A 220846-nucleotide genomic window follows, 5' to 3' on the forward strand; every position below is an offset into this window, starting at 1 on the left:
CGGCCGCGCCGGCTGCGTGCCAGGGACAGCGGGTTGCCGGCGAGGTAGCCGGCGTCCACCAGCCAGGCGAACAGCGTATTGAGGATCACCATCGCATGCCGCGCGCTGGCCGGGGAGAGCGGGCCGGCGAACGGCCGCCAGTCCGGCGCGCCGCGCGCAAGCTTCTTGCGCGACGCCATCACCCAGCGCCAGGCGGGCTGGGGATCGGCCAGGAAACGCTCGTACAGCAGCAGGTCCTCATGGGTGAGCGACGACAGCGGCTTGCTGTGCTGCAGGACGGCCCACAGCAGCAAGCGCTCGACCTCGCGCCGATAGGTCTGCAGCGTGGCCGGCGTGTCGGTATAGCGTGCCAGCCAGGCGGTGACGGCGGTCAGGAGACAACATGAAGCCCACTTAATTCTCCATGCTGCGTCGCCGCACGATCCTCCGCGCCGATCCACCTGCGCGATCGCGCGTCGCCGGACGCGGTGCAGACGCGCCCTATTGCTTGCCGGGCCGCAAGTCGGCAAGGATCGAAGCGATGTTCCCGACATTCTCCAGGTCCAGCACGGCATCGATGACGCGCGCGATCTGGGTTTCGGGAATGACATGCCGCGCGTTCTCGCGGAACTTCTGCGCCAGCTCTTCCGTACTCATGTAGCTGGCCGGGTCGGGGGATGGGCTTCCCTTCGGATAGCGCCGCTCGCCGACAAAGGTTTTGCCGCGCGCTGATACTTCAATCTTCGCCGGCCGGCTGGCTGCGTGGCCGGTCAGCAGCGTCACGTAGTCGGGGTGTACCTCGTGCTCGACCTTGTCCATCAGCCGCATCACGGATTCACCGAAGACCAGTTTCGGTTCCTGCCAGGCCTTGCCCGGCGGCACGCGATGCGCACCCAGCGCGATGCCGTGCGCAATGCTGAACTGCGCATCGTGGACGTGCCGGATATCGCGATTGAGCCATACCGGCTGTTCGACGAAGCCCTCGACCCAGACCTTGATGCCATCGATTTCATCCGGTCGTAGTTCGTTCTGGTCGACGATCTCGTTGAGACTGTCCAGCAGGGCATGCAGGATGCGGCAGTGCGGATAGGGCTTATAGGCCTGCTCGGTCGGGAATTGCCAGTCGGCGCCGAGTGCCGCGAGGATCCGGTCCGGTTCCCAGCGGGTAGTGCCGATAAAGCGCGGGAAGCCATATTCCCGGTCATCGAGGATCTGCAGGTCGCCGCGATGGCCGAACTCTGCCATGTGGGCGGCGGTCATCGCCGCTTGCGTCAGCGCACCGGCAAGCAGGTACTTGATCGTCGAACTCGGCGCGTGCTGGAACCAGGCGACCTGCGAGTTCACCGGACTGATGCTGCCGGCAATCCCCAGTGCATGCGCTGTCGCCTCCGCGCCCAGTCCCTTCAGCTTGACGATGGCCGCGGTCGCGCCGAACACGGTGCTGCTATAGCCGTAGATCTTTGGCGGCAACACCTTCCCGTCCTTGGTGTCCCGCAGATAGTCCATGGCCTTGCCGATCCGATACGACATCTCGTGCGAGACGGCCAGCGCGGCGATGAGGTGCTGGCCGGACAGCCCCATCGCTTCGCCGACCGCCAGCGCGCCGGGCAGGACATAAGGTGTCACATGGCCCGGGGGCACCACAGCGTCCATGTCGAGGGCATTGATCAGCTCGCCGTTGGCGAAGGCCGCGCCAACGACCGACACCCGCTGGTCGGTGCCGATGATGGTGGCGTTGCCCGCCGCCCCGCTCATCAGCGTGCCGTAGTCGATCCCGATCTTGCCCTTTGGCTGGTCGACGGCGGCAAGCGCGCATCCCAGCGAATCGAGCACAATGCGCTTGCATTCGTTCACGACCGCCGGCGGCAGGGTGCTGTATCCGCTTTGTTGTGTGAAGGCCGCCAGCTGCTGGACGATGGTTTCTGCCATTGCATTCTCTCTTGGTGATGTGTTTGGCGCCGTTGCCGGCGCACGTGCCGGTCGCGGCAAGGACGCCTGGCGGTGGTTTGATCTATTCCTTGGGTATACCCAGGTCCGCAACGACCTTGATGTTGCGCTGCAGGTCGTGCCGCAGGAACGCTGTGAACTCCTCCGCAGACATGTTGCCGGCTTCGGCGCAGTCCTTGCGGAACCGTTCGCGCACGGCCTGACTGGCTTGCGCAGCCTTCAACGCCTTCGCAAGCCGCATGACGACGGGTGCCGGCGTACCTGCGGGCGCCGCGAGGCCCATGTAGACATGGAAGCTGTAGTTGGGCAGGCCCTGCTCCGCCAGCGTGGGAATATCGGGAAATGCCGGCAGGCGCTTGGGTGACGAGACCGCGAACGCGCGCAGCTTTCCGTCCTGGACGTATGGCCCGGAAGAGTTGACACCGTCGAAGATCATGTTGACGCGTCCACCAAGCACGTCTGGCATGGCACCGGCATTACCCTTGTAGGGGACGTGAAGCATCCTGATGCCCGCCTGGTGCACGAACAGCGCAGCGGCCATATGGGTACTGGTGCCGACCCCTGCCGTGGCGTAGGTCATCGAGCCCGGGCTGGCTTTCGCGTGGGCAACCAACTGGGGCAAGGACTTGTCAGGCTGGGCGGAGAAGCCCACCATCAGCAGCGGAGCCTTGTTCATCATGCCGATGCCCGTGAAGTCCCGCACCAGGTCATACCCGGGTTCCAGCTTGGTGGCTTGGGCCAGCGCGAGTGTGTTGGCTGTGGCGAGAATCGTGTAGCCGTCCGGCTTCTGGGCCTTCACATAACGAATGCCAAGCATACCGGCGGCACCCGCCATGTTTTCCACGATGACGGGTTGGCCAAGGTCTTCGGCCATCTGCTGCGCCACGGATCGCGTCGTGACGTCGAGCAGCGCCCCGGGCGCCGAGTTCACGATGATCCGCACGGGCTTGCTCGGATAGGCGTCAGCTGCGAACGCAGTAGTTGCGCTTAGCGCGATGATGATGCCGCCCCACAGGCGGTGAAACTGACGGGTCATTCCTGTCTCCTGCATGGATTTCCTTTTCCTTACTGGCACCTTGTGTGGCAGAGCGCGCTTGTGTCATCCATGTTCGGAAACGGGAACGGGAAGGTCAATGCATAGCTTGCCTGCGTTCCGTACAGTGGCGGAAGGGCGAGCTGCGGCGAGCGTGTAGCTTTCGCATCTCGCATCTCTCGGGTTCCCGCAGCGTGCATTGCACTGCGCCGCAGGCAGTCCTGGCGCGCAGCACGCCCGATGTTGTGCGGCGGCTGCCGACGCTTGGCGAACACAGCAAAGAAGTTCTGGCTGAGGTGGGTTACGACCGATCACAGGTGCGAGCCATGCGCAACGCCGGCATCGTCTGATAGCACGATTCGGACCACGAGCAATTCGCACAATGCGAACTGGTGGTTCGCCAGTGACTACTTGAGCGCAACCTGCTTGCTCCACTAGCATTGAAGCACAGCAAAGGGGGCCTGCTCGAGCCAAGCCAGGCAGGGAATGCGTGGCGGCGACGCGTAATTAACAGTTGTAAGGCAATTGAAGTGATAAGGGTCCGGCCGGATGTCGGTGGGCCGACAAGAAAGGAGACAGTAGTGCCAGCAAATCAATCACGTCCGCTCGAAGGGATCCGTGTACTGGACCTGACCGTGGCGCTTGCGGGGCCATATGGCTCGTTGTTGCTTGGCGGGATGGGCGCGGAGGTGATCCGCGTGGAAGCGCCGGGTGGCGGCGACATTGCACGCACCAATCCGCCGTTCGTGGGCAGCCATGGCATCCACTTCGGCCAGCGCGAGGACCACGAGGTATCGCTGACGGTCCTGAACCGGGCGCGCAACAAGAAGAGCATCACGCTGGACCTGAAATCGGAGCGGGGCCGCGAGCTGTTCATGCGGCTGGCCGAGGAATCCGACGTGGTGATCGAGAACTTAAGCGAGGGCACCACCGCCAAGCTCGGCGTGGGTTACCAGCAAGTGAAGCAGCGCAATCCGCGCATCGTCTATGCATCGGTCAAGGCGATGGGCGAGCCTAGTGCCTTCCCGGGACTCAAAGGCATGGACATCATCGTCCAGGCGCTCAGCGGCCTGATGGAGGTCACCGGCTACGCCGATGGTCCGCCGACGCGCTGCGGCCTGCCGATCGCGGACCTCGTCGCGCCGATGTATGTCGTCAACGGCATTCTGGCTGCGCTGATCCACAGGGGCCGCACCGGCGAGGGCCAGTGTGTGCAAGTGTCAATGCTGGATTGCCTGGCGTCGTGGGTGGCCGAAGAGCACTTTGACGTCATGGGACGGGAGGGCTACCCCTCGCGCACCGGCAACTACCACGACCGGCTTGCGCCGTTCGGCGTCTACCCGACGCTGGACGGGCATGTAGCGATTGTCGCGTTCCAGCCGGACTGGATGCGCGGGCTGCTGGAATCGATCGGCCAGCCTGAGTTGCTCGATGACCCCCGGTTCAGCGGCCGCGGGCCGCGCATGCGCAATGCCGCGGTACTCAACGAGGCAATCGCAGGCTGGACGACGCAGCGCAGCTCGGCCGAGGTGGTGCGCGAACTGTTGGACAACCGCGGCATACCCTGCGCGCCGGTGCGCAAGCCCAACGAGGTGCTGCACGACCAGCGGCTGCATGACAGCGGCGCGCTGATGAACCTGGCCCACCCCGAGTTCGGCCCCGTGGACGCGGTGGGCATGGGCCTGCCGATCCGGTTCTCGGCGACGCCTTCGCAGTTCGACCAGCCTGCTATGGAGCTGGGCGGTGCAAACGAGGAGATCTACGGCAGGCTGCTCAAGCTCAGCCAAAAAGAGATCGAGGCATTGCGCGAAACGGGGATCGTCTAGCCATTCCCCGCCGGCTCATTCAACAGGACATCATGCAATGATTTCACGCCGTACTTGCCTGCAGTTGCTACCCGCGCTGGCAACGCTACCCCTGTCGGCATTCGCGCAGGCCTACCCGTCGCGCCCGGTCCGCTTTATCGTGCCTCTGAGTCCGGGCTCTGGTACAGACGTCGTTGCGCGCTACACGAGCGCTGAGTTGGCGAAGACGATGGGCGGGACGTTCGTCGTCGAGAACCGCATGGGCGCCAGCGGGATCATCGGCACAGATCTGGTAGCAAAGGCGCCCGCCGACGGTTATACGATCCTGTTCAACTACGCGGCGCACTACTCGAACCAGTTCGTGGAGAGGACGCCGTATGATGCGGTCGGCGACTTCGAGCCGATCGCGCGCCTGGCGACTTCGGCGATGGTGCTGGTCACTGCGGCGAACTCGCCGTTGCGAACGGTGCGGGACCTCATTGCCGCCGCGAAACGCAAGCCAGACGGGCTGTCGTATGGCTCACCCGGTAACGGCACCACGCCGCAGATGGCGGCGGCGCTGATGAGCAATATGGCCGGAATCCGGATGAACCACGTTGCATACAAGGCGCCGGCGCAGGTCGTGATCGATGTGGCGGGCGGACAGCTGGACGCCGGCTTCGGCGGCGTGGCCACGTCGCTGCCCCTGGTGAAGGCGGGGCGCTTGCGGGTGCTGGCCGTGACCAGCAAGCAGAGGTCGAGCTTCTTCCCCGACGCGCCCACCCTGGACGAGGCCGGCCTGAAAGGCTATGAACTGCTCACCCCGATCTGGGCATTTGTCCGCCGCGGCACGCCGCAGCCGATCGTCATTCAGTTGTCCGACGCCATGACCAAAGCCGCTGCGGCGCCGGCGTTCAAGGCGTTCTGCACCAGCCAAGGGCTGGAGGTCGACATCCAGGACGCTGCCAAAGCCGGCGCCAATGCGCCGGCCGAACTCGAGCGCTGGAAGAAGCTGGTGGCTTTGTCGCAGGTGAAGGCAGGATGACTATGCCTGCATGCTTAGGGTTTTCTCCCCCTCCCGCGTCCGGAAGGGGGACAACCCAATCGGCGATTGGGAGGTGCTGCAGCAATTGGCTCAGGAAGCTACGGCCTGCGCCTGCCGCGCCTGCTTGCGCACCGGCTTAGGCCGGACGCCTTCAAACAGAATCGTGCAGAGTTCATCGATCACCTTTTCGGGCGAACCCTTCTTCGGGTTGAACCAGGTCTGCACTGAAGTAATCGTGCTCAGGACGAACACGCGGCACAGGGCGATGTCGATGTCCTCGCGCAGGTGTCCTTCGGTGCGCAGGTCTTCCAGCATGCCGCTCCAGAACGCCTGATGCTGGGCCCGCCGCTTTAGATGGCGCTCGCGCACCTTGTCCGGCAACTCGGCCAGTTGGCGTCCATGCGCCAGGGCGTAGTCGCCATACTTGATCATTGCGCCGAAGAGGCCGAGCAGGCCGGCGCGGAAGCGCTGCTCGGCGTTGGCGCCTGGCGGGAGCGCCGCGATGCGCGCCTGCGTGTGCGTAAAGATGCTTTGGGCGCCGTGTTCCATCACAGCGTCCAGCAGCTCCTCCTTCGAGGAGTAGTGGTAGTAGATGCTGGCCGCTTCGATGCCGGCCTGATCGGCAATCCCGCGCATGGTCGTGGCGGCATAGCCTTGCGTGCCAAAGGCGCGCGCCGCCAGGCGCATCAGATTCTCGCGGGTGTCCACAGTGGTGGCGTTGGCCTGGCGTTTTGTCATGACTTATGAGGACCTGAGCCGGTTTCCTAGCAGGGTTGTGGGGATACTCCCCATGGAAGTTACTTCATCGGACGCGCAAAATCTACCTAACGTTTGTGGGAGTACGCCCGGAGGGCCGGACCGGAACACGGTCAGGCATGGAATAGGTCGGCAATTCACATCCGGCGGGTCCGGAAATGGCACCGCTCTGGCGTAGCCGAGGCTGGCCGCCTCGACGTCGTTCATGCCGGCCACGGGCTCGTCCAGCAGCAGGCGGGGCTTCATCGTCAGCGCGCCCATCATCGTGACGGGTCGCAGGTGCCCGTTGGCACAGAAGCCGGTGGTCTGGTGCCGGTGGACTCCGCCAGCATGTTGTCGAGCACCGTCGCCTGTAGCACCAGGCGGAAATTCTGGATGGACTGCGCCACACCGGTGCGTGCCAGCTAGCTGGCACGCCTCCATGGCGGGACATCCTGGCCATCCAGCTTTCACATGAGGTAGTACCGCCGCGTCAAATGCGTAACCCGGTTTGTCCTGTACTTTGAATTCGCGGAGAGAGAAGCCCGCGAGCTCAGGACTCCTTCGACAACTGCGCGATGTGCTTCCAGTGCGCATCTTCCTTCGGCAAGTCAGCCTGGAACTGGCGCCGATCGGCGATATCGACGTACATAGACTGATGAGCGCAGAACTCCTTGAACGCGGGCGATTGAGCGATCCGCACCAGCTCTTCGGACAGGCGCTCGACGATGTGGGCCGGCGTCGCAACGGGTGCCAGAGCGCCGATCCACGACGCGACCTGGAAGCCCGCGACCCCGGCTTGCGCGGATGTCGGGACGTCCGGGATCTCGCCCCAGCGCCCGGTGCTGGTGACGGCGAGGCCGCGAAGCTTGCCCGCCTTGATCATCGGCACCACGCTCGGCGCGCCCTGGCAGGTGAAGTCCACCTGGCCGGCCATGACGTCCGTCACAGCAGGCCCGTTGCCCTTGTAGGGGATATGCTTGGCGCGCGTCTTCGTCAGGTCATTCAGCATCACTGAGCAGAGATGGGATGTGCTGCCTGCTCCCCCAGATGAATATGTGATCTCGCCCGGCTTGCGTTTCATGGCCGCGATCAGGTCGCCCAGGGTCTTGTAAGGCGAGTCGGCCTTGACCACGATCCCCAGCGCGGAACTGCTAACCTTGGCTATTGGCGCGAAGTCCTTGACCGGGTCAAACGTGACCGGCCCGTCGGTAAACCAGCGCGTGGTCAGGTGGGGAACACCGGCGAACAGTACCGTGTAGCCGTCTCCGGGAGCCTTTGCCACGGCATCCGTGCCAATGAGCCCGCCAGCGCCGGCACGATTGTCCACCAGGACCGGGGTTTTCAGGCTCTTTGCCAGGGCCTCGGCAACGAATCGCGCAGTTATGTCGACCGCCGTGCCTGGGGAGGCCGGCACGACAATTCGGATCGGCCGCGACGGAAATTGCTGCGCAAAGGTCGACGGCGCGCAGGCGACGGCACCTAGTGACGCTAGTGATTTCAGGAAATTCCTTCTGCTGAACATAGTGTCTCCTCTCTTATACCTCGACGATAGACGCGGCCGGCGGGCTGGGCAATCGGCACTGGTGTGCCGTTCCGTGCTTTGAGAGCAGGCGCGGCGTTCGCCTCTCAAAGCACGGAACGGCATGGGCTGGCGAGTTGAGTTCCGGGGCGAGGGCGCGCACGATCGGCATGTGGCGGAAGTACGCGCGGGGGGCGTCGGCGAGCCTGCGTCAGGCAGACCCCCCCCGGCAATACGGACCGCTCTCGCGCCCATTTCAGGTGGCGCGCGGAAACCGGGCATAGCTATCAGGAGACCATCGTGGGACCACTTGCTGGAGTGCGCATCGTGGAGCTGGCTGGCATCGGGCCGGCTCCCTTTTGCGCCATGTTGCTTGCCGACCTCGGCGCGACGATCATCCGCGTCGACCGGAAGGAGCCGTCGGGGCTGGGCCTGTCGCGGCCGCTACAGTTTGATCTGGTGTTGCGCAACCGAAAGTCGATTCAGGCTGACTTGAAGGATCCGGCCGAGCTGGAACTGGTTCGCACGCTGATCGACAAGGCAGATGCGCTGATCGAGGGATTCCGCCCCGGCGTCACCGAGCGGCTCGGGCTCGGGCCTGAGGCGTGCCTCGCGCGCAATCCCAGGCTGGTGTATGGCAGGCTGACGGGCTGGGGCCAGGATGGCCCGCTGGCCCAGACCGCGGGGCACGATATCAACTATATCGCCATCACCGGACTGCTCAGCGCGATCGGACGTGAGGGCCAGCCGCCGACGGTGCCGCTCAATGTCGTCGGCGACTATGCCGGCGGCTCGGTCTATGCCGCACTCGGCATCGTGAGCGCCATCCTGGAGGCGCGTTCCTCGGGCAAAGGCCAGGTGGTCGACGCGGCAATCGTCGATGGCGTGGCGTCGCTGCTGACTGTACATACCGGGCTACGGGCTGCGGGCCTGACCGGATCGGAACGAGGCACCAACCTGCTGGATTCAGGGGCGCCTTTCTACGATGTCTACGAGTGCGCCGACGGTAAATACGTGTCGATCGGCCCGATCGAGTCCAAATTCTATCAACAGCTGCTCGTACGACTGGAGTTGGACCCATCGGCGTTGGGCAAGCAGGCTGACCGCGCTGACTGGCCAACCGCCCGCCGCGTGTTTGCGGCGCAGTTCCGGACGAGGACCCGTGCGCAGTGGACGGAGCTGCTCGAAGGCAGCGACGTATGCTTTGCGCCCGTGCTCGACCAGGAAGAGGCGTTTGAACATCCGCACCTGAAGGCGCGCGGCACCTTTGTCGAGGTGGATGGCGTGATGCAGCCGCGCCCGGCGCCGCGCTTTTCTCGTACCTGCGCCGCCGATCCTGTTCCCCCGGCCGCGGCAACGCCGGAGAATGCCGCTCTGGCACTGGCCGAATGGCTGTCCAGGGAGGAACTCGACAACCTGGCGGCCGCCGGCCGCATCCAGAATGGAGCAACGCAATGTTGAAGCGCCGCACCTTCCTGCAGTCGCTGCCGGCGCTGGCGGCTATGCCGGCATCGTTCCCGGCTTCGGTGCTCGCCCAGGCCTATCCCTCCCACCCGGTGCGAATCATCGTGCCCGTCAGCCCTGGCTCGGGCAGCGATGTCGTGGCGCGCTATATGAGTGCCGAACTGACGAAGGCCCTGGGCACCGCGTTTGTCGTGGAGAACCGCCTTGGCGCGAGCGGGATCATCGGCACGGATTTCGTGGCCAAGGCGGCACCGGACGGCTACACGCTGCTGTGCACGTACGCCGCGCACTATTCGAACCAGTGGGTCGAGAAGACGCCATACGATGCGGTCAGGGATTTCGAACCGGTCGCGCGGCTGGGCATGTCGGCGCTGCTGCTGACTACTGCGGCAAATTCGCGGTTCGGCACGGTCCAGGATGTCATCGTGGCGGCGAAGCGCAAGCCCGGGAGCGTGTCCTTCGGGTCTTCCGGAAATGGCACTACGTCGCACATGGCGGCGGCGCTGATGAGCAGCATGGCCGGCATTGATATGACCCACGTCCCGTACAAGGGGCCGGCGCAGGTCGCGGTCGATACGGCGAGCGGCCAGGTCGACGTCGGCTTCGGGGGCGTGGCCTCGTCGCTGGCTCTGATCAGGGCGGGACGATTGCGCGTGCTGGCAGTCACCAGCCGGCAGCGTTCAAGCCAGCTTCCGAGTGTCGTGACGATGGACGAGGCCGGCCTGAAGGGCTATGAGCTGATCTCGCCGATCTGGGTCATGGCTCCACGTGGCACGCCGCCTGCCATCGTCTCGCAGCTGTCCAGGGCAATGACTGCGGCGGCTGCGACGCCCGCTTTTAAGTCTTACTGCATTGGGCAGGGGCTGGAGGTCGATATCGCGGATGCCGCCGCGGTTCGCGCCAGTGCGCCGGCTGAGCTGGAGCGGTGGAAGAGGTTGGTGGCCCTGACGGAGGCCAAGTCAAAAGCTGGCTGAAAGCCAGCCGATAAGTCTCCGACAAGGAGAACGAGCCGACCAGGTCGGCTCGCTTGCTTTATCACGAAAACGCAGGTAGTTACACCAACCGCATAATCTCTTCGTCAGGCGCCCGGCTCGTCCTGAAGCTGTTCGCCGCATGATCGGGATCCGCGTAGCCAAACGAAATCGCGCAGATCATCTTGCGGTCGTCGCCGATGCCAAAATGCGAGCGCACAAACCTGGCGTGCCGTGCCAGCGCCCCCTGCGGCGTGGTGGCAACACCGTGCGCGTGCGCGGCCAGCAGGAGCGAAGCGATAAACCCGCCGCAATCGACAGCCGCGTACGGCCCCAGATCCGCAGCCATCGTGACGATGGCCACATGCGGCGCCCCGAACAGCCGGAAATTCTCGAAGCCCTGGCTAGCGCGGCGCTCGCGGTCGTGGCGTTCGATGCCCAGTGCTTCATAGAGCCGGTAACCCGTTTCCTGTCTGCGTTGGGCGTGGACGCCGCGATACTCTTCCGGGAAGGGCAGGTCCGAATCGACCTCGGGTGAGCTGGCGGCGTGCTCGGCCAGCGCATTGCGAAACTGCTCCGTGGTCGCCTGCGAGCCGATGACCAGGTGCCAGGGCTGCACGTTGCACCAGGATGCGCTCTTCTTGGCAACGTTGACGATGCTTCGGATCACCGCGTCCGGCACGGCTTTGTCCAGGTATGCGCGGCACGTGAAGCGCTCGGACATCAATCTTGTGAGGGTGTCGACGTCGCTCCCGGACGGGCTGCTGACGGGGTCCTGCTGCATTGCTATCTCCTGCTGACTTTCATGAGGGCCAACCTGGCACACTGGGTTGGGTCGGCGCGCGTCCTGCCTAATGCTATTGCTTAGTGCGTCAAGGCCATCAGGTCTGCGGCCTTGATGCGCGGATCCATCGTCCTGAGCGTGGCCAGCAGCGTCCGCGCCCGGTCTTCGCCAAGCACGTCAACCGTCAGCTCCATGAATTTCGCGTCCTGGTCCGCTTCGGACATGGGATTCGCCTGGGAACCGATCGGATCTTCCACGAATACGTGCTCGGATGTGCCGTCACGGAAGGTCACCGTGACATCGGCCACGAACTTGCCGGGGTAGCGCTGCTCGAGTTCCGGCGCCTCGGTGATGCCGATGCCGCGCGCCACCTCCTTCACCGGGCCCATGTCGAGCTTGCCGTCCAGGTAGTCCCGGTGCACCTTGTAGCCATTGCCCATACCGAGCACGGCGAACGCCATCTGCGTTGGCAGGCTGAACTGAACGTGCTCGATATTCTTCGGCTCGTACGCGTTGGCGTTGGCTGTGCCGACAACCACGTTGAAGGCGGGATGGATACGGGCCTGGATATCGGCAATCTCGGCACGGCGCGCCGCGAACGGGCGGATTGCGTCGATATATGCATGGGTGCAATAGCAGGCACAGTACGCCTTGAGCCAGACCGTGCCGATTTCGAAGGGCGAGTCGAGGCGGAACCGCTCCTCGGCCCGATCGCCGGGGCCACGCAGCAGGAGGGTGCGGAAGAAGCCTTTGTTGCCGCTCAGGAAGGCGCGCGGCCCGGTGATGCCGGCCTGCGCCATGCCGGCCGAGATCATGCCGCTGCGCGTCCCGATGCCGGCGTGCAGCCGCTTGACCGAGCCGCCGGTGGAGGTGTACTCGGTCGTGCCGCCCGCGTGGCTCAGGGCGATGGAGAGCGCGTGCAGCGTGGTTTCCGCGTCGAACCTGCGCAACTTGGCCGAGACTGCCGCGGCGCCGAAGCTAGACAGTATGGCATGCGGGTGATATCCGCGCTTGAGCAGGTCCGGCGCCGCCAGCACGCCGATCCGGGTGTAGACCTCGTAGCCGGCAACGATCGCGGTGATGACCTCCTCCAGGGTCGAGCCCAGTTCCTCGCCGATCGCGAGCGCCGCGGGAATCACGCAGCTGCCGGGGTGGCTGGCGCTGGCGCCGTGGGCGTCGTCGTACTCGAAGCCATGACCATAAGCGCCATTGACGAAGGCGGCGTCCGCGGCACTCATGGTAGCGGTGCTGGCGGCCACCCGGCTGCATCCGGGGCGTTGCTGGCCGGTGGCGAATGCCAGCACCTGGCGCGACCAGGGCATCTGCGAGGTGCCGATCTGCAGCGCGAGCTGGTCGCGCATGAGCCGGCTGACGCCGGCATGCGCCGGCGCATCGAGGTGGTCGAAGGTCAGGTCCTGGATCAGTCGAACCACTGCCTGCTCGAGGGGTGGGCAGTCGGCTGGCGAACAGGAATCGGATTGGCTGGTAGTCACAGGTGCGTCCCCTGGGAAAAGTGTCGTTGATGCGTCGCCCGGTCGATGGCGACATGCACTGGCAAGGTGACCAGATTCCTCGCAAGCATTGGGGCTGTCAATCCGAGACGGACTCCGGTTCCGTACAGTGAGCGCAAGCCGTGCCCGGGGTGAGCGGGTTATTCGTCGATTGGTGTCAGGGCGATCCCGGACGGGTTGCTGCGCCAAGCATCGTCACCACGATCACGGCGAATGCCGCAAACAGGATCAGGTCACTGCCCGGCATCGCCTCCGTCTGTGCCAATGCCGTGCAGGCCGGCCGGACATGACGGTATACTCGTGCTACGATTCGCGGCGCGAGCACTTCCTGCTGCAACGCAGCATGCGCGCGGCGCCTGGCTTGGCGAAAGACCAGTTCCCGACCGAAGGAGACACAATGAGCACGCTGAGCGTGCATGGCCTGACCCGGCGGGTTGACCTGTTTACCCTGCGGCTGTTCCTCACCGTGGTGGAAGAGCGCCAGATCCGGCGCGCTGCCATCCGCGAGAACATTGCCGCCTCCGCGGCAACCAAGCGCATCCAGGATCTCGAAGACATTGCCGGCGTGCAGTTGTTCGAGCGAAATCCCGGCGGCGTGGCGCCGAGCGCTGCCGGCGAAGTCCTGGCGCGCCATTTGCGCCTGCTGTTCGAGAACCTGGAGGACATGCGTCGGGAACTCGGCGAATTCTCCGAAGGCATTCGTGGCCATGTCGCTGTGGGCACCACAGGCGCCGTCATCATCCAGTACCTGGCGCGCGAGATCGGCGAATTTTCCCGCAACTTCCCGCTGGTCGAGCTGGAACTGAAACAGGACGCCAATACCAACCTGGTGCGTTCGGTGGTGGCGGGTGATGTCGACCTGTCGGTGTATATCGCCAGCCCGGATATCGACGATGAACCGCTGGACAGCCTCCCGTACCGCCTCGACCGCCTGGTCGCGCTGGTACCGCATGGTCACCCGCTTGGCGAGCAGCCCGAGGTGGCCTTGGCCGACCTGATCCGCGAGCCGTTCATCGCCATGCACGCGAATACCACGCTGATGTCCGACGTCAACCGCGCTGCGCGCGAGATCGGCCAGGTAGTGCATCCCAAGTTCACGATCAATGGTCCCGAGGCGGCGCGCAGCCTGGTTGAGGCGGGCCTTGGCGTCACCATCCTGCCTGAGTGCATGGTGTCGCTAGAGGCCAGCACGCGCTCGACAGTGCTGCGGATTCCCGAGCCATGGACGACCCGCAGCGTGCGGATCGGCACGCGCCGCGGCAAGGCGATCACGGCGGCGACACGCGCGCTGATCCGCCAGTTGACCGAGCAGCCTGAGCCGGCGTCATCCTGAGCCAGTCGTCCAGCACACCCGATGCCGGATCGCGATTGGCGAAGCGTCGCATCGCGGAACACAACTTGGCGTATCGTCGTCTGCTGATTACCCTTGAAACGTAATGGGACGCTGCATAGTGGCATGCACATGCAAGTCCCGCGTTTCAAGGGGTTTCACCCATGCCCGACGCCGCGACCGGCCGCTATTTCGAGGACTTTGTCATTGGCAGCGCCTGCCGCCACGCCATCCGCAAGACCATCTCGGAGGCCGATAGCCTCCTGTTCAGCACGCTGACCTATGGCATGGAGCCATTGCACGTGGACCAGACGTATGCCGAAGCCGCACCATATGGCATGCGTGCCGTCAACAGCATCCTCCTGCTGGGGCTGGCATGCGGCATCGGTGCGGCCGGACTGGCAGGGGGCCTGGTGCCAGGCACCGTTGCCTTCAGCGACGTGCGCTTCACGCGGCCCGTCTTCATCGGCGACACCATCCATGTTGAAAGCGAGGTGCTGGACAAGCGCGACGACCCCGCGCGCCCCGACGCCGGCCTGATCGAACTAGAGCGCCGGGCCTATAACCAGCGCAACGAGGTGGTGGCCAAGTTTCGCTGCCTGCAACGGTTACCGAGGCGCCATCCGGCGGGCTGAAGCCGTCCGTGCATCGCCGATTCGCGCAATGCGAATCGGCGGTTCGCCAGTCAACACTTGAGTAAAACCACCTGGTCCACCTAGCATCAAGGCCACGGGATCTCCCAAAAAATTTTTCGCCGTTCATCTAACGGTTGTAAGGCAGCAATCATTACCAGGAGACGAGGATGAGTATTAGTGCCATGAAACCGATGCGATCCATGATGTTCGTGCCGGGCAACAAGCCAGGCTGGATCGAGAAATCGGTGACAGCCAAAGCGGATGCGCTGATCTTGGATCTGGAGGACAGCGTGCCGCCGGCCCAGAAGGTCGAGGCGCGTGAGATCGTCAAGTCCAAGCTGGACTGGCTGGCCGGGCAGAAACAGCGCCTTTGGGTGCGCATCAATCGCAGCGCACACCTGTACGACTACGAAGACATCCTGGCCATCGTCAATCCGGTGGTCGAGGGCATTGTCATTTCGAAGCCCTGCGGCCCCGAGGACATTCATACCGTCTCATCCATGCTGGCCGAGGCCGAATATCGCGCCGGCGTGCCGGTGGGCCACACCCGGGTGATTCCGCTGCTTGAGACCGCCCGCTCGCTGCAATACGCCTACGAGATCGCACAGCACGAGCGCGTGCCCGCCATCGTCGGCGCCACGGCCAAGAACGCCGACGTGGCCCGTGCCCTGAAGACCGTCTGGTCGCTCGACGGGCGCGAGACCCTGTACCTGAAGTCGCGCATCGTCATGGCCGCACGCGCCGCGGGCAAGCTGCCCATCGGCGGAGTATGGCAGCAGGTGCATGACCTGGAAGGGCTCAAGGTCTCGTCCGCCAACGACCGCCAGTTGGGCATGAGCGGCGAGTTGGTGCTGCACCCCTCCAACGTCGAGATCGTCAACAAGACCTACAGTCCCACCGAGGAGGAAGTGGCTTTCTACCAGGGAATGATCGATGCACTGGAAAAGGCCCAGGCCGAGGGCCGTGCCTCATGCATTTATGACGGCGAGCACATCGACATCGCGCATGCGAAGACGGCGCACGAAATTATCGAGCTCGCACAGTCGTTCAACAACTGATTGGGACCCCTCAAGGAGATAGAAAAATGGCTGGCCTTTACTTCGAAGAATTCAAGCCCGGCATGGTGATCGAACACGCCATCCGCCGCACCGTAACCGAGACCGACAACGTCCTGTTCTCGGCCATGACCTACAACTGCGCACCGCTGCACATCGATGCCGAATACAGCAAGAATACGTTCTACGGCCAGCGCTTGGTCAACAGCATGTTCCTGCTGGCGCTGGTAGCCGGCATCACGGTGTACGAGACCACGCTGGGCACCACGCTGGGCAACCTCGGCTTTGGCGAGATATTTTTCCCCAAGCCCACCTTCCACGGCGACACAATCCGCGTAGAGACTGAAATCCTCGAAGCCCGCATCTCCAAGAGCCGCACGGACTCTGGCATCGTCACCTTCAAGCACGTTGCCAAGAACCAGCGCGACGAGATCGTATGCACCGCCGTGCGCACTGGGCTGATGATGCTGCGCCCTGCCGATAAGGCCTGATCTCACACCTGCAGGAGTTAAGCAATGGACTACCAACTCAGCGCCGATCAGCTCGCCATTGTCGATGCGGCGGAAAAGATCTGTGCGGACTTTCCGCTCGAATACTGGCGGAACAAGGACAAGAGCCACGCGTTTCCGCACGAGTTCTTCGACGCCGTTGCCAGTGGCGGCTGGCTCGGAATCTGCATGCCGGAAGAATTCGGCGGCGCGAACCTTGGCGTGACTGAAGCTGCGCTCTTCCTGCGCACTGTGGCCGAGTGCGGCGGGCAGGCGGGAGCTTCCACTATCCACATGAACATCTTCGGCTTGCAGCCGGTCGTGCATTTCGGCACGGATGCGCAGAAGAAGGCCTGGCTGCCGCCCTTTGCCCGCGGCGAGCACAAGGCGTGTTTCGCGGTTACCGAGCCGGACACGGGCCTTGATACCACCAAACTCAAGGTTGTGGCGAAGAAGCAGCCCGATGGGAATTACCTGATCTCGGGCAAGAAGGTCTTCATTTCGACCGCGCAGGTCGCCGACCACATACTGATTCTCGCGCGCACCACGCCGGTTGAGGAGGTCGAGAAGCACGGCGAAGGGTTGAGCTTGTTCTACGCCAAGCTCGACCGCAAGTATGTCGACATTCGGGAGATCGACAAGCTTGGCCGCGGCGCTGTCGACACCAACGAGTTGTTCATCGACGATCTGCCGGTTTCCAAGGACTCGCTGATCGGTGAGGAAGGCAAGGGCCTGAAGTACATCTTCCACGGCATGAATGCGGAGCGCGTTTTCGTCGCCGCCGAGCAGGTCGGCATCGGCCGCGCGGTGCTCAAGCTTGCCACGCAATACGCCAAGGACCGCGTCGTCTTTGGTCGTCAGATCGGCAAGAATCAGGGTGTCCAGCATCCGTTGGCCCGCAATTGGGCGGAGCTCGAGGCCGCTAACCACATGCTGTTCGCCGCCGCCGATCTCTACGACAAAGGAATCTCCTGTGGCTCCGAGGCTAATGCGGCAAAGCTGCTTGCATCCGAAGCTTGCATGAACGCTTGCCAGACCTCGATCCTCACGCATGGTGGCTTTGGCTACGCGAAGGAGTATCACGTGGAACGATTCATGCGCGAAGCTTGGATCGGCTACATTGCGCCCGTCACCCCGCAGCTCATCCTGTCGAACATCGCCGAGCGTAAGCTCGGGCTGCCGAAGTCGTATTGAGCACAAACGGGCCTGCTCTGATGGCCGCATCGCCTAAAGCCGGCCCCATTGCCGGCTGGCGTAAATGATGTGTAACTTCGTGGCCCACAACGTCGCAATGTGAAGCGGTGGTTCGTCAATCACTACCGGTGGGTTTGCCGAATTCATATCGAGGGCCGCGGCAGGCAGTCTGGAATAACGGCTCGGCCCAATGAAGGCCGGACCGGAAAAAATGGAGACAGCCATGGCAACCGTTCAAGCCGTGATGCAATCGAATCGTGATCTCGACAAGGGTGACGTGCGGGTGGTACCGCTGGCCCGCGGCCTGGCCGTGCTGGCTGCATTCAGTGCTGAGCTTCCGTGGATGGGCAACCAGGAGATTGCCACGGAGACCGGCATTCCGGCGCCTACCGTATCCCGGATGCTGCATTCCCTGGCAGCACTCGGCTATGTGCGCTACGACGAGAGCCGGCGCAAGTACCGGCTTGCCTCGGCCGCATTGACCTTGGGCTACGCGGCCGTCTCGGGCGACTGCGTGCAACGCGCAGCCCGCATCGAGATGCAGAAATTTGCCGACGCCAGCGATACCCATGTCATCCTGGGTGCGCGCGACCGGCTCGATGTCATCGTCAATGAATCGCAGGTCGGCAAGAATGTCCATCTCGACACGCACATTGCTGCCGGGATTCGCGTGCCGATTGCTTCGTCCCCGATGGGCTGGGCACTGCTTGCCGCATTGCCGGAACGGGAGCGCTTCTACCTCCAGAGCAACGTCGAACGCAAGAGCGGCCGTGACTGGCCCTCGCTGCGCAGGCAAATGGCCGAGGGCATGTCACAGCTCTACCAGTACGGCTTCTGCATGTCGTCTTGCGGGCGCGAGCTGGCTTCGGTTGCGGTAGCTGTCAGCGTGCCGGGACATCCTTCAGTGGTACTGGCCAGCGTTGGCCGCAGCGCGGGCATGAATCGCGCCAGGATGGAGCGGGAGTTGGGCCCGAGGCTTGTTGCGACGGCGCATGCCTTGGAGGAGCGCTTGAGTACGCGTCACTGATGCCGCAGTGGCGCCCGGGAAGGCGCCGCGAAATAGGGCATGTCGAGCTGCTCGGGCACGGCAAGGGCGACCGACATATTGAGCGGATCCGCCAATTCCTGCAGGAAGGGATGCACGCGATCGGTGACCGGGTTGGTTCCCAGATAGGTGTCCCCGATGGGGGGAAGCCGGAGCCAGCTCGAGCGGGACGCGGACCCGCCGGTTACCTCGCTTGCCAATGCCTTGGTTGTACCGACTCCGGCCGCTGTCATAGGGCTGGGGTACGAGTCCTGCGCACTCTCCGAGTGCGCAGGAACCGGCGCCGGAGGCTTGGCTATTCCGCCGGCGGACTCAGAACTTGTGGCGTATGCCCATGGCTGCGCCGAACATGCCGGTCTTGTTGTTGCCCAGGAAGTAGCCGTTGGCGAAACTGATCGCGGACGTGTCGAAGTTGAGACCGCTGTTCTTGGAGTACGCCGTTGTCAGATAGATATCGGTCCGCTTGGAGAGGTTGTAATCGGCAATGAACGAGACTTGCCACGGATTTTTGATATTGGTGCCGGCGAGGTTCTTGACGTCATCGTAATAGTAAGCCAGCGTCAGGCCTAGCGCGGAAGTAACCTGGTAGTTGCCGCCGATCCAGTAGTAGTCGTCACGCAGAATCGTGGCGGTGGTCGGGCTCGTGTTCCGGCCCCAACGATAGCCGCCGGTGACCTTCGCGCTACCGAAGCTGTAGCTCGCCGCTACCGCGGCCTTCTTGACCGTGCCGGTACCGCCGGCCGCGTCCAGGGTGGGATTGTATTGATCGTAAGCAATGGTTGCCGCAACCGGTCCCGTCGCGTACGCGAGTGCGCCACCGTAGCCGGTATCACGGCGGAACTGCCCCGGAACTTCGCCCGAACCGGCCACGCCATTGCCGAATGACCAATGCGCCAGCGCGCTCAAGCCCCCGAACTGGCCGGTGTATTTCGCGACATTATCCGAACGGAAGTTCAAGCCGGTCTGCGCGATGAGCGGCTCATACTGAAGCGAGAAGCCGGTAGGAGAGAAGTTCGTCAGCGCGTCGAACAGGCTGGTGTATTGGCGCCCGAAGGTGATCTTTCCCGCAGTGGCATGCTCGATCCCCACAAAGGCCTGGCGACCGAACAAGCGACTGCCTTGCTGAGACTTGCCGTCGTCGCTGCCGAAGCCGCTCTCCAGCACGAACACCGCCTTCAAGCCGCTGCCCAGATCTTCGACGCCGCGAAGACCCCAGCGCGACCCGGAGAGCCCGCCGGAGCTCATCCTTGCCACGTTGCTGCCGGGCCCGGTCGCGAAGCCATTCGCCGCGTTTGGCGTCACCGTCGACATATTGGTGACGTACTCAACGTTGGAGTCGAGTACGCCATACAGAGTCACACCCGTCTGCGCCTGTGCTAAGCCCGCAACCAGCATCGCGGGAGCGGCGGCGAGCCACTTCTTGCCATGACGAACTTGCTTGATCGATATCATTCCTTTGCTCCTCCTTCTCGTTTGATGAAAAAAATGCTGCCTTCAGTTTCTGTGCCTGTTCGCTTGCAATCGTCGCCGGCGCATTCTTGGACGGGCCTGTGATCGACCGGCGCGGCGCTGTTAACTTCATGTGCACGGTGGATGCTGGATTGCCGGTCTGGCACCGGTCAATACAGCGGCTTCGTGTGTTCCGTACCTTGAAAAAGCAGCCTTGGGATGAGGCGGTCGATCCTCGTGTGGCAAAAAAATAGGACGCTTGCGGGAGTGCGGGGGAGGGGAGCTACGGTAGCGTTGGATCTAGCCCAGCGATGAATCAGCTCCAGTGGCTTCCGGTCGGGGAATCGTCCCTGGCGCGCCACGGCAACAAGTCGTTTGTGAAGCAGTGTTCGGAATCGCTGAATGCCCGGTTCGTGTCTTCGAGCTTTACAGGCGCGAACGATGGCCCGAGACTTGAGGACAAATGCAGCATGCAGCGGTATGGCTGTCTGCTGACTGGATTCGACTCTCTGCCGCGGTACCTGCTGTCCTGATCGTCTCTTCGCTACCCGCTTTCCCACGCGTCCTTTCGATCGTACCGCCGCGGTCTTGCTCCCTGCATTTGCCTCGCGGCATTGCATCGCGCCGGGCTGGCTCGCGCCCTTGTCGCGCTAGCCGGCAATTGGAGAGTCGAAGCAACGATTTCCTATCCAAGAAAGTCCATCATGAAAAAAATCGGGAGTGTACTCGTCGCCAATCGCGGCGAGATTGCCATTCGGGTCATGCGTGCCGCCAGTGAACTCGGCATGCGTACGGTCGCGATCTACTCGCATCAGGACCGGTTTGCGCAACATCGCTTCAAGGCCGACGAAAGCTATCTGGTCGGCAAAGGCCGCAAGCCGGTCGATGCCTATCTCGATATCGGCGAAATCCTGCGCGTCGCAGTCGAAGCCGGCGTCGACGCGATCCACCCCGGATACGGCTTTCTCTCGGAAAACCCGGAGTTTGCCGAGCAATGTGCAAAGGCTGGCATTGTCTTCGTCGGGCCGACGCCGGAGGTCATGCGCCAGCTCGGCAACAAGGTGGCCGCGCGCGCGCTGGCGATGAGCGTGGGGGTACCGCTGATGCCCGCTACGGGCGCTTTGCCCGACGACGATGAGGAAATCCGGCGCCTGGCGGTGGAGATCGGCTATCCGGTCATGCTTAAGGCAAGCTGGGGCGGTGGCGGGCGCGGCATGCGAGCCATCGCGCGCGAGGGGGAGCTTATCGAGGCTGTGGCCTCGGCCCGGCGCGAAGCGATGGCTGCATTCGGCAACGATGAGGTGTATCTCGAAAAATTCATCGCGCGCGCCAAGCATGTCGAGGTGCAGATCCTAGGCGATGCGCATGGCAATATCGTTCACCTGTTCGAGCGCGATTGCTCGGTACAGCGACGCAATCAGAAGGTGGTCGAACGGGCTCCAGCGCCCTATCTTGCCGAGGAACAAAGAAGGGCGCTATGTGGCGAAGCGCTTAAACTGGCAAAGACGGTGGGATATACGCATGCCGGCACGGTAGAATTCCTCATGGATGCCGACACCGGGGCTTTCTACTTCATTGAAGTCAATCCGCGTATCCAGGTCGAGCACACGGTAACGGAAGAAGTCACGGGAATCGACATCGTCAAGGCACAACTGCGCATTTCGGAGGGCGAGCGCATTGGTGGCGTGGATGCCATCGTGCCAGTCCAGGATGCGATCCGGCTGCGCGGCCATGCGGTGCAGTGCCGCGTGACGACTGAAGATCCCGAGAACGGGTTCGCACCCGACCACGGCAAGATCACCACCTATCGAAGCGCGGCGGGATTCGGTATCCGCCTGGATGCCGGCACGGTCTATTCCGGCGCGATCGTGACGCCATACTACGATTCACTGCTTGTGAAGGTCACCTGCAAGGGACGCGATCCGCAGGAGGCGACCGAGCGGATGAGCCGGGCGCTGCGGGAGTTCCGCATCCGCGGGGTAGCGACCAACCTGGCCTTCCTGGAGAACGTGATCCAGCACCCGGATTTCCAGTCCGGCAACTGCACCACGCGGTTCATCGACAAGACGCCGTCCCTGTTCCAGTTCACGCAGCGCAAGGATCGCGCTACCAAGATCCTCAGCTACATCTCTGACGTCAACGTCAACGGCCATCCCGACATGAAAGGGCGATCCATTCCGCGCGCCCTGGTATTCGAGCCACCGCTGCCGGCCGTCGGCGACATGTCTGCCGTTCCTCCGGGATCTCGCGATCTCCTTGCCAAACTGGGTCCGGCGGGCCTGGCAGCCTGGATGCGGGAACAGAGGGCCGTACTGCTGACCGATACAACCATGCGGGACGCCCACCAATCCCTGCTGGCGACCCGCATGCGCACGCATGACATGGTGGCGATCGCACCGGCCTACGCGCGCCAGCTCGCCGATCTCTTTTCGCTGGAGTGCTGGGGCGGAGCCACCTTCGACGTGGCCATGCGTTTCCTGAAGGAGGATCCATGGCAGCGCCTGGTGCAGCTGCGGCAGGCCGCGCCCAATCTCCTGTTCCAGATGCTGCTGCGCGGCGCGAACGGTGTGGGCTACACCAACTATGCCGACAACGTGGTGCGCTACTTCGTGCAGCGCGCAGCGGCGGAAGGGATTGATCTGTTCCGGGTATTCGATTCGTTCAACTGGATCGAGAACATGCGTGTGGCGATGGATGCCGTGCTGGAGGCAGGCGCTCTTTGTGAAGGCACCATCTGCTACACCGGGGACCTGCTCGATCCGGCTCGCAGCAAGTACGGCATCAAGTATTACGTCGACCTGGCCAGGCAACTGGAGAAGGCGGGGGCGCATATTCTCGGTGTCAAGGACATGGCGGGCGTGTGCCGGCCACAGGCCGCCACGGCCCTGATTACCGCGCTCAGGAATGAAGTCGGGCTGCCCATCCATTTTCATACGCACGACACCAGCGGAGGCTCCGTGGCCACGGTGCTCGCGGCGGTGGCGGCAGGCGCGGACGCGGTGGACGGCGCGATGGACGCCATGAGCGGACTGACCTCGCAGCCGAGTCTTGGCGCGATCTGTGCGGCGCTGGAACATGATGAGCGGCGGCCCGCAATCCATTACCGAAGCCTACAGCCGGTATCGCGATACTGGGAGGCCGTACGTGGCAACTACGCGCCGTTCGAAGCGCAGATGTGCGCAGGCACGTCCGACGTCTATCGGCACGAGATGCCGGGTGGACAATATACAAACCTGCGGGAGCAGGCGCGCGCCTTGGGGCTGGATGACCAATGGCCAGCCATTGCCCAGGCGTACGCGGATGTGAATGTCCTGTTCGGTGACATCGTCAAGGTCACGCCATCCTCCAAAGTGGTCGGTGACATGGCCCTGCACATGGTGGCAAACCAGCTTTCGCCCGCGGATGTCGCGGATCCCGAACGGGAGATCGCCGTGCCGGATTCGGTGGTCTCCATGTTCCGGGGTGAAATGGGTTATCCCGCCGACGGCTTTCCGGACGCATTGCAGAAGAAGCTGGCCAAAGGGGGCGTGCCAATCGAGGGGAGGGCGGGTGCGCATATTCCCGCCGTCGATCTGGAGGCGGTGCGCGTGCAGGCGGGACGGGAAATCGGGCGGGATTTGAACGACAACGACCTTGCCTCGTATCTGATGTACCCCAAGGTATTCAGGGAGTTCAGCGCGCACCAGGAGCGGTATGGCGACGTGTCGATTCTGCCTACGCCGGTATTCTTCTATGGACTGGCCGCGGGGCAGGAAATCACGGCAGAGCTGGAGAAAGGCAAAACCCTGTTCATCGGCCTGAGCGCCCAGGCAGAGGCCGACGCGGACGGCTCGGTACGGCTGTTCTTCGATGTGAACGGCCAGCCGCGCGCTGTGCGGGCGAGCCTGCGCTGCGCGGAGCGGGCGGCAGATACGCGCATGGCCGAGGCCGGCAACGCCTCCCACGTCCCGGCGCCGATGCAGGGCACCGTGATCGCGGTCCCGGTCCTGCCCGGCCAGGTGGTGGAGAAGGGCGACACCGTGGCCGTGATCGAAGCCATGAAGATGGAGTGCAACGTGCCGGCGGAGTCGTCCGGGGAGGTTCGCGCGATCTGTGTCAAGGCAGGCGAGACGGTCCGTACGGGGCAACTGCTTGTGGAGATTGCGTATCAGACTCCAGTTACGGAGGGTGAAGTCGCTGTAGCGTTACGGGAATTGGCATGATGAAAAAGAATCAGACGTCGATCCATGCACGCAAGCGGTTGCCGGCTACGCCGGAGACGATGCTATCGGGCTTCGCCGGCTGAAGTTTCCCTATCCCAGGCGGCGCAGCGGTGAAAGCTGCCGCGCCTCCCAGCATCGCCGGGGCATGCGCCTGGCGCGCGACGATCAGTCGCTACCCATCAGGAAAGGCGGCAATCTTCAGCTTCCGTTTGCGTTGCGCTCCTCATCCAGCATACGCCGATAGGGCGGCAATGCCGTGAAGAATAGCCACGCGGCCACAAGCGCAGCCGCAGCGCATACGATGCCAACCGAATGCCCCACCATCCTGGGGTCACCGAATCCCTTGTCGGTGACCAGCGCGATGGCCGTGGGACCCACGCCGAAGCCGATCAGTTGTGCAAAGAAGGTGTACAGCGAGGCGACGACGCCGCGCATGCGGCTTGGCGTGCCAATCTGGATGGCGGCGGCGACGATCCCGGTCGGCACGCTGCTGAGGAAGAAGGCGCCTGCGATGGCGACGAACGCGCCGGTAACGCCCGGCATCAGCGGGATAGCGGCGCAGGACACCGCGGTGAGGGCCAGGGACGCCGCGGCGATGCGAAGCGCGGCGTCTTCGTTGCCGCGGCGCTGCAGGATCTGCTTGATCCACGGTCCTGCCAGGACCCCGGCGGAGCCGAACAAGATGACGACCGCACCGAATCGATAGCCCAGCATCGCGGGAGACATCCCGTGGTAGCGGATCAGGAACGCAGGCAGCCAGGCCGGCATGGCGAGTATGACGACGCCCAGCATGCCCACCGCGAGATAGATGCGCCCGTAGAATCCGCGGCGCTGCCAGAGGAAGGCGCTCGCCTCCCGAACCGTGAAGTGCCGGTCATCCGCGGTTGCCCGCAGCATTTGGCTGCGTACCGGCTCCCGCACGGTCAGCAGCACCGCGGCGAGCAGGAATCCCGGTACACCGACCATGATAAAGGCGAGCTGCCAGGTCGGGAGGTGTGCAAGGGAGGGAAAGTAGAGATGCAGGTCAGCCGCAAAGCCAATCACCAGGCTGCCGGCCACGAGCGAGAAGCCGCCGCCCAGCGGGGGGCCGAGCATGAAGAGGCTGAGGGCGCGTGGCGCGCGGCGTGCGGAAAAATAGTCGGAGATGAGCGACCACCCTACCGGAAGCACGCAGGCTTCGCTGGCGCCCACGCCGAAGCGGGCAACGAACAGTTCCGTGTAGCTGCCGGCGTACCCGCACAAGGCGGTGAAGATGCTCCAGGTGCAGACACCGAACAGCAGGATGTTGCGCCGGTTAGTGATGTCGACGAGCCGCCCAAAGATCGGGGCGGCCAGCAGATAGGCGGAGATGAATGCCGCGCCCTGGATGATGCTCAACTCCGTGTCGGAGATCAGCAGCGAGCGCTTGATCGGATCGACAAGCAGATTGAGCAGTTGCCGGTCAATGTATGCGAGCGAGTAGGAAAACGTCAGCAGGGCGAGGACGTACCAGGAGTGGGGGCTGTCGACGACCGTTCGGCCTGGCGATGTGTGCGGCGCGGTTGGCTCCGCGGCAGGTCTTGTGCGGGCAGTGGCCTGTGTAGGGTGATTCATGTCTCCATCCTTGATGGTGCCGTTGCAGCGCGCGCAGCGCTTTGGTTTCGCACCTCGGATGGGTGCGTTTCATCGGTTTCACGAATGGGCGGGCGGTGAAGGTAACGTGCGTGACCGTGCGAGTCTGCCGGGGCGCCGGTTGCCACTGTCAGCCAGTGGTGTCGAGTAGTCTGGGAGACCAGGCGGGCCGCGTCAAAGAGAGTCTGGGAGCCGTTCCGTACAACGGAGGCTGCGGTAGCGCGGACGCACCTTGCCTGCACTACCCAGTATCACGGCGCGCCCCTCGGATCAGGGCATGAGCAGACACACTGCAAGCGAGGGATGTGCTGTCATGCGGCTGCAACCGGGGGGGCAATAGGGCTGCAAACCGACTCAAGCGCCCGCAACCAACTGTCCCGTGCATTGGCGCAGGATAGCGTCGGCGGGGTCTACGCGAAGGCTGGCAGGCAAGCGGTCCTGCGCCAGGAGCCGCGCCGCCCGCAGCGATATGCCGAACCAGTCGTAAAAGGCGGGCTCCAGATCGCTGCGCGGTGGCCATCCGACGCGGCCGCTCAGCTCGCGCGCGGAAACCTTGCCTTCCAGGACTTCAAATAGCGCCCGCATGAGCCGCTGGGTACGGCAAAGGTCGGTCAACGCGGCACCTTCGGAAAACAGCATGCTGCGGATGCGGGGTGGCGACGTGTTCAGGATATCCGCAAGGAAGTCCGCGCTCCACGCGCGCTCCGGATGGAGGAACACACGCTGCGAAAGCCGGTGGTGAAAGGGGAGCGCGCGTGAGCCAACCAGGTGCTCCTGGATCTCCATGGTGCAGGATGATGGCTGCATGGACGCCCCATCCAGATGCAGCTCGATTGCCTCGAATGGCGCGACGATGATCCGCTGGCCCGGCACGAGAACGCGGTCGAACCCACGCCGCCGCATCAGGGATCGTCCGCGCGTGGCGACGATGGTCAGCGGGAAGGCGGGCATCAGCCGGGACAGGCTGACATGCGAGTAGGACTGTAGATGGACACGCATGGCTGGTCGCAGAGGTGAATCGGTGGATCGGATGATCCTGTCACCGATGATCGTTGGAACGCCAGGTGAAAAGCCATCTGCATTTCCCGAACGTGCCGTTCAGCCTTCCGTAATGCAACCGGCTGCGTGCTTATGGCCGACTGCGGGAAGGGATGCCTCCACCGGCCTTTTCGCCCGTCCCCCTGTCCACATTGCCATCGGAAAGCAGGACGTCAAAAACGACATCAGGGTAAAGCTGCTGGAAACGGGACATCAGGTCGGGCAGCAGGTGCTTGACCGCGGTGCTCAGTGCGATTGCCGCGTACTTTCTGTCTTTGGAGAGGTTGCCTCGTTAGAGCACATCTGCAGCGAATTTTCAAATTAGCTCTAAGAATGTCTTCTGCATCTCCTTGGATAAGTGGTTAGAATCAGCCTGTAGTTATTAGGCTGATTTATGAATGAAAGCGATAAGCTTCCGGATCTGAGGGCCTTCCTCGCCGTGTACGAGGAAAGCAGTTTCACGCGCGCGGCAGCCCGAATGGGTGTGTCGCAATCGGCTCTGAGCCAGACCATCAGGACGTTCGAGGAGCGGTTGGGCATACGGCTTTTCTCGCGTACGACGCGCAGCGTGTCGCCGACGGAGGCGGGCGAGCGGCTGGTGGATCTGATCGGGCCAGCCATGCAGGCGATCGTTGCCGGCCTCGAGCAAGTCAGCACCTTGCGCGACAAGCCAGCCGGGACGATCCGGCTGACCGCGGACGAATATGCCGTGCAGAGTGTCCTGTTGCCCGCGATCGCCCGCTTCCTGCCGGACTATCCGGACATCCGCGTCGAGATCACGACGGAACAAGGCCTGACGGATATCGTCAGTGACCGCTATGACGCCGGCGTGCGCCGGGGCGGGCTGGTGGCCAGGGACATGATCGCCGTACGGATCGGCCCTGACGTCGGCATGGCGGTGGTGGGTGCCCCCGCGTATTTTGCCGGTCGCCCGCCGCTGAGGCAGCCGAAGGATCTGACCGGGCACGCGTGCATCCACTTGCGCCTGCCGACACACGGCGGCGTTTTCACCTGGACCTTCAGCAAGGGCAAGCGCGCGCAACGGATCAAGGTTGACGGCCAGCTCGTGTTCAACAGCCTTGCTCCGATCCTGGACGCGGCGTTGGCTGGCCTGGGCCTGGCGTGGCTGCCCGAGGAAATGGTGCAGCCGCATGTGGACGCAGGGCGCCTGGTGCAGGTGCTTCAGGACTGGCGGCAGACGTTCGAGGGCTACCACCTTTACTACCCGCACCGGCGTCAGCAATCGCCGGCGTTTGGGCTGCTGGTCGAGACGCTCCGATACCGGGGGTAGCCGGGCCCCTTCCGTAAGGGGATGGCGCCTCGCTGCGAGGCGGCAAGACTGACGGTCGAAGGAGCAGCCCCGCTGGCGGGGTCTTCGCACGCCGTTCCTTTCATTCGGAAGGCGGGTCTGACGGCTGGAAGAAGTCCGGCGCCCAGCGCCTGATCACTTCCCCGTCCAGCCTCCAGCCAACACATTTCCCCCAGTGGGGCCGCGGCGACGTTGGAGTGGGCAACCCGGCGCGGGGATCGGGCAGGGCTTCCCATTCCTCTCGCCTCGTCTCGCCCGCAACGGTCTGGTAAGCGACCGTGCCGAGATGCATCAGCAGTTCGCGCAGATGGGTGCAACCCAATGCGCCCCCCAGCGTGGCGTCTATCGCCTTGCGCCAGCCGCGCGCCATGCTGGCCCCGACCAGGCCTTGCAGCGGCGGCAGGCCTTCGGCGCATTCAGGGAACGGAACGGCGGGCAGGGCCGCGGCGATGGCCCGGACGGTGAAGCTGTCGTCCAGCGTAACGCGAACCCGCATGTTGTGCACGGGCACTTCGGGCGCTTGCACACCGCTCTCCCAGCTCGGCCAGTGCGTGGTCTTGCTGTCCTTCATTTCGCCTTCCATGTCCCACAAGCCGTCATCGCGGCGGAAGCCCTGCATGACGACGGCACGGGTATGCACATGGCGCCGTGGCACAGGCGGCGGCAGTTCGCCTGTGCCTGGTGGCGCGATGGATGGCATCGGAGCTTGATTTTCGCTCAACGGTTCCTCTTGGCGACGGTTGCGCGCGCCGGCCGCTTCGCCAGCGCGCTTTTTCGATTGGCATGCCACGTTTGCTTGCATGTATCGTCTCAGCTTTCGCGGCAGGAACCAATCCGCATTTGGTGAACTCGTGTTTCGAGAACGCCGAATCGAGGTCGGCACGCGGCTCGTGGCATACATCCCGCTACCGGATCGGCGGCGCTCCCGGCGTCGGGGAAAAATGGTGCTGTAGGATCTGCCACATGCCATGGCGCCTGACAAGCAACCACGTAGTCCTGAGTGTCGACGATGTCTCGCTTGCGTCCGCGAGCACGAAAAAAAATCGCGCGTACCCCTGCGCCAGCAGCGTATCCCCGCCGAGCGCGATCACGGATTGCTCGACAAGAGCCATGCGTGCCGAGCTAAGGATTCCGGCATACGAGTTGAAGTAGCTCCGGATCGCCGGCAGACCTACCGCATGCCCCTCACGGCCTCCGAAGAATACCGCTTCCGGGGCGTACATCGACGTTAGCGCGTCGGCATTCCATTCGAGTGCAGCAGCATTCCACCGGCGCTCGACGTCCATCAGTGCTTCGTGGGCATTCTCGGAAGCCCCGCCCGCGATGCTTTGGTGTTCGGTCCCGGTTGCCATGGCGTCGATTCGTTCGGGTGTTGCAAATTTACGCCGCGCGTTCGTCCCAGCGTAGGATGGCTATCAGGATACGACGAAAGTCGAACGCAATACGTCGGGATCGAAGGGCTGTTCCGTACTTTGAACGATGTGGCCAAGGACTGCGCCACGGAAATTGTCAGGATGCGATTGGTTCCAACGACCGCGATCGTGTGGCAGCCTACATTGGCGGGACGCCGTCGAACGCTCTTGATGAGCGCGGTCATCAGGCAGGTCGGTCAGGCGAATGGGCTCGCAGCCACCGTTTCAAAGTACGGAAGACTTCCTGGAAAGCGATTGGCCCTCCATGAGGGGGACAGCATAGTGACAGCGTGCATGCCTTAAGTGTGGTAGCCGATGTCTCCATGCTCGCCGCGTAGCGAGCATTCGCCCCGAGCAACTTGCAGCGGGGCTTTTTTTTTGGGGGGGACGCAGTTGATGAACCGCTGGACGAAGAGCTTTCCCGATGGTCAAGCAAGCTGCCAGTAGCTATCGGTTCTTCCCCCGACCCACCTGCGCGACCGTATCTGGCCGGACCCGGTGTGCGAGGTAGCCTTTTCCGCTGGGTTAACCCTCATGGCATTCAACCGATCCGGCGCGCAAACTCTACCTAACGTTAGTAAGGTTTGGGAAATGACCGATGGTCCATATCCGGGTGGAATGACTACCTCAAGCAGATGGAGATCCACATGTTGCAGTGCGCAGGCGCCGGGCCGCAAGGTCATCATCCTGGGACCGGCGCGATCTGGCCAAGGCCGGGTCGATCCAACGCCGCGGAAAGCCTGATGACAGTCGTGCCGCTGGTACTGGCCTCCATCAGCCGTAAACGCGCGCTTGGCGCACGTCAGTGTCGAGCGGGAGATCGAACCACGGCTGGTCGCCACGGCGCAACTGCTGCAGGAATGGCTGGCGTCATGCGAGTAAGATCAAGCCGGTGTTGATTCGACCATGAGCGCGTTCAACCGCCTGCACTTAATCCGGCAAGTCGATCTTTTCACGCTGAGGCTCTTTCTTTCGGCGGTCGAAGAGCAGCAGATAGGGCGTGCCGCGATCCGGGAGAACATTGCCGCTTCGACGGCGACCAAGCGAATTCAGGACCTTGAAGACATCGCGGGGGTCAAGCTTCTCGATCGAGGGCCAAAAGGCGTCGTGCCCAGCCCAGCGGGCGCGGTTCTGGTTCGCTATGCGCGCAAAGTCCTGGACGACATCGAGGATTTGCGATCAGAGATCTCCGCCTTCACAGAAGGGGTGCAGGGCAAGCTGGTTGTCGCGTCGGCCCGCTCGATCATCGCGCCCTTCCTGGCTCGCGAGTTGGGTGACTACGCACGGGACTTTCCTCTGGTGGAACTCGTGGTACGCGAGGTCCAGAATGCCGAGATCATAGAGGCGGTCTCACGCGGCGACGCGCACGTCGGCGTATTCGCAATGGCCTACGAGCTAGAGCTAGGCGGGGTGGACGTGACACCTTACCGCCGGGACCGGCTGGTTGTCATCGTTCCGCGAACCCACGCGCTCAGCGGGCGAAAGAGCGTCACATTCGAGGATCTGCTGCCCGAGAAGCTGATTGCGGCTGAGGCCATGATGGGCGCATTTCGCGCCGCAGCGGCGCGCCTCGGCAAGGACTTTACGCCGCTGTTCAGCGTCAGGAGCGGCGGGGCGGCGATCAGTCTTGTGCAGGCCGGGCTTGGCGTGACCGTGCAGCCTGAGTGCCTCCTGAGCCATGCACTGTTCGAACATGTCGAGAGTGTCGAACTCGCTGAGCCATGGGCCGTCCGGACAATCCACATCGCCACAGCCCGTGGGCGGATCTTGAGTCCGGCTGCCGCTGCGCTGATGAAGCAACTGCTCGACCGGCCGCGCGACGCCGTCGCCGGCTCCGATCACGCTTGAGCTGTCTTGTTGGCACGGCTTCTTCGAGCCAGTCGAATCTCCGGTTCCGAAAAGGCCACTTGGATCTCCTGCTGCATAAGCCTACGCTACCCATACGCATCGCAGCGGTTCGTGCCGATGCCAATTCAGGGGCCTCCGGGCGCGTTGCAATGACGAACGATACGAACCATTCCCCACCCGTCACGATGACGCTGGAGCGCGGTCTCCAGGTGCTGCGCGCATTCCGCGCGGAGCGGGCACCGCTGACCAATGGCGAACTGGTGCGTCGCACGGGGCTGTCGAAGTCAACGGTGTCCCGCCTGACGATCACTTTGATCAGCCTGGGTTTTCTTCGCCGGGTCGCGCACGGGCCTCAGTTCGAGCTAGCAAGTGGCGCGCTCGGTATCGGTCACGCCTACCTGGAAACAAGTCCGGTTGCGCGGCTCGCCCATCCTTTCATGCAGCAACTGGCCGACAGGCTCAATGTCTCCGTCGCGCTTGCGGTGCCCAATCAGTTGGACATGCTGTATATCGCCTATCGGACAAGCGCGCGGATTGCCACGCTCAGGCTCGGCGTGGGCTCTCTGCTGCCAATGGGCTGGACGTCAGTCGGGCGGGCGTGGCTGTGGCGGCTGCCCGAGGATATGCAGCGCCACTACATCGCCTCGATCATGCAGGCTGCCGGCCCGCGCGTCGAGGACGTCAGAAAGGGCATCGAAGCCGCGTTCGAAGATTTGCGGACGACGGGCGTCTGCATGTCCCTTGGCAAGTATCAACGCAATGCGTACGGGATTGCGTTGCCGGTCGAAGTGGGGCGTTCCGGCGCCTTGATGACGCTGAGCTGCGGTGCAGTCGAACTGGAGCCGGACATCGCCTCCATCAGAAAGCGCATTGTGCCGGAGCTCAAAGCCGCCGCGATAGAACTGACGGTGTTGCTTCGCGAAGTCGGCTCCGAGCCCTGATTCGGAACATGGTCGCGTTGGCAGAGCCGCGTTGAGTGCCTTTGGTGTTCGGCTTCGCTCCCGTGGACGGCCCAGATGCTCCGGATAGTCCGCTCCTCAAAGGACACCGTGCGGCAACAGGATCTGGCGCACAACCGAGCCGGTACGGAGCAGGTCGAGGCTTTCATTCAGTCGCTCGAAGCTCACATGCTCGCTGCACAGCCGGTCCATCGGGAAGCGCCCGCCCTTGTAGAGATCGGTGTAGCGGGGAATGTCCTGCGACGGCACGCCGCCGCCCATGAAGGAGCCCCGGATCGTTCGTTCCTCCAGCACAAGCGGCCACTGCTTGACGGGAAACTCGGCGGAGGTGGAGCTCACGCCCACGTGCACGACCTCGGCGCCGCGCGCGGCAATGGCTTGCGCAAGTTGTACGGCCGGCATCACGCCAGAGACTTCGAACGAGTGGTCGACACCGCCATCGGTAAGGTCTAGGACTTGCTGGACGGCCTGCGGGTCGCGCGCGTCGATGCAATGGGTGGCACCCAGCAGGCGTGCAAGGCCGAATTTGTCCGGAACCACATCCAGGCCGATGATGGTCGAGGCGCCCGACTCGCGCGCGGCCATGACCGCGCTGAGGCCGACACCCCCGAGGCCGACGACGGCCACCGTCGCACCCGGCTTGACCTTGGCCGTGTTGAACACCGCGCCCGCGCCGGTCAGCACGCCACATCCGAGCATCGCAGCCACATCCAGCGGTACGTCCTGGTCGATGCGGATAAGCGACTTCGGCGCCAGCACGGCGTACTGCGCGAACACCGACAAGCCGCTGTAGTGGTTGAGCAGTCGGCCATCAGGAAAACGCAGGCGCCGCGCTCCGGTGGCCAGCTTGCCCTCGGCGCGCACGGCCGCGACGGCCTGGCATAGCCCAGGGCGGCTAACCTTGCAGAAGTGGCACTTCCCGCAGCCGGCGACGGCTACCATCACCACATGATCGCCCGGCGAGAACCGGGTCACGCCCGTTCCCACGTCGCGCACGATCCCCGCCCCCTCATGTCCGCCGACGATCGGCAGCGGCCGCCTGGCCAGTCCCTCCACCACCGACAGGTCAGAGTGGCACAGGCCTGCGCCGCGGATCTCTACCAGTACCTCGCCGGGGCCCGGGGGATCCAGTTCTACCTCTTCGATATGGAAGGGCCTGGACTGGACGAACGGGGTTGGCAGACCCTGCTCATACATCACGGCCGCGAACATTCTCATCGTATCTTCTCCTTGTATTGCGGGTTGTAGCCGGCCATGAGTCGGCCAAGGTATTCCCTGGACTTGGTGCTCGAGGTGGCGAGGCAGGCGATGTGACATGACAGCTTTGGGCCACTTCTGCCAGCAGGTCAACGTGCAGCGACCAGTCGTCCCGTACATTGGGTGCTGGCCTCCAACTCGCGGCAGCCCGCCTGCAACGCCAATGGGAGGATCGCCGTTCGGCTTCCCTGCTTTGATGGATCACAGCGGATGACCGGGCGCGCGCGAGTGCTCCAATGTACGGAACATCATGATGGCCGCCATTGCCCGGGAGACGTGGCCTTTCTAATCTGTGATGCCATCACACACAAAAAGACAAGCACGGAGACACGGTGGACTGCCTGCGGGAATGGCCCACGTACAAAGCCGTTGCCCTGGCGCCGCCGCACGCCTGGCCAAGCCCGCCGGCGGCGTTGTCTCCTGCGCGGACCCACCCTCACTGCCAGGAACATCAGCATGAAAGCTATCGCCGCAGGCCTGTTGTTAGCACTCGGTTCCACGCTCGCATTCGCACAGAGCGGACAACCGGTGAAGATCGTCGCCTCGCTGGAACTCAGCGGGCCGGGCGCCAACCTTGGCATGGATGCGCTCGCGGGCTACCAGTTTGCCGTGGAGGCACTCAACAAGAAGGGGGGGCTGCTTGGCCGTCCGGTCGTGCTAGAGCACCAGGACAATGGAACGAATCCCCAGCGCGCCGTCAGCCAGGCCGGCGCGCTGGCGCAGCAAGGTGCGGCGATGCTGCTCTCGCCCGCGACTTCCGGTGCCACGCTCGCCGTCAGCAGGGCGGTTTCCGGCAAGCAGAAGGTGCCGATGTGCGTGGCGCTTTCGGCGGCCGAAGAAATCACGATGAAGGACTACCAGCCCTACCTGTTCTCGACGGCGCCGACGACCTACATGTTGATGCGGGCGGTCACCGCGCGGCTGGCGAAGCAGCCGTACAAGCGCTATGCATTGCTGGTGCCGGACTACGCGGGGGGCAGGGCTGCCGCCGTTCGCTTCAAAGAGTTCATGAAGGAGTTGAATCCGCAGGCGCAGATTGTGGTCGAGGAATATCCCAAGCTGGGCGCCACCGATTACACCGCCAGTATCAACAAGATCCTCGCGGCCAGGCCGGACTATGTCTGGGCGCAGATCTTCTCGTCCGACCTTCTCACGTTTGTCAAGCAGGGCAAGGCGCTTGACTTCTTCAAGCAGATCAATAACCGCTTCATGACGGTGCTGGATGCCGGCACGCTAAAGATGCTCGGCGACAACGCACCCTTGGGGACGGAGGGTTACCAGTACGCCCCGTTCAATTTCCTGGGCAAATCGGGTGAGGCGAAAGAGTTAGTCGCACAGTACAAGGCAAAGAACGGCAACTATCCGTCCGACTGGGCTATCGGCGCCTATGACTGCGTGATGACCTGGGCCCAGGCGGTCAACGAGGCAAAGACCACCGTGCCCGAAGGGCTGATGCGCGCGATAGAAGGCCAGGAGTTCACGACACTTCGCGGTCCGGTCCGGTTTGGCAAGTACGACCACGAGGCAGAGGTTCCCGTGTACTTCGGCAAAGTCGTGGCGGGCAAGGAGTACGGGCAGCCGGTCCTCGAGATCGACGAGGTGGCACCTGCGAAAGCGACGCGCCCCTCGCTGGCGGTGGTGGAAAAGGCGCGCAAGGAATGAGTGTCGCAAACAGGTGCCTGGAATCTGGTGCCGCCAATGCACTAACGCAGGCTGAGGGAGGATGGAGATGAACTGGCAGTTGCTATGGGCCCAGGTGCTGGCGGGGATCGCCAACGGCGGGCTGTACTTCCTGGTGGCGTCGGGCCTCACCTTGCTGTGGGGTGCGCTCGGCGTCGTGAACCTGGCGCACGGGTCCTTCTTCATGCTGGCTGCGTTCGGCACGGCCGCCAGCATCCAGCAGTGGGGCCCCGAGGCTGGCTTCGTGATTGGCTGCCTCGCCGTTCCGGCACTGGTTGCGATCCTTGGGGCCGGACTGGAGATTTCGCTGTTCCGTCGCGTGTACCGAGCCGGCATGTGGGGGCAGTTGCTGGTGTCGTTCGGGCTGCTTCTCGCGCTGAACAACATCACGCGGCTGGCGTTTGGCACGCAGCCGCTCTCCATGGCGCCGCCGCGCCTGCTCGCGGGATTCATCGAACTGGGCGACTTCAAGCTAGCGACCTATCAGGTCGCCGTGCTTCTGGTTACCGCAGCCGTGGCGGTCTATCTCTGGGCCTTGCTGGGGCGCAGCCGCACCGGGCGGCTGATTCGCGCCGCAGTCGACGATCCGCAGATGCTGGCGGCCGCAGGCGTTGACGTACCGCGGCTACGTACCCGCGTGATGGCCATTGCCGCGCTGCTTGCCGGCATCGCTGGCGCAATCGCGGTGCCCCGGGGCGCGATCAATACGGGGCTCGATGTCCAGATCGTCCTGATCGCCTTCGCCGTAGTCGTGGTCGGGGGGCTCGGTTCGGTGTGGGGCGGCTTGGCCGCAGCCATGCTGATCGGCGTCGCCGAAACCGTCTCGACCTTGTTCATTGACCAGGGCGGCGAAGTCATCATCTTTGCCGTCATGGTGCTGGTCCTGCTGTTCAAGCCCACGGGCTTTCGCACCATCGCCGGAAGGGAGTAGCCATGCAGTACTTCGACAAGAAGAACATTGGCGCGCTGTGCGCCGTGGGCGGCGTGTTCTGCGTGCTGCCGTTCGTGATGCCGACATCGATGTTGCCGGAACTGACCCGCCTGGTCGTGCTGGCAGGCGCGGCAATGACGCTCAACCTGCTGGTGGGAGCGACAGGACTGATTTCGATGGGGCAGGGCCTGTTCTTCGGGTTCGGCGCCTACGCGGTGGCAATTGGCACGATCAAGCTCGGTGTGCCGTACTGGCGCGCGGCGCTGTTCGGGCTTGTCGTCGCCGTACCATTGTCCGCCGTGGTCGCACTCATCTCGCTGCGCGCCCGGCATCTCTTCTTCGGGCTGCTGACCCTCGCCATCGGTCAGGTCGCCTTCGTCCTGGTGGCCCGGAGCTACGAGCTGACCGGGGGAGATGACGGGCTGGTCGGCGTCGCGATCCCGGCCTGGCTCGAGCCGGACATGGCGCGTCACCTTCTCGCGGTCGGGGTGCTGGTCGGGGTGGGCCTGTTCTTGCTGCGGCTGCTGGCTTCGCCCTTCGGCACCATGCTGGGGGCGGTGCGGGACAACGCGGACCGGATTGCTTCGCTGGGAGGCAACCCCAAGCTGTACGAGATCATGGCCATGGTGATCGCGGGAACCCTGGGCACGGTCTTTGGCATTCTCTCGGCGACGACGGAAGGTAACGTGGACCCGCAGATGTTCTCCTGGGCCACGAGCGCCATGCTGCTGATGATGGTCGCGCTGGGCGGCCGCTCTCTGTTCCTGGGGCCGATCCTCGGCACCGTGCTGCTGGAGCTGTCGCGTGCCTATACGCAGATCCACTCGGCGAATGCCGACCTGGTCGTGGGTGTGCTCGTGATCGTGTGCGCCGTGCTGTTCCCGGAAGGACTGGCACCGCCGGTCAACGATTTCATCGGCAGGCGCTTGACAGGGCGCCTCAGCCGGGGCGATGGGAATTCCATGACCTCTTTCGGTGCCAGGGATGGGCGGAAATGAATACGAACCAGCAGCCGGTGCTGAGCGCATCGAACGTTTCCAAATCCTTCGGCGGTTTCACCGCGGTGAGCGGTATCTCGCTGGACATCCACGATGGCGAGGCGGTCGCCATCATTGGCCCAAACGGCGCCGGAAAGAGCACGTTCTTCGACCTTCTAACGGGGCGCAAGCTGCCCGACGGCGGCGAGGTGCGCTTGTTCGGCGAGCAGGTGACCACGCTGCCGCCATGGCGGCGCGTGAAGCGAGGGCTTGGCCGTTCTTTCCAGGTCAGCAGCGTATTCCGCAACTCGACCGTGCTGGAGAATGTGCAGATCGGGCTAATGCTCGCCCGGGGACGCTCGTGGAGTATGTTCAGCCGGGCCTCGTCCCTCATGCGGCGCGAGGCCGAGGCAGCGCTGGAGAAGGTGGGACTGCAGGCAAAGCGCAACGTGCTCGCGGGGGACCTGTCGTACGGTGACCAGCGCACGCTGGAATTGGCGGTGGCGCTGTCCACCAACCCCCGGCTGCTGTTGCTGGACGAGCCGACGGCAGGGATGGGGCGGGAAGAATCGCGCCAGTGTCTCGCGCTGATCCGCTCGATCGGTGCCAGCGAGCGCATGCCGATCGTGTTCGTCGAGCACGACATGGAGGTGGTGTTTTCGTTCGCCAGCCGCGTCGTCGTGCTGGCTGCCGGAAAAATTCTGATCGATGCCGAACCACAGGTCGTGCGCTCGGACGCTCGCGTGAAGGAGGCCTATTTTGGTGAAGATATCTGACGAAGTCCTGTGCGTGAGAGGGATGAACGCAGGCTATGGCCACGTGAAGGTCATCCGCGATGCGCACATCAGCGTGCATGCCGGCGAGGTGGTGGGGTTGGTGGGGCGCAACGGTGCCGGGAAAACGACATTCATCAACGCCGTATGCGGCCTGATTGCCGCGAGTTCCGGCGCCATCGTGGTGAATGGCCAGGATGTCCTTGGCATACCCGCCCACCGGCGGGTGGCCGCGGGGCTGGCGATCGTGCCGAGCGGGGGACGGCTGTTTCGCTCGCTGACGGTCGAGGAGAACCTGACGATCGGGGTGAAACATGCCCCCGCCAGGCAAATCGAGTCGGTGTACGCGCTGTTTCCCGAGATGAAGGCGTTGCGCGCGCGCTATGCGGGCAAGCTGTCCGGGGGCGAACGGCAGATGGTCGCCATCAGCCGCGCGCTGCTGCTGCAGCCCCGGCTGTTGCTGCTGGACGAACCCAGCGAAGGGCTCGCGCCCATCGTCGTGTTGCGGCTGGCCGACGCGATCAAATCCCTGTGCTCTGGTGGGATGGGTATCTTGCTGGCGGAGCAGAACATCAAATTCACCGACCTGGTTTGCGATCGCTGGTATGCGATCGAGAAGGGGGACATCGCACCGGTCGAGCCGGCCATTGGCGGGGGCAAGGCGCGTACCGCGCTAGCCAGGGACTGACGTCGGGCGCAGTCGTCCATCACGACCCGGCATGCTGGCCGGCCGCTTGCGGCCGGACTCGTGGGCGCCGAGCGAGGCACCAATCAACGCGGTCAGTCATCAGGACACAACAAGCTGGGCTGGCTTTCGGACGCGATCATCGCGGCTGCAGCGATGGATGCGCCAATGGGTTAACCCCCATGGAAGTTACTCCATCGCGCGCCCAAAATCTACCTAACGTTTGTGAGATGACATTGCTGTCCTCCAGCCGTCCAGTCCGCTTTAGGTTCACGGAGGTTCCATGCTGCACACCAATGTCACCAACCGCGCCAGGCGTCCGCCCGGAATCGGTGCGATCGAACCGGCAGCGAAGCGACTTGAAGCGGCACAATGCGAGGTGAGGGTGGTGCCACTGTCACGCGGCCTGGCCGTCCTGGCGGCGTTCAGTCCTGAGCGGCCCTGGATGGGCAACCAGGATATTGCGCTGGAAACCGGCATTCCCGGGCCCACGGTGTCGCGGATGCTGTATTCCCTGGTTGCGCTGGGCTACCTTCACTACGACGAAGCACGGCGGAAATACCGGCTCGCCGCTGCTGCGCTATCGCTCGGCTACGCGGCCATCGCGGGTGCCGATGTGCAACGGGCCGCCCGCAGCGAAATGCAGAAGTTCGCGGATGCGACCGATACCTACGTGGTGCTGGGAACGCGGGACAGGCTGGATGTGATAGTGCTGGACACGCAAATTAGCAAGGACGCGATGCTCGATCTGAGGCTCGCGGCCGGTACACGTTTGTCCATCGCTTCGTCCCCGATGGGTTGGGCGCTGCTGGCGGCGCTGCCGGAGCTGGAGCGCTACTATCTCCAGGGCAATGTGGAACGCAAGAGCGGCCGCGACTGGCCGTCTCTGCGGCGCTGGATGGCGGAAGGCACGTCGCAATTGCACAAGCGGGGGTTTTGCACGTCGCTTGGTGAAGGGAATCCTGAACTCGTTTCCATTGCCGTCCCCGTCCGTGTTCCGGATCATCCGCCGATCGTGCTGGCATGCGTCGGCCGCAGCGCCCGCATGGCCCGTGTCCGCGTCGAGCGGGAACTTGGGCCCAGGCTGGCCGCGACAGCACTGGCCTTGCAGGAACGGCTGGGCGTCCTCGAGTGATGCCGGACCGCTGACCCCGATGGTATGCACTCCGCTCGGGTGCCCTTCATTCGATCCGGTTGCCTGGTGACGATGCTGGCTCTCCCCATAGCCGGTCAGAGTTGCGCATCGACATCACGCAGCAGAGCGACCAGGTCCAAGGCGGCCGCCTGCAGCACCGGTACTATCCGCTTGCGGAGGGCGGCAACGTCAGGTTCGAGCTCAACCGCGCCACAGCTCAGGGCCAAGTGCGTGGCCGAATGTCCTACCCTGACTGGCAGCGCGATGCCGTATGCATTGCGTTGAAAGTTTCCCAGCGACATGCACGCGCCGGTAGTCTGCAGATCGTCGAAAGCAGCCTGGATCCCCTTTTCGAGTTCTCCGGCACGCGGGCCTGCTGCCTGTTTTAGCGTTTCGATGTAGTTGCCCTGGGCGTCCGGTGGCAGTCCCCACAGCCATGCGCGGCCACTGGCCGTCCACCCCATCGGCAGCAGGGAGCCGACGCCCATCCGCAGAGTCGCGATCCGCGCGCTGGTCCGGTGGGCGATGTAGAGCATGTCGAGATGATCCGGGGCCGCCAGCGAGACCGACACGTTGAGGCGGTCCGCCAGTTCCTGCATAAAGGGATGTGCGCGTTGCGTGACCGGGTTGGTCTCCAGGTAGGTATGGCCGATGCTCAGCGCAGCTGTGGCCAGGGCGAACTGCGGCCCGCCGGCTACTCGGCGAAGGTAGCCGAGTCCCACCAGTGTGGTGGTCAGGCGTGAGACCGTTGCCTTGGACAGGCCGGTGCGCCTGACGAGCTCCCCATTGGTCAACGGGGAACGTTCGGCGCGGAATGCTCGCAGCACCTGAAGCCCTCTGTCTAACGTCAAGGTGACCGGTGCCGTACTTTGCATAGCTGCCACTGTTTCCCGAGTAACGACCGCTGTTGTTGCCTGCATTGGATCACCTGCTGAGAGCGAAGTGCTGCAAGTCTTCCGGCCCATGGGCCGTTTCTGCTCCGACTTCCAGCTTGTCCCTGGATTTCGTCGGTGCGTGCTTGCGTGCCTGTCGTCAATGCTAGGAGTCTTTGGCGCGTTCCTCAATTTGTGAATCACGAGCGACCGATTGCCGAAATTCGAACGCCATCGTCTGGCGCGCGGCTACACGCGGCGCGCAGCGATCAGTGTTCCTACGGGTATTGCCGACTTTCGAAGTACGGAACAAGGATTCCCGCCTCGTTGACCCGACGGCGTGCGACTTCCAATACTTGCTGGATACCAGGGAGACAGCATGAAACCATCGACCCGTCTGTGCCTCGGCGCGTTTGCCATCACCATCGCCAATTGGTCGTCGGCCGCACCCCCGGCGGGCGAGCCTGTTCGCGTTGCAGCATCCCTCGAATTGAGCGGCGCCGGTGCGGATGTATCGAAAGATGCCCTCGATGGTGCCCAGTACGCCGTGGAGGTCATCAACCGCAATGGCGGCGTGCTTGGCCGGCCCATATCGCTGGCCTACCAGGACAATGGAACCAACCCGCAAAAGGCAGTCAGCCAGGCCGGCGCCATGGCGAAGGACGGCGCCAGCCTGTTGATCGTTGCCACCTCAGCCAGCGCGCTAGCTGTCAGCAAGGCCGTGGGCTCGCGGCAGAGGGTCCCGACTTGTGCCAGTTCGTCACAGTCTGATGACCTGACCATCAAGGACTACCACCCGTATATCTTCGCCATGAGCCCGAACAGCTACATGGTGATGCACTCGATGGCGGCGTACCTTGCCAAGCAACCATACAAGAAGTATGCCGTGATTGCCGCCGACTACGCTGCTGGTAGGACTGGTGCCAACCGTTTCAAGGCTTTCATTAAGGAATTTAATCCGCAGGCCGAGATTGTCGTCGAGGAGTATCCCAAGTACGGCGCGCCTGACTTCACGCCCGCCATCAACAAGGTGCTGGCTGCCAAGCCGGACTACGTGTTCACGATGCTGTTCGGCAGCGACCTGATTACGTTCTCCAAGCAGGCACAGGCTATTGGCTTCTTCGCACAGGTGAAGAACCGCTTCAGCGCGCTGTACGACGGCATCACCCTGAAGGCCATGGGCGATGCCGCGCCGGTGGGAACAGACGGTTTTCAGACCGCCGCGGTCAATGTGCTTGGCAACGCATCGCCCGAAGGGCTGGCCTTCGTTGCCGCGTACAGGGCCAGGCGCGGGCGCTTCCCGTCCGACTGGGCGACTCTCAGCTATGACTGCGTTTCGGTGTGGGCGCAGGCAGCCAACGCGGCCAGGTCCATCGCACCGGACAAGGTGATGGCGGCGCTTGAAACGCAGCCGTTCAAGTCGCCACGCGGACCGATCCGCATTGGCAGGTTCGACCACCAGGCCGAGGCGCCGGTCTATATCGGGAAGGTCGCGCAGAGCGCGGAATTCGGCCAGCCGGTCATCGACATGCTCGAAGTCGTCCCGGGAAGCAAGAGTCGGCCGCCGGAGCAGACCGTGCTGAAGATGCGCGGCGGTTGACGGCATAGCGCGAATTCGAGGTTTGTGGGTCGGTGGCATTGGGAACATGCGGCGGCGCTGCACACGGCCCACCGAGGCTGTCGTCATGAAGGGCAGGTAGGACTGGCGAATCGACGAGGAGGCAGAGATGGAGTTGAGGCTGAACGGGCGAAAGGTACTTGTCACGGGCGCCTCCCAAGGTATCGGCGAAGGCCTCGCGCAGGCGTTCGCCGCCGAAGGCTGTGAGCTTTACCTGGTTGCCCGGTCGGCGGAACGACTCGAACGGATCGCAGCCGGGTTGCGGGCGCGCCATGGCATCGGAGTACATACACTGGCCGCGGACATGATGGCGCCAGGCGCCATTGCCCAAGTTGCCGGATTCGGGGTGGACGCCGACGTATTGGTGAACAACGCCGGCAGCATTCCGGGCGGCAACCTGTGGCAGGTGGACGAAGCGGCGTGGCGGCAGGGGTGGGAGCTGAAAGTGTTTGGCTACATCAATCTCACGCGCCTCGTGTATGCCGGGATGAAGACGCGCGGTGCCGGCATTATCTTGAACAACATCGGCAATGGCGGCGAGAATGTCGACTTCGACTACATCTGTGGCAGCGCCGGCAACGCCGCGCTGATGGCCTTCACACGGGCATTGGGCGGCCGCAGCCTCGAAGACGGCATCCGCGTGGTGGGGGTCAATCCGGGACCCGTTGATACCGAACGAATCCGCAAGGTGCTGCGCGCCCGCGCCCAGGGTGACGCGCAGGAGGTGGGGAAGATGTTGGCCACGATGCCGCTGGGCCGGCCTGCAACCGTCGCGGAAGTGGCCGACCTGTTCGTCTACCTCGCCTCGGATCGTTCCCGTTACACCTCCGGCGTGATTGTCACCGTCGACGGCGGCATGGCCTCGCGTTGCTCGATCGCGTGACTGGCGCCGACTTATTGAAAGGGGTTTGACCCCCACGACATGGATTCTTTCCGGCCGGCGGCGCCGCGGCATTTCCGGAGTACGGAACAGTCCTGCGGGCCCGGTTGACTTGCCTGGACGCGTCGATCACGCTGGCTCCATGCGATGGAGATGGCATTGCCTGCAGCGGCCGATGCTGCACAGCCGCCTTGCACACATCGCGCCGCAGCAACCGTGCAACCAAAAGGCTGGATTTTCGATGAGTGACTCTCTGCACAATGACTGGATTCCCACGGGAGACGATATCGCCACGGCGAATGTGTCGGCGCTGGTCGCGCGCCTGGGCCTGAAGGACTACGATGAACTGCTGGCTTTCTCGAACGAGAAGCCGGACGCCTATTGGCGCGCTGTCATCGACTTTTGCGGCATGGTCTGGGACGTCCCGTTCCAGAAGTACCTGGACGCGTCGGAAGGGCAACCGTTCCCGAAATGGTTCCCGGGTGGACAGCTCAACTGGGTCAAGTCTGCGCTCAGGTGGGCTGATGACCCGGAGATGGCGTCGCATACCGCAGTGGTGGCCGAACGCGAGGATGGCTCAGCCCAGCGCCTGAGTTATGCCGAGCTGGCGCAAAAGGTGGCGGCGTTCGCCGGTGGCCTGAAGGCCCTGGGCGTGGGGCGCGGAGACCGGGTCGGCCTGCTCATGGAAAACGGTGTCGAGGCGACGGTGACCTCGCTGGCCATTGCCTGGATCGGCGCGGTGACGGTGCCGCTGTTCAGCGGCTTCGGTGTCGATGCGATCGTGTCGCGTCTGTCGTCGTGCTCAGCCCGCGCGCTGGTGGCCACCACCGGATTCGCGCGCCGGGGCAAGTGGGTCGATACGCGCAGCCTGATCGATGAGGCCATGGTGCGCCTGCCGGAGGTCGGCACCACCATCTGGAAGCACGCGGGCGAGACCATCACCTTCGGCGACAAGGAGCTGGACTGGCACCAGGTTGCCGGCTCGCAGCCCGACGCCGCGCCGCAACAGATGTCGCCGGACGATCCCTTCATGATCATCTATACGTCCGGCACCACCGGGAAGCCCAAGGGGACCGTGCATACCCACGGTAGTTTCCCGATGAAGATCGCGCACGATTCTGCCGTCCATTTCAATGTCAGTCCGAAGGATGTGTTCTGCTGGCCCGCGGACATGGGTTGGGTGGCGGGCACGCTGGTGATGTCGTGCGCGCTGCTGCGCGGCGCAACCCTGGTTTGCTATGACGGGGCCCCCGATTTCCCGGACTGGTCACGCATGTCGCGCATCATTGAACGCTACGGGGTCACGCATTTTGGCTCGGCGCCGACCCTGATCCGCGGCCTGGCCACCAACGAGGCCATTGCCACGCAAGGCGATGTGTCCACGGTCAGGCTCCTGATCACTGCGGGCGAGGGCATTGATCCCGAGCACTTCCTGTGGTTTCAGAGGGCGTTCGGCCGCGGCCGCCGTCCGGTCATCAACTATACGGGCGGCACCGAGGTCTCGGGGGCGCTGTTGTCCAGCGTGATCGTCAAGCCCATCAGCCCGGCTGGCTTCAACACGGCCTCGCCGTCGGTGGCCGCCGACGTGGTCGATGCGGATGGCAAGTCGCTTACCAACGCCGTTGGCGAACTGGCGATCCGCCGGCCCTTCGTCGGCATGACGCAGTCGTTCTGGCAGGACGACGAGCGCTACCTTGACACATATTGGCACACCGTGCCGGGAGTCTGGGTGCATGGCGACCTCGCGATGCGCTGGGATGATGGCACCTGGTTCCTGCTGGGGCGTTCCGACGACACCATCAAGCTGGCCGGAAAACGGCTCGGCCCGGCCGAGATTGAGGACGTGCTGCTTGAGCTGCCCGAGATTGCGGAAGCGGCCGCGATCGGCGTGGATGATCCGGTCAAGGGGCAGAAGCTGGTGGTTTTCCTGGTGCCGTCCGCCGCGGTGGTGCTGTCGAAGGAGGCGTTAAGGGCTGCCGTCAGCCAGCATGTCGACGGGCGGCTGGGCCGGCCGTTCCGGCCGTCGATGGTGCATGTGGTCGCGCAGTTGCCGAAGACGCGCAGCTCGAAGATCATGCGGCGGGTCATCCGCAGTGTCTACACCGGCCAGCCTGCCGGCGACTTGTCCGCGCTGGACAACCCGCCGGCGCTTGATGAGATTCGCGCCGCTGCAGGGCAGTGACAGCGCGTTGATTGACGGGAGCGTGTGTATTTCCTTGTTCGCTGCACATGCTCCGCCTGCTTTATTCAGGAGATTCCATGTCGAAAAGCAACGCCGCGCCGAGCGCGGCCTATGAGCAGTATTCGAGCCTTGCGTTTGATCGCCCGAGTGAGGGCGTCCTGCGCATCACGCTGAATCGTCCCGAGCGCCTGAACGCGCTGGATGCCCGTGGCCACGACGAGATCGCCCGCGTCTGGCGCGACATCGATGCCGACCCGACCGTGAGCGCCGTGGTGCTGTGCGGCGCGGGCAAGGCCTTCTCGGCCGGCGGCGACTTCGAGATGGTGGAGGAGATGATCGACTCCTTCGATGCCCGCGCCCGCGTCTGGCGCGAGTCGAAGGACCTGGTCTACAACATCATCAATTGCTCCAAGCCGATCGTTTCGGCGATCCACGGCTCCGCGGTCGGTGCGGGGCTGGTTGCCGCGCTGCTGGCCGATATTTCGGTGGCGGCCCGCAGCGCGCGGCTGGTGGATGGGCATACCCGGCTCGGCGTCGCGGCCGGCGACCATGCCGCGATCGTTTGGCCGCTGCTGTGCGGCATGGCCAAGGCGAAATACCACCTGATGCTGTGCGAGCCGGTGAGCGGCGAGAAGGCTGAGCAGATGGGGCTGGTGTCGCTGGCGGTGGATGAGGCGGATCTGCAGGACACGGCCGTGTCGATCGCCACCCGCCTCGCCAATGGTGCGCCGTCGGCGATCCGCTGGACCAAGTATGCGCTGAACAACTGGCTGCGCCAGGCCGGTCCGATCTTCGACGCCTCGCTGGCGCTGGAAATGTTTGGCTTCGGCGGCCCTGAGGTCAAGGAAGGCGTAGCCTCGTTCCGTGAGAAGCGCGGTCCGGTGTTTCCGCGCACGACGTCTGCTTAGCCAGGCAGCGGCTGAAACGCTCGATCCGGTATCTGGCGGACGATGCGCGGTAACAAGCATGGGCACGCCGTCCCGGAGTTCGGCAGGTCCAGCAGGAATGGATAGGACATGAGCGCAACACCAGCCGGGCAGCAATTGATGGGCGGAAGGCGGCTGGGCATTAACGTGTTCGCTTGGGCGATCGCGCTTGCGACCGGGCTCGACTACTTCGATAACACGATCTTCTCGTTCTTCATCCGGTATATCGCCGGTGGCGTCAACGCTGCGCCCGACGAACTGGTCTGGGCGTCGACGGCCTATGTCATTACCTCGGTACTTGGCATCCTGCAGCAGCAGTGGTGGGTCGAGCGAGTGGGCTACCGGCGCTATATCAGCGCCTGCCTGCTATGCTTCGCGGCCGGATCGGTGGCGTCGGCGCTGTCCGATTCCTCGCTCGAACTGGCCGTGGCGCGCGGGGTGCAGGGGTACTTCATCGGCCCGATGATGAGCGCTTGCCGCATCCTGCTCCAGCTCAGCTTTACGCCGCAACAGCGCCCTGCGGCGACGCGGGTCTTCCTTGTCATGATCTTGCTGGCCAGCGCGATCGGACCGCTGTGCGGCGGTTACCTGATCGCGTACTTCGGCTGGCGCGGGCTGTTCTCGTGCACCGCGTTTGGCGGTGCAGCACTGGCGCTCTTTGCCTGGCTGGCCGTGCCGCCCACAGGCCAGTTACATCCAGAGGCCCGTGGTGATCCGCATCTCTGGCCATATCTCCTTTTTGCCTTCGCACTGGGCTCGCTGCTGATCGTGATGCAGCAGGTGCGCTTTGTTCTGTTCAGCGCCTCGCCCGGGATGGTGCTGCTGACTGCGGCTGGCTTGCTGTCGCTCGCATGGTTCGCCTGGCACCAGTGGCATCACCCGAGGCCGCTCGTGCGGCTGCACGCGTTGCGCGAGAAGAGCTTCCAGGTGGGTATCGCGTTGTATGTCGTGTTCTACTACTTGAGCAATTCCCTCGGCTACCTGATCTCGCGTTTCCTTGAGGGCGGGCTGGGGTATCCGGTCGAAAACACCGGGCGCCTCGTGGGCGTTACGTCGTTGGTCTCCCTGTGCCCGGCTTTCGCGTACTTCCGGTACTCGTCGCGCATCCAGCATAAGAGATGGATGATCGTCCCCGGCTTCCTGCTGGCGGCCTTTATCGGCAGCTGGATGGCCTATATGCCGCCCGGCGTCAGTACCTCATGGCTGGTGCTGCCCCTGGTGCTACGCGGACTGCTCTTGCTGTTCGTGGCATTGCCGGTGGCCAACGTTACCTTCCGGATCTTTGCCGTGGAAGAGTTCAATCATGGCTACCGCTTCAAGAATATCGTCAAGCAGCTGACCTATTCTTTCGCGACGGCCACCATGATCATCCTGGATCAGCACCGCTTTGCCGTCCACGATGCCCGGCTAGCCGAGTTTGTGAATCCGTTCAATCCTGTCTATCAGGCGACACTGGACCGTCTGACCCATGTCTTCGAGAGCATGGGCCATACGTCCCGTGAGGCCGCCAGCCTCGCCCTGGTTGAGGTGAGCCGCATGGTCACGCAGCAGGCGAGTTTCCTCAGTACGCTGGACGGCTTCCATTTCGTGACCTGGGTCGCCATTTGCGGCAGCATCTTTGCGATGTTCCAGAGACGGATCGACTGAATATGGCCAGCGTGGGTTCCGATGACTTCACCGACTGGAGGGACTGGGAGAACTTCTGCAGGGTCGTTGAGGCCGGCAGCTTTACGGCCGCAGGTGCCAGGTCCGGCGTGCCGAAATCTTCGGTCGGCTCATCGGTGACGCGGCTTGAGTGCCAGCTTGGCATCAGGCTGCTTGAGCGAACCACCCGCCGCGTCAGCGTCACCGAAGCTGGCGAGGAACTCTATGCGCGTTCGGCGCCGTTGCTGGCGGCGCTGCGGGATGTCGAAGCCGACACGAAGTCGGCAACGCAGGAAGTCCGGGGAACGCTGCGCGTGAGCGCGCCTTATGAGAGCGGATGGCTGCTCTTGTCACCGGCGCTCGCAAAGCTCCTCAAGGCGCATCCATCCTTGCGGGTTGAGATCGATGATTCTCGGGTATTGCCCGATCTGGTCGAGCAGCGGTACGACCTCGCCTTTGTCAGGACCACCACGGAATTGCCGGATAGCTCGCTGGTGAGCAGGCGGGTTGTCACGATAGACAGGGCTTTTTATGCATCGGCCTCGCTGGCGCGGGAACGGGGCCTGCCGAAGACGCCGCAGGACCTCGAGGACTGGCCGGCGATCGGAGTACTGAGAGCGCGGGAAGGAGGTGGTGCGCGTGCCGGTACAGCCCCGTATCCGGACCTCCAATGCCGAAATCCGCATCCGGGCCGCCCTTGATGGTCTGGGCGTGACACGCGTGGCGTCGAGCTTCGTGGAGGGCCATCTCAGGCGTGGTGAACTGGTTCAGATCTTGCCAGCACTCACTTCGACGCCGGTCAAAGTTTATGCGCTCACGCCTGCGCGCCGGCTCATGCCGGCAAAAGTGCGTGCTTTGCTGGAAGCTGTCGGCAGCGTTGACGACTAGCCGAATCCCGCCATTCAGTACCGTTTCGGCTCGTCGATGGCGGCAGCCCGGCAGCCGGCACTGCCGGTGCGCGGGTGAGCGGCACAGCTCAACCTCCTGAACCGATCGTCCGGGCGTACCGCCCCATTCAGCGTCCAATGTGGCGCTGCCCTTCCGATGCACGGAACGTTTTGGCAGCCACGATTGACTGGCACGGGCCCGGCGATCACGATCGCTTCCATCAGCCGTCGTCTCTCGCAGGCGAGGCAGCCAGCTGGATGGAAACGATCAAGATGTCAAAAGTACTTGAAGGTATCCGCGTCCTCGACTTTGGACGTTTTATTGCCGGTCCGTTCTGCGCAGCGTTGCTCGCGGACTACGGTGCCGATGTGATCCGCATCGACCGTGTCGGGGGCAGCGAAGACCGGTTTATCGTGCCGGTCACGGAATCGGGGGAGGGGGCGCTGTTCCTGCAGTGCAACCGCAACAAGCGCTCGGTGACGCTGGACATCGACAGCGAGCAGGGCCGCGAGGTGGTGCGCCGGCTGGTGGCGACGGCCGACGTGGTGGTGGCCAACATGCCACCGAAGACGCTAGCGAATCTGGGGCTGGACTACGCCACGCTCAGCGCGATCAACCCCGGCATCATCCTGACGGCCTCTACCGCCTTCGGTTCGCATGAAAGCGCGGCTCATCGTGTCGGCTTCGACGGCGTCGGGCAGGCGCTGAGCGGCGCGGTCTATATGTCGGGCACGCCCGATAGCCCCACCAAGGCGATGGTCCCGGTAGTCGACTTCTCCACGGCGTTGTCGTGCGCGCTCGGTACGGTGATGGCGCTGTACGAGCGGCGCAGCAGCGGACGCGGGCAATGCGTTGAGGCGTCGCTGCTGCAGACGGCACTGAATCTGTCCAGCGGGGCGCTGATCGAGGAGTCGGCGCTCGCCATCGACCGGCAGGCGATCGGCAACCGCAGCCCGTCCTACGGGCCCTCTGACATCTTCCGGGTCACCGACGGCTGGATCATTGCCCAGGTGATCGGGCAGCCGCTGTTCCGGCGCTGGGCCAACCTGATCGGCGCGCCCGAACTGCTGGATGACCCGCGCTTTCGCGACGACCTGCGACGCGGCGAGCACGGGGAGTTGCTGAGCGGCCTGATGGGCGAATGGTGTGCCACCCGCACACGTGATACCGCATTGCGGGAACTGGAGAAAGCCAAGATCCCGGCGGCGCCGATCTACTCCCCGCGCGAAGCGCTGGACGATGCATCGATCCGGGAGTCTGGCGCCTACATCTGGCTCGACTATCCCGGATTGCCGGGCAAGGCGCTGATCGTGGCGCCGCCGGCGGTCCTGTCGCGCACCCCGCCTGATGTGGCGCGGCGCCCGCCTACTGTCGGCGAGCACACCGTGGAAGTCCTTGCCGAGGTCGGCTATGACCACGCGCAGGTGCAAGCGCTGCGCGACGCCGGTATCGTCTGACTAGCAGCCTCGCGGCGTTGGCTCGCGCACGTCCTTCGGCCGAATATCGTCGAACAGGATCACACACTGTTCGTCCACGACATATTCGGCGGAGCCCTTTTTCGGGGTGAAACCTCCATTGGGCGCCCTAAATCTGCCGAACGTTTTGAAAAAAGCCCCCGCATGGCCGAACTACCCCGTGATGCACGGTCAAGTCCGAGAGTAGTACGGGTGAGGGAGGGCGGCAATTCAGGACTGGGGGGTCTGGAACCAGCACCTGCATGGTGTACTGCGCGCTCCTTTGCGAGATAATCCGGTACGATGCTCAGGAAGGATGTCATGCGCTTTGATCTGGTCGATCTGAAACTGTTCACGCATATTGCGGAGGCCCAGAGCCTGACCGGCGGCGCACAACGCTCGCACCTGTCCTTGGCCGCCGCCAGCACACGCATCAAGAACCTGGAGGAACACGTCGGGGTCAGGCTGCTCAGCCGCAGCAGCCAAGGCGTGAAAGTGACCGGGGCGGGGGAGACGCTGCTCGCCCATGCGCGTCGCGTCCTGCGCCAGCTCGAGCAGTTGAGCGGCGATCTGCAGGAGTACGTGGCAGGCGTGAAAGGCCATGTGCGCGTCTTCGCCAATACGACCGCGATGAGCGAATTCCTGCCGGCCGTGTTGCGCACCTATCTGGTCAACCACCCGGACGTGACCATCGACATGCAGGAACGGCTGAGCCCGGACATCGTGCGTGCCGTGCAGGAAGGGATGGTCGACATCGGCATCGTCGCAGGCAACGTGCGTACCGAAGGGCTCGACGTCATGCCATACCGGCGCGACCGCCTGGTACTTGCCACCGCGCTGAGCCACCCGCTGGTCGAGCGCGATCGCGTGGATTTTATCGACACGCTGGACTACGACTTCATCGGCCTGCCGGAGGCGAGCGCAATCCACAACTTCCTCAAGCGCGCCGCGGTTGACCTGCAGCGCGAGCTGCGCTGGCGCGTCCAGGTCAGCAACTTCGAGACCGCCTGCAGGATGATCGAGGCGAATGTCGGTGTCGGCGTGCTGCCGGAGAGCACTGCCGGCCGCCATGCGACGACCATGGCGCTGCGGATCGTGCAGCTCAACGACGAATGGGCCGAGCGCAAGCTCCAGATCTGCGTGGCGGACCTCGGCGCATTGCCGCTCTTTGCTCGCAAGCTGGTGGACCTGCTTGTCGAGGACGGCCTCGGGCGCCAGGACTGAACGCGCCATGTGGGTGCTTCCGGCCTATTTCCGCTCCGCGAGCATCTGCCGGAGCTGGTGCTTGAGCAGCTTGCCGCTGGCCGTCGCCGGAATCGTGGCCACGCGCAGGATCTTCTCAGGGCGCTTGTAGGGCGACAGGCGATCGATCAGGTAGTCGTGCAGAGCCGACGCGTCGAACTTTTCTCCATCTTTGATTTCGACGAAGGCGATCACTTCCTCGTTGCCGTCCGCGGTGGCCTGCCCGACGACGGCCGACAGGCGCACGGACGGATGCGTGTTGATGACCGATTCGACTTCAATCGGATAGACATTGAAGCCGGAGCGGATGATTAGGTCCTTGGTGCGGCCAACGATGAACAGCGCGCCGTCGCGACCCAGCCGGCCGATATCGCCAGTGTTGAGCCAGCCACCGGGGCGCAAGGCCTCGGCGGTCAGGTCCGGTGCGCGGTAGTAGCCGCGCATGACACCCGGTCCTCTTACCCATAGCTCGCCCGGTTCGCCTTCCGGTACCGGCCTGGCGTCCGGCCCGACCACCTGCAGTTCCGCGCCTTCGACGATCTCGCCCGCCGAGCAATCGGTGCGCGGCCGGTCCATGCGCGTCACGAACAGGGATCCCGCGTACTCGGTCATCCCGTAGCCATGGTGCAGCGGCTGGCCAAACATCACCTCGACCTCCTGCTTGAGCGTCGGATCGAGCGGCCCCCCGCCTGTATAGAGATAGCGCAGCCGCGGCGACGGCGCTATTGGCATGCCAGTCGCCCGCGCGTGAACGAGGATGCGGCTGAACATCATCGGCACGCCCTGCAGCAGCGTGATCTCGCCTTGGCGGATCGCCGCCGTGACATCCGTCGCATTGAAGCGAGCGCACAGGTACAGGCTCGCGCCGGCATGGAACGTCGAGAGCAGTAGCGTTCCCAGTCCAAAGACATGCGACATGGGCATGACCGCGTAGGCGCAGTCGTCGGCCTGCATGCGGCGGGACTCGACCGTGACGCGCGCGAAGTGCAGCAAGCCCCGATGCGTGACCATCGCGCCCTTCGGCTGCCCGGTCGTGCCGGAGGTGTAGATCAGCGCGGCGACGTCACGCGCGAGCGCCTCGGGCTCGCGCCCGCTGGTCTCATCGATGGCGCTGGCCATCAGCGGGCCCAGACCGGCGGGGGCAATTTCCCGTGCCCGATAGCGCACGCCGTGCCGCAGCGCATCAGGTGATGCGGCATGGGTGAACAGCATCAGGCGTGGTTGGCAGTGCGCGCGGATCACCTCGATTTCCCGTTCCGACAGGCGGGCATTAACGACGACCGGCCACGCGCCCAGTTCCGACAGCGCGAACACCAGCGTGATCACCGCCAGGCAGTTCTCGGCCGTGATCAGCACCCGATCGCCGGTGTCGACGCCCTGCGTTTGAAGATAGCGCTGCGCATCCTCGATGCTTGCCCACAGCTGCGAGAAGGTGGCGGTGCGGCCATCCTCGAACACGGCCACATGGTCGGGGGTCTGGGTGGCCCAGCGGCGTGGAATGTCGCTGATCCGTTGTGGTGTGTCTCGGTCCGGTGACATCTCGCGGGAATCCTTGTGCGGGGAAACCGTTTGGCAAGGCGGGACGCCAGCCAAATGGCGCCAGTGTATGTGGGCCGGATGCGCGGTGCAACCGGTAATCGACACAGACGGATTGCCAGGCTGCCGCAAGCGGCCCGGCGGCTTACACCACGCGCCGTGCGCGCAATGCTTCCAGTTGCTGCGGACTAAGCTTCAGGTAGTCGCGCAGCACCTCATCCGTGTGCTGGCCCAGGGCTGGCGGGGCATAGCGCAGCGTTGGCGGTGTCTCCGACAGGCGCAGCGGGCTGGCTGCGGTGACCACCTGATTCACAGACTCCCCGATGGGCGGCTGCGCGCCGGGATAGCGCTCCTGCTCGACGCGCAGGCCCCGATGCTGGACGTGAGGGTCGGCATAGGCCTGGGCGATGTTGTTGATCGGGCCGCAAGGCACGGAACTGGCTTCCAGCAGCGTGATCCATTCCGCCGTCGGTTTGGTGCGCGTGAGCGCCATCATCATCGATATCAGCGCCTTTCGATGGTTGACGCGGCCGGTGTTGGTGGCATAGCGCTCGTCGCGCGCCCAATCTACGCCGGCGGCTTCGCAGAAACGCGCGAATTGCCCATCGTTGCCGATGGCCAGCAGCATATTGCCATCGGCGGTGGGGAAGTCCTGGTAGGGCACCACGCTTGGGTGGATGTTCCCCTGGCGCCGGGGGACGTCGCCGGCATTCAGGAAGCCGGCGCCCTGGTTGGCCAAAACCACCATCGCCACATCCAGCAGGGCGATGTCGATATGCTGGCCCCGGCCGGTGAAGTGGCGCGCTTCGAGCGCGCTCAGGATGGCGGTGGTGGCGTACATGCCGGTGAATAGGTCGATCACCGCGACCCCTACCTTCATGGGGCCGCCGCCGGGTTCGCCGTCGGCCTGGCCGGTGATGCTCATCAGGCCGCTCATGGCCTGGATCAGCAGGTCGTATCCGGGGCGCGACGCGTAGGGGCCGGTGTGGCCAAAGCCCGTGACCGAGCAGTAGATGAGGCGCGGGTTGAGCGCACTCAGGCTGTCATAGTCCAGCCCGTAGCGCTTGAGGCCGCCGGTCTTGAAGTTCTCCACCACCACGTCGCTCCGGCGCGCCAGCTCGCGGATCAGCTCCTGCCCCTCCGGTGCGGACATGTCCACGGTGACCGAGCGCTTGTTGCGGTTGCACGCCGTGAAATAGCAGGCCTGCCGGGTGGGCGCCCCGGCCTCGTCCGCCAGGAACGGAGGGCCCCAGTGACGGGTATCGTCGCCTTCGCCTGGCTTTTCGATCTTGATCACGTCGGCGCCCATGTCCGCAAGGTTCTGGGTGGACCACGGGCCGGCCAGCACGCGCGAGAGATCGAGCACCCGCAGGTGGCTCAGGGCGCCGGTGCGCGGGGAAGAGGAGGGAAGGTCTGCAGTCGGTTTAGCGGGGGATTCTGTCATGGCAGGGCAGGCAGTGGCGCAGGGATGGGCAGCGAGCAGGGCGGTGCAGCCTTCACGCGCCGCGCGCTTCACGAATCATGTTTCGGGCGATGATGACCTGCTGGATCTGCGTCGTGCCCTCGTAGAGGCGGAACAGGCGCACGTCGCGGTAGAAGCGCTCGATGCCGTACTCGGAGATGTAGCCAGAGCCGCCGAGGATCTGTACCGCGCGATCCGCCACGCGGCCCACCATTTCCGTGGCGAACATCTTGCAGCAGGAGGCCTCGGTGGAGACGTTCTTGCCGTCGTCGCGACGGCGCGCGGCGTCGATCACCATGCATTCGGCGGCATAAAGCTCGGCCTGGCTGTCGGCGAGCATGGCCTGGATCAGTTGGAACTCACAGATTGGCTGGCCGAACTGCTGGCGCTCCAGCGCATAATTCAGGGCGTCACGAAGAACGCGCTTTGCCACCCCGACGCTGACCGCGGCGATATGCAACCGGCCTTTGTCAAGCACCTTCATCGCCGTCTTGAAGCCCTGGCCTTCCTTCAGGCCGATCAGGTTGGCGGCGGGCACGCGCACGTTCTCGAATATCACGTCGCAGGTGTGTGCGCCCTTCTGTCCCATTTTCACGTCGCGCTTGCCGAAGCTGATGCCCGGTGTCTTCGCATCGACGATAAACGCCGATACCCCCGCCGACCCCTTGATCTCGGGATTCGTCCGCGCCATCAGCGTGAACATGCCGGCCTGCGGCGCATTGGTGATGAAGCGCTTGGTGCCGTTGACCACGTAGTGGTCGCCATCCCTGGTCGCCGTGGTGCGCAGCGAGCCGGCGTCCGAGCCGGCGTCCGGTTCGGTCAGCGCAAAGGAGGCCAGGGTTTCGCCAGTGGCCAGGCGCGGCAGCCAGGCGGCCTGCTGTTCCGGCGTGCCATCCATGAGAATGCCCTGCGAGCCAATGCCCACGGTCGTGCCCAGCAGCGAGCGGAAGGCCGGCGAAGTCTGGCACAGTTCCATGACCACGCGCACCTCTTCCTCCATAGTCAGTTCCAGGCCGCCGAAGCGCTCGGGAATGGTCATGCCGAACAGGCCCATCTCGCGCATGTCTTGCACGATGTCCTGCGGGATTTCGTCGGTCTCGGCGACAAGCGCCTCAGCGGGTACCAGGCGCTCGCGCACAAAGCGGCGCACGCTGTCGAGCAAGGCTTCCAGGATGTCGTTATCGCGGATCATGTCAGGTTTTCCTAAATATCGGATCGGGGTCGGGGCGGTGTCGGCGAGGGTCTCAGTCCAACGTGACGCCCTTGAGCACGCTGGCCCACTGCGTCCGTTCACGCGCGGCGGTGTTCATGACATCTTGCGTGGTGCCACTCCACTGTTCATAGCCCAGCTCGGCATAGCGCTTCTTGAGCTCGGCGTCCTCCACGGCCTGCCGCACCGCCGTGGCCAGCTTCTGGGTCAGATCGGGCGTCACGCCCTTGGGGGCATAGATGGCGTACCAGCCGCCCGCTTCGTAGTCCTTAAGGCCGGGAATCCCGGATTCGCGGAAGGTGGGCACGCCGGGCAGCGACGGACTGCGCTTGGGAGAGCCTACGGCAATGGGTTTGACCTTGCCACTCTGCACATAGGAGCCGGCGGTGCTGATGATGTCAAACATCATGTCGATCTGGCCGCCGATCGTGTCCGTCATGGCCGGGGCGTTGCCCTTGTAGGGAATGTGGTTCAGCTCGACCTGCGCCTGCCTGGCGAACAGGGCCATGGCCACGTGGTTGGAGCTGCCGACGCCCGAAGAACCGTAGCTGAGCTTGCCAGGGTGTGCCTTGGCGTAAGCAACCAGATCTTGGGTGCCCTTGAAGGGCTCCCTGAGGTTGGCCACCAGCATGTTGTAGTAGCGTGCCACTGGAGCGACCGGCGCGAGATCCCTGGCCGGGTCGTACGGCAGGCTCTTCATGATGTTGGGCGCGACGGTCAGCGCCGCGCTGGCGGCAAACCACAGCGTGGCGCCATCGGGCTTGGCGCGCACTACTTCATAGCCGGCCAGTGTCGCATTGGCGCCGGGCTTGTTGTCGACAATGACATTGGCGTTGAGCGTCTTTCCCAGTGCAAGGGCGAACAGCCGCGCGGCCTGGTCGGCGGGGCCACCAGCGGCGTAGCCGACCACGAGGCGCACCGGCTGGCCGTTGGGCTGTGCCGTGGCGGAGGCGGTGACGAGCGTTGCGCCGCACAGGGCCAGGCTGGCCAGCACGAGGTGACGGCGTGAGGTGGAAATCAAGGTGCTCTCCTACTTAATGCAAATGGCAGGCGCAGCCCCTGCCGCCACACACGGTGCGGGCGGGGCTGTACTGTGCTCAAGAATGATGTCTGGCGGCGCTTAGTAGCGTTCAAAGACCGCGGCGATGCCCTGGCCGCCGCCGATGCACATCGTTTCCAGGCCATAGCGGCCGCCGCGGCGCTGCAGCTCATGCAGTAGCGTGGCCAGGATGCGCACGCCGGTGGCGCCAATCGGATGGCCCAGCGAGATGCCCGAGCCGTTCACGTTGAGCTTGTGCTCGATCGCATCCTGGTCATGCCACTCCCAACCCTTGAGCACGGCCAGTACCTGGCAGGCGAAGGCTTCATTCAACTCCACCAGGTCCATCTGGTCGAGCGTCAGGTTCAGGCGCGCCAGCAGCTTCTTCACCGCGGGCACCGGGCCGATGCCCATATGCGAGGGCTCGCAGCCCGCTGCCGCCCAGCCCACCAGCGTGGCCATGGGGGTGAGACCCAGTTCGGCCAGCTTGTCCTCGGCCACGATCAGGCAGGCGGCCGAAGCGTCGTTCTGCTGGCTGGCGTTGCCAGCAGTGACGGTGCCGTTCGGCATCAACGTGCGCAGCTTGCCCAGGCTTTCACGCGTGGTGTCCGCGCGGAAACCCTCGTCGCGCGCGAACTGCAGCGGATCGCCCTTGCGCTGCGGCACCCGCACGGGGACGACCTCGGCATCGAAGCGGCCGGCCTCCCAGGCCGCCGCCGCGCGTTCGTGGCTGCGGGCGGAGAAGGCATCGGCCTCTTCACGGCTGATGCCGTAGTCGCGTGCCAGGTTCTCGGCCGTCTCGATCATCCCGGAGATCTTGCCGAAGCGCTCGGCCGGCTGGGAGCGTTCACGGCCGCGATCGAGGCGGTCATAGAAGCGCACGTTGCCCGAACGCGATCCCCAACGCATGTCGGTGGTGTAGTACTCGATGTTGCTCATGCTCTCGACGCCGCCAGCGATCACCACGTCGGCGGCGCCGCTTTGCACCATCATCGAGGCCGTGACGATGGCCTGCAGGCCGCCGCCGCAGCGGCGGTCCAGTTGCATGCCAGGCACCTCGACCGGCAGGCCGGCCTGCAGCGCGGCCCAGCGGCCGACGCAGGGCACCTCGCTGCTGGCGTAGGACTGGGCAAAGACCACGTCATCGATACGCGCGGGGTCGATGCCGCTGCGTTCCACCACGGCGCGCACGGCCGTGGCGGCCAGTTCCTCGACGGGCACCGGGCGCAGGCTGCCGCCGAAGGTGCCGACGGGCGTGCGGAGGGGAGTGACGATTGCAGCTCTGCGCATGGAAGTCTCCTTGGAACTCTGTTTGAGGTAAGCAAAAAAATCAGTCGGCCAGCGTTTGCCCGGGCAGGGCAACGAAGACCGCGCCGCACTGGCGCAGTAGGGCGTGGGCCTGGCGCTCCAGGTCCTCGCGGTGTTGGGGGGCGGCAATGTCTAGCATGCGGCGCACGCGCTGCGAGAGCGTCTGCCCCCGCAGGTCCGCCACGCCGTGTTCGGTGACAATCAGGCCCGCGTCCGAGCGAGGGGTGCTCACCGGGCCGGACAATTGCGCAACGATGCGGCTTGCGCCCTTGGCGGTTGCCGGCAGCGCGACGATGGGCAGCCCGCCGCGGCTGCGCGCAGCGCCGCGCAGGAAGTCCACGGCGCCGCCGACGGCACCGACATAGACGCCGGCGGCGACTTCGGCGTTCACCTGGCCGGTGAGGTCGACCTCGATGGCGGAATTGATGGCAGTCAGCTTGTCGATGCTGGCAAGCACTTCGGGGTGATGGGTATAACTGGTCTCGCGCAACTGCAGCTGTGGATTGCGGTGAGCCCAGCGCCGCAGCCGTTCACTGCCCATCAGGATGCCGGCGATGCCTACGCCCGCATCAATGGTCTTGCGCGCGTTGGTCAGCACGCCGGCTTCGGCCAGCGCCGCAATGCCGTCACCGATGGCACCGCTGTGCAGCCCCAGGTCGCGGTGGCCATGCAGCGCCGCCACTACGGCCTCGGGCAGGTTGCCGATGCCCATCTGCAAGGTGGCGCCATCCTCCACCCGGCCGGCAATGTGGCGGGCGATGGCCTGTTCGGCCGGGCCGGGCGCGCCGCGGTCAAGGCAGATTGGCGGGTGCAGCGCTTCGACCTGCAGGTCGATATCGTCCGCGGTGAGCAAGCAGCTGCCATGGGTCCATGGTACCTCGGGGTTCACCTCGGCGATGATGACGCGGGCCCGGTCGAGCGCCGCGGGAATGTACTCATGCACTAGGCCCAGGCTGTGGCGCCCCTGTTCGTCGGCAGGCGATACCTGCACCAGCACCACGTCCGCCCGCAGCGTGCCCTGGCGAATCAGCCCTGGCAGGTGCGAATAGTGGCTGGGCACGATGTCCAGCACGCCGGCCTTGGCCAGTTGCCGGTGCGGGCCGCTGGCGGCATAGCCGAAGAAGTCGAGCACGTCTGCCTGGGCTGGCTGCAATGTGTCCGACTGCCCGATGCCGACAAAGACACTGAGCCGTCCTCCCTGTGCGATCGCGTGGCGGTGTTCTACCAGCGCGCGCGTCAGCGTCAGCGGCTCGGCGGTGGCTTGTCCCCACCAGAGATGGTCTCCGGGGCGGATCAAGGCTTGCAGTCGGGAGGCCAGGGTGTGCATGTCCACGGGGCAACAGTCGGTCGGCAGTCAGTCGGAGGTCAGTCGGAGGTCAGTCGGCAGTCAGGCGGCGCAATATCGATTCAGGTAATTTCGGCCCAGCCGTGGCTGAGCACGACCTTGTCGCGCTCCGGCACCTTTGCGCGCAGCTGATAGTGGGAAGGGTTTTCCGGCATGCGCCAGATTTGGGTGAGCAGGGTTTCGCCGGGAAACACGGGGGCGGCAAAGCGGATGTCCAGCGCGCGCAGCCTGGCCGGGTCGTACTCCGCGCATTGGCGTAGCAGTGCAAGCGCCACCAGGCCGTAGCTTGCCAGCCCGTGCAGGATGGGGCGCTCGAACCCCGCCGCCCTGGCGACCGTCGGGTCGGCGTGCAGGGGGTTGAAGTCGCCCATCAGGCGATACAGCAGCGCGGCCTCGGGGCGGATCGCCTGGGTGTCGGTGAAGTCGGGCGCCCTGTCCTCCGGCGTCGGGCGCAGCGCAGGCAGCGGCGCGTCGCTGGGCTGGCCGTCATCCAGCTGGCTGTAGCCGCCGTCACCGCGAAGGAAGGTCACCTGCTGCACCGTCGCCAGCAGTTCACCCTCGGCCGTTTCCAGGCGTCGCTCGGTGACCATGATGGCGCCTTTGCCTTCTCCCTTGTCGGTCAGGTGGGTGATGCGATTGTGGCCGACGATGTCCGCGCTGGCCGGCAGCGGGCGATGCAGGCGGATGCGCTGCTCGCCGTGCAAGAGCTTGACCCAGTCGATGCCGGTATCCGCCTCGCGCGCCCAGAAGCCCGGGTAGCCTAGCACTACCGCCTGCGTGGGCAGGGCGCGCAATTCGCCGGCAGCCCCTTCGAACACGAAGGGCAAGGCAGCTGCGTTCAGCGGATCGTTGCCCAGCCCGAGGCTGAGCGCATACAGCATGGTGTCGCGCTCGGTGTAGCTCTGGCCAACAGGGGGGAACGAACGTTGCTTGAGGTGGTGGTAGCTGATAGTCATCGACGTCTCCTGATCGCTCAGACCGGATCCCAGCAGAACACGTCCGCGGAGCGGTCCATCGGCACGAAAGCTGCCTTGAGTGCCGGCATGCCGTGCTCAGCGATAAATTCGGGCGTCCAGCCTTCACCGCGTTGCACGGAGCGCAGCGGGCGCGGCTGGCTCATGACAAAGATCTCGTTGTTGCGCACAGTGAAGACCTGCGCGTTCACTTCCCTGGCGGCGTCGGAGAGCAGGTAGACGGCCAACGGCGCAATCTTGTTGGGGGTCATCTGCTGGATCTTGGCCACGCGTGCTTGCTGCTCGGGCGTATCGGTGGGGATGGAGCCCACCATGCGGCTCCATGCGAAGGGGGCGATGCAGTTGGAGCGCACGTTGAACTTCTGCATGTCCAGCGCGATGCTCTTGGACAGTGCCACCAGGCCGAGCTTGGCGGCACTGTAATTGGCCTGTCCCAGGTTGCCGATCAGGCCCGAAGTGGAAGTCATGTGCACGAAGGCGCCGCTTTCCTGCTCCTTGAAGTGGTTGGCGGCGGCGCGGCTCATGTGGTAGCTGCCGTACAGGTGCACCTTGATCACGGCGTCCCACTCGTCCAGGCCCATTTTGTGGAAGAACCGGTCGCGCAGAATGCCGGCGTTGTTCACTACGCCATCGATGCGACCAAAACTGTCCACGGCGCACTGGATGATGCGCGCGGCGCTGGCTGCCTCGGACACGCTGTCGGTGTTGGCCACCGCATGGCCCCCCGCGGCCTTGATTTCCTCCACCACACGTTGGGCGGGGCCGGCATCCTGACCTTCGCCAGTCGTGGAAGTGCCAATATCGTTGACCACCACCTTGGCGCCTTGCGCGGCCATGGCCAGGGCGATGTCCCGACCGATGCCGCCGCCAGCGCCAGTTACCACCACTACCTTGTCCTGCATCATCTCGGCCATGTCCTTGTTCCTATGTCATCGTCAGGAGATGGACTGAAGCATGTCGCCAAAGCGCGTTTCGCGCTATTTGACAATGCCAATGGTGGACTTTGGCGATTGCGAAAGCGGGGCTTCGGCACAGTTGAAGGCGTGCTTTCACAAAGGTAGATTGCTCAACCGGCCGAACGCCGCGACTATGTCAGCCTGACCTGTGGCGGCCGTGCGCCCGAAGTCGGCTATCCCGCTGATCGGAAGGCGGCCAATGGATCCCGCTGCGCCACATTTCCCAACGAACCGAGCGACCGATTTGTGCCGCAAGCGCCGGTGATTTTGAACGCAAGAGAAGCGCCATGATCGAACAGACCCAATCGAACAACTTTCAAGAAATCCGCGATGCCGTCCGCGCGCTCTGCGCGGAGTTTCCCGACGAGTATTTCCGCAAGGTGGATGAGCAACGCGCCTATCCCGAGACCTTCGTCAATGCGCTGACAGACGCGGGGTGGCTCGCGGCCCTGATCCCGCAGGAATACGGCGGCTCCGGCCTGGGCCTGACCGAGGCCTCGGTCATCATGGAGGAGATCAACCGCTGTGGTGGCAATTCTGGTGCCTGCCACGGCCAGATGTACAACATGGGAACGCTGCTGCGGCACGGCTCCACGGCACAGAAGGAAAAGTACCTGCCGAAGATTGCCTCGGGGGAATGGCGCCTGCAGTCCATGGGCGTGACCGAGCCCACCACCGGCACGGATACCACCAAGATCAAGACCTCGGCGGTCAAAAGGGACGGACGCTACGTCGTCAACGGCCAGAAAGTCTGGATCAGCCGCGTCCAGCACAGCGACTTCATGATCCTGCTGGCGCGCACCACGCCCCTGGCCGAGGTGAAGAAGAAGAGCGAAGGGATGTCCATCTTCATGGTGGACCTGCACGAGGCGCAAAAGAAGGGCCTGACCGTGCGGCCCATCCCCAATATGGTCAACCACGAAACCAATGAGCTGTTCTTTGAAGACCTGGAAATCCCGGAGGAGAACCTGATCGGCGAAGAGGGCAAGGGCTTCAAGTACATCCTCGACGGCCTGAACGCCGAGCGCACGCTGATCGCGGCCGAGTGCATCGGCGACGGCTACTGGTTCATGGATCGGGTAACCAAGTACGTCAAGGAGCGCGAGGTCTTCGGCCGCCCCATCGGCCAGAACCAAGGCGTGCAGTTCCCGATTGCCGAGTGCTTTATTGAATTGGAGGCGGCAAACCTCATGCGCTGGAAAGCCTGCGAACTGTACGACGCGCACGAGTCCATGGGTGCCCAGGCCAATATGGCCAAGTACCTGGCGGCCAAGGCAAGCTGGGAGGCTGGCAACGCCTGCCTGCAGTTCCACGGCGGCTTCGGCTTCGCCTGCGAATACGATGTGGAGCGCAAGTTCCGTGAGACGCGGCTCTATCAGGTGGCACCTATCTCCACCAACCTGATCTACTCCTTCGTCGCCGAACACATCCTGGGCCTGCCGCGGTCGTTCTGAGGGACGGTGTCCTGCGGGCCGGGCGCACGTGCCCGGCGCCGCCCCCCAAGCATCTGCCTTCCATCCCCGCAACCGCCAGCCGCCTGCAACGGATCGCCAGGCGAAGCATGCTTCGCGCTGCCTGGAAGAGCCTGGGCTGCGGGTTTGCACCCCGTTTACTTTCAGGACGCAGGGGCGGAGTGTAGCCTTGCAAAGGTTGCATGGGCGTGACCCGCGGCCAGAGTGCCTGCTCGGCCACAACTTGCTCGATCGCGCCGCCAGTGCCGCCATCGCCGAATAGTAGGCAGTAGGCAGTAGGCAGTGCGCATCACTCATATCGCAGCGGCCCGCGGACGTGTTCCGAGTCGGCCTGCCGCTGCACTGAAAAGGCAGTCCATCCGTCTCAGCGACGAGCCCGCCAGTCCCGTGCGCGACTGACCGGATATCGCGCCCCGGATTGCTTCGAGCCAACCGAATCGCCGCTTCGGAAAAGGCCAATTGGCTTGCCGGCTGCACATCGCTACGCTTCCAACACGCATCGCAGCAATGCATGCAGATGCCAGTGCAAACCAATGGAGGCAAGAGTGCAACCGAATTTTCTGAACGAATCGCAGGCCCTGTGGCTGGATACCGTGAACCGTTTCATGGACAACGAGATCACGGTCGAGTACGTACGCAAGTGCGACCAGAACCGTGACTATCCTTACGAGGCCTACGAGAAGATTGCCAGGCAGGGTTGGCTGGGGCTGCTGTTCGCTGAGGAAGAGGGCGGCGCCGGCGGCGACATCTTCGACTACTCTCTGATGGCCGAAGGCCTCGGCAAGTTCGGCTTTGATTTCGCGGCAGCAGTCCTGGTGCCGACCTTCACGGCGATGAACATTTCGAAGTATGGCTCGCCTGCCCAAAAGGATAAGTACATCCAGCCGTTCATCGATGGCAAGATCCGCTTCTCCGTGTCGATCTCCGAGCCGGATGCCGGCTCCGATGCCTCTAACACGAAGACCCGTGCCCGTCGTGCCGAGAACGGAGACTGGATCGTTTCCGGACAGAAGCTGTGGTGCAGCGGCGCGGCGGCCAAGGACACGGTCATCGCCATGCTGGTGCGCACGGATGCCGACAACAAGCACGGCGGACTTTCCATTCTTCTGATCCCGAACACCACGCCGGGCCTGGTGATCAACAAACTGCCGACCCTGTCGCGGCATGCGACCGGCACCACCGAGATCTTCCTGGACGAAGTGCGCGTTCCGGGCGATGCGTTGCTCGGCGAGGAAGGCCAGGGCTGGGAAATCATCACCAAGCACCTGGAACTCGAGCGCTGCTCGGTGGCCGCTGCCTACGTCGGCAATGCGCAGACTGCGGTGTCGACGGCGGTACGGTATGCCCACGAACGTATCCAGTTCGGCAAGCAGTTGTGGGACTTCCAGGTGCTCAAGCACATGCTGGCCGATTGCCAGACCCAGGTGGATGCGGCACGTCTGCTTTGCTACCGCGCCGCCCAGATGGCTGCCGCCGACGTGCCTTGCAGCCGTGAAGTGTCGATGGCTAAGCTGTATGGCTCGGAGACGCTAAAGCACTGCGCGTTGACTGGCATGCAGGTGCTGGGCGGCTACGCCAACCTGCCGGAAGCCGACATGGAGCGCTACCTGCGCGAAAGCGTCCAGTCCACCATCGGCGGCGGCACGTCGCAGATCCAGAAGACCATCATCGCCAAGTCCATGCGGCTGGGCTGAAAGCGCGCCACTTCAAGGAGACATCACAATGACTGACACGACCAAGCGTGCCATCAACAACCGCATCGACCAGACCTTTGACGAACTGCAGGTTGGCCAGGTCTTTCGCTCGGGCGGGCGCACCGTCACCGAAGCGGACGTGGTCAATTACTGCGCGCTGACCGGCAACTGGATCGAGATCCACTCCAACACGCACTACGCCTCCAAGACCCGGTTCGGCCAGCGCCTGGTGCAGGGCTCGCTGACCTACTCGATCGTCACCGGCCTGATCCAGTTTGGCCTGGGCATCCAGGCGAACTACGGCATCGACAATATGCGCTTTCGCAGCCCGGTCTACATCAACGACACCATCTACGCGGTGTGCGAGGTGATCGGCAAGAAAGAGAAGGACGAGAAGTATGGCGTGATCAAGTTCCTGATGAAGGCGGTCAACCAGAACGGTGACCTGCTTCAGCAGGGCGAATGGAGCCTGCTCATGCTGCGCAGCCGCGAAGACCTCGACGCGCTGATCGCAGCGTCGTTGCCAGAAATCAAGGCGGCCTAGGCAATGGCAACGATGTCACCCAAACCAGTCGCGGCCATTATCGGGATGGGCGACGCCTATGCGTCCCGGGCAAACCGCAAGGACCCGCTGCAGCTCGCCGCCGAAGCGACCCGGCGCGCGCTGCGGGACGCGGGGATCGGCAAGGATCAGGTCGACGCCGTGTACACGGGCCGGTCGCCCTGGGCGGACAAGCGTTCGCAGTGGAGCAACATCTTCATCTCGCATATGCAAATGCCGGTGAAGCGCACCAGCGAGATCACCATGCACGGGGCCGGGCTCACGGCGACGCTGGCGGTGGCCTCGGAGATGATCGCGGCCGGCCAGGCGGAGTACGTGCTATGCCTGCAGAGCGATGCGACCGAGCTCTTTGTCGATGCCGTCGCGATGGGCGCCGAGGCCGATGCCGACCCGCAGTTCGAAGTGCCGTACGGCCCGATCATCCCGGCGCTCTACGGCCAGGCGGCGTGCCGCTATCTGCATGAGTTCGGGCTGACCGAAGCCGATCTTGCCGAGGTGGCGGTGGCCAACCAGCGCTGGGGCGTGCATCACCCGCACGCTGCCAAGGCGAGGTTCGGCGAGATCGACCGCGAAACGGTGCTCGCCTCGCCATATGTCGCCACGCCGCTGCGGCGCTGGATGTGCTCCACCTGGGGTGGCGGCACCGGCGGTGCGCTGGTCGTCACCTCGCCGGAGCGCGCCAAGATGGCGCGCAACCCGGTCTATCTGATGGGGTACGGGTCTGCCACGACGCACGAGTACCTGGGCGATCGCATGAACATGCGGTCCTGCAAGTTTCCCGAGCTTGGCCCGATGCCCAACCTGACCCACACGGCGACGGCGGCGGCGGCGAACCAGGCCTATGCCATGTCGGGGCTGTCACCGGCCGACATCGACATGGCGCAGATCTCCGTCAACTTCGCCCATATGGGGCCGATCGTGATGGAGGACCTGGGCTTTGCGAAGAAAGGCGGCGGCGTCGACTTGTACCGCGAAGGACGCACGGGCTGGGACGGGGACCTGCCGACCGACACCAACGGTGGCTGGCTGTCGTTCGGCCAGCCGGGCATCTCCTGCAACATGGACAGCATGGTCGAGGCCGTGCGCCAGTTGCGCGGGGAGCCGCTTGGGCTGGCGCCCGCCCACCGGCCGAAGACGGTCCTGGTGCAGGGTGCCGGGGGCATGCTGGCCGCTGGCAGCGTGCTGCTGCTGTCTTCCGCAACCTGAGTATCCTCGGAGCAAAATATGAGCCAAACGCATGCACACGACGGCTGGCCGCAGCCGTACCGGTTGCTGGACGCGCAACCCTATTGGGAAGGGCTGGCAGCCGGACTGCTGAAGTATCAACGCTGCACGGGATGCGGGCAGGCCGTCTGGCCGGCGCATTCCTTCTGCCCGCACTGCGACGCCGAAGGGCTGGAGTGGCAGGTGTCGGGCGGCACCGGCAGACTCTATTCGTACAGCACCATGATGCGCGGTCCGACGCCGGCCTTTGCGTCGATCGCCCCCTATACGGTCGGGTTTGTCGAGATGGATGAAGGCTATTTCCTCTTCACGCAGATCGAAGGCCCGCCCGAGACGATGCAGGTCGGCAGCCGTGTTCATGCCCGGATGATCGAGCGGGGAGGGCAAAAGCTCCCGGTGTTCTCCAACGCCTGACGCAGCCTACTACATAACAAACAAGACGGAGAGAGACATGACAGCACTACCAGCAGGGGTGGCCAGCCGCCGGCGCTGGCTACGCCTGACCGGCGCCGCCTGCCTTGCCGGCAGCGCGGCGCTGCTGCTACCAAAGCCCGCGGCGGCCGAGCAATGGCCGACCAAGCCGGTGAAGATCGTGATCGCGGTCGCGGCGGGGTCCACCGGCGACATAATGGCGCGCACCCTGGCCCAGCGCCTCGAGGGCGTGTGGAAGCAGCCGGTCATCGTCGAGAACAGGCCCGGAGCGGGCGGTGTCATCGGCACGGAGTACGTCGTGAACGCCACGGATGGCCACACTATCCTGCTGGGCACCCAGAGCTCGATCCTGCCCAAGTTCACCACCAAGAACCTGAAGTTCGATCCGATGGTAGACCTCGTGCCCGTGTACAAGGTCATCAACTACCAGCTCGTGATCGCCGTCAACGCCGAGACCGCGCCGAAGGCGAAGACATTGCGGGACCTGATCGAGCTGAGCAAGGGCAACCCCAACGGGCTGTTCTTCGCCGGCACGGGCCAGACGTCGATCTTCAACCTGACGATGGGCTTGCTCAACAAGTCGCTGGGCATGAAATACACGCCGCTGGACTTCAACAGCATCAGCTCGATGAACCTCGCTGCGATGCGTAATGACGCGCAGTTCCTCGTGAACACGCCGAGCTCGATGAAGACCCAGATGGACGTGGGCAGGCTCAAGCCCCTGGCGGCAATCAGCACGGAGCGCTACGCGAACCTGCCCGACGTTCCTACGTTGTCCGAGGCCGTGGGCTACAAGGGCTACCTGCCGCTGCTCTGGGCCGGTATCTTCGTCCCGAAGGCCACGCCTGCCGCCGTGGTCGACCAGATCGCACGCGACATGCGTACGCTGGGAGAGGACAAGCAGTTGAAGAGTATTGTGGAGTCGCGCCTCACCGGAACCATGGTGGCATCCTCGCCATCCGCTTTCGCGAAGCAATTGGCCGAGGAAGTGGGGGTCTGGAAAAGCCTCCTCAGCGAAATGAACTACAAACCGGAGTAGCCATGACAGGACCGCTTGAGGGCGTACGCATTCTGGACCTTACGTCAAACTTCATGGGGCCATACGCATCGCTGCTACTGGCCGACATGGGCGCCGAAGTGTGCAAGATCGAGTCGCCGGAAGGCGACACCACGCGCAAGGTCGGGCCGAGCCGCACACCGGGCATGGGAGCGATCTTCCTGCACCTGAACCGCAACAAACGCAGCCTGGTGCTGGACCTGAAGAAGCCGGGCGGCATCAGTGCGCTCAAGCGGATGCTGCGCGCGGCGGATGTGCTGCTCTACAGCCTGCGTCCGCAGGCAATGGCCAGGCTGGGTCTGTCGTATGAAGAGGTGCGGGAGCTGAATCCGCGCATCATCTACTGCGGCGCTTTCGGCTTTGGCCAGAATGGGCCGTATGCGGCCCGTCCGGCCTACGACGACCTGATCCAGGCCGCCGTGGGGCTGCCGGTGCTGCAGAGCCGCAAGTCGGGCCCGCCGACCTATGTGGCCACCGCCATCGCCGATCGCGTGGTCGGGATGGCGACCAGCAATGCAGTGGCCATGGCGCTGTACCGGCGCGAACGCACGGGACTGGGCCAGGCCGTCGAGGTGCCAATGTTCGAGACCTTTGCGCACTTTGTGATGGGCGACCACCTGTACGGCCATACCTTCGTGCCGCCGATCGGAGACTGGGGCTACGCACGCATGATGACGCCCGAGCGGCGGCCCTATCGCACGCAGGACGGCTATGTCGGAGCGCAGATCTACACCGACCGCCACTGGCAGCGCTTTTTCGAGATCTGCGGGGATGCCGCCATGGCGGCAGATGCGCGCTTTGCCGATATCCATGGCCGCACGCAGCATATCCAGGATCTCTACGAATTCCTGGGGCGTACGTTTGCGACCAGATCGACGGCCGAGTGGATCAGGCTGCTGTCGGCGGCGGACATTCCTATCATCGAGATGAACACGCCGGAAACGCTGCTGGAAGATCCCCATATGGCCGCGCTGGACTTCTTCGCCGAACAGGACCATCCGTCCGAAGGCCGGATCCGCACCATCGGCATCGCCCAGCAGTGGAGCGAAAGCCCGCCGTCGCTGCGTTACCCTGCACCCCGCCTCGGCGAGCATTCGACACAGCTGCTGGCCGAGTACGGTTTCACCGCCGCAGAGGTGCGGGCCATGTTGGCGTCCGGCGGTGCGAGAGAAGCCGCTCCGGATGGTTCGGAACGCGCGGAAGGGATGGAAGACGAAACTGAAAACAAAGGGGTGACCAGCCATGCATGACTTGCCGCTCGACGGTGTTGTTGTAGTCGAACTGGGTGACAGTGCCTCGGCGCCGTTTGCCGGCCAGGTGATGGCGGCGCTTGGCGCGCAGGTGTGGAAGGTGGAACGCCCGACGGGCGATTCGGCACGCGGCTGGGGTCCGAGCCAATGGAAGGGCAGCGGCGCCGCCTTCCATGCGCTCAACCGGGGCAAGCGCTTTATCCGCCTCGATATCAAGGATGCCGGGGACCTGGCGAGCTTGCACCAGCTGATCGCGGAGCATGCCGATGTGTTCCTGCACAACCTACGGCCCGGGTCGGCAGCGAAGTATGGCCTCGATCCCGACAGCTTGCGGGTGACCAAGCCGGAGCTGGTCTGCTGTGAGGTGGGCGCATTCGGACACGTGGGACCGCTGAACACGGCGCCGGGGTATGACCCGCTGATGCAGGCTTTTGCCGGGATCATGAACGTCACGGGCGAGGAGGGCCAGTCGCCGGTGCGTGCCGGCGTGTCGATCGTCGACTTTGGTACCGGGATGTGGGCCGTGATCGGCATTTTGTCGGCGCTGTACCGGAGGCAAAGGAAGCACGTGGGCGCGAGCGTGAACAGTTCGCTGCTGGAGACCGCGATTGCGTGGATGTCGATCGGCGTTGCCAACTACAACGCGGATGGCGAACCGGGATCGCGGCATGGGTCAGGGGTTGCCTTTATCGTGCCGCATCGTGCCTACCAGACAGCGGACGGCCACCTTGTCGTCAGTTGCGCGAACGATAGCCTTTTCGCCAGGCTCTGCGCGGTGCTGGATCGGCCGGAATGGAGCAGTGACGAGCGCTTCGCCACAAACGCTGCGCGTCTTCGCAATCGTGCGCTTATCGATGGCCTGATCGGCGACCGGCTGGCAGAGCAGCCGCGTGCCTTCTGGGCGGAGCGGTTGGGGGGGGCGGGGTTGCCGTGTGCACCTATCCAGACCACGGAGGAACTGGTCCGGCATGAGCAGACCCATGCGCTCGGCATCATCGGTAAGCCGAGCGATGACGAAATCGGGCTGGTCGGGCTGCCGCTGTCGTTTAACGGCAAGCGGCCGCCGCCGCTGTCGTCGGCGCATGAGGTCGGCCAGGACAACGCGGCGCTTGTAGACTTGCTGTCGGCACGGGGGGAAAAGGCGTGAACCGGATCAGGCTCGCAGCCACGAGACTGCCGGGGACGGGGCCACGGTCGCAAAGCTGACCGGGCCGACTGACAGCGGGCCTGCCGGGCCTTGTTCCACAAAACGTATCGGCGCCTGCGAAGCGCCTTGGTTTGAAGGATGACGATAAATGATGCAGCTCCACAGCGGTTCTGGAGAAGGTGTGCCGGCCACCATACGAGCAGAAACCACCGCAATGCTCGCCGCGCATGTAGCCCGCGTTGCGAATGCGCGCCTGGACGCGGCCGATACGGAAGCGCTCCGCCGGCTTTTCCTGGACAACTTCGTGGTGTCCCTGTGGGGCAGCACCCGTCCCTGGACCGGTCAACTCGCGCAGTGGACGCGTCGCTTCGCCGGTACGGGCGCCAGTCCTGTGCTCGGCGGCGACTGGTCGGCGGACGCTTCCGTTGCCGCGTTGGTGCACGGTACAGCGTCACACAGCTACGAGCTTGACGACACGCACAATGAGACGCTGAGCCATCCCGGCGCCGCCATCATTCCCGCAGCATTGGCTGTGGCTGCCGCCACCGATGCTTCGCAGGCAGACCTGTTCCGAGCCGTGGCCGCGGGCTACGAGGCGATGGCGATGGTCGGCGTAGCCGCAGGTGGCCTGGAAACCGTGCATCGGGGGTTCCATCCTACGGCGATTTTCGGTACCTTCGGCGCCGCAGCGGCGTGCGTGGCCCTGCACGCATACCAGAACGGCATCCCGGCCACACCGGAACAGCTGGTTCGCGCTTGGGGGCATGCCCTGTCGCAGGCAAGCGGGTCGATGCAGTTCTCGGCGGAAGCGTCCGGCGGAGAGGTAAAGCGGGTACACGCGGGGTTCGCTGCGCGCAACGGCGTGCTGGCCGCGGAATTCGCGCGCATGGACGCGATCACGGCACCGTGTCTCGCCATCGAAGGGCGCTACGGGCTCGCAGCGCTATTCGGTGGCCCGCTGCGGGAGGTCGTGCCGTCCGAAAGGCTCCAGATCCATGCCATCAGCCTTAAGCCGTATGCGTGTTGCCGCTTGTTCCATTCCACCATCGATGCGCTGGCGGAGTTGACCGACAACTTTCGCATGCCAACCGCTGAGATTCGCGAGATCGTCATCAGCGGCCCGCAGCTGATCGCGGACCAGCACATGCTGGCGCGACCGACTTCGACGATGGCGGCGCAGTACAGCTGCCCTTATATCGTCGGCGCCACGCTGAGCTACGGGCCGTATCGTTATGACGCATATGGCGAGGCGTTCCTCGATGACCCTGAAATCCGGCGCATCGCGCAGATGGTGCGCTTCGAGCCTAGCGAGGCCCTGATGCAGTACTACCCAACGCGGTTTGCCACTGGCGCCCGCATTCAGTTGCAGGATGGCACCGCACGTTCCAGCGTGGTAGTAGACAGCGTGGGGACGCCTGCCAAGCCGCTGACCATCGAGCAGATCATCGCCAAGGGCGATGGTCTGGCGTCACAAGACGAGGCATCGCCCGTCGGCAAGAGGCTGGCCGGGCTGCTGTGGGACGAAGCCCAGGGCGGCCGTGCACTGGCACAGGCAATGGCGCGTGGGTAGCGCGCAACGGATCAGGCAAGGAGAGCGATCATGATCACCGCGAACCCCGGCGCCTCGGCAGGCGAAATCACCCGTGAAGCACTGCATGTCCGGCGCATCGAGTTCCGCGGCTTCCGGCGTAGCGATGGCTTGTTCGAAGTCGAAGGTCATCTGACGGACCAGAAGCCGCGCGACTTCACACCGCCGAGCGGCCTGCGCGTGGTGCCGGCAAACGAGTTCATCCACGACATCGGGCTGCGCGTCGTGTTCGATCTGGACATGGTCGTGCACGCCGTCAGCACCTTCATCCGTGCGTATCCATACCGGGAGTGCCCGGGCGGCGGCGAGTCGCTGCAGGCGCTGGTGGGGCTGCGCATCGGCCCCGGCTGGAGCGCAGAGGTGCGCAAGCGCCTGCCGCCGGGAGAAACCTGCGCCCACCTCCGGGAGATTCTGATTCCGCTGGCGACCGCCGCCATCCAGGCTGTCAATCCGCTAAGGGCGCAAGTGTTGCTGGACGCCACGGACGCCAGCGGCAAGCCGCTCAAGGTAGATAGCTGCTACGCGTACGGCGCATCGCGCGAACTGGTCTTGCAACATTGGCCGACCTTCCACCAGCCAGCAAAGACCTAACACCGAATGTAGAACTGAGCCTGGAAGAACAGGCCAAAGGTATGGAGGAGAACAAAATCATGGCGCAAAAGCCAACAGGGCCCCTGGTGGGCATCAAGATCGTGGAACTGGGCGGCATCGGCCCGGGGCCATTCTGCTGCATGCTGTTGTCGGACCTGGGTGCTGACATCATCCGCATCGACCGTCTATCGCCCTCTGACGGCGGCGCGCCGATCGAGGCACGCTTCGACCTGCTCAATCGCGGGCGCCGCAGCGCAGCCATGGACCTCAAGACCCCCGAGGCGGTCGCGACCGTGCTACGGCTGGCCGGCCAGGCCGATGCCATCATCGAGGGCTTCCGGCCCGGAGTGGCGGAACGGCTCGGGCTCGGACCGGACGACTGCCACAAGGTCAACCCGCGACTGGTGTACGGCCGCATGACCGGATGGGGACAGGACGGGCCGCTCGCCCACGAGCCGGGGCACGACATCAACTACATCGCGCTGACGGGCGTGCTGCATTCCGTCGGCAAGGCCGGCGAGTCCCCGTCGATCCCGCTCAACCTTGCGGGCGATTTCGGCGGCGGATCCCTGTACCTGGCACTGGGCGTGGTGAGCGCCATTCTTGAGAGCCGCATGTCGGGCCAGGGCCAGGTGGTGGACGCGGCGATGGTGGACGGGTCGGCGTCGCTGATGACCCTCATCTACGGCTTGCGGGCGGCGGGGTACTGGACCGACGAGCGGGGCACGAACCGCCTCGATTCGGGCGCGCCCTGGTACAACGTGTACGAGGCGAAGGACGGCAAGCATGTCGGTATCGGCGCCAATGAGACGCGCTTCTACCGGAACGCCGTGAAGCTGCTCGGGCTCGATGTCGACAAGCTGCCCGGCCAGCATGACCGGGCCGGCTGGCCGGCGATGCGCGAGCAATTCGCTGCCGCCTTCCGGACGCGCACGCGCGACGAGTGGGCAGCGCTCGCGGCCGATGCCGAGGCCTGCATCACGCCCATCCTTTCGCTTGGGGAGGCGCCCGCGAGCCCGCACCTGCAGGCGCGCAAGACCTTTGTCGAGGTCGATGGCGTGGTGCAGCCCGCGCCCGCGCCTCGTTTCACCCGCACGCCGGGGAGCATCCAGCGCGCACCGGCCCGGCCGGGGCAGCACACCGACGAGGTGCTGGGCGACTGGGGGCTGTCCGAGGAGGAACTCGCAGCTCTGCGCGAGGCGGGTGCGATCCGCTGAGAGGAATGAGGGAAGGCCGGGAGCCGGCCTGCATTTGAGTATCGCTTGCATCACTGAGACATCACTGAGGTTGATCACATGCGTCAAATCGGAAACTTGCTGCTGTCAGCAACCATTGTTCTAAGCGGATTGGCCCCTGGCCTTGCCGCAGCACAGGCTTTCAAGGCGCCAGTCAAGATCGTGGTCCCGCAAGCCCCGGGCGGTGGCACCGATATCGTTGCCAGGTTGCTGATTCCCGGCCTGTCCAAAGAACTGGGGCAGACCGTGATCGTGGAGAACCGCCCCGGGGCCAGTGGGCAAATCGGCACGCAACTGGTCCGGAATGCCGCGCCCGACGGGACCACCATCCTGTTCGCAGTCGACCACTCGCTGATCATCGTGCCCCTGACTGTTCCAGGTGCCCGCTATGACGTGACGACCGATTTCGTGCCGCTGGGCCAGGCCGTGCGCACGTTCTGGACCCTGATCATCCCGCCCAACGCTGCCTACAGCGACTTCAAGGGGTACCTGGCGGCCGTCAAGCGAGACCCCATGCTTCGTTCCTACGGCGTTCCTCTGGCGGGCGGTGCAGCCAGCGTCATCGGTAATGCCATCGGCAAGTACGCGGGCGTCGAGATGGTCCAGGTGCCGTACCAGGGGTCGGCGCCGGTATTGCAGAACGTCCTGGCCGGCCAAGTGCCGGCCGGCTTGACCGGCATGCCCGAGGCCATGGCCGCGCATCGGTCTGGCAAGGGGAAAGTGATCGCAATCTCCGGCACCGAGCGCACGCCATTGTTGGCGGACGTTCCGACCTTCGGGGAGCTCGGTATCGATGGTCTCGGCTTCCACACCTTCCTGGGATTCTTCGCTCCCAAGGGATTCCCGCCGGCCCTTGCGCAGGCATTCAATGCCGCGCTGCGCAAGGCGCTTGGCGATTCCGCGGTGCAGGAGAGGATTCGTCAGATGGCCTTGCAGCCTGCGCCGAACACGCTGGAGGAGGCCAATCGCGAAGTCGGTGATATGGCACGTTTCTGGAAGGCTGCGCTAGGTAGCAAACAATAAGAAGAGCAACGAATGACGGCAGGTGTACGAGGATACGGACGTCGATAGGTTCGGTCGGGGGGAGGCTCAATCGAGCTGGATGCGCGCACCGCACACGAGACTGGCCTTTGAGCTCGAATCCGCTCAGGCCTGCCTCGGCGAAGGTCGGCACCGATGGCAACGCCTTGTGGTCCTGCGTGCCTGGTGATAGCCAGGCAGTGCTACCGCTCCATGGCTTCCTTGAATGCCGGGCTGATGGTGTCAAAGCTCGAGAACCTGAGATATTTCGTTTTCCATTCGCCGGATATCCGGGTGTATTCGAACGCGTACATCCCGGAAAGCAACTGCAGTTCGCCATCGGCCGTCTGGCGATAATAAATCACATCCGTCCTCGCCGTGGCGCGGTCGCCACTGACTTCGATCAGGGGGTTGGTGATATGGTGATGGCACTTCGGCACTTCCCGCCACACCTTGTGCACGAGTTGCAGGATGCCTTCGATGCCGGAGGTCTGGCCGCGTGGCAACTCGTAAACACCGTCGGCGGCCCAGATGCTCATGAAGGTTTTTTCATCCTTCTTGTCGATGCCGTGGCAGTACTTTGACATCAGCGTTTTGATGTCCTCGATGTCGATCAGCTTCTGAAGCTTCGCCTCAACGCTGCTGGGAATCGTTGCCATGCGTGGTCTCCTGGTGGGGCTCTACTTAGAATGTATTCGCACGCTCCTTGGCGCTGCCAGCGAGCGATCTTAGTTGGCTGCAACCATCGCGCAAGCCGCTCCGGACAGTCAAGGCGAATCCTGGAAGCGTCCCGTACTCTGGAAGCCGGGATCGGCTCGCTGGGGGCAACGAAGGTTGCGCTCCAGGGAGCACGCCCACGCAGCACCGAGAAGTTCTGATTTATGGGGGGAGGTATTGCCAGAATTGACTTGCGCGGGTGCACCCTTCGCGCTGCTCAGTTCGCATACAGGTTGGGGTACTGGCCGGTCGTGCTGATGACCGTGGTCCGGGTTTCCAGGTATGGATCAAGCGCGTTGATGCCGTTCTCGCGGCCCCAGCCGCTGGCCTTGACGCCGCCGTAGGGCGTAGACCAGCGTAGGAACGAGTAGGTGTTGACCCACACCATGCCCGCTTCGATACGGCTTGAGACGCGATGCGCGCGCCCGACGTCGCTGGTCCACAGCCCCGCGGTGAGACCGTATGGGGTGTCGTTCGCGATTGCGAGCGCTTCTTCCTCGCCATCGAACGGGATCAGCGACGCGACGGGGCCGAAGATCTCTTCCCGCGCGATCCGCATCTGGTTCGTCACGCCGGCGAACACGGTAGGCTCGACGAAGTAACCCGGCGCCAGCTCGGGCGTGAGTATACGGTTGCCACCAGCAATCAGCTCAGCGCCGTCCTGCCTGCCGATATCGACGTACGACAGCGTCTTCCTCAGTTGCTCTGCGTGGGCCTGGGGACCCATATGGTTGCTGTCGACGGAGGGCAAGCCGACGCGCACGGATCTCGCGCGGATCCTGAATGCCTCGACGACGCGATTGTAGATTGTGCGCTCGACCAGCACGCGCGAACCCAGCGCGCAGCTCTGTCCGCACAGCCGCCACGCCGATGCGGTGGCGGCGTTGATCGCGTTGTCGATATCGGCATCGGCAAAGATAATGTGCGGTGCCTTGCCGCCGAGCTCGAAGGTGAAGCGCTTGAGGTTGTCTGCGCCGTCGTGCAGCATCCGCCTGGCGGTCCCGCCTTCTCCGGTGAACGAGATCTTGTTGACGTCCGGGTGCCTGACCAGATGCGCGCCTGCCGTGCGGCCGTAGCCAGGCACCACGTTGAACACGCCGGGCGGAATGCCAGCCTCGTGCATCAGGCGCGCCAGTTCCAGTGCCGAGATGGGTGTCTGCTCGGCGGGTTTGACCACTACCGTGCAACCGGCCGCGAGGGCGGCACCGATCTTCAGGCAGGTGGCGAGCAGCGGTGCATTCCACGGGATGATGGCGCCGACGACGCCGATCGGCGCTCGCGTGGTGAAGGCATGGACGCTATCGTCGATGGGGATCGTGGTGCCCTGCGCCTTGTCCGCCAGCGACGCGAACCATTGATACCACTGAACCTGCGCCGCGAGGCTGGCGCGATGTTCCCGCACCAGGTTGCCGTTGTCGCGCGACTCGATCACCGCAAGTTCGGGAATCGCGGCGCTGAAGAGGTCGGCGAAGCGCCGCAGCAGGGCGGCTCTCTCGTGTCCGGGCATGCGGCGCCACGGTCCGTTGAACGCCTGGCGTGCTGCGGCCACGGCGCGGTCGATGTCCTGTGTACCGCCCATCGGCGCGATGGCCCATGGCTGGCCGTTGGCCGGATCGATGCTTTCAATGAGTTCGCCGTCAATCGGCTTCACCCATTCGCCGTTGATGTAGAGATGTTCGTAGCGGCGCCGCGGCGCGTCGCTGGTCGTGGTGAAGGATGCATTCGACATGGATTGGCTCCTGGAGAAATGGTGTTGTGGTTCAGGCGGGCAAGTGACCTTCGCGGGCCGCCCTGTGTGCGCCATACCATCGCGCCGGCGGGCCAGCATGGCAACGGAAAGCCGGCAAGAGTCCCGTACTTCGGAAGCGGCGAGGGCGCCGGCCGTCCAGCCCACACAGCAGGGCGATCAGGTCCCGCAAGGTGCTGCCATTCATTCAGAAGCCCACCTTATGACTGTATTCAGATTTTTCTGGATTATCCCCAAGGCTTCTTTTGCCTACCATTGTTTGCACACCGAACCATCGGCTTTTCAGGAGCACGTGATGCCTCAATCTGTGACGTTCAAAAGCAGGACTTGGCAAGTTGCCGCCGAGCTGCACCTCCCGAACCACTTCGACAAGACGAAGAAGTACGCGGCTATTGTCGTGGCCCATCCCATCAGCAGCTGCAAGGAGCAGACGGCCGCAATCTATGCGTCAGAATTGGCGGCGCTCGGGTACGTCACTCTCGCATTTGATGCGTCGACGCAAGGCGCGAGCGGCGGCCTCGCCCAGTCCCTGGAAGACCCGGCCATGCGCGTTGAAGACTTCCGCTGCGCGGCGGACTATCTGGTCACGCAGGATTTCGTCGACCAGGACCGCATCGGCGTGCTCGGCATCTGCGGCGGCGGCGGTTACGCCGCGCATGCCGCGATGACCGAGCGCCGCTTCAAGGCCGTAGCCACGATCGTGGGGGCCAACTACGGCCGGATCGTGCGGGAAGGCAACTATTCGCCCGATGCGGCGATCAAGGCGCTGGAAGGTATCTGCGCGCAGCGCACGGCAGAGGCCCGCGGCGCCGAACCTGCACTCACCACGTATATCCCGCAATCGAAAGCGCAGCTTGACGCCTATGGCATCAAGGACGTGGATGTGGTCGAGGCAGTGGATTACTACACCACGGCGCGTGGCCAGAAGCCTGGCTCGCCCAACAAGTTAAACGTCACCAGCGTCGGCCCAGCCTATAGCTGGGATGCATTCCATCTGGCCGAGCAGTTGCTGACCCAGCCGCTGCAGGTCATCGTCGGCGGCGGGCAGGCGGGGGCCTTCGGCTCTTACCGGGACGGTTTTGAACTCTTCAACCGGGCTCGCTCCGAGAAGAAGAACATTTTTGTCGTTCCCGGCGCCACGCACTACGACATGTATGACAAGCCCGAATGCGTGGAGCAAGCCGTCGCCAGGCTCAAGGACTTCTTCGGCGAGAACCTCTGAATGTCCCCCTTACCGGAAGCAGCAAACACAACCATGAAATCTGTCAAGTTCGTCAACGGCACGCTTCAGATGGCCGGCAATCTCCACGTTCCCGCTGATTTCGACGGTACGAAGCAGTACCCAGCCATCGTCTGCGTCCATCCGGGCGGCGGCGTGAAGGAGCAGACAGCCGGCGGCTATGCAAAAGAACTGGCGCGCAGGGCTTCATCACGCTGGCCTTCGACGCGTCGTACCAGGGCGAAAGCGGAGGTGAGCCGCGCTTTCTCGAAGACCCCTATGCCCGCGTGGGTGACGTGTGCAGCGCCGTCGATTATTTGACAACGCTCGCCTTCGTTGACAACGACCGCATTGGAGCGCTCGGCATCTGTGCCGGCGGCGGCTATGCCATCCACGCTACGATGAGCGATCGACGCATCAAGGCCGTGGGCGGCGTCAGCACCGTCAATATCGGTGACATGTTCCGGCTCGGCTGGAGCGGAGCTTCCAATCCGGCCCAGTCCATCGCCTTGCTGGAGATGGGCGCCGCTCAGCGCACCATGCAGGCCAATGGCGGCGAGACTGCCTACATCCCATTCGCCCCGACCAGCCTCGAAGGCGTCGACGAGCGCGACATGCGCGAGGCTTACGATTACTACCGCACCCCGCGCGCGCATCACAGCAATACGCCGAGTCAGTTCACCGCGAGCAGCCTGCCGCAGTTGCTCACCTACGATGCATTCCATCTGGCCGACTTGCTGCTGACGCAACCGCTGCAGTTGGTGGCCGGTGGCGCGACTGGCTCGCTGTGGTACAGCAAGGCCATCCATGACAAGGCGGCGAGCGTGGAGAAGAACCTCCATGTCGTCGATGGCGCAACCCACATGTCGCTCTACGACACGCCCAGCCAGATGGAGGAAGCGCTGTCCAGGCTAGTGCCGTTCTACCGGCAGCACCTCCGGGCATGAGGTTCTTCAAACGATCGTATCCCTTGGCCCAGTCTTGGACTCTGATTCACATGCGGAATCATGACGGTGAGCAATAGCAAGAAGGTCTGGTTTATCGCGGGCACCTCGCCCGGTTTTGTCATCAGCTTTGTCATCGATATGGTGTCCCTGCAGGACGCCAAATGTTCACGAGCGCAAGTGCGCAGGGAGAATCCATGAATATCGAACTGAAGGGAAAGACGGCGGTGGTAACCGGCTCAACGCAGGGAATCGGCATGGCCATTGCCAGGGGGCTGGCAAGCGCCGGCGCGGAGTTGATCATCAACGGACGCGGACAGGAAGATGTGCAGAATGCAGTAGTAGCCCTGACGGCCGAGCTGCCGAACGCCAGGGTGCTGGGAGTGGCTGCCGATCTGGGCACAGCCGAGGGTTGTCGGGCCCTGGCATCGGCCGTTCCGCGCTGCGACATCCTCGCGCTCAACGCAGCCATCTTCCGCATGGAGGACTTCTTCGAGATCAGCGATGCGACCTGGCAGCAGTATCTGGATGTCAACCTCATGGCCGGGGTACGCCTGTCTCGCGCCTACCTACCGGGGATGGCGGAGCGGAAGTGGGGCCGGGTTGTCTTCATTGGCTCGGAATGCGCCATCAGCACACCGCCGGACATGATCCACTACGCGACGACGAAGACTGCGGGGCTTGGCTTGTCCCGCGCGTTGGCCAAGCGCATGGCCGGCACCGGCGTAACGGTCAACTCGGTGTTGCCAGGCCCCACCCTCACAGAAGGTGTGCGCGGCTTCTTCGAGGAAGAAACGAAGAAAACCGGCAAAAGTGTGGAGGAACTGGGGGCGGAGTTCGTCATGAAGGTACGGCCTTCATCCATCACCCAGCGCTTCCAGAGTGCTGAAGAGGTTGCCAACCTGGTGATCTACACCTGCTCCTCGCAAGCCTCCGGTACAACGGGCACGGCCCTGCGGGTGGATGGTGGCGTGGCAGACTGCCCAATCTGAGCGCCGGGCCAGCTTGTGGAGCGAGCTGAGCTGTGCTCCCGTTCGCGAGTGGGCGGAAGCAAAACGCTGGTTTGCTCCCCTCTCCCATGAAATGGGAGAGGGAGCTACGGCAATGCCAGATTTAGCCCAGCGATGAATCGACCCGCACGAAAGTCGGATGAACCGGAAAGTCGTTCCGTTCGATGGCCATGGCCCCAAAACGAGTACATGGGGCCGATGGCGGCAGGCCGATCGTCCGCGATCGCGGTCTCCGGCACCGGGCGCACGCCATTGTTGGCTGACGGTCCGACCTTCGGGGGGCTCGGCATCAATGATCTTGGCTTCCATACTTTCCTGGGGCCTTCGCGCCCAAGGGATTTCCGCCAGCGCTTGCGCAGGCATTTCAATGCCGCGCTGCTCAAGCCGCTTGGCGATCCCGGAGGGCTGCACTAGGTTCCGGGCATTAGAACTCCGACCGGCTTGCGCGAGAGCGGTCATTTCCCGCCAAATATCTCGTCGCGCATGGCGTAGACCTGGTCAGCATGCGAGCGTACGGCCCATTGATGGTCTGGATTCGGCCGCGGGCCGTCGGCCGGCTTGCTGTCGATCGCCTCGAACACCGTCACACGCTTGGCGATGCGCCATGCCCCATCGCGGCGCGCGACGTGGTCCACATAACGGCCGCGCACCGCCACGTCCTGGCTATACGCACCGGCCTCGGTGCTGCCGCGCAGCATGGCGTTCTCAGTACCTACCTGCGGTCCGAGCCGCAGGTAGGCACAAAAGTATGTCTCCACTAGCGCGTTCTCGTGGTCAGCGAACTCCACCAGGCAATTGCCGAGGAAATGCATGGATTCGTCGACCGTTTCGTGCCGGTGGCTCACCCATTCAATGAAGCCGTCGATATGACCTGCGTAGCCGCCGTGGTCGTCGGTGGCATCGGGATGATAGATGTCACGTAGCGCATCCCACTGTCGCCGGTCGACATGGCGCGCGTATCGAGCCATCAGATCCTGAATCGCTATCTGATCGGCCAGGCGCTGGAGGGTGGCAGTGTTATCGGTCATGGCATGTCTTTCAGGGTTGGCCCATGGAAATGGCGGCCAGGCAACGGCTCTTACAGGACCTGGCTGCTTTCGATCGTGGCGCGCGCCTGGCAAAGCGTCAACACACCCCCCATGGCGTTTCCGTACAGTGGAATCGCCTTGCGGTGACGGCGCCAACAGCTTGCCTCACCGCGCTCTTCCCTCCAAAGGCCAGAAGCCGGCGCATTTCCGGCCGATGCCAGGCGTACGAATGACGGCCATTTCCAAAGTACGGAAACGCAGTGGGGTACCCATTGTCGCGGCGTGACGGCGAGCAGTTTAATGATTCCCAGAACAAAGCTACACAGGAGACAAACGGTATGTCCCAAGACTATCCATCGGGCGCCAACCCGGCAACGTTCCGTGCGTTCCGCGCCTCGCGCTGCGAGAGGACGCAGCCATGACCGTGGACGTCGAAACCCAGGTATTCATGGCGAAGCTGGCGGCTGCCGCGAGCAAGCCTCGCCATCTGATGACGCCGCAGGAAGCGCGCGAAGCATTTTCCCGGCTGACGACCATTCTTGCTAAAGGGCCGGAAGTGCGCGAGGCGCGTGACCTCGCCATCCCGGTCACAGGCGGTGTGCTGGCGGGTCGCCTCTATGTGCCCAATGAACGGCCGTCGGCACTGCTCGTCTATTTCCACGGTGGCGGATGGGTCGTGGGCAGCGTCAACGAGTTCGATCCGCTATGCCGCGAACTGGCAGTGGGCGCCTCGATCGCGGTGGCGCTGGTCGAATACCGCAAGGCGCCCGAGCACCAGTTTCCGGGGCCGGTCCAGGACGCATGGGAAGCCGCGCGATGGCTAGCGGGGCAACGTGTGGCACTGCTTGGCGCGGAACTGCCCTTGCTGGTCGGCGGGGACAGCGCCGGTGCAAACCTAGCCATCGCCACGACGTTCCGCGCGCGACGCGAATCGGGTCCTGCCTTCGCCGGCCAGTTGCTGGTGTACCCAGTCACTGACTGCCGCTTCGACCGGGAGTCGTACCTCGATCCCGATAACCAGCTCCTGACTAACCGCGACGCGATGCAGTGGTACTGGTCACAGTACGCGCCGGCCGAAGCAGTGCGGCTCTTCAGTCTTGCGTCGCCATGCCGGGAACCCGACCTCTCGGGGTTGCCGGAGGCCGTCGTAGTGACCGCGGAGCATGACGTGCTGCGTGACGAGGGCGAGGAATACGCCCGTAGGCTGCAGCAGGCCGGCGTGCCGGTGCATCACCGCCGCGCCCTGGGCCAGATGCATGGCTTCCTCATGATGCTCGGCATCCTGCCGGGCAGCCGGGATGGCTTGCGCTTTGTGTGCGAGCGCCTGCGCGACATCGCTGGCGCGGCGCAGGCCTGACGCCATCCCTTCCTTTTCTGCTTTCAAGGAGACTGTCCTCATGAACCAAGACTCAAGAATTCTCGACGCAGTGATCGTCGGAGCCGGCTTTGCCGGGTTGTATGCCATCAAGCGTCTGCGCGACGCCGGTTTTTCTATCCAGGCGTTCGAGGCTGGTGACGGCATCGGTGGCACGTGGTATTGGAACCGCTATCCCGGCGCTCGCGTCGACTTGGAGTGCTGGGACTATTCGTACTCGTTCTCGCCCGAACTGCAGGACGACTGGGACTGGCCGGAGCGCTACCCGACGTCGGCCGAGCTGATGCGTTACCTCAACCACGTTGCCGACCGCTTCCAGCTGCGCGAGTCGATCCAGTTCAATACCAAGGTAACGTCGGCAGCCTTCGACGACAAGACGAACCTCTGGGACGTTACGACCTCGGACGGCAAGACGGTCAAGGCCCGCTTCTTCGTCCCGGCGACTGGCGTGCTGTCGGTGCCGAAGCCGCCCGAGATCCCGGGAATCGGGACCTTCAAGGGCGAGAGCTACCATACGGGGCGCTGGCCGCATCACGAGGTCGATTTCGGCAACAAGCGCGTCGGCGTGATCGGCACAGGCTCCTCCGGCATCCAGGTCATCCAGGCGCTTGCCGGCAAGTGCAAGCACCTGACGGTGTTCCAGCGTACCGCCGTGTTCGTCGTGCCGGCCAAGAACTACCCGCTGACGCCCGAGATGCGCGCCCGGGTGCGCGCCACCTACGGAGAGCGTCGCTCCATCAGCCGGCTCACCCGCTTCGGCATTGCAGTGCCCATGGCGTATGAGTCGGCCCTGGACGCGACCCCTCAGGAGCGCCTGAGAAAGTATGAGAACGCATGGGAGAACAGCCAACTGCTGGGCTTCCGCATGTGCTACGGCGACATCCTGTCGAACGAGGCCGCCAACGAGACCGTTGTCGACTTCATCCGCGGCAAGATCCGCGAGACTGTCAGGAAGCCGGAGGTGGCCGAGAAGCTGCTGCCCCGTGGTTTCCCCTTCGGTACCAAGCGCCCTTGCCTGGGCGACACCTACTACAGCACCTACAACCGCGACGACGTGACGCTGGTGGACCTGCGCTCCACGCCGATCGAACGGATTGTGCCCGAAGGCGTGGTGACGAGCGAAGGCCTGCAGGAACTGGACGTGCTGATCTACGCCACCGGCTACGACGCGCTGACTGGTGCACTCACGCAGATAGATGTGCGCGGCCTCAAGGGCCGGAGGCTGACAGACAAATGGGTGGACGGCGCCAAAACATATCTTGGCCTGATGACCGCCGGCTTCCCCAACCTCTTCACGGTCACCGGCCCGGGCAGTCCAGGCCCACTGGCGAACATGTCGATGAGCATCGAGCAACACGTCGACTGGATCACCCGCTGCATGGAATACCTGCGCGAACACAAGGTCAGCCGGATCGATGCCGACAAGCAGGCTGAGGAATCGTGGATGCAGCACGTGCAGGAGATCGTGGGGCGCACGCTGTACCTGAAGGCGAACTCCTGGTACCTGGGCGCCAACGTGCCCGGCAAGCCGCAGGTGTTCCTGCCGTACCTGGGGGGCCACGGCACGTACCGCAAGAAGTGCGATGACGTGGCGGCGTCCGGCTACGAGGGCTTCGTGCTGACGCGCAACGCCGCGAATGAACCCTTTAACGCACCCAATGCGGAAGCGAGCCATGCCTCCGCGGCGGGCATCCTGGGAGGTGCTGTATGAGCGAAGTGACGGGGCGCCTTGCGGACAAGGTCGCCTATATCACGGGCGCCGGCGCGGGCATCGGCCGTGCCGCGGCGGAGTTGTTTGCCAGTGAGGGCGCGACGGTCATCGTCGCCGAGTTCAACGAGGCGGCCGGCCGTGCCGCCGCCGAAGCCATCGTCGGGGCAGGGGGCAAGGCGCGCTTTGTCCGCACCGATGTTACGAGCGAGGAGAGCGTGCGGGATTCCATCGCGGCAGCCATTGGCTTTGCCGGTCGCATCGATGTGCTCTACAACAATGCCGGCGGCTCAAGCGCCGCCGATGCGCGCGTGACGGATTGCCCGGTCGACGAATTCTGGCGGGCCGTGAAGCTGGACCTGTTCGGCACGTGGGTAACGTGCAAGTACGGGATAGCGGCCATGCTGGAGACTGGCAGCGGGTCGGTGATCAACAGCAGTTCCGTGTTCGCACTGGTCGGAACGCGCAGCAAGGACGCCTACACCGCGGCCAAGGGAGGCGTGTCGGCGATCACGCGTTCGATGGCAGTGGAGTACGCCCCTTATGGCATCCGCGTCAATGCGCTCGCACCCGCAGTGACCGTGACCGAGCGGGTCCAGGGCCTGATCGACACCCAACCGGACGTGATCCACAAGACCGGCGAGCGGCAGTTGCTGGGACTGGTCAAGCCGGTCGAAGTTGCCTATACGGCGCTATACCTGGCCTCAGACGAGTCCAGGACCACGACCGGCCAGATCTTGCCGATCGACGGCGGATTCTCGATTTCCTGAACGACGACAACAAGTAGATTCTGGAGGAGACACATGAACCCCATTTTTGCCGCCACCGTACTGGGCCTGGCTGTCATGGCAGCCCATGCGCAGACCCCGCAGCCCATCAAGATCGCTGCCGCCGTCGACCTCAGCGGCGCAGCCGCTGACGTGGGCAAGGATGCCCTCGCCGGCGCGCGGTATGCCGTCGAGCAGATCAACAAGAAGGGCGGCGTGCGGGGACGCCCGCTTGCGCTTGAGTACCGGGACAGCGCCAGTAACCCGCAAAAAGGCATCAGCCAGGCGACTGCCTTGCTGCAGGAAGGCGCGGTGATGATGCTGTCGCCGCAGTCTTCTGCCGGTGCGCTGGCGGTGAGCAAGGCGGTGGCAGCAAAAATGAAGGTCCCGACCTGCGTCGGCGTCTCGATTGCCGACGACCTCACGATGAAGGATTTCAATCCCTACGTCTATTCGGTCACGCCCACCTCCTACATGGAGGGCCGCGCCCAGGCGGCGCGCTTCGCCAAGCTGCCCTACAAGCGTTATGCCTTGTTGAGTGCCGACTATGCCGGCGGGCGCGCCGGGGTGAACCGCTTCAAGGAGTTCCTGAAGGAACTCAATCCGCAGGTGGAATTCGTCGTCGAGGAGTATCCGAAGTTCGGCGCCACCGACTATACCGCCTCGATCAACAAGATCCTGGCGGCCAAGCCCGACTACGTCTTCTCGATCCTGTTCGGAGCCGACCTGCTCACGTTCTCGCGGCAGGCCGGCTCGCTGGGTTTCTTCCAGCAGATCAACAATCGGTTCATCTCGCTTTATGACTTCAACACGCTGAAGGCGATGGGGGGCAGCGCGCCGGTGGATACGGAAGGCTGGCAGCGCGCGCCGGCAAACCAGTTCAGCAAGCACGGCAGTGCGGAGGCGAAGGCGTTCGTCGACGACTACAAGGCCAAGACCGGCACCTACCCATCTGACTGGACCGTCATGACCCATGACTGCGTCATGACCTGGGCGCAGGCGGCCAATACGGCCAAGTCGCTCGAACCCGACGCGGTCATGCAGGCCATCGAGAAGGGCGAGTTCAGTTCTCCGCGCGGCAAGTATCGTTTCGCCAAGTACGACCACCAGGCCGACGTGCCGGTGTACTTCGGCAAGGTGAAGCAGGACAAAGAGTTTGGCCAGCCGGTATTGGCCATCGAGGAGACGATCCCGGGGTCGGTATCCCGGCCCACCGAGGCTATTGTGATGAAGACCCGGCGCGTCGAGTGAGGCGCGCATGTAACCCGGACCAGGCCCGCGCACGGCCCTGATCAACGGCGCCGCCCAGGGCTCCCCGGGGTTACCCTCATGGCATCCAGGCGCCGCGACGGTCAGAATCTGTCTAACGTTAGTAAGGTTCATGGACAGTGTAGTCAACGAGATCAGCCTGGGTGCCTGGCGCACCACCGAAATGGAGGCTGGGGACTACTGCGTGGGTATGGAGACCGCCATGTTGCAGCCGTTTGGTGTGAGACCGCGGGGCTATCATAAGGAACTCAAGATCGGCAAGGGCGGTCCACGCCCGGCCTTGCGCGAAAGTGACGAAAGCGATGTGATGGTTACCCCGCTGGCACGTGGTTTGTCCGTGCTGTCGGCCTTTGGCCATGAGCAGGCCTGGCTGGGGAACAAGGAGATCGCGCTGGAAACCGGCCTGCCGGCGGCGACGGTGTCGCGTCTGCTGCATTCGCTGGTGGCGCTCGGCTATCTGCGCCACGATGAACTGCGCCGCAAGTACCGGCTTGCCGCGGCTGCGCTGTCGCTCGGCTATGCCGCGATCGCCGAGAGTGAATTCCTGCGCGTGGCCGGCGGCGAAATGCAGAAGTTTGCCGAAGCTAGTGATACCCACGTGATGCTTGGTACGCGCGACCGGCTCGATGTGATCGTGCTGGACAGCCGCGTCGGCAGCCAAACGCTGTTGGCGCTGGACATGCGACCCGGTACGCGGCTGAGCATGGCTTCCTCTATCGCGGGAGCGGCGCTGATGGCGGCGCTGCCGGAAGGAGAGCGCTGCTACCTGCAAAGGGTCCTCGAGCACAAGGCCGGAAGCGAGTGGCCGACACAGCGACGGCGGATCGCCGAGAAAATCTCCCAGATGCATGAACTGGGCTTCTGCATGTCGCTCGGGGAATGGGTGCCGGAAATCACTTCCATCGCCGTGCCGGTTTGCATCCGGGAACATCCGCCGTGGGTACTGGCCTGCATTGGCCGCACTTCGCGCATGACGCATGTCCGGGTAGAGCGCGAGTTGGGGCCGAGGCTGGCCGCCACTGCGCAAGTGTTGCAGGAGCGGCTGACCGCGAAAATGTGAGTCTGGGGCGGCCTTGTGGTGGAAACGATGGTGGTGCACCGCCAGTCGGGAGCAGAGATGTCTGATTCGGCCGTCACAATGACGCTGGAGCGCGGCCTCCAGGTGCTGCGCGCTTTTCGCGGCAAGCGTGCACCGCTGACCAACGGCGAACTGGCAATGCGTACCGGCCTGTCGAGGGCGACCGTGTCGCGCCTGACGACCACGCTGATACGTGCCGGCTTTATCCGCCGCGTTGCGGGCGGGCCCGAGTTCGAGCTGGCTCCGGGCGGCCTTGGCATCGGTCACGCCTATCTGCAGACCAATCCGGTCACGCGGCTTGCCCATCCCTTCATGCAGCAGCTGGCCGACCGGCTCAATGTATCGGTTGCGCTGGCGGTGCCGGACCATCTGGACATGCTGTATATCGCGTATCGAACCAGCGCGCGGATTGCCACGCTGCGGCTCGGCGTCGGCTCGCTGCTGCCGATCGGCCGGACGGCCATCGGTCGGGCATGGCTATGGGCGTTGCCGGACGCGGAGCGCCGCCGCTATATGGCGTCGATCCTGGAAGCGGCCGGTCCGCAGGCCGGTGAAGTCAATCGGCGCATCGAGGCGGCCTTCGATGACCTGCGCGACACCGGCGTCTGCGTGGCAGTTGGTGAATACCAGCACAACGCCTATGGGATCGCATTGCCGCTCCGGGTCGGGCGTGTCGGCGTGCTGATGGCTATGAGTTGCGGAGGAGTCGAACTGACAGCGGATACTGGCAAGCTCAGGCACCGCATCGCGCCGGAACTCAAGGATGCTGCCGCGGAACTGACGGTGCTGCTGCGCGACGTCGAGTCCGAGCCCTAGATCTTCAGTCCCGACGCCACGCCTATGGCTCGCCAGGACACCGACACCCGTGTCCGAGTTCTCTCGTGACGCAGCAACTGATCCGGCGAGACCTTTTCCCGACAATGGTGTCTTTTTAGCCGTCCGCGTCACGCGGGCGACCGGCCTTTCGCATGAGCAGCGGCTTGGAACTTTTTTCGTAAAGAAGTAGAGGAGAACCTGACCATCGGCGTGAAGCACGCCACGGCAGCACTGGTCGATTCCGTGTACGCGCTGTTTCCCGAAATGCGGGCGTTCCGCGCACGCTACGCCGGCAAGTTGTCCGGCGGCGAGCGGCAGATGGTCGCCATCAGCCGTGCGTTGCTTCTGCAGCCCCGCTTGCTGCTGCTGGACGAGCCCAGCGAAGGCCTGGCGCCCATCGTGGTGCTGCGTCTGGCCGAGGCGATCAAGGCGCTGTGTGCTCGCGGCATGGGGATCCTGTTGGCGGAGCAAAACATCAAATTCACTGACCTGATCTGCGACCACTGGTATGCGATCGAGAAGAGGGATATCGCACCGGTGGATCTCGCGCTGGCCCAAGGCGGAGGTCGGGCCACGCGTGTGGCACAGGCGCACTGAAGTGCGGCAGAGGGCTGGCCAAGAACGTGGAGCGCCGGCCGCTGTTCCAAGGTACGGAAACGCCATCGTTTCCTTATTGCCATACCGGGCTAGCCAGCCATTAAATGGGCGTAAAGAATAAGGACATGCAGGGGTCATGCGGAATGCCACAACAGTGGCATGGCGCATGCCCGCTTCATGCCCTTGCCGCGCCGAGCTGCGGCATTCCCCATATCGAAAGAGGAACATCAAACCATGCCCCTGGATCCCCAGATTGCAGATGTACTGCGCGCACTGGAGAGCTCACCGCCCATGGAAACCATGGCCGTGGACCAGTTGCGCGCCAGCATGGTTTTCCCTCCGCCGGAAAAGCGCGCGCCAGTGGGCGAGGTGGTCGAATTGACGATCCCTTGCCCGACGCACGACATGGCCGCGCGGTTGTACCGTCCACCTACGGCAACCCGGACCGGACTAACCGTGTTCTTCCACGGCGGTGGCTTCGTCATCGGCAACTTGGAGACGCACGACCACGTATGCCGCGACCTGTGCCTGCACAGCGGCGCAGCGGTGCTGTCGGTCGACTACCGGCTGGCGCCCGAGTACAAGTTTCCCGCAGCTCCCGATGACTGCCTGCATGCGGTGCGGTGGGCCCGGGACAATGCGCGCAGCCTCGGCGTAGATGGTTCACGCCTGGTACTTGCCGGGGACAGCGCAGGCGGCACGCTCGCCGCAGTGACCGCACTGCGGCTACGTAACGAAGGCGGTCCTGCGGTGATCGGCCAGGTGCTGGTATATCCCGTGACGGACTATCACACGCCGCCTACCGGGTCGTACATCCAGAACCAGGCAGGTTATTCGCTCACGCGCGCGGCCATGATCCGGTTCTGGGACGACTACCTGGCGCATGCCGAAGACGCAGCGCACCCGCACGCCTCACCGCTGCGCGCCGGCGACCTGTCGGGGCTGCCGCCGGCGCTGGTGCTCAGCGCGGAGTTCGACCCGCTGCGCGACGAAGGCGAGGCCTACGCGCACCGGCTGCTCGACGCCGGTGTACCCGTCACTCTCTGGCGGCACTCGGGCCTGATCCATGGGTTCTTCCGCATGGCGGCACTGTCGACCCAGGCGAAAGCGGCGCTGGCCCGTACCGGCGCATGGATCCGGCGACTGATGGACGGCTGACGGACCGACGGCCGGAGGCGTCCCCAATTCCCGCTTAACCTCGGAGTTCTCTCGCATGACCGACACCACCAACATTGGCTTCCTCGGCCTCGGCCAAATGGGCGGGCCCATCGCCGAACGGCTGCTGGGCCAGCCCTTCCAACTGCATGTGCACGACCCAGCCCCCGGTGCGATGGAGCGCTTCGTACGCGCAGGCGCAATCGCGCATGATTCCGCACGCGCTGTCGCCGACGCTGCCTCCGTGGTCTTCGCATGCCTGCCCAGCATGAAGGTATCGCTTGACGTCGCACTGGGCCAGGATGGCGTCGTCCACGGCCGGGCGATCAAGTTGTACGCAGACATGTCGACGGTAGGCCGCGAGGCCATGGAGGAGATCGCCGCCTGCCTGCAGTCGCGCGGCATCGAAGCGCTGGACGCGCCGGTGACGGGCGGCGCGCCGGTGGCGCGGGCAGGGCGGTTGACGATGCTGGTAGCGGGCCGGCCGGCTAGCGTCGAGCAGGTGCGGCCGCTGCTCACGCTGATGGGCAAGGAGATCCATGTGCTGGGAGACCGGCCAGGCATGGCGCAGGTAATGAAGGTGGTGAACAACATCATCATGGGCGCCAACCTGGTGGTGGCGGCCGAAGGCCTGAGCTTCGGCGCCAAAGCGGGCCTGGATGCCGGGGCCATGCTCGGTGTCCTGCAAAGCGGCACCGGGCAGAGCTTTGCCGCGTGCGAGATCCTGCGCCGCGGCATTGCAGGTACCTTTGACTATGGTGCTGCCTTGACCATTCTCGACAAGGACATGGCGCTTGGCCTGTCCGAGGCCAGCGGGCTGGAAGCCGTCATGCCGGTGATTGCGGAGGCCCGTGCTGCATGGCACGCCGCGCTTGAGGCCGGACTGGGGGCGCAGGACTTCACTTCGATCCTGAAATTCGTGGAGCAGCAGAACAAGACGCTGGTCCGCGCGAAGGCGCTCTAGCCGGCCGTTGGCCGGATTCCCACGCAAACCATCAGGAGATGCCAATGTTCCAGCAGGTCGGCGGGAGTCCGGCAAGTCATGAATACGGCACGGGAATGGCGCGGGCAAGGCCGGGCGCGTCTGAGGAATCGGACAAAGGTGCGATGGTCACGCCGCTGGCGCGCGGCTTGTCGGTGACGGCGACCTTCCGGCCGGACCAGGTCTGGATGGGCAATACCGAGATCGCGCTGGAGACTGGCCTGCCGGCGCCTACGGTGACGCGGCTGCTCCAGTCCCTGGTCGCTCTGGGCTACCTGCGCCACGACAAGGCGCACCGCAAGTACCGCCTGGCCGCCGCGTCTTTGTCGCTTGGATACGCTGCCATCGTCAATGCCTGCACCCAGCGGATCGCCGGTGCAGAGATGGCGAAGCTGGCAGAAGCCACCAATACCTACGTGCTGCTCGGCACACGCGACCGGCTCGATGTGATAGTGCTGGAGACCCGCGTGAGCAGCCAATCGGTGCTGGATCTGAGGCTGCCGCCCGGTACGCGGATGCGGATTGCGTCGTCGCTGATGGGATCGGCGCTGTTGGCGGCGCTGCCGCAACTGGAACGCAGCTACCTGCAGGATAGCGTCGAGCGCAAGGCGGGCCGCAAGTGGCCTGCGCTGCGGCGCCAGATGGCCCAGAAGATCTCGCAGGTGCATGAACTGGGTTTCTGCATGCTGCTCGGCGAGTGGGAGCCGGAGCTGGCCTGCGTTGCCGCGCCAGTGCACATTCCCGAGCATCCGCCGCTGGTGCTGGCCTGCGTCGGCCGGGCCGCGCGGATGGCACGCTCCCGTGTCGAGCGCGAGCTGGGGCCGCAGCTCGTCGCCGTGGCCAGAACGTTGGAAGAGCGGCTCGCGCCCCTGGATTGAGTGAGACGCGGTTGTATCACTGTTTCGGCTTTTCCTTGCACCGTAAGCCGGAGCATCAGGAGTTCGAGGAAATAATGTCTGATTCCCCACAGGTCACCATGACGCTGGAGCGTGGGCTCCAGGTGCTGCGCGCGTTCCGTGGCGAGCGCGCGCCCTTGACCAACGGCGAGCTGGCCCGGCGGACGGGCTTGTCGAGGGCAAGCGTGTCACGCCTGACCACCACGCTGATCCGCATCGGCTTTATCCGCCGGGTCGCGCGTGGCGTCGAGTTCGAACTGGCCGGCGGCCCACTCGGGGTCGGGCACGCCTATCTGGAAACGAACCCGGTCACGCGGCTTGTCCATCCCTTCATGCAACAACTGGCCGACCGGCTCAACGTTTCCGTGGCGCTCGCGGTACCCGACCACCTGGACATGCTCTATATCGCCTGTCGGACGAGTGCACGGATTTCCACGCTGCGCCTCGGCGTCGGCTCGCTGCTCCCGATGGGCGTGACGGCGATCGGGCGGGCATGGTTGTGGGGGCTGCCGCCGGACTTGCAGCGCCACTACATCGCCTCGCTGATGGAGGCGGCCGGCCCGCAGGCCGGGCAGGTGAGGATGGGCATCGAATCCGCGTTCACGGACCTGCGCTCGAACGGCGTCTGCATGTCGCTGGGCGAGTACCAGCGTGACGCCTATGGCATCGCATTGCCGATCCGTGTGGGTCGCAACGCGACGCTGATGTCGTTGAACTGTGGTGCGGTCGACCTGAGGCCGGATGTCGACGCCATCAGGAACCGCATTGTCCCGGAACTCAAGGACGCGGCAGTCGACCTGATGGTGCTGCTGCGCGATGTCAACACCGAGCCTTAGCGCTGAGGCCGTGGGTGCGGCCGCATCCACAGTACGGCAACGTGGTCATGCAGCGCCGGCCCGCAAGTGCGGCGCGCCCAGCAGGAAACTCTGCATGCCCACGCAGCTGACGATCTGCATCACCTGCAGGAGTTGCGCTGGCGTTGCGCCATAGCGCAGCGCATTGCGGGTGTGGATGCGAACGCCTGGTTCGAATAAATGGGTAGTCGACACGTCGATAGCCACGTATAGCAGCTCCTTGACCACGGGAGGCAGCGCGCCGGACTTCCACGGTGCGGAAGAGAACGCGGTGTAACCCTCGAAGAACGCGGGGGAACTGCGCACCATCGCCTGCAACTCATCGCTCCAGTAGCCGCGCTGCTCGGTGAACTGCTTCTTAACGCCGGCGAATTTGTCGTCCAGCGGAAAGGCGGCATCGAGCGATTTTCCTGCAGCGACAAGCTCCTCCAGCAGCACGGGCACGCCCACCATGTAGGCGTGAATGCTCAGGACCGACGCGATTTGCAGCACCTCCCTGAGTTCCTGCCGAGTGGCGCCATGGTCCACGGCAGCCTGGATGTGGTGCGCGACGGCTTCCGAGTTCAGGTGCGTCACGCTGGCATTCGCCGCGATCAGGACAAAGTCGCAGAGCTTCGGTTCCAGATGCCCGGCACCAAGGGCAACCTCGGCCATGCTCAGGTAGTTGCCGAAGAACGCCGGGTCTTCCTGCAGTGCGAGGGCGAGCTCGCTGTTCCAGTAGCCGTGCAATTGCTGGAATCTGGCTTTGAGTCCGGTGGTATCGGTCACGACGTGTCTCCTTGTGGAATCTTGCGCGCGGTGGTGAACCGCTTCTCTGGATTAGACCCAGTCGCCAGTCCCCCTGCAACGGGACGCGTCCAAGCTATCCGTACTTTGGAAATGGCCGCCTGCACGCGCTAGTGCCCTAGTCCCGCAGGTGGCGCAGCGGATGCTCTTCGGCGGCCCCCGGGCTGGCGAACATGCGCGCAATGTCCTTGCGGCTGACGTCTTCAATACGCGCGATCCGCCACGCCGGGTGGTTGTCCTTATCCATGATGCGGGCGCGCACGCCTTCGATATCCGCCTCGAGCGATGCCAGGATGCGGGCAACGTCCGGGCTCCATCCTGTCGCTGGCGGCATAAGCGCGCACGGGCCAATCGCCGACACCGTGCGGGGGCTTGTCCGCTAAGGTATGGGGCGCATTCATCACCACAGCTGATGGAATTTCCGAAGTACGGAAAACTCTGTTGCTCACGCTAGGCCCCCGATAGCTGCTCGGCAATAGTGAGCACTCCATTGCACGACGAGGCGAGTTGGCATCGCCGACCGGAACGTTGCGCAGGCCCCTAAAGAAATAAGGAGACTACCTCATGCGTCAAATTGATTTGCGCGCGGTGACAGATGAAGCGCGGCTCGGGCGTTTTCATGCTGTGCTGCTGTTCTGGTGCGCGTTTGTTACCGTCGTCGATGGCTATGACCTTGCCATCACAGGGGTTGCCTTGCCGTTCATCATGAAGGATATGGGCGTGTCCCCGACCAGTGCTGGCTTCATGGTCAGCTCGGCATTCTTTGGGATGATGTTCGGTGCGATTTTTCTCGGCACCGTTGCCGACCGTATCGGACGTCGCAGGGCCTTTGCGATCTGTATCCTCCTCTTCAGCGGCTTTACCACGGCGGCCGGATTTACCAACGATCCGGTCACGTTCAGCGTGATGCGGTTCCTGGCCGGAGTCGGCATCGGAGGGGTGACGCCAGTCGTTGCCGCGCATGTGACAGAGTATTCGCCGCGCCGCCTGCGCACTACGCTGGTCACGCTGATGTTCACGGGGTTCTCGGTTGGCGGCATGGTGGCCGCAATGACCGGAAAAGGGCTGCTGGAGCGCCATGGCTGGCAATCTGTCTATATCGCGGCGTGCCTGCCGCTGGTGTTGATCCCATGCATTCTCCGTTGGTTGCCGGAATCGATGCCGTTCCTGCTGAGGCAGGGCGAAGCCGGCACCATCCGCGACATGGTCAGCCGGATCCAGCCCGGCCGCGTTCCCGGTCCGGATGATCGGTTCGTGCTGGGGGCAGCGGAAGCTGGTGCCGAAGCACCCTTGAGCAAGCTGTTTGCGGAAGGACGAGGCTTCAGCACCATCATGTTCTGGATTTCCTCTTTCATGTGTTTGTTTATGGTCTATGGGCTCAGTTCCTGGTTGACCAAGCTGATGGCCTCGGCTGGCTACAGCCTGGGATCCGCGCTGACGTTCGTGCTGGTACTGAACCTAGGCGCAATGATCGGCGCGATCTCAGGTGGCTGGCTGGCAGACCGCTTCCATATCAAGCATGTGCTAATGGGCATGTATGTGCTCGCCGGAGTGTCGATTGTCTTGCTTGGCTACCTGCCGTCCACCGGCCTGGCCTACGTGCTGGTCGCCATTGCAGGAGGCTGCACTATTGGCACGCAGATCGTGGGCTATGCCTATGCCGGACAGTACTATCCGATGAGCATTCGCTCCACCGGCATCGGCTGGGCTTCCGGCGTGGGACGTGGTGGCGCGATTCTTGCGCCAATTGTGATCGGCGCCCTGGTGGGCATGGCGCTGCCTTTACGACACAACTTTATCGCCATGGCGATTCCAGCCGTGATCGCAACGATTGCAGTGGCGTCGATCAATCACAGGCAATCCGCCTCACGCCTGAACCGGTAGCACTGCGGGATGGCGTGGGCGCGACGCAGCCATGGGGAAAAGCCGCGTGCTCTCCCATGGAACCGCACACTATCGAGCGCCGCGAACTGCGTCCTGATGATGTGGCTATTGAAATCCTCTACCGTATGGTGGTAGCAAGTTCTCCTACAGCAGGCTATGCGTCCGCCTTTGTCCCCGGGGCCAGCAGCGCCGGCGCCGCGTCCATCAATTCGGGCGGATATGGCCGCATGAAGCTACGCCTTGCTCCGGATCCGGGCAACTCATTGAGAGCTACATACTTGATTCATGCCAGAACCCATGAATGGGCGCTGATGGCACGCCCCGTCATCAACGCCGCAGATTGCGCGCGCGGACATTGCCAAGACAGGTGGCACGCTAGTCTGATCGTCAACATTAGCATTACTCGCGGCGGCCGTCGACCGGATCATGCTCCGACAACGCCTCGTATCCCGCCGTCACATCGAACAGTTCCTCGTCGATGGCGTTTTGCCGCTCGCTGTGAAACCGGCCGCGAAGGCTGGTGAGCAGTTCGTCGATGTTCTTGTCGGCCCGCTCCATCGCCGCCAGGCGGCTGGCGTTCTCGCTCGCCAGTGATTCGGCGCAGGCGCTGAACAGCGAGATAAAGAGATGCTCGCGGATCAGCGCGCACATCGTGGTGGTGTCGCCGCCGATTACTTCCGGCGGATTCGGCGTTGGCCAGCGCTGTGCCAGCAACACGGCCAGCCATTGCGCGTCCAGCGGTAACAGGCGCTGCTCCACCGGCTGGTAGAGGGCGCCCGGCCTTGGCTGGTTATAGAAAACGTGGATGCGGGGTTGCGTGGCCTGGCTCGGGTGCGTCTCCGTATCGAACTGGATCCGGTCGACCAGCGGAGCGATGGCCTCGACCGAGCTAGGTACCGCATAAGTGCCGGCCACGGTCACATCGGCATCCGCCAGGCCTGCCCGCACGCGCTCGCCGACGGCCCAGACCTCTGGTCTCCCTGGCATGGCCAGGAGCGCTTTGAGCGCATGATCGACGATCACCTCGTTGAACTGGCCCACTAGCCCCTGGTCGGAGCCGAACACGATGGCGCCGACCGCTCCCGCTGCGCCAGCCGTGCCCTGCTGCGGCGTGAAGCCGGCGGGCTCCACCGTCCGCAGGCATGCCCAAAGGCCCAGGCTCACCGCGCTGCGGTAGTCGGCAAGCGCCAGCACGGACTGTTCATACTGGCTGATGCTGGACGCCGCCAGCGCGCGCATGGTGCGAACCACGGCTTGCAGGTCCGTGGCACTGCCGATCTGGTGCTGCAGCGTGGCAGCCGAGTCACTCATGGCCTCCGCCCTCCTGCCGGCGAATATGCTTGCGTTTCGAGCCCGGCCCCGGCATCCGGGCCGGACTGGAACTGCGAAAGGGCGGCGCGGGCGATCGCGGCGACAATCTGGCTGTCCCCCTCGTCCGGCTTGCCCGCGGCTTCGAAGCGGGCGGATAACGCCGGCGGGATGCTGGTTGCCGCCGCGCGCACGGCGCGCTGGGCATCCTGCATCCGGTCAAGCGGCACGGTATCGAAGAGGCGCGCGGTCAGGGCGGTCAGGATGGCGATCTGCGCGGGCACCGGGACAGGGTCCGATTCGGGCTGCATGAGGCAGGCACGAATGCGCTGCCCGTGCGCGATGGACTGGCGGCTGTCGTCATCGAGCCGGGCGCCGAAACGAGAGAACGTCTCGAGTTCCTCGAACTGCGCGTAGGCGAGCTTGAGGTCGCCCGCGACGGCACGAAAGCTGCCCCGCTGCGCCTTGCCGCCCACGCGCGACACCGACTGACCGACATCCACCGCGGGCAGCACGCCAAGCTCGAACAGCGTGGGCGACAAATAGACTTGGCCGTCGGTGATCGAGATCAGGTTGGTCGGGATGTAGGCCGACATGTCCTGCGCCTCGGTCTCTATGATCGGCAGCGCCGTGAGCGATCCGCCGCCGCGCTCGGCGGCGAGGTGCGTGGCCCGCTCCAGCAGGCGCGAATGGATATAAAAGATATCGCCGGGGAAAGCCTCGCGGCCAGGCGGGCGGCGCAGCAACAGCGATAGCTCGCGGTAGGCGCGGGCGTGCTGGGTGAGGTCGTCATAGACGATCAGCACATCCCACCCGGCCTCCATGAAGTGTTCGGCGATGCTGGTGGCGGCATACGGCGCAATATAGGCCAGCCCCGGCGGCTGGTTGCCTTCGGTGACAACCACGACGGTATAGTCCATTGCCCCCTTGGCGCGCAGGGTCGCCACCGCCTTGGCGACGGCGGAGGCGCGCTGGCCGATGGCGCAATACACGCAAACGACGTCCTGGCTGAACTGGTTCAGGATGGTATCGATGGCGATGGCGGTCTTTCCGGTCTGGCGGTCCCCCAGGATCAGCTCGCGCTGGCCCCGCCCGATGGGGATCAGCGCGTCGATGACTTTCACGCCGGTCTGCAGCGGCACCGTGACCGCCGCGCGCTCCATGATGGGCGCGGCCGTGCGCTCGATCGGCAACCGCGCGCTGGCCGCGAGCGGTCCAAGGCCATCGAGCGGCCGGCCAAGCGGATCGATCACGCGCCCCAGCAGCGTCTTGCCCACGGCCACGTCCATCACGCGGCCCGTGCGCTCGACCTGGTCGCCGGCCCGCAACCGCCAGTAGTCGTCGAGCAGCACCACTCCAACCTCGTCTTCATCGACATTGAACGCGATGCCGTATACGTCACCGGGAAAGCGCACCAGTTCGTCGTAGCCGATGCCCGGCAAACCAGAGACCTGTGCGACGCCTGTGGCCACGCTGACGATCGTGCCCACCTCCTGCGCCGCCAGTACCGGCACGAACCGGCTACGCGCCTCGCCCATGGCGGCGAACGCCCTTTCGATAGCGGTTTGCGGCGGGGTAAGCGCGAAATTCATGGTTGGCTGGCCCCGGGCTTCGGCACGGGAGTGGGCTCGGGCCCGGCATGCGTCGCCTCGTTCTCCGGGCTCAGCAATTCGCTTACAGCATGCTCCAGCGAGTCGAGATAGCGATCGATGCTCCAGGCCAGCTTCTGGCCGCCGACGATCAGTTCGACGCCGCTTACCAGTTCCGGAGCCGTGTCGAATTGCAAGGGGATGATGGTGCCAAGGATTTCATCCGTCGCCCCCTGGATGGCGGCGCGCTGTGCGGCAGGCAGCTCGAACGCACTGCGTACCACCGCGTGCGCCGCCGGCTGCCTGAGCGCGGTCGCAAGACAGGCTCTCGCCGGCTCGTCGAGTGCACGCAGGCGGCGGATGAAGACGTCGGTCACGCGCTCTTCGAGACTCGCCGAGGCAAGGTCCGCGAGCGCCCGGCGCGCGACGGCAAACACCTCGCGCCGCGCCAGGTCGCCGAGCGCCTGCGTCAGTTGCCCGGCTTCGCTGCGCAGCGCGTCCTGCCGTTTCGTGGCAAGCTCGTCCGCTGCCTTGCGCGCGGCTTCCAGCAATTGCAGGCGCTGTGTCTCGGCATCGCCAGCCGCCTGTGCCAGCAGCGCGGCGCGCTCCCGCTCGAACGCATCCGTCTTTTGCTGGAACACCTCGCCTTGCTGGCGCGCCTCGGCCTCCCTGGCGCTGGCATCGGCGATCTGCCTGGCGATCCTGTCCTCGCGGGCGTCGATGGCGTCAAGCACGGGCTGGTAAAGAAAGCGCTTCAGCAGCCAGATGAGGATGACGAAGTTGAGCGCCTGCGCACCAACGGTGAACCAGTCGATCAGCATGGCTTACCTGGCCACCGCGCGGGCGATGGCGGCGTTCCAGAAGGGGTTGGCAAAGATCAGGATCATCGAGACGACAAAGCAGTAGATTGCCGTCGACTCGATCATCGCCAGGCCGACGAAGAGCGTGCGCGTGATCGTGGCCGATGCATCGGGCTGCTGCGCCAGCGACGTCAGCGCCGTCGCTACCGCCCGGCCTTCCGCGAGCGCGGGCCCCATGCAGCCGAAGCCCGTACAGAGGCCGGCCATGGCGATCGATGCCACCGCGATGATTGTCAGGCTGTCCATGGTATGGTTCCTTGGTCGGGCTCAGGGTGTCTTTTTGATCGGCAGGCCTGGCTCCGCCTTGCCGCTATGCGTGGCCGCGGCAAGATATACCGCGGCCAGGATGCTGAAGATATAGGCCTGCACCATGCCCGTAAGCAGGCCGAGCGCGGTCATCACGATGGGAAACAGGAACGGCGTGATCGTCAGCAGGATGGCGATGATCATCGCCCCGCTCATCATATTGCCGAACAGGCGGACGGCCAGCGCCAGCGTGCGCGACAGTTCGCTGATGATGTTGAACGGCAGCATCATCACGGTCGGCTCTAGGTAGGACTTCAGGTAGCCGCGCAGCCCCTGGTCGCGGATGCCGTACAGCGGCACCGCCACGAACACGCACAACGCCAGCGCCAGCGTGGTCGACAGCGATCCGGTGGGCGGCTCGTAGCCGGGAACGATGGTGAAGAGGCTTGCCGCGGCGACGAACAGGAACAGGGTGCCCAGGAAACCGAGGTACTTGCGCGGCTGGCGAAGGCCGACTTCCGTGATCTGCTGCTCGATCCCGGTCACGATGATTTCAAGCAAATTCTGCCAGCGCGAGCGGCGGTGGCCGGATGAGAGCCGGCGCGTGACCAGCCAGGAGCCCAGGGTCAGCACGCCCATCAGCACCCAGGTGAAGAGGATCGTGCCGTTGAGCTTGACGAAGCCGTGCTGCCAGAAGATCCACTGGTCAGGGCTGAGGCGCATGGCCCGTCTCCCGAGGCGCCGGCGTTTGGCGGTCAGCCCATCGCCCCGTCATCCATGTCACCGCCAGGCGCGCGACTGCAAAGCCAGCCAGGCAGGCAGCCATCCGCTCCCATTGCCCTGCGCCGACGGCGTAGAAGCCGAGCAGCGTGACGCCCATGCGCAGCACCAGGCTGCCCAGCAGCCACAGGGCCGACTGCCCGGATGAAAGCGTCCGGCGGACCGTCCACCACAGGCCGCCGAAAAAGAAGCCACCGAGTGCGCCGCCTGCGAGGGCCGCAAGCAGCAATGCCGCCACGTCATGTATCCGCATCGTCTTTCTCCTCCTCGTCCTGCCGCATGGCGCGGTCCTCCTTGGCGACCCAGTGCCACGCATTGAAGCAGCCGAGCACCAGGCCGGCCACCAGCAGCGCCAAGGTCCACGAGTGCCGGCCTGGATGGTGCTTGTCCAGCCAGATGCCGAGCGCCGCGCCGAGCAGCGTCGGCACCACCACCGACCAGCCGACCAGCCCCATCATGCCCAGCCCGAACCAGACCCCCGGCACGCCCTGGCGCCGCGCCCTGAGCTTGCGCTGCGCCTTGGCGCCCACTTTGCCTGCCAGCGTGGGCTCGGGCTTCGGCGCTCCGCCGGGCGGTGGCTCGATCATGGCGAAGTCTTGTGAAGCTTGACGAAGCGGGAAAGAAAGCCCGTCTCCAGCTTGGCCATGACCTTGCGCAGGCTGCGCGCCTGTTCGTCCTGGGCCAGGAACTCACGCTCCACGGTGTCGCGCAGCGTAGCCAGGTCGGCGCCGGCCATGGCGCGGCGCACCGACACGCGCACATCGAGGCCCGTCTTGACCAGCACGCCCTCATCGACCGCGATAAACACTTCGCCATCGGCCGGCGTTTCGAAGGTCAGGATGCCGGGCGCGAGCGCCGCGACGCAATCGAGGCGATGCGGCAGCATGCCGAACGCCCCCCCGGCGGTCTCCGCCACGATGCGCGACACATCGCGCTTGCTCAGGAAGATCCGGAAGGGCAGCAGTATTTCAAGAAGCATGCGATCCGGCGGCATGGCTCTCCTCTGCTGGTCTTGGCGCCACGGGCGCGGGCTTGCCCCTCGCTTCGGCTATCGGCCCGATCATGTAGAGCGCGCTTTCGGGGTAGTCCCTGAACTCGTCACGCAGGATTCGCTCGCACCCGTCGAGCGAATCCGCCAGGCTGACCGTTCTGCCCTTGATGCCGGTGAACTGTTCCGTGGTGAAGAACGGCTGGGTCAGGAAACGCTCCAGGCGGCGGGCCCGGGCGACGACGTCGCGGTCGGCGGGCGAGAGCTGCTCCAGCCCCAGCATGGCGATGATGTCCTTGAGTTCCGCGTACTGCGCCAGCGTGCGCCGGATATCCTGCGCCAGTCGATAGTGGTGCGCGCCGACGATGCCGGGCGTGGCCATCCTGGAATTCGATTGCAGCGGGTCGACTGCCGGGTAGAGGCCCTCGCTCGCGCGCTTGCGCGACAACACGATGGACGCCGACAGGTGCGAGAAGGTATGCACCGCCGCCGGGTCGGTGAAATCGTCCGCAGGCACGTACACCGCCTGGATCGAGGTGATGGCGCCGGTGTCGGTGTTGGCAATGCGCTCCTCCAGCCCGGACAGTTCCGTGCCCATGGTCGGCTGGTAGCCCAGCCGCGACGGCATCTGCCCCATCAGGCCCGACACCTCCGATCCGGCCTGGATAAAGCGGAAGATATTGTCGATCAGCAGCAGGACGTCGCGGTGCTCATCGTCGCGGAAGTACTCGGCCATCGTCAGCGCCGCATGGCCAACCCGGAAGCGCGCGCCGGGCGGCTCGTTCATCTGGCCGAAGACCATGACCATGTCCTGCAGGACGCCTGCCTCGCGCATGTCGTGGTAAAGCTCCTCGCCCTCGCGGCAGCGCTCGCCGATGCCGCAGAAGATACTCACGCCCCGGTGATGCCCGATCATATTGTGGATCAGTTCGGTGAGTAGCACCGTCTTGCCGACGCCCGCGCCGCCAAACAGGCCTGCCTTGCCTCCGGTTTCCAGCGGCAGCAGCACGTCGATAGCCTTGATGCCGGTCTCGAATACCATCGATTGCGTGGAGCGCTGGGACAAGGGCGGCGGCGCCCGGTGCACCGAGCGCCACTGGATATGCTGCGGTGCCGGCAGCCGGTCGATGGGCTGGCCGAACACGTCGAACATGCGCGACAGGATGCTGGCGCCCACCGGCGCCTGCAATGGCCCACCGGTGTCCTGCACCGCCATGCCTCGCGCCAGCCCCTGGGTGGAGGTCAGCGCGATGCAGCGCACATGCTGCGCATCGCGCTGCGCCAGGACTTCGATGGCGATCCGGCCATCCAAGCCGGTATGCAGCAAGGTGCGAATCGGCGGCAGCCCTGCCTCAAAGCGCACGTCGACGACGCTGCCTCGCACTGCGGCAACCACGCCCCGGCTCGGGCTCACCGGCGGCCACCTTGTGCGGGCGGAACCGGTCCATGCGGGCACGTGGCCCCCAATCGTGCCGGCATGGCCGTCCGGCGATGCGCCACTGCTCCTTTGCTTGCTCCGGTCATGCGATCTTCCTCAAGCCGCCCGTGCCCTTGCTGTCGATTTCACCATGATGCCCACGCCAGGCGCCGCGCGCCGTCGTGCGGCAATGCACAATATGCGCCTCCGCGGCCGGGAAAAGTTGATACATGTCAACTTAGGGCATGCGTGGCCCTGAAGCAAGACATGGTGCGTGGAAGATTGGCGGACGCACCTTCGTTCATGCCGTGGGACGACGCGCTCGGGTCGGCCAAGGGTTTTCGGGTTAGCGGTCGCGGCCGCGTGCGTATGAACAGCGATTGGGGAAAGCCGGCGGCGACCGGTAACTAAAAGACCGTTTGTGCTAAATCGTTCCATGGTGCGGTAGAGTCTATTGGCATTGAAGGGTCGCCGCGATGATCCGCACACGCCACATGCGCAAACCTCACGGGACTACGATGAAGTGACGAATGGTTATCGTGCGATGGCGGCGCGAGCGTCGACATGCCGAGATAAATTGGGCAGCTTCCGGAACATTTGCATCCGGAAAGGACTGGATGGCGCAAGCCCGGGCTCGTTGCCAGCAGGAATGGATGGAAACGTGGTCGAGGGTAATGCCAACGGATCAGTGAACATCGTGGCTGCGGGGTGGTACACGCGGAAGTGCACCCAGCAGGAGCTTTTCAATGCATACCATGTGGTCGTTGGCGCAGACGGGCAATCGCATAACGACCTGCCAGTGAGTCGCTGGTAACGGTCACGGTAGTTGTCCATTTCGCGGGAAGTCTCTTCGGGGGCCGCGCAATGCACGTGCGGATGGCGCTTCAGGTTCTGCCCCCAAAAGGTATGCAGGATCGTGATGAAGTCGATGCCTGGGACGCACTGCATGTTCTGATGGGCCGCGCAGTCGATGAGGAGAGCGTCGAAGCGATTCGGAGCGCGATGCTGAACGTACCGGGCGTTTTGGGGGGCTGCACGACCTTGAAACTCGCAAGATGGGGGACCTGGTTCTGGTTGACGTACATCTTGAGATTAACGCGGCGAGAGAGCGTGCAAGAGTTGGGGAGGTCGACTTCAGCAGGCGCCCTGGCTTGCGGCAAGGGTTGCACGGTCTGTTCTGTTCGTTGGTCGGAGTATCGTCCAAGGGGGCCACGGGCCTTCATCGCTGGCGGCTTCTTCCCGTATTTCTGGCCGCTCGCCACCAGTCGAGCTGGCTCGGAGAGCAGGGCTGTTTGCTCTGCCGCGTGCCTCATCATGCCCCTTCGGCGATTAGGTGATGCAAGGCCACATGCGAAAAGCGCGCCGCATCCTTGGCGGAAGCGGCGCGCTTATTGGTGTGACGCCAGCGAAGGCTTTGTCGCAGTAAGCCTCCGGTAGAATGTACCGGTGTCGAATTCAGCACGTGTGGGCAACGGTCATGAACCCCGAAGTTGCAAATGTATTGAAGCGTCTGCACTACCCGCTGGACGTGATGCTGACCTGCGTGCGTTGGTACGTCGCTTATCCGCTGAGCCTGCGCCATCTGGAGCAGATGATGGCCGAGCGTGGTATCTCAGTCGATCACTCAACCGTCCATCGCTGGGCGCTCAAGCTACTGCCGGCGCTGCACAAGGTGTTTCGTCGTCGCAAGCGCCCTGTGGGAAAAAGCTGGCGCGTGGACGAGACCTACATCCTGGTACGCGGTCAGTGGAAATATTTGTATCGGGCGGTGGACAGGGCCGGCAATACCATTGACTTCCTGCTACGCGCCCAGCGCGACAAGGCTGCGGCACGGCGCTTTTTCGAGAAGTCCGTCGACCACAACGGCGAACCCGATTCGGTGACCATCGACGGCAGCCCGGCCAACCTGGCGGCACTGGGCGACATCAATGCCGAACGGGAAACTCCCATCGTCATACGCCAGGCCAAGTACCTGAACAACATCGTCGAGCAGGACCATCGGGCGATCAAACGCATCGCCCGACCGATGCTTGGCTTCAAAGCTTTTCGCTGCGCGCGGATTCTCCTTGGCGGCATCGAGTTGATGCATATGGTCGCCAAGAGGCAGATGCAGTGTTCCGGTGGGGCCACTGCGTCCGCAGCACAGCAATTCTATTCCCTGGCCGCATAAGCCAACCATCACCGCCGGTTTTTTGTCGACTGATCTCTCTTATTGCGACAAAACCAGCGTCCCGGTTAGCGCCTCTTGCATGTGCGCCTGGCGGCCCATGCACCCGCCCCTGGGTTAGAGCGCCGCCGTCACGATGATTTCGACCAGCAGTTCGGGGCGTGCCAGCTTGGCCTCGCACGTCGCGCGGGTGGGGACAGCGTGCTCGGGGATCCATTCCTCCCAGGCGGCATTCATGCCGTCAAAGTCGCGGGCGATGTCCTTCAGCCAGATCTGCACCGACAGCAGCTTCTCTTTGTCGGCGCCGACGCTGGCCAGATAGCCGTCGATCTTCGCGAGCACGTCGCGGGTCTGGCCGGCGATGTCGGCGGTGGTGTCCCCGGCGGTGACGCCGGCTACGTAGACGATGTCGTTGTGGACGACCAGGCGGGACAGGCGTTTGGTGGATTGATAGCGCTGGATCTGGCTCATGTGCGATTCCTGTTGGTGGTTGGTTGAGGGTGGTGTGGTGGAGGGTGATGAAGACGGTATTGGCCTAATCGCGCTGGGTTGCAGCCTGCGTGCCCTGGGGTTTGCCAAAGCGATCGATGGCGAAGGCTTCGACAGGGAGTGAGGCATGCCCCTCGGTGACCAGTTCGGCAACGATCTGGCCTACGATGGGGCCCAGCTCAAATCCATGCGCGGAAAATCCGAATGCATGCACCAGGTCGGGCGCTGTGCGGCTGCGGCTGATGACGGGGATATCGTCCGGCATGAAGGCTTCCACGCCCGCCCAGGCGCGGTTGATCGCAAGCGGGCCGAGGTGGGGGAACAGCGCGGTAACGGTCTGTGCGCTGGTCGCCAGCTTGAGCATGTCGACTTCGCCGTGGCGGGCTTTCGCATCCGCCTCGCAGCGCAGTCCGCCACCGATCAGCACAGTGCCGTTGGCGAACTGCTTGAACGACAGGGCCCGGCCAGTGGCGCCCAATACCGGTTTGACGAAAGGCGCAACACGGTAAGTGATCATCAGCATCAGGCCGCCGGCCTGCACCGGCACCGGCTCGCCGACCTGTGCCGCAAATTCGCCGGCCCATGCCCCCGCCGTGTTGACGAGATGGCTGGCGCTGAAGGTGCCGCGCTTGGTGCGGACTAGCCAGTGGTTTCCCGTGCGCTCCACCTGCAGCGCCGGCGTGCCTTCGTGGATCGCCACGCCGGCACGCTCGGCCGCGCGCCGGAAGCCCGTCACGGCGCGGTAGGGCAGGGCATGGCCATCTTCGTGCGCCCAGATCGCGCCGGTGACATGGGGCGCGATGGATGGCACCAGTTCGCGCACGGTGCGGGCGTCCACCAGCGCCTCGTGCGTGAATCCCAGCGCCTGCAACTGCGCCACGCGGCCACGCAGCACTTCCAGCTCGGCCTCGCTCTCCGCCACCTTGAGCTGGCCGCTCGGTACGAAATCGGCATCGTCGCCTGTCAGCTCGGCCAGGCGGTGCCACAGTTTGCGCGCGGCTAGTGCGAGCGGGATCTCGGCCATATGCCGGCCCAGCGTGCGGACCCCACCGGCATTCACCCCGGAAGCGTGCCGGCCGCAGTATTCCGCTTCGAGCAGCGTCACCCGCAGGCCGCGTCGCGCCAGTTGCAGCGCGCTGGAAGTCCCCTGCAGGCCACCGCCGATGACGATGACATCAGCCCCTAGTTTGGCATCAGGCTTCACGGGCAAGCTCGCCAAGGGTGATCGGCTTGATGGGCGGGCGGATGCGGTAGTAGCCCACTTCCTGCGGCGGCACGCCGCGTGCCTGCGCGATGATCTCCGTTACGGTCAGCCCGCAGAGCCGGCCCTGGCACGGGCCCATGCCGCAACGGCCGAAGGACTTGGTCTGGTTGGGACCACCGCAGCCGAGTTCGACAAACGCACGGATCTCGCCGGCCGTGACCTCTTCGCAGCGACACACGACGACCCCATCCGCCGGCACGCGATTGGCGGCCTTGGGGCGATACAGCGCATCGAGGAAGGGGCGGATCTGCAGGTGCGAGCGCAGCGCCGCGAGGGCGGGCGCGGCGTGGCGGTCGCGCCCGGCGGCGTCCAGGCGGCCTGCCGCATGCGCGGCGGCCAGCCCGGCCAGCTCGCCTTGCAGGCGTGCTGCCAGCGCACCGCCGATGCCGCGCCCATCGCCGGCGATATAGATGCCGGGAATGTCGAGCGCACCCCATTCGTCCGCCTGCGGCTGCCAGCACAATTGGACATCGTCCCACCGATGCGCGGCACGCAGCGCCCAGGTGAACTGCGTATTGGGTACCACGCCCTGGTGGAGGAGCACGGTACGGGTCTCGATGCGCTGTTCGCGCCCGCCGCTGGTGAAGCGCAGCGCGCGCACCGCATCGTCGCCCTCGACTGCCAGGCCGGTGGCGCCTTTGTAGAAGGGCACGCCGTTCTTCCTGAGCGTGCGCATCAGCGCCAGGCCCTTTTTCAGGTAGCGCCAGCCCGCCAGCGCGCCGCCCAGGTGCGATAGCGCGCGGCGGTAGTCGGCGCCATCGGTGGTGTCGACGATGGCGCGGATCGGCACCCCGGCGCGCACATACTGCCACCCCAGCAGGTAGAGCAGCGGGCCACACCCGGCCAGCACCACCGGCTCGACGGGCGCGAGGTCGGCACTCTTGAGGAGGATTTGCGCTGCGCCCGCGGTCATCACGCCGGGCAGAGTCCAGCCCGGAATCGGGAAGGGCCGCTCCATGGCTCCGGTGCATAGGATGACCTGCCCGGCCTGGAGGCTCGCCACGCCGCCATCGCGCAGGTAATGCACGACACGCTCGCGCGTGACCTGCCACACCGCCGCGCCGGTGATGTGCTGTGCGCCGCTGGCGGCGAAGGCCTCGGCCAGGGCGGCGCCGGCCGCGTAGTCCGGCCCGAGGATGCGCAGCCGCTCCGGCGTGGCTGCCGTGATGGCACGATAGATCTGGCCGCCAGGGGCCTCCTGCTCGTCCAGCAGCACCACGCGCGCGCCGTGGGCGGCGGCAGCTACGGCAGCGCCCATGCCGGCCGGCCCGGCGCCGATGATGGCAATATCGAATTGCTGCTCAGGCATGGTCGGCCTCCTTCTCGGTTGCGGCCACCGGCGCTGCGAACTCAAACTCAAGGTCGCGCGCGCCATGCTGGCTGCGCACGGTCATGCCTTCGCGCACCTGCACCAGGCAAGCCTGACGGCTTGGCTGGCCCTCGATCTCCATCAGGCATTCGAAGCACACACCCATCATGCAGTAGGGCGCGCGCGGGGCACCGCTGACCGGGGTGGTGCGCAAGGGCGTCACGCCGCCGGCCAGCAGCGCGGCAGCCACGCTGCGCCCGGAGGGCACACGCAGGGGCTGGCCGTTGAATTCGATCGTCACCATGACGGCGCCGTTGGCAAGCGGGCGGAACAGGGCTTCAGTGGGCATGATGGAAAACCTGGTTGGTATTGAGGAAGCGGTCGCCGGTGAATACGTCAATGCCCTCGGGTCTGGCGCCGCCGCTGACCCACGGCGCTACATGAAAGACATGGGCGGCGGCTAGCGTGACGCCGCTGTGGCAAGTGGTGACAAAGGCGCCGGGGCAAGCGGCGCTCTCTTGGTAGATCGGGAAACCGTCTGGGGTCATCACGCGCAGCGCACCCCAGGCGCGCACCAGCTTGAGACTGGCCAGCGCGGGAAAACTGCGCACGCCGCGACTGGCGATCGCGCCGAGCACGTCCACCGTTGTGCCGTCATCGAACCCGACGTCTTCCATCGAGTCGCCTAGCTGGATGGTGCCCTCGTCGGTTTGCCGCACATAGGTGGTGGGATGATCGAGGAAGTGCGAGGCCCGCTCTCCGATCAGGACCTGGCCGCGGTTGGGCGCCACCGGAGCATGCAGCCCGATCTGCCCGGCCAGCGCGCGATTGCCCAGGCCGGATGCCAGCACAATGCGGGGCGCCGCAAAGCGCGTACCGCCGGCTTCCACGACAAAGCCCGCGCCATCGCGTGCGATCTGTCCTACGCCGTGGCGGGGCAGTATCCGTACGCCACGCTGCTGGCATGCCGTGTGCAAGGCACGTAGCAGCTTGAGAGGATTCGCGTGGCCGTCCATCGGCGTGTAGCTGGCGCCGGCCACGTCCGGTCCGATGCCGGGCAGGCGCGCGCCCAGCATGTCGTGGTCCAGCATCTCGAACGGATAGTCGCCGCCAAGGTCGTCGCGAATGCGTTGCAGCCGCGCCTCGCGCGTCTGCATCTCCTCGGCGGAAAAGCAAAGGTGGAAACCGCCAGGCTGTTTGAGTTGCACATCGATGCCTGTATCTTCCAGCAGCGCGGCGGCCAGCGCAGGCCATCGCCGCGCCGAGCCCATGGTCCAGCTGGCATAGGGCGCCATGCCGTAGCCCTTGCCCTGGACCCAGACCAGGCCGAAGTTGCCGCGCGAGGCACGGAAGGCATCGTCGCCTTCGTCCAGCACGGTCACGCGCACGCCGCTGCGGGCTGCGCCGTAGGCGATGGCGGTGCCGACCAGGCCGCCGCCGATGACAATAAGATCGCTTGTGGTCATGATGAGAGTGGGTTGCGAAACACGCCTGGCGCGGGCGTTCAGTTCTTTCCGATCAGCACGCGGTCGAGCCCGACGACGCGGTCCAGCAGCACCATCAGCACCAGTGTGCCGACGATCAGCACCGTGGACACCGAGGCCACCAGCGGATCGATGGTCTGGGCAATCTGGTTGTACATGGCCACCGGCAGCGTGGTGGTGCCCGGTGTGGCGACGAACACGGTCATGGTGAGTTCGTCGAAGCTCTGGATAAAGGCCAGCATCCAGCCACCCGCCACGCCCGGCAGGATCAGTGGCAGCACCACCCGCCGGAACGCCGTGAAGCGGCTCGCGCCGAGCGACAGCGCCGCCCGTTCCGCGTCGTGGTCCAGTCCGGTGGCGGCGGCCAGTACCAGGCGCAGCGCATAAGGCATCACCACCACCACGTGCGTCAGCGCCAGCCAGAAGAACGAGCCGCTCACACCCACCGTGGTGAAGAAGCGCAGGAAGGCCACGCCAAGCACTACGTGCGGGATCATCAGCGGCGACATGAAAAAACCCATCAGCACGCCGCGCCCCGGAAAGCGATAGCGAGTTAGCGCCAGCGCGCCCGGTACGGCCAGCGCCACCGCGATGGTGGCCGAAGCCAGCCCCAGCCATAGCGACAGCCAGAACGCGTCGACAATCTCGTGGGCGTCACCAATGGCGCGGAACCAGCGCAGCGAGAGGCCGTCTGTTGGCAGGGAGATATAGCCCTTGCCAGTGAATGAGACCGCCACCACCACCAGCAGCGGTGCCACGATGAAGGCGATGAAGAGGCTGTGGTAGAGCAGGGAAAACAGTCCGTTCTTGCGCATGATTTTCTTCTCTTGTTCTCTCTTCAGCCTTCGAACACCTGGCGGAAACGCCGCTCAACCAGCCGGTTGCAGCCCACGATGATGATCACGTTGGCGATCAGCAGCAGCACGGCGATAGTCGCGCCGAGCGGCCAGTTCAGCGTGTTGAGGAACTCGTCATAAGCTGCGGTGGCCACCACCTTGAGACGGCGCCCGCCCAGGATGGCCGGCGTGGCGAAGGCCGATGCCGCCAGGGCGAACACGATGATGCCGCCGGACAGGATGCCCGGCAGGATCTGCGGCAGGATGATGCGGCGGAACACGGTGAAAGGCGACGCCCCAAAGGCCAGGCCAGCGTTCTCGACCTGCGGGTCGAGTTTTTGCAGCGCGGCCCATACGGAAATCACCATGAAGGGGATCAACACGTGGGTGAGCGCGATCACCACGCCGGTCATGGTAAAGACAAGCTTGACCGGCTCGTCGACAATGCCCATCCATTGCAGGGCCTCGTTGATCAGCCCGTTGTTGCCCAGCAGGATGGCCCAGCCAAGCGTGCGCACCACCACCGAGATCAGCAGCGGGCCCAGGATCACGATTAGGAACAACGCGCGCCAAGGACTCTGCATGCGTGCCAGGATGATGGTCTCGGGCACGCCAAGGACGACGGTCAGCAAGGTTACCGCCAGTGCAAGGCCCGCTGTGCGCAGGAAGATCTCGTGGTAGTAGCTGTCGCCCAGTACCTCCAGGTAGTTGGCCACGGTCAGGTCGGGCAGCACGCCACGCGTGCCGTCGAAGACATGGAACGACAGCAGTGCGGTAAGCGCCAGCGGCACCAGCAGCATGGCGGCGAATAACAGCAGCGCGGGTGCCGACAGTAGCCAGGGCGCCGAGCCGGTATGCGCATCGTTGCTGGCGGTGGCTGCCTTGGCGGGCAAGGCCGGTGCGCCGGAGGTCAGGGTGGAGACGGTCGTGTCAGCCATGATGTTGCTCCGCCGTCAGTACGCGCAGGTCATCGTCCGACCACAGCACGCTGACCGTCGAACCCTCTTCGGGTGGCGCGGTGCCATGATTGGGCTGGCTGACGCGCAGCAGCCCTAGCGCGCTTTGCACTTCCAGCATCCAGTGGTTGCCGAGGAACAGGCGCGTCTGCACCGTGGCGGGGATGCCGCCGGCATCCGCCGGTTCCAGGCGGATCTTCTCGGGCCGCACATAGACATGCACGTCCTTGCCAACCTCGCGGCCTTCATGCGGTACATGCGCGAGCGTACCGCCCAGGCGCACCTCGCAGCAGCGCGGATTGGTCTTTTCCACCACGCCGCGGATGGCATTGGTCTTCCCGAGGAAGCCGGAAGCAAAGGCGGACTGCGGTCGTTCATAAGCCTCGAACGGCGCGGCCAGCTGCACGATGTGCCCGCCATGCATCACGGCGATGCGGTCGCTCATGGTCATGGCCTCGACCTGGTCGTGTGTCACCAGGATGGTTGTGATGCCGAGGTGGCGCTGGATGGCCCGCAGCTCGATATGCATGTCCTCGCGCAGCTTGGCATCGAGATTGGACATCGGCTCGTCGAGCAGCAGCACCTCGGGCCGGATGGCCAGCGCGCGGGCGATCGCCACGCGCTGGCGTTGGCCGCCGGACAGCTCTCGCGGATAGCGCTTGCCAAGGCCGCCAAGGCGCACCAGCTCAAGTGTCTCGTCAATGCGCCGGCTGCGATCGGCGCCGGCCACGCCGCGCATCTCCAGTCCAAAGCCGATATTGGCAGCTACTGTCATGTGCGGGAACAGCGCATAGCTCTGGAACACCACGCCCATGCCACGTTTTTCCGGGCGCAGGGCGGTGATGTCCCGGCCATCGAGCAGGATGCTGCCACGCGTGGGTTCCACAAAGCCGGCGATCATCTGCAGGGTGGTCGTCTTACCGCAGCCGGATGGACCAAGCAGGGAGAGGAACTCGCCGCGCTTGACTTCCAGGCTCAGGTTTTCGACGGCGTGGAAGCCGCCATAGGCCTTTGCGAGACTGTTGAGGGTGAGGAACGTCATGGTCTTTTCGTGGTTGGCGCGGCGCCCCCCGCAAGAGGCTCCGTCTATCGTGGCAATTGCGGGAAAGGGCGCTGTTTCAGCGTTCCACGGTGCGGTTCCACCGGTTGGTCCACTCGGCGCGCTTGTCGTTGACGAGCGTCCAGTTGGTCGGCAGCAGCTTGTCGATCTGCGCCTTGCCATAGGGCACCTTGGCCGATACCTTGGCATCGAGCGCGGTCTTGGCATTGACCGGGCCCCAGCCCTGCGAGTCCGCCAGCATGGCTTGCACATCTGGTGTCAACAGGTATTGGACCAGCGCCTGCGCCTGCGCGGGCACATCGCTTTGCACCACCGGGCAGGCCGCGATCATCAAGGCGGGAGCGCCTTCCTTCGGGTAGACGAACTCCACCGGGAAGCCGGTATCCTTCAGGCTCTGCACGCGGCCGCTGCCCCACACGGCCAGCGAGATATCGCCATTCTGGAAGAGTTCGGTCATCTTGCCGGGCGACGGTTCCCAGGCCAGCACGTTGGGCCCCACTTCCTTGGTCAGTGCGGTGAAGCCGGGATCGATGCTCTGCTCGCTGCCCTTGCGCAGCTTGGCGAACATCACCAGCGTTTGCAGGCCGTAGGTATTGCTGATGGGCGGGATGGCGATCTTCTGCTTCAGCTTCTTGTCCGCCAGCGCTTCCCAGGAATCGGGCTTTGGCAGCCCCGCCTTCTTGAAGGCTTCGGTGTTGTAGGCCAGGCCGGTGGCCACCACGCCCACGGCGGTGGCCTTGTCCGTGAGGCGGGCAAGCGGATACAGATCCTTGTACACCGGCGCATCCTTCAGCGTGTCGCAGAAGCCGAACTGCACTGCCTGGTACATGGGACCATCATCGAGCAGGACCACGTCCAGCTCCTGCTTGCCCTTCTGGGCCTGCAGCTTGGCCAGCGTGTCGGTGGAGTTGCCGGACACGTACACCACCTTGACCTTCTCCTTTGCCTCGAAGGCCGGGATGATCTTTTCCTTGAACAGTTTCTCGGTCGAGCCACCGTAGGAGCCTACATACAAGGTGGGCTGCTGCGCCACGGCCGCCGATGCCGAGAATGCCGCCAGGATGGCCGCCGCCACAATGTGCTGCTTCATCTTTTCCTTCCTCCGTGTGCACCAGTAATGGGCGATGCCTCACCAAATCAATGCAGAAACGTTATGGTTGCACCGCAACAGAAAATTCGGCAATAAGCTGCTTGAATCATTGCTACCTGGCATAGATTAGAGGGGCGGCCGACGCTTGAAAAATTCTTTTTTTTGGTTTATCCATAACATGGTGTTATAGACTTGAGACATGAAGATCCGACAACTCGAAGCCTTCCGCGCCGTCATGCTTTGCCAGACGGTGACGCGCGCCGCAGAAATGCTGCATATCTCACAGCCGGCCGCCACCCGGCTCATTGCCGACCTTGAAGAATCTGTTGGCTTTGCGCTATTCGAACGTGTGCGCGGCAGGTTGTACCCGACCGCCGAGGCGCAGGTGCTCTATGAGGAAGTGCAGCGCTCATTGGTCGGGGTGGAGCGCATCGCACTGGCCGCGCAGGACATCCGCGAGTTGCAGCGCGGCTCGTTGCAGATTGCCGCGGCGCCCGCGCTGGCCTTATCCTTCCTGCCGCGCGCCATCGCGGAGTTCCTGACGCAGCACGGTCAGACGCAGATCTCCATGCTGACGCACTCATCCCGCACCGTGGTGGACATGGTGGTGGGGCAGCGCTGCGATGTCGGGCTGGCGATCCTGTCGATGAACCACCCCAGCACGCATGGTGAGCGGCTGATTTCCACGCGGATGGTGTGCGCGCTGCCGGTCGGGCATCGGCTATGCAGCGAAGCGGTGATCCGGCCGCACGACCTGGCGGGGGAGAAATTCGTATCGCATCCACGCGCGCTGGATTCGCGCCTGCAGATTGATGCGCTGTTCGCCTCCTATGGGATCGAGCGCCAGCTGCAGGTGGAGACGCAGGTGTCGTGGAGCATCTGCGCGTTCGTGGAAGCGGGACTGGGGGTGGCGCTGATCGATCCGATCACCGCGCTGGAGTATCGCGGCAACGGCATTTGCTTTCGCGTCTTCGAACCGCAGTTGACGACGGATTTTTCCGTGCTGTTCTCAACCCAGCGGCCGCCGTCGCTATTGCTGAAATCGTTTATCGCCCACACGCGCGCGTTCGCGATCGCGCAGCTGGAACCGCACCTGGTGGTGGCATGAAGCTCGGCTCGCGCGGCGCAGGTCCGACTGCGCCGCGTGTCCCATTCGTGCCTCAGGGTTGTGCGTCGACGTAACCGGGATAGGCTTCCCGCGCCGCGGCGGGCGTCACCTTGCCATCGCGCAGGTCCTGCGCCAGCGCCTGCGCGCTACGCTGCGCGGGATCGCCATAGCCGCCGCCGCCCGGCGTCTCCATGCGCACGCTTTCGCCGGCTTCCAGCGCGATATTGGCGGTCTTGGAGAACAGCTCGCTTTCCTGCGCCGTGCCCGAGTTCCGTACCAGCCTTGCGCGCCGGCCATCGTGTCCGCCGTCCACGCCAGCAGGCACGCCTACGGTATGGCTGTCCGAGCGCGCGGAAAAGACAATGCCTGGCACCAGCGCGCGGATCTGCTTGGCGATGCCCAAGCCCCCGCGCGTGCGGCCGGCGCCGCCGGAGTCGGCAATCATCGCGTACTCATCCATGCGCAGCGGATACTCGTTCTCCAGCGCTTCGACCGGTAGGTTGGACGTGTTGGTCATATGCACGTGCACCGCGTCCATGCCGTCGCCGTCATAGCGTGCGCCGCTGCCGCCGCCAATCGTCTCCAGGTAGACAAAGTCGCCTGCACGCTGGCGCAGGCGCCCGGAGAACACGATGGCCGGGCATGAGTCATTGCCCGAGGCCATGATCTTTTCCGCCGGCAGCAGGCCGCGGAAGGCGCCGAAGATGGCGCCCGCTACCTTCTGGGCGGTGATGGAGCGCGCACCCACCGCGGCGGGCGGCTCGGGATTGGTGATGGTGCCGCGCGGCGCGCTGATGGTGATCGGGTCGAACATGCCGGCATTGGGTACGAGTTCCGGGTCCAGCAACGCCTTGACGGCGTAGTACACGGTGGCGCGCAAGGCGTTGATCGGTAGGTTCATGGCGCCGCGCGCCTGCTTGCCTGAGCCGGTGAAGTCGAAATGCAGCCTCCCTTCCGCCACGGTCAGGGTAACGCAGATGGGCACCGGATCGCCACCCATGCCGTCGTCGTCCAGGTAGCTGGTGAAGGTGTAGTTGCCCTCGCGCAGCTCGGCCACGCGGTTGGCCAGCCGGCGGCGGGTATAGCGGATTACGTCTTCCACCGAGCGGAGCACCGCCTCGAGCCCCATCTGCCGCAGCAGCCCGCGCACCGCCTCGGCGCCGCGCGCGTTGGTGGCCATCTGCACGCGCAGGTCCAGCATGCGCTCCTCGGGGTCGCGGGTATTGCTGCAGACCAGGCGCAACAGGTCATCATTGAGCTCGCCACTACGCGCGATGCGGCAGGCCGGGATGCGCACGCCTTCCTCGAAGATGCTGCGCAGCGTGCCGGCGATGGACCCCGGCACCGCGCCGCCCACATCGGAATGGTGCGCGATATTAGCGGTGAAGAAGCGCAGCGTGCCTTCCCAGAATACCGGCGTGACGATGTTGATGTCGGGCAGGTGGCTGCCGTTGGCCAAGTAGGGGTCATTGCAGATAAAGACATCGCCGTCGCGGATGGTATAGGCGGGAAACTGCGCCAGTACGGCCTCGATGGCGCCGTTCAGCGAGCCTAGGTGCAGCGGGATCTGCGTGCCCTGGGCCACTAGCCGCCCGGCGGCATCGAACAGCGCCACCGAGCAGTCCTTGCGCTCCTTGATATTGGTGGAGAACGAGGCCCGCACCAGCGTATTGTTCATGTCCTCGGTGATGGACAGCAGCCGGTTGCTGAACACTTCCATCTCGATAGGGTCGGCGAGTGCATCCTGGCTGGGTGCTGCGGCGCGGGTGGATTCAGTGGACATGTTCGCCTTCCTGGGTTTCCTGGCTTGCATTGATGGTGGGGACAGGCTCACGCTGGCCGCCGGCTACCGTGACGATGAGGTTGCCATAGGTGTCGACCTCGGCATGGTGGGTGGGGCCGAGCACGGTGGTCGAGCTCATTTCCTCGATCACTGCCGGGCCATCGATGCGCAGGCCCGCCCAAAGCTGGTCTCGGTCGTAGACCGGCGTCAGGCGCCAGCCATGCGCGCGGCCGTGGTAGACCTCGCGTTCTCCCTGCAGCGCCTGCGTCAGCGTGCCGCCGGCGCGGGCCGGCGCGAGCGGGGCCTTGATGACCTTGCCGACCGCCTGCACCCGGCAGTTGATGATCTGCACCGCGCGCCCCGGCACCTGGTAGCCGTACTCGCGCGCATGCTCGACCTCGAAGGCCGCCAGGAAGGACGCCAGCTTGTCGCCGTCGATGGCCTCCATCGGCACCTGGACCTCGAAGTTCTGGCCATCGTAGCGGGCGTCGATAGCGTAGTGCAGGCGCTGGCTGTCCGGCGCCACATGCTCGGCCTCGAGCCAGGCCTGCGCCTCGCCGCGCAACTGGGTGAATGCACTGACCACGCCTTCCCAGCCGGCGCCATCGGCCAGCGAGATCTCGCTGCGCACGAAGTCGAACGAGATATCGGTCAGCAGAATGCCGCGCGCACACATGGTGCCAGGCTCTTGCGGCACGATCACCACGGGAATGCCGCATTCCTCGGCCACCTCCACCGCGTGCAGCGGACCGGCACCGCCATAGGCGTACAGCGCGAACCGCGACAGGTCGTAGCCGCGCTCGGTGGACACGGCGCGGATGGCGCGGCTCATATTGGCGTTGGCGATGCGGATGATGCCCTCGGCGGCGTCTTCCAGCGGGATCCCCAGCGGCGCCGCTACCTGCTCGGCAATCACACGGCGGGCACCGGCCAGGTCCACCGGCATGCGGCCCTTGAGCAGCGCGACCGGGTTGAGGCGCTGCAGCGTGATTTCCGCATCGGTGATGGTGGGCTCGGTGCCGCCGCGCGCATAGCCCACCGGCCCGGGCACGGCCCCCGCGCTATGCGGGCCGACCTTGAGCGAGCCGGCGTCGTCGCGCCAGGCAATGCTGCCGCCGCCCGCGCCGATCACGTGGATGTCCACCATCGGCGTCTTGACCGGATAGCCGGCCACCTGGCGGTTCGATGTGAACAGGGGCCGGCCCGCGGAGATCAGCGAGACGTCGGTGCTGGTGCCGCCGACATCGAAGGTGACCAGGTCGGGCCGGCCGATGACGCCGCCTACCGCGGCCGCGCCCACCACGCCGGCGGCGGGGCCGGAGAGGCAGGTACGCACCGGATACTGGCGCACCGCGGCGGCCGACATCAGGCCGCCGTTGGAGTGGATGGTGTGGGGCCGCTGGGCAATGCCCAGCTCGGCCACGCGTGCCATGAAGCGATCCAGGTAACGCGCCATGCGCGGGCCCACGGCTGCGTTCAGCACGGTGGTGGAAAGGCGCTCGTACTCGCGGAATTCCGGCAACACTTCGCTCGACAGGCTGACATACGCGCCGGGCATGACGTCTTCCACAATGGCCCGGGCGCGCTGCTCGTGCGCAGGGTTGCGATAGGCATGCAGGAAGCAGATCGTCACTGCCTCCAGACCGGCGGCGCGGAAGGCTTGCGCGGCGCGGCGCACGGCCGCCTCGTCCAGTGGCGTTACGACGTGGCCCTGGGCATCCAGCCGTTCAGGTACTTCGATGCGGTGCGCGCGGGGCACCAGCACCGGCGGCTTGGTCACGCTGTAGTCGAACAGGTGAGGGCGGGTCTGCCGGCCGATTTCCAGGATGTCACGAAAGCCCTGGGTCGTGATCAGGCCCACCGCCGCGCCTTTGCGCTCGATGATGAGGTTGGTGGCCACGGTGGTGCCATGGCCCACGTGCGCCACATCGGCGGGTGCCACGCCGTGGTCGCGCAGCAACTCGGCAATGCCGCGCTCGATGGCCTCGGACGGGTCGTGCGGGGTGGAGGGGACCTTATGGAACTGCACGGCCCCGGCCGCCTCGTCGATCATGGTGAAGTCGGTGAAAGTGCCGCCGACGTCGATACCGATTCGGTACATGTTGGGTTCCTGGGTTGCGCTGGTGAGGACGGGGAGAATCGGGATGTTGGGAGATCAGGAGTTGAACGCGCGCTTTGGCTGCCCGCCGGGCGGCAAGGGCCGCCCGGCAGCATCTCATTCGGGCTTGATGCCTGCGGCTACCGCCACCTTGTGCCATTTGGCCATATCGGCGCGGATGAACTGGGTGAACTCCGCCGGGGACATGCCTGACGGCTGGGCGCCTTGCTCTGTGAGGTAGGCGCTCATCTTCTTGTCGTGCATGACCGCCATCAGCTCGCGCGACAGGCGGCCCGCGATCTCGGGCGGCATATTTGGCGGCCCGAACAGGCCGAACCAGACAATGGCCTCGAAACCCGGATAGCCGGACTCCGCCACAGTGGGCACCTGCGGCAGCATCGGCGAGCGCGTGAGCGACGTCACGGCGATGGGCTTGAGCTTGCCGCCCTTGATGTAACTGTAGGAGGTCATCACCACATCCATCATGCTGTTGACATGTCCGCCGATCAGGTCGGCCATGGCGGGGCCCGATCCCTTGTAGGGCACATGGGTGAGCGATACCCCCGCGGTGGACTTGAACAACTCGAAGGCCAGGTGGTTGGAGGTGCCCTCGCCATTTGAGGCAAAGGCGTACTTGCCCGGCTCGCGCTTTAGCAGGCCCACGAATTCTTTCATATTGCCGGCCGGCACCGCGTTGTTCACCACGAGCACGTTGGGGATGGTGGCGACCATGGTGAGCGGCGTGAAGTCTTTAAGCGGGTCGTACGGCAGCTTGGCGAACAGGCTGGGTGCCACCGCATGGGTGCTCACCGAACCCATCAGGATGGTGTAGCCATCCGCTGGCTGGCGCGCTACGAACTCGCTGCCCACCGTGCCGCCCGCGCCGGGCCGGTTCTCTACCACCACGGTGCCCTTGACGCGTTCCCCCAGATCCTCCGCGATCTTGCGTGCAATCAGGTCCGTCGAGCCGCCAGCGGCAAACGGCACTACCAGACGGATCACCTTGGCAGGCCAGGGGGCTTGCGCGTGCGCACTGGTACTGCCCAACAGGAGTGGACACAAGATGGGGAGGCAGGACAACAGGTGCTTCAGGGTAGGCATCACTTAGTTCTCCGTAGTGGGGAAACTGGCAGCGCAACTGCCTGCATGCACTCACTGGCTTCGGGCTGGCAGGCTAGCCAGCCCCGTGCGCGGATACATGGCCAGGGTCGAATCGGGGCTGGTGCGACGAAGCCGGTTGACATCATCTTAGGCAGCCGGCCGGCCGCCATGCGATGCTGTTACCTTTATACTGGTATCCATCAGACAAATACTGCGCGCCGCCGCTGGCATGGCTGCCAATGTCCACTGACAGCCTCTGACGCTGGCACGGCGCTCGCTTAAGCTGTGTTCCTAATGGACCGATTCCATGAAAAGTGCCGACCTGAACCTTGTCGCCCACTTTGATGCACTGATTTCGTGCCGCAACGTGTCCCGTGCGGCCGAGCAGATGCAGCTTTCCCAGCCCGCCATGAGCGCGGCGCTGAGCCGCCTTCGGCGGCTGTTCAACGATCCGCTGCTAGTGCGCGAAGGTGCGCAGTGGAAGGCCACCGCACGGGCGCTTGAGTTGCATCGGACCTTTGCGCCTATCCTGCAGCAATGGCAAGCCGCCACCGCGCCGCGCGAGGAATTCTCACCGGCCAGCAGCAAGCGGGTGATCTCAATTTATGCGACCGACTATGTACAGTTCGCCATGTTGCCCAAAGTCGTGGCCAAGGTGGCGCAGGAGGCGCCTCACATGCAGTTGCGCGTGTTGCCCGCGCGCCTGCAGCACGGGCTCAGCATGCTCGAGACTAACCATGTCGAGATGATTGCGGGCTACTACCCCGAGCCAGCGCCGAACTTGCGCGCGCGTTTCCTGTTCGAGGAGCCCACCGTATGCCTGATGCGCGCCGGTCATCCTTCCCTGGAGCGCCCTTGGAACCTCAACGCCTTCCTGCGTTACAAGCACATCGACCTCGCCGCGCATACCCGCTATTTCAGCGAGCGGATCGACCGAGCGCTGGAAGGGTTGGGCCGGAGCCGGCAACTGGCGGTAACGCTGTCGAGCTATCTGGCCTGCCCGCATGTGGTCGCCGAGTCCGACATGATTGCGACTTTGCCTAGCAGCGTCGCCAACGCCCTGGTACACAGCACCAATACAGTGATCAGGGAGGTTCCGATTTCCCTGCCGGCCCTTAGCGTGTCCCTGTATTGGCATGAGCGCTACCAGACTGATCATGGGCATGCATGGTTGCGGCAAGTGATTGGGGACATTTTTTGAGGGTAGCCGCTTCATCGGTCCAGCCGGCATCTTCAATGCAGCTGTTTTATGAAGCGCAATTAATCGCCTACACCTGACCCCATCTTCCAATGACACCTGGTTTCTTTCTATGGAACAATACTGATCGTTTTCGTCGTGAGAGCCCAGGTTACGTCAGCAATCAAGCGCTTGTGCCGACTTCGCGGACGATTCGGCCGACGGGGTTTTCCTTATCTGATTGTTGCCGTATCAGCCGGGGATCGTGCGCCGGCCGCGTATATGCGGCCCGCTCGCTTGCCGACGATCCCCTCCAGGTTCAGTGCCAGAGCATTGTCTTAGAGCCACTCGCCACCATCGACGCACCATCGACGTCGGCATTTACACCAGACCCATAGGCGGGTCTCTTCGTAATTTCATCATCGCGGCCTTGCACTTGTCGTTGGGCTGGCCGCGCAGATCTCAGCGGCCACTCGCAGTCGACGAGGTTCGAACTATTAAACCGTAGACGTGCTGGCTTGCACGGGGTACGGCCGCCGCTGACTGCCACTACTAGCAGTCGGTCAGCATTAACGGAAGGATTCCAGTCGTCGAGCACAGGGATGCGATGCCGGATCGCGCCTTGTCTGCGCACGCCCGCGCCGGTCGCACGGCATCCCCATCGCAACTCAGTTGGATTTCGGCGCAGTCGCTGGCCGAGATAACGCGCGTGCCGCACGATGTGCTTGCAGTCCCTGCGCCCGGTTCGCATCGGCCTGTGTAACGTGTCCCGCCTGCAATAGCGGATCAGATCAAAGCCATCGGCAGAAGCTGCGCGAGCCGCTGGCAGCGCCGCACCGGTCACAGACATCCTGTTCTCGTTGAGTCCTTGGGCAAGTGAGCCAGCGGCGCGCTGGTCAGCGCGAGCCTTCCCCGATTTCATGGCCTCGACGTGAGCATTTCTGCCAACAAGAATGAAAGAGTCGGCAATTGCCGCGCGGCGGGCTGGTTGCTACGCTGACAACTCCACGCGATGCAAGCCGCATCTTTGCGACGTCCGGGTCAAGGCGACAGTTAGTCACCGTCAGTGCAATGCGATCATGGGCGGTACAAACGATAGGGCAGAAAACAAAGGCCAGACAAGACTACAAGCTCGCTCAAGAGAGGAGACAACACACAATGAAGAAAGAAATTGTTGCAGGCATTCAGAGGCTGGAATGTCTGCGTTCTATCGCGCTACGGGTATTTTCCACTGTCGCCGTTGTGATGGCGATGCTGTCCCCGGCCTTTGCTGCCGATGCGTATCCATCGAGGCCGATTGAGTTCTGGATTCCGTTCCCCCCTGGTGGGCCGACCGATGCGTCCTTGCGTGTCTTGCTGGACGGCGCCGGCAAGGCGCTCAACCAGCGGATGGTGCCGATCAACAAGCCAGGAGTCGGTGCAACACTTGCGGCGTCTGTGATGACCCAGACCGCAGCGTCCGATGGGTACACCCTGTCGATGGTCGCAGCGAATATCTTTCGTATGCCACATCTCCAAAAAACGGCTTATGACCCGAGAAAGGACTTCACCTATATTATCGGGCTCACAAACTACCGCTACGGACTTGTCGTCCGCGCCGATGCCAGGTGGAAGAGCCTGGAAGAATTCCTCGCCTATGCCAAGGCCAATCCTGGCAAGGTGACTTACGCATCGGTGGGCATCGGCAGCTCCGGCCATATTGCCATGGAGAAGCTGGGCAAGGCGGCCGGGGTACAGTTCACGTTCGCACCCTACAAGGGTGGCTCCGAGGAGATGATGGCCTTGCTGGGCGGCAACGTAGACGCCGTGCTGGATCCCGGCTGGGGACAGTACGCAGTGGCGGGCAAGGTACGTGCGCTGGCGATCGTGGGCGAGAGCCGGTTCCCGCGCTTCAAGGAAGTGCCGACTCTGAAGGAACGAGGGTATGACATCACGGCCAGTTCGCAGGTCGGCATTGTCGGCCCCAAGGGAATGGACCCTGTTATCGTAAAAAGGCTCCATGACGCATTCAGAATGGCGACGCAGGCACCGGCGTATGCGAAGTCGCTGGAGGCTATCGATCTCGAAGACGTTTACCTCAGTAGCGAGCAGTATGTGAAGTTCGCCGCAGAGCAGTACGAGCGCGAGAAGTCTTCCGTCCGGGAGCTGGGCATTAACCTCGACTGAAGTTCTCCGCAGTGATGCTGATCGATGCCGGCTCGGAATGATCTGCCGACAACGCCTGTAGCGAGAGGCGTCGTACGTGGCAGACGAAGACGCAAGCACGATGCGCAGCCCAAGCGCTCGCTAGACGCCCGATTCACGCCGCCACATGGTTGCACGGAGGAGGGGCCGTGGGCGCACTGCGGCGTGGGTGGGCATGGGAGACTTACTCCTTCGTGGCCTCGTTGCGCAATCCTCGCCTGACCAAGTCCATCAGCGCCTGCCGCACGGCTTCGGCGCTGGTTTTACCTGTCGGGAAGAGAAACTGCGCCGACACCCCCCGCATGGCGCCGATGATGGCTACCGACTCGGCGTGGGGGTCGATGTCGGCGCGGATGCTCCCCTCCTCGATGCCCCGGCGGATATGCGCTTCCACAATGCTGACCGACTCCGCGTTGAGCAGCTCCAGCGCGTGGGCCACCGGCCCGGTTGACGTGACCCGCTCCGACAGCAGCACATGCAGGGCGCGCAGGGTGGTGTCGTGGGCAGGATTGCGCCCGACATAGAAGCCAACGATCCCCACCACGGTGTCCAGCCCCGGCCGCCAATCCGCGACGGTCCTCCGGGCGGCCCGGACATCGACGCCAATCTGTTCCACCAACGCTACCAGCAGTCCCTCCTTGTGGCCATAGTGGTGTGCGGCGAGGCCCCGGCTGTAGCCGGCGTGCTCGCCCACGTCCGCCAGCGTCAGGCCGGCGATGCCCTTTTCGCAGACGAGCGCCATAGCGCTGTCCATGATGCGCCGCGCTGCCTCTTCGCGCCGCTCTTTCTGGGTGCGGCGGGCACGGGAGGCCGGGCGGTCATTCGAGGTGTTGTCGTCGATGCCCATGCAAGAACGCTCCTTAGATCGCGCGAATGATAACGCAGTGGCGTGCGGCTCACCCCAGGCTTCGGCTTGGGGAATCCACTTATTTGTTAATCAACAAGTAAGTTATAGCCTTAGCCTGTACTGGACGTTGCCAGCAATGGCCGGGCAAGGGCAGGGCGGCGCACCGGTCGCACCAAAAAGAAGCAGGAAAGGAGACTGTCGTGAACGGCTTGAGTCGCATCCTGGGGATTGCCTGCGCGGCGTCCACGCTCATCGTGCCCTGGCAGCCAGCCTCGGCGACACCGGACAACCCCAACGATTTTCCGCGGAAACCGGTCCACCTGATCGTGCCGACCGCGCCCGGCGGCGGGGCGGACTACATGGCGCGGCTGGTGGCCGACAAGCTCGGCAAGACGTGGGGGCAGCCCGTGGTCGTCGAAAACCGGCCTGGCGCGAGCAGTGTGGTTGGAACCACCGTCGTGGCGCGGGCGCAGCCCGATGGCTACACGCTCCTGTTCACGTGGACGGCCCTGATCCAGTCGGCCGTGCAGAAGACCAAGCCGCCTTACGACGTCTTTGCCGACCTCGCCCCGGTCAGCGAGGTGGCGCGCTCAAGTTTCGTGCTGATGGGTACCAGTTCGCTGCAGGCGAGCAACGCCAAGGAGTTCGTCACGATGGCGAAGCAGCGGCCTGGCGAGTTTAACTACGGCTCCTACGGCAACGGCACGTCGTCGCACATCCTGGCCGAACTGCTGAAGCAGAGCGCCGGCATCAGCATGGTCCACGTTCCGTACAAGGGCGGCGGGCCGTTGCTGGCGGACCTGCAGGCGGGGCACATCCCGGTTGCCTTCCTCGACTTCGCCAGCGCGCGCTCGGCTGTCGGCAACGGTCGCCTCAAGTTGCTCGCGATCACCAGCAGCGAACGCTCGCCGTACTTCAAGTCGACCCCGACCTTCAGTGAGCTGGGCATGCAGGGGCTGGACCTTGAGGGGTGGTTTGGCATCCTCGCGCCGCGCAAGGTCGACCCGATGCTCGTGCAGAAGATCGCGCGAGATGTCGCCAGGACGATCCGCGATCCGGAGGTCACGCGCAAGCTGGAAGACCTCGGCGTGACGGTGGTCGCAAGCAGCCCTGAAGCCTTCGAGCGGAAGCTGGGCGCAGACGAAGCCAAATGGAGAAGAGTCATCACCGAGGCTTCGATTCAGGCGGATTGACGCCTCCCTAACGCCATCCGCCGGAACGCCGCCATGACGACTCAACTGACTCCCTCCTTCTTTTCGCTCGCGCTTGCCGCCCTGCGGCGCTACCCCGACCGCATTGCCTTCCAGTGGCCAGATGGGCAAATGACCTACCGCCAGACGGCGCGTCTGATTGGACGTCTTCAGGCGTCATTGCACCGGCTGGGCATTGGCCCGGGGACGCGCGTGGCATTGTTGGCCGCCAACCGTGCCGACATGTGGTGCGCCGGGATGGCCGTGCAGGGGCTGGGTAGCGTCACGTCGTGGCTGCATCCCAAGGGTTCGCTGGAGGCGCACTGCTTTCAGCTGGAGGATGCCGAGGTCGCCGCGGTGATCGTCGATGCCGACCACTACGGTCATCGCTGCGGCGAGTTTGCCGCGCGGGTGCCCGCCTTGCGGGTGCTGACGCTGGGTAAGGCCGACGGCGGCGCCGACCTGCTGGCGCTGTCGGATGGCGCGGCGCCGGAGCCCGTTGACCTGTCGATCGGCAAGGAGGTTGCCACGCTGTCCTATACCGGTGGCACCACCGGCCGGCAGAAGGGTGTCGCCAAGTCGGGCGCGGCCAACGCCCATGCCACCTTGCAGATCCTGGCCGACTTCGACATGCCCGCGATGCCCCGCTTCCTCGCCGTGGCGCCGATCAGCCATGTCACCGGAACCAATCTTGTACCGACTCTGCTGCGCGGCGGCACGGTCCACCTGCTGGCGACGTTCGATCTCGATGAGATCGCATCGGTCATCGCGCGCGAGCGCATCAACGCAATGATGATGGTGCCGACGATGATCTACGGGCTGCTGGACCATCCCCGGTTAGCCGCCTTCGATCTGTCGTCGCTGGAACTGCTGCTCTATGCCGGCGCCCCCATCTCGCGCCATCGCCTGCAGGAGGGGTTGGAAAGGCTTGGGCCAGTGTTTTGTCAACTCTACGGACAGTCCGAATGCTCGCCGATCGCGGCGCTGCGCAAAGAGGATCATGACCTGTCCAGGCCGGAACAACTCGAGGCCTGTGGGTTCCCCGTAGCCGGCTGCGAGGTACGCTTGCTCGACGACGACGACCGCGAGGTGCCGCCGGGGGAGCCTGGCGAGATCTGCGTGCGCAGTCGCTCCGCCATGGGCGGGTACTGGCGCCAGCCGGAGCTGACCGCGCAGGCGTTCGCCGGCGGCTGGCTCCATACGGGCGACGTCGCCCGCGCCGACGAGACCGGCCGCCTCTACATCGTCGACCGAAAGAAGGACATGATTGTCAGCGGCGGCTTCAACGTCTATCCACGCGAAGTCGAGGATGCACTCGCGACGCACCCGGCAGTCAGCATGGGCGCCGTCATCGGCGTGCCCGACCCGAAGTGGGGCGAAGCGGTCACCGCCTATATAGTGCTGCGCGCCGGGAAGTCCGCCACCAAGGAGGAGTTGGTCAGCCACGTCAAGGCGCTCAAGGGCAGCGTCAACGCGCCCAAGCGCGTCGAGATCGTTGACGCCTTGCCGCTGACTCCGCTCGGCAAGCTGGACAAGAAGGCGCTGCGCGCCAGGCACTGGCAAAGCCAATCCCGCAATGTCGGCTGATGCCGCCCTTCCAACCAACCCGATTTACCCCATGCACATTCCGCGCACCTTCAGTTCCCGTCTGCCCGACGCCATCGCCCGCCGCCTCGCCCTGCCGTTGATCGCCGCCCCGATGTTCCGTGTCTCGGGGCCGGACCTGGTGGTCGCGGCGTGCCGCGCCGGGGTGATCGGCTCGTTCCCGACGGCGAATTGCCGTTCGACGGAGGACCTCGATTCGTGGTTGCTGCACTTCCGCGAGTCACTATCGCCCGACGATGCGCCGTTTTGCCCCAATCTGATTATGCGGCGGGAGTCGCTGCGCGACGAACTGGCCTGCCTGCTGCGGCATCGGGTCGAAATGGTCATCACCAGTGTCGGCGCGCCGGATCCGGTCATCGGGCAGTTGCACGACATTGGCTGCCTGGTGCTTGCGGACGTCGCTTCCGTGCGTCACGCCCGCAAGGCTGTCGCCGCTGGCGCGGACGGGCTCATCCTGCTGACTGCTGGGGCGGGGGGGCAGACTGGCTGGGCCAATGGCTTCGCTTTTGTGCGGGCGGTGCGCAGCTTCTTCGACGGGCCCGTTGTGCTGGCGGGCGGCATCTCGGACGGCGTGGGGTTGCTGTCCGCCCAGGTGCTGGGCTGCGATCTGGCCTACATGGGCACCAAGTTCATCGCCACGCGCGAGAGTCTGGCGGTGGACGGATACAAGGACATGCTGGTGTCTAGCGAGTTAGACGACGTGCTCCTGTCGCGCGCCTTCACTGGTCTGGAGACCAACACGCTGATTCCGTCCATTGTCGCTAGCGGCCTCGACCCGAAGAGCCTGCCCACCGACATGACGCAGGAGCGGGCCGACGCCTTGTACAGCAGCAAGGGCACGGCCGGCATCAGGCGCTGGCGCGACATCTGGAGCGCGGGCCATTCCGTCTCTGGCGTGGATCGGACCGAGACAGTACGGGAACTCGTTGCGCGGACCGGGGAGGAATACAAGGCGGCGTGCGAAACGACGTGCCGGACGCTAGGCGGCAAATGCTATGGTGCTGCTGCGGAGTAAGGAACCGGGCAAACCGGGGCCGGCCGGTGCGCGCGGCGTGGCTGGCCGGTAATAGGAGGGTTGCTTTTCACCCTGGCTACCAGTCTCCAGCCGATCCACAAAAACCGTTTCTGCGTGCTGATAGGCAGCGAAGACGTCGTCTGAGATCTGAGAACTGGATTCAACCGATGTCCTCAACGGTGACTCAACACACGATTGCCATCTTGCAGGTCGAACAGATCCTGCAGGGCGCGCGACTACGCGGTCTGGCGATAGAGCCGATTCTGCTTCGTGCCAGCATTGCCCCGGCGCTTCTGGAGTCATCGCTATCCAGGGTCACGCAGGAGCAATATGCTGCGCTGATCCGCACGCTCCGTCATGTGATGCGAGACGAGATCTGGGGCCTATGCAGCCGCCCATTGCGGCTGGGAAGCTTTGTGCAGGTCTGTCGTCAGTTGATCCACTGTCGCACGCTTGGCGAAGCCCTGCGCACCGGATTCCAAATCTATCACCTGTTGCTCGATGACTTCGTGCCTCGCTTGGTAGTGGAGCGTGAGCTTGCCTCGGTGCGTCTGGTATCGAATGGCATCCGCGATCCCCGCATGCGCTATGCCGACCTCACCTTCTGCTTCTTCACCTATGGGCTGGCCTCCTGGCTGGTTGCGCGACGCATTCCGGTGCACGAACTGATGTACCGGCCAAGTGATCAGGGTTGCAGCAGCGATGCTGGTCGTGTGTTCCAAGCTCCGGTAGCCTATGCATACCCCTGGGTTGGCTTCCGCTTCGAAACCCGATGGCTCGACCTGCCAGTAGTACAGACACATCAGAGCCTTGTTGATTTCGTGCGGCGTGCGCCAGCCGGTCTGCTGATCAGATATCGAGATCAAGGCAGCCTCAGCGAGCGGATCCGGCGCCAGTTCCGTCGCCATCTTGCCGGCGACATGCCGTCGTTGGAGGTGGTCAGCGAGTCGCTTGCAATGACACCGCAGACTCTGCGTCGTCGGCTGCGGGAGGAGGGGCTGGGTTTCCAGGGGATCAAGGACGAACTGCGACGTGACGCGGCCATTGAATACCTCGCGCAGCCCGACCTTACCTTGCTGGATATCGCCAACCGGCTCGGATTTTCGGAGGCCAGCACCTTCCATCGCGCTTTCAAGGGCTGGACCGGTCAAGCGCCGGGCGTCTACCGACAGACACACCTGAAATCGGGCCCGTCGTCATCTCCCTGATCTCTCCTGCCAAGCCGGGTTGGCCGTTGTTGCCAACGCGGCTTGGCATTGCCCGGTGCCCACCTGAATTCAGTTCCTGTTTCAAGCGCACCCGGGCTCCTTTGCCTTGACGTTGCAGCCTGCGCGACAGGGCAGAGCGCGCGCTCGGCACAACTGACTACCTCCGCGAGCGCGTTGATACTTTTTGCCAATCATTTTGTTCCAAAACGCGATTGGCGACACGACGCCGGGGCCGCACACTGCGGTCAGTGGGCCTTCCGTAGCGGCACCAGCCGGTAAGTTCGAAGATTCAGGGCGCGGGCGATAGACCTTTGTCTGTTTGATGGCACGGCGTTCGAACCGAACTCGCACATCGTGGCGCGAACCAAGCCTTTGCAGTGGATTCTCATGAACATATTCATCCCGCCCACCCGAACCCCGACGTTCGCCCTGTCCTAAATTTCTATTTCAACCAGGAGCCAACCTCATGACCCAGATGAAAAGACCCGTACACGTCGTCGGTGTCGGCATGATTGCCTTCACCAAGCCTGGCGCCAGTGACTCCTACCACGTCATGGGCGCGCGCGCCGCAAAGCTGGCGCTGGACGACGCAGGTGTCAACTATGCCGATGTGCAGCAGGCCTATGTCGGCTACGTCTACGGCGACTCCACGGCCGGGCAAGCGGCGATCTACGGCGTAGGGCTGACTGGCATCCCGGTGTTCAACCTGAACAACAACTGCTCCACCGGCTCCAGCGCACTGTTCCTTGCGCGTCAGGCAGTCGAAAGTGGAAGCGTCGAATGCGCGATCGCGCTCGGCTTCGAACAAATGGTGCCCGGCGCGCTGAAGGGCGCCTACGACGACCGTCCGTCACCGATGATGCGCTTCGTGGATGCCATGACCGCGCACCAAGGCTATCAGCCCGATGCGCCGCGCGCGGCACAGTTCTTCGGTGGCGCGGGCGTCGACTACATGAAGAAGTACGGCATCCGTGCGGACACGTTCGGGCGTATCTCGGTCAAGGCGCGGCAGCACGCTGCGCGCAATCCTCTGGCTGTGTTTCGTCAGACGCTGACGCTCGACGAGGTGATGGCCTCCCCCAATGTGTTCGGGCCGCTTACGCGCTACCAGTGCTGCCCGCCGACGTGCGGCGCGGCCGCGGCTATCGTCTGCTCGGCTGATTTCGCACGCAGGCACAACCTCAACTTGGGTGTAGTGATCGCCGCGCAGGCCATGACTACTGACACCGCTGCCACCTTTGAGAGCGATGACATGCGCAAGGTTGTCGGCTACGACATGACGGTGGCGGCGGCCAAGCAGGTGTACGAGGCGGCTGGCATCGGTCCGGATGACCTGGACGTGGTCGAGTTGCACGACTGTTTCAGCGCAAACGAACTGATTACCTATGAGGGTCTTGGCCTCACGCCGGAGGGCACGGCAGAGAAGTTCATTCTCGACGGCGATAACACCTATGGTGGTCGGGTGGTGACCAACCCCTCGGGCGGCCTGCTATCCAAGGGGCACCCTCTCGGGGCGACTGGCCTGGCCCAGTGCGCGGAGTTGGTATGGCAACTGCGTGGCCAGGCCGGCCAGCGCCAAGTCGAGGGGGCGCGTCTCGCTCTTCAACACAACCTCGGCTTGGGCGGCGCGTGCGTGGTTACGCTGTACGAGGCGGTTTGAGGGGCGGGATTATGATCGACAAGCATTCCATCGGACACACTTTCCCTTCGTTCAGCGTGCCAGTCGAGGCCGGGCGGCTGCGCTTCTTCGCCAAGGCGACCGGACAGACAGACCCGCTCTACATTGACGAAGCTGCTGCCAGCGCCGCCGGCCATCCGGCGCTGCCCGTGCCGCCGACTTTCCTGTTCTGCCTGGAGATGGAGTCGCCCGACCCGGCAGCCATCCGCAACCTGCTTGGCATGGACTACCGCAGCTTGCTGCATGGCGAGCAAGGCTTCACCTACCACGTCATGGCTCACGCCGGCGACACGCTGACCTTCACGCAACGCATCGACGACATCTACGAAAAAAAGGGAGGCGCTCTGGAGTTCGTGGTTAGAAAGACAGCAGTCACCAATCAGCGCAACGAGCGAGTGGCCGAACTGCGCTGTGTCACCGTGATCCGCAACACGATGGGGAAATGAGATGACATCACCTGCAGTTGACCTGGACCGCCTGAAGGTGGGCGATAGCCTGCCTTCGCTCGAACTGCCACTGATCTCCCGTTTGAATCTGTCGCTCTACTGCGGCGCGTCGAGCGACCACAACCCCATCCATGTGGACACGGATTTCGCGCGGGCCGCGGGTATGGCCGATGTGTTCGCTCACGGGATGTTGTCCATGGCCTGGCTCGCTCGCCTGCTCACACAGTGGGTGCCGCAACCGGCGATTCGAGATTTCAGCGTGCGGTTCGCTGCCATCACCCAGGTTGGAGAACGCATTAGCTGTGCCGGCCGCGTCGTGGAACTGTTGTCCAAGGATGGCGAGCGGTGCGCCCGCGTCGAAGTCGCCACGACCAACCAGGATGGCCAGACAAAGCTGGCGGGCGAAGCGCTGATCGCGTTTGCCTGATTTCTCTCAACCCATATAGGCATTCACTCAGGCATTCACGATGACTCGCAAACTCGAAGGAAAGGTTGCCCTTGTCTCTGGTTCGGGCCGCGGCATCGGCCGCGAAATTGCACTCAAGCTCGCCAGCGAAGGCGCGGGAGTGGTGATCAACGACCTGGACGCTGCCCCGGCTGAGCAGACCGTGGCTGAGATCCGCGCGTGCGGAGGGGAGGCTGCGGCCTGCGTCGGCAGCGTGACGGATGCTGGCTTCGCCGACCGCTTTGTTCAGCAGGCGCTGGAGAGCTTCGGGGGCTTGGACATCATCATTAACAACGCCGGCTATACCTGGGACAGCGTGGTACAGAAGATGACCGACGAACAGTGGGAGGCAATGCTCGCCGTGCACCTGACGGCACCGTTCCGCATCCTGCGCGCTGCGTCCGGCTTCATTCGCGACGCGGCCAAGCGCGAGGCTGAGGCTGGCGCGCCGGTCTTCCGCAAGGTCGTCAATATCTCCTCTACCTCGGGCGTGTACGGCAATGCCGGGCAAGCCAACTACGCCGCCGCCAAGGCGGGCATAAACGGCTTGACCAAGGCGATGGCCAAGGAGTGGGGGCGCTACAAGGTGAACGTCAACAGTGTCGCCTTCGGACTGATCATGACGCGCCTGACTGAGGTCGCCGCGGATGCTGACGCGAAGATCGACATCGGTGGTCAACAGATCAGAGTTGGCGTGAATCCGCAAGTGTTGAAGAACGCCGAGGCACTGATTCCGCTTGGCCGTGGCGGCACACCCCAGGAGGCGGCGGGAGCGGTCTACATGTTCTGCATCCCCGAGTCTAACTATGTCAGTGGCCAAGTGCTGGTCTGCGGCGGGGGCCGGCCATGAACACCGTCGCTCGCCCCTGGACCGATTCCGATCTGGAGATGCTGCGTGAGACCGCGCGTCGCTTCTTCGAGAGGGAATGCGTGCCCAATGAGGTGCGCTGGGCCAGGCAACACCATGCTGATCGTGATATCTGGGTCAAGGCGGGTGCGGCGGGGCTGTTGTGCGCGAGTATCCCCGAGGAATATGGCGGCGGAGGGGGCAGCTTCCTGCACGAGGCGGTGATCTGCGAGGAGCAGTGCAGCGCCATGGTTGGTGCTTTCAGCAACAACGTGCATAGCGGCATTGTCGCGCACTACATCCTCGCTTATGGCAGCGAGACGCAGAAGCGGCGCTGGTTACCTCGCATGGCGTCCGGGGAACTGGTTGCGGCGATCGCGATGAGCGAACCAGGCGTTGGAACCGACCTGCAGCGTATAAAGACCGTCGCACGGCGAGGTACTTCCTATGTGATCAATGGGTCGAAGACATTCATTACGAACGGGCACCACGCCAACCTGATCGTCGTGGCCGTCAAGACCAACTCCGCAGCCGGCGCAAAGGGAGTCTCGCTGGTCGTTGTGGAGACCGACGGGCTACCCGGATTCCGACGAGGCCGGTTGCTGGACAAGTTGGGACAGAAGTCGCTGGATACCGCGGAACTGTTCTTTGACGACGTCCGTGTGCCGGCGGGAAGCCTGCTCGGCGATGAGGAGGGGCGCGGCTTTGGGCAACTGATGCAGCAACTGCCTCAGGAGCGGCTACTGATTGCTGTGGGGGCCGTGGCCACAATGCACCGCGCCATTGCAGACACGACCGAGTACGTACGACAGCGCCAGGTCTTCGGCCAGCCGCTGACGAGCCTGCAGAATACGCGCTTCAAGCTCGCGGAGTGCGCGACCCAGGCCAAGGTTTCCCGCAGCTTTGTGGACGATTGCATCCAGCGCTTGCAACGCCGCGAGCTGGACGTTCCAACTGCGGCAATGGCCAAGTGGTGGACCACTGATACCACCTGCAAGATCGTTGACGAGTGCCTGCAGCTGCATGGCGGCTACGGCTACATGCTGGAGTATCCGATCGCTCGCATGTATGCCGACGTTCGTGTGAGCAAGATCTACGGTGGCGCGAACGAGGTGATGAAGGAAATCGTCGCGCGCTCGCTGGATCGCTGACGGGAGCGCCGCCTCGTGCGGGTTGCGTCCGATAAAATACAAGGAGACCTGAGGCATGCCAGCCCTCCCAAACCGCTTCTGGCCAAAGGGCCTGGGACACTCGATCCGCGTGCCCCAGGTACCGTTGACGCACTACCTGGACGTAGCTGCCGCTCGATTTCCGGATAAGCCCGCGATCGTGTTCGGTGGCGCCGCCTTGACATTCGCGCGCCTGCACGAGCGAGTGGAGGCGCTGGCTGGTTATCTTCGGCAGCGACTCGGTGTGAAGCCGGGCGACCGGGTGTTGCTGCTGAGCCAGAACTGCCCGCAGTATGTGACTGCCTACTACGGCGTGCTGCGCGCCGGTGCGGTCGTCGTGCCAGTCAACGCCATGAGCACCACGGCCGAGCTGCGCTATTACAGGGACGACAGCGGAGCGCGGATTGCCATTACAGCGCAGGAGTTGCTGCCGCAGGTTCTCCCGCTTCTGGAAGACCAGCCGGTCCTGGAGACCGTGCTGGTCCATGCCTATAGTGACGCGCTAGCGAGCCTCGCCGACGAGGAGGACCTCCCGGACGTGGTGCGGGCACCGCGCGAGCCGCTGGCCCATGCACGCCTGATCGCTTTTGAAGCGGCGCTTGCCGAGTGCTTGCCATGCCCCGAGGAGTCGCCCGGGGCGGGAGACCTGTGCGTCCTTCCCTATACGTCCGGGACCACTGGCCACCCTAAGGGATGCATGCACACGCATGCCACCGTGCTGGCTGCCACGAGCGCCTCGCAACTGTGGCGCGGACTGCATGCCGAGTCAGTGTTCCTCGCAGTGGCACCGCTGTTCCACATGCTTGGCATGCAGAACGCGATGAACCTGCCCATGACGCTGGGCGCCACGGTGGTAATGCTGCCGCGCTGGCACCCGGCGGCGGCGGCCCGCCTCATTGAGCGACACCGCGTTTCGGTATGGGCGGCGCCGCCAGCGATGTTGATCGACTTCTTCGCTCAACCCGAGGTGCTGAACCGGGACCTGGGGAGCTTGTCTCTCCTGATGGGCGGCGGGGCGGCGATGCCGGAAGCGGTGGCAAGCATGCTGCAGGAGCGGTTTGGCATCAGCTACAACGAGGCCTATGGCATGACCGAGACGGCTTCCTTCCTGCATGCCAACCCTCTGGCCCGAGGCAAGCGGCAGTGCCTGGGTGTGCCGGCTCCGGGCGTCGACTCGCGCACTGTCGATCCAGCCACGCTGCAGGAGTTGCCACAGGGGGAGGTCGGTGAACTCGTGACGCACGGAGCGCAGATGATGCTGGGGTACTGGCGGAACAAGGAGGCAGACGCAGCCTCGTTCTTCGAGCGCGACGGCAAGCGCTTCTTCCGCACCGGCGACCTGGCGTGTGTGGACGAAGATGGCTACTTCTTCATGCGCGACAGGCTCAAGCGAATGATCAATGCCTCTGGATACAAGGTCTGGCCCGCGGAGGTGGAAAACGCCATGTACGAGCACCCGGCTGTGCACGAGGCCTGCATTATCGGGATCGAGGACGACAAGCGCGGCGAGACCGTGAAGGCGCTCATTGTCCTGAGGCCTCAGTTTCGGGGCCAGGTCTCCGAGCAGGACATTATCGACTGGAGCCGCCAACGCATGGCGGTCTACAAGGCACCGCGTCTGGTGGTGTTCGTCGACAGTCTGCCGAAGTCCGGCACCGGCAAGATCCTTTGGCGCGAATTGCAGGAAGCGCATCGCACAGGAAACGGGCAATGATTGGCCCATTCGCACAACCGATATCCCAGCAAGCAGGAGACCTCATGACATCCATTGATCAATTTCAGGACAAGACCGTTTTCGTGGCCGGCGGCAGCAGCGGCATCAATTTTGCTATTGCGAAGGCCTTTGCCGAGCGCGGCGCCCGCGTCGCCATCGCGAGCCGTACGCCGGAGAGGGTGCAGGCTGCAGTAGCGCAATTGCGTGAGCTTGGCGGGGAAGCGCTGGGCTTCGCCGCCGATGTGCGGGACGCCGATGCGATCGCCGCGGCGCTAGGCCACGCCCATGCCGCGTTCGGCGACATTGATGTGCTCGTATCCGGCGCCGCAGGCAATTTCGTTGCGCCTGCCCTGGGCATGTCGACCAAGGGTTTTCGCACCGTAGTGGACATCGACCTTAACGGAACATTCCACGTCCTGCGCGCGGCCTACGCTTACCTGCGCAAGCCAGGGGCCTCGGTATTGAGCATCTCGGCGCCGCAGGCCTTCAATCCAACGAAGTACCAGGCACATGTCTGCGCGGCGAAGGCGGGGGTGGATATGCTGACCCGCGTGTTGGCCATGGAGTGGGGTGGCGACGGCATCCGCGTCAACTCCATTGTGCCTGGCCCGATCGGCGACACAGAGGGCGTGCGGCGTCTGGCGCCGACGCCGGAGGCGCTCGCTCACATGCAGGCTTCGATCCCGCTACGCCGCTTCGGCCGAGTCGATGACGTTGCAGATATGGCGCTATTCCTGAGCTCGCTGCGTGCGCAATTCGTAACCGGTGCGGTGATTCCGGTGGACGGTGGCAGTTCGCTGGCCGGAGGGCGCGACCTTGGCTCCGCTGTGGCCGCCTGAATCGGAGAGATCCATGGAGCAAGCCTTCCAAACCATCCGCTTCGAAGTTCGTGAGCAGGTTGCCACGCTTACGCTGGACAACCCGGGCAAGCGCAACGCGCTGGACCCGGCCATGCGCGTAGAGGTTGCGCAGGTGGTAGCGCATGTTCGGCAAGAACGCGAGATACGGGCTCTGGTCATTACCGGGGCCAACGGCCATTTCTGCTCCGGAGGTGACCTGAAGAACATCGCTGGCGCGAACCTCGACAACGAGGGCTGGCGTGCACGTCTACAAGAGCTTCACGAATGGCTGCAAGCCTTGTTGATGCTGGATCGGCCAGTCATCGCCGCGGTAGATGGGGCAGCATACGGCGCCGGCTTTAGTCTGGCACTGGCGGCGGACTTCGTGCTCGCTACGCCGCGCGCCCGGTTTGCGATGTCTTTCTTGCGCGTCGGCCTGGTGCCAGACTGTGGTGCGTTCTATACCCTGCCACGTATCGTGGGTGTGCAGCGAGCCAAGGAGTTGATGCTCACGGCCCGGGAGCTCGAAGCGTCCGAGGCACAGCAACTGGGCATCGTGATGGAGTTGCACGCGCCGGACGTTCTGCTAGCGCGCGCCCACGCGCTGGCTGCGAGTTTCGTGAAGGCCTCACCGGTTGCAGTGAGCCTGGTCAAGCGCACGCTGGCCGCCACCGGCGGCGGCGACCTCCAGGCTCTCCTGGAGATGGAGGCTTCCGCCCAGGCACTGGCAATGGGTACGGCGCAGCATCGTGAGGCGGTGAACGCCTTCCTGAACAAGCAGCCGGCACCGTTCCAGTGGCCGCCCGCATCATCATCCAGTGCTGCGCCCATTTGACCGAAGCCGGCCGCTGGTCGCAAGCATAGTGTCGCCGCGGCGACCCGAGACCATCGAAATGCAATTCATATCTGCTGAGATCGACACTGCCACGCTGTTCAATCAGGTGGCCTTCAATCACCTGCCGGGCTTGTGCCGTGAATTCGTCGATGCTGTTGTGGCGCGGCTGTCGTTGCAGTCGCGGCTCAGTCTGACCAATCACTCATTTTTTTGCCAATGGTTTTTGATCTGATTTGTGATTGCCGCGATCTCGTACATGCGCTTGAATCCAGGCTGGACCCGCCCCAATCGGGCAGACAAAACAAAAGGAGACAAGATGTACCTCACCGCTGGTCTGCATCGTGCATTACAACGCCATCCCGACAAGACAGCCCTGGTGGACGAGAGCCGGCGGCTTTCGTTTCGTGAGCTGCACGCGCGCGTCGCGCGCCTGGCTGCAGGTCTGCAGCGGCTGGGCGTGCGGCCCGGGGACCGGGTCGCAGTGCTCGCGCTGAATCGTGGGCGCTACGTTGAAACCGCCCTGGCAGTCTGGTGGAGCGGAGCGGTGCTCAACCCGGTCAATACTCGCTGGAGCGAGGCCGAGATGGTCTATGCGCTGAACGATTGTGCCGTACGCGTACTTTTGATCGATGACTCCTTCGTCAGCCTTGGGCACGAGTTGGGGCAAAAAGTACCAAGCCTTGCCACGATCGTTCATCTCGGTCATCAGCCCACGCCGGAAGGCATGCAGAATTACGAAGTACTGATCACCTCGAGCGAGCCAGCGGAAGACGTTCGCTGTGCAGCAGAGGAACTGTCAGCCATCCTTTACACAGGTGGGACCACGGGCTTTCCCAAAGGGGTGATGCTCTCGCACGGAAATCTCTGGAGCTCAATGGTGGGGCGCATGGCGGAGGTACCCAATCCCGCGGACTTCGTCACGTTGCTGGTAGCACCGCTTTTTCACGTCGCAGGGCTCGGGCGGTTGGTCGGCCAGATTGTCGTGGGCGGAACCTGCGTCACGCTGCCGGCCTTTCAGCCGGAGGTCGTATTGCGGACCATAGAGCAAGAGGGCATTACTGACTTGGTATTGGTGCCTAGCATGATCCAGATGCTTGTGGACGACCCGGCGTTCGGTCGGTACGACCTGTCCTGCATCCGACGTATCCTCTGGGGAGCCGCGCCTATGGCCCTGCCGCTGTTGGAGCGGGCGCTTGCGGCGTTCCCTGGTATTGAGTTCATTCACGCCTATGGCATGACGGAGACCGCGGCGTCCGTTTCGGTCAACCGCATCGGTAGCGCCCCGGAAGACCGCCGGGACACGCGGATCCGGTCGGCCGGCCGCGCCGGCTATGCCACCGAGATCCGCATTGCTGACCTCGAGGGCGAGGAGGTCCCCTACGGCACTCCGGGTGAGATCCAGGTGCGCGGACCCGTGGTGATGATGGGCTATTGGAATCGCCCCGAGGAAACAGCGCAGGCTTTGCGTGATGGTTGGTTGCGTACTGGCGATGGTGGCCACATGGATGCGGAGGGTTACCTCTACGTGGTGGACCGGATCAAGGACATGATCATTTCCGGGGGGGAGAATGTCTATCCCGCCGAGGTGGAGGAGGCACTGGGCCGGCATCCTGCAGTCGCCGTCAGCGCCGTGATTGGCATTCCCGAGGAAAGGTGGGGCGAGGCGGTGCACGCTGTGGTGCTGCTGCGCGAAGGTGCCCAGGTCTCGGAAGAGGAACTGCGCGCTCATTGCCGCACCAGGCTCGGCGGCTACAAGTGCCCCAAGAGCATAGAGTTCCGCGTCAGTCTGCCACTTTCCGCGGCAGGTAAGGTGCTCAAGAATGAGTTGCGCAAGCCATACTGGACTAGCATGTGAGCCCGGTGCCAACGGGAAGGAGAAGCGAGGAGAGGAAGAATGAAGGTGCCGCTAATGGGCATTGTCAAGTTACCGAGAGTGAGACGGCACGACGGCAGGTGTGACGACTGTCAGAAAGCCGTCGACGGATTTTGGGCGAGTTCGGCGAATTCGCGCCACTGAGGGCCTGGCCGTCGAGGGCCAGGCCGCGGCGCCCGTCAGGCCGCCATCGGCGATACCTGGCACGCGCCATCAGCGAATGCGCGGCGCAGGTGCCGGCGGCTAGTCGATGCGGGCGCCGCTCGCCTTGACGATCGGCCGCCACGCCTGGTACTCGGCCACCACGAACTTGCCGAATGATTCCGGCGTGTATTGCATTGGCTCCGCGCCTTGCAGCAGGAGTTTCTTGCGCATAGTGGGGCTGTTGACAGCGTCGGTCACGGCCTTGTTCATCCTTGCAACCACCTCCGGCGGCGTGCCCTTGGGCGCAAACAGGCCAAACCAGGCACCCGTCACCAGGTTCTTGACGCCCGCTTCGGCCATGGTCGGGGTGTCCGGCAGCGCCTCGGCGCGCTTGGCGCTGGTGACGGCCAGCGGGCGCAGTTGCCCGGCGCGAATATGGCTCATCACCGAGGGGATCGTCGCGAACATGAACTGCACGCGCCCGGCCAGCAGGTCGTTCAAGGCATCCGCGCCCTTGTAGGGTACGTGCACGGCGTTGGCGCCGGTGCGTTCGTTGAGCAGCGCGCCCGACAAATGCGCGGCGGTCCCGACGCCGGTGGAGGCAAAGTTCAGCTTGCCGGGATTCGCTTTTGCGTAGGCCACCAACTGGGCGACATCGTTGGCGGGCACGCCGGGATGCACCACCAGCACATTCGGCACATCGGCGATTGGCGCCACCGGCGCCAGTGCCGTCTGCGGATTGACCTTGAGATTGGGATAGAGCGTGGGATTGATGGCGATCGGGCCGACCGAGGTGGCAAGCAGCGTGTAGCCGTCCGGCGCGCTCTTGGCCACGAACTCTGTGCCGATATTGCCGCCCGCGCCGGGCCGGTTTTCCACGATCACCGTCTGCTTCAGGCTCTGGCTGAGCTGGTTGGCCACTTCGCGCGCGAGGATATCGGTGGTGCCGCCTGCGGAAAAGGAAACTACGACGCGAATGGGTTTGGTCGGATAGGGCTCGGCATTGGCGCCGGTGCTTGTACCGGCGCCGGCAAGCAATAGCAGCGCGGCGGCGGTCAGCCGCTTTGGCAGGATCATGTCTCACTCCACGGATTGAGGTGGTTTCAGGCCGCGCTGCTTTGGCGCGTGCCCACTATAGACATGGTACGAAGCTGGTCCCGCCCAGCGTTGATCAAATAGAAACGCTGCCTTCTTTCATCATGATGGCGCGACTAGCGTGCGCGCTGGTAATGACGCTCCATCGTCGCGCACTGGGCCAGGTAGTCCAGCAGCCTGGCAGTGCCGGCTGGCAGCGACTGCCGGTCGCGCACGCACACATAGAAATTGCGCTCGGCCCACGCATCAGTCAGCGTCAGCAGGCTGAGCCCCATCATCGACAGGTAGTTCTTGGCGATGCCCTCCGGCACCACCGCGATGCCCAGCCCCTCGCGCACCATCCGGCAGCGCGCCTCGAAATTCGATACCTGCGTCTTCACCGTCAGCGGCCGCGAGATGGTGCTGCTCACCAGTTGCAGGAAGGCCTCGAAGGTATAGCGCGGGAAATATCCCAGGAAGTCGTAATCCAGCGCCTCTTCCAGTTGCAGCGAACCCTTGGCTTCCAGTGGATGGCCGCGTGGCACCACCAGTCCCACCCGGTCCGAGCGGTAGGGTAGAGAGAACACGCCGGGGCTGGGTGCTTCGGCGTGATAGATGCCGATGTCGGCATCGCCGTTAGAAACCATGCGCGGGATGTCGAAGCTTAACGCTTCGATCAGGTCGATGCGGCTGTCGGGCGCGCTCTGCAGGAAGCCGCTGATATCGGTAGGCAGGAACTGCAGGATCGTGGACGGGTTTGCCGCCAGGCGAATCTTGGCGATGCCGTCCGTCGAATAGGTGGCCAGCGCCTCTTCTGCCAGCTTGATGCTGCGGACGATGGCCCTGGCGCGCTGGTAGAGCATGGCGCCGGCCGGCGTGGGCTCCACGCCGCGCCCGTGGCGCACCAGCAGGGCGGTACCGACCTGGCGCTCCAGTTCCGAGATGCGCTTGCTGGCCGCCGAGGTGACCAGGTTCTCGCGTTCGGCCGCGCGGGAAAGGCTTTTTTCCTCGACGGCGGCGATCAGGACTTCCAGGGAGGCGATATCCATGCGGGTGTCTTGCTGATGTGCGGATGGCGTGGCGCGAGAAAGCGCCGAGGCAGGAGTGCCATGCTATGCATCTTCGCTGCCAACGTCAAACGGGATTTTCCCGGCCGCGACAGGTGGCTCGCTAGATGCGCCGGCAGCAATGCTTGACGCGCCCGCGCGTGGGCCACTTCGCCACCGTGCTCGGGAGCTTTCACCAAATTTCAAAGCTTGCCTGCCGGCGCTCCCTAACATGGGGTCAAGGCGGCAAGGCAATACCGATCAAGCCGCCATCAAGCCGTATGACGACAAGGAGCACTGCATGGTGATCGATGAACTAGCCGAATACGTCGGCGCGGAGGGACGGCGGGCGCTGTCGCCCGAGGTCCTCCACTATGGCAAGCGCGCCGTGATCGACTGGTTTGCCGCGCTGTTCCCGGGCACGCGCATGTCGCCCGGCACGAACCTCGTGCAGGCACACCGCGCCGAACTGGGCGTAGGTGACGCCACCGTGGTCGCGCACGGCACCACCGCGTTCCCAGCCACGGCGGCCTGGATCAATGGCAGCGCGTCGCATGCTGCCGAGTTCGACGATATCTTCCGCGACGCTGTCTACCATCCAGGCTGCCCAACGATCTCTGCCGCGCTGGCGCTGGCCGAAGACCGCGACGTGAGCGGCGAGGCCTTCCTGCGGGCCGTGGTGGCGGGCTATGAGGTCTCCACCCGCATCGGCGCCGCCATCCAGCCCGCGCACTATCGCTATTTCCATACCACCGGCACCGTGGGCTGCTTCGGCAGCGCGGCAGCCAGCGCCTTGCTGCTGTCGCCGGGCAATGCGCGCGTCGCCGCCGATGCGCTGGCCACCTCCGCCACGTTCGCCTCGGGCCTGCAGCAGGCCTTCCGCTCGGATGCGATGACCAAGGCGCTGCACGCGGGACATGCCGCCATGGTGGGCGTGCAGGCGGCGCAGGCAGCCGCGGTGGGCGTCAACGGCGTGCACGACATCCTGGAAGGCGCGGCCGGCTTCGGCGCGGCGATGTGCGGCAGTCCCGGCTGGTCGGATGTGGCCAAGGGCCTGGGCGCGAACTACAACATCCTTAGCATCACCCAGAAGAACCACGGATGCTGCGGCCACACCTTTGCGGCCATCGATGCGGCGATTGAACTGGTGCGCGGGCATGGCATCGACGCCGCCGGGATCGAGGCAGTCACGGTGTGGACTTATCAGACTGCCATCGACGTCACCGGCAATGCCGTACCGGGCACCGCCTTCGAAGCCCGCTTCAGCCTGCCCTACGTCATCGCGCACGGCATCCTGCACGACGCGGTCCGGCTTGACGCCTTCTCCGGCGAACGCCTGCGCGACCCGCAGATCCGGCAATTGATGAAGCGCGTCACCCTGCACGCGGATCCGGAGCTGACCGCGGCGTTCCCCCGCCAACGCGCGGCGCGGGTGGAAATCCTGCTGAAGGACGGCACCCGCCACACGCTGTTCGCGCCTTACCGCAAGGGCGACCCGGAGTCGCCGCTGGACGACGCCACGCTGAGCGACAAGTTCATGGAGCTGGCGGCGCCGGTGATCGGCAGCGACACGGCCGAGGGACTGCTCGCCGCGCTGTGGCAGCTCGAGACCGGCAGCGTTCGCGGGCTGCGGCTCGCGGGTCTTGGCGTGGCATTAGAGGGGAGGAAAGCGTGAACGATATGACTGTAACGACGGCGATGGCCCGCAGCCTGGCAAAAGCGCTGTTCTCGCCGGACACGGTGGCGCTTGTCGGCGCATCCAGCGACATCACCAAGAATACCGCCCGGCCGATGCGCTTCATGCGCAAGCACGGCTACCGGGGCACCATCTACCCGATCAACGCCACCCGCACCGAAGTGCTGGGCGAGAAGGCCTACCCGAGCCTGGACGCGGTGCCGGGCGAGGTGGAGCACGCCTTCGTCATGGTGCCGGGCAAGCACGTCGAGGCCGCGCTGGAGCAATGCGCGGCCAAGGGCGTGCAGGTGGTGACGGTGTTCTCGGACGGCTTCGCGGAAGTGGGCGAGGCGGGCCTGGCCGCGCAGCAGGCGCTGGTCCGCAAGGCCAGGGCGCTGGGCGTGCGCCTGATCGGACCGAACAGTATCGGTGTGGTCAATGTGGAATCCGGCGCGGTGCTGTCGGTCAATGCCGTGCTGGAGATGGACGAGTTGCACGCCGGCAGCATCAGCGTGATCTCGCAAAGCGGTTCGATGCTCGGCGCGCTGCTCTCGCGTGGCGCGGCGCGCGGGCTGGGTTTCGCCAAGCTGGTGTCGGTGGGCAACGAGAGCGATGTTGGCGTCGGGGAGCTGGTCGATCTGCTGGTGGACGATGCCGCTACCAAGGTGATCCTGTTGTTCCTGGAAACGATCCGCGACGCCGCCGTGCTCGGCCCGGCGCTGCGCCGCGCGCGGCAAGCCGGCAAGCCGGTCATCGCCTACAAGCTTGGCCGCTCGGCGCAGGGCGAGGCGCTGGCGCAGTCGCACACCGGCGCGCTGGCCGGCAACGATGCCGCGGTGGACGCCTTCCTGCGCAAGTACGGCGTGATGCGCGTGGAAATGCTGGAGACCTTGTTCGAAGCCGCGCCGCTGGCCCTGCGCTATGGCCGGTGGGTGCCCGCCCTCAAGCGCAATCCCCGCGTGGCCGTGGTGACCACCACCGGTGGCGGCGCGGCCACCGTGGTGGACCGCCTGGGCCTGTCGCAGATCGACGCGGTGGCGCCGCCGTACGGCTTCGTGGCGCACATGGCGGCGCGCGGCGTGCGCATCCGCCAGACGCCCATCATCGACCTGACGCTGGCCGCGACCAGCGCGCAGTACAAGGATCTGGTCGAGCAACTGCTGCTGAGTGACTGGTGCGACGCCGTGCTTTGCGTGGCGGGCTCGTCCGCGCAGTTCCATCCCCAGCTCGCGGTGCGGCCCATGGTGGAGGCGGCCGGCGCGGGACACAAGCCGCTGATCGCTTTCCTCGCGCCGGAGGCGGGGGAGTCGCTGCGCGTGCTGCAGGCAGAAGGCATCCCGGCGTTCCGCACGCCGGAAGCCTGCGCGGACGCGCTGGCGCAGTTGTTCAAAGCGGCGCGGGCGCATCCCGAGGCCGACGAAGCCGTCGCGCCGCTTGGCTGGCCGGCCGGCTTGCCGCGGTCGGGCAACCTCTCGGAGTACGAGGCGGCCAGCGCGTTCGCGGCGCTGGGCGTGCCGATCGCCCCGCTCGCGCTGATGCCGGTGGGTGAGTACAAGCACAGGATTCCCTACCCGGTGGTGGCCAAGATCTGCTCGCGCGACATCCTGCACAAGACCGATGTGGGCGGCGTACGCGTCGGCGTACGCGACACGGACGAACTGCAGCGCGCCACGGCGGCGATCCTTGCCGATGTCGGCCGCGCCGCGCCGCAGGCCCGGCTCGACGGCATCCTCGTGCAGCGCATGGAGGACAAGCTGCTGGAACTGATGCTGGGCTACCGGGATGACCCGCTGGTGGGCCCGATCGTGATGCTGAGCGCGGGTGGGATCGCCGCCGAACTGCGGCCGGACGTCAGCCTGCGGCCGGCGCCGGTGACGCGCGACGACGCCATGGAGATGATCGACGAGGTACGCAGTACCGCGCTGGTCCGCGGCTTCCGCGGGCTGCCGCGCGGCGATATCGCCGCCCTGGCCGACGCCATCGAGCGGTTTTCCCGGCTGGCTGCCTTCGAGGGCGTGAACGTGCTGGAGGCCGAGATCAATCCGCTATTCGTGCGTGCCGACGGCGTGGTCGGGGTGGACTGCGTGGTCCGGCTGGCGGAAGAACAAAGAGCCGAACTGAATTGATTCAAATCTAGTAAGAAAACGGAGACAAACATGGATTTCAAACTGACCCCCGAGCAAGCTGAGTTCGAGCACGCCGTCACGCGCTTCGCCGAGAAGGAGTTGCGCGCCGGCTCGGTCGCCCGCGCCCATACCGACGACTACCCCTGGGATGTCGCCCGCAAGATGAGCGAGCAAGGCCTGCTGGGCATCACTGTGGCCGAGGCTGACGGCGGCCAGGGCGGCAGCCTGATGGACGCCATCATCGCGATCCAGGCCGTGGCCTCGGTCTGCCCGCGCAGCGCCGACGTGATCCAGGCCGGCAACTTCGGCGCCATCCGGGTGCTGGCCGAGTATGGCTCGTCGGCGCAAAAGGACAAATGGCTACGCCGCCTGCTGGCCGGTGAAGCCTTGATCTCGGTCGGTATGACAGAGCCCGAGGCCGGCTCCGCCGTCACCGAGCTACGCACCACGGCCACGCCCGATGGCGACGACTACCTCATCAACGGCACCAAGGTCTTCACCACCCATGGCCCGCACGCCGACGTGATCCTGGCCTACGTGCGCTTTGGCCCGGGCGTCAACGGCATCGGTTCCGTGCTGATCGATACCAGGCTGCCGGGTGTGCGCATCGGCCAGCGCTCGCGCTTCATGTCGGGAGAGGAATGGGCGCAGATCTATTTCGAGGATGTTCGCATCCCGGCGTCCGATGTGCTGCTGGGCGAGGGCGGCTTCAAGAAGCAGATTGCCGGTTTCAATGTCGAGCGCATGGGCAATACAGCGCGCTCGCTGGCGCTGGGACGCTATGCCTACCAAGTAGCGCGCGACTGGGCCATGCAGCGCAAGCAATTTGGCAGGCTACTGTGCGAGTTCCAGGGCCTGCAATGGAAGTTCGCCGAGATGAAGATCAAGCTCGATGCCGGGCAACTGCTGCTGTACCGGGCCGCGGCCAACGCGGACAGCGGCTTTCCTTCCGCCGAGGAAACCGCGATCGCCAAGGCGTTCTGCAACCAGGCGGGCTTCGACGTTGCCAATGAGTCGCTACAGGTCATGGGCGGCATGGGCTACAGCCAGGAGGCGTTGGTGGAGTACTGCCTGCGCCGCTGCCGGGGCTGGATGATCGCCGGCGGCTCCATCGAGATCCTGAAGAACCGCATCGCCGAATCGGTATTCGAGCGGACCTTCGCGCAGCGCCCGGAAAAACAGCGGGCGGGTTGATCAGGAACGCATCCCAGGTGGGCGCATTATGTTTTGTACAACGGAACGCCGGACGCGCAGCTTGCCCGGGCCGGCAGCCTGCAAACGGGGCTGCCGAAGCCTACCGGCGAGCCATCGGAATCGAAGCCGATCCGGCGGTGCGCCGCTTCCTGCGGGCCGAAATCGCCCAGATCTAAGATGCGGCCGTGGCCTCGGTGATGTCGCGACTACCGCTTGCGCACTTCTCCTTCACCGTGCCGTGATCGGCAGCTACTTCCATTAGGCGCCAACCTCAAAAAAAGCCAAGAACTTGCGCATGATGGGCGACAAGGCGCCCGCGCGATGCGCTACCAGCACCCGGCTGGCCGCGTCGGGGCCGGCCAGCCGGCGGTACGCCACGCCCGGAATGCCGGTGCGTGAGTAAATCTCCGGCAGCACCGAGACCCCGGCACCGCTCGCCACCAAACCGATGATGGTCGTGGCCTCGCGCGCTTCCTGGCCGATGCGCGGCGCAAAGCCCGCGCGGTTGCACAGCGTGGTGACATGATCGAACAGCCCGCACCCCAGCCCTCGCGGGAACAGCAGAAAGGGCTGGGCGGACAGCGCGCCGATGTCGAGTTCACTGTCATCATCCGCTATCGCCAGCGCATGCGAGGCCGGCAACACGGCGACCAGGCGGTCGGCCAGCACCTCGTGCACGGTAATGCTGGCGGGCGGGTAGAACTGGGGCGAAGGGCGCAGGAAGCCAATCTCGATCTCTCCCTTCTCCAGTCCCTGCAACTGCTGCCCGGTGGACATATGCACCAGTTCCAGCATGGCGCGTGGGTGGCCAAGGCGGAACTGCTGCACGGCGCGCGGGAAAACATTCTGCATGGGCACAGAGGCGGTGAAGGCCACCCGGATCTCGCCCGCCTCACCGGCGGCAACCTGCTTGACCACCTCGCGGGCCTGCTCCAAGTTGCCCAGTGCCGCCTTTGCCTTGTCGAGGAACAGCGTGCCCGCCGGCGTCAGCGCCACATGGTGGCGGGAGCGGTCGAGCAAGGGGCTGCCAAGTTCGTCTTCCAGTGCCTTGATCTGGGTGCTCAGCGGTGGCTGGCTGATATGGAGTTTGCGCGCGGCCTCGCTGAAGCTCAGTGCTTCGGCCACGGCGACGAAATAGCGGAGTTGGCGAAATTCCATCGGTTATATCGAAATGCAATAACAAGCGGTTTGAAAACATATTAGACAGTATCACGACGGTTGGCCAAAATGCACGCAAACGAATGAAACCGGACCACAGGAGACAAGAATGCTGCGCCGACCTTACCTAGCCGGCTTGCTGGCCGCCGTGCTGTCGCTGGGCGCTGCCGCCGCCAGCGCCGAGACCTATCCCGCCAAGCCCATCCGGCTGGTCGTGCCCTACGCGGCGGGCGGCGCTGTCGACATCGTGGCGCGTTCGGTTGGCCAGAAGATGAGCGTGCTGCTCAAGCAGCCCATCATTGTCGACAACCGCCCTGGCGCCAGCACCAATATCGGCATGGACGCGGTGTCCAAGGCCGCGCCGGATGGCTACACCATCATGATGGCCTCCAACAGCCTGGCCACCAATGCCGCGCTGTTTGCCAAGCTGCCGTTCGACCCGACCCGCGATTTCACGCCGGTGGCGCGCATTGGCCAGGCCTCGCTGGTGCTGGTGGTGCCGGCCAAATCCAGCGTGACCTCGCTCAAGGACCTGGTCTCCCAGGCGCAGGCGCAACCCGGCAAGCTCAGCTATGCCTCGGCCGGCAACGGCAGCTCCGGTCATCTCGCCGGCGAGTTGTTCAAGGAAGCGGCGCACATCGACGTGTTGCACGTGCCTTACAAGGGCGGCGCGCCAGCCATCACCGACCTGCTGGGCGAGCGCATCACGTTCATGCCGATTAACCCGCTCGAAGTCATCACGCATATCCGCGCCGGCACCCTGCGCGCCATCGCGGTGGCGAGCGACCAGCGTGCGCCGCTGCTGCCGGGTGTGCCAACCTCGCGCGAGCAAGGCCTGCCGGGCTTCACCGCTTCTGTCTGGTGGGGACTGGTGGCGCCGGCCAAGACGCCGCCCGCTGTCGTGCGTGAACTCAACACCGCTGCCAATACGGCGCTGGCCGACCCGGACGTGCGCAAGCAGCTCATGCAACTGGGTGTCACCATCCTGCCCGGCACCCCGGAAGCCTTCGGCCAGTTCGTGCGCAACGAAACCTCAACCTGGAACGGCGTGATCCGCAAGGCGGGTATCACGGCCGACTGAAGCCTTCGACGCGACCCAACGGAAATCCCCATGTCAGACATCCACGCCCAAGCGCAATCCCCGGCTCCAGCCGACGCGCAAGCCGACGCAAAGCGTCCCTCTATCCTGGTGGTCAGCGCGCATGCCGCCGATTTCGTCTGGCGCGCCGGCGGCGCCATCGCGCTGTATGCCGAGCGCGGCTACCACGTCAAGATCGTCTGCCTGTCCTTTGGCGAACGCGGCGAGTCGGCCAAGATGTGGCGCCAGCCGGGCATGACCATGGAGCGCGTCAAGGCCGCGCGGCTTGAGGAAGCGCAGCAGGCCGCCGACATCCTCGGCGCCACACTGGAGTGCTTCGACCTCGGCGATTACCCCCTGCGCGTGACCGACGCGGCGTTGCTGCGCCTTGCCGACCTCTATCGCGAACTGCGGCCGGAGCTGGTGTTGAGCCATTCGCGCGAGGACATCTATAACTTCGACCATCCTCTCGCCACCCACGTGGCGCAGGAAGCGCGCGTCATCGCCCAGGCGCATGGCTACAAGCCTGAAGTGCCCGTGATCGGCGCGCCGCCGGTATTCCTGTTCGAGCCGCACCAGCCCGAGCAGTGCAACTGGAAACCCGATTTGTTGCTCGACATTTCTTCCGTTTGGGAGAAGAAGCAGCGCGCTTTCGCCACCATGGCGGCGCAGGAGCACCTGTGGGAGTACTACACGCGGGTGGCGCTGCAGCGCGGCGCCCAGGCCACGCGCAATTCCGATCGCAAGGTGAAGTACGGCGAGGGCTATGCACGTGTGTTCCCGCAAGTATCGGAGAGCCTGGCATGAGGACCGTCGCCTATCGCAATATCCTGCGCGCCGCCGCCGCGGACATTGAGGTGCTGGGTGCCGCAGGCGTGGCTACTGTGCATGAGGCGCAGCGCCGCACGGGACTGATGAAGCCCTATCTGCGGCCGATACAGTCCGGCGTAGCCATGGCCGGCAGCGCCGTGACGGTGCTGATGCACCCGGGTGACAACTGGATGATCCACGTCGCGGTGGAGATGGTGCAGCCCGGGGACGTGCTCGTGGCGGCGCTGGTCAGCGACTGCACCGATGGCCTGTTCGGCGATCTGCTGGCGACCTCGCTCAAGGCGCGGGGCGCGCGTGGCCTGGTCATCGACGGCGGCGTACGCGACGTGGCCACGCTCAATGCCATGGGCTTCCCGGTCTGGTCGCGGGCGGTTTCCGCCCAGGGCGCGGTCAAGGAGACCGTCGGCGCGGTTAATGTCCCGGTGATCTGCGCTGGCGCCAACGTGCGGCCCGGCGACGTGATCGTGGCCGACGACGACGGCGTGGTGGTGGTGCCGCGCCCCCTGGCCGCCGAGACCGCACGCCGCGCCGCCGAGCGCGAGGCCATGGAAGCGGGCAAGCGGGCCACGCTGGCCGCCGGCGTGCTCGGCCTGGACATGTACAAGATGCGCGAGGCGCTGGCGGCCAAGGGACTGGCCTACTCGGATGAGACCGTGGACTGGTATAGCAGTTTCGACGAGGCCTGAGCCAGACGTCGCCCGGCGCGCCCGCATCTGGTATAAGCGACGCAGACAAGCATCCAGGCATCGCGGGGGAGCCAGATGGAACTGCGCCAGCTTCAGTATTTTGTCCGGGTGGTGGAACTCGGCAGCATGAGCCGCGCTGCGCTCGATCTCGATATGGTGCAGTCCGCCATGAGTCAGCAGATCAGCCGGCTGGAGAGCGAACTCTCGACCCGGCTGCTGCTCCGGACCACGCGCGGCGTCGCGCCTACCGAAGCCGGCCTGGCCTTCTTCCGCGAAGCCCAGCTGGCGCTGCGCCATGCCGAGCAGGCCAAGCGCGCCGCCCACCACGCGCGGCTGTCCGGCACGGTCAGCGTCGGCCTGGCACCCACCACCGCCTCCGTGATCGGCGTGCCGCTGATGCGTGCCATGCGCGAGCGCTATCCGGATGTGCGCCTGCATATGGTGGAGAGTCTGTCCGGCCACCTCAGCGCCATGCTCAATGCCCGCCAGCTCGATCTCGCCGTCCTGTTCGATACCAATGTGGCGCGCCGCTGGAGCGTGATGCCGTTGCTGGAAGAAACCCTGTTCCTGATCCGCTCGCGCAAGGTGCTGCCTCCCGGCGTCGATGTCGATGCCCCTGCGCGGCTGCGCATGGCGCAGTTGCAGGACGTGCCGCTGATCATGCCCACCGGCCTGCACGGCCTGCGCAGCACCCTCGACGCTGCCTTCTCCCGCGTGAAGATCGTGCCGCAGGTGGTGCAGGAGGTGGATTCCCTCGCCATGCTGATGGATGCGGTCGACCTTGGCTTCGGTGGCACCCTGCAGCCCTGGGCCGCGGTGGGGCGCTATGCCGATGCCGGGCAGCGCTTTCACCTGGCCGAGATCGCCGATCCCAAGGTGCGGCGCCAGAACGCGCTGTGCAGCCTCTCCGACGATGAGCTATCGCCCGCCGCGCTGGCCTTGCGCGTGGTGCTGGCCGATTGCGCCCGCGAGCTGGTGCGCTCGGGCGCCTGGCGGGGCGCGCGGCTGCTGGGACCGGAGGGCTGAGACGCGGCGAGGCAGGGCGGGGGGTATCACGATTCGTGATGCCCCCATGCGATAAGAGGGCTTAGCAGGGCGCCGGGGGGCCGCTACATTGCGGGCATCCCCACCGGAACCATTATCGTGCTTTCCAATATTCGAATCCGGGAGCAGTCCCTGCCAGCTTCCCTCAGCCTTGCCGGAGGCGTTCGCCCATGATCGATGTCCTGGTCATTGGCGGTGGCAACGCTGCCCTGTGCGCCGCTCTGATGGCACGAGAAGCGGGTGCCAGCGTGCTGTTGCTCGAGGCGGCCCCGCGCGAATGGCGCGGCGGCAACTCCCAGCACACCCGCAACCTGCGCTGCATGCACGATGCGCCCCAAGACGTGCTGATCGACGCCTATCCCGAAGAGGAGTACTGGCAGGATCTGCTCAAGGTCACCGGCGGCCTCACCGACGAGCGCCTTGCCCGGCTGGCGATCCGCGCCTCCTCCAGTTGCCGCGACTGGATGCGCAGCCACGGCGTGCACTTCCAGCCGCCACTGTCGGGCGCGCTGCATGTGGCGCGCACCAATGCCTTTTTCATGGGAGGCGGCAAGGCGCTGGTCAATGCGTACTTCCGCAGCGCCGAGGCGCTTGGCGTGCGGGTGCGCTACAACGCGCCGGTGGACGCCATCGAACTGGACAGCGGCCGCTTCGTCGCCGCCCGCATCGGTAGCGAGCGCATCGAGGCGCGCAGCTGCGTGCTGGCCGCCGGCGGCTTCGAGTCCAATCGCGAGTGGCTGCGAGAGGCCTGGGGCCAGAACGCGGATGGCGACTGGCCGGCCGACAATTTCCTGATACGCGGTACGCGCTTCAATATGGGCGTGCTGCTGAAGTACATGATCGAGGCCGGCGCCGATGCCATCGGCGATCCTTCGCAATCGCACTGCGTGGCCATCGACGCGCGCGCGCCGCTGTACGACGGCGGCATCTGCACCAGGGTGGACTGCGTCTCGCTGGGCGTGATGCTCAACCGCAACGCCGAACGCTTCTACGACGAGGGCGAGGATTTCTGGCCGAAGCGCTATGCCATATGGGGGCGGCTGGTGGCGCAGCAGCCGGGGCAGATCGGCTATTCGATCATCGACGCCAAGGCCGTGGGCCGTTTCATGCCGCCGGTGTTCCCGGGCGCGCGCGCCAATACGCTGCCGGAGCTGGCGCGCCAGCTCGGGCTGGACGAGGCCACCTTCGTGCGCACCATCAAGGCGTACAACGCCGCTTGCCGCGTCGGCACCTTCGACCACACGGTGTTGGACGATTGCCGTACCGAGGGCATCGCACCGGCCAAGACCCACTGGGCGCGGCCCATCGACACCGCGCCGTTCTTCGGCTATGCGCTGCGTCCCGGCATCACCTTCACCTATCTCGGGCTCAAGGTGAACGAGCACGCCGCGGTGCACTTCGGCGGCAAGCCCAGCGCCAACCTGTTCGTGGCCGGCGAGATGATGGCCGGCAACGTGCTCGGCAAGGGCTATACGGCGGGGGTCGGCATGGCCATCGGCACGGCCTTCGGCCGCATCGCCGGCACACAGGCCGCAGCCGCCGCGCTCGGACGGCCCGTTCAGAACGAACTACAGGAAGAGCAGCATGCAACATCTTGAAGCGCTGACGCGCGAAGCGGCGGCGCTGGCCCAAGGCGTGCTGCCGCTCACCGGGGACGAGGCCGAGGTTGGCCGCGTCATGCAGATCTGCAATGCCTGCCGCTATTGCGAAGGCTTCTGCGCCGTGTTTCCGGCCATGACGCGCCGGCTGGAATTCGGCAAGGCGGATATCCACTACCTGTCCAACCTGTGCCACAACTGCGGCGCCTGCTACCACGCGTGCCAGTACGCACCACCGCATGAGTTCGCGGTCAATGTGCCGCAGGCTATGGCCAAGGTGCGTGCGCAGACGTATTCCGACTACGCCTGGCCCGCCGCCTTCGGTGGCCTGTACCGCCGCGCCGGCCTGGCCACCGCGCTGGCGCTGGCGGCCGGGCTGGCGCTGTTCCTGGTGATGGTGCTGGCCATGCGCGGCAGCCTGCTGCACGCGCCGCTGGCCGGCAACTTCTACGCCATCTTCCCGCACAACCTGCTCGCGGCGATGTTCGGCGTGGTGTTCGGCTTTGCCGTGGCGGCGCTGGGTGTGGGGGTGATGTGCTTCTGGCGCAAGGTGTCGCCCGGCGAGGCCGAGGGCGAGAAACGCGGTCCGGCCATCGGCGGCGCGGCGCACGACGCGCTGCGGCTGCGCTACCTCGATGGCGGCCACGGCCAGGGCTGCAATAACGCGGACGACGCGTTCACCTTGTGGCGCCGGCGTTTCCACCATTTCACCTTCTATGGCTTCATGCTGTGCTTTGCCGCCACGGCGGTGGCCACGCTGTACCACTACCTGCTGGACCTGCACGCGCCGTATGGGCCGGGCAGCTTGCCGGTGCTGCTCGGCACGGCAGGCGGTATCGGCCTGTTGATCGGTCCCGCCGGTTTGCTTTGGCTCAACCTGAGGCGCGATCCGCGCACAGGCGACGCGGCCCAGAAGCCGATGGACCGGGGCTTTATCGCGCTGCTGTTTTTCACCAGCCTGACCGGCCTGGCGCTGCTGGCGTGGCGCGACACATCGGCCATGGCGTTGCTGCTGGCAGTGCACCTGGGCGTGGTGATGGCACTGTTCCTGACCCTGCCTTACGGCAAGTTCGCGCACGGCATCTATCGCAGCGCGGCGCTGCTGAAATGGAATATCGAAAAACGCCGGCCGGGCAACCTGTCGCTCGGTTCGGACTGAATACCCAAGTACCCAAGGAGATCCCATCATGGCAAAACCCGGAGTGCTCAGCATTTCCTCGATGCGTGACCAGTGCAGCGAAGCCGAATGGCAGGCGCGCGTTGACCTGGCCGCCTGCTACCGGCTGGTGGAGCTGTACGGCATGGCTGACATGATGGCCAACCATATCTCGGTGCGCGTGCCCGGCGAAGAGGGCGCCTTCCTGATCAACGCCTACGGCATGATGTACGAGGAGATCACCGCCTCCAGCCTGATCAAGGTGGACCATGCCGGCAATATTCTCGCCAAGCCGGATTTCGGCGCGCTCAACTACGGCATCAACAAGGCTGGCTATGTGATCCACAGCGCCGTGCACGAGGCGCGCCCGGAGGTGGCTTGCGTGATCCACACACATAGCTGGGCCTCGATGGCGGTGTCGTCGCTGGACTGCGGGCTGCTGCCGCTCACGCAGACCGCCATGCGTTTCCTCAAGATCGGCTATCACGACTACCAGGGCGTGGTCCTCGACACCGCCGAACAGGCCTCGCTGCTCGAAGACCTCGGCAAGGGCGAGGCCCTGATCCTGCGCAACCACGGCGCGCTCACCGTGGGCAATACCGTTGGCGAAGCCTTCAACTGGATGCACCGGCTGGAGCTGGCTTGCCGCGCGCAGATCGGCGCGATGTCGTGCAACACGCCGCTGCGCGAGGTGGGTGCCGACGTGCTGCAGGAAACCTGGAACAACTACCAGCCCGGGACGCGCCGCCCCTACGGTGTGATGGAGTGGCCGGCGCTGCTGCGCAAGTTGGACCGGCTGGATCCGAGCTTCCGCGACTGAAGCCAGGCTCCGGTGCCCCGCAGCGGCAAGATATAGAAATAAAAGACGGACGGAGAGACAAGATGAACAGAAGACACATGCTGGGGCAGGTACTGGCGCTGGGCGTTGCCTCGTGGGTAGCAGCCGCCCGCGCCCAGGCGATGCCGAACAAGCCGGTGACCCTGGTAGTGCCGTTCGCCCCCGGTGGCAATCTCGACGTGGTGGCGCGCGCGCTGGCGCCGGCCCTGGAACAGGCGCTGGGGCGCAATGTGATCGTCGACAATCGGCCAGGGGCGGGCGGTGTGCTAGGCGCGTCCGCGGTGTCCCGCGCCGAGGCCGACGGCAGCATGCTGCTGGTGACGACGCCGAACGCCATCGTGGTATTGCCGCGCATGACCCATACCGCCTTCAGCCTGGCGAGCTTCCAGCCGGTCGGGCTTGTGTCCACCACCACACTGGTGATCGTGGTCAAGGGTAGCGACAAACGCTTCGCGGATGTCAAGGCGCTGCTGGCCTATGCACGGGCCAACCCCGGCAAGGTTGCCGCTGGCCACGCCGGGCCCGGCACCACCAACCACGTGGCCACGCTGCAACTGGAAGACGCTGCCGGCATCAAGCTCAACGAAGTGCCGTATAAGGGGTCGGCCCCCGCGCTGATGGACCTGATGGGCGGGCAGATCGATATGGTGGTGGACCAACTCACCAGTTCCGCGCCGCATCTCCAGTCCGGCGCGCTGCGCGTGCTAGCGGTGATGTCGCGCGAGCGGGATGCCACCCTGCCTACCGTGCCGACCTTGCGCGAGGCCGGCCTGGTGAATTTCGAAGCCACTACCGCAACCGGCTTGCTGGCGCCGGCGGGGACGCCGGCTGCAGCCATCGAGACGCTCAGCAAGGCGCTGCGCAAGGCACTGGCCGAGGACAGCGTCAAGAGCCGGCTGCTGAACGTCGGCAGCGTGGCGCGCAGCTCGAGCCCCCAGGAGCTGCTGCAAACACTGCAGCGCGAGGATGTGCGTGCGCAGGCGCTGGCCGCTTCCGGGCGGCTGAAAGCCGACTAAGCCGTATCTCGCGTCCCAAAAACTGCCACCATCATGACCCGACCCTGCCTGCCTTCGCTGGACCAATTCACTGCGCCTGCCTTCCGTGCCCCTGCCGGCGCCTGCGACAGCCACGCCCATGTGTTCGGGCCTTACCAGCGCTTTCCGCTGGCCGCCGAGCGCAGCTATACGCCCGCCGAGCACCCGGCCGAGGCATTCATCGCTCACCTGGAGCAGCTCGGTCTTGCGCGCGGCGTGCTGGTCACCGCCAGCGCCTGCGGCACCGACAACGGCTCCGTGCTGGAGGCACTGCGGCGCTACCCGGACCGCCTGCGCGGCATCGCCGTGCCGGCGCCCGATACCAGCGATGCCGAACTGGACGACTGGCACGCGGCCGGCGTGCGTGGCATCCGCATTAACCTGTACCAGGTGGAAGGCCACGCGGTGTACCGCAACGGCGTGGGGCTTGAGGTGCTGGAAGCGCTCGCGCCGCGCCTGGCCGAGCGCGGCTGGCACGCGCAGATCTGGATCCACGCGCCGGACCTGCCGGCGCTTGCCCCGCGCCTGCGCGCGCTAGGCGTGCCGCTGGTGATCGACCACATGGGCCGCATGTCCACTGCGCGCGGCGTGGCCGATCCAGGTTTCCAGTCGCTGTGCGCGCTGCTGGCCGAGGGTGCGGCGTGGACCAAGATATCAGGGGCCGATCGCCTGAGCGCGGCGGGTGCACCCTATGCCGATGTCGATCCATTCGCCGCCGCGCTGCTCGCGGCCAATCCAGAGCGCGTGGTGTGGGGCTCGGACTGGCCGCATATCAATTACTTCGAGGCGCGCCAGGTGCCCGACGACGGCATGCTGTTCAACCTGCTGGCGCGGTGGCTACCGGATGCCGAGGCGCGCCAGCGCGTGTTGGTGAGCAACCCGGCGTGCCTGTACGGCTTCGGCTAAGCGCGCGCTTAGCCCCCAGGCCCTTCACACCGGCGGTGCCGGTTTCGGCGGCGCCGGTCATGCAGAACACACGGCGGACGCGGCGCGTCCCGACGCCGGCCGTCCATAGGAGACACCATGCATTGTTTTGCCCCAACCATTTCCACGGCCCTCGCATCGCGGTCTGCCGCGGGGCGGGCACGCGCGGCGCTGACCGCCTTCGCTGGCTTCCTGACGTGCGTCGGGGCCGTCAACGCCCACGCCGCCGGCAATGACTACCCCGCCAAACCGGTGCGCGTGGTGGTGGCGTTCACCGCCGGCGGCACCACCGATATCCTGGCGCGCAGCATCAGCCAGGTGCTGGCCCAGCGCTTCAAGCAATCGTTTGTGGTCGACAACCGTCCGGGCGCCGGCGGCAATATCGGCACCGAGGCCGTGGTGCGCGCGCCGGCCGATGGCTACACGCTGCTGGTCACCTCGGTTGGCCCGATCTCGATCAACCAGACGCTCTACAAGCGCCTGAACTACGATCCGCTCAGCGACCTGGTGCCGGTGGTGCAAATTGCCGACGTGCCGAACGTGCTGGTGGTGCATCCCTCACTGCCGGCCAAGAGTTTCGAGGAGTTCGTCGCCTACGCCAAGGCCAACCCCGGCAAACTCAACTACAGTTCCACCGGTGTGGGTACGTCGTCGCAGCTCTCCAGCTTCATGCTGACGCAGCGTATCGGGACCGAGGCTACCCATATCCCATACAAGGGTGCCGATGCGCTCAACGATCTGCTGTCCGGTCGGGTACAGTTCATGTTTGCCACGATCCCGTCGGTCATCGCCCATATCAAGGTCGGCAAGCTGCGCGCGCTGGCGGTGAGCAGTGCGCGCCGTTCGCAGTCGCTGCCGGATGTGCCCACCGTGGCGGAAAAAGGCTTCCCCGGCTTCGAAGCCGGCTCCTGGTTCGGCGTGTTCGCGCCCAAGGGCACACTCAAGCCTGTGATCGCCAAGCTGAACCAGGCAATCAATGAGGCCCTGCCTTCGCTGCAGGCTCAGATGGTGCGGGAAGGGGCCGATCCCGTGGGTGGCTCGCCGGAGCAGTTCGGCAAGTTCACGCACAAGGAATACGCGAAATGGAAAGTGGTGGTGCGCGAGTCGGGTGCTTCCCTGGAATAAGCATGAACATGAATACTAGTAACCCTGCAGCCGCGCAACCCTTGCGGATTCTGCTGTCGGAGGCGGCCTTGCAGCAATATGGCGAGGATATCGGCGCTGCGCTTGGCGGAGCGGCTTTCGTGCCGGTGGTAGCGCCGTCCGGGCAAGGCGCAGCCGTGTCATCCGAACCGGATGCCGATATTGCCTTTGTCTCGCGCGACGTCACTGGCCTGTCCACCAAGCATGAAATCCTGCCCGCTACCCGGCGCTTCTATGACGCCATGCTGGCAAGCCCCGGGCTGCGCTGGGTGCATACCCATTCGGCCGGTGCGGATCGCGCGATCTTTGGCGTGTTGCGCGCGCGCGGCGTGACGGTGACGACTTCGTCAGGCGCCAACGCGGGCGTGGTGGCGCAGACCGCGCTGGCCGGGTTGCTGGCACTGGCGCGGCATTTCCCGCAGATGCTGGCCGCGCAGCGTGATAGCGTGTGGGCCCCCCTGATCGGCTCGGGCCTGCCACGCGACTTAGCCGGGCAGACCGCCACCATTGTCGGCTGGGGCCCGATAGGGCAACTGCTCGGCAGTCTGCTGCAGACGCTGGGGATGAAGGTGATCGTGGTACGGCAGAGCGCCGTGCCGGCCGGCCCTGGCTATGAGACGGTGGCATTCGATGCGGTGCGCAGCGTGCTGCTGCGTACCGACTGGCTATTGCTGGCGTGTCCGCTGACGCCGCAAACGCGCGGGCTGGTGGATGCCGCCGCGCTAGCATTGCTGCCTGTGGGTGCCAGGCTGGTCAACGTGGCGCGAGGCGAACTGGTGGACGAGTCCGCGCTGATCGAGGCGCTGCGAGCCAGACGCCTCGCTGGCGCCTATCTGGATGTGTTCGCGCACGAGCCACTGCCGGCGGATTCGCCGCTGTGGACGCTGCCCAACGTCATTGCCACGCCGCATAGCGCGGGCTTCTCCGATGGGAATGCCGCGCGCGTGGTGGGCATCTTTCTGGACAACTTGATGCGCTGGCAGGCGGGCGAGGGCTTACGCAACCTGGTTGCCTGAGCTGGCAGGCTGGCTACAGGGCAGGCATTTGGAAGCGCTTTGTCACGTTCGTCAGTGAGCAGCGTAAGATCCGGCGATGCAATAGACAAAATCGCTCTATCACGACTACCGGTTTCCTGCCGTTGAGGGAAGCTAACGGCTGCCCTCAACTGAACTGACCATACGAGTGTCGCCAGATGAAATCGAGGAGCCATTTCACGCCAATCCGATGCCAATTTCTGCATGAATGCGGACGATTTCGCGCCCGCTTCGGGTCTGCTTCCCGATTCCGGGCGCACTCATCCCTTGGCTGCCTGCAAACTTCGTCGGCGCATCATCCACAGATTGCTCAAGGCAAACAGTGTGTGCAGTTGCTCGGGTCATCGAATGGAAGGGACTTCCATTCGATGACCCCAACTTAGAGGCCCTCCAAGACCACGCCACAAGCCAATCGCGGAACGACTGCCAGTCAACAGTGCGCGACCATGGCATCCTGCATATCCGGGCTATCGAAACCCTCGGTGAATGTGCTTTGGATCCCGTCCAGCAACGCATTGACCGGCTCCGTCCTGCCTTGTTGCCGCCAGAGCCGTGCCAGACTCAGCGTTGCCCGCAACTCAAATGACCTGGCATTCTGCTGGCGGGCTATCGCGATCGCATTGCGAAAACACGCTTCGGCTTCCGTGTCACTCACAGCCTTGAGATCGTGGGGACTCGAACCTTGAAATATCAACTCCCCTTTGATGCGATGCCACTCGGCTTCGCAAAAGTGCTCTCCGGCCCTTTTCACCGCGTCTGCCGCCTCGGCCAGCGCGCTCAGGCCTGACTCGAGCTGTCCCATGCATCCATAGGCCTGGGCCAGCAGTTCCTGGAAATGAGAATGCCCCAACGCTGCCCCCGTGGCGTGATAGGCGGACAGCCCCTGGTGGATCTGCGCGATTCCCTCCTCATGCTGTCCCTGCTCGGTCAGCGCCCAACCGCGAAGGATGGTCGCCCACGCAAGCCAGAACGGGAAGCCTTGTTCGGTCGAGAGCGCGATTGCGGCGTCGGCGTATTCCTGCGTGAGTTTGAGATCACGGCGGAACTGATGCAACTCCGCCGCCAGGCAGAAGGTGTGCGCCAGACTGAACGGGTGGGAAAGGTTGCGGGCCAGCGCAAAAGACTCCTGCGCTCTCTTGCTGGCCTGTTCAGGATAGCCGAGAGTCCAGCGGACGAGGGCCGAGGTGGATAGCGCACGCACTTCCGGATCCACGCCATGAAAGTTGGGGTGCGGGTGGCGCGGTTCTGAGCCGTAAATTGCCAGCGCATCGATCAAATGGGCATCCGCGGCCCTGAATTTACCCGAGTAATACAGGGTTGTTCCAAGCAAGACATGCGCTTCCCCCAATAAATCCGGGTCTTTCGCGCTCTCGGCCAGGCCAAGAAGTTGCTTCCCTAGCTTGTATGCCTTTCCATGTTCTGCTCGCAGAGAGAAATAGGTTCGCAATCCCACCTGCGTTGGAAAGAGCTGTGGTGTTTCCCCAACCTCGCCGCACAGTGCCAAGGCACGGCTGTAAGTCGCCTCCACCTCAGATGAGGCAAATCCTCTCGCAGCAATCAACGCCGGCCCGATGGCAAGTCGCAAAGTGAGCTCCTGGCGTGTGCGGTCGGGCGTATCGGGCTGGCGTTTGAGCAGTTCCAGGGCTGCATTCAGATGGCGGATCGCTTCCTGATAGGCTGAGCGCTGGATGGCCTGCTGTCCGGTGCGCTGAAGGTACTCCACAGCTTTCGGATCATTGCCGCTAAGGCTATAGTGCCGCGCCAGCTCACTGTAGTAGTCTTTCAGCTGATGCTGGAAGAGGGTCTCAATTGCCTGGGCCGTGCGTTCATGCAGCGCGGTGCGTTGTTCCATCAGCAGGGAGTTGCCTGCGACTTCCTGGGTCAGCGCATGCTTGAACGTGTACTCTGTGTCGGGAAACGCGGGCCGCTCGTAAATGAACTCGCCAGCTTCCAGATGGGCCAGGAGGTGGCGCAGTTGGTCATCCGACTGCGCGACAACCTGCTGGATCAGACTCAGGGAAAACTCCTTCCCGATCACGGCAAGGCTCTGCAACAAGTCCTTCTCGGCACGGGGCAGCCGATCGATGCGGGCAGCCAGTACGCCCTGTACCGTGGTCGGGATATGTAGCGCAGTTGGGGTCTTCTCAATGCGGTAATGGCCAGGCTCGCCGAGGAGTGCCTTCTCCTCAGACAAGGTCTGCACCACTTCCTCCATGAAAAAGGGATTGCCCTCAGTCTTGTCCTGGATAAGTGTCTTGAGAGGCGTGAGCGAGGGTTCATCTCCAAGCAGGGCAGTGAGCAGTTCCTGAGCCTCTACCTGACCCAATGGATCCAGCCGCAACTGGGTGTAGCCGCTCTTGTGCCTCAAGTCATGCTGATACTCGGGCCGATAGTTCAGCATGAGCAGAATCCTGGCGTCTCGCAGGTAGTCGACGAGGACATCCAGGAAGGCCTCTGTTTCGCTGTCCAACCATTGCAGGTCCTCGAACAGCAGTTCGAGTGGCTGGTTGCGGCTCTCGCGGACCAGCAGGCGTGTGATCGCTTCGAACGTGCGCTGGCGCCGGATCCGAGGGTCCATGTTCGGTAATGCCGAACCAGGCTCGCTGATGCCCAGCAAGTAGAGCAGGTAAGGCAGCAGGTCTTCCAGTGTACGGTCCAGCATCAGCACCCTGCCTGCGACCTTCTCCCGGCACCTCCGTTCATCGTCGTGCGCCTCGATCTGAAAATAGTTCTTCACGAGCTCGATCAATGGCAGAAAGGCAAAGGACTTGCCGTGGGAGACCGAGAAGGTCTCCAGCACCATGCAGCCTCGCTGCGACAGCACCTTGAATTCGTGGAACAGCCGAGATTTTCCGACCCCGGCGTCGCCAACCACCCCGACAATCTGTCCGAGTCCTGCCTTGGCGCGAGCCAATGCACCATGCAATTGCTCCAGTTCGCCCTCGCGTCCCACGAACCGAGCCAAGCCGCGACGCTGAGCCACTTGCAGGCGTGTGCGCAACACACCGAGGCGCAACACCTCATAGACGGCAAGCGGCTCCGGAATGCCTTTCACCTGGGTCGCCCCCAGGGCTTTGAAGTCGAAATATCCCTCGGTCAGCTTGCAGGTCGCCTCGCTCACGAGAATGGACGACGGCGTGGCGATGCTCTCCATCCGTGAGGCGATGTTGATCGTGTGTCCTACCGGATCGTAGTCCGTGTGCAGGTCGTCCCTTCGGATGGAACGCACCACCACCTCTCCGGTGTGGATCCCCACCCGAATCTGAAGCGGTATGCCTTGTTCGAGACGGATGCGGTCACTGTGACGGCGCATGGCTTCCTGCATCCGCAGCGCCGCATACAGTGCTCGCCGGGGATGATCTTCATGGGCGATGGGCGCGCCGAACAGGGCCAGTATGCCGTCGCCCAGCGACTTGGCCACATAGCCCTCATAGTGGTGCACGGCCTCCATCATCAGGGCCACGACGGGATCGATCAGGCGGCGTGCCTCTTCCGGGTCCAGATCGTGGATCAGCGCCGTGGAGCCGGCCATGTCGGCAAACAGGGCAGTGATGGTCTTGCGTTCACCAGATGGTGCTCCCCTGGCTTCCATGGCAGCCTGTTCGGCCAGAATGCGCTCGGCCAGGTGGCGTGGCGTGTAGTCTATGGGGGCGGGAGCCGTCGACTGGGCGCCGCCGGGCGGCAACTCGGAGAAGAAGGCAAGGGACGCGCCGCATTCGATACAAAACTTGTCGGCGGAACCCGATTCATGACCACATTTCGGGCAGTGCCGGGAAAGCCTCGCACCGCAATCCTTGCAGAATCTGGCCCCAGCGGGGCTTTCGGAACCGCAGTTGGTGCAGTGCATATCGCTCTCTTCCCGTCCGGCCTTCGTCTATACGATTAAATGCCTTCTCCTCTACGGTATCAATGGCCGGCACAGGGCCATCGCTACTTCCTCCCAAGTTGGCATCCCCCGGCTCAGGGGGCTTTCGAGGACTCCGCGTGGCCCCGGCCGAGCGGTCAAGATGCGCGGGTCGTGGTCTACGCCTTGGGCTTCGACGAGGCCAAGCTTGCTCGCGTCTCGTTGCTATCGATCCACGAGAAAGTTGGAAGCGTATGGCACAGCACAAGTACGTTGGGCACGCTCAACGGCGAGCCGAACGCGAGCAGTGAATGCTGGTGCGCCCCCCACGGATGCTGATGATGACTAGGCTGCCTTGGGGCTAAAACGCAATTAATCGACAAGATGCTAACCCCGCCTCAAATTGTCGGAAGACTGGCAGAAACACCGCGGCGGCGCTCGTGCCGACTATTTTCGTGGGGTGCCGACATCCGCTAGCCGAGATCCATTCTCGCCGCCGTGATGGGCGGTGGCCTTGCGTCGAAACCCGGGGCGCTCGCGCGGGTTCGTCATCGTGCCGACGCTGGCGTATCTAGGTCTGTGATCTGTGGTCGCACGACGTCCGAGCCGACAAGGCGCGCGCCTATCCCAGTTCAGCCGGGTTTCGACGCGGTTTCGGGTCGAGATAACGCGCGCGCCGCACGTTGGGTTTGTAGTCCCCGCGCCCGCTTCGCATCGGTCTGGGCAACGTGTCCCGCCGCCTGACCCGCCAGATCCACGCGCGGTGCGCCTTCCACCAGGCAGGTCCAGTAGCGGGTCCCGCGGCACCAGGTCCGGATCGCGTCGCGCAACACCGACTCCGTCAGGCCAAGTTCCTGCGCGTGTTGGACCAGGTCCTCGAAGATGCCGATCTTGAGCGGCACCTTGGGCGCAGGACTCTTCGGAAAGGTCTGCGGGAAGCGCTTTTGCAGCTTCTGTTGAGGATCAGAGATCGTGCGACCGGTGCTCACCATATGCGAGACCAATCACACAGTCCAACCGCTCTGATTTCTATCCGGATTTCGTCCGCAAGTACGCTTTTCGACCGTTGCTGGAAGGCAACAGCAGGGCGAATGATGTTCAGCATTCTTGAGACTACATCGAACTTGCGAATAAAAGCAGCGGGCGAAACGCCCCACAGGTACCTTGTTTCGCACTGAAAAGCTATGGTCGCATGAATGATGAGCGCGAGTCGCACGAATGACGAAGGTCGACAACTTTGATCAGCTGCTTCGAAGAGCGCACGCAACGCCCCACCGGAACATTCTTTCGCATGGAAAAGCGACAGTCGCATGAACGATGAGCGGAAAAATGCAACGCTCTTATCAATGATGAGCGTGGCTCGCATGAACCGCGATCTTCAACAGGTGCTGCCCCGGCACAGCGCAAGCGACGACCTCTTCGGCGCCACCGCTTATCCACGCATTGCGCTGATTGGCAGGTCCTATTCGCGAACCTCGAATTTCGCGGGCTATCTGGGACTGCACCTTGGCCTGGCGGTCGCCAACACGGCGGGTGCCCTAATTTTCGTCACCTTGAAAGGGGTGGCTCTAAAGTGGATATCCGGATCGCCACCACTTGAGCGAAACGCTTCCGACTATGCGGCTGTAGGGCATATCCTATGGCCTTAATTGTGGTCTTGCTCAACGAGTATGGGGGGGGCGGGACATACCGCAGCGATCTGGATCGTCCTGGGCCTCGCTTCGAGCATTGGCGCTTGGGTCGTTTGGGGACGTGTTCTTGCCAAAGCTCAGGGTGGAAAAGGAGCCACCCTTGTCTCGCCCGTCCTGCTCATCGACGCCTGCGCCGTTCTACTTTGGCCCGGGCTCCAGGCGGTCTTCCTATCGGCGGTGAAATGGACTCGGAGACTGCGCTCCAGACCACAAATTCGGTATTGGCCGACGAACTGGCATCCAGGCTCTGCCTGCGGAGGTCCGATGGGCGCCCATAATCGGTCACCCAAGGCGGGGGTGGCGATTGTCTCTTCATCGGCCGGTTCCGATATGGTGGGCTTCGGCGTAGCCTTCGGTCCAAAGCTGAACGCCGAAGTCGGTTTTCGCTCCCAGCATATCTCGAATGCCGGTATCAAGGCGCCTAATCCCGGCAGCAACTTCTATACCGGTTATTTGCGCTACCGCTTTTGAAGGAAGCGGTGCTCTCGTACGGATTCACGCGACATCGGCGCGGGAAAATGCCGCCGATGCAAGTGTATCTTTCATCACCGATCGGCAAGATAGGTATCGCTTGTGCGACATGAACGAGATGGCGTTTGGAGCCGGGGGCGTTGGCCCGATGGCGGCCTCTGTTCGGAAAATGCACGCTTCGGAGAAGCGCTGCTCGGCCATGCCTGCCGCCAATGATTCATTCGTTTGAGAAAGGGCAGCCCCGCGTAGCCGGTATAGACTCAATTCACGCTTCCGCCGTACCGTGGCGGGCGATCTCGAGGCGAGGTGCATCATGATCCGACTTCTGGCTGCCGCAATACTCTGCGCGATGACGCTGAGCGTGATGGGTTGTGCCGGTCCGCAGATGGGGGCCGACAATACGCATCGTTTCACCAGCGACCTATACAACTACGAGTTCAGTCGGAACCTGTAGGCATATTCAGCGGGGCATTCCGTCGTCAGGCACTCGCGACATGAGTGGTATCGGTCAATGTCGCCGGGAGATGGCGAACTCATCCGAGGCCGGATTCCACCCGGCCTCATTCTTTTTCTGCCGGAACCTTTCTGCGGCGCCTTCCTTGCCTCTTCGTCGCCTTTTCGATTTCGCCATTGTTACCGGCGAACTCCCGCGCCGTCCCGGTAAATCGCGGCGCGTGATCCGGGTGGTTGCGCAATGCGGACACGTTTCCAATTGGCGGGACGATTGGGTTAATGCTTTCGGTCCGCCAACCCATACCCTTGCTGCGCCGGTCGAAGACCGTGCAAAACCATATCGTCAAACAGAACGGAACAGCGAGGAGAGACACATGAAGAGGATGGGAGCACTCTTGGTGGTGGCGATGGCAACAGTGCCTGGCATGGCGGCGGCACAATCGGGGGTGACCCTTTATGGCGTAGCCGATCTTTACACCGAGTATGTCAAGTCAGGGTCGAATCATGTTGCGCGGGTCGAGGACGGCGGGCTGTATCAATCACGGTGGGGCCTGCGCGGCAAAGAGGAACTGGGGCAAGGGATGTCGGCGGTCTTCACGCTGGAGTCGGGACTGGCGCTCGACAGTGGCACGGCCCAGCAGGGCGGGCGCCTGTTCGGCCGCCAGGCCTGGATCGGCCTGAGCAGTAACGACTGGGGCGCGCTGACGCTGGGCCGGCAGAACACCCCGATCTACTACATCGAGGGGCAGGCGTCGGCCTTCGGCTTCTCGCCGTATGGGCCGCTCGGTCGCCTGCAGAACAGCGGACCCGCGGGCAGCAGCCTGACGGCGCGCGCCGACAACTCGATCCGCTACGAAAGCCCCGAGCTCGGCGGTCTGCAAGCCAGCGTGCTCTATTCATTCGGTGCCGAGCGGACCAGCGCGCCGCGCGACGCAGACCGGTTTGCGGGTCTCGGGCTGACCTATGCCCGCGGTCCGCTGTGGCTGGGCGTGGCTTACGAACGTACCTACAGCATCAACGCGGTCACCGATGCCGACCGCGACGAGCGGGCGATCGGCGCTACCTACGAGTTCCCGTGGCTGAAGGTGTTCGCCAACGTGCGCCAGGCAACGCGATGGGTGCCGGGGCAGGCGACGCTGAAGGATCGTGGCTTCCAAGTGGGCACCACCATTCCCGTCGGCGGTGCCGGGCTGGTGCTGCTGGCGTACGGCATGCAACAATCGGTTGGCACGTCCAACCGTGGCCAGCAGGCGTCGATCGGCTACCAGTATTCGCTGTCCAAGCGGACAACGCTCTATACCAACGCCAGCAAGATCTGGAACACCAACAAGGCTAACTACACGTTCTCGAACATTCCCAACGAGGTCACCGCGACCAGCGTGTCCGACCCGAGTGGCGTCATGATGGGCATGCGGCACCTGTTCTGACCGGCGCACACCGGCGCGGCGGCCAGTTGCCGCTGCCGGCAACGGCGATCCAATCCCGCAAAGCATAGGAGAATCCATGAAGCGCTCCACCTTCGCCGCGGCTTTCGGGCTGCATCTGTTCTGTGCATCGATCGCATCGGCGGCAGGCGTGACACAAATGCAGACCCTGGGCGCGGATGCCGCAGTCCGCCTGACCGATGCGGCCAAACGGTTTGCCGGGGACCGCAAGGTCCCTGTCAGCATCGTCGTGGTCGATGTCGCCGGCCACTTCTTGAGCGGTGTGAGAATGGACGGCGCCCCGTTCGGGACCTTCGACGTGGCGCGCGGCAAGGCCATCGCCTCGGCGGCGACAGGCGGTGTCTCCGGCGCCGAACTCGTGAAGCGCTATCAGGCCAATCCCATCGTCTTCGGCCAGATGAGCTCGCTCGTCTATGGCGGGCCGGTCTTTCCTTCGCAGGGATCCCTTGGCATCTACGTCGATGGCCGCCTGGTCGGCGCCGTCGGCGTGAGCGGGGGGCCGTCCGATGTGGACGAGGAAATCGGTCGTCGCGGCATGGCCGCGATCGGGGCGACGGAAGCGCCCTGAGCGTTGAATGCGCCCTGGGGCGCATCGTTCATGTCATGCGCGCCTGCCGGGCAGAGTACCGTCAGGCGCGTTGCGCATCAGGAGCGGTTGCGGCCCTGGACATCTGTCAGGAAGCACTCGATGCGCGTGGCAAGATCTACCGGCGTCTCGTCCATCGGGTAGTGTCCCGCGTTGCGGATGACATCGATGTCCAGGTCCGCGAATGCCCGGCCGTACGTCTGCTGCATGACGTCGGCCGTCAACGAGGGATCGTGCTCGCCGACCAGCAGCAGCGTGGGGACCTTGGTGCCGGTCATGTCGGCGAAGAAGTCAGTGTCGGCCCATGCCCGGAAATACGCGGCAAGTGCTTCGGGGGAGGCATGTTCGGTCGAGGCCCGGACCATCTTCTCGACCCAATGCCGGCTCAGGCGCTCGCCGGTCGAGTGGTCCAGCACGGCAACCCTTGCCGCGAACTCGTCAGCGGCCCGCTCGAACAGCGAGCGCGTTGCCGCATCGAACGGTACCGGCGTGGGTGGCACGGGCGTGATGCCGACCATGGCCGTGACGCGCGCGGGGGCGAGCAGGGCGACGGCCTGCATGGCCTTGCCGCCCATCGAGTGCCCGATCAGCGAGAAGCGTTGCCATCCGAGTTCGTCGCCAAGCGACAGCACGTCGGCGGCGATCTCGCGCATGTCGAAATTGCCCGGGACCGCGCGCCGGGCACCATAGCCACGGTAATCGATGAAGGCGTAGGTGAAGCGGTCGCCGTCGAGTGCGTCGACAAGCGGACCCCATCCGCGCGCATGGCCGAACCAGCCGTGCAAGCCGATGACATGGATGGGTCCGTTGCCGATGGTGACTACGGCGCCGTTCTGCTGTGGATGCATAGGGTTTGCTCCGGTCGTGAATGTGGCGCTCCATCTTGCATGAGTCGCCGCGGCGCGAGCCGGGCAGCTGTCAAGTTCTTGGACAATCCGGTAAGTGCGGCCCGCGCACCGCCGGACGAAGGCCGGCAGGCGTGCCGATGTCGCAGAACGGAGGACGTTTTGGTAAACGGCTCCCCAAATTGGGAAGCACCTTGTGTCCGGATCAGCGAGAGTACGGGCCTGGGCTGACCCTGTCGCCCACGCATCGCGATTCACAAGGAGACCAGAGTCAATGCAAAGCCGGAATTCTCCGTCATCCCACTCCGTGCCGCGGCGGCTGGGCAAGCTTGCCGACATGGCGGTGGCCATCAGCGCCACACTGGCCGTGGCCGCCGCAGGCCTGCTTCCGGGCGTCGCCAACGCCGCCGCGGACGCCAATGCGCAAGCAGGCTGGAAGCCGTCGAAGCCGATCGTCTTCATCGTTCCGTTTCCGCCGGCCGGCATCAACGACGTGCTGGCCAGGGCCGTGGCACAGCGTCTGTCGAACGTGCTGGGGCAGCCGGTCGTGGTGGAAAACCGGCCCGGCGCCAGCGGCAACATCGGTGCGGAAGCACTGGTGCGCGCGGCGCCGGATGGGCACACGATCGGCATCCTGAACAGCATCCATGGCGTCAACGCCGCGTTTTACCGCAAGCTGCCCTACGACGTGACGCGCGACCTGGTACCCGTGGCACCGCTGGGCGAGTCGCCGCTGGTGCTGGTCACGAACCCGCGCACGCCATACAAGTCCGTCCCCGAACTGATCGCCTATGCCAAGGCGAATCCTGGCAAGGTCAACTACGGCGGTCCGACCAGCTATCCGCTCGAGATGATCAAGACGATGGCCGGTGTCGATATCACCAATATCCCGTACAAGGGCAGCGGCCCGACCATCAACGACATGATCGCCGGGCACATCGACCTGGCGACGGGGCCGCTGCTCGAGTACATGCCGCATGTGAACTCCGGCAAGCTCAAGCTGCTGGCCGTCGGCACAAGCGGCAGGCTCAAGGCCCTGCCCGGCGTGCCGGCCGTGGCCGAGAGCATTCCCGGGTACGACATCACCGTCTGGTATGGCGTCTTTGCCCCGAAGGGCACGCCGGCGCCCATCGTCGAGCGGCTGCGTGGCGAGATCCGCACCATCATGAACGATGCGGAAATCCGCGCCAAGCTGGCCGGCCTGAGCGTGGACACGGCGTTCAGCCAGACCGGCGTGACAGGCCTGACCAACCGCCTGGCCAGCGAAACGCAGCGTGCGCAGAAGATCGTCGCCAAGACCGGTGGCTATCTCAACTAGGCCAGCGATGCCTTTCCGCAAGGATCCGGACGTGAAACCTCCCATGGAACGCCGCCGGCTTTCGGCCTGCCTGTTTGCGTTGTGCATGCTGGCGCTGCCGTCGCTGGCGCAGCCGCAGCCGCAGCCGATTCGGGAAGCCGATGCCGCGCGGCCCGCGCCGCAGATGGTGGCGCAGGTCTGCGCGGCCTGCCACGGCAGTACCGGCCAGAGCCTGCACAAGGAGTATCCGAGCCTGGCGGGCCAGAACGAAGACTACCTGTTCAAGCAGTTGCGGCAGTTCAAGGCCAGTGCCGGCAAGCCGGCACTGCGCCAGGACGCCACCATGGCCGCCGTAGTGCAGGGAATGAGCGATACGGAGATGCGCGAGCTCGCGCGCTATTTCAGTCGCCAGTCACCGGCGCGCGGGCAGGCCGACCAGACGCACCTGGTGGAAGCAGGCAAGGCCATCTACTGGAAGGGCAATCCGTCCAGTCGGCTGCCGGCCTGTGTCTCATGTCACCGGCCGAACGGCGAGGGCATTGCGCCGGACTTTCCGCGCATTGCCGGCCAGCAGCCGGAGTACGTGACCAGGCAGCTCCACGCGTGGAAATCGGGCACGCGTGGCGGCCCCGGCAAGCTGATGAGCCTGCTGGTGCCGCTGATGACTGACGAGGAAATCGCCGCCGTTGCGCAGTATGTGGCGCAACTGCACTGATGACCGCATTCGCCGTCCGGCGGACATGGACAAATGGTGGACCCGTGGACGGCTCAATCGAAAGGAACCAAGACAATGATGATCGACAGGAGACACTGGCTGAAGGCCGCTGGCGCGCTCGGCCTCGGCGCGGCGTCGCTGAACGCGGCGGCTCAGGGTAAGGCGGGGCGCGCGGCGCCGGCGGCTGCATCCGGCGCCGCTCCGCTTCCAGTGATGCAACCGGGCAAGATCCACCGCATCGAGTCCGGCAGCGAGTCCGTGCGCGTCGGCATTCTCGATCCCAAGGCGGCGCCGGTCGCCAGCATCGAGTCGGGCGACCTGGTGATGTATCCGAATACGTGGGTCAACTGGGCCAACGGCGCCGCATACGGCATGAGCTTCGAGGACCGCGAGCCGGTGCGCAAGCGGTTTCCGCAGGGACCGTATTCGAATGTGGGCCCGGTGGAATTGCGCGGGGCGATGCCCGGCGACGTGGTCGAGTGCCGCATGGTCAGGCTGCGCCCGATCGGCTGGGGATGGAACTCCGCACCCAAGGGGGTCGGCGCCCTGCCGAACGACTTCGCGAAGCCGTACCTGCGCTATTTCAAGTTTGACGAGGGCCGGCAATACACCGAATTCGCGCCGGGCATCCGCATCAAGCTGGCGCCGTTCCAGGGCGTGATGGCGGTGCAGCCCGCCGGCGACGAACCGATCAGCGGCATCCTCAGCGGTGCGTATGGCGGCAACCTCGTGCTGCGCGAGCTGGTCGAGGGCACGTCGCTGTTCCTGCCTGTCCAGCGGCCCGGCGCGATGATCTGGACCGGCGACTCGCATGCCGCGCAGGGCGACGGCGTGGTCAACCAGACTGCCATCGAAACCGCGATGGAAGACATGCGGATCCAGTATTTCCTGTACAAGCAGCGGCCCCTGGCCTTGCCGATGGCGGAGACCCCCACTCACTGGATCGTTCTCGGCTTCGGCAAGAACCTCGACGAGGCGCTGGTGGCGTGCGTGCGGCAGATGCTCGACTGGGTCACCGCCGCGACGGGCATGGATCCGCAGGACGTGTACTCGCTCGCTAGTATCACGTCCGACTTCCGCATCACGCAGTACTCCAACCAGACGGCCAGCAACTACACGTCGATTCCGGCCAAGACCGTGCACGGCATGCTGCCCAAGTCGGTGTTCGACGCGTCCTTCCGGGAAAAGCTGTCACGCTCGCTGCGCGGCTGAGGGTTTGCGGCGGGCCGGGCAAGGTGGGCGGGGTGGGGGCCTCAGTCGCCCGGCGCTCCGCCCGGCATGCCGGTCCGGCGAAACTCCGAGGGGCTGAGCCCCAGGTGCTGAACGAAGAATCGCGTGAAGTGCCCTTGCGCGCTGAAGCCGAGCTGGTGGGCCACGTCGCCGATGCTGGCGTGGCGCTCCGCCAGCAGACGCGTGGCAATGCCGATCCGGATCCAGTCCAGGTATTGCTGGGGCGAAATGCCCATGCAGGCCTTGAACTGGTGGAAAAGCCGGCTGCGCGACATGCCCACCGCGCTGGCGACCGTCTCGACATTGGGATTTTCTCCCGCGTGGCTGCGGATGTACTCGGTCGCGCGCTTGATCCGGTAGTCCAGCGGCCTGGTGCTGGCCAGCACTTCGGTCATGGAGCGCCGCTGGAGATGGTGGGCCGAGACCCTGCGCGCCAGTTCGGCGACAGCGGTTTCGCAATCCGCGGAGCCAATGGTCAGATCGTCAGCGAGATCGCGGGCGAGGCAGCTCCCCAGCGCCGTCAGCGATGCGATGGTATCCGCGTCCATGCGCACCAGCGTGTCAGTGAAGCGCAGGCCACTGGCAGGGTTTTCGACCCCGAGCGTGCGCCCGAGCCACTTCGGTTCCAGCAGCAAGGCCAGCAGCAGCGAATGTGAGCCTGCCCTGGCGCTCTTGGCATGGGTCGACCAGGAATTGACCAGCAATGCGCAGCCGTCGGTCAGCGTCAGCGGCCGGTCGTCGATGTGGAAAGTCGCGTCCGTGCCGCCGAGCTTGAAGATCAGGTGAAACTCCGCGTGGGCATGCGCGACGAGGGGCCCCGATATGCGATGCAGGGTGGCCCGGCCGAAGCTGCCGTGGACGATGCGTATCTGGCGGTCCTTTGCCATTCAGGTTCTCTCCTCAAGCAGGCAAGCGGGCATGCAAAAGGCGCCTGCGTACAGAAGACGGAGGACAGTCGCCTCCACATGCTTCGACAATCGCCTGATGATGCCGTTTTGCAAACGTTTGCAATGAGACCGGATTATGTCACCGATATGGCAGACGTCAAGAGAGAGGCGGCGCAGCTGTTGTGTTTCTATGGAATGTGGAACCGGGTCCACACAGCACGGCGGCCATGCGGATTGGCGGTGTACAGTGCCGGATCGGCCACGCGACGGTCGGATAAAGGGCTCTCCCTGTACTCTTGGCACGGCCCGGGTGCAACCGCCGGGCCATGCCCGGCAGGCACAGGGGCGAGCGTAGCGGCAAAGCCTAGGCCCAGGGGGCACGGATGCCGGTCCGATGGCCAAGCGCCTCCAGCGCGTCAGCCGTTGCGGGCGCCAGGGCAATGCCGATCGCCTGTCGCTCATGCGCTTCGGCGTAGCCGCGCTCTCCGGGCAATCGTGGCGGGCCCTCGCCAGAGGCCGGCAGGTTGTGGATGGCCGCCGCCAGTTCGGTCAGTTGTGCTTCAAACCGCGAAGGATCAACGACTTGCGCGATATCGACCGCAAGCACCCACGCGTTCTGCGTGTGGCGATGGGCCGCCGCGGGGTCCGACAGCGCAGGGACGAGGATCGGATGGCAGGTCAGCAGGCTGCACGCGATCTCGGCCATCAGCGCCAGACCGGAGCCCTTCGGGCCGCCCAATGGCAACGGCGTCGTGGCCAGGTTCGGGTCGGTGGTGGCGTTGCCCATCGCGTCGATGGCCCAGCCCGGCTCGAGCCGCCGGCCCGTGGCCCGAGCCTGCATGAGCTTGCCGAAAGCGACGGCGCCCGCGGCCATGTCGAACACGACCGGCTGGCCGCGCGCGGGGCAGGCCATGGACAGCGGCGCGGTGGAGACGCCCGGGACCGAGGCGCCATGGTAGGCCATCAGCGGTCCCGAAGCCGCCATGGCCATGGCGAACATTCCCTCACTGGCGACATGGGCCGTATGGAAGCCGAGCGCGCCGGTATGCGTCGTTTCCCGCAGCAGTACGAGGCTTGCTCCGGCCCGGCGCGCCCCCGCGATTGCATGCCCGGCGGCAACGCGCATACCGAGTGCACCGGCGCAGCGATCGCCCTCGATTACGGTCAGCGCGGGCAGGCTGAGCCCCGCGCGCGGTTGTGCGCGGCCATTGATCTCGCCCGATGCGAGCCACGCGGCGTATTGCGGGATGCGCGAGACCCCATGTCCGGGCGAACCGCGCAGGTCAGCCCACACCAGACTCTCGGCCACGACCGAAGCAGCCTGGCTCTCCAGCCCGGCCGAGCCCAGCAGCGCCTGTGCGTAGGCCTGCAATCGGGCCGCGTTGATCCACGTGGCGGGGCGCCCGGTCATGCCGTCTCCAGTGGCGCCTGGCGGGCCGGAAAGAACTTGCGCAGCCAGTCCGTGACCAGGTTCAGGGCCGCCTGGTTGTCATCGGAGAAGATGAAATGGTCGATCTGCGCGAGCAGATGCAGTTCGGCCGGCATCCTGGCGTGGCGGAACAATTCGATCGACTGCTCCGTCGGCGTGACCGAGTCCTCGGCCGGATGCAGCAGCAGGAGCGGACGCGGCGCAATGTTGCCGGCCACCTCGTTCGGCCGGAAGCGCAGCATGCTCTCGACGACCTCGAACGGGAATTCCATGAAGCTTCCCGCGGGCAGGCTGCCGCGCATGGCGGGAGGGATGGGCACGATGTCGAAGCGCGAGACCCGCATCGACTGGCCCTTGGCCAGGCGCGCACGGCCTTCGTTCACCATCGCCTCGAAACGCTCCCAGGCGCCCGGTTCGGCATGCTGCTGACGCAGCTTCACTTCGCCGTCGCCCCATCCGGCCGACGAGATGCAGGCCACGATGCGAGGATCCACGCCGGCGGCATAGACCGCCACGGCCGCACCGAAGCTGTGGCCCATGACGGCAATCCTCGCCGGATCGGCTTCGGGCAGCCCCTGCAGGTAGGTGACCGCGTTGCGGGTGTCGCTCACCTGGTCCTCGCACAGTACCTTGCCGAGTTCGCCTTCGCTGTCGCCGCAACCGCGCATGTCAAAGCGCAGGACCACATAGCCGAGCGACGAGAACAGACGCGTCGCGAGCCGGACCATGCCGTCGTCCTTGTTGCTGCCGAACCCGTGCAGCACCGCGATGGCGGGACGCTGCTCGCCTTCGACAAGGTCGGGGGGGAAATGTAGGGCTCCGGCCAGGCGAAGCCCGTCGGAGTCAAATGTCACAACCGTGTGCACGATCAATTCTCCAAGTTTCGTGGCACACGATGTTCTACGAAATCCGCGCTCCGATGGCTGCCCAACCATCCACCGGCTTACCGGATCGTCCGCTTACTTTGACTGGCCGGTGCAAACTTCCTCAGCGGCTGCGCGCGGCCCGGCGACGCGGCGCCTTGCCCGCTGGGGATGACGGCTCGCTGTCCGCCTCGTCGTCCAGACCCGGAAGCACCAGTGCTTTCATCAGGGCCAGCGTCCGCAGGCAGAATGCCGAACCGGCTGAGCGTTCGTCCTCCGGGAAGTGCGCCATGGCCGGCGCGATGGACGACTCCGTGGCGAGCTTCTCCACGGCCTACTCGACGGTATCGAGGGTTTTGTCGCAGTAAGAGAGATCAGTCGGCAAGACGCTGGGCAGCGCTTTGACTGCCGACACGTTGTGGAATACGTGTTCGTGTCCGGTGAATCGGTAGCGATACGCTTTTCTATCGATGTTTTCCATTTGATTTCCTTCTGATGTCGATGTCCATTCGAATTGCGGAGCGAATAGGTCACCGAATCATGGCGCGTGGATCCCGATTCGAAAACCAGTAGTTGGCGAGCCTGCCATCGCTAATGACGATGGCAGGCGAGCGCACTGGGCGTGCGCCGAAGCGCACGCCCAAGCTGACGGTGTCGAAGACGGCAGCGTGACCCGACGCTTGTTTTGGGCTAACCGTCTCTAGGGTTGACTCACAAGAAATCCAACACAACGCGTATTCGGGGGATCCGGCGTTTCGCTTGAGAATTTCTCAAGTGTCAGCGCCGAAAATCTCGTTTGTAGGAAGCCAGTCGGTCGCCCCTGGCTGCGGTGGTGGGGCGATCATGGCTCGCAACCGCCCTCTGATTTGCGTGCGGAGATCGAACGTGAAGTCGCGACTGGCGCTGGTGCTAACGCAGATTAAGACGATCGAAACCCAGCAGCACGGGGTGGTGAAGGCCGGCGCGCAGCCAGCCATCGCGCTGCGCGCGCGGCTCAGCGGGATCGGCCTGGGCAGTGCCTGGCTCCTGATCAAGGAACTGTTTGGCTGGCGGCGCTTTCACAACCGGCGCGAACTCGCAGGATACTTGGGACTGGTACCGACCCCCTACAGTAGCGGCGAAACTCAGGTCGAGCAAGGCATCAGCAAGGCGGGCAACAAACGATCTCGCTGGCTGATGGTTGAACTTGCTTGGAGCTGGTTACGGTACCAGCCGACGAGTCAGCTCGCGCAATGGTTCAATATTCGCTTTGCACCAAGCGGCAAGCGCATGCGGCGCGTCGGTATTGTCGCACTCGCCCGCAGATTGGCGATTGCCCTGTGGCGCTATCTTGAGTACGGCGAGATTCCCGACGGGGCAACCCTCAAACCAGTAGCAAAGTGATCCACCTTAAGCGTGCCAGGGCTAAGTGGTAACGATCGAAGGTCAGTGCGCCCGTACCAGCGCCGGGCTACCTCACAGGTAGCCGTCCTTTTAGATGGGGCGCGCAGATAACAGGGGTTCCAGCGCTTTGCGCATGTGGTATGTGGTGGTCGGCTCCGCGCCGTCACGGATAGAAGGTAGTCCGGGCAGCAGCCCGGTTATTGAGCAACCCCGACCTCGGTTTCGTGCCGCGTCAGTCCGCGAACGAAAATTAATGGCTTGCAAGGAGGGCCTATTGCGCCAGATCCGCCTACGCAAATCCAATACAGAAAGGGGGTTGACACCCTTGCCCTCATCGAAGGCGCTGGTGGTTGAGATGGACGCGTGCCCGAAATTGTCCCGCACGAAACGCAGGTCCACCTGCTGGTCGGTCATGTGCGACCCCGCGGTATGGCGCAGCCAGTGCGCTGACGCGCTGGCCAGCACCGCGGCACGGCTTTCCCACTCGGGGCCGCGTGAGCGCAGGCGCTGGGCGGCCATCCCGAAGACTTCCTTCAGCACCAGGTGCAGGGCACCGCGTGACAAGGGCTTTTCCTTGCCGAGGATCGGCAGCACGATGGGACGTGCCTCGCCGGGGTGGGGGGCGGGCGGCAGACCGTGGGCGCTGCGATAGCGCGCCAGCTCCACGATCAGTTCGTCGGTGGCCGGCACCAGCCACTTGTTGCCCTTGCCGGTCACCTCCAGCCACCAGCGCTCAACGCCGTCGCGGTCACGCCGGCAGAAGAAGGCGCCCATGCGGGTTTCGGCCACTTCCGCCGCGCGCAGGCCGCTGAGATACAGCACCGTGAAGAGCCTGCGGCAGCGCGCCGCGTGCAGCCGGTCGCGCTCGGTGGCACTGTCGCTCGTGCCCGGCATCGCTTCGATAGTGTCCTTGACCGCCTGCCACATGGGGCGGCTGAGGTAGCGCTTGCGTGATTCTCGGCTTGGGCTGGCCGCGCCGGCTGCGTGCCAGGGACGGTGGGTTGCCGGCTACGGAGACTCAAATCTGTGGAGGAAGTCCTGCGACGCGGCCGCGAGCGCTTGCTTGCCGCAGGCGTCCGCAGCATTTGCTTTGGGTGCGCACGTATGCCTGCCGACCGGTACGACAAACGCATCTCAGTCGCTAGCGCTATCGGTCCGCTGACCCAGCGACTGTTCGAAGAATTGCAGAAGGGCTTGCACGCGGGCGGTGCGGCCCTTGCGTGTCGGAACAAGAAGGGTGACTGGCGCACTGTCGAATTGCCAGTCGGCCAGTACACGCACTAGTGCGCCACTAGCCACCGCCTCGGCGGCATCCCATTCTGATCGCAGAACCAATCCCATGCCTTTCTCGGCCCAGTGGCGAGCCACGCTTCCATCGTTAGTGGTATAGGCGGGTGCGACGCGAAGCGCCTCCCCGGGGCTTGGCCGCCGGAGCGCACGGGTTGATGCTTTTCGGACATGCCACAGTGTTACGTCCTCATCGTTCTCGCGGATGCAGATGCATGCGTGCGCCAGCAGATCGCGCGGCACCTGGGGCACCCCATGCGCGCTTAGGTAGCTTGGGCTGGCACACAGCCATCGCTCATTGGAGGCCAGCGTGCGGGCAATCCACGAAGATTCCTTCACTGTGCCTACGTGGACCACGGCGTCCGCATCGTGGCGGTCTGGCCATGGCGTCTCCCGGAGATCCAACTGCAGCCGTAGCCCAGGATGGAGACGCGCGAAGCGCGCGAGCATCGGTGCGATACGTTGGCGACCGTAGCCAAAGGGGGCAGAGATACGGAGGATTCCAGTCAACTGCCGGTCGTCGCGCTGGAAGGATTCAGGCAGCGACTCCAATTGCCGTAGGAGGAGTTCAGCTTCGTGAGCGAAGCGCTCCCCTTCCGGGGTCAGGCTGAGGCGATGAGCGGTACGGGTGGCAAGTGCGAGTCCCAGCGTCATCTCAAGTTTGCGTAAGCGCATAGACAACGCTGGCGGGGTAACGTCGAGCGCGCGCGCTGCGGCGCTGAGCGATGGCGCCCGCGCTAATGCAGATACCAGCTGCAAATCCTCGATGCGGATCATTCAATTCAGCTTAACAATAGATTTCCAGACATTTAACCACATTGACGACCTGACTGACTACAGTGGCTTCATATGCACCGGCACCACCTTCGGCGCGCCGACACAGGAGGACGCTGCTCGTCCCCGGGCGCGCATTCTGCGACCGACCAGCCTGCAACCAATTTTCCTTGCCATTCGACATGTACTTTTCCCTTCACACCGTTGACACCCCAGCAGCGATCATTGATCTGGCGCGCATGCAGCACAATATTGAGCGCATGCAGCAGCGCATGGATGCGCTGGGCGTGCGGTTCCGGCCGCATGTTAAGACCAGCAAATGCACACCTGTCGTGCGTGCCCAACTCGCGGCCGGAGCGCATGGAATCACTGTCTCCACGCTCAAGGAAGCCGAGCAATTCCTTGCCGCAGGTGTGACAGACATTTTCTACGCGGTTGGCATGGCGCCGCACCGGCTTCCACAAGCGCTGGCATTGCGCCGGCGCGGTTGCGATTTGAAGATACTCACAGACGGCATTGACTCGGCTCGGGCGATTGCCGACTTCGGCAGAGCGAACGGTGAGACCTTCGATGTGTGGATCGAGATCGACACGGACGGCCACCGCTCGGGCATCCAGCCTGAAGACTCAGCGCTCCTGGAGGTCGGGCGCGTATTGCACGACGGGGGTATGTGCCTTGGTGGCGTGTTGACCCACGCAGGCTCGAGCTACGAGCTCGATACGCCTGAGGCGTTGACGGCCTTGGCCGAGCACGAACGCGTCGGCTGCGTGCGTGCGGCGGAGCGCCTGCGTGCGGCGGGCCTTCCCTGTCCAGGGGTCAGCGTCGGCTCGACCCCGACGGCACTTGCGGCCGTGCAACTCCAGGGGGTGACCGAGGTGCGGGCCGGCGTTTACGTTCTCTTTGACCTGGTGATGAACAACGTCGGTGTCTGCACCACTGATGAGATAGCGCTTAGTGTGCTGACGACGGTGATAGGCCATCAGAGCGACAAGGGTTGGATTATCGTGGACGCAGGGTGGATGGCCATGAGCCGCGATCGAGGAACCCAGAAGCAGAGGCGGGACTATGGATATGGGCAGGTCTGCACGATAGACGGCACGGTGTTGCCAGGCTATCTGCTGAGTGGCGCTAACCAGGAGCACGGCATCGTGTCGCGCGAAGGTGGCCCCGATGCGGACATCTCCCATCGCTTTCCGGTGGGCACGCGCTTGCGCATTCTGCCGAACCACGCCTGCGCGACAGGGGCGCAGTTCCCCGAGTACCGAGCGCTCGCTGAGGGCGGAAAGCTCACGACCTGGGAGCGTTTCCATGGCTGGTGAGTTGCGCGGCGACGTACGAGTCGCCACTCCGGCAGGCTTGGCCAGCGCGGCAAGCCGCTGTGGCCCCCGCATCGTTCAAGCGATGCAGGCGCGTTCAATCGCGCAGGGAGGAGACCAATCCTGACACACAAAGGAGTAGATCATTACCCGGCCGACTTGCTTGTCACGAGCAATGGCAGGAAAAGACTTTAGGAAAGATCATGAAATTCAAACGCCTCCCTCACTCTTCTCTCGTAGGTCGCATCATGCGATTCACGACCGCTTTCGCTGCTTTCGCCTTTGGTGCGGCCTGCAGTCTCACCTCGTCCGCTCAGGCGGCGGAGGACCCGTGGCCCCATAAGCCCGTCACCGTAATCGTCGCTTCTGCTGCCGGTGGATCGGGCGACGTACTGAGCCGCATTGTGCTGAGTCACCTCGCGAGAGCTACCAACGCCAACTTTGTCGTCGACAATCGCCCGGGCGCCGCAGGGAACATCGGCATGGCGATGGTAAAGCGCGCCGAGCCGGACGGGTACACGCTCGGCTATGGCAACATCAACACGTTGGCTATCAACCCGGGCCTGTTCAGCAAGCTTCCCTATGATGTGCAACGGGACTTTGTGCCCGTGGGCCGCATGTTCTCGATCTACAACCTGCTCGTGGTTCGTGGCGACTCCCCGATCAAGAACGTCGCCGAACTGATTGCGCTGGCCAAGAAGGAGCCCGGCAAGCTGTCATACGCCGCGGCGGGTACCGGCAGCAGTGGCCACATGGGCGGTGAGCTATTCAAGAAGATGGCCGGCATCGACGTGTTGTTCATCCCGTACAACGGCGACCCGCCGTCCCTCACCGACCTCGCCGGCGGCCGGCTTGACTACACGTTTACCAATGCCTCGGTCGCATGGCCACTAGTCAAAAGCGGCAAGCTGCGCGCGCTGGCGATTACCAGCCGTGAGCGTATTGCACTCTATCCCAATCTACCGACCCTGGACGAGGCCGGACTGAAAGGCTATGAGAATGTGTCGTGGGGTGGCTTGGTCTTTCCCAAGGGGACGCCACAGCCGATCGTCGACCGGGTTAGCGCCGCGCTGGAAAAAGTGCTGAAGACCGATGCCTTGCGCAAGGAGCTGACCGACGCCAACGCATCGGCAGGCACCGGCACCCGCGAAGAGTTCGTGCGTTTCATCGCCAGCGAACAGAAGAAATGGTCTGGCCTCATCGAAACCGCGCATATCCCCAAACAGAACTGAGCGTCCCGCCGACCATGTCTAGCCCCCGCATTGCAATCTTAGGCTTCGCCATCGAATCGAACCGCTTTGCCCCGGTTTCCACGCGGGCCGACTTTGTGGACCGCGCTTACCTGGCCGGCGAGGCGTTGCTGGCGGATGCGCGCAGTCCCGCACCTGCCATGACGCCGGAGATTCCAGCCTTCGTCCGGCGCATGGATGCCAACGGTGCATGGATCCCCGTGCCGATCCTGTTCGCCAACGCAGAATCGGGCGGCCCGGTCGATCACGCTTTCTTCACCGAGACATTAGCCATCTTCGAGCAGGGACTACGTGCAGCTTTGCCGTTGGACGCTGTCTACATCTGTGAGCACGGCGCCGCCATTACCACCGAGGAGGATGATCCGGACGGCCTCGTTTTCGAAATGGCGCGATCTATCGTTGGCCCCTTGGTTCCCATCGTAGCCACCGTCGATTTGCATGCAAATGTGTCCGACCGGATGGTCGACCACGTTGACATGCTCATTTCCTATCGCCGCAATCCCCATACCGACATGGCCGAACGGGGGGCGGACGCGGCCGATGTGCTGATGGAACTGCTGCGCGGCATGCGCGTGACCGTGGCCCACGTGCGCATGCCGGTTTGCGCACCACCGACGCAGCTGTTGACCGCCCCCGGTACCGGGCCATACGCGGACATGATCCAGGCGGCGGAAGCATTGGATGATCCACGAATCGTCAATATCTCGGCCCTGGGCGGGTTCGTCTTTGGAGACACACCAAAGAATGGAATGACGGTGATCGTCTCGACCCGTAACGATGCCGAGTTCGCGCGTCAAACTGCCCTGGACCTGGTCACGCCAGCATGGGCAGGGCGGGCCGCCTTCACGCCCGAGTTGGTGCCGCTCGAACAAGCTGTGGCTTTGGCAAGGGCGGCTGGCGGCGACTCTTCACTGCACGCAGTACTCTTGGCCGATGTGGCCGACAACCCGGGTGGGGGCGGGCGCGGCAACACGCCATTCCTGCTGCAGGCGCTATTGGAAGGCGGCGTCAATAACGCGATCCTGGGGGTTGTCACGGACCCGTCACTGAGCGCCGAGGCGCAGGCGCTTGGCGTCGGCGCTTCGTTCACCGCTCGCTTCAATCGCGAGGAAACCGCCACGTACTCGTCGCCGTTCAGCGCGCCCGCTACAGTGCTGCGCTTGCATTCCGGAAAAGGCGTCGGACGGCGGGGCCAGTTGGCTGGCTGTAGCTTTAACCTGGGCCCCTCGGCCTTGCTGCAGGTTGGAGGCGTGCAGGTGGTGGTGATCAGCAACCGTCATCAATGCCACGAGCCCATGTTCTTCGAAATGTTTGGCATCGATATCGCGGCTGCGCGCACGGTGGTGGTGAAATCGCGGGGCCATTTCCGTGCCGCGTTCGACGAGTTCTTCGAGCCAGAGCAGATACTCAGTGTGGACGCCCCCGGGCTGACATCGCCGGTATTGTCCCGTTTCGACTTCCAGCGTCTGCCCGGTCCCGTTGTTCCTATTGATACCATGACAGAATGGGCGCCGCGCGTCCGCCTGTTGTACAAGCCGGAAGAAAGGCAATGAGGCTTGCGAGCCATGCAGATCGCTCGCCATTACGGCGTATGTGGATGATAGTCAACGCTTTCACCGCCAAGGTCCTCTACAATGGCGGCGACCTGTCCGCAACGGCGGACGCGCGAGCGACATCCACTCCATGCCAACAAAAAACAAACCTTCGAAGAAGGCGCCCCCGAAACCGCAGCAACCGGCGCTGACGGCCATCGTGGCGCGCATCGAGAGCATCCGCGACGCGCTGGGGGCTACCGGCCAGCGCATTGCCGACTTTATCGCGCAACATCCGCAGGAAGTGATGCATATGTCGGTCAGCGAAGTGGCGGAGCGCACCGGGGCCAGCGAGGGCAGCGTGGTCGGCCTGTGCAAGACGCTCGGTGCTACGGGCTTTCAGCAGTTGAAGATAGTGTTGGCGCAGGAGACCGTGCGGCCGGTACAAATGATTCACGAAGACTTGGAACCGAACGACAACGCTGCTGCTGTCGTGCGCAAGATTTTTCAGAGCAATGTGCAGACCCTGCACGACACACAGTCAACCCTGGATGTCGGGGCGCTGGAGCGCGCGGTACGCATCCTGAAGAAGGCCAAGCGCATCGAGATCTACGGCATCGGCAGTGCGGCAACGATTGCAGAGGATGCCCACTACCGCATGCTGCGTATCGGCCTCAACGCCAAGGCCGTTATCGATTCGCATATGCAGGTAATCAGCGCTGCGCTGACCGGGCCGGATGTCGCCGTACTGACCATCTCCCATTCCGGTAGCACGCATGAAACCGTAACTGCGACGCGGCTGGCGAAGGAGGCCGGCGCGCATACCATTTGCATCACCAATTTCGGTAAATCGCCAATCCAGGCGTTCTCCGATGTCGTGCTGCTCACGATGGCCCGCGAAACCCAGTTTCGCACAGAAGCGATGACCAGCCGCCTGGCGCAGTTGGCGATCATCGACGTGCTGATCGCGTGCCTCGCTCTAAGCGACTACGATCGCGCGGTCAAGACGATCCGCCACACCTTCGACGTACTGTCGCTCAAACGCTACTAATGTCGGGTTACAAGTGCGTGTGCCTGGTGCCCCATGTCTCAAGCAACTGCGCGGGGGTTTCCGCATCAGCCTCAGGCCCTGTACCGAGGAGAAGATAGGACATACCCATCGCGACCGCACCCGCAGCATCGGTTGCCGGATTGTCGCCGATCATCAGTGTCTGCGCCGGCTTCGCCCGCAACCGTCGCAAGCCCTCCCGAAACAGCACATCGGAAGGTTTGCCGATGATGCTCACGGGACGCACGTCGGCGCAGGCGAGTACCGCCGCCAGCAGCGTACCGGTTTCCGGCACGCGCCTGCCGTTTCCACCGGGATGGCTGAGATCGGGGTTCGTGACAATCAACCGTGCGCCGGTGCGCAGCACATTCACCGCTAGCAGCAATTTTCGGTAATTGAAGGCGCGGTCTAGCGCCAGCAACACGACGTCCGGGTTCTGCTCCACCAGCCTGCAGCCCACCCGCTGGGCATAGCGTCGCAATACCGGGCTGCCAAGCAAATACACAAGCGCGCTGGGCGAGGTTTGCCACAGCCAGTTCACAGTCATCTCGCCCGCCAGCACGAGCTGCGCGGGTGCAACGACGAGGCCCATCTTCCGTAGCTTGCGTGCCATGCCGACCGCCGTGTCGGTGGAGTTATTCGACACGATCGCGTAGCGCCCATGCAGCGCCTCAAGCAGCGCAGCCGCGCCCGGCATTGCCGCGCCGTCGCGGATCAGTGTGCCGTCCAGATCGATAAGGTAATGCCATGCTGGGTCGTGCCAAGGTGACCGCACCGCGGGCGAGAAGCCCGGAACGAGGGACGTACGATTACCCGAGGACAAAGGTCCGATATCTGTCATTGCTACATACATTGGAATTAAAATAACCAGCTCTTCACGTTCGGCTACATCTTTAGCCTTGGATGGCGTCCAACTGGACGCCATCCAAGGCCAAAAGCAGTTGTATCGGGTCACCTCCGATCTGGAACGCTGCATCCCGAGAAGAAGCTTTCTTGAATCATTGCGCGTGCACGATCATGCCTATAGGTGAAGTGCCATGGCAGGATCGCTGACGCCGGGCTTGCCGGTTTCGACGCGGCCCGAGAATCGGCGCTCGAAGTTGGCAGCCGTGACGGTAAAGTCGTACCAGCGGCCGCTTTGGCTCAAGTCCCAGTTCAGCACGCCAGTCGCACCTGCTGCCACATCCAGAGTCCACGGGCCGTCGGTGCGGTAGGCGTTGGAGTGGACCATCGCCGTCCCGCTCTTGGTGCCGGTGTTGTGGACCTTTACGTAGACCTGGCCATTGACCGGCTCGTAGCAGACCTGGACTTCGGGCTGGAAGTCGGCCGCGCTGCTGGCGAGTGCATCGCCCTTGAAGGTGCGCACGAATCCGTTGGTGCTATAGACCCACAGCTCGTACTTTCCGCTGTCGGTCGCGCTGGTGTTCCAGTCGTCGGTCACCATCTTGCCTGCTTCCACGGTGTAGCGGCGGGGAATGCGGTCGAGGTGCAGCTTGTCGTAGACATGGAACACCGCGCCCTGAGCGCCGGTGTTACTGAACGTCAGCGACACCAAGCCGTTTGGTTGGATGCGTGCGCTGGTGTGCAACTCGTAGGGCAGCGCGCGCGAAAAGCGGGTGCCGGGCTCCTGGAACAGCGGCTGTGGCGTGGCCGGTGCGCTCGGGGTGGGCAGCGAGCTCTGCGCGGCCAGGACTGCGGCGTAATTACTAGTGTCGGGCAATGCGGGCCACTTTGGATCGTTGGGCGACACGAAGTCAAAACATGAGGTCAGGTCGCCGCATACTACGCGGTGCCACGGGCTGATGGCGTCGACGGTGACGCCGAAACGCTTCTCGAGAAACATGCCCACGGAGGTGTGGTCGAAAACCTGCGAGTTGACCCAGCCACCCTTGCTCCATGGCGAGATCACATACATCGGTACGCGTGCGCCCAGGCCAAATGGGCGCACGGTACCGCTGATGGTGTCACTGGCGAGGAGACGGGCGCGTGTCGGATCGGAGAAGTACTCGCCGTCGAGCGGCAACGTTGCCTTGCCGGCCAGCGTGCCATCAGCGTTGTACGAGGGTGGTGCTGGCGCCGGCAGGTGGTCGAATAGACCATCGTTCTCGTCATAGGTGAGGAAGAACACGGTTTTGGCCCAGACCTCCGGGTTGGCAGTCACGGCTTCCAGCACCTGCGAGGTATAGTTGGCGCCGATCGCCGGGTTGCTGTTGCCGGAGTGCTCGGAGTTCGCGGCCGTGCACAGTATCCACGAGACTGCCGGCAGCGTGTCGTTAACCACGTCGTTGCGCAAGTCGGCAATCGAATAGTCCGTCATGCCCTTCACATACAAAGCTGAGCCGGGCTGCGCATTGCGGAAGCTCTGGAATGCCAGGCCGCCGTGCATGGCGCCGGTCCAGTTGTCGTTGGTATTCTGGTAGATCTTCCAGCTCACGCCAGCGTTCTGGAGCACATCCGGCAACGTTTGCCAAGTGAGTGCGTTGTCCGCATAGGTGTAGCCCGGGGTCGGCATAGTGCCGGTGATCCAGCAGCGGTCGTTGTCGGGCTCCGAGGTCCGGTCGTTGCTGTTGATGCCCTGCTTGGCGAGCACGGGGTCGAAGCCGGAGCCAGAGAAAAAGACCACGCGGTTGGGGTCGGTGCCGCTGGTGACGGAGCAGTGGTAGCCATCGCAAATTGTAAAGGCGTCGGCCAGCGCGTAATGGAAGGGGATGTCTTCACGGCGAAGGTAACCCATCGTGTACTGGGTCTTGAAGCGCGGCCAGAACCCCATCTTGCCCTGGTCCCAGGCGGCCTGCGAGTCCTTGAAGCTGTGCGGCGTGCTCGGTGATTGCAGCGCCTTGGTCGTGGTCCCGTCCATGTGGTAGGGCGGAATCTCTTTCGTACCGTCCGACTGGAACCAAACGTCCTTACCGCTCTGGAGCGGTATCGGGAAGCGGTCGCCAAAGCCACGTACGCCACGCAGGGCGCCGAAGTAGTGATCGAAGCCGCGATTCTCCAGCATCAGAATCACGACATGCTTGACATCCTGGATGGTGCCGGTGTCAACCGCGGCGTTGACGGCGAGTGCCTTCCGAATTGAGGCAGGGAGCATGGACAGGGCCGAAACCGCGCCAACGGCGCTGGCGGATCTGCGTAGGAAATCGCGTCGGTTAGTCATGATTGGTGTCAATGGATGGATCGATGGTAAGTGGAAGACGTCTCTTGTCAGGGTGCGCAATGGAGCGTTGGTGCCGCTTGCGGGCCAGGGGTGGCGGGTGCGGGCTTGGTCGCCGGTGTCGAGGCCGCCGAGGAGTCGTCGCCGCCGCCGCAGGCGGTGAGAATCAGGCACAAGAGTGCGGCCGCGACAGCAAGGCCGTTACGGGACGAACTTGTTTTCATGGAGTTTTCCTTGAATGTAATCATAGGGAAGCAAAGCCGGCAGGCTCGGAGGTGGTATGGCGCACCGGCTCAGGGAACAGAAAGCAGCAGGGGAAGACCATCGCCGTGCTCGACCGCATAGAGCCCAGGAAAGGGAGTTGCGCGCCCCTCGCATCGTGCAAATCCCGGCATTGGTTCGTGTCAGACCAGCTTGCGACGCAGCCGCGCGGCCAGTTGATCCAGCAAGAACACGGTGATGAAGATTGCCACCAGAATTGTGCCCACATGGGCGTACTGGTACATGTCGTAGCGGCCTTTCAATTCCTGGCCGATGCCCCCCGCGCCCACCAGGCCGACAACCGTGGCCATGCGCACGTTGCGATCCAGGATGTATAGGGTGTACGCGATGAATTGCGGCATGACCTGAGGACCCACTCCATACGCCAGCACTTTTAGTTTTCCGGCCCCGATTGCGCGCAATGCCTCCTGTGGCTTGGGATCGGCAGTCTCGATGTCCTCCGCGTAGAACTTTCCCAGAAAGCCCATTGAATGGATCGCCAACGCGAGTACACCTGCGATGGGACCAAAGCCGTAGGCCAATACCAGGAATAACGCACTGATTAGCTCTGGCATGGAGCGAAACAAGCTTACGAGGCTGCGTGCGGTCACGTAGAACGCGCGATTTGGCGTGTAGTTTCGTGCGCTAAAGTACGCCAGCGGCAGGCTCGCTCCTATCGCAAGTAAGGTGGCCCAGATCGCGATCTCGAAGGTCTCGATCATCTTCACCGCCACCTGCCACAAGTAACCCATGGGCTCTACCAAATACTCACGCGTAACTACGCTCGTTTCCATGCGCAAGGTATCGGGATTCAGCTTCGACTCACTAACCCCAACGGTTTCCAGGTGAGCCAACCAGGGCAATTGCGTCGGATCGAAATTTTCGATGCGAGCAACCTCTACCCGCTCGGATATCTGGATGGGAAACAGGCTGTGCGCCAGATGCCCAAGACCCGTGGTGACCTGCGACTGCGGCTTGATGCCGACCGACGCCAGCACGCCATCTGCGGTTAGCGCCACCATCTTGCCCATTTCTACGCGTTGCCCCACGTATAAGCAGAGAATTAGCGTCACTAGTAAGGCAAGCACGGTCTTGGCTCCGTAGGGATGGCCAATGTTCCAGCGTGTGTCGGATGCGGAGTTTTGCATCACACCTCCTGCAATTGCAATCTGGCCCCCGCCGGGGCGGGCGGGGCCGCGATCGGCACACGAGCCTCCTGGCCGGCGGGCGCGTCGCCCACCTCGTACAAGGAGTGCGCGAGAGTGTCGTCAAACGCGGTGGCGGGGCCGTCAAACATCACCACGCCACCACGCAACGCCACGATGCGGTCGGCATACTCGCGCGCCAAGTCGATTTGGTGCAGGCTGCAAAGCACTGTCGTTCCGCGCTCGCGGGCTTGCGTGCGCAGCAAGGAAAGGATTTCCCGGCTGATGCGCGGGTCCAGGCTTGCCACAGGCTCATCGGCAAGCAGTAACGGCGGATTCAGCATGAACGCTCGCGCTATGCCCACCCGTTGCTGCTGTCCGCCCGACAGATCGCTCACCCGTCGATGCAGGTGCTCTGGTGCGAGCCCGACCTGCTCGATGAGCCCGGCGGCCCGACCACGCGTCTCAGCAGAAAAACGCGCCAGCAATGCGCGCCAGGCTGGCAGGACCGGCAGCGCGCCACAAAGCACATTCATCGCCACCGTAGCTCGCGAGACCAGGTTGAATTGCTGATGCACCATGCCTATACGCGGGCGCACGGCGTTGAGCGTCCTGGCGTCAAGCTGGACACCGTCGACCCGCACCGTGCCCTGTGTGGGAACAACGAGACCATTGGCCATGCGCAACAAGGTCGACTTGCCTGCACCCGAGGATCCCAACAGCACGCAAAACTGTCCGCGCGGCACCACCATCGACACGGATTTGAGCGCCGCGGTGCCGTCGGCATAGCGCATGCCGACTGATTCATAACTAAGCATTCCCATCTCCGTCTGAGCGCAGATCAACGCTGCGAGGCCTTCTTCAGAATCTCGGCCTTGATCTCGTCGGATAGCAGGGTCATCTTGGATGCAGGGCCGGCGAACTGCGCTTCAGAGAACTGAGTATCGTAGCGCTGGATCTTGGCACCGCCGTATCCTCGGATCATCTCTGGCGTCACGCCAGGCGCTTTGTGCACGTTGGCGAATGCCTTTTTCAATTCGGCCTTGAGCGCCTCGGGGAGCTTGGTGTTCATGGCCAGCGGCGGATATGGAATCGGTTCGCTCTTGAAAATCACCTTGACGGTGGCCGGATCCACCGCACCTTGGCGCACCGCCTTGTCGAAGGAATCGAACGACAGGGCTGCGGCGTCAACCTGACCTTGCACCAGTGCCGCCAAGCTGCTGGCGTGGCTGCCAGTCAGGCGCAATTCGGCCAGGTCGCGCGCCGGATTCATGCCATCGCTCAGCATGGATGCCATCTGGAATGTGAAACTGGATGCCGAGTTCACGTCGCCGAATGCTGCGCGCTTCCCCTTGAGATCCCGCAGGCTGACGATCGGCGAGTTCGACTTGGCAAACATGCCTGCGTAGTAGATGGACTGCCCATTCTCGACACCCACGGCTAACAGCTGCGCGCAGCCGCGCTGGTGCGCTTGTACATAGGAAACCGGCCCGAAGAACGCGATTTCTGCCAACTGGTTGCACATTCCTTCCACGACCGCCCCATACGATTGACCGACCTTCAGATCGAAATTCAGGCCAGTGCTGCGGGTAATAGCATTGAAGACCGGTGCATAGTCGGCCTTGGTTCCCGATTCGGTGCCCCCATCGGCGGGAATCAATAGCACGCGCAATGGATGTGCCTTGGACCCATCGGGGGCTGATTGAGCATGGACTTGGACGCCCGCAGCCATCGTCACTGTGGCGATGAGCGCAGCAACGGTGCGGGGGAGAGTTGTCTTCATTGCGAATCCTTGTACCTATGGGCGTTTGTGCGCTGTTTCCCAGGAGGGGGTACGCGCTTGAGACGCAAGGTTAGACAAGGAGCGTGACAGTTGCATGAAGACTACTCAATTATTTGGCTATGCAAATTGAAAAACGCTCAGTCAAGGCAATGGCTATCGGGATAGTGCGTAGGCTGGACTTGTCGCTACTATCACTTAGTTCCCAGACCCAACATCCGGCCCGGGACTAGATGGCGTCGACGAGTTCCTTCTATAGCGTGACAAGGTCTTCAACCGAGCACGCCACCGCGCCGGCCCACACAACCGTCGAAGACAATGGCTGGAGCGAAGGCAAACCTAGCAAGGGCGCTTTACCACTGCAGTCGGCAAGGCTGGCGCGATGTATCTGGAGCGCCACTGGCATCAGTGCGAATTCGAAACGATCGAGAAGCTGCGCGGGCTCGCCGAGCAAGCCGGTGAATCGCTAGCGAAGTCCTCCCTGGCGTGGGTCCTGGCGCACCCGCCCATTACCTCGGCGATCATCGGTGCGAGTCATACCGATCAGTTGACGGGTTCGCTAGCCGCTACGGATCTTGTGCTCGATACAGAACTGACGGCGCAACTCGACAATACGACAGCCGGGTCTCGGTGGGGGTGACGCGGCGCGTTGAGGCTGGCCCAGTGCCCATAGTCGGGGGCACGGGCGTTTGACGATCACGGAGCAGACGGGGCCCGTTGCCACTTATCCGATGGCAACGGGCCCCAAGGCGTACTCCGTATCAGACCGCTACTGCGAACCCTATAGAAGGCCAAACTCGGTGAGGTCTGGGTTCCGATGCTCTGCGCGGAGTACTTGCGCAACTTCATGCGCATCATCGAGCAGTGCCTTATCACTCAATGCCGGGGCCAGCATTTGCACGCCTATCGGCATTCCTGCATGGTCAAATCCCGAAGGCAGCGCGATGGCGGGCGAACCGAGGAAGTTAGCCGGCCGCAAGAGCTTTCCAAGACCCGAGTGGACGACGTCCGCGGCGTCCAGGACCTGAGCACCCTGGTCACAAGCTGGCATCAAGAGGGCGGGGAACTCCCCGAGACAGTGCGCGAAGAGTCGGGCGGCATGGCGCCTACGTTCATGCGCGGCGCGATAGTCCTCCTCCTTGATCGCTCCGCCGGTCAGGATCCGGTTTCGAACAACTTCCCAAAGCGGTTGGGCATTGTCCAGCGCCAGTGGGCCATAGTGCCTGAAGCCCTCATAGCTGAGAATCAAGGAGTTGTCGTCAGCTAACTGATTCATAGCCAGGAGAGGCGGCGGGGTCCAGTTTCGGATGTGATAGCCTGCTTGCTTGAGCAGGTAGATCGTGTCATCCCATACGCGCTGTGCATCCTTTGCCAGGCACGTAGGCCAGGCCGCCTCGTCTAATACCAGTAGCGCCTTGGAGGACCCATCGGCCCGCAGTTTCAGGCTTTGGTAGACCTCCACCGGTGTGGCCAAGGTGATGGGGTCAGCGGAATCGGGTCTGGCGAGAATAGCTATGAGGGCGCGCGCGTCTTCCACCGTGCGGGCAATCGGACCCAGCACGTCAAGTGTTCCGGATAGCGGAAGGCAGCCGGCTCGGCTGATCAGGCCAGAGGAAGGTTTGAATCCCACCAGGTGGTTTAGTGTCGCCGGCGCGCGCACAGAGCCGCCGGTGTCGCCACCCAAGGCGATCGGCGCCAGCCCGGCGGCCACTGCGACGCCAGCGCCGGAAGAAGATCCTCCTGGTGCTCGGTGTCCCACAGGGTCCCAAGGGTTGCGTGCGGTGCCGACGGTCGCGTTCTGGCCGGAGAGCCCGAATGCATACTCGGTCATATTGGTCTTGCCGAGAATGACTAGCCCGCTCCCGATCAAGAGCTTGGCTGCGGCGCTGGTTTCGGAGCTGATCCTGTTAGCACGGGTTAAGGACCCGGCTTCGGCAGGCGTTTCCGCCCACTGGATACTGTCCTTGAGCGCTATTGGCACTCCGTGGAGAGGGCTCAGCCATATGCCTGCAAGAAGCAGTTGATCGGCGAGTTCCGCCTGGGCCATCGCTCGCTCTTCGAACACGGCGCTGAAGGCATGAAGCTTGTCGGCGCGTGCGATCCGGTCAAGAAAGTGCCGCGTGACCTCTCGCGAGGTCAGTCGTCCGTCGTGTATGTCCTGGGCTAGTTGTAGGGCGCTGCGAAAGTGGAGGGGGAGATTGGCTTGCGACATGATTGTCAGGGAATGAAGGAGCCTCATCTGGTGAGGCCAAGGGGCCAACAAGGGTGGATATAGACGAGCCCAGTGAATCAATATTCCGATACAGTCAGTCCAAACTCGAAAGACAACATGCGCTGAATGTCTTCGGGGTCGACGAGTTGTTGCTCGACTTTTCCATTCGTAACGATCTTCAGCGTATTGCCGAACAGCAACTTGCGACCAGCCTGATTGTGTTGAATCACCAGAAACTTTTGTACAAAGATCGCGTCCGGATGCGTGGAATTCAGGTAATTAGCGGGCGCAAAATCGATCCACTCCTGCGCAGACAAGTCGAATGCATATTGATTTTCCCATTTCCCATCGACCAGCGCCTTCAGTAGGTACTCTCGGCCATTTGATCTGGTCAGCATAAAGCTGTCGAAGTCCTGTTTGATTTCAGTGTCGAGTACATCCAGTCGTATCGGAGCCCTGATCCCGTAACTGCCGAAACCCAGATCACACAGCCACTGCTCATCGTTCACTGTCAGCACGAGTGCCATATGGGTCTTGGGTCTTTTGACCGGGTAAAACATCGGTCTGGCTGCAACGAACTGATAGGGGACACCAAGCTCTTGTAGGGCCATCGCGAAGATTCCGTTCACCTCGTAACAGTACCCGCCTCGTTTACGATGGAGAATCTTTTCAACGATATGTTCGGGAACCAGGGAAACGCCTTTTTTTGCCTGCACGTCCAGATTTTCGAACGGAACGGTAAATAGCTGGCGCCTCATCATCCCAGTGATTGTTGCGATGTCAGCCTCTGCAGGATATTCAAAACCCATCCGGTCAAAGTAGTGTCGCAATGTAAAGTTCTCAGCCTTCATTGTTCGATAGCTCTGGTTAATCCTGGATGTTTGAAGAGCCTCTCTTCAGTTATTACACCAGCGATGGAAATGGTCGACACGCGCGAGATGGCCGGCCCTCACCGGGCTGGGGTGCCAGTCGCGCCAGCTGCAAAAAATTCGCTTGCGGCAGCGAGTGCGGTTGCCACCGCCGCCTTGCCGACGTCGAGGTGCGTGACCCAGCGCTGCTGGGTTGCGCCATACGCAGACGTGACGCCGATGCCCTGTCCGGCGAGGTGCTCCGCGAAGGCCGACGCGTACTTCGCAGCGACATTCACGAGAACGATGTTCGTGTCAGGTTTGGACACAGACAGGCCCGGCAGCGCCGAGAGACCTTGTGCGAGCGCGCGCGCATTGGCATGGTCGTCCGCGAGTCGCTCGACATTGTGTTCCAGCGCGTATAACCCGGCCGCAGCGAGAATCCCCGACTGCCGTAGTCCACCACCGAGCATCTTGCGCAGGCGTCGTCCTTTGGCAATGATGGGCGCGGAACCGGCGAATACCGAGCCGACCGGCGCCCCAAGTCCCTTGGACAAGCACACCGAGACAGTGTCGAACGGTCGGGCCAGCGTGTCGACCGAAACACCGAGTGCCACGGCCGCATTGAACACGCGGGCGCCGTCCAGATGGCAGGCAAGCCCGTGCCGGCGGGCCACTGCCGTCGCCGCATCGACGTAGGACAGCGGAAGGACCTTGCCGCCAATCGTGTTCTCGAGTGCGAGCAGGCGCGTGCGTGCGAAGTGCGGATCGTCCGGCTTGATCGTCGCTTCGATGTCCGCCAGGAGTAGCGTACCGTCGGGCTGGTTGGTCAGCGGTTGGGGTTGGATGCTGCCCAGCACCGCCGCGCCTCCTGCCTCCCAGCGGTAGCAATGCGCCGTTTGGCCGACGATGTACTCGTCACCGCGCTCGCAGTGCGCCATGAGCGCGATGAGATTGGACTGGGTGCCCGACGGCACGAACAGCGCGGCCTCCTTTCCGAGCATGTCGGCCATCCGCGCTTCCAGTCTCCTTACAGTCGGGTCGTCGCCGAAGACGTCATCGCCCACCTCGGCGGCGGCCATTGCGGCGCGCATGGCCGGCCCAGGCCGGGTGACGGTATCGCTACGAAAGTCGTGTCGAACTGCGGTATTCATGCCATCTCCCTCTTAAAGAACGCCCATGGTGACATTCCGCTTGCCGTCAGCCTATATACAACAGCGACGAATCTGTTACGTAACAGATTTGCTCGTCGGGATGACGTACATGCAGACAACGGAACCGGTGGTACCGCGATACTGGCTAGCGAGGCGGTAGTGGGACGGTATCGCGCAGGCCGGACTCAAGGAGAATCGGAACCTCGTCGGTGCCCACGTCCGGGGAACGGGTCACCCGGAACTGCGGCGTAAGATATGGGCGCCTAAAGCAAGAGGTAGGGCGGGAGCGTTGCACAGCTTGGTGTGATGCTTGGCTATCACGGCTCGATTGTCGACAGGTAAGCCGCAGCCTCTTCAATCTGCCGCTCGTTCAGCGTTGCCGCCACGGCCGTCATTGTCCCCGGTGAGGGTGTTCCCGCCTTCGCGCGGGCCTGGAACTCGTGGAGCCGGTTGATGACAAATGCAGCCGGTTCGCCGGCAATGCTCGGATAGCGCGCGCCATTGCCTTTTCCATCGACCGCATGGCAACTGAAGCAAGCCGGAACGTCCGGAGCCGCTCCCAGCTCGGCCAGTTGCTTGCCGGCCATCACCAGGGCCGGTGGAGGTGGGTGTTCGCCCTGGACGCGCGGAGGATTTTGGGTTGAAAAGTATACCGCGAGGCTGCCTATTTCGCTGTCGGAAAGCGCATGTGCAACGCTTTGCATGACAACGCTCGCACGAGTTCCTGCCTTGTACATCGACAGTGCATGTGCAAGATAGTCTGGATTCTTTCCCGCGAGCCTTGGTGCGCCAGTTGCCGTGCCGGCCCCTAGTACGCCATGGCACGAGACACAGTTGGTAAGGGTGGGCGCTGGTGCACTGAGAGCGGGATCCCCCGCAGTGACTGCAGATTGCGCGTGACAGACGCTGGATATAGCGATAAGCGCTACTAGACTAAAACGCAACCGGTAGCCCCGCAGGTTGGTAGGGTAGGGGTCGGTCATGAGCATTATCCTGATATGGTGATGGTAAGCGCTGTCCGAACAATGAATGGCATCACTATGCAGCGTCAATACTGACGAATGAGTTACCATCGAATTACAAGATCGTAATTTTTATAGAATGATCCGTTCTCCCGGCTCGGGGAGACCAAATCAGTGCGGTTTCCAGCGGGCGTGAAGTGCAGCCATTTACATAGACCTTTTATACGCGGCATTCCACATGACGGTGGTTGGCCGTGACATCGTCATGGTTATTTTGTTCAATTAATCTATGTATTTTTTAAATTTTAATTAGCAATTTCATAATGAAAATTTACTCGCTACTGTCACATAAATGTTTCAACATTCCGGTCGGGATTGCTGAGCCGTACGGCTCACTCCCCTGCCATGATCATCCCCCGGCAGAAGACAAGCTACTTGATCAAACAGAAACAGAGATTGACAGTGAAAAAGACTCTCTTCGCATTGGCAGCCGCTGCCGCAGCTTGCGCCGTGTCCGGCGCTGCTTTTGCCCAATCGTCCTCGACCAGCGTGACTCTCTATGGCATCGCTGACGCCGGCGTTAGTTACCAAAGTCACGTGCAAAGCGTCCCGGGGCAGGGCGGCTCGCTGTATGGCGTGACATCCGGTGGACTCTCCGGTTCGCGCTGGGGCATTCGCGGTGTGGAAGACCTCGGGGGCAACCTGAAGGGCATCTTCGTGCTGGAAAGCGGCTTCAATATCGATTCGGGTACTTCGGCCCAAGGCAACCGCCTGTTCGGCCGCCAGTCCTATGTTGGCCTGCAAGGCGACTACGGCGCCTTCACTCTGGGCCGCCAGCAAAACGCGCTGTATGACCTGTTCGGCGCCTACGACCCGATGGCGGTTGGTAGTAGCTACTCCCTGAACTCCGTCGACACCCTGGGCTTTAACGGTCGTGCCGACAACGCCATCAAGTACACCGGCAAGTTCGGTGGGCTGACCGCAACGGGCTTCTACAGCACCGGCCGCGACAGCACTATCCCCAATGGCACCGAAGTCCCGGGCCATTTCAAAGTCGGCACCAACTTTGGCGGTGGCCTGGCGTACGCGAGCGGCCCGTTCTCTGCGGGCGTCGCCTATGACCAGTACCGGGGCAGCAGCATCGCCGCGGCTGACGGCACCGCCAAGCGCATCGCGGTTGGCGCGTCGTACGCATTCGGTGAGGCCAAGGTGTTCGCCGGCTACCGCTGGCTGCGCGATGAACTCAACGCCGCTACCACGGCCATTGTCACTGCCCGTCATGACAACCTCTACTGGGTCGGTGCACTGTATAAATTCACCCCGGCCTTCAGCCTCACCGGTGGGACCTACTTTACCGATGCCCGCACTGACAACAAGGATTCGTTGATGTTCGTCCTGAACGCCGACTATGCCTTTTCCCAACGTACCGATGCCTACCTGCTGCTCGGCTATGTGAAGAACCACGGCAGCGCAACGTACGGTGTGACCAGCACGATGAACACCCTGCCTGGCCAGAACCAGACCGGCGCCATGGTCGGCGTGCGTCACCGCTTCTGATTGCACTCGCGGCATGCACTGGCGAGCTACCGGGCCTCGCCAGTGAAAGTTCATATCGACCTTGGCTTGATCACTGAGTACAAGGACGTTTGGCCGGCGGTAATGCCGGCCAATTTTTGTGGTGCTCCCGGCTCGGGCGCGCTAGATGACTTCAGCTCCGGACGGGCAGGTAGGTCCGGGCCACGAAGTCGGCCCGTTTGGAGACCGGAGCGAAACGGCTCGATTCGATGGCGAAGTCGAGAGTCGCAAACCGGGAATTGGACATGGTTGGCGGGCTGCTCAATTCTGTTTCGGAATCTTCGCGGTTTCGATAAGGTCCGCCCACTTCTTCTGCTCGCTGGCGATGAAACGCACGAAGTCCTCGCGGTTGCCGGTGCCCGGGACAGCGTTGGCATTTGCCAGGTCCTGGCGCAATCCGTCAGATTTCAGCACCTTTTGCAGCGCGGCGCCGAGCTTTTCGACGATCGGCTGCGGCGTGCCCTTGGGAAACACCAGGCCACCCCACGACACGTTCTCATAGCCCTTCAGGCCAGCCTCGTTCAGCGTCGGCAGATCAGGATACAACGCAACGCGTTCGCGGCTGGTGATCGCCAGTGCGCGCAGCTTTCCGCTTTGCACGAGTGGCCACGCGACCGATGCATTGGTGATGGTGTAGTCGAGTCGGCCACCGGCGAGGTCGGTCAGGGAGGGCGGATCCCCATTGTATGGGACGAACAGCACGTCAATGCCGGCCAGCTTCTTCAGCAATTCACCGCCCATGTGGCCGCTGCTGCCAGTGCCCGCGGCGGCGTACGAAAGTTTGCCCGGGGACTTCCTGGCCAGCGCAATCAACTCGGCGACATTCTTGACCGGCGAATCAGCGCGAACCACGAGCAGATTGTAGATGGAGAACATACGGCCCACCGGGACAAAGTCCTGTCGCGCATCATAGGGAAGCCTGGTGAAGAGGGCCGGGTTAATTGCCAGCGTGTTGATGTTGCCATAACCCAGCGTGTACCCGTCCGGTGCGGCGCGCTTCAACAGGGACATGCCGATGTTGCCAGCCGCCCCCGGGCGATTGTCAACGACAAACGTGGCATTTGTTTCCTTCGACAGGTGTGCCAGCACAATGCGGGTCAGGACATCAGCCGATCCCCCGGCAGCGGAGGCAACGATGACGGTGACCGGCTTTTGGGGCCACGGTTTGTCGGCTGCCTGGGCAGGCGAGCTGAAGCTGCAGGCCGTACTTAGTGCGAGGGCATTGAATACAGTGGCAAGACGCATGAAACCATCTCCGGGCGAATAGGTGGATATGGAGATCCTGGACCGTTCCGGAAGCAGACAATTGGCGTAGCGGTGGGCAAGGTGTCGAAGCCGCGTGGCGGCTTCGGTGATAAGTCAAAAGCAAGAGGTCCTACGTACTGAAAATCCTGGTGGTGAAGGCGTTACCAGGGCCACGCGATGCTGGAGCCTATGCGGGCAGCGGCAGCCCGCTCGTGGAGCAGGCGTGCCACGCTCAGGTCCTGCAGGGCGAGGCCCGTCATGTCGAATACCGTGATATCGGCCGGTTGCCGGTTCGCGCTAACCATGCCCGTCAACAGATCGCCTACTTCGATGGATGGCATTTCGGTGGCCCACTGAGACTCGCCGATCTGGCGCGCTTGCGCCTGGTCGTCGACGTAAAGACGCACCCGCTCCAGCAGGCCCTGCGGTAGCTCCCGCTTGCCCTTCGTGTCAGCACCGACGCAATTCAGGTGCGTACCGGGTTGCACCGCCTGCGGTTCGAACAACGCGCCGCCGCCTGGGGTAGCGGTGATCACCACGTCGCTCTCGGACACCGCCACATTGGCGTCTTCCGCGAGCGCGATATCGCATCGTTGCGCGAACTGCGCTTCGAATGCGGCGTCGCGTTTGCCATCCGCGGTGGCATACCGCACGTGGCGGAGCGCCGGCAACAGCCGCAGCGCAAAGTCAAGTTGCACGCGCGCCTGCACGCCGGTGCCGAAGATGCACAAGTGTGTACTGTCCGCACGTGCGAGATGCTGCAGCCCGAGGCCACCTGCGGCACCGGTGCGCATCGTTGTGATTGCGTTGCCGTCTATGATGCAGGCGGGGCGCCCAGTGGCCGGGTCAATCAGCATGATGGTGGCCTGGTGGGGCTCACCGCCAAGCCGGCGGTTGTTTGGCCAGAATCCGGCCGCCTTGAAGCCGAGCAAGCCTTGCGCCTGCACATCCCCCGACTTGATGCCGAATACGCCCCCCGTGATGAGTGGCTCCCGGACCAGGGGAAACACGCGGCCCTCGCCTTGACTATGCAGCACGAATGCCTCACGCACGGCTCGCAGGACATCGTCATGGAGCAGCAGGGCCTCGACCTCGTTCTTATCGAGCAGCAGGAGGCGAGCGTCACTTGGCATCGCTGTACACCGTTGCTCGCGATACGCCCAGATGCATCGCGACGACTTCCATGGCCCGGCGGATCTCCATGCAGCCCGTCGCCTTCAGTTCGCGTATCAGTGCACGCCTGTCCGTGGCCTTGAGCGAGCGGGGCGTGGTAGCGAGCCGCGCCGCGAACTGGTCGATGCGATGCCTTATCGCGTCCGCGCCGGCGGGATCGAGCGATTCGTTGACGCCCGCGGCGACGCCTACGCTGCCGAACTGTCCCAGCACGGTCTGCAAGCCGCGGAAGAGCGTCAGGTCCACGTTCAGGCACAAGGCGGCAATGTATCGCCCGCTCGAATCCTTGATGCCGATGGACGTGCTTTTCGCCTGGCGGCCATCGGCGAACTGATTCGCATAGTTCGCGATGACCTGCTGGTATTGCGGATCGGCAATACGGGCCAGCCCGAGTTCCGTAGCCGGGTCGCCGACCTGGCGGCCCGACAGGTTGTTGTGGATCGCCAGGATGGCCTGTTGCGGATGAAGGAGGTCGTGAACAACGACTTCGCAGAACGGCGCCAGTGTCTCGCCGAGACCCTGGGCCACTTGTTTGAGTTGTTCGAGCAGCGCTTGCTGTTCCAAAGTTCGTTTCATCATATAGACAAAATATCCAGTATCGGACAGTCCGTCAAGAAATTTTCTTCCGGCTCGCCGGCGACTGGCGGCCCCTTGGCGGATTACCGGCCGGCGTTGTACCGCGCGACTTCGGATGAGCGTCAACCGCGGGGCAGGGACATCCTGCGCCTGCCGGCCAATCTGGCTAGTTTGAGGGCTCTCCGGAAGGTCCTCGAAAGAATGCTATTCTGTCAAGCTGCGCGCCTTGCCCGGCCTGGCGGTGCGTTGCCTATTCCGATGTCAATCTAATGCGCTACTCGATTTACCTGCCAAGCAAGTGTCCGTTCCAGTTGCGGATCAGGGCTTTTAATGTGGCGCATCCGCCGCATGTGGCCACCAAGTCCCGACGCATGGATTTGGGGGCGTCGCCAGTAAGGGCGGGCCGGCGATGATGGCCGAATCGTCGCGCTCGCAACTTGCGTATCTCAGCCTGCGGGATGACATCTTTGCGTTTCGCTTATTGCCGGGAGACCGCTTTACGGAGGGTGATGTCGCGGAGCGTTTTGGCATCTCCCGCACGCCGGTACGCGAGGCGCTGCTCCGACTCCAGGCCGAAGGGCTGGTGCGCGGCTACTACCGCAACGGCTGGGAGGTGGTGCCGATTGACCTGGCGCGCTTCGAGGCGCTCTATGATCTGCGCACTCAACTGGAAACGCATGCCGCTGTCCGCTTGTGCCAGGAGCCGGCCTCGCCGCGCGTGGACCGTGCAGGCCTCGCGGCGCTTGATGCAATCTGGCAAGTCCCGCCAGCGCAACGCCTGAGCGACGGCAACCAGGTCGCTGACCTGGATGAGGCATTTCATCGGGCCATCGTATGCGCGGCGGGCAACCCGGAGGCAGCAGCGGTGCATCAACAGGTGACGGACCGCATCCGAATCATTCGCCGGCTCGATTTCGCCTACGGCGACCGCATCGAACTCACATATGAGGAACACGCCCGCATCCTGACTGCGCTTGCTGCGTTCGATAGCGGGAGGGCGGTCGAGTTGTTGACCGCTCATATCGAGGAAGGGCGCGTCGAGGTCAGCCGGCTCAGCACCCAGCGCCTGGAGCAAGCCCGCACCAGCCTGGAGCGCCCGCTGGCGACTGATGCACCGCCGCGACGCAGACGTTTCGGTTGAGCTTTGATATGGTGCGGTCGGCACCATACCCTTTCCCACATCCATTGCCTTCCTCAGCCAGGGGGGGGGCGGCACCGCAAGCACTAGCTTGACCGGCGCGGCGTTGCTCGCCTCCAGACCTGAGCAGTACGTTTCATGGCATATGTCTTGCATTTGCTTTCTGCGAAATTTATGTATACATAATTTGCGGAACGCATCATGACATTTCATCGGAACCCGATTCGTGGCTGTCGCGGCATGGCCGTGGCGCCGCATTCTTTAGCCTCTCAGAGTGCACTGGCGATCTTGCGAGAGGGTGGTAACGCGATAGAAGCGATGATCGCGGCAGCAGCGACCATTGCCGTGGCCTACCCGCACATGAACAGTATCGGGGGCGACAGCTTCTGGCTGATCGCTAGGCCGAACGAGGCGCCCAGAGGCTTGGAGGCATGCGGCGCGGCGGCAGGCGCTGCCAGCATCGAGCGCTATCGCGAAGCGGGCCTGACCTCGATTCCTTTCCGGGGCGGCCTGGCGGCTAATACCGTGGCCGGTACAGTGTCAGGCTGGAGTGCTGCGCGCACCTGGTCGCGCGAGGTGCTCGGAGGACGGATGCCACTCTCGCGGTTGCTTGCCGACGCCATCGGCTATGCCCGCGATGGGGTGCCGGTCACGCATAGCCAGGCCACCTGCGTTGCCGCCAAGGCCGGTGAACTGTCTGGAATTGCCGGATTTTCCGAAACATTCCTCGCGGACGGCGTGCCGTTGCCCGGAGCGCGCTTTTGCCAGCCGCGCCTGGCGGCCACACTCAAGCAACTGGCGGAGGCCGGACTCGACGATTTCTACCAGGGCGACCTGGCCCGGAGCATTGCGTGCGATCTGGCGGCAGTTGGCAGTCCGCTGAGCCTGAAGGATCTTTCAGACCATCGCGCGGTATGGAAGGAGCCGCTCGCTCTGGCGCACTCTCGCGGCGTCGTCTATAACATGCCTCCGCCTACCCAGGGCCTGGTCTCGCTGCAGATCCTGGGCCAGCTGGACCGCCTGCTGGACAGCGGAATGGACGCAACCGGAGCGCCGTTCGTCCACGCCTGTGTGGAGGCAACCAAGCAAGCCTTCCTGGCACGCGACCGCCATATCACGGACCCCGCGTTCATGGACGTGGATCCGCGGGACCTCCTGACACCGGCCTGGCTCGATGCCGCGGCCGCGCGTATCCGGCCCGACCAGGCGCTGTCCTGGGGGCAGGGCCTCGGGCCAGCCGATACGGTCTGGATGGGCGTGATCGATGGAGACGGCGTCGCAGTCAGCTTCATCCAGAGCATCTATCACGAGTTCGGCAGCGGCATCGTGCTGCCTGCCTCCGGTATCAACTGGCAGAACCGCGGCTGCAGCTTCTCGCTGGACCCGGCCGCGCGCAACCCGTTGATGCCGGGGCGTAAGCCATTTCATACGCTGAACCCGGCGCTTGCCCGCCTCGCCGACGGGCGCACGCTCGTCTACGGAAACATGGGCGGCGACGGTCAGCCGCAATCGCAAAGCGCGGTTTTCTCGCGCGTCGTGCATTTCGGGATGAATCCGCAGGCAGCCATCGACGCACCTCGCTGGCTGCTGGGCCGCACCTGGGGCCAGACGACAGACACCCTCAAGCTCGAGGCGCGCTTTCCTCAAGCCACTTGCGACACCCTGCGCGCGCTCGGCCATGAAGTCGAGCTATTGAAGTCTTACGACGAGACCATGGGGCATGCCGGCGCAATCGTGCTGCAGGCGAACGGGCTCTACGAGGGCGGCTTCGATCCCCGCAGCGATGGCGCCGTTGCTGCCTGGTAATGCGCGCCCGGATGTTGCGTGGGCCCGCGGCTTCGCGGGGCAGTCTTATTCCCTTGTCTCGCTTCCCCTATATTTGTTCCCTGGAGTAGATTGATGAATACCGTTGCAGAGAGTGCCGCCACCGGCGCCACAGTGGCCTTGCCGGCGGCGCGCGTGCGCTGGATTCAGCTGGCACTTGGCATGCTGTGCATGATGGCGATTTCCAGCCCGCAGTATGTCTGGACGCTGTTTACGAAGCCGCTCGCAGCGAAGCTGGGGGTTCCGCTGTCGGAGTTGCAGATCACGTTCTCGCTGCTGATCGTGCTGCAGACATTCTTCTCACCGTTCCAGGGGGCACTGATCGAACGCTTCGGGCCGCGCAGGCTGATTGCGCTCGGCACGGTGCTTTCCGGTCTGAGCTGGGTCCTGGCAGCGCAGGTGCACAGTGTCGGTATGCTGTATCTCAGCTATGGCGTGGTAGGCGGCCTGGGCACGGGCATTGTCTACGTCGGTGTGGTGGGACAAATGGTGCGCTGGTTCCCCGATCGGCGCGGGCTTGCCGTAGGCATGGTCGCTGCGGGATACGGCATGGGCGCCATCGCCACGACCTTCCCGATCGCCTCGGCGTTAGCCGAGAAGGGGGTTGAAGCGACGTTGTGGCAGTTTGGCCTGCTGTTCGCCTTCATCGGGTTCATTGCCTCGCAGGGCTTGCGTTCACCGCGTGGCATGTCGCTATCGGAGCACGCGCCCGCCTGTGAGATTGCCGGGCCGGCCGCCCGCGATGTACCGACCCGTCAGATGCTGCGCACGCCGTTGTTCTGGCTCCTCTTCGGCATGATGACGATGATGTCCACGTCGGGGCTGATGGTGACATCGCAGATGGCCACGTTCGCCAAGGACTTCGGTGTGGCGGGCGTAACCGTGCTCGGCATGGCTGCGCTGCCGCTGGCACTCACGATCGATCGGTTCACTAACGGCTTGACACGCCCACTGTTTGGCTGGGTGTCCGATCGGTGGGGCCGCGAAAACACGATGTGCTTCGCCTTTGCGCTGGAAGGGGTGGCGATGGCGCTGTGGCTCCTGACCCGCGAGAACGCCGTGCTGTTCGTGCTGTTGTCCGGCGTCGTGTTTCTCGGCTGGGGAGAGATCTTCTCGCTCTTTCCATCCACGTTGACCGATACGTTCGGCACGCGCTATGCAACCACCAATTACGGCTGGCTCTACATCTCCCAGGGCATTGGTTCAATCCTGGGCGGACCGCTCGCTGCCCTGATGCACGAAAGACTCGGTAGCTGGATGCCTGTATTTGGTGTCGCCATTGCCCTCGACATTTCGACAGCATTGCTGGCGATTGCTGTGCTCAAGCCGGCACGCCGGCGCTACCTCGGATAAGACCCGCGTGGCCAATCCTTCGGGACGCTTTATTTTTTGTGGTTTGATGAATATTTATCATTCCGCGTTAACCTTGATAGAAGCATTATAATGAAGCAGATAGCAGTCAATACAATGGTACTAGTATCCGGGTTGCTACCTTTAGCAGCTTATTCGGCTGACAAGCCATTTGATGTTATGGAATCGTCCGTTGCCGAGATCCATGATGCGATGCAGGCAGGAAATTTGACATGCCATGGACTTGTAAAGCAATATCTTGATCGAATTCAGGCTTATGATAAGCAAGGCCCGGCATTGAACGCCATGCTCTATATTAATCCGGACGCTCTTGCGCAAGCGGATGCCATGGATCTTGAATTCAAGCGCAGTGGAAAAATGAAACCATTGCACTGCATTCCTACAGTACTAAAAGACAATTACAATACTGCAGATATGCCAACCACCGGGGGCTCCGCTTCGTTGGCGGGAGCGCGGCCCGCAGAAGATGCATTTGTTGTAAGTAAACTAAAGAATAATGGTGCATTAATTATCGGAAAGACTAATCTTCAGGAGTTCGCGCTAGGTGGAGTTACTGTGAGCTCCCTGGGCGGGCAAACAAAGAATCCATACGATCTAAAATTGACTCCCGGTGGCTCAAGCGGCGGCACCGCGGCGGCACTGGCCGCAAATTTCGCAACGATTGGTACCGGATCGGATACGGCGAATTCGCTTCGTTCGCCAGCTTCTAATAATAGTCTGGTTGCAATTCGGCCGACGCTTGGATTGGTCAGCAGATCTGGCATCGTGCCGGTTTCCTTCACTCAAGATGAGACGGGACCTATTGCGCGTTCGGTGGGCGATGCAGCCCGCATGCTGGACGCCATGGCGGGGTATGATCGAGCGGATCCAGTAACTGCATTTAGCGTCGGGCACATCCCCAAGACGTATGCCGATTCCCTGAAAAAGGAAGGGGTGAAAGGGGTACGGATCGGCGTAATGCAGACTCTTTTCGGAATTGGACCTGACCATCAGGAAGTCAATCGCGTCATGGCGAATGCAATCGATATTCTGAAAAAGAATGGAGCAATTATTGTGCCCATCTCAACACCGGAGATGGACACCGATAAATTGAACGCCAGTCTTGATGTGCAGAAGTATGAATACAAAAGCAGCATTAATGCCTACCTCAAAACGGGCGGAAAGAATTATCCCGCACATTCACTGGATGAGATCATCGCCAGTGGAAAAACGCATCAATCGCTGAGTAAATTCTTGCTGTCCGCCCAAGGTCTGGAAGATGGCCTGAATGAACCGGACTACAAGGAACGGCTACTAAAGATCGACGCGCTTAAGATGAGTCTTGCAAACTTGATGGCGGAAAATCGGCTGGATGCGATGATTTATCCACACCAAAAACGCCTGCCTGTGCCAATTGGAGAGTATGACCAGAAGGAGCGTAATGGTATTCTAGCTTCGCTAACAGGTTTCCCCGCCGTTGTTGTTCCTGCAGGGTTTTCTTCTCCAACCGAGGATGCTCCGCGCGGCGTGCCTGTCGGCATGGAATTTCTCGGTCAGCCATGGAGTGAACCTCAGCTGATCCAGTACGCGTATGGTTTTGAACAGGCTTCCCTCGCGCGCAGGGCGCCGGCGTCCACGTCCACGGCGCGCTTGGCACGCGTCGACTGAAGATCTATGTTTGAATAAATGGCCCGTTCACCGGGCCATTTATTCATTTCAAAATAGATTCTCGCTCATATTTGTTGTTTTTGGCATATTAAGCGCTTCATTGCATAGCGCGCGCTGCGGCAATCTGCGCTCCAGCGTACGCCGCGCCGATAGGATTCTTCGTCGCGGAAAGCCGGCGCTAGCCGGCCTCTGACCCGCGCGGGCGGGGCGCCGCCGAAACCAAAATAATCTTTTGGTTAATCGGTCTGGGGATCGCTTCTTTTTGGCTTCCGTCTTCGTCAAACTCCGTGCATGACGCATTCCTGGCTTGGGGTGCGCTGACAATAACAAACCGGAGACGACATGGATGCCCCCATCACCAATGCAACTCGTCGCGCCCTGCTGCGGGCAGGACTGTTGGCCCTCACCGCCATGACCGCTTTCACCATTGCCCCGGCCGCGTTCGCGGCCTATCCGGACAAGCCGATCCGGCTGGTCGTGCCTTATCCGCCGGGGGGCGCCACGGACGTGATTGGTCGCATCGTTGCCACTCGCCTGGGCGAAGTGCTGGGCCAGCAAGTGGTCGTTGACAACCGGGGAGGCGCGGGCGGAAATATTGGCGCGGAAGTGGTCGCCCGGAGCGCACCAGACGGCTATACGTTGCTGATGGGCGCACTGACGTCCCATGCAACCATGGCCACCCTGGAAAAGGGGCACTTGCGTTACGACATCATCAAGGACTTCGCCCCGGTGATGGTCGTCGGCTCGGTGCCACTGGTGGTGGTGGTCAATCCCAAGTTGCCGGTCAATACGCTGCAGGAACTGGTCAAGTACGGCAAGGCCAATCCCGGCAAGCTTAACTACGCCTCGTCTGGTGCCGGCGCCCCGCAACGCATGGCGGCTGAGATCTTCAAGAAAGTTACAGCTATCGACATGACCCATGTGCCGTACAAAGGAAGCGGCCCCGCCATGACAGACTTGGTGGCCGGGCAGGTCAACATGATGGTGGAGACGGTACCAGCCGCGCAGCCGTTCATCAAGGCCGGCCAGTTGCGCGCGCTTGCGGTGGCGGCACCCAAGCGCATCTCGATGCTGCCGGACGTGCCCGCTGCCGCCGAGAGCGGCATGCCCTCACTAGACGTCAGTTCCACCTTCGGCGTGTTGGCCCCGGCGGGCACGCCCGCGCCTGTGGTCGAGCGCCTGAATGCGGCGCTGACAAAGATCCTGGCAATGCCCGACGTCAAGGCACAGTTCCTGAAACAGGGGGTCTATGCATTGCCGCCAACGACCCCCGAAAAAGCGGCCGAGCGCTTGCGCACCGAGGTCACACGCTGGGAAGAGGTAATCACCGACGCCCATATCAATTCCGATAGCTGAACCGACTTCTCCCCACGATCATGACCACTACCAAACCTAAAGGACCTGACGCTTCTTCCAAGGAAACAGGCCTTCGCAAAGGACTGACCAACTATGGCGACCTTGGGTTCTCGCTGTTCCTGCGCAAGGCGTTCATCAAGGGCTCAGGCTATACCGATTCGGCGCTCGACCGCCCGGTGATTGGCATCGCTGATACCGGTAGCGCATTCAACCCGTGCCACGGCAACGTGCCGCAGTTGATCGATGCGGTGAAGCGCGGCATCATGCTCGCTGGCGGGCTGCCGATGGAATTTCCGACCATCTCCATTCACGAGAGCTTTGCCGCGCCGACAAGCATGTATCTGCGCAACCTGATGTCGATGGATACGGAGGAAATGATCCGCGCCCAGCCGATGGATGCCGTGGTGCTGATCGGCGGCTGCGACAAGACCGTACCAGCGCAGCTGATGGGCGCGGCCTCTGCCGGCGTCCCCGCGATCCAACTGGTCACTGGCGCGATGCTGACGGGTTCGCACCGCAGCGAACGGGTGGGTGCCTGCACCGACTGCCGCCGCTACTGGGGCAAGTTCCGCGCGGGGGAGATCGACGCCGAGGAGGCTTCGCAGGTCAACAGCCAACTGGTGGCCAGCGTCGGCACTTGCTCGGTGATGGGCACCGCAAGCACCATGGCCTGCCTGGCCGAAGCGATGGGCATGAGCCTTCCAGGCAGCGCCACGCCGCCGGCCGTGACTGCCGACCGCATCCGCATTGCCGAGGAGACCGGCGCGCGCGCCGTGGCGATGGCGCGCGAGCGTCTGACCATCGACAGCATCCTGACGCCGGCTGCGTTCGAGAATGCCATGCGCGTGCTGCTGGCCATCGGTGGCTCGACCAACGGCATCGTGCACCTGGCGGCCATCGCGGGCCGCATGGGCCTGGATATTGATATGCAGGCGCTTGACCGCATGGGCCGCGAAACCCCAGTACTGCTCGACTTGAAGCCGAACGGTCAGCATTATATGGAGGACTTCCACAAAGCCGGGGGGATGGCCACCTTGCTGCGCGAGCTGCGCCCGCTGCTGCGCCTGGATGCGCTGACCGTCACCGGCCGCACGCTAGGCGAGGAGTTGGACAATGCCGGCCCGGGCTTCGCACAAGATGTGGTGCGCAGCTTCGACAACCCGATCTACCCGCAAGGTGGCATCGCCGTGCTCGCCGGCAACCTGGCGCCTGGCGGCGCAATCATCAAGCAGTCCGCGGCGAACGCGGAGCTGATGGAGCACGAGGGCCGCGTGGTGGTTTTCGAGAGCGCGCAGGACCTGATCGAGCGCATCGACCTGGACGACCTGGACATTGACGCCAACGACATCCTGGTGCTGAAGAACATCGGCCCCAAAGGCGCGCCAGGCATGCCCGAGGCCGGCTATATCCCGATCCCGCGCAAGCTGGCGCAGGCCGGCGTCAAGGACATGGTGCGGATCTCCGATGGACGCATGAGCGGCACCGCGTTCGGTACGGTGGTGTTGCATGTGACCCCCGAAGCTGCCGTGGGCGGTCCGCTGGCGCTGGTGCAAACTGGCGACCGCATTCGCCTGAGCGTGAGCCGCCGCGAACTAGCCCTGCTGGTGTCAGACGAGGAACTGGAGCGCCGCCGCGCGGCCTGCCCCGTGGTCGAGCCGAGTGCGCCGCGTGGCTATCTGAAGTTGTTCCTGCAGACCGTGACGCAGGCCGACCAGGGCGTCGACTTCGACTTCCTGCGCGCGCCCGAAACGCGCGGCAAGGCGCCTGAGTGAGGAGGGAAGGGCATGACAAGCGATAAACGTGAGCCCGTGCTGCGCATCGGCGTCTTCGAAGCAGCGCAGCAAGACGCGATCGATGCGGATTTTCGCTGCGTCTCCGAGGCCGAGATTGCGGCTGACGGCGCCTTGCGCGGCGCGGTGCGCGCCATCGTCACGCGCAGCAATTACCAGGTGCCCGTGGAGGTGATCGACCGCCTGCCCGCGCTGCGGGTGATTGCGACCTCCGGCGTGGGCTACGACGGCATCCCCGTCGACCATGCCGCCAAGCGCGGCATTGTGGTTACCAACACGCCCGGGGTGCTGGACGCGGCCGTCTGTGAACTCGGCATCGGCCTGTTGCTGGCGCTGCTGCGCAAAATTCCCGCCGCCGACCGCCATGTGCGCGGCGGCGGTTGGCGCGAGGACGACTTCCCGCTCACCACCAGCCTGGCCGGCAAGCGCGTCGGCATCGTCGGGCTCGGCCGCATCGGCATGGGCATTGCGCAGCGGCTGGCGCCCTTCGGCGTGGATCTGGCCTACACCGGCACGCAGCGCGAATGCCTGCCATACCGCTATTGCGAGAGCCCCCTCGCGCTCGCCGCGTCGGTGGACATCCTGATCCTCACCTGCCGCGCGACCGAGCAGAATCGCCACCTGGTCGACGCCGCGTTACTGGCTGAGCTAGGGCCGGACGGCTACCTGCTCAATATGGCGCGCGGCAGCGTGGTCGACGAGGCGGCACTCTGCGAGGCCCTGCACGCCGGCACTATCCGGGGCGCGGCGCTCGATGTGTTCGAGTCCGAGCCGCTTGCCGATTCGCCGCTGATCGCGACGCGGAACGTATTGCTGTCTCCGCACGCGGGTACGGCCACGCAGGAAACGCGCGCAGTGATGCTGCGGCTGATGCTGGATAACGTGCGAGCCGTGCTGGGTGGGCGAGCGGCGTTGACGCCGGTGGTCCGTGGCGTGAGCGCCGGTCTGCTCCCGGCGCGGCCGGTCCACCGCTGACTGGAACCGCGCGCGCGGCGAACGTAATTGTCCTTCCAAACATATCAATTCATTCAAGTGAGGTATTCATGCAATTAGGAATCGAGGGCAAGGTAGCTCTGGTGCTGGGCGGCGGCGGCGGCCTGGGCACCGCCATCGCGCTGGCACTGGCGGCGGAGGGGGCGAAGGTCGTGGTCGCAGACGTCAATGAGGAAGCGGCAAGCCGCACCGCAGCCACGATCGCCGCCAAGGGGGGCGCGGCGCTTGCGCGCACCTGGGATCTGGCGGACCTGGCGTCGATCGAGACGCATGTCGCCGCCATCGAGGCGCAATTCGGCCAGGTCGATATCCTGGTCAACAATACCGGCGGCCCGCCCCCCACCACCGCGTTCGGCCAGGAAACGGCACTGTGGCGCAAGCACTTCGAAAGCATGGTGTTGTCGGTGATCGCGATTACCGACCGGGTGCTGCCCGGCATGCGGGCCAGGCAGTGGGGGCGTATCGTCACAAGCACCTCGTCCGGCGTGGTCGCGCCGATTCCGAACCTGGGCGTTTCCAATGCGCTGCGCCTGTCCCTGGTGGGCTGGTCCAAGACCCTGGCGCGTGAAGTCGGCCGTGACGGCGTGACGGTCAATATCGTGCTGCCGGGGCGCATCGCCACCGACCGCATCCGCTTCCTGGACGAAGCCAAGGCCGGGCGCGAGCAACGCCCGGTGGAGGCTGTCTCGGCCGAAAGTACCGCCGCCATCGCGGTGGGCCGCTACGGCCGCCCGGAGGAATATGCCGATGCGGTGGCCTTCCTGGCCAGCGACCGCGCCGGCTATATCACCGGCTCAACCATCCGTATCGACGGTGGCCTCATCCAGAGTATCTGAGGCCGGGCGCGGGACTGCCTGCCCGCGCCCCAGCAAGACCGACCCGACCCAACACCTGCCATCGCCGGAGACCCAAAGATGCTGTTGACCGCCGACGCCAAAGGCGTTTTCCCCATTGCGCCCACGCCATTCCTGGACGACGGATCGATCGACGTAAGCTCGATCGATCGTCTGGTGGACTTCTATCTCGGCTGCGGTGCGACCGGTGTGACTGTGCTCGGCCAACTCGGCGAGGCGCCTAAGCTCGAGCACGCCGAGTCGATCGACGTGGCGGCCCGCGTGATCCGGCGCGCAGGCGGGCTACCGGTGGTGGTCGGCGTCTCGGCGCCGGGTTTCGCCGGTATGCGCGCCCTGACGCGCGAGGTGATGGACCTGGGTGCGGCCGGCGTCATGATCGCGCCGCCCAACACGCTGCGCACCGACGACCAGATCGTCGGCTACTACCAGCAGGCAGTGGACGCGATCGGCGCCGACGTGCCGTTCGTGCTGCAGGACTATCCGTTGACGTTCTCGGTGCAGATGACTGCAGGCGTGATCCGCCGCATCGTCGGCGAGTTGTCCTCGTGCGTCATGCTCAAGCACGAAGACTGGCCCGGCCTGGAGAAGATCTCGGCCCTGCGCGCCTTCGAGAAGGAGGGTTCAATGCGGCACATCTCCATCCTGTGCGGGAACAACGGGCTGTTCCTGGACTATGAAATGGAGCGCGGTGCCGACGGCGCCAATACTGGCTACTGCTTCCCGGACATGCTCTGCGACGTGGTGCGTTTGTCGGCCCAGGGCGAGCGCGAGGCCGCGCACGACCTCTTCGACGCCCACCTGCCGCTGCTGCGGTATGAGCAGCAGCCCGGCGTCGGCCTGGCCGCGCGCAAGTACGTGATGATGCGGCGCGGAATCCTCACCTCCGCGGCGCAGCGCAAGCCAGCGGCGGCCATGTCGGCGACGGCACGGCACGAGGTGGACCACCTGCTGCGGCGTCTGGCAAGGCATGACCCGCGCGCGGCACTGGCAGATTAAACCCCAAACCAAATGCAACAAGGAAACATCATGGCGACCACATCGCTTCCCCTCGACGAAAGTGTGATCAAGGCTCTGCAAGGCGTGACCACCGCAACCCTGACCACCGTGCTGCTCAAGCATGGCCTGCGCAACGTTTGGCTGCGCGGCACGCGGCCGCTGGCACCTGGTCAGCCGCGCCTGGTCGGCCGCGCTTTTACCCTGCGCTTCGTGCCCGCTCGCGAAGACCTGGCGACGCCGGCCTCCTGGGGCTCGCCAATTTCCACGCGCGCGGCCATTGAGGACATGCCGGCCGGCTGCATCGCGGTGGTGGGTGCGCTGGGCGTGACCGATGCTGGCATCTTCGGCGATATCCTGTGTGCGCGCCTGCGCAAGCGCGGCGTGGCCGGACTGGTGACCGACGGTGTGGTGCGCGACGTGGCGGGAGTGCTGGGCACGGGATTGCCGGTTTGGTGCCAAGGCACAGCGGCACCAGCTTCGGTCGCCGGTCTCACCTTCGTCGGCTGGCAGGAACCCATCGACTGCGGCGGCGTTGCGGTATTCCCCAGCGATGTCATCGTGGTGGACCAGGACGGCGCGGTGCTGATTCCCGCCGCCATGCTCGACGAAGTGATTGCCGCCTCGGTGGAACAGGAGCGCCTGGAGGGCTGGATCATGCGGGAAGTGGAGCGCGGCATGCCGTTGCCCGGCCTGTATCCGCCCAACGAGGAGAACAAGGCGCGGTACAAGGCTTGGACGGAAGGCCAGGGCGCTGATCGCTGCTAAAGGCTCCGGGCACCAACGCGGCGCCCGCACCGTCACTGCGGCGGCCGCGCGGTTAGCGTGCCCCCGCCCGCCGCGAGGCCAGCCCGAACTCCAGGAACGCCTGCGACAGGGTGGCGTGCGCTCCGTGTGGCGACCACAAGAACCCCACCTTGCGCACCGGCGCCCGACCGGGTAGCGGGATCCGCGCCACCTTCAGGCCCTCGGGCCACGGCGGCGTCCAGTCCGGCACCAGCGAGACGCCGATGCCCTGGTGGACCATGGTGGCGATGGCGTTGAGCGCGTCGATTTCCAATCGCTCTTGCGGCACGATGTTGTGCTCCTGCAGGTAGCGGTCTGCCACCATTCCTCCCCACATGCTGCGGTCGTAGCGAATGAACGGCTCGCTGGCGAGCAGGTCATGCGCGCCGCGGCTGGCCATGGCCTGCGATGCCAGCACGATGAACGGCTCTTCCACCAGCACTTGCCAGGCAAATGCCTTGGGAATCGTGAACTGCGGCGCCACGATGATGCCAGCGTCCAGGTCACCCGAGACGATGCGCCGGTACAGGTGCGAAGATGCGCCTGGCTCCACGAAAATCTTCAGTTGCGGATGCTCCGTGTAGAGCCTCTCCAGGATCTGCGGCAAGAGTCCCGTCAAGGAGGAAGTCGACACGCCCAGCCGCAGTTCCCCCACCAGGGTGTCGTCGTGCGCCACCGCGCTCAGGTCGCGCACGTCGCGCACTACCGCGCGCGCCTTGGGCAGGATGCGCAAGCCCCCCTGGGTTGGCAGCACCGTGCGGCCCGCGCGCTTAACCAGCGGCGTATCCAGCGCGTCCTCCAGCGCCTGGACCCGCGCTGCAATTGCGGCTGCCGTGAGGCCCAGGCGACGCGCGGCTTCCGCGAAGGAACCGTACTCAACCACGGCGACGAAGCTCTGCAGGTAGCGGGTGTCCATAACAAAAAAATTCTATTGATTGAACAAGGCGGTCAATGCTGTTTTTGCATTCTGCCAGTTTCTACAATTTGTCTCAAATCAAATGAAGATTCCCCAGGAGACGACTCATGGCTGATGTTGCCCGCCCGCGCGGCGTTTTCTCTCCCGTCCTCACGCCGTTCGGCGCCGACTATGCGCCGGATGCTGAGCGCTTCGTGCGCCATTGCCGCTGGTTGACGGCGCAAGGCGTGGGGCTGGCGGTGTTCGGCACCAATTCCGAAGCGAACTCGCTGTCGGTCGACGAGAAGCGCCGCTTGCTGGACGTACTGCTGGACGCGGGTATTCCTGGCTCCCAACTGATGCCTGGCACCGGCGCCTGCGCGCTGCCGGATGTCGTCGCCCTGACTCGCTACGCCGTTGCGGCGGGCTGCGCCGGCGTGTTGATGCTGCCGCCGTTCTATTACAAGGGCGTCAGCGACGATGGCCTGTTCCGTGCCTTTGCCCAGGTGATCGAGGGCGTGGACGATGCACGCCTGCGCGTCTACCTGTATCACATCCCCGCCGTGAGCCAGGTGCCTCTCGGACTGGACTTGATCGACCGTCTGCTGAGTGCCTATCCCGGCATCATCGCCGGCGTGAAGGATAGTTCGGGTGACTTCGCCAATACACGCGCCATGATCGAGCGATTCGGCGCCCGCGGCTTCGACGTATTCGCCGGCACCGAGGCTCTCCTGCTGGAAACGATGCGCGCCGGCGGCGCTGGCTGCATTACCGCCACCGGTAACGTCAACCCCGCGCCCATCGTGGACCTGTACAGGCACTGGCAGCATGCGGACGCCGACGACCGCCAGGCAGCGCTCAACCGCACCCGCGCCGCCTTCCAGCAGTTCCCGATGATCGCGGCCATGAAGGAGGCCATCGCCGCGCAGAGCACGGACGAGGCATGGCGCATCGTGCGGCCGCCCCTGACGGAGCTGCAGGCGGGCCAGCGCGAGGCACTGGCGCAGTCGCTGGACGCGCTTGGATTTGTGATGCCGGACGCGCAACTGCTGGCAGCCTGAATCGATAACAGGACCATCGGTCCATCCGTGGACAAAGAACTGCGATGGACCAGTGTTGAAAACAGGACATAACATCCGGGAGACACCTATGCCAGCCACCCACTTCACCCACCAGTCCAACGATGCGCGCCGGCGAATCATGCTGTGCGCAGCGATTGCCGGTATCGCTGCGATTGGCTGCGCCTCGCCTTCAAGGGCGGCCGACGCCTATCCGAAGAAGACTATCCGCATCGTGGTGGGCTTTGCCCCTGGCGGCGGCGCCGACATCGTGGCCCGCCAGATCGGCAACCAGCTCGCCAGGCAAACGGGCCAGACCGTGATCGTCGATAACCGGCCCGGCGCTACCGGCACCATCGCGGCGACCAACGTGGCCCAGTCGGCCGCCGACGGCTATTCGATGATGCTGGCGTCGCAGTCGACCATGGTCATCGCGCCGAGCATGTACGCCAATCTCCCGTTCGATCCGCTGAAGGACTTCATGCCGGTGACACAGGTGGTATCGATGCCGCTGGTGATGGTAGTGAATCCGTCGGTGCAGGCCCGCACAGTGCAGGATGTGATCGCGCTCGCGCGTGCCAACAAGCTGAGCAGCTATGCCTCGTCGGGCTCTGGTGGCCCGCAGCACATTGCCGGCGCACTTTTCGATTCGATGAGCGGCATCAAGCTGACGCACGTTCCTTACAAGGGTGAGTCGGCGGCGTTGACCGACGTGATGTCCGGCACTGTACCCTTGATGTTTGCCAACGTGCCGGTGGCCGCGCCGTTCATCAAGAGCGGCAAGCTCAAGGCAATCGCGGTGTCCAGCCTGGCGCGTGCCCAGGCGCTGCCGCAGGTGCCAACGCTGTCCGAGGCGGGGTTGAAGAACTTCGAGGTGCTGACCTGGTACGGCTTGTTTGTGCCTGCCAAGACGCCCGGAGCCATCGCCAGCAAGATCAGCGACGAAGTCAGCATAGCCCTGAAAGATCAGGGGTTGCGAGCCAAGTTCACCGAGCAGGGGCTCACCATCCTCGGCACCAGTCCCGAACAGTTCAGCACGTTCATGACCACCGAAGTCCCCAAGTGGGGCAGCGTGGTGAAGAGCGCCGGCATCCAGGCCGAGTGAGCGCCTAGGCTTTATCCGATTCCGCAATCCAGGAAACGTAGTATGGAAACCCAGCAAAAGAGCATCATCGGACCTTGTATCCGCCTGCATCCTGCGGACAACGTGTTGGTCGCCCGCATGAACGTGCCCATCGGCGCGCAAGTGCCGGGGGAAACCTGGGGCGTGCGTAGCCAGGTTCCCGCCGGCCACAAGATCGCCGCCCGCTTTATCAAGGCCGGCGAGCCGATCCTGAAGTACAACGTCTGCATCGGATTTGCCGCGGCCGACATCCAGCCGGGCAGCTACGTCCATTCGCACAACGTCAGCTTTCAGGAATACGAACGGGACTACGCCTTCGGCCGCGACTACCGGCCCGTGGACCCGGTCGAAGCAGGCCGGCAGGCGAGCTTCGACGGCATCGTGCGCGCCGACGGTCGTGTGGGCACGCGAAATTATCTCGGCATCCTGTCAACGGTGAATTGCTCCGCCACCGTCGTACGCAAGATCGCGGAGTGGTTCACGCCGGAGCGGCTTGCAGACTTCCCCAACGTCGATGGCGTGGTGGCGTTCAGTCACTCGCTGGGCTGCGGCATGGAGATGACAGGAGAGCCCATGGATTTGCTGCGCCGGACCATGGCCGGCTATGCGCGCCACGCCAACCTGGGCGCCGCTCTCATCGTAGGGTTGGGTTGCGAACGCAATCAGCTAAAGGGCCTGATCGACGCGCATTCTCTGGAGCCCGGGCCCCTGCTGCGCACCTTCGTCATGCAGGAAAGCGGCGGCACGCGCAAGACCATTGAGGCCGGCATTGCCGCGGTCAGGGAACTGCTGCCGCTGGTCAACAGCGTGGAGCGCCGTCCGGTGCCGGCCAGCCACCTGACCGTGGGCTTGCAGTGCGGCGGCTCGGACGGGTTTTCGTCCATCACCGCTAATCCGGCCCTGGGCGCGGCTGTGGATCTGCTGGTGCGCCACGGCGGCACCGCCATCCTGTCGGAGACGCCGGAAATCTACGGGGTGGAGCACACGTTGACCCGTCGTGCCGCCAGCCGCGCAGTCGGCGAGAAGCTGCTGGAACGCGTACTCTGGTGGAAAGAGGATTATTCCGTCGGACGTGACGTGCAGATCAACGGCGCGGTCAGCCCGGGCAACCAGATGGGTGGCCTGGCAAATATTTTCGAAAAATCACTGGGCTCGTCAATGAAGGGCGGTACGGGTCCGCTGATGGAGGTGTACCGTTACGCCGAGGCGGTCACGCAGCACGGGCTTGTATTCATGGACACGCCGGGCTACGACCCGGTATCGGCCACTGGCCAGATCGCCGGCGGCGCCAACCTGATCGCCTTCACCACCGGACGGGGCTCGATGTTCGGTGCCAAGCCTGTCCCCAGCCTCAAGCTGGCCACCAATTCGCCGATGTATCGGCGGCTGGAGGAAGACATGGACCTGAACTGCGGCACGATTCTCGACGGCGAGAGAACCATTGAGCAGGTCGGCGAAGAGATCTTCCAACTGATGCTGCTTACCGCCTCGGGTAAGGCGTCGAAGAGCGAACTGCTAGGGCTCGGGGACAACGAATTCGTACCCTGGCATATCGGCATCATGAGCTGACTACCGGCATTCGGGAACAGTAAGAAGGAAGGTACGTCATGTGGCAAGCAAGTGCACGATACCCCGATCCTCGCATCCAGGTGCTGGATCCGGAGTTCGAGAAATACCGGATCGCCTACGCCGCGGTGGAGCAGATCGCAACTGGATTTCGCTGGGCGGAAGGGCCAGTCTGGTTCGGCGATGGCCGCTTTTTATTGTGGAGCGACATTCCGAATAACCGAATGATGAAGTGGGAGGAGGAAACTGGCACGGTCAGCGTGTACCGGCAACCGTCCGGCTACGCGAACGGCAACACGCGCGACCGGCAAGGACGATTGATCACGTGCGAACACGGCGGGCGCCGCGTGGTGCGCACTGAATACGACGGTAGCCTCACGGTGTTGATCGACCGCTTTGAGGGCAAGCGCCTCAATTCGCCCAACGATGTTGTCGTCAAATCAGATGGTTCCATCTGGTTCACTGATCCGCCGATGGGAATACAAGGCAATTACGAAGGTCGCGCCGCGACCCCGGAACTGCCTCATTCGGTCTACCGGCTCGATGCCGAGTCGGGCTTGCCGACCGTCATGACAACGGAGCTGAAGGGGCCCAACGGCCTGTGCTTCTCCGCCAATGAGCGCATCTTGTACGTAATCGAATCGCGCGGAACGCCAGGGCGCAAGATTTGGGCCTATGACCTCGTCGATGGTGGCACGAGTATCGCCAACGGAAGAATCCTGCTCGATGCCGGCGCAGGAACAATCGACGGCATGCGCTGCGATATTCACGGAAACCTCTGGTGTGGTTGGGGCATGGGCAGCGACGATCTTGACGGCGTCATGTGTGTGTCGCCAGAGGGAAAACTGATCGGCCGGATCGCGCTTCCTGAACGCTGTGCAAATCTTTGTTTTGGTGGACTGATGCGCAATCGGCTCTTTATGGCTTCTTGCCAGTCAGTCTATGCCTTGTATGTGAACACGCAAGGCGCCGTAGGCGGCTGAGTTTCCGTCTTGCCGTCCACGCTTTTCCTCCCTCTTCAGCTGCTTGGAGAGCTCAGTCATTTAATTTGCAATTAATATTCTGTAATTGTACTTATAAATAGTATAGGTTTTTGGAGGCAATGATGTCTGGAAAGTATCGATATGTAGTAGCCGGCCTTCTATTTGCGGCCGGGATGATCAACTACATGGATCGCGCAGCGCTGGGCGTCGTTGCCCCGATTATTAGCAAAGAGCTGAACATTTCCCCGTCGCAGCTCGGAATTGTCTTTAGCAGCTTCTTTTTTGGATACTCCATCTTTGCGTTTGTCGGCGGACAACTTGCTGACCGCTATGGGCCTCGGCGTGTCTTCTCCTGGGCGATGGGAGGTTGGTCACTGCTGTGTGGACTCACCGCCGGCGTGACAGGCTTCACTACTCTTCTTCTGGCGCGTGCGTTATTCGGTTTCGGGGAAGGGCCGATGAATTCGACAACCAACCGGACCATTACCAATTGGTTTCCGCGTAGTGAAACCGGCAGGATGATCGGTTTCGCCTTCTCGGGGCAAACGCTCGGCAGTGCAATCGCCGGCCCGATTGTCGGACTGGTGGCAATCGCCTTCGGGTGGCGCATTTCCTTTGTCGTGATTGCGCTGATTGGATTCATCTGGATTGGATTCTGGCGCTATTTCGTTACCGATAGCCCGGCGCAGAACCGCCGTGTGGCCGCCGACGAAGTGCGGCTGATCGAACAGAGCCGCAGTGCCGCGCACCCAGCCGATGAGGGCGAACGCGGAACGACACTGCGCGAGTATCTGTTCAAGCCCAGTATATTGGCGCTGGGCACCGGCTTGTTTGCGGTTAACTACACCCTGTTCATTTTCGTATCCTGGCTGCCGAGCTATTTCACCAATGCGTTGCACCTCGACCTGAAACAGATGAGCATCCTGAGCACAATTCCTTGGGCTTGCGGCGCAATCGGCTATTTCGGCGGCGGCATCCTGTCCGATTTCATCTACAAGCGCATGAAGAATCCGCTGAATGCGCGCAAGCTCTCAGCAGTCTTGCCGCTCGCCTTGTCCGCACTCGCCATGCTTGTCGTGAGCTTCGCTACGGAGACCGCCACGGCAGTGGCTCTTGTTGCTGCTGCTGTGCTATTCCTGACTGCCTCCTCGCAGGCTTGCTGGGCACTGATGCACGAACTCGTTCCGGGAAAACATCTGGGCGGCGTCAGTGGATTTGTACACCTTCTGGGCAATATTTCCGGCATCGTCGGCCCCACCGTCACTGGCTTCGCGGTTGAGTACTTCGGCGGATACAGCAGTGCATTTGCGCTTGGCGCAACGATCGACCTGGTGGGTGTTCTGGCCATGGTGTTCGTGATCAATAGCCGGACCACAATGAGCCAACCGGTAGTGAGCAGTTCCGCTGCATAGTTGGCGTTCACCGACGCATCAGAATGGATGGCGACTATCCGTCCGTTCCGTTAGAAGGTTTGCTTCTCAAAGCAGGCCGACCACGCAATATATGGGAGAAGTTCATGAAGCGCGTCTTGATTACCGGCGCTACCGGTCATGAGCCTGCTCGCCGCCTCCGGGATCGCGCTGCTGGCATCGTCCCCACATTTGTTAGCGATTCTGTCGCAGTCAGGGCAAGGCCGTCGAATTCGCGGGGCGGTTGAAAGCCAGTGGACGCCACTGCCAGATTAGCCAGTCCACTTCGAGTTGCAGATGACGCTGCAGAAGTTCCCAGGTTTGAAAGAGGGATCCTTGTCGGCGATCACATCGGCTTTGACGTTGCCGAAGGTCGTGTCGGGTTTGTGCTGGATGCCGTCATAGAAGGCCTGAATGATGTGTTCCTTGAAATGGTCTCCACGCGGATGCGCGCGGACAACCGCTTCACGCTCAGCGTCGCTGTACTCGGGATAGGTCAGGCCCAATACGTCCATTTCCACGCCGGCAGTGACCAGCGCCACAACAGGATGCATGTGCCGGGGAATCCCTGGCGTTGTATGCAAGGCAATCGCCGTCCATACCGTGTCGATATCTTGCTGGTTGATTCCATGGTATCGCAGAAAGTCACGGGCAGCGTTCGCGCCGTCCACCTCGAAGCGCTCGCAGGCGCTACTGTGCTTGTGCGTTAGCCCCATGTCGTGGAACATGCAGCCGCAGTACAGCAGCTCGGGGTCGAACTTCAGGCCGCGATGCTTGCCGGCCAAGGCGCCGAAGTAATACACGCGGCTCGAATGATGGAACAGCAGCGGCGATGCGGTGTCCCGAACGAGTTCGGTGATTTCGCGGCTAAGCTTGCTATCCGGGATCGCGATCCCGTCGATATTCAGTGTCATGACATGTCTCCAAGATGGGGCGTCAAGGTCAATTTTCGGTCGACGCGGGCTTGTCTGCAATCGGCGTAATACGTCATATACTGCCAATTTGCGTGTCGGACCGACGTACGGGAGGTTGCCGTCGAAATGGCAATAACGGTTGCAATTGTGGCGCTACCAGGTGTCCAGCTCTTGGATGTGGCTGGTCCGCTGGACGTGTTCGCACAAGCGAATGTGGGTGGGGCACGAGGCCTACGTCTTGCGCGTCGTGGCGTGCGAGTCCGGGGTGATCCGCAGCTCGTCCGGTGCGCGGCTTGTGCCCGACGAGGTGGCGCAAGCACCTGCATAGACACCTTGCTCGTCGCAGGCGCACCGAACGCTGCGCAGATATGCATGAAGCCCGCAGTCCTATCCTGGCTGCGCACAAGCGCGGCTCGTGCCAGACGCTACGGCTCAGTTTGCACCGGGGCCTTCGCGTTGGCAGCAACCGGAATGGTGGATGGACATCGACTCACCACGCACTGGGCCGCGGTGGACCAGCTGGCGCAGGCTTACCCATGCGTTACCATCGACCAAGACGCGCTGTATGTGCGTGATGGGAAACTGCGCACGGCAGCCGGTGTCACGGCAGGGCTAGACCTCGCCTTGTCGCTGGTGGAGGAGGATTTTGGCTGGGAGATCGCCATGCGAGTCGCTGCGCAGTTGGTCATGTACTTCAAGCGTCCTGGGGGGCAGCTTCAGTTCAGTCGCAAAGGCGAACACGTCCTGCCGGGCGTTCGGCCCTGCAGGAGGTCCAGCGTTGGGTAGCGGCGAACCCGGCGTTGGAACTTAGTGTGGAGAAGCTCGCCAAGCATGCTGGCCTGAGTCCGCGCTATTTCGCGCGTCTGTTCCATGCCGAAGTCGGTGTGACGCCGGCCGCCTGGGTCGAGGTGGCACGAGTCACTGCAGCCCGGGAACTGCTGGAGACTGGTAGAGCGGCGCCCAAGCAGGTAGCTGCAAAGTGCGGCTTTACCAATGCAGATACGTTGAGGCCGGCTTTCACCAAGCATGTCGGTGTCACGCCGGCCGAATACAGGAAGCGATATGCCCGGGCATGACCTGTCCCGGCGCATAACGTCGGAGGGCTAGAGGAATGGCGGCGCTTTAGGGAAGGCCTGCGGAAACCACCTGTCGTTCGCGGACTCCGCCGAGCCATCGCGCTAGTCCGGAACCGCCCCGGCGACATCGTCCGGTGCCTCCGGTCGTTCAACCTTGATAGGCAGAAACCGTGCCGGAGTTGGCGCCGTCAAGGGGGCGCTGGCACGCTCGCGCAGCGCTTGTTCTTCGTTTGCCATAGTGTGCACGCTCTCCATCGTGAACGGATAGGGCAATCCTATTGAGACTTGTATAAATCATGACAACCGATTTGAGTCTGACGCGTTATCTGACCAAGGCGTTGATCGGGAGTCGATTGCATGGCTGGGAAGATGGACGAAGCGACCAGAAAGCGGGTTCGCGCTGGACGGATGCTGTTAGCGAAC

The 220846-nt window shown here is 64.0% G+C and carries 196 protein-coding genes and 11 pseudogenes; 125 read left to right on the top strand and 82 right to left on the bottom strand.

Features of this window, described 5'->3' with window-relative positions:
• The 3 genes and pseudogenes from AC1DS6_RS02390 to AC1DS6_RS02400 all read right to left on the bottom strand — a co-directional run.
• A pseudogene (locus AC1DS6_RS02390) lies at positions 1-398 on the bottom strand (tyrosine-type recombinase/integrase); the annotation flags it as partial.
• An 82-nt stretch (positions 399-480) separates the two neighbouring features.
• Positions 481-1908: an MmgE/PrpD family protein gene (locus tag AC1DS6_RS02395; protein ID WP_477101882.1), complete on the bottom strand. Its 1428-nt coding sequence runs from the start codon at positions 1906-1908 to the stop codon at positions 481-483.
• Between the two features lie 82 nt (positions 1909-1990).
• On the bottom strand, positions 1991-2962 hold the full coding sequence (locus tag AC1DS6_RS02400) for a Bug family tripartite tricarboxylate transporter substrate binding protein (protein WP_477101883.1): 972 nt from the start codon (positions 2960-2962) through the stop codon (positions 1991-1993).
• 578 nt (positions 2963-3540) lie between these two features.
• Between AC1DS6_RS02400 and AC1DS6_RS02405 the strand changes: the two genes are divergently transcribed.
• Positions 3541-4785 (top strand): CaiB/BaiF CoA transferase family protein, encoded by a 1245-nt coding sequence (locus AC1DS6_RS02405; RefSeq protein WP_477101884.1) that lies wholly within the window; start codon positions 3541-3543, stop codon positions 4783-4785.
• A 37-nt stretch (positions 4786-4822) separates the two neighbouring features.
• The gene (locus tag AC1DS6_RS02410; protein ID WP_477101885.1) at positions 4823-5788 is read left to right on the top strand and encodes a Bug family tripartite tricarboxylate transporter substrate binding protein; all 966 of its coding nucleotides are present in this window, start codon (positions 4823-4825) and stop codon (positions 5786-5788) included.
• A gap of 90 nt (positions 5789-5878) precedes the next feature.
• Here AC1DS6_RS02410 and AC1DS6_RS02415 read toward each other — a convergent pair whose 3' ends face one another.
• Both AC1DS6_RS02415 and AC1DS6_RS02420 read right to left on the bottom strand, forming a co-directional pair.
• Positions 5879-6526, bottom strand: coding sequence for a TetR/AcrR family transcriptional regulator (locus AC1DS6_RS02415; RefSeq protein WP_477101886.1), 648 nt, complete (start codon positions 6524-6526; stop codon positions 5879-5881).
• 550 nt (positions 6527-7076) lie between these two features.
• A complete protein-coding gene (locus tag AC1DS6_RS02420; RefSeq protein WP_477101887.1) occupies positions 7077-8048 on the bottom strand; it encodes a Bug family tripartite tricarboxylate transporter substrate binding protein in 972 nt (323 codons plus the stop codon).
• A 297-nt stretch (positions 8049-8345) separates the two neighbouring features.
• Between AC1DS6_RS02420 and AC1DS6_RS02425 the strand changes: the two genes are divergently transcribed.
• Complete coding sequence (locus AC1DS6_RS02425) at positions 8346-9506, top strand: CaiB/BaiF CoA transferase family protein (RefSeq protein ID WP_477101888.1); 1161 nt, start codon at positions 8346-8348, stop codon at positions 9504-9506.
• Positions 9500-10483, top strand: a complete 984-nt coding sequence (locus tag AC1DS6_RS02430) for a Bug family tripartite tricarboxylate transporter substrate binding protein (protein ID WP_477101889.1) — start codon at positions 9500-9502, stop codon at positions 10481-10483. Before AC1DS6_RS02425 ends, AC1DS6_RS02430 begins: the two co-directional genes overlap by 7 nt.
• A gap of 79 nt (positions 10484-10562) precedes the next feature.
• Here AC1DS6_RS02430 and AC1DS6_RS02435 read toward each other — a convergent pair whose 3' ends face one another.
• The gene (locus AC1DS6_RS02435) at positions 10563-11264 is read right to left on the bottom strand and encodes a nitroreductase (RefSeq protein ID WP_477101890.1); all 702 of its coding nucleotides are present in this window, start codon (positions 11262-11264) and stop codon (positions 10563-10565) included.
• A gap of 80 nt (positions 11265-11344) precedes the next feature.
• On the bottom strand, positions 11345-12757 hold the full coding sequence (locus AC1DS6_RS02440) for an MmgE/PrpD family protein (protein WP_477101891.1): 1413 nt from the start codon (positions 12755-12757) through the stop codon (positions 11345-11347).
• A gap of 415 nt (positions 12758-13172) precedes the next feature.
• On the opposite strand from AC1DS6_RS02440, the gene AC1DS6_RS02445 reads away from it, so the two are divergent.
• The 6 genes from AC1DS6_RS02445 (at position 13173) to AC1DS6_RS02470 (ending at position 18504) form a co-directional block, all read left to right on the top strand.
• Positions 13173-14108, top strand: a complete 936-nt coding sequence (locus AC1DS6_RS02445; protein WP_477101892.1) for a LysR family transcriptional regulator — start codon at positions 13173-13175, stop codon at positions 14106-14108.
• A gap of 161 nt (positions 14109-14269) precedes the next feature.
• Positions 14270-14740 (top strand): MaoC family dehydratase, encoded by a 471-nt coding sequence (locus AC1DS6_RS02450; RefSeq protein ID WP_477101893.1) that lies wholly within the window; start codon positions 14270-14272, stop codon positions 14738-14740.
• A gap of 167 nt (positions 14741-14907) precedes the next feature.
• The gene (locus AC1DS6_RS02455) at positions 14908-15798 is read left to right on the top strand and encodes an HpcH/HpaI aldolase/citrate lyase family protein (protein ID WP_477101894.1); all 891 of its coding nucleotides are present in this window, start codon (positions 14908-14910) and stop codon (positions 15796-15798) included.
• Positions 15799-15824: 26 nt separating this feature from the next.
• Entirely contained in the window at positions 15825-16286 is a 462-nt protein-coding gene (locus AC1DS6_RS02460; RefSeq protein WP_477101895.1) for a MaoC family dehydratase, read from the top strand.
• A 24-nt stretch (positions 16287-16310) separates the two neighbouring features.
• Complete coding sequence (locus AC1DS6_RS02465) at positions 16311-17477, top strand: acyl-CoA dehydrogenase family protein (protein WP_477101896.1); 1167 nt, start codon at positions 16311-16313, stop codon at positions 17475-17477.
• Between the two features lie 223 nt (positions 17478-17700).
• A complete protein-coding gene (locus tag AC1DS6_RS02470) occupies positions 17701-18504 on the top strand; it encodes an IclR family transcriptional regulator (RefSeq protein WP_477101897.1) in 804 nt (267 codons plus the stop codon).
• 180 nt (positions 18505-18684) lie between these two features.
• On the opposite strand, the pseudogene AC1DS6_RS02475 reads toward AC1DS6_RS02470, so the two are convergent.
• Together AC1DS6_RS02475 and AC1DS6_RS02480 are read right to left on the bottom strand one after the other, a co-directional pair.
• Positions 18685-18789: pseudogene (locus AC1DS6_RS02475) on the bottom strand (transposase); the annotation flags it as partial.
• A 45-nt stretch (positions 18790-18834) separates the two neighbouring features.
• Complete coding sequence (locus AC1DS6_RS02480) at positions 18835-19974, bottom strand: porin (RefSeq protein WP_477101898.1); 1140 nt, start codon at positions 19972-19974, stop codon at positions 18835-18837.
• A gap of 701 nt (positions 19975-20675) precedes the next feature.
• On the opposite strand from AC1DS6_RS02480, the gene AC1DS6_RS02485 reads away from it, so the two are divergent.
• Positions 20676-24173, top strand: coding sequence for a pyruvate carboxylase (locus AC1DS6_RS02485; RefSeq protein WP_477101899.1), 3498 nt, complete (start codon positions 20676-20678; stop codon positions 24171-24173).
• 198 nt (positions 24174-24371) lie between these two features.
• On the opposite strand, the gene AC1DS6_RS02490 is transcribed toward AC1DS6_RS02485, so the two are convergent.
• Both AC1DS6_RS02490 and AC1DS6_RS02495 read right to left on the bottom strand, forming a co-directional pair.
• Positions 24372-25766, bottom strand: a complete 1395-nt coding sequence (locus tag AC1DS6_RS02490; RefSeq protein ID WP_477101900.1) for an MFS transporter — start codon at positions 25764-25766, stop codon at positions 24372-24374.
• Between the two features lie 372 nt (positions 25767-26138).
• Complete coding sequence (locus tag AC1DS6_RS02495) at positions 26139-26783, bottom strand: AraC family transcriptional regulator (RefSeq protein ID WP_477101901.1); 645 nt, start codon at positions 26781-26783, stop codon at positions 26139-26141.
• A gap of 22 nt (positions 26784-26805) precedes the next feature.
• On the opposite strand from AC1DS6_RS02495, the gene AC1DS6_RS02500 reads away from it, so the two are divergent.
• Entirely contained in the window at positions 26806-27147 is a 342-nt protein-coding gene (locus tag AC1DS6_RS02500) for a hypothetical protein (protein WP_477101902.1), read from the top strand.
• A gap of 69 nt (positions 27148-27216) precedes the next feature.
• On the top strand, positions 27217-28113 hold the full coding sequence (locus AC1DS6_RS02505) for a LysR family transcriptional regulator (protein ID WP_477101903.1): 897 nt from the start codon (positions 27217-27219) through the stop codon (positions 28111-28113).
• Between the two features lie 100 nt (positions 28114-28213).
• Here AC1DS6_RS02505 and AC1DS6_RS02510 read toward each other — a convergent pair whose 3' ends face one another.
• On the bottom strand, positions 28214-28852 hold the full coding sequence (locus tag AC1DS6_RS02510; protein ID WP_477101904.1) for a DUF2889 domain-containing protein: 639 nt from the start codon (positions 28850-28852) through the stop codon (positions 28214-28216).
• A gap of 184 nt (positions 28853-29036) precedes the next feature.
• A complete protein-coding gene (locus AC1DS6_RS02515; RefSeq protein WP_477101905.1) occupies positions 29037-29483 on the bottom strand; it encodes a YybH family protein in 447 nt (148 codons plus the stop codon).
• A 966-nt stretch (positions 29484-30449) separates the two neighbouring features.
• Here AC1DS6_RS02515 and AC1DS6_RS02520 point away from each other — a divergent pair.
• Positions 30450-31391 (top strand): LysR family transcriptional regulator, encoded by a 942-nt coding sequence (locus tag AC1DS6_RS02520; protein WP_477101906.1) that lies wholly within the window; start codon positions 30450-30452, stop codon positions 31389-31391.
• Between the two features lie 149 nt (positions 31392-31540).
• Positions 31541-32332, top strand: a complete 792-nt coding sequence (locus tag AC1DS6_RS02525; protein WP_477101907.1) for an IclR family transcriptional regulator — start codon at positions 31541-31543, stop codon at positions 32330-32332.
• Between the two features lie 96 nt (positions 32333-32428).
• Here AC1DS6_RS02525 and AC1DS6_RS02530 read toward each other — a convergent pair whose 3' ends face one another.
• Entirely contained in the window at positions 32429-33568 is a 1140-nt protein-coding gene (locus AC1DS6_RS02530) for a zinc-binding dehydrogenase (RefSeq protein WP_477101908.1), read from the bottom strand.
• A gap of 495 nt (positions 33569-34063) precedes the next feature.
• Here AC1DS6_RS02530 and AC1DS6_RS02535 point away from each other — a divergent pair, with 495 nt between their 5' ends.
• From AC1DS6_RS02535 to AC1DS6_RS02560, 6 genes are all read left to right on the top strand, one after another.
• On the top strand, positions 34064-35269 hold the full coding sequence (locus tag AC1DS6_RS02535) for an ABC transporter substrate-binding protein (RefSeq protein ID WP_477101909.1): 1206 nt from the start codon (positions 34064-34066) through the stop codon (positions 35267-35269).
• A 67-nt stretch (positions 35270-35336) separates the two neighbouring features.
• Positions 35337-36218 carry a branched-chain amino acid ABC transporter permease gene (locus AC1DS6_RS02540; protein ID WP_477101910.1) on the top strand — a complete coding sequence of 294 codons (882 nt, stop codon included), beginning with the start codon at positions 35337-35339 and terminating at the stop codon, positions 36216-36218.
• 2 nt (positions 36219-36220) lie between these two features.
• Positions 36221-37216 carry a branched-chain amino acid ABC transporter permease gene (locus tag AC1DS6_RS02545; protein WP_477101911.1) on the top strand — a complete coding sequence of 332 codons (996 nt, stop codon included), beginning with the start codon at positions 36221-36223 and terminating at the stop codon, positions 37214-37216.
• Entirely contained in the window at positions 37213-37971 is a 759-nt protein-coding gene (locus tag AC1DS6_RS02550; protein ID WP_477101912.1) for an ABC transporter ATP-binding protein, read from the top strand. Before AC1DS6_RS02545 ends, AC1DS6_RS02550 begins: the two co-directional genes overlap by 4 nt.
• Entirely contained in the window at positions 37958-38656 is a 699-nt protein-coding gene (locus AC1DS6_RS02555; protein WP_477101913.1) for an ABC transporter ATP-binding protein, read from the top strand. Before AC1DS6_RS02550 ends, AC1DS6_RS02555 begins: the two co-directional genes overlap by 14 nt.
• A 280-nt stretch (positions 38657-38936) precedes the next feature.
• Entirely contained in the window at positions 38937-39788 is an 852-nt protein-coding gene (locus AC1DS6_RS02560) for an IclR family transcriptional regulator (protein ID WP_477101914.1), read from the top strand.
• Between the two features lie 95 nt (positions 39789-39883).
• Here AC1DS6_RS02560 and AC1DS6_RS02565 read toward each other — a convergent pair whose 3' ends face one another.
• The gene (locus AC1DS6_RS02565; RefSeq protein ID WP_477101915.1) at positions 39884-40663 is read right to left on the bottom strand and encodes an IclR family transcriptional regulator; all 780 of its coding nucleotides are present in this window, start codon (positions 40661-40663) and stop codon (positions 39884-39886) included.
• Between the two features lie 376 nt (positions 40664-41039).
• Between AC1DS6_RS02565 and AC1DS6_RS02570 the strand changes: the two genes are divergently transcribed.
• From AC1DS6_RS02570 to AC1DS6_RS02610, 9 genes are all read left to right on the top strand, one after another.
• Positions 41040-42260 carry an ABC transporter substrate-binding protein gene (locus tag AC1DS6_RS02570; RefSeq protein WP_477101916.1) on the top strand — a complete coding sequence of 407 codons (1221 nt, stop codon included), beginning with the start codon at positions 41040-41042 and terminating at the stop codon, positions 42258-42260.
• A gap of 127 nt (positions 42261-42387) precedes the next feature.
• Complete coding sequence (locus AC1DS6_RS02575) at positions 42388-43161, top strand: SDR family oxidoreductase (protein WP_477101917.1); 774 nt, start codon at positions 42388-42390, stop codon at positions 43159-43161.
• A 238-nt stretch (positions 43162-43399) separates the two neighbouring features.
• On the top strand, positions 43400-45340 hold the full coding sequence (locus tag AC1DS6_RS02580) for an AMP-binding protein (RefSeq protein WP_477101918.1): 1941 nt from the start codon (positions 43400-43402) through the stop codon (positions 45338-45340).
• 77 nt (positions 45341-45417) lie between these two features.
• Positions 45418-46248 (top strand): enoyl-CoA hydratase/isomerase family protein, encoded by an 831-nt coding sequence (locus AC1DS6_RS02585; RefSeq protein ID WP_477101919.1) that lies wholly within the window; start codon positions 45418-45420, stop codon positions 46246-46248.
• 108 nt (positions 46249-46356) lie between these two features.
• The gene (locus tag AC1DS6_RS02590) at positions 46357-47913 is read left to right on the top strand and encodes an MFS transporter (protein ID WP_477101920.1); all 1557 of its coding nucleotides are present in this window, start codon (positions 46357-46359) and stop codon (positions 47911-47913) included.
• A 2-nt stretch (positions 47914-47915) separates the two neighbouring features.
• Positions 47916-48611 (top strand): LysR family transcriptional regulator, encoded by a 696-nt coding sequence (locus AC1DS6_RS02595; protein WP_477101921.1) that lies wholly within the window; start codon positions 47916-47918, stop codon positions 48609-48611.
• Positions 48550-48798 carry a LysR substrate-binding domain-containing protein gene (locus AC1DS6_RS02600; RefSeq protein ID WP_477101922.1) on the top strand — a complete coding sequence of 83 codons (249 nt, stop codon included), beginning with the start codon at positions 48550-48552 and terminating at the stop codon, positions 48796-48798. The genes AC1DS6_RS02595 and AC1DS6_RS02600 overlap by 62 nt, the downstream gene beginning before the upstream one ends.
• 272 nt (positions 48799-49070) lie before the next feature.
• Entirely contained in the window at positions 49071-50255 is a 1185-nt protein-coding gene (locus AC1DS6_RS02605) for a CaiB/BaiF CoA transferase family protein (RefSeq protein ID WP_477101923.1), read from the top strand.
• Between the two features lie 318 nt (positions 50256-50573).
• Positions 50574-51476, top strand: coding sequence for a LysR family transcriptional regulator (locus AC1DS6_RS02610; RefSeq protein ID WP_477101924.1), 903 nt, complete (start codon positions 50574-50576; stop codon positions 51474-51476).
• Positions 51477-51500: 24 nt separating this feature from the next.
• Here the strand turns inward: AC1DS6_RS02610 and AC1DS6_RS02615 are convergent, their stop codons facing one another.
• The 8 genes from AC1DS6_RS02615 to AC1DS6_RS02650 form a co-directional block, all read right to left on the bottom strand.
• The gene (locus AC1DS6_RS02615) at positions 51501-53033 is read right to left on the bottom strand and encodes a class I adenylate-forming enzyme family protein (protein ID WP_477101925.1); all 1533 of its coding nucleotides are present in this window, start codon (positions 53031-53033) and stop codon (positions 51501-51503) included.
• A 142-nt stretch (positions 53034-53175) separates the two neighbouring features.
• Complete coding sequence (locus AC1DS6_RS02620) at positions 53176-54474, bottom strand: CaiB/BaiF CoA transferase family protein (RefSeq protein WP_477101926.1); 1299 nt, start codon at positions 54472-54474, stop codon at positions 53176-53178.
• A 52-nt stretch (positions 54475-54526) separates the two neighbouring features.
• Positions 54527-55684: an acyl-CoA dehydrogenase family protein gene (locus AC1DS6_RS02625; RefSeq protein ID WP_477101927.1), complete on the bottom strand. Its 1158-nt coding sequence runs from the start codon at positions 55682-55684 to the stop codon at positions 54527-54529.
• A gap of 52 nt (positions 55685-55736) precedes the next feature.
• Entirely contained in the window at positions 55737-56723 is a 987-nt protein-coding gene (locus AC1DS6_RS02630) for a Bug family tripartite tricarboxylate transporter substrate binding protein (RefSeq protein WP_477101928.1), read from the bottom strand.
• A gap of 99 nt (positions 56724-56822) precedes the next feature.
• Positions 56823-58031: an acetyl-CoA C-acetyltransferase gene (locus tag AC1DS6_RS02635; RefSeq protein WP_477101929.1), complete on the bottom strand. Its 1209-nt coding sequence runs from the start codon at positions 58029-58031 to the stop codon at positions 56823-56825.
• 40 nt (positions 58032-58071) lie between these two features.
• Positions 58072-59376, bottom strand: a complete 1305-nt coding sequence (locus tag AC1DS6_RS02640; RefSeq protein ID WP_477102053.1) for an acetyl-CoA hydrolase/transferase family protein — start codon at positions 59374-59376, stop codon at positions 58072-58074.
• A gap of 80 nt (positions 59377-59456) precedes the next feature.
• Positions 59457-60350: a MaoC/PaaZ C-terminal domain-containing protein gene (locus AC1DS6_RS02645; protein WP_477101930.1), complete on the bottom strand. Its 894-nt coding sequence runs from the start codon at positions 60348-60350 to the stop codon at positions 59457-59459.
• A gap of 17 nt (positions 60351-60367) precedes the next feature.
• On the bottom strand, positions 60368-61273 hold the full coding sequence (locus AC1DS6_RS02650) for an SDR family NAD(P)-dependent oxidoreductase (protein WP_477102054.1): 906 nt from the start codon (positions 61271-61273) through the stop codon (positions 60368-60370).
• Between the two features lie 338 nt (positions 61274-61611).
• Here AC1DS6_RS02650 and AC1DS6_RS02655 point away from each other — a divergent pair, with 338 nt between their 5' ends.
• The 12 genes from AC1DS6_RS02655 to AC1DS6_RS02710 all read left to right on the top strand — a co-directional run bounded on the left by AC1DS6_RS02655 (position 61612) and on the right by AC1DS6_RS02710 (position 74599).
• Positions 61612-62778: an acyl-CoA dehydrogenase family protein gene (locus AC1DS6_RS02655; protein WP_477101931.1), complete on the top strand. Its 1167-nt coding sequence runs from the start codon at positions 61612-61614 to the stop codon at positions 62776-62778.
• Positions 62779-63341: 563 nt separating this feature from the next.
• Entirely contained in the window at positions 63342-64490 is a 1149-nt protein-coding gene (locus AC1DS6_RS02660) for an acyl-CoA dehydrogenase family protein (protein ID WP_477101932.1), read from the top strand.
• Between the two features lie 28 nt (positions 64491-64518).
• On the top strand, positions 64519-65034 hold the full coding sequence (locus tag AC1DS6_RS02665) for a MaoC family dehydratase (RefSeq protein ID WP_477101933.1): 516 nt from the start codon (positions 64519-64521) through the stop codon (positions 65032-65034).
• A gap of 12 nt (positions 65035-65046) precedes the next feature.
• The gene (locus tag AC1DS6_RS02670; protein ID WP_477101934.1) at positions 65047-66258 is read left to right on the top strand and encodes a thiolase family protein; all 1212 of its coding nucleotides are present in this window, start codon (positions 65047-65049) and stop codon (positions 66256-66258) included.
• Between the two features lie 18 nt (positions 66259-66276).
• The gene (locus tag AC1DS6_RS02675) at positions 66277-66690 is read left to right on the top strand and encodes a Zn-ribbon domain-containing OB-fold protein (protein ID WP_477101935.1); all 414 of its coding nucleotides are present in this window, start codon (positions 66277-66279) and stop codon (positions 66688-66690) included.
• 37 nt (positions 66691-66727) lie between these two features.
• Positions 66728-67747 (top strand): Bug family tripartite tricarboxylate transporter substrate binding protein, encoded by a 1020-nt coding sequence (locus AC1DS6_RS02680; protein ID WP_477101936.1) that lies wholly within the window; start codon positions 66728-66730, stop codon positions 67745-67747.
• 2 nt (positions 67748-67749) lie between these two features.
• Positions 67750-69015: a CaiB/BaiF CoA transferase family protein gene (locus AC1DS6_RS02685; RefSeq protein ID WP_477101937.1), complete on the top strand. Its 1266-nt coding sequence runs from the start codon at positions 67750-67752 to the stop codon at positions 69013-69015.
• Complete coding sequence (locus AC1DS6_RS02690) at positions 69008-70162, top strand: CaiB/BaiF CoA transferase family protein (protein ID WP_477101938.1); 1155 nt, start codon at positions 69008-69010, stop codon at positions 70160-70162. The genes AC1DS6_RS02685 and AC1DS6_RS02690 overlap by 8 nt, the downstream gene beginning before the upstream one ends.
• A gap of 214 nt (positions 70163-70376) precedes the next feature.
• A complete protein-coding gene (locus tag AC1DS6_RS02695; RefSeq protein WP_477101939.1) occupies positions 70377-71732 on the top strand; it encodes an MmgE/PrpD family protein in 1356 nt (451 codons plus the stop codon).
• A gap of 30 nt (positions 71733-71762) precedes the next feature.
• Complete coding sequence (locus tag AC1DS6_RS02700) at positions 71763-72341, top strand: DUF2889 domain-containing protein (RefSeq protein ID WP_477101940.1); 579 nt, start codon at positions 71763-71765, stop codon at positions 72339-72341.
• A gap of 41 nt (positions 72342-72382) precedes the next feature.
• Positions 72383-73558, top strand: a complete 1176-nt coding sequence (locus AC1DS6_RS02705; RefSeq protein WP_477101941.1) for a CaiB/BaiF CoA transferase family protein — start codon at positions 72383-72385, stop codon at positions 73556-73558.
• 225 nt (positions 73559-73783) lie between these two features.
• The gene (locus AC1DS6_RS02710) at positions 73784-74599 is read left to right on the top strand and encodes a tripartite tricarboxylate transporter substrate-binding protein (RefSeq protein WP_477101942.1); all 816 of its coding nucleotides are present in this window, start codon (positions 73784-73786) and stop codon (positions 74597-74599) included.
• A 200-nt stretch (positions 74600-74799) separates the two neighbouring features.
• Here AC1DS6_RS02710 and AC1DS6_RS02715 read toward each other — a convergent pair whose 3' ends face one another.
• Positions 74800-75255, bottom strand: a complete 456-nt coding sequence (locus AC1DS6_RS02715) for a nuclear transport factor 2 family protein (RefSeq protein ID WP_477101943.1) — start codon at positions 75253-75255, stop codon at positions 74800-74802.
• A 275-nt stretch (positions 75256-75530) separates the two neighbouring features.
• Entirely contained in the window at positions 75531-77042 is a 1512-nt protein-coding gene (locus tag AC1DS6_RS02720) for an aldehyde dehydrogenase (protein WP_477101944.1), read from the bottom strand.
• A gap of 97 nt (positions 77043-77139) precedes the next feature.
• On the opposite strand from AC1DS6_RS02720, the gene AC1DS6_RS02725 reads away from it, so the two are divergent.
• The 6 genes from AC1DS6_RS02725 (at position 77140) to AC1DS6_RS02750 (ending at position 80647) form a co-directional block, all read left to right on the top strand.
• Positions 77140-78282, top strand: a complete 1143-nt coding sequence (locus AC1DS6_RS02725) for an alpha/beta hydrolase (RefSeq protein ID WP_477101945.1) — start codon at positions 77140-77142, stop codon at positions 78280-78282.
• A gap of 33 nt (positions 78283-78315) precedes the next feature.
• Complete coding sequence (locus tag AC1DS6_RS02730) at positions 78316-78600, top strand: hypothetical protein (RefSeq protein ID WP_477101946.1); 285 nt, start codon at positions 78316-78318, stop codon at positions 78598-78600.
• Positions 78495-79226 (top strand): alpha/beta hydrolase, encoded by a 732-nt coding sequence (locus AC1DS6_RS02735; protein ID WP_477102055.1) that lies wholly within the window; start codon positions 78495-78497, stop codon positions 79224-79226. The genes AC1DS6_RS02730 and AC1DS6_RS02735 overlap by 106 nt, the downstream gene beginning before the upstream one ends.
• 66 nt (positions 79227-79292) lie before the next feature.
• Complete coding sequence (locus tag AC1DS6_RS02740; protein ID WP_477101947.1) at positions 79293-79424, top strand: hypothetical protein; 132 nt, start codon at positions 79293-79295, stop codon at positions 79422-79424.
• The gene (locus AC1DS6_RS02745) at positions 79421-80215 is read left to right on the top strand and encodes an SDR family NAD(P)-dependent oxidoreductase (RefSeq protein WP_477101948.1); all 795 of its coding nucleotides are present in this window, start codon (positions 79421-79423) and stop codon (positions 80213-80215) included. Before AC1DS6_RS02740 ends, AC1DS6_RS02745 begins: the two co-directional genes overlap by 4 nt.
• Positions 80216-80431: 216 nt before the next feature.
• A complete protein-coding gene (locus AC1DS6_RS02750; RefSeq protein WP_477101949.1) occupies positions 80432-80647 on the top strand; it encodes a hypothetical protein in 216 nt (71 codons plus the stop codon).
• 41 nt (positions 80648-80688) lie between these two features.
• On the opposite strand, the gene AC1DS6_RS02755 is transcribed toward AC1DS6_RS02750, so the two are convergent.
• Complete coding sequence (locus AC1DS6_RS02755; RefSeq protein ID WP_477101950.1) at positions 80689-81261, bottom strand: nuclear transport factor 2 family protein; 573 nt, start codon at positions 81259-81261, stop codon at positions 80689-80691.
• 418 nt (positions 81262-81679) lie between these two features.
• Here AC1DS6_RS02755 and AC1DS6_RS02760 point away from each other — a divergent pair, with 418 nt between their 5' ends.
• The 11 genes from AC1DS6_RS02760 (at position 81680) to AC1DS6_RS02810 (ending at position 92740) form a co-directional block, all read left to right on the top strand.
• Positions 81680-82618, top strand: coding sequence for an alpha/beta hydrolase (locus tag AC1DS6_RS02760; RefSeq protein ID WP_477101951.1), 939 nt, complete (start codon positions 81680-81682; stop codon positions 82616-82618).
• A gap of 40 nt (positions 82619-82658) precedes the next feature.
• Positions 82659-84347 carry a flavin-containing monooxygenase gene (locus AC1DS6_RS02765; protein WP_477101952.1) on the top strand — a complete coding sequence of 563 codons (1689 nt, stop codon included), beginning with the start codon at positions 82659-82661 and terminating at the stop codon, positions 84345-84347.
• Positions 84344-85114, top strand: a complete 771-nt coding sequence (locus AC1DS6_RS02770) for an SDR family NAD(P)-dependent oxidoreductase (RefSeq protein ID WP_477101953.1) — start codon at positions 84344-84346, stop codon at positions 85112-85114. The genes AC1DS6_RS02765 and AC1DS6_RS02770 overlap by 4 nt, the downstream gene beginning before the upstream one ends.
• Positions 85115-85147: 33 nt before the next feature.
• Positions 85148-86362 carry an ABC transporter substrate-binding protein gene (locus tag AC1DS6_RS02775; RefSeq protein ID WP_477101954.1) on the top strand — a complete coding sequence of 405 codons (1215 nt, stop codon included), beginning with the start codon at positions 85148-85150 and terminating at the stop codon, positions 86360-86362.
• A 208-nt stretch (positions 86363-86570) separates the two neighbouring features.
• Positions 86571-87440, top strand: a complete 870-nt coding sequence (locus AC1DS6_RS02780) for an IclR family transcriptional regulator (protein ID WP_477101955.1) — start codon at positions 86571-86573, stop codon at positions 87438-87440.
• A gap of 57 nt (positions 87441-87497) precedes the next feature.
• Positions 87498-88274, top strand: coding sequence for an IclR family transcriptional regulator (locus AC1DS6_RS02785; protein ID WP_477101956.1), 777 nt, complete (start codon positions 87498-87500; stop codon positions 88272-88274).
• 210 nt (positions 88275-88484) lie between these two features.
• On the top strand, positions 88485-88871 hold the full coding sequence (locus AC1DS6_RS02790) for an ATP-binding cassette domain-containing protein (protein WP_477101957.1): 387 nt from the start codon (positions 88485-88487) through the stop codon (positions 88869-88871).
• 234 nt (positions 88872-89105) lie between these two features.
• Positions 89106-90029: an alpha/beta hydrolase gene (locus AC1DS6_RS02795; protein ID WP_477101958.1), complete on the top strand. Its 924-nt coding sequence runs from the start codon at positions 89106-89108 to the stop codon at positions 90027-90029.
• A gap of 55 nt (positions 90030-90084) precedes the next feature.
• Complete coding sequence (locus AC1DS6_RS02800; protein WP_477101959.1) at positions 90085-90990, top strand: NAD(P)-dependent oxidoreductase; 906 nt, start codon at positions 90085-90087, stop codon at positions 90988-90990.
• A 44-nt stretch (positions 90991-91034) separates the two neighbouring features.
• Entirely contained in the window at positions 91035-91886 is an 852-nt protein-coding gene (locus tag AC1DS6_RS02805; protein ID WP_477101960.1) for an IclR family transcriptional regulator, read from the top strand.
• Positions 91887-91960: 74 nt separating this feature from the next.
• Complete coding sequence (locus tag AC1DS6_RS02810; RefSeq protein ID WP_477101961.1) at positions 91961-92740, top strand: IclR family transcriptional regulator; 780 nt, start codon at positions 91961-91963, stop codon at positions 92738-92740.
• A gap of 45 nt (positions 92741-92785) precedes the next feature.
• Here the strand turns inward: AC1DS6_RS02810 and AC1DS6_RS02815 are convergent, their stop codons facing one another.
• Positions 92786-93526, bottom strand: a complete 741-nt coding sequence (locus AC1DS6_RS02815) for a carboxymuconolactone decarboxylase family protein (RefSeq protein ID WP_477101962.1) — start codon at positions 93524-93526, stop codon at positions 92786-92788.
• A 136-nt stretch (positions 93527-93662) separates the two neighbouring features.
• Positions 93663-93815 (bottom strand): annotated as a pseudogene (locus AC1DS6_RS02820) (enoyl-CoA hydratase/isomerase family protein); the annotation flags it as partial.
• 293 nt (positions 93816-94108) lie between these two features.
• Here AC1DS6_RS02820 and AC1DS6_RS02825 point away from each other — a divergent pair.
• Positions 94109-95428 (top strand): MFS transporter, encoded by a 1320-nt coding sequence (locus tag AC1DS6_RS02825; RefSeq protein ID WP_477101963.1) that lies wholly within the window; start codon positions 94109-94111, stop codon positions 95426-95428.
• Positions 95429-95827: 399 nt separating this feature from the next.
• Here the strand turns inward: AC1DS6_RS02825 and AC1DS6_RS02830 are convergent, their stop codons facing one another.
• The 11 genes and pseudogenes from AC1DS6_RS02830 to AC1DS6_RS02880 form a co-directional block, all read right to left on the bottom strand.
• Positions 95828-96739 (bottom strand): F0F1 ATP synthase subunit gamma, encoded by a 912-nt coding sequence (locus AC1DS6_RS02830; RefSeq protein ID WP_477101964.1) that lies wholly within the window; start codon positions 96737-96739, stop codon positions 95828-95830.
• On the bottom strand, positions 96736-98328 hold the full coding sequence (locus AC1DS6_RS02835) for an alternate F1F0 ATPase, F1 subunit alpha (protein WP_477101965.1): 1593 nt from the start codon (positions 98326-98328) through the stop codon (positions 96736-96738). Before AC1DS6_RS02835 ends, AC1DS6_RS02830 begins: the two co-directional genes overlap by 4 nt.
• A complete protein-coding gene (locus tag AC1DS6_RS02840) occupies positions 98325-99146 on the bottom strand; it encodes a F0F1 ATP synthase subunit delta (RefSeq protein WP_477101966.1) in 822 nt (273 codons plus the stop codon). Before AC1DS6_RS02840 ends, AC1DS6_RS02835 begins: the two co-directional genes overlap by 4 nt.
• Before the next feature lie 3 nt (positions 99147-99149).
• The gene (locus tag AC1DS6_RS02845) at positions 99150-99431 is read right to left on the bottom strand and encodes a F0F1 ATP synthase subunit C (RefSeq protein ID WP_150990106.1); all 282 of its coding nucleotides are present in this window, start codon (positions 99429-99431) and stop codon (positions 99150-99152) included.
• Positions 99432-99452: 21 nt separating this feature from the next.
• Positions 99453-100154, bottom strand: coding sequence for a F0F1 ATP synthase subunit A (locus AC1DS6_RS02850; RefSeq protein ID WP_477101967.1), 702 nt, complete (start codon positions 100152-100154; stop codon positions 99453-99455).
• Positions 100138-100464 (bottom strand): N-ATPase subunit AtpR, encoded by a 327-nt coding sequence (locus AC1DS6_RS02855; protein ID WP_477101968.1) that lies wholly within the window; start codon positions 100462-100464, stop codon positions 100138-100140. Before AC1DS6_RS02855 ends, AC1DS6_RS02850 begins: the two co-directional genes overlap by 17 nt.
• The gene (locus tag AC1DS6_RS02860; protein WP_477101969.1) at positions 100451-100798 is read right to left on the bottom strand and encodes an AtpZ/AtpI family protein; all 348 of its coding nucleotides are present in this window, start codon (positions 100796-100798) and stop codon (positions 100451-100453) included. The genes AC1DS6_RS02855 and AC1DS6_RS02860 overlap by 14 nt, the downstream gene beginning before the upstream one ends.
• Entirely contained in the window at positions 100795-101205 is a 411-nt protein-coding gene (locus tag AC1DS6_RS02865; protein WP_477101970.1) for a F0F1 ATP synthase subunit epsilon, read from the bottom strand. Before AC1DS6_RS02865 ends, AC1DS6_RS02860 begins: the two co-directional genes overlap by 4 nt.
• Positions 101180-102613 carry a F0F1 ATP synthase subunit beta gene (gene atpD / locus AC1DS6_RS02870; RefSeq protein WP_477101971.1) on the bottom strand — a complete coding sequence of 478 codons (1434 nt, stop codon included), beginning with the start codon at positions 102611-102613 and terminating at the stop codon, positions 101180-101182. Before atpD ends, AC1DS6_RS02865 begins: the two co-directional genes overlap by 26 nt.
• A 688-nt stretch (positions 102614-103301) precedes the next feature.
• Positions 103302-103444: pseudogene (locus AC1DS6_RS02875) on the bottom strand (IS91 family transposase); the annotation flags it as partial.
• A gap of 24 nt (positions 103445-103468) precedes the next feature.
• A pseudogene (locus AC1DS6_RS02880) lies at positions 103469-103546 on the bottom strand (transposase); the annotation flags it as partial.
• A gap of 3 nt (positions 103547-103549) precedes the next feature.
• Between AC1DS6_RS02880 and AC1DS6_RS02885 the strand changes: the two are divergent.
• Positions 103550-103716 (top strand): annotated as a pseudogene (locus AC1DS6_RS02885) (cation transporter dimerization domain-containing protein); the annotation flags it as partial.
• A gap of 377 nt (positions 103717-104093) precedes the next feature.
• Complete coding sequence (locus AC1DS6_RS02890) at positions 104094-104786, top strand: IS6 family transposase (RefSeq protein WP_477101972.1); 693 nt, start codon at positions 104094-104096, stop codon at positions 104784-104786.
• A 114-nt stretch (positions 104787-104900) separates the two neighbouring features.
• Here the strand turns inward: AC1DS6_RS02890 and AC1DS6_RS02895 are convergent, their stop codons facing one another.
• The 9 genes from AC1DS6_RS02895 to AC1DS6_RS02935 all read right to left on the bottom strand — a co-directional run bounded on the left by AC1DS6_RS02895 (position 104901) and on the right by AC1DS6_RS02935 (position 113271).
• Entirely contained in the window at positions 104901-105254 is a 354-nt protein-coding gene (locus tag AC1DS6_RS02895) for a RidA family protein (RefSeq protein ID WP_035858729.1), read from the bottom strand.
• A gap of 64 nt (positions 105255-105318) precedes the next feature.
• Positions 105319-106476, bottom strand: coding sequence for an NAD(P)/FAD-dependent oxidoreductase (locus AC1DS6_RS02900; RefSeq protein ID WP_477101973.1), 1158 nt, complete (start codon positions 106474-106476; stop codon positions 105319-105321).
• A complete protein-coding gene (locus AC1DS6_RS02905; RefSeq protein ID WP_477101974.1) occupies positions 106466-107845 on the bottom strand; it encodes an FAD/NAD(P)-dependent oxidoreductase in 1380 nt (459 codons plus the stop codon). The genes AC1DS6_RS02900 and AC1DS6_RS02905 overlap by 11 nt, the downstream gene beginning before the upstream one ends.
• The gene (locus AC1DS6_RS02910) at positions 107838-108194 is read right to left on the bottom strand and encodes a (2Fe-2S)-binding protein (protein WP_477101975.1); all 357 of its coding nucleotides are present in this window, start codon (positions 108192-108194) and stop codon (positions 107838-107840) included. The genes AC1DS6_RS02905 and AC1DS6_RS02910 overlap by 8 nt, the downstream gene beginning before the upstream one ends.
• Complete coding sequence (locus AC1DS6_RS02915; RefSeq protein ID WP_477101976.1) at positions 108184-109311, bottom strand: NAD(P)/FAD-dependent oxidoreductase; 1128 nt, start codon at positions 109309-109311, stop codon at positions 108184-108186. The genes AC1DS6_RS02910 and AC1DS6_RS02915 overlap by 11 nt, the downstream gene beginning before the upstream one ends.
• Positions 109312-109349: 38 nt before the next feature.
• Entirely contained in the window at positions 109350-110144 is a 795-nt protein-coding gene (locus tag AC1DS6_RS02920; RefSeq protein WP_477101977.1) for an ABC transporter permease, read from the bottom strand.
• A gap of 23 nt (positions 110145-110167) precedes the next feature.
• Positions 110168-110965: an ABC transporter permease gene (locus AC1DS6_RS02925; protein ID WP_235184830.1), complete on the bottom strand. Its 798-nt coding sequence runs from the start codon at positions 110963-110965 to the stop codon at positions 110168-110170.
• Positions 110966-111095: 130 nt separating this feature from the next.
• Positions 111096-112163 (bottom strand): ABC transporter ATP-binding protein, encoded by a 1068-nt coding sequence (locus tag AC1DS6_RS02930; RefSeq protein WP_477101978.1) that lies wholly within the window; start codon positions 112161-112163, stop codon positions 111096-111098.
• A 76-nt stretch (positions 112164-112239) separates the two neighbouring features.
• Complete coding sequence (locus AC1DS6_RS02935) at positions 112240-113271, bottom strand: ABC transporter substrate-binding protein (protein ID WP_477101979.1); 1032 nt, start codon at positions 113269-113271, stop codon at positions 112240-112242.
• A gap of 199 nt (positions 113272-113470) precedes the next feature.
• On the opposite strand from AC1DS6_RS02935, the gene AC1DS6_RS02940 reads away from it, so the two are divergent.
• Positions 113471-114379 carry a LysR substrate-binding domain-containing protein gene (locus AC1DS6_RS02940; RefSeq protein WP_477101980.1) on the top strand — a complete coding sequence of 303 codons (909 nt, stop codon included), beginning with the start codon at positions 113471-113473 and terminating at the stop codon, positions 114377-114379.
• 52 nt (positions 114380-114431) lie between these two features.
• Here the strand turns inward: AC1DS6_RS02940 and AC1DS6_RS02945 are convergent, their stop codons facing one another.
• From AC1DS6_RS02945 to AC1DS6_RS02955, 3 genes are all read right to left on the bottom strand, one after another.
• Positions 114432-116162 carry a hydantoinase B/oxoprolinase family protein gene (locus AC1DS6_RS02945; protein WP_477101981.1) on the bottom strand — a complete coding sequence of 577 codons (1731 nt, stop codon included), beginning with the start codon at positions 116160-116162 and terminating at the stop codon, positions 114432-114434.
• Positions 116152-118263 (bottom strand): hydantoinase/oxoprolinase family protein, encoded by a 2112-nt coding sequence (locus AC1DS6_RS02950; RefSeq protein WP_477101982.1) that lies wholly within the window; start codon positions 118261-118263, stop codon positions 116152-116154. Before AC1DS6_RS02950 ends, AC1DS6_RS02945 begins: the two co-directional genes overlap by 11 nt.
• A 114-nt stretch (positions 118264-118377) precedes the next feature.
• Positions 118378-119361 (bottom strand): Bug family tripartite tricarboxylate transporter substrate binding protein, encoded by a 984-nt coding sequence (locus AC1DS6_RS02955; protein WP_477101983.1) that lies wholly within the window; start codon positions 119359-119361, stop codon positions 118378-118380.
• Between the two features lie 307 nt (positions 119362-119668).
• Between AC1DS6_RS02955 and AC1DS6_RS02960 the strand changes: the two genes are divergently transcribed.
• Both AC1DS6_RS02960 and AC1DS6_RS02965 read left to right on the top strand, forming a co-directional pair.
• Positions 119669-120562 (top strand): LysR family transcriptional regulator, encoded by an 894-nt coding sequence (locus AC1DS6_RS02960; RefSeq protein ID WP_477101984.1) that lies wholly within the window; start codon positions 119669-119671, stop codon positions 120560-120562.
• Between the two features lie 1134 nt (positions 120563-121696).
• Entirely contained in the window at positions 121697-122704 is a 1008-nt protein-coding gene (locus tag AC1DS6_RS02965) for a tripartite tricarboxylate transporter substrate binding protein (RefSeq protein WP_477101985.1), read from the top strand.
• Between the two features lie 202 nt (positions 122705-122906).
• Here AC1DS6_RS02965 and AC1DS6_RS02970 read toward each other — a convergent pair whose 3' ends face one another.
• Positions 122907-123569: a TetR/AcrR family transcriptional regulator gene (locus AC1DS6_RS02970; protein ID WP_477101986.1), complete on the bottom strand. Its 663-nt coding sequence runs from the start codon at positions 123567-123569 to the stop codon at positions 122907-122909.
• A gap of 200 nt (positions 123570-123769) precedes the next feature.
• On the opposite strand from AC1DS6_RS02970, the gene AC1DS6_RS02975 reads away from it, so the two are divergent.
• The 14 genes from AC1DS6_RS02975 to AC1DS6_RS03040 all read left to right on the top strand — a co-directional run bounded on the left by AC1DS6_RS02975 (position 123770) and on the right by AC1DS6_RS03040 (position 138415).
• Positions 123770-124762, top strand: a complete 993-nt coding sequence (locus tag AC1DS6_RS02975) for a tripartite tricarboxylate transporter substrate binding protein (RefSeq protein ID WP_477101987.1) — start codon at positions 123770-123772, stop codon at positions 124760-124762.
• A 33-nt stretch (positions 124763-124795) separates the two neighbouring features.
• Positions 124796-126346 carry an AMP-binding protein gene (locus AC1DS6_RS02980; protein ID WP_477101988.1) on the top strand — a complete coding sequence of 517 codons (1551 nt, stop codon included), beginning with the start codon at positions 124796-124798 and terminating at the stop codon, positions 126344-126346.
• The gene (locus AC1DS6_RS02985) at positions 126336-127379 is read left to right on the top strand and encodes an NAD(P)H-dependent flavin oxidoreductase (RefSeq protein WP_477101989.1); all 1044 of its coding nucleotides are present in this window, start codon (positions 126336-126338) and stop codon (positions 127377-127379) included. The genes AC1DS6_RS02980 and AC1DS6_RS02985 overlap by 11 nt, the downstream gene beginning before the upstream one ends.
• Positions 127380-127546: 167 nt before the next feature.
• Positions 127547-128587 carry an AraC family transcriptional regulator gene (locus tag AC1DS6_RS02990; RefSeq protein ID WP_477101990.1) on the top strand — a complete coding sequence of 347 codons (1041 nt, stop codon included), beginning with the start codon at positions 127547-127549 and terminating at the stop codon, positions 128585-128587.
• 475 nt (positions 128588-129062) lie between these two features.
• The gene (locus AC1DS6_RS02995) at positions 129063-130247 is read left to right on the top strand and encodes a lipid-transfer protein (protein WP_477102056.1); all 1185 of its coding nucleotides are present in this window, start codon (positions 129063-129065) and stop codon (positions 130245-130247) included.
• Positions 130248-130258: 11 nt separating this feature from the next.
• Complete coding sequence (locus AC1DS6_RS03000) at positions 130259-130711, top strand: MaoC family dehydratase N-terminal domain-containing protein (protein ID WP_477101991.1); 453 nt, start codon at positions 130259-130261, stop codon at positions 130709-130711.
• A 1-nt stretch (position 130712) separates the two neighbouring features.
• Positions 130713-131138: a MaoC family dehydratase gene (locus tag AC1DS6_RS03005; RefSeq protein WP_477101992.1), complete on the top strand. Its 426-nt coding sequence runs from the start codon at positions 130713-130715 to the stop codon at positions 131136-131138.
• Between the two features lie 40 nt (positions 131139-131178).
• Positions 131179-132006, top strand: a complete 828-nt coding sequence (locus tag AC1DS6_RS03010) for an SDR family NAD(P)-dependent oxidoreductase (RefSeq protein WP_477101993.1) — start codon at positions 131179-131181, stop codon at positions 132004-132006.
• On the top strand, positions 132003-133154 hold the full coding sequence (locus AC1DS6_RS03015) for an acyl-CoA dehydrogenase family protein (RefSeq protein WP_477101994.1): 1152 nt from the start codon (positions 132003-132005) through the stop codon (positions 133152-133154). The genes AC1DS6_RS03010 and AC1DS6_RS03015 overlap by 4 nt, the downstream gene beginning before the upstream one ends.
• 55 nt (positions 133155-133209) lie before the next feature.
• Positions 133210-134886 carry a long-chain-fatty-acid--CoA ligase gene (locus AC1DS6_RS03020; protein ID WP_477101995.1) on the top strand — a complete coding sequence of 559 codons (1677 nt, stop codon included), beginning with the start codon at positions 133210-133212 and terminating at the stop codon, positions 134884-134886.
• Positions 134887-134930: 44 nt separating this feature from the next.
• Entirely contained in the window at positions 134931-135725 is a 795-nt protein-coding gene (locus tag AC1DS6_RS03025; RefSeq protein WP_477102057.1) for an SDR family oxidoreductase, read from the top strand.
• 13 nt (positions 135726-135738) lie between these two features.
• Positions 135739-136560, top strand: a complete 822-nt coding sequence (locus tag AC1DS6_RS03030) for an enoyl-CoA hydratase/isomerase family protein (RefSeq protein WP_477101996.1) — start codon at positions 135739-135741, stop codon at positions 136558-136560.
• Positions 136561-136618: 58 nt separating this feature from the next.
• Entirely contained in the window at positions 136619-136792 is a 174-nt protein-coding gene (locus AC1DS6_RS03035; protein WP_477101997.1) for a hypothetical protein, read from the top strand.
• A gap of 84 nt (positions 136793-136876) precedes the next feature.
• Positions 136877-138415 carry a class I adenylate-forming enzyme family protein gene (locus tag AC1DS6_RS03040; RefSeq protein ID WP_477101998.1) on the top strand — a complete coding sequence of 513 codons (1539 nt, stop codon included), beginning with the start codon at positions 136877-136879 and terminating at the stop codon, positions 138413-138415.
• A 261-nt stretch (positions 138416-138676) separates the two neighbouring features.
• Here the strand turns inward: AC1DS6_RS03040 and AC1DS6_RS03045 are convergent, their stop codons facing one another.
• Positions 138677-139654 (bottom strand): Bug family tripartite tricarboxylate transporter substrate binding protein, encoded by a 978-nt coding sequence (locus AC1DS6_RS03045; RefSeq protein WP_477101999.1) that lies wholly within the window; start codon positions 139652-139654, stop codon positions 138677-138679.
• A 134-nt stretch (positions 139655-139788) separates the two neighbouring features.
• Positions 139789-140700 (bottom strand): LysR family transcriptional regulator, encoded by a 912-nt coding sequence (locus tag AC1DS6_RS03050; RefSeq protein WP_428179781.1) that lies wholly within the window; start codon positions 140698-140700, stop codon positions 139789-139791.
• Between the two features lie 298 nt (positions 140701-140998).
• Between AC1DS6_RS03050 and AC1DS6_RS03055 the strand changes: the two genes are divergently transcribed.
• From AC1DS6_RS03055 to AC1DS6_RS03065, 3 genes are read left to right on the top strand one after another with little or no spacing between them, the layout of a single operon-like run.
• Positions 140999-142372 carry an MmgE/PrpD family protein gene (locus AC1DS6_RS03055; RefSeq protein ID WP_477102000.1) on the top strand — a complete coding sequence of 458 codons (1374 nt, stop codon included), beginning with the start codon at positions 140999-141001 and terminating at the stop codon, positions 142370-142372.
• Between the two features lie 5 nt (positions 142373-142377).
• Positions 142378-144498: an acetate--CoA ligase family protein gene (locus AC1DS6_RS03060; RefSeq protein WP_477102058.1), complete on the top strand. Its 2121-nt coding sequence runs from the start codon at positions 142378-142380 to the stop codon at positions 144496-144498.
• A 30-nt stretch (positions 144499-144528) separates the two neighbouring features.
• Entirely contained in the window at positions 144529-145692 is a 1164-nt protein-coding gene (locus AC1DS6_RS03065) for an acyl-CoA dehydrogenase family protein (RefSeq protein WP_441633010.1), read from the top strand.
• 258 nt (positions 145693-145950) lie between these two features.
• Here the strand turns inward: AC1DS6_RS03065 and AC1DS6_RS03070 are convergent, their stop codons facing one another.
• The gene (locus tag AC1DS6_RS03070; RefSeq protein WP_441633012.1) at positions 145951-146850 is read right to left on the bottom strand and encodes a LysR family transcriptional regulator; all 900 of its coding nucleotides are present in this window, start codon (positions 146848-146850) and stop codon (positions 145951-145953) included.
• 109 nt (positions 146851-146959) lie between these two features.
• Here AC1DS6_RS03070 and AC1DS6_RS03075 point away from each other — a divergent pair, with 109 nt between their 5' ends.
• From AC1DS6_RS03075 to AC1DS6_RS03125, 11 genes are all read left to right on the top strand, one after another.
• Positions 146960-147931 (top strand): Bug family tripartite tricarboxylate transporter substrate binding protein, encoded by a 972-nt coding sequence (locus AC1DS6_RS03075; protein ID WP_477102001.1) that lies wholly within the window; start codon positions 146960-146962, stop codon positions 147929-147931.
• Positions 147932-147961: 30 nt separating this feature from the next.
• Positions 147962-148735, top strand: a complete 774-nt coding sequence (locus AC1DS6_RS03080; protein ID WP_477102002.1) for a PIG-L deacetylase family protein — start codon at positions 147962-147964, stop codon at positions 148733-148735.
• Positions 148732-149445, top strand: a complete 714-nt coding sequence (locus AC1DS6_RS03085) for a 4-carboxy-4-hydroxy-2-oxoadipate aldolase/oxaloacetate decarboxylase (protein WP_477102003.1) — start codon at positions 148732-148734, stop codon at positions 149443-149445. The genes AC1DS6_RS03080 and AC1DS6_RS03085 overlap by 4 nt, the downstream gene beginning before the upstream one ends.
• 75 nt (positions 149446-149520) lie before the next feature.
• The gene (locus AC1DS6_RS03090; RefSeq protein WP_477102004.1) at positions 149521-150471 is read left to right on the top strand and encodes a LysR family transcriptional regulator; all 951 of its coding nucleotides are present in this window, start codon (positions 149521-149523) and stop codon (positions 150469-150471) included.
• Between the two features lie 188 nt (positions 150472-150659).
• On the top strand, positions 150660-152087 hold the full coding sequence (gene tcuA / locus AC1DS6_RS03095; protein ID WP_477102005.1) for an FAD-dependent tricarballylate dehydrogenase TcuA: 1428 nt from the start codon (positions 150660-150662) through the stop codon (positions 152085-152087).
• Entirely contained in the window at positions 152074-153246 is a 1173-nt protein-coding gene (tcuB, locus tag AC1DS6_RS03100; protein ID WP_477102006.1) for a tricarballylate utilization 4Fe-4S protein TcuB, read from the top strand. Before tcuA ends, tcuB begins: the two co-directional genes overlap by 14 nt.
• A gap of 28 nt (positions 153247-153274) precedes the next feature.
• The gene (locus AC1DS6_RS03105; protein WP_441633026.1) at positions 153275-154063 is read left to right on the top strand and encodes a class II aldolase/adducin family protein; all 789 of its coding nucleotides are present in this window, start codon (positions 153275-153277) and stop codon (positions 154061-154063) included.
• Between the two features lie 62 nt (positions 154064-154125).
• The gene (locus AC1DS6_RS03110; RefSeq protein ID WP_477102007.1) at positions 154126-155097 is read left to right on the top strand and encodes a Bug family tripartite tricarboxylate transporter substrate binding protein; all 972 of its coding nucleotides are present in this window, start codon (positions 154126-154128) and stop codon (positions 155095-155097) included.
• Between the two features lie 33 nt (positions 155098-155130).
• Positions 155131-156021, top strand: a complete 891-nt coding sequence (locus AC1DS6_RS03115) for an amidohydrolase family protein (protein WP_477102008.1) — start codon at positions 155131-155133, stop codon at positions 156019-156021.
• 117 nt (positions 156022-156138) lie between these two features.
• Complete coding sequence (locus AC1DS6_RS03120) at positions 156139-157164, top strand: Bug family tripartite tricarboxylate transporter substrate binding protein (RefSeq protein WP_477102009.1); 1026 nt, start codon at positions 156139-156141, stop codon at positions 157162-157164.
• An 8-nt stretch (positions 157165-157172) separates the two neighbouring features.
• Positions 157173-158198 (top strand): D-2-hydroxyacid dehydrogenase, encoded by a 1026-nt coding sequence (locus AC1DS6_RS03125; protein WP_441633034.1) that lies wholly within the window; start codon positions 157173-157175, stop codon positions 158196-158198.
• Positions 158199-158646: 448 nt separating this feature from the next.
• Here AC1DS6_RS03125 and AC1DS6_RS03130 read toward each other — a convergent pair whose 3' ends face one another.
• The 3 genes and pseudogenes from AC1DS6_RS03130 to AC1DS6_RS03140 form a co-directional block, all read right to left on the bottom strand.
• Positions 158647-162063 (bottom strand): adenylate/guanylate cyclase domain-containing protein, encoded by a 3417-nt coding sequence (locus tag AC1DS6_RS03130; protein WP_477102010.1) that lies wholly within the window; start codon positions 162061-162063, stop codon positions 158647-158649.
• Positions 162064-162692: 629 nt separating this feature from the next.
• Positions 162693-163013: pseudogene (locus AC1DS6_RS03135) on the bottom strand (ProQ/FinO family protein); the annotation flags it as partial.
• 32 nt (positions 163014-163045) lie between these two features.
• Positions 163046-163426 (bottom strand): hypothetical protein, encoded by a 381-nt coding sequence (locus tag AC1DS6_RS03140; RefSeq protein ID WP_477102011.1) that lies wholly within the window; start codon positions 163424-163426, stop codon positions 163046-163048.
• Here AC1DS6_RS03140 and AC1DS6_RS03145 point away from each other — a divergent pair.
• Positions 163425-163709, top strand: coding sequence for an alginate O-acetyltransferase AlgX-related protein (locus AC1DS6_RS03145; RefSeq protein WP_477102012.1), 285 nt, complete (start codon positions 163425-163427; stop codon positions 163707-163709). The genes AC1DS6_RS03140 and AC1DS6_RS03145 overlap by 2 nt on opposite strands.
• Before the next feature lie 366 nt (positions 163710-164075).
• A pseudogene (locus tag AC1DS6_RS03150) lies at positions 164076-164222 on the top strand (acyloxyacyl hydrolase); the annotation flags it as partial.
• Between the two features lie 24 nt (positions 164223-164246).
• On the opposite strand, the gene AC1DS6_RS03155 reads toward AC1DS6_RS03150, so the two are convergent.
• Complete coding sequence (locus AC1DS6_RS03155) at positions 164247-164537, bottom strand: hypothetical protein (RefSeq protein ID WP_441633040.1); 291 nt, start codon at positions 164535-164537, stop codon at positions 164247-164249.
• Between AC1DS6_RS03155 and AC1DS6_RS03160 the strand changes: the two genes are divergently transcribed.
• From AC1DS6_RS03160 to AC1DS6_RS03170, 3 genes are all read left to right on the top strand, one after another.
• Complete coding sequence (locus AC1DS6_RS03160; protein ID WP_441633042.1) at positions 164536-164676, top strand: hypothetical protein; 141 nt, start codon at positions 164536-164538, stop codon at positions 164674-164676. The genes AC1DS6_RS03155 and AC1DS6_RS03160 overlap by 2 nt on opposite strands.
• Positions 164677-165049: 373 nt before the next feature.
• On the top strand, positions 165050-166102 hold the full coding sequence (locus tag AC1DS6_RS03165; protein WP_477102013.1) for a porin: 1053 nt from the start codon (positions 165050-165052) through the stop codon (positions 166100-166102).
• Positions 166103-166178: 76 nt separating this feature from the next.
• Positions 166179-166688: a GlcG/HbpS family heme-binding protein gene (locus AC1DS6_RS03170; protein WP_441633046.1), complete on the top strand. Its 510-nt coding sequence runs from the start codon at positions 166179-166181 to the stop codon at positions 166686-166688.
• A gap of 77 nt (positions 166689-166765) precedes the next feature.
• On the opposite strand, the gene AC1DS6_RS03175 is transcribed toward AC1DS6_RS03170, so the two are convergent.
• The gene (locus AC1DS6_RS03175; RefSeq protein WP_477102014.1) at positions 166766-167554 is read right to left on the bottom strand and encodes an alpha/beta fold hydrolase; all 789 of its coding nucleotides are present in this window, start codon (positions 167552-167554) and stop codon (positions 166766-166768) included.
• 271 nt (positions 167555-167825) lie between these two features.
• On the opposite strand from AC1DS6_RS03175, the gene AC1DS6_RS03180 reads away from it, so the two are divergent.
• From AC1DS6_RS03180 to AC1DS6_RS03190, 3 genes are all read left to right on the top strand, one after another.
• Entirely contained in the window at positions 167826-168869 is a 1044-nt protein-coding gene (locus tag AC1DS6_RS03180; protein ID WP_477102015.1) for a Bug family tripartite tricarboxylate transporter substrate binding protein, read from the top strand.
• Positions 168870-168900: 31 nt separating this feature from the next.
• Positions 168901-169563 (top strand): c-type cytochrome, encoded by a 663-nt coding sequence (locus AC1DS6_RS03185; RefSeq protein ID WP_441633052.1) that lies wholly within the window; start codon positions 168901-168903, stop codon positions 169561-169563.
• Positions 169564-169638: 75 nt separating this feature from the next.
• Entirely contained in the window at positions 169639-170775 is a 1137-nt protein-coding gene (locus tag AC1DS6_RS03190; RefSeq protein WP_477102016.1) for an acetamidase/formamidase family protein, read from the top strand.
• A gap of 41 nt (positions 170776-170816) precedes the next feature.
• On the opposite strand, the gene AC1DS6_RS03195 is transcribed toward AC1DS6_RS03190, so the two are convergent.
• From AC1DS6_RS03195 to AC1DS6_RS03215, 5 genes are all read right to left on the bottom strand, one after another.
• Positions 170817-171680: a helix-turn-helix transcriptional regulator gene (locus AC1DS6_RS03195; RefSeq protein ID WP_477102017.1), complete on the bottom strand. Its 864-nt coding sequence runs from the start codon at positions 171678-171680 to the stop codon at positions 170817-170819.
• Positions 171681-172044: 364 nt separating this feature from the next.
• Positions 172045-173091: an Ldh family oxidoreductase gene (locus tag AC1DS6_RS03200; protein ID WP_477102018.1), complete on the bottom strand. Its 1047-nt coding sequence runs from the start codon at positions 173089-173091 to the stop codon at positions 172045-172047.
• Positions 173088-174044, bottom strand: coding sequence for an alpha/beta hydrolase (locus tag AC1DS6_RS03205; RefSeq protein ID WP_477102019.1), 957 nt, complete (start codon positions 174042-174044; stop codon positions 173088-173090). The genes AC1DS6_RS03200 and AC1DS6_RS03205 overlap by 4 nt, the downstream gene beginning before the upstream one ends.
• Positions 174045-174096: 52 nt before the next feature.
• Positions 174097-174303, bottom strand: a complete 207-nt coding sequence (locus tag AC1DS6_RS03210) for a hypothetical protein (RefSeq protein WP_477102020.1) — start codon at positions 174301-174303, stop codon at positions 174097-174099.
• Between the two features lie 3 nt (positions 174304-174306).
• Complete coding sequence (locus tag AC1DS6_RS03215; RefSeq protein WP_477102021.1) at positions 174307-174453, bottom strand: hypothetical protein; 147 nt, start codon at positions 174451-174453, stop codon at positions 174307-174309.
• A 331-nt stretch (positions 174454-174784) separates the two neighbouring features.
• On the opposite strand from AC1DS6_RS03215, the pseudogene AC1DS6_RS03220 reads away from it, so the two are divergent.
• A pseudogene (locus tag AC1DS6_RS03220) lies at positions 174785-175355 on the top strand (transposase); the annotation flags it as partial.
• 336 nt (positions 175356-175691) lie between these two features.
• On the opposite strand, the pseudogene AC1DS6_RS03225 reads toward AC1DS6_RS03220, so the two are convergent.
• Together AC1DS6_RS03225 and AC1DS6_RS03230 are read right to left on the bottom strand one after the other, a co-directional pair.
• A pseudogene (locus AC1DS6_RS03225) lies at positions 175692-176367 on the bottom strand (tyrosine-type recombinase/integrase); the annotation flags it as partial.
• Between the two features lie 122 nt (positions 176368-176489).
• Positions 176490-177419: a LysR family transcriptional regulator gene (locus tag AC1DS6_RS03230; RefSeq protein WP_045242202.1), complete on the bottom strand. Its 930-nt coding sequence runs from the start codon at positions 177417-177419 to the stop codon at positions 176490-176492.
• Positions 177420-177598: 179 nt separating this feature from the next.
• On the opposite strand from AC1DS6_RS03230, the gene AC1DS6_RS03235 reads away from it, so the two are divergent.
• From AC1DS6_RS03235 to AC1DS6_RS03250, 4 genes are all read left to right on the top strand, one after another.
• Positions 177599-178735, top strand: coding sequence for a DSD1 family PLP-dependent enzyme (locus tag AC1DS6_RS03235; protein ID WP_477102059.1), 1137 nt, complete (start codon positions 177599-177601; stop codon positions 178733-178735).
• Between the two features lie 200 nt (positions 178736-178935).
• Positions 178936-179964, top strand: a complete 1029-nt coding sequence (locus AC1DS6_RS03240) for a Bug family tripartite tricarboxylate transporter substrate binding protein (RefSeq protein ID WP_477102022.1) — start codon at positions 178936-178938, stop codon at positions 179962-179964.
• A gap of 14 nt (positions 179965-179978) precedes the next feature.
• Positions 179979-181535: a M81 family metallopeptidase gene (locus tag AC1DS6_RS03245; RefSeq protein WP_477102023.1), complete on the top strand. Its 1557-nt coding sequence runs from the start codon at positions 179979-179981 to the stop codon at positions 181533-181535.
• Positions 181536-181731: 196 nt separating this feature from the next.
• Positions 181732-182565 carry a MurR/RpiR family transcriptional regulator gene (locus AC1DS6_RS03250; RefSeq protein ID WP_477102060.1) on the top strand — a complete coding sequence of 278 codons (834 nt, stop codon included), beginning with the start codon at positions 181732-181734 and terminating at the stop codon, positions 182563-182565.
• A 7-nt stretch (positions 182566-182572) separates the two neighbouring features.
• On the opposite strand, the gene AC1DS6_RS03255 is transcribed toward AC1DS6_RS03250, so the two are convergent.
• The 5 genes from AC1DS6_RS03255 to AC1DS6_RS03275 form a co-directional block, all read right to left on the bottom strand.
• Positions 182573-183403 carry an HAD-IIA family hydrolase gene (locus AC1DS6_RS03255; RefSeq protein WP_477102024.1) on the bottom strand — a complete coding sequence of 277 codons (831 nt, stop codon included), beginning with the start codon at positions 183401-183403 and terminating at the stop codon, positions 182573-182575.
• Between the two features lie 180 nt (positions 183404-183583).
• Complete coding sequence (locus AC1DS6_RS03260; RefSeq protein WP_477102025.1) at positions 183584-185719, bottom strand: phosphocholine-specific phospholipase C; 2136 nt, start codon at positions 185717-185719, stop codon at positions 183584-183586.
• A 401-nt stretch (positions 185720-186120) separates the two neighbouring features.
• Positions 186121-187125, bottom strand: a complete 1005-nt coding sequence (gene phnE / locus AC1DS6_RS03265; RefSeq protein ID WP_477102026.1) for a phosphonate ABC transporter, permease protein PhnE — start codon at positions 187123-187125, stop codon at positions 186121-186123.
• Entirely contained in the window at positions 187125-187916 is a 792-nt protein-coding gene (locus tag AC1DS6_RS03270) for a phosphonate ABC transporter ATP-binding protein (protein ID WP_477102027.1), read from the bottom strand. The genes phnE and AC1DS6_RS03270 overlap by 1 nt, the downstream gene beginning before the upstream one ends.
• Positions 187917-187963: 47 nt before the next feature.
• The gene (locus tag AC1DS6_RS03275) at positions 187964-188905 is read right to left on the bottom strand and encodes a phosphate/phosphite/phosphonate ABC transporter substrate-binding protein (RefSeq protein WP_477102028.1); all 942 of its coding nucleotides are present in this window, start codon (positions 188903-188905) and stop codon (positions 187964-187966) included.
• Between the two features lie 379 nt (positions 188906-189284).
• Between AC1DS6_RS03275 and AC1DS6_RS03280 the strand changes: the two genes are divergently transcribed.
• Positions 189285-189542, top strand: coding sequence for an aldo/keto reductase (locus AC1DS6_RS03280; RefSeq protein WP_477102029.1), 258 nt, complete (start codon positions 189285-189287; stop codon positions 189540-189542).
• A gap of 141 nt (positions 189543-189683) precedes the next feature.
• Here AC1DS6_RS03280 and AC1DS6_RS03285 read toward each other — a convergent pair whose 3' ends face one another.
• From AC1DS6_RS03285 to AC1DS6_RS03305, 5 genes and pseudogenes are all read right to left on the bottom strand, one after another.
• Positions 189684-191114, bottom strand: a complete 1431-nt coding sequence (locus AC1DS6_RS03285; RefSeq protein WP_477102030.1) for an amidase — start codon at positions 191112-191114, stop codon at positions 189684-189686.
• Positions 191115-191191: 77 nt separating this feature from the next.
• Positions 191192-191965 (bottom strand): arylamine N-acetyltransferase family protein, encoded by a 774-nt coding sequence (locus tag AC1DS6_RS03290; protein ID WP_477102031.1) that lies wholly within the window; start codon positions 191963-191965, stop codon positions 191192-191194.
• 98 nt (positions 191966-192063) lie between these two features.
• Positions 192064-193116 carry a low-specificity L-threonine aldolase gene (gene ltaE, locus AC1DS6_RS03295; RefSeq protein WP_477102032.1) on the bottom strand — a complete coding sequence of 351 codons (1053 nt, stop codon included), beginning with the start codon at positions 193114-193116 and terminating at the stop codon, positions 192064-192066.
• 317 nt (positions 193117-193433) lie between these two features.
• Entirely contained in the window at positions 193434-193820 is a 387-nt protein-coding gene (locus tag AC1DS6_RS03300; protein ID WP_477102061.1) for a c-type cytochrome, read from the bottom strand.
• Positions 193821-193838: 18 nt separating this feature from the next.
• Positions 193839-194189, bottom strand: a pseudogene (locus AC1DS6_RS03305) (c-type cytochrome); the annotation flags it as partial.
• A gap of 351 nt (positions 194190-194540) precedes the next feature.
• On the opposite strand from AC1DS6_RS03305, the gene AC1DS6_RS03310 reads away from it, so the two are divergent.
• Positions 194541-195635 (top strand): porin, encoded by a 1095-nt coding sequence (locus tag AC1DS6_RS03310; RefSeq protein ID WP_477102033.1) that lies wholly within the window; start codon positions 194541-194543, stop codon positions 195633-195635.
• Positions 195636-195914: 279 nt separating this feature from the next.
• On the opposite strand, the gene AC1DS6_RS03315 is transcribed toward AC1DS6_RS03310, so the two are convergent.
• The 3 genes from AC1DS6_RS03315 to AC1DS6_RS03325 form a co-directional block, all read right to left on the bottom strand.
• A complete protein-coding gene (locus AC1DS6_RS03315) occupies positions 195915-196898 on the bottom strand; it encodes a Bug family tripartite tricarboxylate transporter substrate binding protein (RefSeq protein WP_477102034.1) in 984 nt (327 codons plus the stop codon).
• A 161-nt stretch (positions 196899-197059) separates the two neighbouring features.
• Entirely contained in the window at positions 197060-198031 is a 972-nt protein-coding gene (locus tag AC1DS6_RS03320; RefSeq protein ID WP_477102035.1) for an ornithine cyclodeaminase family protein, read from the bottom strand.
• Positions 198021-198650 carry a helix-turn-helix transcriptional regulator gene (locus AC1DS6_RS03325; protein WP_045242889.1) on the bottom strand — a complete coding sequence of 210 codons (630 nt, stop codon included), beginning with the start codon at positions 198648-198650 and terminating at the stop codon, positions 198021-198023. Before AC1DS6_RS03325 ends, AC1DS6_RS03320 begins: the two co-directional genes overlap by 11 nt.
• Before the next feature lie 406 nt (positions 198651-199056).
• Between AC1DS6_RS03325 and AC1DS6_RS03330 the strand changes: the two genes are divergently transcribed.
• The 10 genes from AC1DS6_RS03330 (at position 199057) to AC1DS6_RS03375 (ending at position 211381) form a co-directional block, all read left to right on the top strand.
• Positions 199057-199788, top strand: coding sequence for a GntR family transcriptional regulator (locus AC1DS6_RS03330; protein WP_477102036.1), 732 nt, complete (start codon positions 199057-199059; stop codon positions 199786-199788).
• 237 nt (positions 199789-200025) lie between these two features.
• A complete protein-coding gene (locus AC1DS6_RS03335) occupies positions 200026-201591 on the top strand; it encodes a gamma-glutamyltransferase family protein (protein ID WP_477102062.1) in 1566 nt (521 codons plus the stop codon).
• Between the two features lie 93 nt (positions 201592-201684).
• Entirely contained in the window at positions 201685-202962 is a 1278-nt protein-coding gene (oxlT, locus tag AC1DS6_RS03340) for an oxalate/formate MFS antiporter (protein ID WP_477102037.1), read from the top strand.
• Between the two features lie 90 nt (positions 202963-203052).
• A complete protein-coding gene (locus AC1DS6_RS03345; protein ID WP_477102038.1) occupies positions 203053-204627 on the top strand; it encodes an amidase family protein in 1575 nt (524 codons plus the stop codon).
• A gap of 342 nt (positions 204628-204969) precedes the next feature.
• Positions 204970-205983 (top strand): tripartite tricarboxylate transporter substrate binding protein, encoded by a 1014-nt coding sequence (locus AC1DS6_RS03350; protein ID WP_477102039.1) that lies wholly within the window; start codon positions 204970-204972, stop codon positions 205981-205983.
• A 20-nt stretch (positions 205984-206003) separates the two neighbouring features.
• Entirely contained in the window at positions 206004-207755 is a 1752-nt protein-coding gene (locus AC1DS6_RS03355; RefSeq protein WP_477102040.1) for an IlvD/Edd family dehydratase, read from the top strand.
• A gap of 12 nt (positions 207756-207767) precedes the next feature.
• Positions 207768-208748 carry a 2-hydroxyacid dehydrogenase gene (locus tag AC1DS6_RS03360; protein ID WP_477102041.1) on the top strand — a complete coding sequence of 327 codons (981 nt, stop codon included), beginning with the start codon at positions 207768-207770 and terminating at the stop codon, positions 208746-208748.
• Between the two features lie 68 nt (positions 208749-208816).
• Positions 208817-209602 carry an SDR family oxidoreductase gene (locus AC1DS6_RS03365; protein ID WP_477102042.1) on the top strand — a complete coding sequence of 262 codons (786 nt, stop codon included), beginning with the start codon at positions 208817-208819 and terminating at the stop codon, positions 209600-209602.
• Between the two features lie 78 nt (positions 209603-209680).
• On the top strand, positions 209681-210616 hold the full coding sequence (locus AC1DS6_RS03370; protein ID WP_477102043.1) for a dihydrodipicolinate synthase family protein: 936 nt from the start codon (positions 209681-209683) through the stop codon (positions 210614-210616).
• A gap of 30 nt (positions 210617-210646) precedes the next feature.
• A complete protein-coding gene (locus AC1DS6_RS03375) occupies positions 210647-211381 on the top strand; it encodes a ribonuclease activity regulator RraA (RefSeq protein WP_477102044.1) in 735 nt (244 codons plus the stop codon).
• 52 nt (positions 211382-211433) lie between these two features.
• Here AC1DS6_RS03375 and AC1DS6_RS03380 read toward each other — a convergent pair whose 3' ends face one another.
• Entirely contained in the window at positions 211434-212315 is an 882-nt protein-coding gene (locus AC1DS6_RS03380; protein ID WP_045237572.1) for a LysR family transcriptional regulator, read from the bottom strand.
• Positions 212316-212422: 107 nt separating this feature from the next.
• On the opposite strand from AC1DS6_RS03380, the gene AC1DS6_RS03385 reads away from it, so the two are divergent.
• From AC1DS6_RS03385 to AC1DS6_RS03405, 5 genes are all read left to right on the top strand, one after another.
• Positions 212423-213355, top strand: coding sequence for a dihydrodipicolinate synthase family protein (locus tag AC1DS6_RS03385; protein ID WP_477102045.1), 933 nt, complete (start codon positions 212423-212425; stop codon positions 213353-213355).
• An 88-nt stretch (positions 213356-213443) separates the two neighbouring features.
• Positions 213444-214457 (top strand): Bug family tripartite tricarboxylate transporter substrate binding protein, encoded by a 1014-nt coding sequence (locus AC1DS6_RS03390; protein ID WP_477102046.1) that lies wholly within the window; start codon positions 213444-213446, stop codon positions 214455-214457.
• 42 nt (positions 214458-214499) lie between these two features.
• A complete protein-coding gene (locus AC1DS6_RS03395; RefSeq protein ID WP_477102047.1) occupies positions 214500-216044 on the top strand; it encodes a UxaA family hydrolase in 1545 nt (514 codons plus the stop codon).
• A 38-nt stretch (positions 216045-216082) separates the two neighbouring features.
• The gene (locus tag AC1DS6_RS03400; protein WP_477102048.1) at positions 216083-217024 is read left to right on the top strand and encodes an SMP-30/gluconolactonase/LRE family protein; all 942 of its coding nucleotides are present in this window, start codon (positions 216083-216085) and stop codon (positions 217022-217024) included.
• 119 nt (positions 217025-217143) lie between these two features.
• Entirely contained in the window at positions 217144-218436 is a 1293-nt protein-coding gene (locus AC1DS6_RS03405; protein WP_477102049.1) for an MFS transporter, read from the top strand.
• A gap of 269 nt (positions 218437-218705) precedes the next feature.
• Here the strand turns inward: AC1DS6_RS03405 and AC1DS6_RS03410 are convergent, their stop codons facing one another.
• Entirely contained in the window at positions 218706-219347 is a 642-nt protein-coding gene (locus AC1DS6_RS03410) for an HD domain-containing protein (protein WP_477102050.1), read from the bottom strand.
• A gap of 126 nt (positions 219348-219473) precedes the next feature.
• Between AC1DS6_RS03410 and AC1DS6_RS03415 the strand changes: the two genes are divergently transcribed.
• Both AC1DS6_RS03415 and AC1DS6_RS03420 read left to right on the top strand, forming a co-directional pair.
• On the top strand, positions 219474-220133 hold the full coding sequence (locus tag AC1DS6_RS03415) for an AraC family transcriptional regulator (protein ID WP_477102051.1): 660 nt from the start codon (positions 219474-219476) through the stop codon (positions 220131-220133).
• Positions 220134-220159: 26 nt separating this feature from the next.
• Positions 220160-220423, top strand: a complete 264-nt coding sequence (locus AC1DS6_RS03420) for a helix-turn-helix domain-containing protein (RefSeq protein ID WP_477102052.1) — start codon at positions 220160-220162, stop codon at positions 220421-220423.
• Positions 220424-220846: the final 423 nt, after the last annotated feature.

The sequence above is a fragment of the Cupriavidus sp. 05L310 genome (assembly GCF_056398185.1).

Bases quoted from the DNA above. Each gene is read 5' to 3' on its own strand.
- AC1DS6_RS03160 (WP_441633042.1), top strand. From the start codon at position 164,536: ATGATCCGACTTCTGGCTGCCGCAATACTCTGCGCGATGACGCTGAGC.
- AC1DS6_RS02580 (WP_477101918.1), top strand. From the start codon at position 43,400: ATGAGTGACTCTCTGCACAATGACTGGATTCCCACGGGAGACGATATC.
- AC1DS6_RS03205 (WP_477102019.1), bottom strand. From the start codon at position 174,044: ATGGTTGGGCAGCCATCGGAGCGCGGATTTCGTAGAACATCGTGTGCC.
- AC1DS6_RS03115 (WP_477102008.1), top strand. From the start codon at position 155,131: ATGACCCGACCCTGCCTGCCTTCGCTGGACCAATTCACTGCGCCTGCC.
- AC1DS6_RS02585 (WP_477101919.1), top strand. From the start codon at position 45,418: ATGTCGAAAAGCAACGCCGCGCCGAGCGCGGCCTATGAGCAGTATTCG.
- AC1DS6_RS03090 (WP_477102004.1), top strand. From the start codon at position 149,521: ATGGAACTGCGCCAGCTTCAGTATTTTGTCCGGGTGGTGGAACTCGGC.
- AC1DS6_RS03385 (WP_477102045.1), top strand. From the start codon at position 212,423: ATGGCTGATGTTGCCCGCCCGCGCGGCGTTTTCTCTCCCGTCCTCACG.
- AC1DS6_RS02505 (WP_477101903.1), top strand. From the start codon at position 27,217: ATGAATGAAAGCGATAAGCTTCCGGATCTGAGGGCCTTCCTCGCCGTG.
- AC1DS6_RS02700 (WP_477101940.1), top strand. From the start codon at position 71,763: ATGATCACCGCGAACCCCGGCGCCTCGGCAGGCGAAATCACCCGTGAA.
- phnE (WP_477102026.1), bottom strand. From the start codon at position 187,125: ATGCAAAACTCCGCATCCGACACACGCTGGAACATTGGCCATCCCTAC.
- AC1DS6_RS03085 (WP_477102003.1), top strand. From the start codon at position 148,732: ATGAGGACCGTCGCCTATCGCAATATCCTGCGCGCCGCCGCCGCGGAC.
- AC1DS6_RS03315 (WP_477102034.1), bottom strand. From the start codon at position 196,898: ATGCGTCTTGCCACTGTATTCAATGCCCTCGCACTAAGTACGGCCTGC.
- AC1DS6_RS02610 (WP_477101924.1), top strand. From the start codon at position 50,574: ATGCGCTTTGATCTGGTCGATCTGAAACTGTTCACGCATATTGCGGAG.
- AC1DS6_RS02730 (WP_477101946.1), top strand. From the start codon at position 78,316: ATGAAATCTGTCAAGTTCGTCAACGGCACGCTTCAGATGGCCGGCAAT.
- AC1DS6_RS03215 (WP_477102021.1), bottom strand. From the start codon at position 174,453: ATGGAAAACATCGATAGAAAAGCGTATCGCTACCGATTCACCGGACAC.
- AC1DS6_RS03055 (WP_477102000.1), top strand. From the start codon at position 140,999: ATGGTGATCGATGAACTAGCCGAATACGTCGGCGCGGAGGGACGGCGG.
- ltaE (WP_477102032.1), bottom strand. From the start codon at position 193,116: ATGAATACCGCAGTTCGACACGACTTTCGTAGCGATACCGTCACCCGG.
- AC1DS6_RS03320 (WP_477102035.1), bottom strand. From the start codon at position 198,031: ATGCCAAGTGACGCTCGCCTCCTGCTGCTCGATAAGAACGAGGTCGAG.
- AC1DS6_RS02905 (WP_477101974.1), bottom strand. From the start codon at position 107,845: ATGCCTGAGCAGCAATTCGATATTGCCATCATCGGCGCCGGGCCGGCC.
- AC1DS6_RS03245 (WP_477102023.1), top strand. From the start codon at position 179,979: ATGTCTAGCCCCCGCATTGCAATCTTAGGCTTCGCCATCGAATCGAAC.
- AC1DS6_RS02855 (WP_477101968.1), bottom strand. From the start codon at position 100,464: ATGCGGATACATGACGTGGCGGCATTGCTGCTTGCGGCCCTCGCAGGC.
- AC1DS6_RS02725 (WP_477101945.1), top strand. From the start codon at position 77,140: ATGGCAACGGAAAGCCGGCAAGAGTCCCGTACTTCGGAAGCGGCGAGG.
- AC1DS6_RS03290 (WP_477102031.1), bottom strand. From the start codon at position 191,965: ATGAAGGCTGAGAACTTTACATTGCGACACTACTTTGACCGGATGGGT.
- AC1DS6_RS03035 (WP_477101997.1), top strand. From the start codon at position 136,619: ATGCAATTCATATCTGCTGAGATCGACACTGCCACGCTGTTCAATCAG.
- AC1DS6_RS02450 (WP_477101893.1), top strand. From the start codon at position 14,270: ATGCCCGACGCCGCGACCGGCCGCTATTTCGAGGACTTTGTCATTGGC.
- AC1DS6_RS02895 (WP_035858729.1), bottom strand. From the start codon at position 105,254: ATGAGCCAGATCCAGCGCTATCAATCCACCAAACGCCTGTCCCGCCTG.
- AC1DS6_RS03240 (WP_477102022.1), top strand. From the start codon at position 178,936: ATGAAATTCAAACGCCTCCCTCACTCTTCTCTCGTAGGTCGCATCATG.
- AC1DS6_RS03120 (WP_477102009.1), top strand. From the start codon at position 156,139: ATGCATTGTTTTGCCCCAACCATTTCCACGGCCCTCGCATCGCGGTCT.
- AC1DS6_RS03350 (WP_477102039.1), top strand. From the start codon at position 204,970: ATGGATGCCCCCATCACCAATGCAACTCGTCGCGCCCTGCTGCGGGCA.
- AC1DS6_RS03075 (WP_477102001.1), top strand. From the start codon at position 146,960: ATGCTGCGCCGACCTTACCTAGCCGGCTTGCTGGCCGCCGTGCTGTCG.
- AC1DS6_RS02655 (WP_477101931.1), top strand. From the start codon at position 61,612: ATGATCGAACAGACCCAATCGAACAACTTTCAAGAAATCCGCGATGCC.
- AC1DS6_RS03325 (WP_045242889.1), bottom strand. From the start codon at position 198,650: ATGATGAAACGAACTTTGGAACAGCAAGCGCTGCTCGAACAACTCAAA.
- AC1DS6_RS03125 (WP_441633034.1), top strand. From the start codon at position 157,173: ATGAATACTAGTAACCCTGCAGCCGCGCAACCCTTGCGGATTCTGCTG.
- tcuB (WP_477102006.1), top strand. From the start codon at position 152,074: ATGCAACATCTTGAAGCGCTGACGCGCGAAGCGGCGGCGCTGGCCCAA.
- AC1DS6_RS03275 (WP_477102028.1), bottom strand. From the start codon at position 188,905: ATGAAGACAACTCTCCCCCGCACCGTTGCTGCGCTCATCGCCACAGTG.
- AC1DS6_RS03405 (WP_477102049.1), top strand. From the start codon at position 217,144: ATGATGTCTGGAAAGTATCGATATGTAGTAGCCGGCCTTCTATTTGCG.
- AC1DS6_RS02950 (WP_477101982.1), bottom strand. From the start codon at position 118,263: ATGTACCGAATCGGTATCGACGTCGGCGGCACTTTCACCGACTTCACC.
- AC1DS6_RS02515 (WP_477101905.1), bottom strand. From the start codon at position 29,483: ATGGCAACCGGGACCGAACACCAAAGCATCGCGGGCGGGGCTTCCGAG.
- AC1DS6_RS02945 (WP_477101981.1), bottom strand. From the start codon at position 116,162: ATGTCCACTGAATCCACCCGCGCCGCAGCACCCAGCCAGGATGCACTC.
- AC1DS6_RS02560 (WP_477101914.1), top strand. From the start codon at position 38,937: ATGCTGCACACCAATGTCACCAACCGCGCCAGGCGTCCGCCCGGAATC.
- AC1DS6_RS02925 (WP_235184830.1), bottom strand. From the start codon at position 110,965: ATGCTGCTGGTGCCGCTGGCGCTTACCGCACTGCTGTCGTTCCATGTC.
- AC1DS6_RS02495 (WP_477101901.1), bottom strand. From the start codon at position 26,783: ATGCGTGTCCATCTACAGTCCTACTCGCATGTCAGCCTGTCCCGGCTG.
- AC1DS6_RS03235 (WP_477102059.1), top strand. From the start codon at position 177,599: ATGTACTTTTCCCTTCACACCGTTGACACCCCAGCAGCGATCATTGAT.
- AC1DS6_RS02400 (WP_477101883.1), bottom strand. From the start codon at position 2,962: ATGACCCGTCAGTTTCACCGCCTGTGGGGCGGCATCATCATCGCGCTA.
- AC1DS6_RS03110 (WP_477102007.1), top strand. From the start codon at position 154,126: ATGAACAGAAGACACATGCTGGGGCAGGTACTGGCGCTGGGCGTTGCC.
- AC1DS6_RS02605 (WP_477101923.1), top strand. From the start codon at position 49,071: ATGTCAAAAGTACTTGAAGGTATCCGCGTCCTCGACTTTGGACGTTTT.
- AC1DS6_RS03020 (WP_477101995.1), top strand. From the start codon at position 133,210: ATGCCAGCCCTCCCAAACCGCTTCTGGCCAAAGGGCCTGGGACACTCG.
- AC1DS6_RS02915 (WP_477101976.1), bottom strand. From the start codon at position 109,311: ATGACCACAAGCGATCTTATTGTCATCGGCGGCGGCCTGGTCGGCACC.
- AC1DS6_RS03045 (WP_477101999.1), bottom strand. From the start codon at position 139,654: ATGATCCTGCCAAAGCGGCTGACCGCCGCCGCGCTGCTATTGCTTGCC.
- AC1DS6_RS02465 (WP_477101896.1), top strand. From the start codon at position 16,311: ATGGACTACCAACTCAGCGCCGATCAGCTCGCCATTGTCGATGCGGCG.
- AC1DS6_RS03010 (WP_477101993.1), top strand. From the start codon at position 131,179: ATGACTCGCAAACTCGAAGGAAAGGTTGCCCTTGTCTCTGGTTCGGGC.
- AC1DS6_RS02935 (WP_477101979.1), bottom strand. From the start codon at position 113,271: ATGAAGCAGCACATTGTGGCGGCGGCCATCCTGGCGGCATTCTCGGCA.
- AC1DS6_RS02430 (WP_477101889.1), top strand. From the start codon at position 9,500: ATGTTGAAGCGCCGCACCTTCCTGCAGTCGCTGCCGGCGCTGGCGGCT.
- AC1DS6_RS03285 (WP_477102030.1), bottom strand. From the start codon at position 191,114: ATGTCGCAAGCCAATCTCCCCCTCCACTTTCGCAGCGCCCTACAACTA.
- AC1DS6_RS02980 (WP_477101988.1), top strand. From the start codon at position 124,796: ATGACGACTCAACTGACTCCCTCCTTCTTTTCGCTCGCGCTTGCCGCC.
- AC1DS6_RS03200 (WP_477102018.1), bottom strand. From the start codon at position 173,091: ATGACCGGGCGCCCCGCCACGTGGATCAACGCGGCCCGATTGCAGGCC.
- AC1DS6_RS03065 (WP_441633010.1), top strand. From the start codon at position 144,529: ATGGATTTCAAACTGACCCCCGAGCAAGCTGAGTTCGAGCACGCCGTC.
- AC1DS6_RS03345 (WP_477102038.1), top strand. From the start codon at position 203,053: ATGAAGCAGATAGCAGTCAATACAATGGTACTAGTATCCGGGTTGCTA.
- AC1DS6_RS02850 (WP_477101967.1), bottom strand. From the start codon at position 100,154: ATGCGCCTCAGCCCTGACCAGTGGATCTTCTGGCAGCACGGCTTCGTC.
- AC1DS6_RS02800 (WP_477101959.1), top strand. From the start codon at position 90,085: ATGACCGACACCACCAACATTGGCTTCCTCGGCCTCGGCCAAATGGGC.
- AC1DS6_RS02795 (WP_477101958.1), top strand. From the start codon at position 89,106: ATGCCCCTGGATCCCCAGATTGCAGATGTACTGCGCGCACTGGAGAGC.
- AC1DS6_RS03145 (WP_477102012.1), top strand. From the start codon at position 163,425: ATGAACCGCGATCTTCAACAGGTGCTGCCCCGGCACAGCGCAAGCGAC.
- AC1DS6_RS02745 (WP_477101948.1), top strand. From the start codon at position 79,421: ATGAATATCGAACTGAAGGGAAAGACGGCGGTGGTAACCGGCTCAACG.
- AC1DS6_RS02805 (WP_477101960.1), top strand. From the start codon at position 91,035: ATGTTCCAGCAGGTCGGCGGGAGTCCGGCAAGTCATGAATACGGCACG.
- AC1DS6_RS02765 (WP_477101952.1), top strand. From the start codon at position 82,659: ATGAACCAAGACTCAAGAATTCTCGACGCAGTGATCGTCGGAGCCGGC.
- AC1DS6_RS02625 (WP_477101927.1), bottom strand. From the start codon at position 55,684: ATGATCCGCGATAACGACATCCTGGAAGCCTTGCTCGACAGCGTGCGC.
- AC1DS6_RS02455 (WP_477101894.1), top strand. From the start codon at position 14,908: ATGAGTATTAGTGCCATGAAACCGATGCGATCCATGATGTTCGTGCCG.
- AC1DS6_RS03060 (WP_477102058.1), top strand. From the start codon at position 142,378: ATGACTGTAACGACGGCGATGGCCCGCAGCCTGGCAAAAGCGCTGTTC.
- AC1DS6_RS02550 (WP_477101912.1), top strand. From the start codon at position 37,213: ATGAATACGAACCAGCAGCCGGTGCTGAGCGCATCGAACGTTTCCAAA.
- AC1DS6_RS03270 (WP_477102027.1), bottom strand. From the start codon at position 187,916: ATGCGCTATGCCGACGGCACCGCGGCGCTCAAATCCGTGTCGATGGTG.
- AC1DS6_RS02620 (WP_477101926.1), bottom strand. From the start codon at position 54,474: ATGACAGAATCCCCCGCTAAACCGACTGCAGACCTTCCCTCCTCTTCC.
- AC1DS6_RS03030 (WP_477101996.1), top strand. From the start codon at position 135,739: ATGGAGCAAGCCTTCCAAACCATCCGCTTCGAAGTTCGTGAGCAGGTT.
- AC1DS6_RS02995 (WP_477102056.1), top strand. From the start codon at position 129,063: ATGAAAAGACCCGTACACGTCGTCGGTGTCGGCATGATTGCCTTCACC.
- AC1DS6_RS03330 (WP_477102036.1), top strand. From the start codon at position 199,057: ATGATGGCCGAATCGTCGCGCTCGCAACTTGCGTATCTCAGCCTGCGG.
- AC1DS6_RS02910 (WP_477101975.1), bottom strand. From the start codon at position 108,194: ATGCCCACTGAAGCCCTGTTCCGCCCGCTTGCCAACGGCGCCGTCATG.
- AC1DS6_RS02540 (WP_477101910.1), top strand. From the start codon at position 35,337: ATGAACTGGCAGTTGCTATGGGCCCAGGTGCTGGCGGGGATCGCCAAC.
- AC1DS6_RS03165 (WP_477102013.1), top strand. From the start codon at position 165,050: ATGAAGAGGATGGGAGCACTCTTGGTGGTGGCGATGGCAACAGTGCCT.
- AC1DS6_RS03395 (WP_477102047.1), top strand. From the start codon at position 214,500: ATGGAAACCCAGCAAAAGAGCATCATCGGACCTTGTATCCGCCTGCAT.
- AC1DS6_RS02645 (WP_477101930.1), bottom strand. From the start codon at position 60,350: ATGACTATCAGCTACCACCACCTCAAGCAACGTTCGTTCCCCCCTGTT.
- AC1DS6_RS02705 (WP_477101941.1), top strand. From the start codon at position 72,383: ATGGAGGAGAACAAAATCATGGCGCAAAAGCCAACAGGGCCCCTGGTG.
- AC1DS6_RS02830 (WP_477101964.1), bottom strand. From the start codon at position 96,739: ATGAGTGACTCGGCTGCCACGCTGCAGCACCAGATCGGCAGTGCCACG.
- AC1DS6_RS03190 (WP_477102016.1), top strand. From the start codon at position 169,639: ATGATGATCGACAGGAGACACTGGCTGAAGGCCGCTGGCGCGCTCGGC.
- AC1DS6_RS02845 (WP_150990106.1), bottom strand. From the start codon at position 99,431: ATGGACAGCCTGACAATCATCGCGGTGGCATCGATCGCCATGGCCGGC.
- AC1DS6_RS03390 (WP_477102046.1), top strand. From the start codon at position 213,444: ATGCCAGCCACCCACTTCACCCACCAGTCCAACGATGCGCGCCGGCGA.
- AC1DS6_RS02650 (WP_477102054.1), bottom strand. From the start codon at position 61,273: ATGATGCAGGACAAGGTAGTGGTGGTAACTGGCGCTGGCGGCGGCATC.
- AC1DS6_RS02575 (WP_477101917.1), top strand. From the start codon at position 42,388: ATGGAGTTGAGGCTGAACGGGCGAAAGGTACTTGTCACGGGCGCCTCC.
- AC1DS6_RS03355 (WP_477102040.1), top strand. From the start codon at position 206,004: ATGACCACTACCAAACCTAAAGGACCTGACGCTTCTTCCAAGGAAACA.
- AC1DS6_RS03140 (WP_477102011.1), bottom strand. From the start codon at position 163,426: ATGCGAGCCACGCTCATCATTGATAAGAGCGTTGCATTTTTCCGCTCA.
- AC1DS6_RS03380 (WP_045237572.1), bottom strand. From the start codon at position 212,315: ATGGACACCCGCTACCTGCAGAGCTTCGTCGCCGTGGTTGAGTACGGT.
- AC1DS6_RS02985 (WP_477101989.1), top strand. From the start codon at position 126,336: ATGTCGGCTGATGCCGCCCTTCCAACCAACCCGATTTACCCCATGCAC.
- AC1DS6_RS02470 (WP_477101897.1), top strand. From the start codon at position 17,701: ATGGCAACCGTTCAAGCCGTGATGCAATCGAATCGTGATCTCGACAAG.
- AC1DS6_RS02840 (WP_477101966.1), bottom strand. From the start codon at position 99,146: ATGCTGATCGACTGGTTCACCGTTGGTGCGCAGGCGCTCAACTTCGTC.
- AC1DS6_RS02435 (WP_477101890.1), bottom strand. From the start codon at position 11,264: ATGCAGCAGGACCCCGTCAGCAGCCCGTCCGGGAGCGACGTCGACACC.
- AC1DS6_RS02680 (WP_477101936.1), top strand. From the start codon at position 66,728: ATGACAGCACTACCAGCAGGGGTGGCCAGCCGCCGGCGCTGGCTACGC.
- AC1DS6_RS02665 (WP_477101933.1), top strand. From the start codon at position 64,519: ATGACTGACACGACCAAGCGTGCCATCAACAACCGCATCGACCAGACC.
- AC1DS6_RS03370 (WP_477102043.1), top strand. From the start codon at position 209,681: ATGCTGTTGACCGCCGACGCCAAAGGCGTTTTCCCCATTGCGCCCACG.
- AC1DS6_RS03195 (WP_477102017.1), bottom strand. From the start codon at position 171,680: ATGGCAAAGGACCGCCAGATACGCATCGTCCACGGCAGCTTCGGCCGG.
- AC1DS6_RS03180 (WP_477102015.1), top strand. From the start codon at position 167,826: ATGCAAAGCCGGAATTCTCCGTCATCCCACTCCGTGCCGCGGCGGCTG.
- AC1DS6_RS02595 (WP_477101921.1), top strand. From the start codon at position 47,916: ATGGCCAGCGTGGGTTCCGATGACTTCACCGACTGGAGGGACTGGGAG.
- AC1DS6_RS02825 (WP_477101963.1), top strand. From the start codon at position 94,109: ATGCGTCAAATTGATTTGCGCGCGGTGACAGATGAAGCGCGGCTCGGG.
- AC1DS6_RS02965 (WP_477101985.1), top strand. From the start codon at position 121,697: ATGAAGAAAGAAATTGTTGCAGGCATTCAGAGGCTGGAATGTCTGCGT.
- AC1DS6_RS02755 (WP_477101950.1), bottom strand. From the start codon at position 81,261: ATGACCGATAACACTGCCACCCTCCAGCGCCTGGCCGATCAGATAGCG.
- AC1DS6_RS02640 (WP_477102053.1), bottom strand. From the start codon at position 59,376: ATGCACACCCTGGCCTCCCGACTGCAAGCCTTGATCCGCCCCGGAGAC.
- AC1DS6_RS03000 (WP_477101991.1), top strand. From the start codon at position 130,259: ATGATCGACAAGCATTCCATCGGACACACTTTCCCTTCGTTCAGCGTG.
- AC1DS6_RS02615 (WP_477101925.1), bottom strand. From the start codon at position 53,033: ATGTCACCGGACCGAGACACACCACAACGGATCAGCGACATTCCACGC.
- AC1DS6_RS02545 (WP_477101911.1), top strand. From the start codon at position 36,221: ATGCAGTACTTCGACAAGAAGAACATTGGCGCGCTGTGCGCCGTGGGC.
- AC1DS6_RS03025 (WP_477102057.1), top strand. From the start codon at position 134,931: ATGACATCCATTGATCAATTTCAGGACAAGACCGTTTTCGTGGCCGGC.
- AC1DS6_RS03280 (WP_477102029.1), top strand. From the start codon at position 189,285: ATGTATCTGGAGCGCCACTGGCATCAGTGCGAATTCGAAACGATCGAG.
- AC1DS6_RS02990 (WP_477101990.1), top strand. From the start codon at position 127,547: ATGTCCTCAACGGTGACTCAACACACGATTGCCATCTTGCAGGTCGAA.
- AC1DS6_RS02695 (WP_477101939.1), top strand. From the start codon at position 70,377: ATGCTCGCCGCGCATGTAGCCCGCGTTGCGAATGCGCGCCTGGACGCG.
- AC1DS6_RS03255 (WP_477102024.1), bottom strand. From the start codon at position 183,403: ATGACAGATATCGGACCTTTGTCCTCGGGTAATCGTACGTCCCTCGTT.
- AC1DS6_RS02780 (WP_477101955.1), top strand. From the start codon at position 86,571: ATGGAGACCGCCATGTTGCAGCCGTTTGGTGTGAGACCGCGGGGCTAT.
- AC1DS6_RS02690 (WP_477101938.1), top strand. From the start codon at position 69,008: ATGCATGACTTGCCGCTCGACGGTGTTGTTGTAGTCGAACTGGGTGAC.
- AC1DS6_RS02590 (WP_477101920.1), top strand. From the start codon at position 46,357: ATGAGCGCAACACCAGCCGGGCAGCAATTGATGGGCGGAAGGCGGCTG.
- AC1DS6_RS03300 (WP_477102061.1), bottom strand. From the start codon at position 193,820: ATGCAAAGCGTTGCACATGCGCTTTCCGACAGCGAAATAGGCAGCCTC.
- AC1DS6_RS03400 (WP_477102048.1), top strand. From the start codon at position 216,083: ATGTGGCAAGCAAGTGCACGATACCCCGATCCTCGCATCCAGGTGCTG.
- AC1DS6_RS02940 (WP_477101980.1), top strand. From the start codon at position 113,471: ATGAAGATCCGACAACTCGAAGCCTTCCGCGCCGTCATGCTTTGCCAG.
- AC1DS6_RS03080 (WP_477102002.1), top strand. From the start codon at position 147,962: ATGTCAGACATCCACGCCCAAGCGCAATCCCCGGCTCCAGCCGACGCG.
- AC1DS6_RS03015 (WP_477101994.1), top strand. From the start codon at position 132,003: ATGAACACCGTCGCTCGCCCCTGGACCGATTCCGATCTGGAGATGCTG.
- AC1DS6_RS02890 (WP_477101972.1), top strand. From the start codon at position 104,094: ATGAACCCCGAAGTTGCAAATGTATTGAAGCGTCTGCACTACCCGCTG.
- AC1DS6_RS02530 (WP_477101908.1), bottom strand. From the start codon at position 33,568: ATGAGAATGTTCGCGGCCGTGATGTATGAGCAGGGTCTGCCAACCCCG.
- AC1DS6_RS02480 (WP_477101898.1), bottom strand. From the start codon at position 19,974: ATGATATCGATCAAGCAAGTTCGTCATGGCAAGAAGTGGCTCGCCGCC.
- AC1DS6_RS02785 (WP_477101956.1), top strand. From the start codon at position 87,498: ATGTCTGATTCGGCCGTCACAATGACGCTGGAGCGCGGCCTCCAGGTG.
- AC1DS6_RS02635 (WP_477101929.1), bottom strand. From the start codon at position 58,031: ATGCGCAGAGCTGCAATCGTCACTCCCCTCCGCACGCCCGTCGGCACC.
- AC1DS6_RS02420 (WP_477101887.1), bottom strand. From the start codon at position 8,048: ATGTTCAGCAGAAGGAATTTCCTGAAATCACTAGCGTCACTAGGTGCC.
- AC1DS6_RS03070 (WP_441633012.1), bottom strand. From the start codon at position 146,850: ATGGAATTTCGCCAACTCCGCTATTTCGTCGCCGTGGCCGAAGCACTG.
- AC1DS6_RS02445 (WP_477101892.1), top strand. From the start codon at position 13,173: ATGAGCACGCTGAGCGTGCATGGCCTGACCCGGCGGGTTGACCTGTTT.
- AC1DS6_RS03050 (WP_428179781.1), bottom strand. From the start codon at position 140,700: ATGGATATCGCCTCCCTGGAAGTCCTGATCGCCGCCGTCGAGGAAAAA.
- AC1DS6_RS02860 (WP_477101969.1), bottom strand. From the start codon at position 100,798: ATGATCGAGCCACCGCCCGGCGGAGCGCCGAAGCCCGAGCCCACGCTG.
- AC1DS6_RS02565 (WP_477101915.1), bottom strand. From the start codon at position 40,663: ATGCAAAGTACGGCACCGGTCACCTTGACGTTAGACAGAGGGCTTCAG.
- AC1DS6_RS02930 (WP_477101978.1), bottom strand. From the start codon at position 112,163: ATGACGTTCCTCACCCTCAACAGTCTCGCAAAGGCCTATGGCGGCTTC.
- AC1DS6_RS03130 (WP_477102010.1), bottom strand. From the start codon at position 162,063: ATGCACTGCACCAACTGCGGTTCCGAAAGCCCCGCTGGGGCCAGATTC.
- AC1DS6_RS03260 (WP_477102025.1), bottom strand. From the start codon at position 185,719: ATGACTAACCGACGCGATTTCCTACGCAGATCCGCCAGCGCCGTTGGC.
- AC1DS6_RS03105 (WP_441633026.1), top strand. From the start codon at position 153,275: ATGGCAAAACCCGGAGTGCTCAGCATTTCCTCGATGCGTGACCAGTGC.
- AC1DS6_RS02865 (WP_477101970.1), bottom strand. From the start codon at position 101,205: ATGCCGCCGGATCGCATGCTTCTTGAAATACTGCTGCCCTTCCGGATC.
- AC1DS6_RS02525 (WP_477101907.1), top strand. From the start codon at position 31,541: ATGACGAACGATACGAACCATTCCCCACCCGTCACGATGACGCTGGAG.
- AC1DS6_RS02955 (WP_477101983.1), bottom strand. From the start codon at position 119,361: ATGCCTACCCTGAAGCACCTGTTGTCCTGCCTCCCCATCTTGTGTCCA.
- AC1DS6_RS02520 (WP_477101906.1), top strand. From the start codon at position 30,450: ATGAGCGCGTTCAACCGCCTGCACTTAATCCGGCAAGTCGATCTTTTC.
- AC1DS6_RS03415 (WP_477102051.1), top strand. From the start codon at position 219,474: ATGGCAATAACGGTTGCAATTGTGGCGCTACCAGGTGTCCAGCTCTTG.
- AC1DS6_RS03365 (WP_477102042.1), top strand. From the start codon at position 208,817: ATGCAATTAGGAATCGAGGGCAAGGTAGCTCTGGTGCTGGGCGGCGGC.
- AC1DS6_RS02720 (WP_477101944.1), bottom strand. From the start codon at position 77,042: ATGTCGAATGCATCCTTCACCACGACCAGCGACGCGCCGCGGCGCCGC.
- AC1DS6_RS02760 (WP_477101951.1), top strand. From the start codon at position 81,680: ATGACCGTGGACGTCGAAACCCAGGTATTCATGGCGAAGCTGGCGGCT.
- AC1DS6_RS02775 (WP_477101954.1), top strand. From the start codon at position 85,148: ATGAACCCCATTTTTGCCGCCACCGTACTGGGCCTGGCTGTCATGGCA.
- AC1DS6_RS02395 (WP_477101882.1), bottom strand. From the start codon at position 1,908: ATGGCAGAAACCATCGTCCAGCAGCTGGCGGCCTTCACACAACAAAGC.
- AC1DS6_RS02920 (WP_477101977.1), bottom strand. From the start codon at position 110,144: ATGCGCAAGAACGGACTGTTTTCCCTGCTCTACCACAGCCTCTTCATC.
- AC1DS6_RS03005 (WP_477101992.1), top strand. From the start codon at position 130,713: ATGACATCACCTGCAGTTGACCTGGACCGCCTGAAGGTGGGCGATAGC.
- AC1DS6_RS03360 (WP_477102041.1), top strand. From the start codon at position 207,768: ATGACAAGCGATAAACGTGAGCCCGTGCTGCGCATCGGCGTCTTCGAA.
- AC1DS6_RS02485 (WP_477101899.1), top strand. From the start codon at position 20,676: ATGAAAAAAATCGGGAGTGTACTCGTCGCCAATCGCGGCGAGATTGCC.
- AC1DS6_RS02670 (WP_477101934.1), top strand. From the start codon at position 65,047: ATGTCACCCAAACCAGTCGCGGCCATTATCGGGATGGGCGACGCCTAT.
- AC1DS6_RS02835 (WP_477101965.1), bottom strand. From the start codon at position 98,328: ATGAATTTCGCGCTTACCCCGCCGCAAACCGCTATCGAAAGGGCGTTC.
- AC1DS6_RS03410 (WP_477102050.1), bottom strand. From the start codon at position 219,347: ATGACACTGAATATCGACGGGATCGCGATCCCGGATAGCAAGCTTAGC.
- AC1DS6_RS02460 (WP_477101895.1), top strand. From the start codon at position 15,825: ATGGCTGGCCTTTACTTCGAAGAATTCAAGCCCGGCATGGTGATCGAA.
- AC1DS6_RS02535 (WP_477101909.1), top strand. From the start codon at position 34,064: ATGAAAGCTATCGCCGCAGGCCTGTTGTTAGCACTCGGTTCCACGCTC.
- AC1DS6_RS02675 (WP_477101935.1), top strand. From the start codon at position 66,277: ATGAGCCAAACGCATGCACACGACGGCTGGCCGCAGCCGTACCGGTTG.
- AC1DS6_RS03375 (WP_477102044.1), top strand. From the start codon at position 210,647: ATGGCGACCACATCGCTTCCCCTCGACGAAAGTGTGATCAAGGCTCTG.
- AC1DS6_RS03230 (WP_045242202.1), bottom strand. From the start codon at position 177,419: ATGATCCGCATCGAGGATTTGCAGCTGGTATCTGCATTAGCGCGGGCG.
- AC1DS6_RS02685 (WP_477101937.1), top strand. From the start codon at position 67,750: ATGACAGGACCGCTTGAGGGCGTACGCATTCTGGACCTTACGTCAAAC.
- AC1DS6_RS03170 (WP_441633046.1), top strand. From the start codon at position 166,179: ATGAAGCGCTCCACCTTCGCCGCGGCTTTCGGGCTGCATCTGTTCTGT.
- AC1DS6_RS02415 (WP_477101886.1), bottom strand. From the start codon at position 6,526: ATGACAAAACGCCAGGCCAACGCCACCACTGTGGACACCCGCGAGAAT.
- AC1DS6_RS02960 (WP_477101984.1), top strand. From the start codon at position 119,669: ATGAAAAGTGCCGACCTGAACCTTGTCGCCCACTTTGATGCACTGATT.
- AC1DS6_RS03155 (WP_441633040.1), bottom strand. From the start codon at position 164,537: ATGATGCACCTCGCCTCGAGATCGCCCGCCACGGTACGGCGGAAGCGT.
- AC1DS6_RS02715 (WP_477101943.1), bottom strand. From the start codon at position 75,255: ATGGCAACGATTCCCAGCAGCGTTGAGGCGAAGCTTCAGAAGCTGATC.
- AC1DS6_RS02570 (WP_477101916.1), top strand. From the start codon at position 41,040: ATGAAACCATCGACCCGTCTGTGCCTCGGCGCGTTTGCCATCACCATC.
- AC1DS6_RS02750 (WP_477101949.1), top strand. From the start codon at position 80,432: ATGGCGGCAGGCCGATCGTCCGCGATCGCGGTCTCCGGCACCGGGCGC.
- oxlT (WP_477102037.1), top strand. From the start codon at position 201,685: ATGAATACCGTTGCAGAGAGTGCCGCCACCGGCGCCACAGTGGCCTTG.
- AC1DS6_RS02410 (WP_477101885.1), top strand. From the start codon at position 4,823: ATGATTTCACGCCGTACTTGCCTGCAGTTGCTACCCGCGCTGGCAACG.
- tcuA (WP_477102005.1), top strand. From the start codon at position 150,660: ATGATCGATGTCCTGGTCATTGGCGGTGGCAACGCTGCCCTGTGCGCC.
- AC1DS6_RS03335 (WP_477102062.1), top strand. From the start codon at position 200,026: ATGGCCGTGGCGCCGCATTCTTTAGCCTCTCAGAGTGCACTGGCGATC.
- AC1DS6_RS02810 (WP_477101961.1), top strand. From the start codon at position 91,961: ATGTCTGATTCCCCACAGGTCACCATGACGCTGGAGCGTGGGCTCCAG.
- AC1DS6_RS02770 (WP_477101953.1), top strand. From the start codon at position 84,344: ATGAGCGAAGTGACGGGGCGCCTTGCGGACAAGGTCGCCTATATCACG.
- AC1DS6_RS03040 (WP_477101998.1), top strand. From the start codon at position 136,877: ATGTACCTCACCGCTGGTCTGCATCGTGCATTACAACGCCATCCCGAC.
- AC1DS6_RS02490 (WP_477101900.1), bottom strand. From the start codon at position 25,766: ATGAATCACCCTACACAGGCCACTGCCCGCACAAGACCTGCCGCGGAG.
- AC1DS6_RS02970 (WP_477101986.1), bottom strand. From the start codon at position 123,569: ATGGGCATCGACGACAACACCTCGAATGACCGCCCGGCCTCCCGTGCC.
- AC1DS6_RS03175 (WP_477102014.1), bottom strand. From the start codon at position 167,554: ATGCATCCACAGCAGAACGGCGCCGTAGTCACCATCGGCAACGGACCC.